The sequence below is a fragment of the Mesorhizobium sp. CNPSo 4689 genome (genome assembly GCF_057784325.1).
Window position 1 is genome coordinate 1 of sequence record NZ_JBWLUZ010000010.1, and the last position, 188840, is coordinate 188840.

General features: G+C 63.9%; 189 protein-coding genes, 1 tRNA gene and 4 pseudogenes. 113 read left to right on the plus strand and 81 right to left on the minus strand.

Annotation, left to right across the window (positions count from 1 at the left end):
* The first annotated feature begins 155 nt into the window (after positions 1-155).
* The 3 genes from AC04SI_RS15765 (at position 156) to AC04SI_RS15775 (ending at position 3551) form a co-directional block, all read left to right on the plus strand.
* A complete protein-coding gene (locus tag AC04SI_RS15765) occupies positions 156-566 on the plus strand; it encodes a hypothetical protein (RefSeq protein WP_404274674.1) in 411 nt (136 codons plus the stop codon).
* 227 nt (positions 567-793) lie between these two features.
* Positions 794-982, plus strand: a complete 189-nt coding sequence (locus tag AC04SI_RS15770; RefSeq protein WP_404274673.1) for a DUF1059 domain-containing protein — start codon at positions 794-796, stop codon at positions 980-982.
* A gap of 973 nt (positions 983-1955) precedes the next feature.
* Positions 1956-3551, plus strand: coding sequence for an ABC transporter substrate-binding protein (locus tag AC04SI_RS15775; RefSeq protein ID WP_404274671.1), 1596 nt, complete (start codon positions 1956-1958; stop codon positions 3549-3551).
* A 127-nt stretch (positions 3552-3678) separates the two neighbouring features.
* Here the strand turns inward: AC04SI_RS15775 and AC04SI_RS15780 are convergent, their stop codons facing one another.
* Positions 3679-5856, minus strand: coding sequence for a tetratricopeptide repeat protein (locus AC04SI_RS15780; RefSeq protein WP_488474476.1), 2178 nt, complete (start codon positions 5854-5856; stop codon positions 3679-3681).
* Positions 5857-6513: 657 nt separating this feature from the next.
* On the opposite strand from AC04SI_RS15780, the gene AC04SI_RS15785 reads away from it, so the two are divergent.
* The 6 genes from AC04SI_RS15785 (at position 6514) to AC04SI_RS15810 (ending at position 13012) form a co-directional block, all read left to right on the plus strand.
* Positions 6514-7836: a DegT/DnrJ/EryC1/StrS family aminotransferase gene (locus AC04SI_RS15785; RefSeq protein ID WP_404274668.1), complete on the plus strand. Its 1323-nt coding sequence runs from the start codon at positions 6514-6516 to the stop codon at positions 7834-7836.
* 23 nt (positions 7837-7859) lie between these two features.
* Positions 7860-8774, plus strand: a complete 915-nt coding sequence (locus AC04SI_RS15790) for a phytanoyl-CoA dioxygenase family protein (protein WP_404274666.1) — start codon at positions 7860-7862, stop codon at positions 8772-8774.
* Entirely contained in the window at positions 8767-9834 is a 1068-nt protein-coding gene (locus AC04SI_RS15795; protein ID WP_404274664.1) for a GNAT family N-acetyltransferase, read from the plus strand. Before AC04SI_RS15790 ends, AC04SI_RS15795 begins: the two co-directional genes overlap by 8 nt.
* A 2-nt stretch (positions 9835-9836) precedes the next feature.
* On the plus strand, positions 9837-11138 hold the full coding sequence (locus AC04SI_RS15800; RefSeq protein ID WP_404274663.1) for a lipopolysaccharide biosynthesis protein: 1302 nt from the start codon (positions 9837-9839) through the stop codon (positions 11136-11138).
* On the plus strand, positions 11135-11983 hold the full coding sequence (locus AC04SI_RS15805; RefSeq protein WP_488474477.1) for a glycosyltransferase family 2 protein: 849 nt from the start codon (positions 11135-11137) through the stop codon (positions 11981-11983). The genes AC04SI_RS15800 and AC04SI_RS15805 overlap by 4 nt, the downstream gene beginning before the upstream one ends.
* A 678-nt stretch (positions 11984-12661) precedes the next feature.
* A complete protein-coding gene (locus AC04SI_RS15810; RefSeq protein ID WP_404274660.1) occupies positions 12662-13012 on the plus strand; it encodes a hypothetical protein in 351 nt (116 codons plus the stop codon).
* 201 nt (positions 13013-13213) lie between these two features.
* Here the strand turns inward: AC04SI_RS15810 and AC04SI_RS15815 are convergent, their stop codons facing one another.
* Together AC04SI_RS15815 and AC04SI_RS15820 are read right to left on the minus strand one after the other, a co-directional pair.
* Positions 13214-14716: an ROK family protein gene (locus AC04SI_RS15815; protein WP_404274658.1), complete on the minus strand. Its 1503-nt coding sequence runs from the start codon at positions 14714-14716 to the stop codon at positions 13214-13216.
* Positions 14717-14931: 215 nt separating this feature from the next.
* The gene (locus tag AC04SI_RS15820; protein ID WP_488474478.1) at positions 14932-15837 is read right to left on the minus strand and encodes a tagatose-bisphosphate aldolase; all 906 of its coding nucleotides are present in this window, start codon (positions 15835-15837) and stop codon (positions 14932-14934) included.
* Between the two features lie 173 nt (positions 15838-16010).
* On the opposite strand from AC04SI_RS15820, the gene AC04SI_RS15825 reads away from it, so the two are divergent.
* The 4 genes from AC04SI_RS15825 (at position 16011) to AC04SI_RS15840 (ending at position 20194) form a co-directional block, all read left to right on the plus strand.
* The gene (locus AC04SI_RS15825; RefSeq protein WP_404274655.1) at positions 16011-16916 is read left to right on the plus strand and encodes a sugar-binding transcriptional regulator; all 906 of its coding nucleotides are present in this window, start codon (positions 16011-16013) and stop codon (positions 16914-16916) included.
* A 403-nt stretch (positions 16917-17319) separates the two neighbouring features.
* A complete protein-coding gene (locus AC04SI_RS15830) occupies positions 17320-18300 on the plus strand; it encodes an ABC transporter substrate-binding protein (protein WP_404274654.1) in 981 nt (326 codons plus the stop codon).
* Between the two features lie 90 nt (positions 18301-18390).
* Positions 18391-19446 carry an ABC transporter permease subunit gene (locus tag AC04SI_RS15835; protein ID WP_404274653.1) on the plus strand — a complete coding sequence of 352 codons (1056 nt, stop codon included), beginning with the start codon at positions 18391-18393 and terminating at the stop codon, positions 19444-19446.
* Positions 19439-20194, plus strand: coding sequence for an ATP-binding cassette domain-containing protein (locus tag AC04SI_RS15840; RefSeq protein ID WP_404274651.1), 756 nt, complete (start codon positions 19439-19441; stop codon positions 20192-20194). The genes AC04SI_RS15835 and AC04SI_RS15840 overlap by 8 nt, the downstream gene beginning before the upstream one ends.
* Positions 20195-20241: 47 nt before the next feature.
* Here AC04SI_RS15840 and AC04SI_RS15845 read toward each other — a convergent pair.
* Both AC04SI_RS15845 and AC04SI_RS15850 read right to left on the minus strand, forming a co-directional pair.
* Positions 20242-21311 (minus strand): annotated as a pseudogene (locus AC04SI_RS15845) (NAD(P)H-dependent flavin oxidoreductase).
* Positions 21312-21387: 76 nt separating this feature from the next.
* Complete coding sequence (locus tag AC04SI_RS15850) at positions 21388-22500, minus strand: LacI family DNA-binding transcriptional regulator (RefSeq protein ID WP_404274648.1); 1113 nt, start codon at positions 22498-22500, stop codon at positions 21388-21390.
* Positions 22501-23099: 599 nt separating this feature from the next.
* On the opposite strand from AC04SI_RS15850, the gene AC04SI_RS15855 reads away from it, so the two are divergent.
* The 3 genes from AC04SI_RS15855 to AC04SI_RS15865 all read left to right on the plus strand — a co-directional run bounded on the left by AC04SI_RS15855 (position 23100) and on the right by AC04SI_RS15865 (position 26825).
* Entirely contained in the window at positions 23100-24062 is a 963-nt protein-coding gene (locus AC04SI_RS15855; protein ID WP_404274646.1) for a sugar-binding protein, read from the plus strand.
* 139 nt (positions 24063-24201) lie between these two features.
* A complete protein-coding gene (locus tag AC04SI_RS15860; protein ID WP_488474513.1) occupies positions 24202-25746 on the plus strand; it encodes a sugar ABC transporter ATP-binding protein in 1545 nt (514 codons plus the stop codon).
* An 83-nt stretch (positions 25747-25829) separates the two neighbouring features.
* Positions 25830-26825 carry an ABC transporter permease gene (locus tag AC04SI_RS15865; RefSeq protein ID WP_488474479.1) on the plus strand — a complete coding sequence of 332 codons (996 nt, stop codon included), beginning with the start codon at positions 25830-25832 and terminating at the stop codon, positions 26823-26825.
* A 211-nt stretch (positions 26826-27036) separates the two neighbouring features.
* Here the strand turns inward: AC04SI_RS15865 and phnN are convergent, their stop codons facing one another.
* From phnN to AC04SI_RS15910, 9 genes are all read right to left on the minus strand, one after another.
* Positions 27037-27666, minus strand: a complete 630-nt coding sequence (gene phnN / locus AC04SI_RS15870; protein WP_404274642.1) for a phosphonate metabolism protein/1,5-bisphosphokinase (PRPP-forming) PhnN — start codon at positions 27664-27666, stop codon at positions 27037-27039.
* A complete protein-coding gene (locus AC04SI_RS15875; protein WP_404274641.1) occupies positions 27663-28802 on the minus strand; it encodes an alpha-D-ribose 1-methylphosphonate 5-triphosphate diphosphatase in 1140 nt (379 codons plus the stop codon). The genes phnN and AC04SI_RS15875 overlap by 4 nt, the downstream gene beginning before the upstream one ends.
* Before the next feature lie 18 nt (positions 28803-28820).
* Positions 28821-29528: a DUF1045 domain-containing protein gene (locus tag AC04SI_RS15880; RefSeq protein ID WP_404274639.1), complete on the minus strand. Its 708-nt coding sequence runs from the start codon at positions 29526-29528 to the stop codon at positions 28821-28823.
* A 137-nt stretch (positions 29529-29665) separates the two neighbouring features.
* A complete protein-coding gene (gene iolB, locus AC04SI_RS15885) occupies positions 29666-30478 on the minus strand; it encodes a 5-deoxy-glucuronate isomerase (RefSeq protein ID WP_404274637.1) in 813 nt (270 codons plus the stop codon).
* A gap of 5 nt (positions 30479-30483) precedes the next feature.
* Positions 30484-30702, minus strand: a complete 219-nt coding sequence (locus AC04SI_RS15890) for a DUF3329 domain-containing protein (protein WP_192178304.1) — start codon at positions 30700-30702, stop codon at positions 30484-30486.
* Positions 30703-30766: 64 nt separating this feature from the next.
* On the minus strand, positions 30767-31684 hold the full coding sequence (gene iolE, locus AC04SI_RS15895) for a myo-inosose-2 dehydratase (protein ID WP_404274635.1): 918 nt from the start codon (positions 31682-31684) through the stop codon (positions 30767-30769).
* Between the two features lie 59 nt (positions 31685-31743).
* Positions 31744-33588, minus strand: coding sequence for a 3D-(3,5/4)-trihydroxycyclohexane-1,2-dione acylhydrolase (decyclizing) (gene iolD / locus AC04SI_RS15900; RefSeq protein WP_404274634.1), 1845 nt, complete (start codon positions 33586-33588; stop codon positions 31744-31746).
* Positions 33589-33614: 26 nt separating this feature from the next.
* Positions 33615-35549 carry a bifunctional 5-dehydro-2-deoxygluconokinase/5-dehydro-2-deoxyphosphogluconate aldolase gene (locus AC04SI_RS15905; RefSeq protein WP_488474480.1) on the minus strand — a complete coding sequence of 645 codons (1935 nt, stop codon included), beginning with the start codon at positions 35547-35549 and terminating at the stop codon, positions 33615-33617.
* A 174-nt stretch (positions 35550-35723) separates the two neighbouring features.
* The gene (locus tag AC04SI_RS15910) at positions 35724-36452 is read right to left on the minus strand and encodes an SDR family oxidoreductase (protein ID WP_488474481.1); all 729 of its coding nucleotides are present in this window, start codon (positions 36450-36452) and stop codon (positions 35724-35726) included.
* A 121-nt stretch (positions 36453-36573) separates the two neighbouring features.
* Between AC04SI_RS15910 and AC04SI_RS15915 the strand changes: the two genes are divergently transcribed.
* Complete coding sequence (locus tag AC04SI_RS15915) at positions 36574-37482, plus strand: AraC family transcriptional regulator (RefSeq protein ID WP_488474482.1); 909 nt, start codon at positions 36574-36576, stop codon at positions 37480-37482.
* A gap of 59 nt (positions 37483-37541) precedes the next feature.
* Here the strand turns inward: AC04SI_RS15915 and AC04SI_RS15920 are convergent, their stop codons facing one another.
* The gene (locus AC04SI_RS15920; protein ID WP_192178309.1) at positions 37542-38387 is read right to left on the minus strand and encodes a MurR/RpiR family transcriptional regulator; all 846 of its coding nucleotides are present in this window, start codon (positions 38385-38387) and stop codon (positions 37542-37544) included.
* A 155-nt stretch (positions 38388-38542) separates the two neighbouring features.
* On the opposite strand from AC04SI_RS15920, the gene AC04SI_RS15925 reads away from it, so the two are divergent.
* Positions 38543-39652, plus strand: a complete 1110-nt coding sequence (locus AC04SI_RS15925) for a Gfo/Idh/MocA family protein (protein ID WP_488474483.1) — start codon at positions 38543-38545, stop codon at positions 39650-39652.
* A gap of 40 nt (positions 39653-39692) precedes the next feature.
* Here the strand turns inward: AC04SI_RS15925 and AC04SI_RS15930 are convergent, their stop codons facing one another.
* The 8 genes from AC04SI_RS15930 to AC04SI_RS15965 form a co-directional block, all read right to left on the minus strand.
* On the minus strand, positions 39693-40784 hold the full coding sequence (locus tag AC04SI_RS15930) for a 3-deoxy-7-phosphoheptulonate synthase (RefSeq protein ID WP_488474484.1): 1092 nt from the start codon (positions 40782-40784) through the stop codon (positions 39693-39695).
* An 88-nt stretch (positions 40785-40872) separates the two neighbouring features.
* Positions 40873-40995 (minus strand): hypothetical protein, encoded by a 123-nt coding sequence (locus tag AC04SI_RS15935; RefSeq protein WP_488474485.1) that lies wholly within the window; start codon positions 40993-40995, stop codon positions 40873-40875.
* Complete coding sequence (locus AC04SI_RS15940; RefSeq protein ID WP_404274625.1) at positions 40985-41779, minus strand: SDR family oxidoreductase; 795 nt, start codon at positions 41777-41779, stop codon at positions 40985-40987. The genes AC04SI_RS15935 and AC04SI_RS15940 overlap by 11 nt, the downstream gene beginning before the upstream one ends.
* 84 nt (positions 41780-41863) lie before the next feature.
* Positions 41864-42856 (minus strand): inositol 2-dehydrogenase, encoded by a 993-nt coding sequence (gene iolG / locus AC04SI_RS15945; protein WP_488474486.1) that lies wholly within the window; start codon positions 42854-42856, stop codon positions 41864-41866.
* A gap of 104 nt (positions 42857-42960) precedes the next feature.
* Positions 42961-43731, minus strand: a complete 771-nt coding sequence (locus tag AC04SI_RS15950; protein ID WP_192178314.1) for an ATP-binding cassette domain-containing protein — start codon at positions 43729-43731, stop codon at positions 42961-42963.
* A 2-nt stretch (positions 43732-43733) separates the two neighbouring features.
* On the minus strand, positions 43734-44804 hold the full coding sequence (locus AC04SI_RS15955; protein ID WP_436246455.1) for an ABC transporter permease: 1071 nt from the start codon (positions 44802-44804) through the stop codon (positions 43734-43736).
* 112 nt (positions 44805-44916) lie between these two features.
* Positions 44917-45858, minus strand: coding sequence for a sugar ABC transporter substrate-binding protein (locus AC04SI_RS15960; protein WP_192178316.1), 942 nt, complete (start codon positions 45856-45858; stop codon positions 44917-44919).
* A 311-nt stretch (positions 45859-46169) separates the two neighbouring features.
* The gene (locus AC04SI_RS15965; protein WP_488474487.1) at positions 46170-47201 is read right to left on the minus strand and encodes a LacI family DNA-binding transcriptional regulator; all 1032 of its coding nucleotides are present in this window, start codon (positions 47199-47201) and stop codon (positions 46170-46172) included.
* 173 nt (positions 47202-47374) lie between these two features.
* Here AC04SI_RS15965 and AC04SI_RS15970 point away from each other — a divergent pair, with 173 nt between their 5' ends.
* From AC04SI_RS15970 to AC04SI_RS15985, 4 genes are read left to right on the plus strand one after another with little or no spacing between them, the layout of a single operon-like run.
* Complete coding sequence (locus AC04SI_RS15970; protein ID WP_488474488.1) at positions 47375-48478, plus strand: fatty acid desaturase family protein; 1104 nt, start codon at positions 47375-47377, stop codon at positions 48476-48478.
* A gap of 45 nt (positions 48479-48523) precedes the next feature.
* Positions 48524-48838 carry a Rieske (2Fe-2S) protein gene (locus AC04SI_RS15975; RefSeq protein ID WP_488474489.1) on the plus strand — a complete coding sequence of 105 codons (315 nt, stop codon included), beginning with the start codon at positions 48524-48526 and terminating at the stop codon, positions 48836-48838.
* The gene (locus AC04SI_RS15980) at positions 48835-50073 is read left to right on the plus strand and encodes an NAD(P)/FAD-dependent oxidoreductase (protein WP_488474490.1); all 1239 of its coding nucleotides are present in this window, start codon (positions 48835-48837) and stop codon (positions 50071-50073) included. The genes AC04SI_RS15975 and AC04SI_RS15980 overlap by 4 nt, the downstream gene beginning before the upstream one ends.
* A gap of 39 nt (positions 50074-50112) precedes the next feature.
* A complete protein-coding gene (locus AC04SI_RS15985; protein ID WP_488474491.1) occupies positions 50113-50919 on the plus strand; it encodes a 3-methyl-2-oxobutanoate hydroxymethyltransferase in 807 nt (268 codons plus the stop codon).
* A gap of 18 nt (positions 50920-50937) precedes the next feature.
* Here the strand turns inward: AC04SI_RS15985 and AC04SI_RS15990 are convergent, their stop codons facing one another.
* From AC04SI_RS15990 to hslV, 5 genes are all read right to left on the minus strand, one after another.
* Entirely contained in the window at positions 50938-51897 is a 960-nt protein-coding gene (locus AC04SI_RS15990) for a DUF1402 family protein (RefSeq protein WP_488474492.1), read from the minus strand.
* A gap of 147 nt (positions 51898-52044) precedes the next feature.
* Positions 52045-53358, minus strand: a complete 1314-nt coding sequence (gene hslU, locus AC04SI_RS15995; protein WP_488474493.1) for an ATP-dependent protease ATPase subunit HslU — start codon at positions 53356-53358, stop codon at positions 52045-52047.
* Positions 53359-53363: 5 nt separating this feature from the next.
* Positions 53364-53963 carry a DUF2585 domain-containing protein gene (locus AC04SI_RS16000; RefSeq protein ID WP_436246463.1) on the minus strand — a complete coding sequence of 200 codons (600 nt, stop codon included), beginning with the start codon at positions 53961-53963 and terminating at the stop codon, positions 53364-53366.
* A gap of 4 nt (positions 53964-53967) precedes the next feature.
* Positions 53968-54504 (minus strand): GNAT family N-acetyltransferase, encoded by a 537-nt coding sequence (locus tag AC04SI_RS16005; RefSeq protein WP_488474494.1) that lies wholly within the window; start codon positions 54502-54504, stop codon positions 53968-53970.
* Complete coding sequence (gene hslV / locus AC04SI_RS16010) at positions 54494-55045, minus strand: ATP-dependent protease subunit HslV (protein ID WP_404274609.1); 552 nt, start codon at positions 55043-55045, stop codon at positions 54494-54496. Before hslV ends, AC04SI_RS16005 begins: the two co-directional genes overlap by 11 nt.
* 226 nt (positions 55046-55271) lie before the next feature.
* On the opposite strand from hslV, the gene hisB reads away from it, so the two are divergent.
* The 15 genes from hisB to AC04SI_RS16085 all read left to right on the plus strand — a co-directional run bounded on the left by hisB (position 55272) and on the right by AC04SI_RS16085 (position 66566).
* Complete coding sequence (gene hisB, locus AC04SI_RS16015) at positions 55272-55871, plus strand: imidazoleglycerol-phosphate dehydratase HisB (RefSeq protein ID WP_404274608.1); 600 nt, start codon at positions 55272-55274, stop codon at positions 55869-55871.
* A gap of 3 nt (positions 55872-55874) precedes the next feature.
* Positions 55875-56348 carry a DUF2628 domain-containing protein gene (locus tag AC04SI_RS16020; RefSeq protein WP_404274606.1) on the plus strand — a complete coding sequence of 158 codons (474 nt, stop codon included), beginning with the start codon at positions 55875-55877 and terminating at the stop codon, positions 56346-56348.
* Between the two features lies 1 nt (position 56349).
* Complete coding sequence (gene hisH, locus AC04SI_RS16025; protein WP_404274604.1) at positions 56350-57000, plus strand: imidazole glycerol phosphate synthase subunit HisH; 651 nt, start codon at positions 56350-56352, stop codon at positions 56998-57000.
* A 3-nt stretch (positions 57001-57003) separates the two neighbouring features.
* Entirely contained in the window at positions 57004-57294 is a 291-nt protein-coding gene (locus tag AC04SI_RS16030) for a DUF1330 domain-containing protein (RefSeq protein ID WP_192178328.1), read from the plus strand.
* Entirely contained in the window at positions 57295-58041 is a 747-nt protein-coding gene (gene hisA / locus AC04SI_RS16035) for a 1-(5-phosphoribosyl)-5-[(5-phosphoribosylamino)methylideneamino]imidazole-4-carboxamide isomerase (protein WP_404274602.1), read from the plus strand.
* Positions 58038-58874 carry an arginase family protein gene (locus AC04SI_RS16040; protein WP_404274601.1) on the plus strand — a complete coding sequence of 279 codons (837 nt, stop codon included), beginning with the start codon at positions 58038-58040 and terminating at the stop codon, positions 58872-58874. Before hisA ends, AC04SI_RS16040 begins: the two co-directional genes overlap by 4 nt.
* Positions 58871-59665, plus strand: coding sequence for an imidazole glycerol phosphate synthase subunit HisF (gene hisF, locus AC04SI_RS16045; protein ID WP_404275340.1), 795 nt, complete (start codon positions 58871-58873; stop codon positions 59663-59665). The genes AC04SI_RS16040 and hisF overlap by 4 nt, the downstream gene beginning before the upstream one ends.
* Positions 59666-59674: 9 nt before the next feature.
* Positions 59675-59998, plus strand: coding sequence for a phosphoribosyl-ATP diphosphatase (locus AC04SI_RS16050; RefSeq protein WP_404274600.1), 324 nt, complete (start codon positions 59675-59677; stop codon positions 59996-59998).
* Between the two features lie 23 nt (positions 59999-60021).
* Positions 60022-60981, plus strand: coding sequence for a type I pantothenate kinase (gene coaA, locus AC04SI_RS16055; protein ID WP_404274598.1), 960 nt, complete (start codon positions 60022-60024; stop codon positions 60979-60981).
* A 78-nt stretch (positions 60982-61059) separates the two neighbouring features.
* Positions 61060-62067: a glycosyltransferase family 2 protein gene (locus AC04SI_RS16060; RefSeq protein ID WP_404274597.1), complete on the plus strand. Its 1008-nt coding sequence runs from the start codon at positions 61060-61062 to the stop codon at positions 62065-62067.
* On the plus strand, positions 62067-62837 hold the full coding sequence (locus AC04SI_RS16065) for a class I SAM-dependent methyltransferase (RefSeq protein ID WP_404274595.1): 771 nt from the start codon (positions 62067-62069) through the stop codon (positions 62835-62837). The genes AC04SI_RS16060 and AC04SI_RS16065 overlap by 1 nt, the downstream gene beginning before the upstream one ends.
* Before the next feature lie 17 nt (positions 62838-62854).
* Complete coding sequence (locus AC04SI_RS16070; RefSeq protein ID WP_488474495.1) at positions 62855-63247, plus strand: GtrA family protein; 393 nt, start codon at positions 62855-62857, stop codon at positions 63245-63247.
* Entirely contained in the window at positions 63240-64838 is a 1599-nt protein-coding gene (locus AC04SI_RS16075) for a hypothetical protein (RefSeq protein WP_488474496.1), read from the plus strand. The genes AC04SI_RS16070 and AC04SI_RS16075 overlap by 8 nt, the downstream gene beginning before the upstream one ends.
* Entirely contained in the window at positions 64835-64981 is a 147-nt protein-coding gene (locus AC04SI_RS16080; protein WP_488474497.1) for a hypothetical protein, read from the plus strand. The genes AC04SI_RS16075 and AC04SI_RS16080 overlap by 4 nt, the downstream gene beginning before the upstream one ends.
* Positions 64968-66566, plus strand: a complete 1599-nt coding sequence (locus tag AC04SI_RS16085; protein WP_404274590.1) for a hypothetical protein — start codon at positions 64968-64970, stop codon at positions 66564-66566. The genes AC04SI_RS16080 and AC04SI_RS16085 overlap by 14 nt, the downstream gene beginning before the upstream one ends.
* A gap of 40 nt (positions 66567-66606) precedes the next feature.
* Here AC04SI_RS16085 and AC04SI_RS16090 read toward each other — a convergent pair whose 3' ends face one another.
* The 3 genes from AC04SI_RS16090 to AC04SI_RS16100 form a co-directional block, all read right to left on the minus strand.
* Positions 66607-67224, minus strand: coding sequence for an alpha-ketoglutarate-dependent dioxygenase AlkB family protein (locus AC04SI_RS16090; protein WP_404274589.1), 618 nt, complete (start codon positions 67222-67224; stop codon positions 66607-66609).
* A gap of 93 nt (positions 67225-67317) precedes the next feature.
* Positions 67318-67755, minus strand: coding sequence for an alternative ribosome rescue aminoacyl-tRNA hydrolase ArfB (gene arfB / locus AC04SI_RS16095; protein ID WP_040582465.1), 438 nt, complete (start codon positions 67753-67755; stop codon positions 67318-67320).
* Positions 67756-67837: 82 nt separating this feature from the next.
* Complete coding sequence (locus AC04SI_RS16100; RefSeq protein ID WP_404274587.1) at positions 67838-69439, minus strand: phosphoenolpyruvate carboxykinase; 1602 nt, start codon at positions 69437-69439, stop codon at positions 67838-67840.
* A 343-nt stretch (positions 69440-69782) separates the two neighbouring features.
* Here AC04SI_RS16100 and AC04SI_RS16105 point away from each other — a divergent pair, with 343 nt between their 5' ends.
* The 13 genes from AC04SI_RS16105 (at position 69783) to AC04SI_RS16165 (ending at position 87631) form a co-directional block, all read left to right on the plus strand.
* Positions 69783-70484 carry a response regulator transcription factor gene (locus AC04SI_RS16105; protein WP_006201274.1) on the plus strand — a complete coding sequence of 234 codons (702 nt, stop codon included), beginning with the start codon at positions 69783-69785 and terminating at the stop codon, positions 70482-70484.
* Positions 70485-70506: 22 nt separating this feature from the next.
* Positions 70507-72291: a sensor histidine kinase gene (locus AC04SI_RS16110; RefSeq protein ID WP_006201273.1), complete on the plus strand. Its 1785-nt coding sequence runs from the start codon at positions 70507-70509 to the stop codon at positions 72289-72291.
* Between the two features lie 17 nt (positions 72292-72308).
* The gene (locus tag AC04SI_RS16115; protein ID WP_404274583.1) at positions 72309-72770 is read left to right on the plus strand and encodes an HPr kinase/phosphorylase; all 462 of its coding nucleotides are present in this window, start codon (positions 72309-72311) and stop codon (positions 72768-72770) included.
* Positions 72771-72934: 164 nt separating this feature from the next.
* A complete protein-coding gene (locus AC04SI_RS16120) occupies positions 72935-73336 on the plus strand; it encodes a PTS sugar transporter subunit IIA (protein WP_010912939.1) in 402 nt (133 codons plus the stop codon).
* The gene (locus AC04SI_RS16125) at positions 73333-73629 is read left to right on the plus strand and encodes an HPr family phosphocarrier protein (RefSeq protein WP_404274579.1); all 297 of its coding nucleotides are present in this window, start codon (positions 73333-73335) and stop codon (positions 73627-73629) included. Before AC04SI_RS16120 ends, AC04SI_RS16125 begins: the two co-directional genes overlap by 4 nt.
* A 176-nt stretch (positions 73630-73805) precedes the next feature.
* The gene (ahcY, locus tag AC04SI_RS16130; protein WP_192178340.1) at positions 73806-75206 is read left to right on the plus strand and encodes an adenosylhomocysteinase; all 1401 of its coding nucleotides are present in this window, start codon (positions 73806-73808) and stop codon (positions 75204-75206) included.
* A 186-nt stretch (positions 75207-75392) separates the two neighbouring features.
* Positions 75393-77951, plus strand: a complete 2559-nt coding sequence (locus AC04SI_RS16135; RefSeq protein WP_404274577.1) for a sensor histidine kinase — start codon at positions 75393-75395, stop codon at positions 77949-77951.
* Between the two features lie 8 nt (positions 77952-77959).
* The gene (gene tsaE / locus AC04SI_RS16140) at positions 77960-79465 is read left to right on the plus strand and encodes a tRNA (adenosine(37)-N6)-threonylcarbamoyltransferase complex ATPase subunit type 1 TsaE (RefSeq protein ID WP_488474498.1); all 1506 of its coding nucleotides are present in this window, start codon (positions 77960-77962) and stop codon (positions 79463-79465) included.
* Positions 79462-80190, plus strand: coding sequence for a nucleotidyltransferase family protein (locus AC04SI_RS16145; RefSeq protein WP_404274575.1), 729 nt, complete (start codon positions 79462-79464; stop codon positions 80188-80190). Before tsaE ends, AC04SI_RS16145 begins: the two co-directional genes overlap by 4 nt.
* Complete coding sequence (gene addB, locus AC04SI_RS16150; protein ID WP_488474499.1) at positions 80187-83306, plus strand: double-strand break repair protein AddB; 3120 nt, start codon at positions 80187-80189, stop codon at positions 83304-83306. The genes AC04SI_RS16145 and addB overlap by 4 nt, the downstream gene beginning before the upstream one ends.
* Positions 83303-86821, plus strand: a complete 3519-nt coding sequence (gene addA / locus AC04SI_RS16155) for a double-strand break repair helicase AddA (protein ID WP_488474500.1) — start codon at positions 83303-83305, stop codon at positions 86819-86821. The genes addB and addA overlap by 4 nt, the downstream gene beginning before the upstream one ends.
* Positions 86822-86894: 73 nt before the next feature.
* On the plus strand, positions 86895-87218 hold the full coding sequence (trxA, locus tag AC04SI_RS16160) for a thioredoxin (protein ID WP_006201263.1): 324 nt from the start codon (positions 86895-86897) through the stop codon (positions 87216-87218).
* A gap of 131 nt (positions 87219-87349) precedes the next feature.
* Positions 87350-87631 (plus strand): cupin domain-containing protein, encoded by a 282-nt coding sequence (locus AC04SI_RS16165; protein WP_140606681.1) that lies wholly within the window; start codon positions 87350-87352, stop codon positions 87629-87631.
* A gap of 19 nt (positions 87632-87650) precedes the next feature.
* Here AC04SI_RS16165 and AC04SI_RS16170 read toward each other — a convergent pair whose 3' ends face one another.
* The 6 genes from AC04SI_RS16170 to AC04SI_RS16195 all read right to left on the minus strand — a co-directional run bounded on the left by AC04SI_RS16170 (position 87651) and on the right by AC04SI_RS16195 (position 93263).
* Positions 87651-88070 (minus strand): VOC family protein, encoded by a 420-nt coding sequence (locus AC04SI_RS16170; RefSeq protein WP_404274571.1) that lies wholly within the window; start codon positions 88068-88070, stop codon positions 87651-87653.
* A 31-nt stretch (positions 88071-88101) separates the two neighbouring features.
* On the minus strand, positions 88102-89427 hold the full coding sequence (locus tag AC04SI_RS16175) for a bifunctional folylpolyglutamate synthase/dihydrofolate synthase (RefSeq protein ID WP_404274570.1): 1326 nt from the start codon (positions 89425-89427) through the stop codon (positions 88102-88104).
* A gap of 62 nt (positions 89428-89489) precedes the next feature.
* A complete protein-coding gene (gene accD / locus AC04SI_RS16180) occupies positions 89490-90416 on the minus strand; it encodes an acetyl-CoA carboxylase, carboxyltransferase subunit beta (protein WP_404274569.1) in 927 nt (308 codons plus the stop codon).
* 36 nt (positions 90417-90452) lie between these two features.
* On the minus strand, positions 90453-91292 hold the full coding sequence (trpA, locus tag AC04SI_RS16185; RefSeq protein WP_404274567.1) for a tryptophan synthase subunit alpha: 840 nt from the start codon (positions 91290-91292) through the stop codon (positions 90453-90455).
* A 2-nt stretch (positions 91293-91294) separates the two neighbouring features.
* Complete coding sequence (trpB, locus tag AC04SI_RS16190) at positions 91295-92515, minus strand: tryptophan synthase subunit beta (RefSeq protein ID WP_404274566.1); 1221 nt, start codon at positions 92513-92515, stop codon at positions 91295-91297.
* A gap of 88 nt (positions 92516-92603) precedes the next feature.
* Complete coding sequence (locus AC04SI_RS16195) at positions 92604-93263, minus strand: phosphoribosylanthranilate isomerase (RefSeq protein WP_404274564.1); 660 nt, start codon at positions 93261-93263, stop codon at positions 92604-92606.
* Positions 93264-93307: 44 nt separating this feature from the next.
* Between AC04SI_RS16195 and AC04SI_RS16200 the strand changes: the two genes are divergently transcribed.
* A complete protein-coding gene (locus AC04SI_RS16200) occupies positions 93308-93595 on the plus strand; it encodes a hypothetical protein (RefSeq protein ID WP_246800695.1) in 288 nt (95 codons plus the stop codon).
* A gap of 72 nt (positions 93596-93667) precedes the next feature.
* Here AC04SI_RS16200 and AC04SI_RS16205 read toward each other — a convergent pair whose 3' ends face one another.
* From AC04SI_RS16205 to AC04SI_RS16220, 4 genes are all read right to left on the minus strand, one after another.
* Entirely contained in the window at positions 93668-94426 is a 759-nt protein-coding gene (locus AC04SI_RS16205) for a M48 family metallopeptidase (RefSeq protein WP_404274563.1), read from the minus strand.
* A gap of 119 nt (positions 94427-94545) precedes the next feature.
* On the minus strand, positions 94546-95025 hold the full coding sequence (locus tag AC04SI_RS16210; protein ID WP_404274561.1) for a DUF2852 domain-containing protein: 480 nt from the start codon (positions 95023-95025) through the stop codon (positions 94546-94548).
* Positions 95026-95141: 116 nt separating this feature from the next.
* A complete protein-coding gene (locus AC04SI_RS16215) occupies positions 95142-96284 on the minus strand; it encodes a benzoate/H(+) symporter BenE family transporter (RefSeq protein WP_404274559.1) in 1143 nt (380 codons plus the stop codon).
* A 3-nt stretch (positions 96285-96287) separates the two neighbouring features.
* On the minus strand, positions 96288-97058 hold the full coding sequence (locus tag AC04SI_RS16220; RefSeq protein ID WP_404274557.1) for an alpha/beta hydrolase: 771 nt from the start codon (positions 97056-97058) through the stop codon (positions 96288-96290).
* Between the two features lie 208 nt (positions 97059-97266).
* Here AC04SI_RS16220 and infC point away from each other — a divergent pair, with 208 nt between their 5' ends.
* The 8 genes and pseudogenes from infC (at position 97267) to AC04SI_RS16260 (ending at position 104080) form a co-directional block, all read left to right on the plus strand.
* Positions 97267-97803 (plus strand): translation initiation factor IF-3, encoded by a 537-nt coding sequence (gene infC / locus AC04SI_RS16225; protein ID WP_081482097.1) that lies wholly within the window; start codon positions 97267-97269, stop codon positions 97801-97803.
* 134 nt (positions 97804-97937) lie between these two features.
* Positions 97938-98582 carry a methyltransferase family protein gene (locus AC04SI_RS16230; RefSeq protein ID WP_404274556.1) on the plus strand — a complete coding sequence of 215 codons (645 nt, stop codon included), beginning with the start codon at positions 97938-97940 and terminating at the stop codon, positions 98580-98582.
* 193 nt (positions 98583-98775) lie between these two features.
* Entirely contained in the window at positions 98776-98979 is a 204-nt protein-coding gene (rpmI, locus tag AC04SI_RS16235) for a 50S ribosomal protein L35 (protein ID WP_006201248.1), read from the plus strand.
* Between the two features lie 36 nt (positions 98980-99015).
* The gene (rplT, locus tag AC04SI_RS16240; protein WP_006201247.1) at positions 99016-99417 is read left to right on the plus strand and encodes a 50S ribosomal protein L20; all 402 of its coding nucleotides are present in this window, start codon (positions 99016-99018) and stop codon (positions 99415-99417) included.
* A gap of 95 nt (positions 99418-99512) precedes the next feature.
* Positions 99513-100598 carry a phenylalanine--tRNA ligase subunit alpha gene (gene pheS, locus AC04SI_RS16245; protein ID WP_404274546.1) on the plus strand — a complete coding sequence of 362 codons (1086 nt, stop codon included), beginning with the start codon at positions 99513-99515 and terminating at the stop codon, positions 100596-100598.
* On the plus strand, positions 100595-101032 hold the full coding sequence (locus AC04SI_RS16250; RefSeq protein WP_404274544.1) for a GFA family protein: 438 nt from the start codon (positions 100595-100597) through the stop codon (positions 101030-101032). Before pheS ends, AC04SI_RS16250 begins: the two co-directional genes overlap by 4 nt.
* Complete coding sequence (gene pheT / locus AC04SI_RS16255; RefSeq protein ID WP_488474501.1) at positions 101029-103437, plus strand: phenylalanine--tRNA ligase subunit beta; 2409 nt, start codon at positions 101029-101031, stop codon at positions 103435-103437. Before AC04SI_RS16250 ends, pheT begins: the two co-directional genes overlap by 4 nt.
* Before the next feature lie 39 nt (positions 103438-103476).
* Positions 103477-104080: pseudogene (locus AC04SI_RS16260) on the plus strand (nucleotidyltransferase family protein).
* Between the two features lie 141 nt (positions 104081-104221).
* On the opposite strand, the gene AC04SI_RS16265 reads toward AC04SI_RS16260, so the two are convergent.
* Positions 104222-105217, minus strand: a complete 996-nt coding sequence (locus tag AC04SI_RS16265; protein WP_404274541.1) for an aldo/keto reductase — start codon at positions 105215-105217, stop codon at positions 104222-104224.
* Between the two features lie 105 nt (positions 105218-105322).
* On the opposite strand from AC04SI_RS16265, the gene AC04SI_RS16270 reads away from it, so the two are divergent.
* The 6 genes from AC04SI_RS16270 to AC04SI_RS16295 all read left to right on the plus strand — a co-directional run bounded on the left by AC04SI_RS16270 (position 105323) and on the right by AC04SI_RS16295 (position 111776).
* Positions 105323-106213 carry a LysR family transcriptional regulator gene (locus tag AC04SI_RS16270; protein ID WP_404274539.1) on the plus strand — a complete coding sequence of 297 codons (891 nt, stop codon included), beginning with the start codon at positions 105323-105325 and terminating at the stop codon, positions 106211-106213.
* A 36-nt stretch (positions 106214-106249) separates the two neighbouring features.
* Entirely contained in the window at positions 106250-106828 is a 579-nt protein-coding gene (locus tag AC04SI_RS16275) for a cytochrome b (protein WP_404274538.1), read from the plus strand.
* Between the two features lie 67 nt (positions 106829-106895).
* Positions 106896-107471 (plus strand): YceI family protein, encoded by a 576-nt coding sequence (locus AC04SI_RS16280; RefSeq protein WP_404274536.1) that lies wholly within the window; start codon positions 106896-106898, stop codon positions 107469-107471.
* 192 nt (positions 107472-107663) lie between these two features.
* Entirely contained in the window at positions 107664-108650 is a 987-nt protein-coding gene (locus AC04SI_RS16285) for a Gfo/Idh/MocA family protein (protein ID WP_404274534.1), read from the plus strand.
* A gap of 30 nt (positions 108651-108680) precedes the next feature.
* The gene (locus AC04SI_RS16290) at positions 108681-110339 is read left to right on the plus strand and encodes an FAD-binding dehydrogenase (RefSeq protein ID WP_404274532.1); all 1659 of its coding nucleotides are present in this window, start codon (positions 108681-108683) and stop codon (positions 110337-110339) included.
* Positions 110340-110579: 240 nt separating this feature from the next.
* Entirely contained in the window at positions 110580-111776 is a 1197-nt protein-coding gene (locus tag AC04SI_RS16295; protein ID WP_404274531.1) for a caspase family protein, read from the plus strand.
* 101 nt (positions 111777-111877) lie between these two features.
* Here AC04SI_RS16295 and AC04SI_RS16300 read toward each other — a convergent pair whose 3' ends face one another.
* Positions 111878-112243 carry a VOC family protein gene (locus AC04SI_RS16300; protein WP_488474502.1) on the minus strand — a complete coding sequence of 122 codons (366 nt, stop codon included), beginning with the start codon at positions 112241-112243 and terminating at the stop codon, positions 111878-111880.
* A gap of 147 nt (positions 112244-112390) precedes the next feature.
* Here AC04SI_RS16300 and AC04SI_RS16305 point away from each other — a divergent pair, with 147 nt between their 5' ends.
* Positions 112391-112711: a hypothetical protein gene (locus tag AC04SI_RS16305; protein ID WP_210328547.1), complete on the plus strand. Its 321-nt coding sequence runs from the start codon at positions 112391-112393 to the stop codon at positions 112709-112711.
* Positions 112712-112761: 50 nt separating this feature from the next.
* Positions 112762-113646 carry a sigma-70 family RNA polymerase sigma factor gene (locus tag AC04SI_RS16310; protein WP_404274527.1) on the plus strand — a complete coding sequence of 295 codons (885 nt, stop codon included), beginning with the start codon at positions 112762-112764 and terminating at the stop codon, positions 113644-113646.
* 23 nt (positions 113647-113669) lie between these two features.
* On the opposite strand, the gene AC04SI_RS16315 is transcribed toward AC04SI_RS16310, so the two are convergent.
* From AC04SI_RS16315 to AC04SI_RS16325, 3 genes are read right to left on the minus strand one after another with little or no spacing between them, the layout of a single operon-like run.
* The gene (locus tag AC04SI_RS16315) at positions 113670-114566 is read right to left on the minus strand and encodes a diacylglycerol kinase catalytic domain-containing protein (protein ID WP_404274525.1); all 897 of its coding nucleotides are present in this window, start codon (positions 114564-114566) and stop codon (positions 113670-113672) included.
* Between the two features lie 10 nt (positions 114567-114576).
* Positions 114577-115560: an SPFH domain-containing protein gene (locus tag AC04SI_RS16320; RefSeq protein WP_404274524.1), complete on the minus strand. Its 984-nt coding sequence runs from the start codon at positions 115558-115560 to the stop codon at positions 114577-114579.
* Positions 115561-115581: 21 nt separating this feature from the next.
* Positions 115582-116304, minus strand: a complete 723-nt coding sequence (locus AC04SI_RS16325) for an NUDIX hydrolase (RefSeq protein WP_404274522.1) — start codon at positions 116302-116304, stop codon at positions 115582-115584.
* A 152-nt stretch (positions 116305-116456) separates the two neighbouring features.
* Here AC04SI_RS16325 and AC04SI_RS16330 point away from each other — a divergent pair, with 152 nt between their 5' ends.
* Positions 116457-118112, plus strand: coding sequence for an ATP-dependent Clp protease adaptor ClpS (locus tag AC04SI_RS16330; RefSeq protein ID WP_404274521.1), 1656 nt, complete (start codon positions 116457-116459; stop codon positions 118110-118112).
* Between the two features lie 207 nt (positions 118113-118319).
* Here the strand turns inward: AC04SI_RS16330 and AC04SI_RS16335 are convergent, their stop codons facing one another.
* Together AC04SI_RS16335 and AC04SI_RS16340 are read right to left on the minus strand one after the other, a co-directional pair.
* Positions 118320-118709: a hypothetical protein gene (locus AC04SI_RS16335; protein ID WP_192178210.1), complete on the minus strand. Its 390-nt coding sequence runs from the start codon at positions 118707-118709 to the stop codon at positions 118320-118322.
* A gap of 200 nt (positions 118710-118909) precedes the next feature.
* Positions 118910-119896 (minus strand): LysR family transcriptional regulator, encoded by a 987-nt coding sequence (locus tag AC04SI_RS16340; protein ID WP_488474503.1) that lies wholly within the window; start codon positions 119894-119896, stop codon positions 118910-118912.
* A gap of 42 nt (positions 119897-119938) precedes the next feature.
* Here AC04SI_RS16340 and AC04SI_RS16345 point away from each other — a divergent pair.
* Together AC04SI_RS16345 and AC04SI_RS16350 are read left to right on the plus strand one after the other, a co-directional pair.
* Positions 119939-121481: pseudogene (locus AC04SI_RS16345) on the plus strand (acetolactate synthase large subunit).
* Positions 121482-121508: 27 nt separating this feature from the next.
* Positions 121509-122708, plus strand: coding sequence for a pyridoxal phosphate-dependent aminotransferase (locus tag AC04SI_RS16350; protein WP_404274518.1), 1200 nt, complete (start codon positions 121509-121511; stop codon positions 122706-122708).
* A 364-nt stretch (positions 122709-123072) separates the two neighbouring features.
* Here AC04SI_RS16350 and AC04SI_RS16355 read toward each other — a convergent pair.
* Both AC04SI_RS16355 and AC04SI_RS16360 read right to left on the minus strand, forming a co-directional pair.
* Positions 123073-123149: transfer RNA gene (locus tag AC04SI_RS16355), tRNA-Arg, on the minus strand.
* Between the two features lie 282 nt (positions 123150-123431).
* Positions 123432-124919, minus strand: coding sequence for an ATP-binding protein (locus tag AC04SI_RS16360; RefSeq protein ID WP_404274516.1), 1488 nt, complete (start codon positions 124917-124919; stop codon positions 123432-123434).
* 275 nt (positions 124920-125194) lie between these two features.
* Between AC04SI_RS16360 and rpmH the strand changes: the two genes are divergently transcribed.
* The 5 genes from rpmH to yihA all read left to right on the plus strand — a co-directional run bounded on the left by rpmH (position 125195) and on the right by yihA (position 129173).
* A complete protein-coding gene (gene rpmH / locus AC04SI_RS16365; RefSeq protein ID WP_008833937.1) occupies positions 125195-125329 on the plus strand; it encodes a 50S ribosomal protein L34 in 135 nt (44 codons plus the stop codon).
* 16 nt (positions 125330-125345) lie between these two features.
* On the plus strand, positions 125346-125699 hold the full coding sequence (rnpA, locus tag AC04SI_RS16370) for a ribonuclease P protein component (RefSeq protein ID WP_488474504.1): 354 nt from the start codon (positions 125346-125348) through the stop codon (positions 125697-125699).
* Positions 125700-125713: 14 nt separating this feature from the next.
* Entirely contained in the window at positions 125714-127528 is a 1815-nt protein-coding gene (gene yidC / locus AC04SI_RS16375; protein ID WP_404274504.1) for a membrane protein insertase YidC, read from the plus strand.
* A gap of 350 nt (positions 127529-127878) precedes the next feature.
* Positions 127879-128517, plus strand: coding sequence for a CatB-related O-acetyltransferase (locus tag AC04SI_RS16380; RefSeq protein ID WP_404274503.1), 639 nt, complete (start codon positions 127879-127881; stop codon positions 128515-128517).
* The gene (gene yihA / locus AC04SI_RS16385) at positions 128514-129173 is read left to right on the plus strand and encodes a ribosome biogenesis GTP-binding protein YihA/YsxC (protein WP_192178205.1); all 660 of its coding nucleotides are present in this window, start codon (positions 128514-128516) and stop codon (positions 129171-129173) included. The genes AC04SI_RS16380 and yihA overlap by 4 nt, the downstream gene beginning before the upstream one ends.
* Positions 129174-129227: 54 nt before the next feature.
* On the opposite strand, the gene AC04SI_RS16390 is transcribed toward yihA, so the two are convergent.
* Positions 129228-129959 carry a TetR/AcrR family transcriptional regulator gene (locus tag AC04SI_RS16390; RefSeq protein ID WP_404274501.1) on the minus strand — a complete coding sequence of 244 codons (732 nt, stop codon included), beginning with the start codon at positions 129957-129959 and terminating at the stop codon, positions 129228-129230.
* A 145-nt stretch (positions 129960-130104) separates the two neighbouring features.
* On the opposite strand from AC04SI_RS16390, the gene AC04SI_RS16395 reads away from it, so the two are divergent.
* Positions 130105-131286, plus strand: coding sequence for an HlyD family secretion protein (locus tag AC04SI_RS16395; protein ID WP_404274499.1), 1182 nt, complete (start codon positions 130105-130107; stop codon positions 131284-131286).
* Between the two features lie 21 nt (positions 131287-131307).
* Positions 131308-132903, plus strand: a complete 1596-nt coding sequence (locus AC04SI_RS16400; protein ID WP_404274498.1) for a DHA2 family efflux MFS transporter permease subunit — start codon at positions 131308-131310, stop codon at positions 132901-132903.
* A gap of 118 nt (positions 132904-133021) precedes the next feature.
* Here AC04SI_RS16400 and AC04SI_RS16405 read toward each other — a convergent pair.
* The 5 genes and pseudogenes from AC04SI_RS16405 to AC04SI_RS16425 all read right to left on the minus strand — a co-directional run.
* Positions 133022-133147: pseudogene (locus AC04SI_RS16405) on the minus strand (aromatic-ring hydroxylase C-terminal domain-containing protein); the annotation flags it as partial.
* 36 nt (positions 133148-133183) lie between these two features.
* Positions 133184-133687: a peptide-methionine (R)-S-oxide reductase MsrB gene (gene msrB, locus AC04SI_RS16410; RefSeq protein WP_404274496.1), complete on the minus strand. Its 504-nt coding sequence runs from the start codon at positions 133685-133687 to the stop codon at positions 133184-133186.
* A 200-nt stretch (positions 133688-133887) separates the two neighbouring features.
* Positions 133888-134445 (minus strand): fasciclin domain-containing protein, encoded by a 558-nt coding sequence (locus tag AC04SI_RS16415; protein WP_404274495.1) that lies wholly within the window; start codon positions 134443-134445, stop codon positions 133888-133890.
* A gap of 221 nt (positions 134446-134666) precedes the next feature.
* Positions 134667-135386, minus strand: a complete 720-nt coding sequence (locus AC04SI_RS16420) for an anti-sigma factor (protein ID WP_404274494.1) — start codon at positions 135384-135386, stop codon at positions 134667-134669.
* Positions 135383-135922, minus strand: coding sequence for a sigma-70 family RNA polymerase sigma factor (locus AC04SI_RS16425; RefSeq protein WP_006200641.1), 540 nt, complete (start codon positions 135920-135922; stop codon positions 135383-135385). Before AC04SI_RS16425 ends, AC04SI_RS16420 begins: the two co-directional genes overlap by 4 nt.
* Before the next feature lie 149 nt (positions 135923-136071).
* Here AC04SI_RS16425 and AC04SI_RS16430 point away from each other — a divergent pair, with 149 nt between their 5' ends.
* From AC04SI_RS16430 to argB, 3 genes are all read left to right on the plus strand, one after another.
* Positions 136072-136752: an amidase family protein gene (locus tag AC04SI_RS16430; RefSeq protein ID WP_404274493.1), complete on the plus strand. Its 681-nt coding sequence runs from the start codon at positions 136072-136074 to the stop codon at positions 136750-136752.
* A gap of 17 nt (positions 136753-136769) precedes the next feature.
* On the plus strand, positions 136770-137567 hold the full coding sequence (locus AC04SI_RS16435; RefSeq protein WP_488474514.1) for an amidase family protein: 798 nt from the start codon (positions 136770-136772) through the stop codon (positions 137565-137567).
* A 106-nt stretch (positions 137568-137673) separates the two neighbouring features.
* Complete coding sequence (gene argB, locus AC04SI_RS16440) at positions 137674-138567, plus strand: acetylglutamate kinase (RefSeq protein ID WP_192178196.1); 894 nt, start codon at positions 137674-137676, stop codon at positions 138565-138567.
* A 7-nt stretch (positions 138568-138574) separates the two neighbouring features.
* Here the strand turns inward: argB and bchE are convergent, their stop codons facing one another.
* Positions 138575-140143, minus strand: a complete 1569-nt coding sequence (gene bchE / locus AC04SI_RS16445) for a magnesium-protoporphyrin IX monomethyl ester anaerobic oxidative cyclase (RefSeq protein ID WP_404274492.1) — start codon at positions 140141-140143, stop codon at positions 138575-138577.
* A gap of 113 nt (positions 140144-140256) precedes the next feature.
* Positions 140257-140733 (minus strand): Lrp/AsnC family transcriptional regulator, encoded by a 477-nt coding sequence (locus AC04SI_RS16450; RefSeq protein ID WP_404274491.1) that lies wholly within the window; start codon positions 140731-140733, stop codon positions 140257-140259.
* 137 nt (positions 140734-140870) lie between these two features.
* Here AC04SI_RS16450 and phhA point away from each other — a divergent pair, with 137 nt between their 5' ends.
* On the plus strand, positions 140871-141704 hold the full coding sequence (gene phhA, locus AC04SI_RS16455) for a phenylalanine 4-monooxygenase (protein WP_404274490.1): 834 nt from the start codon (positions 140871-140873) through the stop codon (positions 141702-141704).
* A 4-nt stretch (positions 141705-141708) separates the two neighbouring features.
* Here phhA and AC04SI_RS16460 read toward each other — a convergent pair whose 3' ends face one another.
* Positions 141709-142191: a MarR family winged helix-turn-helix transcriptional regulator gene (locus AC04SI_RS16460; protein ID WP_404274489.1), complete on the minus strand. Its 483-nt coding sequence runs from the start codon at positions 142189-142191 to the stop codon at positions 141709-141711.
* A 95-nt stretch (positions 142192-142286) separates the two neighbouring features.
* On the opposite strand from AC04SI_RS16460, the gene AC04SI_RS16465 reads away from it, so the two are divergent.
* Positions 142287-142454: a hypothetical protein gene (locus AC04SI_RS16465; RefSeq protein WP_192178191.1), complete on the plus strand. Its 168-nt coding sequence runs from the start codon at positions 142287-142289 to the stop codon at positions 142452-142454.
* Positions 142455-142592: 138 nt separating this feature from the next.
* Here AC04SI_RS16465 and AC04SI_RS16470 read toward each other — a convergent pair whose 3' ends face one another.
* The 3 genes from AC04SI_RS16470 to AC04SI_RS16480 all read right to left on the minus strand — a co-directional run bounded on the left by AC04SI_RS16470 (position 142593) and on the right by AC04SI_RS16480 (position 145152).
* The gene (locus AC04SI_RS16470; RefSeq protein ID WP_404274488.1) at positions 142593-144032 is read right to left on the minus strand and encodes a GMC oxidoreductase; all 1440 of its coding nucleotides are present in this window, start codon (positions 144030-144032) and stop codon (positions 142593-142595) included.
* Entirely contained in the window at positions 144029-144202 is a 174-nt protein-coding gene (locus AC04SI_RS16475; RefSeq protein WP_404274487.1) for a hypothetical protein, read from the minus strand. Before AC04SI_RS16475 ends, AC04SI_RS16470 begins: the two co-directional genes overlap by 4 nt.
* Positions 144203-144390: 188 nt before the next feature.
* Positions 144391-145152, minus strand: coding sequence for a GGDEF domain-containing protein (locus AC04SI_RS16480; protein WP_006200629.1), 762 nt, complete (start codon positions 145150-145152; stop codon positions 144391-144393).
* A gap of 150 nt (positions 145153-145302) precedes the next feature.
* Here AC04SI_RS16480 and AC04SI_RS16485 point away from each other — a divergent pair, with 150 nt between their 5' ends.
* Positions 145303-146010 carry a pyrimidine 5'-nucleotidase gene (locus tag AC04SI_RS16485; RefSeq protein WP_006200628.1) on the plus strand — a complete coding sequence of 236 codons (708 nt, stop codon included), beginning with the start codon at positions 145303-145305 and terminating at the stop codon, positions 146008-146010.
* An 8-nt stretch (positions 146011-146018) separates the two neighbouring features.
* Here the strand turns inward: AC04SI_RS16485 and AC04SI_RS16490 are convergent, their stop codons facing one another.
* Positions 146019-146858, minus strand: coding sequence for an LOG family protein (locus tag AC04SI_RS16490; protein WP_404274486.1), 840 nt, complete (start codon positions 146856-146858; stop codon positions 146019-146021).
* 145 nt (positions 146859-147003) lie between these two features.
* Between AC04SI_RS16490 and dapD the strand changes: the two genes are divergently transcribed.
* From dapD to AC04SI_RS16510, 4 genes are all read left to right on the plus strand, one after another.
* Complete coding sequence (dapD, locus tag AC04SI_RS16495) at positions 147004-147858, plus strand: 2,3,4,5-tetrahydropyridine-2,6-dicarboxylate N-succinyltransferase (RefSeq protein ID WP_404274485.1); 855 nt, start codon at positions 147004-147006, stop codon at positions 147856-147858.
* 72 nt (positions 147859-147930) lie between these two features.
* Entirely contained in the window at positions 147931-148284 is a 354-nt protein-coding gene (locus AC04SI_RS16500; RefSeq protein ID WP_404274484.1) for a DUF805 domain-containing protein, read from the plus strand.
* Positions 148277-148651, plus strand: coding sequence for a DUF805 domain-containing protein (locus tag AC04SI_RS16505; RefSeq protein ID WP_167480895.1), 375 nt, complete (start codon positions 148277-148279; stop codon positions 148649-148651). Before AC04SI_RS16500 ends, AC04SI_RS16505 begins: the two co-directional genes overlap by 8 nt.
* A gap of 13 nt (positions 148652-148664) precedes the next feature.
* Positions 148665-149399 (plus strand): hypothetical protein, encoded by a 735-nt coding sequence (locus AC04SI_RS16510; protein WP_404274483.1) that lies wholly within the window; start codon positions 148665-148667, stop codon positions 149397-149399.
* A gap of 4 nt (positions 149400-149403) precedes the next feature.
* Here the strand turns inward: AC04SI_RS16510 and AC04SI_RS16515 are convergent, their stop codons facing one another.
* On the minus strand, positions 149404-150420 hold the full coding sequence (locus tag AC04SI_RS16515; RefSeq protein WP_488474505.1) for a 2-dehydropantoate 2-reductase: 1017 nt from the start codon (positions 150418-150420) through the stop codon (positions 149404-149406).
* A 116-nt stretch (positions 150421-150536) separates the two neighbouring features.
* On the opposite strand from AC04SI_RS16515, the gene dapE reads away from it, so the two are divergent.
* Positions 150537-151736, plus strand: coding sequence for a succinyl-diaminopimelate desuccinylase (dapE, locus tag AC04SI_RS16520; protein ID WP_404274479.1), 1200 nt, complete (start codon positions 150537-150539; stop codon positions 151734-151736).
* A gap of 19 nt (positions 151737-151755) precedes the next feature.
* On the plus strand, positions 151756-152361 hold the full coding sequence (locus AC04SI_RS16525; protein WP_404274476.1) for a transporter: 606 nt from the start codon (positions 151756-151758) through the stop codon (positions 152359-152361).
* A gap of 28 nt (positions 152362-152389) precedes the next feature.
* Here the strand turns inward: AC04SI_RS16525 and truA are convergent, their stop codons facing one another.
* Genes truA through def form a run of 4 tightly spaced genes read right to left on the minus strand, consistent with a single transcriptional unit; the run spans position 152390 to position 155151 of the window.
* Positions 152390-153157: a tRNA pseudouridine(38-40) synthase TruA gene (gene truA, locus AC04SI_RS16530; RefSeq protein WP_404274474.1), complete on the minus strand. Its 768-nt coding sequence runs from the start codon at positions 153155-153157 to the stop codon at positions 152390-152392.
* 20 nt (positions 153158-153177) lie between these two features.
* Positions 153178-153684: a GNAT family N-acetyltransferase gene (locus AC04SI_RS16535; protein WP_006200618.1), complete on the minus strand. Its 507-nt coding sequence runs from the start codon at positions 153682-153684 to the stop codon at positions 153178-153180.
* Entirely contained in the window at positions 153681-154616 is a 936-nt protein-coding gene (gene fmt / locus AC04SI_RS16540; protein ID WP_404274472.1) for a methionyl-tRNA formyltransferase, read from the minus strand. The genes AC04SI_RS16535 and fmt overlap by 4 nt, the downstream gene beginning before the upstream one ends.
* Before the next feature lie 4 nt (positions 154617-154620).
* Positions 154621-155151 carry a peptide deformylase gene (def, locus tag AC04SI_RS16545; protein ID WP_488474506.1) on the minus strand — a complete coding sequence of 177 codons (531 nt, stop codon included), beginning with the start codon at positions 155149-155151 and terminating at the stop codon, positions 154621-154623.
* Between the two features lie 104 nt (positions 155152-155255).
* Here def and AC04SI_RS16550 point away from each other — a divergent pair, with 104 nt between their 5' ends.
* Entirely contained in the window at positions 155256-156509 is a 1254-nt protein-coding gene (locus AC04SI_RS16550; RefSeq protein ID WP_404275336.1) for a DNA recombination protein RmuC, read from the plus strand.
* Between the two features lie 16 nt (positions 156510-156525).
* Here AC04SI_RS16550 and AC04SI_RS16555 read toward each other — a convergent pair whose 3' ends face one another.
* The 3 genes from AC04SI_RS16555 to AC04SI_RS16565 form a co-directional block, all read right to left on the minus strand.
* The gene (locus AC04SI_RS16555) at positions 156526-156930 is read right to left on the minus strand and encodes a GFA family protein (protein WP_404274469.1); all 405 of its coding nucleotides are present in this window, start codon (positions 156928-156930) and stop codon (positions 156526-156528) included.
* A 65-nt stretch (positions 156931-156995) separates the two neighbouring features.
* Positions 156996-157961, minus strand: a complete 966-nt coding sequence (locus AC04SI_RS16560; RefSeq protein WP_404274467.1) for a cation diffusion facilitator family transporter — start codon at positions 157959-157961, stop codon at positions 156996-156998.
* A gap of 119 nt (positions 157962-158080) precedes the next feature.
* Positions 158081-158890: a transglutaminase-like domain-containing protein gene (locus AC04SI_RS16565; RefSeq protein ID WP_404274465.1), complete on the minus strand. Its 810-nt coding sequence runs from the start codon at positions 158888-158890 to the stop codon at positions 158081-158083.
* Positions 158891-159102: 212 nt separating this feature from the next.
* Here AC04SI_RS16565 and AC04SI_RS16570 point away from each other — a divergent pair, with 212 nt between their 5' ends.
* The gene (locus tag AC04SI_RS16570; RefSeq protein ID WP_006200611.1) at positions 159103-159228 is read left to right on the plus strand and encodes a hypothetical protein; all 126 of its coding nucleotides are present in this window, start codon (positions 159103-159105) and stop codon (positions 159226-159228) included.
* Positions 159229-159475: 247 nt separating this feature from the next.
* The gene (sugE, locus tag AC04SI_RS16575; protein WP_436246547.1) at positions 159476-159790 is read left to right on the plus strand and encodes a quaternary ammonium compound efflux SMR transporter SugE; all 315 of its coding nucleotides are present in this window, start codon (positions 159476-159478) and stop codon (positions 159788-159790) included.
* A gap of 108 nt (positions 159791-159898) precedes the next feature.
* Here sugE and AC04SI_RS16580 read toward each other — a convergent pair whose 3' ends face one another.
* The gene (locus AC04SI_RS16580; protein WP_192178173.1) at positions 159899-160327 is read right to left on the minus strand and encodes a DUF6481 family protein; all 429 of its coding nucleotides are present in this window, start codon (positions 160325-160327) and stop codon (positions 159899-159901) included.
* 220 nt (positions 160328-160547) lie between these two features.
* On the opposite strand from AC04SI_RS16580, the gene AC04SI_RS16585 reads away from it, so the two are divergent.
* The 11 genes from AC04SI_RS16585 (at position 160548) to AC04SI_RS16635 (ending at position 171841) form a co-directional block, all read left to right on the plus strand.
* On the plus strand, positions 160548-161609 hold the full coding sequence (locus tag AC04SI_RS16585; RefSeq protein WP_488474507.1) for an LLM class flavin-dependent oxidoreductase: 1062 nt from the start codon (positions 160548-160550) through the stop codon (positions 161607-161609).
* A 290-nt stretch (positions 161610-161899) separates the two neighbouring features.
* Positions 161900-163069 carry an AI-2E family transporter gene (locus tag AC04SI_RS16590; RefSeq protein WP_404274459.1) on the plus strand — a complete coding sequence of 390 codons (1170 nt, stop codon included), beginning with the start codon at positions 161900-161902 and terminating at the stop codon, positions 163067-163069.
* Positions 163070-163150: 81 nt separating this feature from the next.
* Positions 163151-163981 (plus strand): arylamine N-acetyltransferase family protein, encoded by an 831-nt coding sequence (locus AC04SI_RS16595; RefSeq protein ID WP_488474508.1) that lies wholly within the window; start codon positions 163151-163153, stop codon positions 163979-163981.
* Complete coding sequence (locus AC04SI_RS16600; protein WP_404274455.1) at positions 163978-164979, plus strand: LLM class flavin-dependent oxidoreductase; 1002 nt, start codon at positions 163978-163980, stop codon at positions 164977-164979. Before AC04SI_RS16595 ends, AC04SI_RS16600 begins: the two co-directional genes overlap by 4 nt.
* A 72-nt stretch (positions 164980-165051) precedes the next feature.
* On the plus strand, positions 165052-165780 hold the full coding sequence (locus AC04SI_RS16605) for an inositol monophosphatase family protein (RefSeq protein ID WP_404274454.1): 729 nt from the start codon (positions 165052-165054) through the stop codon (positions 165778-165780).
* Between the two features lie 330 nt (positions 165781-166110).
* Positions 166111-168027: a molecular chaperone DnaK gene (gene dnaK / locus AC04SI_RS16610; protein WP_404274452.1), complete on the plus strand. Its 1917-nt coding sequence runs from the start codon at positions 166111-166113 to the stop codon at positions 168025-168027.
* A gap of 224 nt (positions 168028-168251) precedes the next feature.
* Positions 168252-169382 carry a molecular chaperone DnaJ gene (dnaJ, locus tag AC04SI_RS16615; protein WP_120017641.1) on the plus strand — a complete coding sequence of 377 codons (1131 nt, stop codon included), beginning with the start codon at positions 168252-168254 and terminating at the stop codon, positions 169380-169382.
* A gap of 165 nt (positions 169383-169547) precedes the next feature.
* On the plus strand, positions 169548-170153 hold the full coding sequence (gene pmtA / locus AC04SI_RS16620) for a phospholipid N-methyltransferase PmtA (RefSeq protein WP_404274450.1): 606 nt from the start codon (positions 169548-169550) through the stop codon (positions 170151-170153).
* A 61-nt stretch (positions 170154-170214) separates the two neighbouring features.
* Positions 170215-170811: an NADPH-dependent FMN reductase gene (locus AC04SI_RS16625; RefSeq protein ID WP_404274448.1), complete on the plus strand. Its 597-nt coding sequence runs from the start codon at positions 170215-170217 to the stop codon at positions 170809-170811.
* Positions 170812-170828: 17 nt separating this feature from the next.
* A complete protein-coding gene (gene pyrF, locus AC04SI_RS16630) occupies positions 170829-171527 on the plus strand; it encodes an orotidine-5'-phosphate decarboxylase (RefSeq protein WP_404275335.1) in 699 nt (232 codons plus the stop codon).
* 26 nt (positions 171528-171553) lie between these two features.
* Positions 171554-171841, plus strand: coding sequence for a DUF1330 domain-containing protein (locus AC04SI_RS16635; protein ID WP_120017644.1), 288 nt, complete (start codon positions 171554-171556; stop codon positions 171839-171841).
* A 162-nt stretch (positions 171842-172003) separates the two neighbouring features.
* On the opposite strand, the gene AC04SI_RS16640 is transcribed toward AC04SI_RS16635, so the two are convergent.
* Positions 172004-172465 carry a thiol-disulfide oxidoreductase DCC family protein gene (locus AC04SI_RS16640; RefSeq protein ID WP_404274446.1) on the minus strand — a complete coding sequence of 154 codons (462 nt, stop codon included), beginning with the start codon at positions 172463-172465 and terminating at the stop codon, positions 172004-172006.
* 179 nt (positions 172466-172644) lie between these two features.
* Entirely contained in the window at positions 172645-172791 is a 147-nt protein-coding gene (locus AC04SI_RS16645; protein ID WP_006200592.1) for a hypothetical protein, read from the minus strand.
* Positions 172792-173144: 353 nt separating this feature from the next.
* Between AC04SI_RS16645 and ku the strand changes: the two genes are divergently transcribed.
* Positions 173145-174011, plus strand: a complete 867-nt coding sequence (ku, locus tag AC04SI_RS16650) for a non-homologous end joining protein Ku (protein WP_404274444.1) — start codon at positions 173145-173147, stop codon at positions 174009-174011.
* Between the two features lie 11 nt (positions 174012-174022).
* Entirely contained in the window at positions 174023-176545 is a 2523-nt protein-coding gene (gene ligD / locus AC04SI_RS16655; RefSeq protein WP_488474509.1) for a DNA ligase D, read from the plus strand.
* A gap of 4 nt (positions 176546-176549) precedes the next feature.
* Here the strand turns inward: ligD and AC04SI_RS16660 are convergent, their stop codons facing one another.
* Positions 176550-177224, minus strand: a complete 675-nt coding sequence (locus AC04SI_RS16660; protein ID WP_404274441.1) for an ArsR/SmtB family transcription factor — start codon at positions 177222-177224, stop codon at positions 176550-176552.
* Between the two features lie 180 nt (positions 177225-177404).
* Between AC04SI_RS16660 and AC04SI_RS16665 the strand changes: the two genes are divergently transcribed.
* The gene (locus tag AC04SI_RS16665) at positions 177405-177737 is read left to right on the plus strand and encodes an NIPSNAP family protein (RefSeq protein WP_404274439.1); all 333 of its coding nucleotides are present in this window, start codon (positions 177405-177407) and stop codon (positions 177735-177737) included.
* Positions 177734-178078 (plus strand): antibiotic biosynthesis monooxygenase family protein, encoded by a 345-nt coding sequence (locus tag AC04SI_RS16670; protein WP_404274437.1) that lies wholly within the window; start codon positions 177734-177736, stop codon positions 178076-178078. Before AC04SI_RS16665 ends, AC04SI_RS16670 begins: the two co-directional genes overlap by 4 nt.
* An 8-nt stretch (positions 178079-178086) precedes the next feature.
* Here AC04SI_RS16670 and mbfA read toward each other — a convergent pair whose 3' ends face one another.
* On the minus strand, positions 178087-179070 hold the full coding sequence (gene mbfA / locus AC04SI_RS16675) for an iron exporter MbfA (RefSeq protein ID WP_404274436.1): 984 nt from the start codon (positions 179068-179070) through the stop codon (positions 178087-178089).
* Positions 179071-179243: 173 nt separating this feature from the next.
* Between mbfA and AC04SI_RS16680 the strand changes: the two genes are divergently transcribed.
* Both AC04SI_RS16680 and AC04SI_RS16685 read left to right on the plus strand, forming a co-directional pair.
* Positions 179244-179567 (plus strand): hypothetical protein, encoded by a 324-nt coding sequence (locus AC04SI_RS16680; RefSeq protein WP_488474510.1) that lies wholly within the window; start codon positions 179244-179246, stop codon positions 179565-179567.
* Between the two features lie 214 nt (positions 179568-179781).
* On the plus strand, positions 179782-180765 hold the full coding sequence (locus AC04SI_RS16685; RefSeq protein ID WP_404274433.1) for a threonine/serine dehydratase family protein: 984 nt from the start codon (positions 179782-179784) through the stop codon (positions 180763-180765).
* Here the strand turns inward: AC04SI_RS16685 and AC04SI_RS16690 are convergent, their stop codons facing one another.
* From AC04SI_RS16690 to AC04SI_RS16705, 4 genes are read right to left on the minus strand one after another with little or no spacing between them, the layout of a single operon-like run.
* Positions 180766-181902, minus strand: a complete 1137-nt coding sequence (locus AC04SI_RS16690) for an ABC transporter permease (protein ID WP_488474511.1) — start codon at positions 181900-181902, stop codon at positions 180766-180768.
* Complete coding sequence (locus tag AC04SI_RS16695; protein ID WP_404274431.1) at positions 181899-182819, minus strand: ABC transporter ATP-binding protein; 921 nt, start codon at positions 182817-182819, stop codon at positions 181899-181901. Before AC04SI_RS16695 ends, AC04SI_RS16690 begins: the two co-directional genes overlap by 4 nt.
* Positions 182816-183769: an HlyD family secretion protein gene (locus AC04SI_RS16700; protein ID WP_404274430.1), complete on the minus strand. Its 954-nt coding sequence runs from the start codon at positions 183767-183769 to the stop codon at positions 182816-182818. The genes AC04SI_RS16695 and AC04SI_RS16700 overlap by 4 nt, the downstream gene beginning before the upstream one ends.
* On the minus strand, positions 183766-184470 hold the full coding sequence (locus AC04SI_RS16705) for a CerR family C-terminal domain-containing protein (protein WP_404274428.1): 705 nt from the start codon (positions 184468-184470) through the stop codon (positions 183766-183768). The genes AC04SI_RS16700 and AC04SI_RS16705 overlap by 4 nt, the downstream gene beginning before the upstream one ends.
* A gap of 91 nt (positions 184471-184561) precedes the next feature.
* Here AC04SI_RS16705 and AC04SI_RS16710 point away from each other — a divergent pair, with 91 nt between their 5' ends.
* The 3 genes from AC04SI_RS16710 to AC04SI_RS16720 are packed head-to-tail and all read left to right on the plus strand — an operon-like array spanning position 184562 to position 186824.
* Positions 184562-185035: a CYTH domain-containing protein gene (locus AC04SI_RS16710; protein ID WP_404274427.1), complete on the plus strand. Its 474-nt coding sequence runs from the start codon at positions 184562-184564 to the stop codon at positions 185033-185035.
* Entirely contained in the window at positions 185032-185976 is a 945-nt protein-coding gene (locus AC04SI_RS16715) for a CHAD domain-containing protein (protein ID WP_488474512.1), read from the plus strand. The genes AC04SI_RS16710 and AC04SI_RS16715 overlap by 4 nt, the downstream gene beginning before the upstream one ends.
* 41 nt (positions 185977-186017) lie before the next feature.
* Positions 186018-186824, plus strand: a complete 807-nt coding sequence (locus tag AC04SI_RS16720; RefSeq protein ID WP_404274423.1) for a C40 family peptidase — start codon at positions 186018-186020, stop codon at positions 186822-186824.
* Here the strand turns inward: AC04SI_RS16720 and AC04SI_RS16725 are convergent, their stop codons facing one another.
* Positions 186825-187622 carry a helix-turn-helix domain-containing protein gene (locus tag AC04SI_RS16725; RefSeq protein ID WP_404274422.1) on the minus strand — a complete coding sequence of 266 codons (798 nt, stop codon included), beginning with the start codon at positions 187620-187622 and terminating at the stop codon, positions 186825-186827. It lies immediately after the preceding gene.
* A 113-nt stretch (positions 187623-187735) separates the two neighbouring features.
* Here AC04SI_RS16725 and AC04SI_RS16730 point away from each other — a divergent pair, with 113 nt between their 5' ends.
* On the plus strand, positions 187736-188593 hold the full coding sequence (locus AC04SI_RS16730; RefSeq protein WP_404274420.1) for an SMP-30/gluconolactonase/LRE family protein: 858 nt from the start codon (positions 187736-187738) through the stop codon (positions 188591-188593).
* The last annotated feature ends 247 nt before the right edge of the window (positions 188594-188840 follow it).

Sequence of the window (188840 nt, forward strand, 5' to 3'; positions counted from 1 at the left end):
GTTTGGGGGGGCGCCGGTCACCCGTAGGACAGGGGGCCATAAAAATCGGGGAATGCTCAGGCCCTAATCCCACTATATCATTCATGTTCCATCGATAATACGGTTTTCTAGATCCCGGTTCTTGCATGGAACATTGGCGTTTCCGAAAAAATTGGATGAGCGCACCGGAAGCCGCCGCTTTTCCGGTGTATGTGGGCAGCCCGCGTCATCGTTTCCTCACCTGGCGCGGGTTGCTTACGTCAGGGCCGCTGCTAACAGGCGGAACTGCCTTCTACCCCCGGATCGCGGGCGCTTTTTCGTGCATCACCAGCCATTTCCGCAGGCCGCGCTCGTTCGGAGAGCCCGGATATGCACCGCTCCAGCACCTCCAACCGAAATTTGTGCCTACGCAATTGTTGGCCAAGTTCGGCGAGTTTCAACATTCCGACAGAGCCAGATGTCTCCGCGATGAGTTCTCGCTCGAGGGCAGCTATGTGTTTTTTCAGTTCGAGGGCCTCGCCGAGCCGCACATCCCTGACCCAAGTTCGAGCGCGCATCGCACCATCTCCAGTCGGAAACCCGCCTGATCGTGGCATGCGGCAGTTAAGCCTCGGCAATCCAATTGTCTCGAAATTTAGCAATCGCTAATCTGAAAGATGCGCGTCGTCCGTGCTGGGAGAAGGCGCGGGCTCTTGGCTGAGTTTTGTGGGCTGCATCGCGCGCTGGCGGCGATGCGATGGATGACAACCACCTATCTGGCCGCTCGGGATTCAAGCCATCGCGTGTTACCCTCCCGTTCGGGAGGATAAACGCCATGGCCCATTCATATCGGTGCAAGGACTATCCCGGCAATGAAGCCTGCCCGGCATCTTTCACAGCCGCGACAGAGGCGGAAGTGATGAAGCATGTCGAGTTGCACGGCGCGCTCGCTCATGGGGAAGACCCGGCGCAGTGGTCGGAGGAAGACCGTCAACGGGTCAAGAAGCTCATTCGCAGTTCGTGAGGCGAGCCCGTGTGAAAAGGCCGGTGCAGCACCCTAGCCAAACCCCGACTGCACCGGCCCTGCGAGACTAGTAACCCAGCTCTGAAACGCATCTTATCGCAGATGAGCAATCTCTCAAATAAGACTGAAGGCCCCAAGGTCGCTGGGCACAAAGACGGGGTGAGCCCCTCAGGAAGCGCAACGCCGGTGTAGAACGGCGGCCAGCCGACAAACGGCGCTAGAGAGCTTTCCCGGCTATGCGAACGCCGAGCGCTTCCAATCCGTTGGCATAAATCCGCGTCAGAACGCCTTCCGCAGCCTCAGCTCGCTGGGATGTGCAACCGAGGAGATCGCGTCCTCCCAACCTCGCCGGCCGGTTAGCGATGCGGTCCCAAACGCCCCACGTTCCACCGGCTTCAATGTGGCAATAGAATCTGTGTTGAGAATGTTCCATGCAGGTAAACCCCGCACATTGGTTTTGGCTGCGTCTTGTCGGCGCATGTGGTTAATGCAGCAGGCCAGAGCCATGGTTAAGAGAGACGGGCACGAGTAGCGTCTATGAAACGATCCTCGACGCAGTGGTTCACTACCACCATCCAGGCATGGCGGACTGACCGGACTCCCGGTATATCGGCGACATGGGAAAGCACTGGACTTTCCAATCTCTGATCGATGCAAGGATTGGGTCAGATCGCGTCGATGCTCCCCAAGGTCCTGAATGTCGGCTTCCGCCCCTTTAGCGGCTGAAAGCTGACTGTCCGCTCCCGGCCCCAACTGCGATCATTCGGGAACTGGCGGCGGATGACGGCTGTTTGCCCGCCACACTCGGGCGCGCTATGATCTGCCGCGGGCCGAAACCGTTGCCCGCGACGGAGTAACTAAACAAGAACGAACAGAAGAGGTTACCCGCCCATCTCGTGAGGGGATGCGCCTCCTCGTTTCCTTTTCTTGGACATGCCCGTTCTCCATCTGGATCTGAAGGAGAAACCAGGAAATGACGGAGTTCGAATTGAAGCTGCAGTCGGCCGCCAAGCTTGCCGCGAAAGGCAGGGTTTCGCGTCGTGACTTTGTTCAACTGGCGCTCGCCGCCGGCCTTACCGCCACGGCCGCCAATGCCATGTTCGTCAAGGCGGTGCGCGCCGAGCCCAAGAAGGGTGGCACCTTGAAGATCGGCATGGGCGAGGGTGCCGCCACTGATACACTGGACCCGGGTCTCTCCCTCAACTCGTTTACCGGCACCGCGCTATTGGGAACCTTGTCGAACAGCCTGACCGAGATCGATTCCAAGGGCAACGTGGTCCCCGACCTCGCCGAGAGCTTTGAGCCGTCAGACGGCGCCAAGAAGTGGGTGTTCACACTGAGGAAAGGCGCCACCTTTCACAATGGCAAGACGGTTACCGCTGATGATGTCGTGGCCTCGGTCAGGCATCACACCGTCGAGGGCACGAGATCGGTGATGAAATCGCTCTTGGCTTCGGTCAAGAACGTCGTCGCCGACAGTGCCGAGATGGTCGTCTTTGAGCTCGATGGCGGCAATGCCGACTTCCCCTACATCATCTCGGACATCCCGGTAATGCCGGCGAAAGAGGGCGGCGTCGACTGGGAGTCGGGCATCCGCACCGGCCCCTATATGCTCCAGAAATTCGAGCCCGGCGTCATCGCCACCTTCAACAAAAACCCGAACTACTTCAAATCCGACAAGGGCTGGTTCGACCGTGTCGAATGCCTGGCGATCAATGATGTAACGGCGCGCACCAACGCGCTCTATACCGGCGAGGTCCACTACATGGATCGCTGCGATCTGAAGACGCTCGACATTCTGACGCAGAACCCCGATCTCGTGATCTCGGAGACGACGGGCTACGGCCACTACGTTTATGTCATGAACGTCCAGAAGGCGCCCTTCGACAATCCCGATGTGCGCAATGCGATCAAGTACTCGCTCAATCGCGACGAGATCGTGCAGAAGGTGTTTCTCGGCCACGGCGCCATCGGCAACGACAATCCGATCGCACCGACCGTCAAGTTCGCGACCGATCCGCAGCCGAAGCACGTCTACGACCCCGACATGGTCAAGAGCCTCCTCAAGAAGGCGGGGGCCGAGAACACCCAGTTCGACCTGTCGGTCGCGGATGCCGCGTTCGCGGGTGCGACCGACTCGGCTCTCCTCTGGCAGGAGCATGCCCGGGCGGCCGGGCTCAACCTGAATGTGATCAGGGAGCCCAATGACGGCTACTGGGACAATGTCTGGCTCAAGAAGCCGTTCTACGCCTCTTACTGGGCCGGCCGGCCGAGTTGCGACTGGATGTTCACCACCGCCTATGCGGCGGAAGCGGTGTGGAACGAAACGCTCTGGAAAAATCCGCGCTTTAATGAGCTGCTCGTCGCCGCCCGCTCGGAGACCGACGATACCAAGCGTGCCGGCATGTATGCCGAAATGCAGCAATTGCTGCATGACGACGGCGGGCTCATTAATCTCGTCTTCAACTCCTATGTCGATGCCCACACCAAGGCTCTCGCCCATGGCGAGGTGGCGTCGAACTGGCCGATGGACGGGCAGAAGATCGCCGAACGCTGGTGGTTCGCCTAGGCCGTGTACTCATAAATTGGGATGGCGGACTGGACGCGTTTGATGTCTCCTTGTCCCCCAACAGCGGCTCCGGAGCGGAGGTCCGAGTTGCCACAAGCGGAAATCCCTGGCGCGCGTCCAGGGTCCATCAATTGCCTCTGATTTTGGACAGCGCGTCCTTTGCGTAAACGCCAACCAGAGCTTCATTCTGGAGTGCCACGAGCGCAGGTATCGCAGCTCGTGCCGGAGGCCCGATCTTTCCCAGCGCCTCGATGGTCTCCCGGCGGAGATGCTCAACCTTGAGCGCCTCAACCAGAGCCGGAACGGCTTGTGCTGCCGCTGGTCCAAACCAACCCAGTCGCCTCGTTGCGTATAGCTGGGAAAATAAATTGCCGGTCTCAAGCTCTGCTTCCAGGCTCGTAACGGTGACGTCCAGCGGCAGCGCAGCGATACGGACACCGTCATTCAGGCGCTCCCGGACGCTTGCGTGTTCATAATCCCATTTGAACGAGAGGTGTAAGGTGTCGGGAAGGTTTTCGAGTCCTTTCTGATCTACGCCCGGTCGGAACTTCAGTAGCATTTGTCTCGCTTCTTCCCGGCGACCGAGCTGCGCCAGCACGGAACTGAGAGGTAGAAAGAGCGCAGTTGCGTCTGGGTTTCGCTTGACGCCTTCTCCGAACACCTCAGCCGCTTGTTTCAGATCGCCCATTGCAAAAAGCGCCAATCCACGAGCGAGAACGTAGTGGCTTGGATAGTTCGGGTTGAGCCGCATGGCGGTCGCGACGAAATTCAGCGCCTCGGCAGGTTCGCCTGAGATCGTCAGCGCCCAAGCCGTTGCGATGTGTGCCTCGGGGTCGTTGGGATCCAATGCAATCGCTCGACCGGCATTCCTGCGTGCATCTTCGGCCAGACCTTGATAAACGTCCCGCAATGCCTCGACCGTATAAGACAGTGACGTTGGATATTTCTTGGCCAGCTCTACGTAATCATGAGCTCCCCACCAGAAATATGGTTCATCCCTACCGAGTTCTTTACCCCAGAGTGATTCAACGACGCGGAAGTAGGCCAGCGCCAGGGCGGCATAAGCTCGCCCATATTCGGGATCAAGCTCGGTTGCTTTTTCCAAGGAAGTGATGGCGGCAGCTGTGTCCTTTGCGTTGTAACGGAGATAAAGGCTCCAACCCCCTTCGAAAGCTTCCTTGGCTGCAATGTTGTCCGGCTTGGCGCGGGCAATTTCCGTTTTTTCGGTGGTGGTGAGATTGACCTTCAACGCTTCGACGATCTTTGCGACAAAAACGTCCTGGACCGCAAAAATATCGGCGACGTTTCCATCGAACCTGTCTGCCCACACATGCCCGCCGGTGAGGGCATCGATGAGCTGGGCGTTGACTCGCACCTGCCCGCCGGCGCGACGGACGCTACCTTCGAGGACGTAACGCACGCCAAGTTCTTCGGCGACCTGGCTGATTTTTACCGGCTTGCCGCGGTAAACGAATGTCGAGTTTCGCGCGATCACGAAGAGGCCGGAAACCTTGGAAAGGTCGGTGATCAAGTCATCAGTCATGCCGTCGGTGAAAGCTTCCTGACCAGCTTCGGTGGACATGTTGGTGAACGGGAGCACGGCGACTGACGGCTTATCGGGCAGCGGCAACGCCATCTTCGATTGCGAGGCCACGTCACCGGGTCGAACGAGATCGTCACCAAAGCGCTGCCAAAGCACCAGCCCCGCGACGATCAGAATCAATACTGTGGCCGCGACTGCGATCCAGCGCCGCGTTCCGTCAGGTTTGCGACTTCCTGAGATATCCGGGGTGCGCGGGTCCACTCGGTAGAGGCGAACGGGCTTCTCGATGTTCTTGACACGCTGTTCGCCCAAAAACTCGAACCCGTAGTCCAGCTTCCTCTCGACCTGATCAAATGCTGTTCCCGAAATCAACACGCCTCCCGGCGGCGCCAACCCTTCGAGCCTCGCCGCCACATTCACCCCATCACCGTAGATGTCCGCCCCTTCGATGATGATGTCGCCAAGGTTGATGCCAATGCGGAATTCGAGCTGTTTTTCTTTCGGCAGTTCGGCATTGCACTCTGCCATGGTGCGCTGGATTTCGACGGCGCAGGTGACTGCATCAACAACGCTCGGGAACTCTACCAGCGTACCATCACCCATGAGCTTGACGATTCGCCCATTGTGAGCTGCGATTTTCGGATCGATCAAGTTCTCTCGCGTGCTCTTCAGGCGCGCCAATGTATCGGCTTCATCCGCTTCCATAAGGCGGCTGTAGCCAACGACGTCGGTGGCAAGAATCGCTGCAAGCTTGCGCTGCATGCCAGCTCCAGACGTGGGGCACGCTCGCTGTCATGTTAGGCGAGTTTTGCTCCTGAGCCTAGGGCTGCTCAGCTTCGGGTCAGATCGAGACTTCACGCCTTCCTACAAACGTTCGCTATCGCCATCCCAAATCCCGAAGCTGCCGCTCCGCTTTCGACCCCTGCCCGGTCATCCCAGACCGCATACCATTGGCTTGTCGCGCTGCCGGCCTGGCGCGAGGTCGCCGCCGCCCGGCAACGCGCGTGTGCGCCAGCTTCGACGGCCTGTTCCTGAGCGAAGAAGAGGAAGAGGCGGCGGGCTCGGCGGCTCGTCTCCCTAAAGCGCCCGCCGAGCGGAAGCACAACCACCAGGCGGGCATCCGGCAGGGAGAAGTCTCCGCGGCAAGGCAGCTGGCAAATCACTTCTGCAGCCGCCAGGCTAAGGATCGTCGCGGCAGAGGTAGTCCGGCTACGCTAAAAGGATAAGTTTAAGGTTAGGGGGAATTGGGACAGACTAGAAACCATAACAAAATGAGGGTCCGACGCCTTGCCGCGCGCAAGTAATTGTTGACGCAACGAGAACGCGTCTGGACCCAAGAACTACAGTGGCCAGGAGAACTTTCAGCATATTGCGGGGACTATCGAAGTTTGTAAACTTCCTTGGGTGGGGGGTTGTTGCATGGCGTCTCACACGGTTTCCAAGCAGGACATGATCGCGCCCCCCGTTCCGGTGGTTCCTGGGCGAAGGTACTCTGCGAAGGTCTTTGCGATCCCGGGACGCAACGCAGATGTCGCTCTGCTGGGTGCCAAGCCGGCCTTCGCGGAGATGCTGCTCGTCGGGCGGCCCAACATGCCCGATCGGGCCACCTTCATGGGTCGCATCGACCGAATGTTCGATAGCGGGCGCCTGACAAACCGCGGTCCGATGCTGCTTGAGTTTGAGGAGCGCGTCGCGAGGATTGCCGGCACCCGTCATTGCATTGCCACCTGCAACGCAACGGTCGGCGTTGAGCTGGCCATCAGCGCATTGGGTATGGCGGGAGACGTCATCGTTCCCTCCTACACTTTCGTGGCAACCGTGCACGCCCTATGGCGTCAGGGCCTGCGACCCGTATTCTGCGATATCAACCCCAAGACCCACTGCCTCGACCCCGACAGCGTCGAGGCTGCCATTACATCGCGTACCACGGGTATCCTGGCCGTACATATGTGGGGAAACACGTGCGCGACCCACGCGCTGGAGGACATCGCGCAGCGCCACGGCCTGAAACTGCTCTTCGACGCCGCGCACGCCTTCGGCTGCGGCACCAAAAAGCGTGCGGTCGGCGGCTACGGTGACGCGGAGGTCTTCAGCTTCCACGCGACCAAGTGCGTCCATGCCCTTGAAGGCGGCGCGATCGTCACCGACGACAGTGACCTCGCCGGAAGGCTAAGGCTGATGGTGAATTTCGGGTTCTCGGACGAGGACACCGTCAAGCACCTCGGCACCAACGGGAAGATGAGCGAGGCATCGGCCGCCATGGGCCTGACGTCGCTCGAGTCGATGGATGCCATTATCGCGCACAATCGGCGCAACTATGCGGCCTACGCCTCCGGCCTTCAGGCGATCCCCGGGATCAGCCTGATGTCGCGGCGGATGAACCAGCAGCACAACTACCACTACATCGTCACCGAGATCGACGCCGCCACGGCCGGATTGACCCGCGATGAGCTCGTCGCTGCGCTGCGCCTCGAGAACGTTGTCGCCCGTCGTTACTTCTATCCAGGCTGCCATCGCATGCAGCCCTACACTGGCCTTTTTCCGCAGGCGGGTCGAACCCTGCCGGTTACCGAGGAGATCGCCAAGCGCGTAATGGTACTGCCCACCGGAATGCAAGTCAGCGAAGCGGAGGTGGAGCGGCTGACATCCAGGATCGCGGCGATCGTGCGACAGGCGCCCGCGGTTCGTGCGGCGCTGGCTCAATGCCACGACCCACGCTTGCCGCCGTTTCTGCGCCAATAGATTGCGGACCAAAGGAGCCGAGGATGACGACCAACGAGATGAACCTGCGCGGTCGCGAACTCGTCGACGAGGCACTGCTGCCGACTGAAGAGGACGTGGCGCGCTACGAAAGAACTGGCTGGCACATAGCGCCCCAGGTGCTCCCGGACGCGCTTCTCGACTCGGCGCGGCTGGCGATCGAGGCACACCACGCCGGTAAACGCGACCGAACCCTGCCGCGCAAGGCGAAGTTCAGCGACTGGCGGCCCGGCGACGGCGACGGCGTCCGCAACAACGAATTCTGCTCGCTTCAGAATGACGGTGTACGGGAGCTTGTGATGCAGCCCGTGCTGGGAGCGATCGCGGCCCGACTGGCGCGAGCCCCGGCGATCAGGCTGTTCGACGACCAGGCGATCTACAAGCCGCCCGCCGCTGGCGCGGTTGGCGCGACGGTAGTCGGCTGGCACACCGACCACTCCTACTGGTCCACCTGCACTTCAATGAGCATGCTGACTGCCTGGATCCCGCTGCACGACGCAGAAGTGAAGAACGGCACGCTCTACGTCATCGACGGAAGCCATCTATGGCCGGAGTGTGAACATCTGCGTGGTTTCAACGACCCGGACCTCGACAGTATCGAACAGCGCATGGGCCGGGCGATCCCGGAACACCTGATCACACCCATGCAGCTCAAGAAGGGGCAGGTCAGCTTCCACCACATGCGGGCGCTGCACGCGAGCGCTCCGAACCGGGCGACGCACCCGCGCTTCGCCGTGGCGGTCCATATGCAGGACGCGGCGAACACCTACCAGCCGCTCACCTCGGCAAATGGCATGGCAATCGTCCTGCCGCACGACCAGCTCTGTCGGCCCGATCGCGCGGGAAGGCCGGACTATTCCGATCCAGAAATATTTCCCGAGATCTGGCCCGGCAAGGCCCGGAACGTGAAGCATGCCTGATCCGACGGTCCTGCTTTCGCCGAGCGACCCTGCATGGGATGAATGGCTGGGCCGCGCACCACACGATTTTTATCACCGTGCGGCCTATCATGCCTTCGCCGAGAGAATGGGAGAGGGGCGCGCGTGGATGGTCGTTCACGGCACCCCTGAGCGGTTCATGGCGTGGCCGTACGTCGCCTCGTTCGAGGATGGCCGGACCGACGCAAACTCGGTCTACGGCTACACCGGTCCGGTCGGGCTGGGACTGGACGACACCGAGTTTCGGGCGAGGGCATGGTCGGAAATCCGCGCTGCCTGGGCGGATCAGGAGCTCGTCACGCTGTTCACGCGGTTTCATCCGCTGCTGCAGAACTGGCGCCACTGCGAGGGCTTCCACGGCGACGAATTGACGCCGGGAGGAGAAGTGTTTCACCTTGGGCGCAGCGTCTCGATCGACCTGACGCATGATCGCGAAACCAGGCGCCGGCTCTACCCGAAGGTGCTGAGGCAGGAGATCAAGGAATCGGAGCGTGCCGGTCTCGTGGTGGAGCGGGACAGCGAATGGTCCACGTATCCGACCTTCGCCGAGCTCTACCGCGCGACGATGCGGAACAACGAGGCCTCGGAGCGCTATATGTTCTCGGACCGCTACTTCGAGGCGCTGCGCGACGCGCTTGGAAGTCTCGCACATCTGACCGTCGCGAAAGTCGAGGGCGAAGCGGCAGCGATCCTGCTTCTCACCGTGTGCGGAGACATCGCGGAGGCGCACCTCACGGGCGTGAACGCGAAGTTCCGCGCCCTGTCGCCGCTCAAGGGCCTCCTCGACGGCGTCGCTGATATCGCCCGGTCGCTGGGCGCGACACGACTGCACCTGGGGGCAGGTCGCGGGGGCCACGAGGATTCGCTTTTCGCGTTCAAGGCCCGGTTCTCCTCGGTCCGCCACGATTTCAAGGTCGGCCGCTGGATCCTGGACAAGTCCGCCTACCGCGCGCTGCTGTGCGCACATTGCGGGGATGCCGCGCCGGACGTCGGATACTTCCCCGCCTATCGCGCCCCGATCGCAGTCGCCACCGGACACTGATGTTGGCCACCCCGCACTTCGCCGCCGATCAAGACCATGTGGACGGCGGACGTCGCTCCATCCTTGGCAATTTCCGGTCGGTCTTTATCGGGCGTCTGTTCTCATCCCTTTCGATGTGGCTCGCGCTCATGTTGCTGGCGAAGCTGTCCGATCCGATGACCGTCGGCATCTATGCGCTCGCGCAGGCATTGTGCATCCCGATCGGCGAGGTGGCCAAGATGGGTCTGCGCGAAATCCACTCGAGCAGCACAAGTGGGCCCTATCTCTTCGGCAACTATCTCGCGCTGCGGCTGGTGGCCGCCGGCGTCGCTCTGGTGCTCATGGTGGCGAGCGGGATTCTCCAGAGCAATTCCGCCGTCGTCATCTGGGTCGTCGTCCTCTATGCGCTGACCCGATGCATGGAGCTGGTTTCGGACATGGTCCACGGCCTCTTCCAGGCGCACGAGCGGATGAACTACATCGGCCGTTCGCTTTGTCTGCTCGGTCCGCTCTCGCTGCTGTTCCTGTCGGCCGGCTACTGGGCCACAGGCTCGCTTGTGGTCGCGGTGTTCGGCCAGTTTCTTGCGCAACTTCTGGTCCTCGCTTTCTACGACGTGCCCATGGGTCGCAGATGCGCAAAACTGCGCAGTTTGGAAACGGTCAGGCCAATCTGGGACAGGGGCGCCCTTCAGGGGCTCGCCCTGCAAGCGCTTCCGCTCGCCTTCGCCACCGTACTGGTGATGATCGCGGTCTATCTCCCGCGGCTCGTCGTGGAAAGCGCGCTCGGCCTGTCGGCCCTGGGTTTGTTCGCCGCGCTGACCGCACTCTCGATGTCGCCGAACCGGGTGGTCAACTCGATGGGAATAGCGGTCAGCGTTCGGCTCGCGCACTATCATGCGGCGGGTAACCGCGCGGGTTTCGTCGGCCTGCTTGGACGTTTCGTCCTGGGCGTAGCGGCATTCGGAACGTTGGCCGTCGCGATCGCGGCCGCGTTCGGTGACGTGATCCTCGGCTTGGTCTACACAACCGAGTTCGCGGCCCAGGGGAACCTGTTCGTATGGCTGATCGGCGCCGCGACCCTGCGATGCATCGCCGACGTGCTGAAGTTCGGGATGGTCGCATCGCGCCGCTTTTGGTGGCTCGCGGCTCAGTACGCCGTCGTCGCGCTGGTCGCGGTATTGACCTCCTTCACCCTCATCCCCCGGCTGGCTCTGACCGGTGCTGGCATTGCGATGTGCCTGATTTTCGCTTCGCATCTGATCGTGGTCACGCTTGGCCTGTTGTACAATCTGCCGCGTACGAGGCAGTCGGACGCTGTCGTATGAAACTCTCGGTCTCCGTCGTCACGTTCCAGCAAGTCGACTACATCCGACAGGCCGTCGAAAGTACGCTTCAGCAGGAAACCCGTTTCCCCATCGAGGTCATCGTTGGCGACGACGCCTCGACGGACGGCACGCTGGAGGTGCTCGAGGACATCCACGCCGGCGCGCCGGACCGCGTGAAGCTGCTGCGCGCCAAGTCGAACTACGGCGACTTTGGCCTGTCGAATGTCATGGCAACGATCGACGCGGCTCAGGGCGAGTACGTCGCCTTTCTCGATGGCGATGACTATTGGACGGACCGGTTCAAACTGCAGAGGCAGGTCGAATTCATGGACGCGCACCCGGAATGCGCGATTTCCGCCCACCGGGTCGAGCATGTCTGCGAAGACGGAACGCGCCAGCTTTCGGTCCGACCTGGTGTGGGCGATGCCGTCTATGACATCGACCGGTTGCTGAACGTCAACTTTACCCCCAAGAGCGCCACAATGGTTCGCAAAGCCGCGCTCGATTCGTTGCCGGGATGGTATCGAACAACGACTGTCGCCTCTGCCGCCTGGCTTTTGAATATCCTGACGGCGCGCGGCGGCAAAGTCGGCTTCATCGACGACGTCATGGCGGCACATCGAATCCATCGCGACAGCGTGACGCTTGTCTACGGAACCAAACGCATGCTCGCCGACAAGCTCGCCGCATTCGAGATGTTACGCCCCTACCTTCCTCAGCAGGAAGAGGCGCTTCTGCGTGCTGAACGCCGGATCCGCCGCAGGCTGCGCATGCTGGACATCAGCCCGCACGGCTATGCCTTTCTTCAGTGGCTCTACAATCACGCCACTGCGCGGCGCGCCTAGTCTAGGCGGTAGAGAGCAATCGGGCTCCCGCCAGCCCCGCCAATCCGTCCTCCAAGCCCGCCCCCTAGGCTTTCGCCTCCGCCGCGCTATTTCCCCTTTTGCTAGCCTTGTTTCGCTGGTTGGAGATCGGGAGGTTTTTGATGGATCGGCGATCATTCTTGACGGCAATGTTTGGTGTTGCGGGGGCCGCTGCCCTTGCCAGCACGGTTCGACCACTCAATGCGGTGGCCGGGGTTCCGAATGTCGGGCCCGGCATTCTCGATGAGCTCGACGCGCCGGAGACGGGGCCCTTCGATGATGACGGAACGCAGGCGGATGTGGAGCCTGTCTATCATCGCCGCTGGCATCGCCGCCATTATCGCCGCCGCAGGCGTCGCGTCTGGAGACGGTACTGCCGCAGCTATTGGCGCCATGGCTATCGGCGCAGGCGGTGCTATCGCCGGCATGTCTGGGTCTTCTACGGGTTCTAGATCCTTGTCCCATCCCGATTTGATCGGGATGGGACTCTCTCCCAGTGCTGGAGCATGATCTTTTCGGGATCATGCTCCAGCGGCTGTGTTGAAACCTCCGGCAGTCGAGGCTGGGGCCAAGGCCCCAGAGGTTGGTTGCCTGTCAGTTGGGAACCTTGCGCCGCGGCTCGCCGTTGACCCCAGAAGCCCTTCAGCAAAGGAGACAACAATGGCCGACGACCCGAACGAAACCACGGCACCGAGAATGACGCAGCGCGAGGCTCAGGAAGTCCTGGAAAAGCAGGTCGCGCAGCTGAAGCGCGAGATCAGCAAGATCAACCGGACGCTGGCCGAGCGGGCCGAAGAGGCGGTCGAGGAGGCCAATGGCTGGTATGACAATGCCACCGAGCGCGCCTCCCGCACCGCGCAGGCGCTGCGCAGCAGGGCACAATCGGTGTCGGGTGTCGTCCACGACAATCCGGGCACCGTGTCGTCCGCCTTCATCCTGGGCGGTGCGGCGGGCCTGCTGCTGGGTCTGGCGCTTAGCGCCAGCGAGCCGCGCCGGGAGCGCTGGTTCTAGCGGCAGTCGTGACGCCTACGACGCCAGGTGTAAGGACAAGTGCCCCCTCACCCGGATTGCCAACCGAATTGCAAAGGGCAATTCGGAGCAATCCGACCTCTCTCCGAGGGGAGGAGGTCGCCGGCGTCGATGCTCGTCTCTTCTCTCTCGGAGAAGGTGGCCGCAAAGCGGCCGGGGGCCTCCCTTGTGCGATAACCCTGTCTAGGATGGGAGCGTCGTGCGCAGCCACGCCGTCAGGGCGTCGAAATCGATCGGTTGCGTCGTGTCGACGTCGCAGAGCGGGCCGCGGCGCAGCGGCTCGGCGCGTTTGGCCAGCTCGATCAGTTCAGGGATGTAGGCAGCACCCGGATGGCCGGGAAGGCGCTGGTCGAGGCGGGCGCGGTAGCGTTCGGCCAGGATTTCGCCCGGCGCATGGCACCAGATCTCGGCGGTCTCAACGACGCCTGCTCGCTTCAGATGATCCTCGAGCACCTGGCGCGGCTGGAAGCCGAACCAGGCGTCGACGACAAAGATACTGCCCGACGGGGCCTCGCCGACGAGCGACCAGATGGCCTGGTAGCTGGCGCGGCCGAGCGTTCGGTTGAACTCGCGGTCGCCGCCGCCGAGCACTTCCAAAAACGGGTTCTTGATCGTGTCCAGCGCCAGCAGCGGCCAGCCCATGCGCTTGGCAATGCCGCGCGAGACCGTGCTTTTGCCCGAAGCGGGGATGCCGTTGACCAGCACGGCGCGCCGGTTAGGCACGGCACGCCGAGCCGAGGGTGAAGCTGGAGCAGGTGCCGTCTTGGCCGGTGTCATGACCCGGCGCGCGCCCGTGGTCGCTGTGTCCGCGCCCTCAGCCGCAAGCGCCTGCAGGCCGGCGCCAATCACGCCGGCATCGTCGCCGAGCAGGGCCGGCTGCACCGGCGCCTGGTACCAGGGCGCGAGAGCCGGCGCGTTGGCGAGCGCCCTGTGTGCCGCCCCACCCAGTCCGCCGCCGAGCAGAACCAGGTCCGGGTTGAACATAGCGACCGCCGTGTCGATTGCGGCGCGCAGCGGCCTTGCCCAGGCGTCCAGTATGCCGCGCGCCAGCGCGTCGCCGGCGGCGTCGCGGGCAAAGAGCTGGTCGACCGTGACTTCGGGGCCGAGACCGGCGCTGATAATGTGGCGGCCAAGGGCGGTGCCCGAGCTGGTGGTTTCGACGCAGCCGCGGCGGCCGCATTTGCAGGCTTCGCCATCGAGGTCGACGGCGATATGGCCGAGCTGGCCGGCCGTCGCCTTGCCGCGCACGATGCGCCGAGCTTCCGCCACCGCACCGCCGATGCCGGTGCCGATGGTGAACATGACGATATTGTCGTGGCCGACGGCAGCGCCCCGGGCCATTTCGGCTGTCAGCGCCATGTTGCAGTCATTGTCGATGATGACGGGCTTGCCCGCCATGCTTTCCAGCCGCTGCGCCAGGGCGACCGAAGCGAGATCGACATAGCCGCCGGAGAGCACCGTGCCGCGCCGCGCATCGACGCGGCCGGGAACGCCGATGCCGATCGCCGCCACTTCCGGAGCATCGAGCTGGTGCACCATGTCGGCGATGCGGCCGAGCACCAGCTCCGGGTCGGGCGCGCTTTTCTCGGAGATGCGCTTGAGGATTTCGCCCGTGGCGGAGATGCGGGCGGCACGCAGATTGGTGCCGCCGATATCGATCCCTATGGCCATCGATTTTTGTCGCATGACGTCTCGTGCTTGTCTGGCGCCGATAGCCGGTGGAAAAAGCGCTCCGGCTATTTTGACCAAAGAGCGCTCCAAGGCATGTTGAGATTCAGGTCAGGCCGAGCCGAAAGCGGTGGTTTCCGAGAACCGGAGCGGAGCGTACTTTAAGTACGTGAGCACCGGAAGCGCAGGAAGCCATCGTTTGCAGGCCGGCATCACCTGAATATCAGCATGCCTTAGGCGGCTTTGCGCCGGTAGTTGCCGATCACCGCCTGGATCTCGCGCAACCGCGACACGGCGACGGTCTTCAGCTTCTCGCGCTGCACGTCACGGTCGAGCGAGATGCAATCCTTCCACAGCGAGCGGCCGGCGATGACGCCCGACGCACCGTTCATCATGGCGATCTCGACCTGGCCGAGGAAGGTCGAATGGTTGACGCCGGCCGACAGCACTGCCCATGGCACGTCGCCGGCCAGCCTGGTGATCCTGGCGCAGGCATCCGGCGTGCCGGGATAGGGAAGCTTGAGCACCTTTGCCCCGCACTGCAGCGAAATCCGCGTGCCCTCTTCGATCAGCGAGGGGATCCTGGCGGTGTAGTCTTCGACGCTTTCGCCCTCGAGCTGGTAGGTGAGGAATTCGACGACGAGCAGCAAGTCCTCCTGCGCGAAGTCGGCGATGCACTGGTTGAGGATGGCGATATTGTGCTCGTTGGCTTCCGGCTTGTCGGCCCTGAGATACACCATGATCTTGCCGCCGGTGCCGCCAAGCTCGCGCACGCGGCGCGCGTTGATGCCGGGCACGAGGCGCGACAGGCGGTAGCCGTCGGGCGAGACGTCGAAGCCCGAGGCGTCGAGACCGATGAGCAAAGCCGTGTCGCGGTTCAGCACGCCTTCGTCGACGACCCGCGGCACCGCGCAGAGCGGGTCGAGCAGCACGCAGGACGCCTCGCTGGCGAGGTAGCGCGTGATGTCGGCCTTGGTGTCGCCCAGCATGTCGTTGGTGATTTTGGCCTGCTCCTCCGGATCCGTCGCCAGCAAGGTGCGCATGCCACCACGCTGGTCGCAGGCGACGGCCATCATCGCCCCGTCCCTGCCGCATATCTGCTGGTAGCCGCGCCGCTCCGCGGTGGTCATCCTGGTCATGGTCTTTTTGTCCGATCCTGGCGCCCTCGGGACGCGATATGGAAGCGAGCCCAAGTTGCGGCTTTGCCAAATTTGGGCGATAACTCCCGTGGTCGGCAGGTCTGTAACACATTGCTGAAAGGAATTGCAAGCTGTCTGTTCCTCCCATCCAGGATGCGACCGCATCGCGCACGATGCTGCATACGGTCGCCAAGCTGCACTATGAGGCGGAGATGTCGCAGGTCGATATCGCGCGGCGGCTGGGAGTCTCGACCGCCACCATTTCGCGCCTGCTGCAGCGGGCGCGGGCGGAGGGCATCGTGCGCATCGAGGTGCTCGACATCGTCACGCCCGAAGCTGTCACCGCGCAGCTGATCGAGGGACTGGGGCTGCGCGACGCGGCCGTCGTCGAGACGCCGGCAGTTGGCGTGCTGACGGCGCTGGCAGCGCCGCTGGGCGGCCTGCTCAGGCAGACGGAGCTTTCGGCCGGCTCGGTGGTCGCCATCGGCTGGGGGCGCGCCATCCGTGAGGTGATCCGCGCCGGCCTGCCGCGCATTCCCGGCGTGCTCACCGTCGCCGCCACCGGCGGCATGCAGCAGCAGGCGGCGCATTTCCAGATCAACGAGTTCGTGCGGCTGGCGGCCGAGGAGTTCGGCGGCACGCCGCATTTCATCCATGCGCCCTATCTGCCGTCGACCGAACTGCGCGGTGTCTTCCTCGGCGATGCGGCGATCAGCGACAGCGTGGCCCTCTGGGACCGGACCGATGTGGCGGTCGTCGGCGTCGGTCTGCCGCATGCCATCAACCCGCCGGAGGCAAGTGCGGCGACGCTCAGCGAGCAGGCGCTGTTCCAGGCCGCCGGAGACGTCCTTCGCCACTATTTCGATGCCGAAGGCACGCTCATCTCGTGGGAAGGGGAAAGCCGGATGATCGCCATGTCGCCGGCCCAGCTGCGCGCCATTCCGCTGGTGATCGGCGTTGCCGCCGGGCCGGAGAAAGCGACGGCGATCATCGGTGCCGCGCGTGCCAAGCTGATCAATGCTCTCGTCACCGACACCAAGACGGCGCAGGCCATCCTTGAGGCGCTGTTGCCGCGATAGCGCCCGCGAAAATCACCCGTTGTGCCGTAGACGGGTTGGGGCGATAGTCGCCCAGGCGGGGCTCTGCGGAGCAGACAGATGGTGTCCGATCTGGAAATCGCGGCGGTTCGGCCCGCCAAAGTGCCGCTTGCAATTTATTTCAGCAAAGTGTTACAACTGTGCCAACCCGGTGCGAATGCGTGCCGGGCGGCGCGGTTTTGTCGACCTTGCGGAGGCGGGGGACGAGACCGCTGACATCACAATGGCCGGTTTCGACTGGCTGGACTGACGACAGGAGCGCTTGGGAGGAAAGCCGCCCGCAACAGCCAGTCAGGTGAAATCCGTTTCACCATGGTCGCGATCCGAGATCGACGGCCATTCCAGTGTCCACAACATATCTGCCAACCACCATGAGGAGGAATTCATGAAGAAGATCGTTGCCGCGCTCGCGGCGCTCGCCATCTCGGCATCGGCGCTGATCGCGCCTGCGTCGGCGCAGGACAAGAAGTACACCATTGCGCTCATTCCTGGCCTGACCACCGACGGTTTCTACATCACCATGCGCAAGGGCGCCCAGGCGGCGGCTGATGCGCTCGGCGTCAACCTGGTCTTCCAGGGCGCCCCGGACTTCAACCCGGTAACGCAGGTTCCCGTGCTTGACGCGGTCATCGCCAAGAAGCCGGACGCGATCCTGATCGCGCCGACCGACAAAGTCCAGCTGGTCGAGCCGCTGCGCAAGGCCAGCGATGCCGGCATTCCGGTGATCACCGTCGACACCTTCATCGGCAGCGGCGTCTACCAGACCGGCGCCGGCGACGCTGATTTCCCGCTGTCCTACATCGCGTCGGACAACATCCTCGGCGGCGAGATTGCCGCGCGGGCACTGGCCACCGCTATCGGCGACAAGGGCAAGGTCTACGTTTCAAACGTGAAGCCTGGCATTTCGACCACCGACCAGCGCGAAGAGGGCTTCAAGAAAGAGATGGCGGCCAACCATCCCGGCATCACCGTGCTCGAAACGCAGTTCAACGACAACGACGCCAACAAGGCCGCCTCGCAGCTGCAGGCCGTGTTCGCGCGCAATCCCGATCTCGTTGGCGTGTTCGGCGCCAACCTGTTCTCCGCGCTCGGCGCGGCGAATGGCGTTCAGCAAGCTGGGCAGACTGGCACAGTCAAGGTCGTGGCGTTCGACGCGCCGACCAGCATCGTCGACAACATCAACACGGGCCTGGTCGACGTTGCGATTGCCCAGCATCCCGCCGAGATCGGCTATTTTGGCGTCGTTTCAGCCTATGCCCATCTGACCGGCAATTCGATCCCGGTTGCGATCGGCACCGGCTTCACGATCATGGACAAGTCCAACATCGCCGACCCGAACATCTCGAAGTATCTTTATTCCGAATAAGTCCAGTCAGCCAGGTCTCCTTCCGGCGCGCCGGGAGGGGACCTGCGCCCTGGACCCTGCTTTAGGCGGCGCCGCGGATCGGATCCATTCATGACCTCAACATCATCAAGCGGTGAAACGCATGTTGCCCCCCAGGCGGACCACGGTGATCCCACAAGAAGCCTGATCGCACGTATCGCCGATGGACGTGCCTGGCTGTTCCTCGCCGGCCTGATCATCTGTTTCGAGGTCTGGTCGCGGCTCGCCTTCGGCGCCACCTTCGTTCTCAACCCGTTCAACGTGCAATCCATAGCGATCTTTGCCGTGGCGCCGCTGCTGCTTGCGACCGGCCAGACCTTCGTCATCATTTCGGGCGGCATCGACCTCTCGCTCGGCTTCATCATGGGCCTTGCGGCCGTCGTCGCCGCCCATGCCACGAACATGGCGGGAGCCGCCATCCCGCTGCCACTGGCCATGCTGGCAGGTATTCTGGCTGCCGTGATCGTTGCCGGCGTGCCGGGTATCATCAACGGCCTGCTGATCTCGCGGCTGAGAATTCCGCCCTTCATCGGCACGCTCGGCATGTTCGGCGTGGCGCGCGGTGCCGCCTATCTCCTTGCTGGCGGCACGACGGTGCCGGTGCAGAATTCCTGGTTCGCGCTGCTCGGCAACGGCAAGTTCCACGGCGTGCCCTATCTTGTCATGATCACCGCCGTCTTCGTCGTGGTGATGCACTACATCCTGAGCCAGACCCGGTTCGGCCAGCACAATTACGCCATCGGCGCCAATGTGCAGGCGGCGAGCCGTGCCGGCATCGACATCAGGGGGCACATCCTTCGCCTCTATGTGCTGTCGGCGATGTGCGCCGGCCTCGGCGGCGCGCTCTACGCGGCGCGCTTCACCGCGGGCGCGGCGCAGGCCGGCGAACCCTTGCTGCTCGACAGCGTGGCTGCCGTCGTCATCGGCGGCGCCAGCCTGTTCGGCGGCTCCGGCACCATCTTCGGCACCGTCGCCGGCGCGCTGGTGATCGCGGTCATCCAGTACGGGCTGGTCTTCGTCAATGTCGAGCCGTTCTGGCAGTTCATCGCCGTCGGCCTCGTCATCATCATTTCCGTCCTTATCGACCAGGCGCAACGCCGGTTCAGTGGAGCCCGCCAGGATGAATAGTCAGGAACAGACCACGCCCCTGCTGGAGGTCCGCAACCTTTCCAAGCATTTTGGAGCCGTCCGCGCCTTGAACGATTTCTCCATGGTCGTGCGGCCGGGCGAAGTGGTGGCGCTGGCCGGCGACAACGGCGCCGGCAAGACGACGCTGATCAAGGCGATTTCCGGCGTCTTCCAGCCGACCGGCGGCGAGATCCTGCTCAGGGGCCAGCCGGTGAGCTTTTCGACGCCGCAGGAGGCGCGTGAGAAGGGCATCGAGACCATCTACCAGGACCTGGCGCTGGCCGACAATCTGTCGATCGGCGCCAACATCTTCCTTGGCCGCGAACCGATGCGTAAAGCCTTCGGCTTCCTGCCGGTGCTCGACCGCAAGGCGATGGCGGTTGCCGCCAAGCAGACGATGGGGCGGCTCGATTTCCATGTCAGCCGGCTCGATGCGCCGGTCAGCAATTTCTCCGGCGGTCAACGCCAGGCCGTCGCCATCGGCCGCGCCGTCTATTGGGACGCGCAGATCCTGATCATGGACGAACCGACCGCAGCCCTTGGCGTGCCCGAGCAGCGCAAGGTGATTTCGCTGATCCACCAGCTCAAGGCGCAAGGCCGTGGCGTGATCTTTATCTCGCACAATCTGCAGGACATTTTCGCCGTCTCCGACCGCATCGTCATCCTCAGGCGCGGCGTCCAGGCCGGCGAGCGCAAGATCTCGGAAACCAACCACGACGAAGTCGTCAAGCTGATGGTCGGTGGGTAGGCGAAGGCCGGTTTCGAACCGGGCCGCCTCGCGGTCCTGCCATCGCATTATGCCGAGAGGGCGTCGAATATCGCCTTCGTTTCGGCGACAAGCGTGCGCATCAACTGCCCAGCCGGAAGCTCTTTGTTCAGCGCTGCTGCTTGCCCGTACAGGTGAAAATCGAAATCTCCATTCCCCTTTGCGTGCCCGGCATCGCCGAGCGGCGCACTGAGCGAATACATTTGCGGGAAATCCGGCAGGCGCGTTCGGCTCTCTTCCATCTCCAGGGCGTAACGCGTGCGCTTCGTCCGTGCAGCGCGGCCGGAAAAGGCATTGCTGACCATTGTATCCATGTCGGTCGCGGAGCGGATCAGGGCGCGGCGCGGCGCATCCGTGCCGGCCTCGTCACAGGACAGAAAGCCGGTGCCGATCTGCACGCCGCTGGCGCCAAGGGCAAAAGCAGCCGCTATGCCTCGGCCGTCGGCAATGCCTCCCGCGGCAATGACCGGGAGATCGATGGCATCCACGATTTGGGGAACCAGCGCCATCGTTCCCACGCCGTCACCTGGATCGGTCGGAACGTGAGAGCCGCGATGCCCGCCCGCTTCCCATCCCTGGGCGATGACGGCGTCGATGCCGGCCGCTTGCGCGCCTCGGCGACGTTCGTCGCGGTGCTGATGATCACGAGTCCGGCCTGCTTCAGCCGGCCGATCGCTGTCGCGTCCGGTATGCCAAAGTGGAAACTGACGACAGGTGAGCGGACCTCGAGCACGAGTTCGAGCCTGGCCTCGTCGAAGCCCGGTCCCAGCGATGGCAGCCTTGCCGGCGGCGCGCCGAGAGACAGCTCCTCGTAGTAAGGGCGCAGCCTGTCCATGGTCTGGGCCAGGACGGCATCACTCGTGCGGGGTTGCGGATGAGCGAAGAAATTTAGGTTGAACGGATGATTGGTCCCCGCTCTGACCTTGCGAACCGCTTCATGCAGACCATCCGGCGGCATCGATGCGCAGCCTAGCGATCCCAATCCGCCGGCATTGCTCACTGCCGCGGCGAGCTCGGGCGTCGCCGAACCAGCCCTAGGGGCCTGGATGATCGGATGCTCGATCTTCAGCAGATCGCATAAACGACGGTTCGGCCACATGAGCGTCTTTCCGGTACCCAAGTGAGGATCGCACGCGATGCCAGCATAGGCCTGCGATGGGGTCGGGTCACCGGAATTATGCGGACGCCACAGCCGCCACCGACTCCCGCTCCACCAGCGGGCATTCGAGCTTTGTGATCGGATACCGCCCTCGTCCGGGCGTAGGCGGCGCTTCCAGCTGCTCGATCGCCCATTGGCCCATCGCCATGTGCGGCAAGATCGATGTCGTCAGCGGCGGGAAGAGGTGGCGGGCGATTTCCTCGTCGTCGTAGCCGACCACGGAAATATCCTGCGGGATGTGCAGGCCGGCCTCCTTCAGCGCCTCGTAGCAGCCGATGGCGGTGCGGTCGTTCTGGCAGAAGATCGCGGTCGGGCGATCCTTGAGCGCCAGCAGCTTGACGGTCGCTGCATAACCCGCACTGGCCGACCAGTCGCCCTCGACCACCAGTTCCGGGTCGAAGGGGATGTCGGCGGTGGCGAGCGCGCGGCGGTAGCCCTTGAGCCTATCCTGCGCCGCCTGCATCCACGGCTCGCCAGTGATGGTGGCGATGCGGCGGTGGCCATGGCCGATCAGATGGCGGGTCGAACTCTGGCCGCCGGCGATCTCGGAGGGCACCACGGCGGGGAAGGCATAGTCGGCCGTATAGCAGTTGAGCAGGATGACCGGGATGTCGAGGCTGTAGAGGAAGTCCGGCGCGGTGATCTCGCGGGTGAAGATGGTCATGTAGATCAGCGCCGAGATGCCGCGCCTGGTGAGCGCCTGGATAGCCCTCGGCTCCATGACGGCGTCGCCCATGGTCTGCGCCACCAGGAGCACATTGCCGGCATTCCACGAGGCCTGGCGCGCGCCTTCGATGGCTACCACCGCTTCCGGACTGGTGGCGAGCTGGTCGACGGCAAAGCCAATGACGCCGTCCAAGCCCTCGAACGGGGTGACGGGCGCACGCAAGGCGGAGAAGGCCGGCGCGGCATAGCCGAGCGTCCGCGCCGCCTCGATCACCCGGTCGCGCGTCTGCTGCGACAGCCGGATGCCCGGCGAATTGTTGAGCACGAAGGACACCGTCGCCTGCGAGCAGCCGGCGGCTCTCGCGATGTCGGTCATGGTGACGCGACCCTTGGGACCTCTGGCGGACGGCTTGCGACGCCTGGAGGCCTCCGGGGGATCGCGCAGTTCCGTCGGTTCGCTCATGTCGGCATCGTTTCCCAAAGTCCGGCCCCGTTAGGCCGGCATCGACGGCAAGGCGGTTTCAATCAGGCCCGTTAATCGGAGATGCACGCTTATAACTATTATCATACGCGAAGCGTTCTGTGCCAGTAGCGCCGCATGGCGACGAAAACAACTGGTCGAGACCGCAAAAACGGTGATTTTCTCATGCTTTTCGCGCAGCAGCAGCCATGGCGCCGCCGCCGTCCTTCCTCCCTGACGTTCCCCGCGGCACCGACCTCCTCCGCCCCGCGACGCGTCCTTCCCAGCACCATGACTAATACTATTTACTAATAGTCGTAAGCGTTCTACTGTCAACTCGTCGTGACCGATCCGGGTTCGGACCGGTCGCGACGAGACCCGATGCGTGGCGCGCCACCCGTCCGGATTGCCCCCGGAAAAAAGCCCGCCGCGCACTCACGAAAATGTCAGACAAATCGGACTATTTACGAACGACAAATGAGTGTCTAGTGTTTCGGTCGCGGCTGGATTGGCGCCGTTCTTTTGCTGTCAGACCCTCGAGGAGGAGGGCGTCCGGGCCGCAGCCGAGACATCAGCGATGAGTTTCAAAAGGGAGGTTGAACATGAAATCTGTGATCCGTACCGCATCCATCGCCGCCGCGGCCTTGGCTCTCGGCCTGTCGGCGAGCGCAATCGCGCGCGCCGACGACAAGCCGACGCTGGCCTTCGTCGTCAACGGCGCGTCCGACTTCTGGAAGGCGGCGGAAGCCGGCGTGAAGAAGGCGCAGGGCGAACTGCCCGACTACAATCTCGAGCTGAAGTATCCCGAGCAGTCGTCGGTCGCCATCCAGCAGCGGCTGATGGACGATCTGGTGACCGCAGGCGTCAAGGCGATCATGGTGTCGGCCGTAGACCCGAAGACCTCGACCGACGGGCTGAACAAGATCGCTTCGGAAACGGCGCTGTTCACCACCGACAGCGACGCCCCGCAGACCAAGCGCGTTGCCTATATCGGCTCGTCCAATGTCGATGCCGGCAAGCAGGCGGCCGAGATCGCCAAGAAGGCCATGCCGAACGGCGGCAAGTGTCTCGGCTTCGTCGGCCTGCTCGGCGCCGACAACGCCAAGGAGCGCATCCAGGGCATGAAGGACGGGCTCACCGGCACCAAGATCGAACTGATCGACGTGCGCGGCGACGACATCGACCAGGCCCGCGCCAAGAAGAATGTCGAGGACGCGCTGGTTGCCAGCCCAGACGTCACCTGCATGGTCGGCTTCTACTCCTACAACACGCCGCGCATCTATGAAGCGCTGCGCGACGCCGGCAAGCTCGGCTCGATCACCGTCGTCGGCTTCGACGACGATCCGATCACGCTGGGCGGCGTCAAGGAAGGCACCGTGGCCGCCACCGTCGTGCAGCAGCCCTTCGAATGGGCCTATCAGGGCATGAAGCTGATGGCCGCCTATCTCAAGGGCGACAAGTCGGGCGTTCCGGCCGATGGGCTGATCATCATCCCGACCAAGATCATCGGCAAGGACGATGTCGACGCCTACGCCGCCAACCTCAAGGCGATGTCCGGAAACTAGGACGAGAACAATTGCGCCGGCTCAAGGGACTGCCTTGAGCCGGCGTTCGTATTGACGGGCCTGCGAAGGCCCGTCAGTCTGCTGAAGGGGTCGTTCTGGGGCCTACCGGCTGCTGGCAAGCGCGATGAATCATGGCGTGATGAATTATTCCGACACATCCATCGTTGCATCCACGGTCGCTCCGTTTCTGAGCCTGGAGAGCGTGCGCAAGACCTATCCCGGCGTGGTGGCGCTGGACGGGTTTTCGATGGAGGTGAGGCCGGGCGAGGTGATCGGACTGGTCGGCGAAAACGGCGCCGGCAAATCGACGCTGATGAAGATCCTCGGCGGCGTGACGAGGCCGGACACCGGCACCATCACCGTCGACGGCGTCGCGCATGAGGGGCTCACCGTCGAGGCCAGCCTCGGCTCCGGCATCGCCTTCGTCCACCAGGAACTCAATCTGTTCGAAAACCTCGATGTTGCCGCCAACATCTTCTTCGGCCGCGAGCCGCTGCGCGCCGGGCCGCTGAAGCTGGTCGACCGCACCAAGCTGCGCACCATGGTGGCGCCGCTGCTGAAGCGGGTCGGCGCCAATTTCTCGGCCGATGCGCCGGTGGCATCGCTGTCGCTTGCCCAGCAGCAGATGGTCGAGATCGCCAAGGCGCTGTCGATCAAGGCGCGGCTGGTGATCCTCGACGAGCCGACATCCAGCCTGCCGCTCGCCGAAACCGACAAATTGCTCGATGTCATCAAGGCGCTGAAGGCGGAGGGCATCAGCGTCATCTTCATCTCGCACCGGCTGCATGAGGTCGAGCGCGTCGCCGACCGCGTCGTCGTGCTGCGGGACGGCATGCTCGCCGGCACATTGCCGAAAAGCACCATCAACCACGACCAGATGGTCAAGCTGATGATCGGCCGCATGCTGAAGGAACGCGAGAAGGCTGCCGAATCGGCGCGCCCGCCGGGCGGCGTGGCGCTTTCGGCCAAGGCAGTGCGCACCAGCGCCTATCCCGACCGTCCCGTCGATCTCGACGTCAGGCATGGCGAAATCCTCGGCCTTGCAGGCCTGGTCGGCTCCGGCCGCACCGAACTGGCGCGCGTGCTGTTCGGCATCGACGAACGCTTCGGCGGCAGCGTCAAGCTGGACGGCAAGGAACTCGCGCTCGGCTCGGCGGCGGATGCGGTGGCCAGCGGCATCTTCCTGGTGCCCGAGGACCGCAAGCTGACCGGCATCCTGCTCGATCTGTCGATCGCGCAGAACATCTCACTGCCCAATCTGCCGGCGCATGCACGGCGCTCGCTGGTCTCGGCCAGCGCCGAGGTCGCCACCGCCGAGAAGCAGAAAGCAAATCTCGGCATCAAGGCGCCATCGGTCGCGACCCGCACCGGCACGCTGTCGGGCGGCAACCAGCAGAAAGTGGTGCTGGGCAAGTGGCTGGCGATGAACCCGAAGGTGATGATCCTCGACGAGCCGACGCGCGGCATCGATATCGGCGCCAAAGCGGAAATCTACGGGCTGATGCGGGCGCTGGCCGATGCCGGCGTCGCCGTGCTGATGATCTCCAGCGACATGGAGGAGGTGATCGGCGTCTCGGACCGTATCGCCGTCATGCATGAGGGCCAGATCTCGGGCATTCTCGACAAGGACGATTTCAGCCAGGAAAACGTGCTGCTGCTCGCGGTCGGCAAGAAGCCGAACTAGATTTTGTTTCGCCGCAGGTTCTGGTCGCAAGACCGTAGAACACTTTTGCGGAACCTGCTCAGGCAGGCATTGGGGAGAAGACGATGAGCAAAAAAGACCTCGGCCTGCTGATCCTCATCCTGGTGGTGGGAACGGTGGTGGCGATCATCAATCCGCGCTTCCTCTTGCCGATCAACCTTGCCAACACCTCGAACCTGATCGGCCTGTTCGGCATTCTGTCGATCGGCCAGGCCTTCGTCATCATCACCGGCGGCATCGAATTGTCTGTGGGATCGGTGGTTGCGCTGCTCGGGACTCTGTTCATCGACTTCATCGCCGTGCGCGGGATGGATTGGCCGCTGGCCTTCGTGCTGATCATTGCGCTCGGCGCCGTCATCGGCCTGGTGCATGGCTGGCTGATCACGCGGCTGAAGCTGCAGCCCTTCGTGGTGACGCTCTGCGGCTTGCTGATCTATCGCGGCGTGGCGCGCTTCTACACCGCCGACGGCACGGCTGGCTTCGGCTTCGGCCAGAATTTTCCGGACCTTGAATTCCTTACCGCCGGCCGCAGCTACGGCGTGCCGAACAGCTTCATCGCGCTGATCGTCATCTCAGTCGTGATGTGGGTGGTGCTGCACCGCTCGGTGTTCGGGCGCTATCTCTACGCCATCGGCAAGAACGAGGAAGCGGCGAAATATTCCGGTATCCGCACGGGGCGCGTGGTGATGGCGGCCTACGTCATCTGCGGCGTGCTGACGGCGCTGTCGGCGATCTATTTCGCCATGTACACGCGCTCGATCTCGCCGGCCAGCCACGGGCAGTTCTACGAGCTCTACGCCATTGCGGCGGCCGTGCTCGGCGGCTTCTCGCTGCGCGGCGGCGAAGGCTCGTTGATCGGCGTCATCCTCGGCACGGTGCTGCTGCAGGAATTGCAGAACCTCGTCAATCTGCTCGGCATCCCCTCCTCACTCAACTTCGCGGTGATGGGCGGGGTGATCCTGATCGGCGTGCTGGTCGACCAGCAATGGGGCGTGTTCCGGGCACGGCGGCAGATGATCGACGCCACGCGCAAGAACGTGGCGGGCGCGCCGGCGGAGTAGCTGCTTGTCTCTCCCTTCTCCCCTTGTGGGAGAAGGTGGCCTCGCGAAGCGAGGTCGGATGAGGGGTGTTGGAAGGATCGCCACCTCGAAGAGGTAAGCGATTAAGATCCTTCAATTTTCTCGCGCCGCGTTTCCTCCAACACCCCTCTTCCGTCTCGACGCTGCGCGCCGATCCACCTTCTCCCACAAGGGGAGAAGGCAAAAAGGCGTCCTAGATCATGCTCGACAGGTCGGAGAACGCCATCGCCTTGCGCAGCACTTCGGCGAAGCGTTCGCCTGCCACTTCGCGGGCGCCGCTGTTGTCGATCGAGGTAACGTCGGGGCCGGACAGCGCAACCGATGTGCTGCGCGCCAGGCGGGCCAGCACCTCGCCGCGCGATTCGCGGCCGCGCATGGCCAACCGCTCGGCGAGGATTTCCGGCGTGGCGGTGATCTCGACGACGGCCAGATTGGCGTAGCGGTCGCGCAACACCGGAATGATGCCGCGCGACACGTTGGCGACGGCGACCTGGCCGTTGGCGACCGACCAGTCGACATCGGCCGGAATGCCATAGCGCAGGCCATGCGCCTCCCAGGCAATGGCGAAGGCGCCGTCGGCCTCGGCTTCGGCAAAGGCCGCGTCGGCCAGCGTGTCGTGGTCCTCGCTCGCCGCATCGCTCGGCCTTGTGATGACCCGGCGCACGAACTCCAGCCGGCTCTCATCGGCGAAACGCGCCTTGGCAAAGCCGATCACCGTGTCTTTGCCGGCGCCGCTCGGTCCGACCACGGCGACAAAAACGCCGTGGCGGATCGGAAAGGTGTCGGTGGAGAGTTCGCGTTCGATCAATGCCGAGACCATCATGCGACCCGGCGCCCCTGGCGCCAGACGGTGCGGACGACCGGCACATGGTCGTCGACGCGCACGCGCACCAGGTCGGCGCGCCGGCCCTGTTCGATGACGCCGCGATCGCTGAGGCCGACCGCCTCGGCCGGGTTCTTCGACACCATGGCCACCGCCTGCGGCAGCGAAATGCCCTCGACGACATCGCCGAGGAAGAAGGCCGACTGGATCAGGCTGAAAGGAATGTAATCCGACGACAATATGTCGAGCAGGCCGTCGCCGGCGAGCGTGCGGGCCGAGACGTTGCCCGAATGCGAGGCGCCGCGCATGACGTTGGGCGCGCCCATCAGCACGCCGAGCCCGGCCGCTTTCGAGGTCCGTGCCGCTTCCTCGGTGGTCGGGAATTCGGCAACGCGCACGCCCTGCTCGATCGCCGCCTCGACATGGCCCGAGGTGGCGTCGTCGTGGCTCGCCAGCACGATGCCGCGCTCATGGCAGGCGGCGGCGATGAAGACGCGGTTGGGACCGGAGTTCATGGCCGATTCCGCCATGCGCTTCTCGCAGAACTTCTGAAAGGCGCGATCCGTCAGCTTCAGCTTGCGCTGGTAATAATAGGCATAGGTCTCGAGATTGACGAACTGGCGCTGTCCCGGCGCATGATCCATCAGCGAAGCCAGCTTCACCCGCTTATCGGTCTCGAAATTGGCGAAGGCCCTCAGGCAATCGGGTGCCGAAACTTCGCAGCGCAGATGGATGAAGTGATCAGCCCGCAGCCGGTCCTGCTCGACGCTATCCTCGATCGCATCGGCCAGCTTGCGGATGTCGGCGGAGTTCAGGTCGGCATCCTCGTCCATGCCGACGCGCAAGGCGTCGAACACGGTGGTGATGCCGGCGGTCGCCACCTGCGCGTCATGGGCAAGCACGGCGGCGATCGGGTTCCAGCGCACTTTCGGCCGCGGCGCGTAGTGGCCCTCGAGATGGTCGGTGTGGAGTTCGACCAGGCCGGGGATCACGTAGTCGCCGCCCATGTCCTCGCCGGTGCGGGCGGCGCCGGGATCGATGGCGGCAATCAGGCCGTCGCGCAGCACGAGCGAGCCCTCGACGATCTCGTCGGCAAGCACGATGCGGGCGTTGGTGAGAACGGTCTCGGCGGTCATTTCAGGCAGTCCTTGATCTCAGGCAGTTTTTCTGGCCGGGCGACGCCCGAGCGCGTGATGGGAAAGCACCATGAACGGCGCGCCCGGTTCGGTTTCGACAAACAGCGTAAGCGCATCGACGGGCACCGGCCGCAGCAGCACCTCCGCGAACAGGCTGTCTATTGCTGCGCGCAGACGAGGGCTTTCCTGTGACGCGGCGCGGCCGGACAGCGTCATGTGGAAGCGAAAGGTCTCGAAGACGTAGGGGTAGCCCCACTGGCAGAGGTTGCGGAATTCGGCCGGCTTCAGCGAATCGGGGCTGCGGCGTTCGATCTCAGCCTCGGTCAGCGGCGCGCGGAAGCGGTCGAAGCCGAGCACAACGTCATCCGCAAAACGGTTGAGCGCCGGCAGCGGCGCTTCCGGCACGAGCGCGAAAAAGCCGTCGATCTGGCCGACGACGAGGCGTGGAATGGTGACCGGCATGGTCGCTTCGGCGAAGCTGTCGAGTGCCGCGCGCAGCGAGGCTTCCGTCTCGTTCGGCGCCAGCTGGAAGGGCGCCTTCAGTGTCGCATGGAAGCCGTAGCGCCGCGCCGACGCCGTATGGAAGGCGACTTCCGCCGCCGACAATTCACCGACGGCCTCGACCGGCCGGGTCGCGGCGCCGAACGGATCGCGGCCAAGCCAGTTGGCGGCGATCCGCGCCAGCGGCTCGTCCTGCCTGGGAGTGAAGTAAATGGCGTAGCGCATGAGAAAACCTCGTCAGCCCGCTGCCATAGGTGATTTCCATGACGGATTGACGAAGCTTTGAAGAGTTTTCGATGGCAAATCGACCCAGCGGGGTCCTTAGCCGACGATTTTTCCGTGCTGGACCAACAAATTCTGGATCACGCCTTCATCAGCCATTCGTGCTCGGGCGCGTTGTGGAATTTCCAGGTGCGCTTCGGCCCGGCCATGACATTGAGATAATAGAGGTCGTAGCCATGGCAAGCTGCGCAAGGGTGATAGCCCTTGGGCACCAGCACGACATCGCCATCCTCGATCGCCATCGCCTCGTCCAGCGCACGCGCGCCGTCTGTGTCGGGATCGGTGTAAACGCGCTGGAAGGCAAAGCCCTGCGGTGGGTTGAGGCGGTGATAGTAGGTCTCCTCGAGATAAGACTCCGCCGGCAGATTGTCCTGGTCGTGCTTGTGCGGCGGATAGCTCGAGGTGTGACCACCCGGCGTGATGACCTCGACCACCAGCAGCGAATCGGCCGGCTTGCCTTCCGGCAGGATGTTGGTGACGTAACGCGTGTTGGTGCCCTTGCCGCGGGTTTCCTGGCCAAGATCGTCGGGCGCGATGACGCGAACCGGCAGGCCGCCGCCAAGCCCCGGCGCCGAGCAGACGGCAAGCTCGAGATCGGTGTCGGCGGTGACCGACCAGTCCGACCCCTCGGGCATGTAGACCGACCACGGCTTGCCGTCGAAGGGCGACATGCGCTGGCCGAGCAGGCCAAGATCCTTGCCACCGACGCTTGCCTTGCCCTTGCCGGTGACGAAGACCAGGCAGACTTCGCGATCTGTGGTTTCACCGGACGCGCTTTCACCGGGCTTCAGCCGATGCAGATCGAAACCGACATAGGTCCAGCCGGCATTTTTCGGCGTCACATGGGCGACGCGGCCATGGCCCTTGTTGGCTTTGACGAGCAGCTTCGACATCTGGGTTACTCCTTCGGTTCGGGCTCGGTCGGTGCCTTGCCCTCTTCGGCTGGCTTGTAGAGGTAGAAGAACTGCCAGACGGCGTAGCCAGCGAAGCCGAGCGCGATCACGCCCCAGAATGGCGTGCCGGAGGCGAACTCGATTGCCGACCAGATCAGGCAGACCGCGACGATGGCAACGCGCCGCCACAGCGGCCGGAAGAACGGGTGCTCATTATCTTTCATCGGGCCAATCCGGATTTCACCAACCGGACCTCGGATAGGCCGCCGGTCACGGCAAATCCAGCGTTCATGCGTTGGGGAAGCCTTGCGTCTCGACCGTGTACCCCGAAGCCGTCATCACCCGCATCAGCTCCTTGTAGCCGACCTGGGCCATTTTGAGCGGCGGATTCTTCTTTGGATCCTGCTCGGCCTCGACAACGAACCAGCCCTCATAGCCATGATCCGCCAGCCTCTGCACGATAGCGCCGAAATCCAGCGAGCCGTCGCCGGGCACGGTGAAGGCACCGAGCGCCACGGCGTCGAGAAAGGACTGCCTGGTGCGGTCGAGACTGTCGATCACGCCCATGCGTACGTCCTTGACGTGAACATGGTTGACGCGCTTGTGATGATTGTCGATGGCGCGCAGCACGTCGCCGCCGGCAAAGGCCAAATGACCCGCGTCGAGCAGCAGCGGAATGCCTTCGCCGGAATGGCGCATGAAGGCGTCGAGTTCCGGCTCGGTCTCGACGACCGCCGCCATGTGGTGATGATAGGACAGCGGCATGCCTTTCTCGGCACACCATTCGCCGAATTCGGTCAGCCGCCGGGCGTAGGCCTTCATCTCGTCGCCGGAAAGTTTGGGCTTGGTGGCGAGTGGCTTCGAGCGGTCGCCCTGGATGGAACGGCCGACCTCGCCATAGACGATGCAAGGCGCGTTCACCGCCTTGAACAGATCGATCATCGGCTGGATGCGATCCTTGTTCCTCGCCATCTCCTCATCGACCAGCGTGCCGGAGAACCAGCCGCCGCACAGCGTGACGTCGGCTTCCTTCAGGATCGGCAGCATCACCTTGGGGTCGTTGGGGAAGCGGCGGCCCATCTCCATGCCGGTGAAGCCGGCCGAGCGCGACTGCGCCAGGCACTCCTCCAGCGACACGTCATCGCTGAGTTCAGCAAGATCGTCGTTCCACCACGCGATGGGGGACATGCCCAGTTTGGCTCTCAAGTCGTCACTCCAATGTCAGATCGTTGCAAGGCGACCTCAGGTTTTTATGAGCGGCGGGCTCAAGCCTGCCGCTCGCTCAAGGCTTCCTCGTATTTCTTGCGCGCGGCGTTCACCTGCGGCCGTGCCGAGACTTCCGGCACAGCGACGTCCCACCAGTGGCCGCCGGCATCGGTCGACACCAGCGGGTCGGTGTCGATGACAAGAACCGTGGTACGGGCGTTCTTCTTCGCCTGCTCTAGCGCGGTTTCAAGCCCGGCGATCGACGACACTTTCTCGGCGATGGCGCCGAGGCTTGCCGCATGCGCGGCGAAGTCGATGTCGGGCAGGATCTCGTGGCGCGAGTCCTTCAAGAGATTGTTGAAGTTGGCGCCGCCGGTCGCCATCTGCAGCCGGTTGATGCAGCCATAGCCTCTATTATCGAGCAGCACGATTACCAGCTTGAGGCCGAGCATGACCGAGGTCGCGATCTCGGAATTGAGCATCAGATAGGAGCCGTCGCCGATCATTACGACGACCTCCTCGTCGGGCTTGGCCATCTTGACGCCGAGCCCGCCGGCGATCTCGTAGCCCATGGTCGAGAAGCCATATTCGGCATGGTAGGAGCCGGGCGCGCCGGCCTGCCAGAGCTTGTGCAACTCGCCGGGCAGACCGCCGGCGGCATGCAGCAGGGTCACACTGGCGCCCATCGTGCGCTGCACGGCGCCGATCACCTGCGCGTCGGACGGATAGGCGGCATTGGTCGAGGCCGTCACCTTGGCGGCATCGGCCTGCCAGTCCGTCTTGCCCTTGATCGCATTGTCGGTCCAGGCGGCAGGCGCCTTCCAGCCCTTCAGCGCGGCAGCGAGTTCGGAGAGCCCTTCCGCTGCGTCGGCGACCAACGGCAGTGCCCAGTGCTTGCCGGCATCGAAAGGCTGGCTGTTCAGGCCGATGATGGTCCGGCCGGAATTCTTGAACAGCGCCCAGGAACCGGTGGTGAAATCCTGCAGCCTGGTGCCGACGGCGAGCACCACGTCGGCCTCTTCCGCCAGCCGGTTGGCGGCCGAAGTGCCGGTAACGCCGACCGCGGCCATGTTGAGCGGATGATCGTCCGGCAGCGAGGATTTGCCGCCTTGCGTCTCGCAGACCGGAATGCCGGCGCCCTGCACCAGCTTCGCCAATTCTCCGGACGCCTGCGAATAGAGCACGCCGCCGCCGGCGATCACCAGCGGCTTTTTCGCGCCCTTGAGCGCTGCCACCGCGGCCGCCAGTTCCTGGCGATCGGGGCGCACCCTGCGCGGCGTCCAGACGCGCTCGGCAAAGAAGTTTTCAGGATAATCATAGGCCTCGGCCTGCACGTCCTGGCAGAGCGACAGCGTCACCGGCCCGCATTCGGCCGGATCGGTCAGCACCTGCATGGCGCGGTTGAGCGCCGGGATGATCTGCTCGGGACGGGTGATGCGGTCGAAATAGCGCGAGACGGCGCGGAAGCAGTCGTTGACCGTCGCCGTGCCGTCGGAAAAATCCTCGGCCTGCTGCAGCACCGGATCCGGCAAGCGGTTGGCGAAGACATCGCCGGGCAAGAACAGGACGGGCAGTCTGTTTACATGCGCAAGTGCTGCCGCCGTCACCATGTTGAGCGCGCCGGGGCCGATCGAAGAGGTCGCCGCCATGAAGCGGCGGCGGAAATTGGCCTTGGCATAGGCGATCGCCGCATGCGCCATCGCCTGCTCATTGTGGGCGCGGAAGGTCGGCAGGTCGTCGCGCACCTGATAAAGCGCCTCGCCGATGCCGGCGACATTACCGTGGCCGAAGATCGCCCAGACGCCGCCGAAGATCTGAACCTTCTTGCCGTCGATCTCGGTCATCTGGCGGGACAGAAAGCGGGTCACAGCCTGCGCCATCGTCAGGCGAACGGTCTTGGTCATGTCGTTTCCTCCGGCTTTCCGTCTTCTTATGCGGCCTTGCGGCCGCGCGCGGCAAGCCATGCCTCGGTCAATTGCTCGAAGCGCGATGCCATGTCGGCCACCGCTTCGTCATCCGACATCCTGCCGGCAAGCCATTGTTCGGCGGCGTTGACGAAGATCGTGCGACCGACGGCAAAGCCTTTGACGATGGGCGCCTTAGCGGTGGCGGCGAAGGCCGCCTCCAACTCGTCCTGCGGCGCTTCCAGCCCGAGCAGCACGACGCCGCGGCACCATGGATCGTTCCTGACGATCACCGCCTCGATCTTCGCCCAGGCATTTGCCGAAGCCTGCGGTTCAAGCTTCCACCAGTCCGGCTTGATGCCGAGCGCATAGAGTTCCTCCAGCGCGCGCGGGATCGTCGTGTCGTCGAGCTTGCCGTGCTTGCCGGCGATGATCTCGACGAGAAGTTCTCGGCCTACCTTCCGCGCGGCCTCGAACAGCGCTCGGAGCTTCTGCTGCTGCTCCGTCTTCAGCGCCTCGGGATCGTCGGGATGGTAGAAGCACAGGCACTTGATGCAGTGCTCGACCGGCCATTCGACCAGTTGCGAGCCGATGTCCTGCGAGAATTCGAAGCGAAGCGGCCGCGAGCCCGGCAGTTCGACGGGACGGCCGAGCCAGGCGAAGGGATGGCGGGCGAACTCGAACATGGCGTCGCGGCCAAATTTCTCGTCGAGCAGCATGCCGTAGCCGCTGCGGCCAGCGGCAACCTTGGCGGCCGCCTTGACCGTCAGCACCTTGAAATCCTCGATGCGCGCGACATCGGCGCCAACCTTTGCCGCCACATCCTCGAGTTGGACGCGGTGGTCGCAGGCCAGCGCCATCAGCGAAGGAATGTCGCGCCGGCGGGTCGTCGCCCAATGGATGTGGTTGATCGCCTCGTCCTTGCGCAGCGCCAGATGCTTGCTGCCGTGCTTGAGGAAGAATTGCAGCTCCTCGAAGGTCGGATATTCCGGCGCGCAGAGCAGGCGCGACACGGCGAAGGCGCCGCAGGCATTGGCCCAGGTCGCCGCCGTGGCAAGGTTCTCGCCGCCGAGCCAGCCGCGCAGGAAGCCCGACATGAAGGCATCGCCGGCGCCGAGCACGTTATAGACCTCGATCGGGAAGCCCTTGCCGACGACGCCGTCCTCGAGATCGTCGCTGATCGGCCCGTCATAGACGATGCAGCCCATGGCGCCGCGCTTCAGCACGATGGTGGCCTTGGACAGCGAGCGGATGGTCTTCAGCGCGCTCAGGCAATCGTCGGCGCCGGACGCGATCATGATCTCTTCTTCGGTGCCGACGATGAGATCGCAATCGGGCAGCACGGTCTTCAACTGCGCCGAGACGCGGTCGGATTTGACATAGCGCTCAAAGCCTTCGGCATGGCCGGCGAGACCCCAGAGGTTGGGGCGGTAGTCGATGTCGAACACCACCTTGCCGCCCTTGGCTTTCATGATGCGGATCGCCTTGCGCTGGGCGGCGTCGCTGTTGGGCCGCGAAAAATGCGTGCCGGTGACGACGACGGAGCGCGCCGAGGCGATAAAGGCCTCGTCGATGTCCTCCTCCGCCAGCGCCATGTCGGCGCAGTCGGAGCGATAGAAGATCATCGGCGAGACGCCCTCCGCCTCAACCGACAGGAGCACCAGCGCGGTCAGCCTATCCCTGTCGGTCTTGAGGCCGTCGACCGAGACGCCTTCACGCCTGAGCTGTTCGCGGATGAAACGGCCCATCTGCTCGTCGCCGACGCGGGTGAGCAGCGCCGAGCGCAGGCCGAGCCTGGCCGTGCCGACCGAGATATTGGCCGGGCAGCCGCCAACCGACTTGGCGAAGGAGGTGATGTCCTCCAGCCGCGAGCCGGTCTGCTGGCCATAGAGATCGACCGACGCACGGCCGATGGTGATGACGTCGAGCGGTGTCTGTCTCGCTTCCACGGCTTCGCCCATTGGAACCTCCCATCGGCCTTGTTGTCTTGAGCAACTTCATTTTGGGGTACACGTGCGAGCGGCAGCGTGGCGCCGTCAATATGAAATAATAATTCCAATCCATAGTCAAGATGGAATGAGCATTCCTTTGCTGGAAAGTGCCGCCAAATCGGTGCGAGGCAGGTTTGGCTCCATTCACCAGGGAAGCGGACCATCGTCGTTGAAAAACCCGGCATTCGGGCCATCGGCATCCAGGGTCGCCAGGCGTATGACGATCTCAGCCGCCTGCTGCACGGTGCGGTGGCCTCTATGCCCATTCAGGTCGGTGGCGGTGTAGCCGGGCGCCGCGGCATTGACCTTGATGCCTTGCGGCGCGAGTTCCCGGGCGAAGGCCACGGTGATGGCGTTGAGGGCCGTCTTGGAGCTGCCGTAACCCATCATGTTGACCGAATGGTTCGGGGTGCCGGAGTCGAGCGCGCGGCCGATGGATCCCGTGGAGCTGCTCACCATGACGATGCGGGCGGCGGGCGCTGCAAGCAGCAGCGGCAGGAAGGCCTGTGTCACGCGGATCGGTCCGAAGACGTTGACGTCATAGGTGGCCCGGATATCGGCAAGATGCTGCTGGCTCGGCGGCAGCTCGTAATTGATGGCGACACCGGCATTGTTCACCAGAACGTCAAGGTAGGCGCTTTCCGCACCGACGGTTTTGGCGGCAGCCGCTACGCTTTCGTCCCGTGTCACGTCCAGCTCGAGCCATCGAACGTCCAGGCCTTCGGCGCGCAATGCCTGCGCCGCTGCCATACCACGTTCGGCATCTCTGGCGCCGAGCCACACCCTGTAGCCCATCGTCGCCAGCCGCCGGACGATTTCGCGGCCGATGCCCTTGTTGGCGCCGGTCACCACAGCGCTTTTCGATGTCGTCATTTTGGGGTCTCCATCTATCCATATCGAAGACCCGAAGATGGCGCGGCACAGGAACCGCCGCGCGCCGAAACCTCTCCCGCTCTTGCCTAATCCTCTCATGCGGGTTGCGCGGTATGTGTGGATGCGCGATGCTGGCGCCATGAGCGAGGCATTACGGGAGCTGATCGATATCGCCGGCCGCCATGCGTGCGGGCGACGAACAGCAACGGCGATCCCTCGCGTTTCGATCGGCCGCAGCGAAGTCACCACGGCGCCAATGGCGGGCGTGTGGGGGTCGGGGATCTTGTTCGTGCTGCAGGGCGCGAAAACGGTTCTGATCGGCGACCAGGCCCTTCGCTACAATCCCGCCAGCTATTTCATCTACACTGTCGAGACGCCGACCATCAGCCAGATCGTCGAAGCGAGCGCCGGGCGTCCCTACCTGGCCGTCGGCTTCACCCTTGACCTGCAGGCAGTCGCCGCGCTCCTCGTCGAGCACGAGCCGGCCCTCGGCGGCGACAGTTTTTCCACCTCTCCCGTCAATGACGACCTGCTCGATGCGTTGCGTCGAATGATGCGGCTGCTTGACCGGCCAGCGGAGATCCCCGTGCTGGCGGCGATGCTCGAACGCGAGATGTTGTTTCGGCTGCTGCAAGGCCCGCAAGGTGGGAAGCTTCGCCAGCTTGCGCGCACCGATGGCCATCTGGCCCGGATCGGCCAGGCGATCGCCTGGATCCGGACGCATTGCCATCAGTCAATCCGGGTCGCAGATCTGGCCGAAATTGCCCATATGAGCAGCGCTGCATTTTACCGGCACTTCAAGGCGGCGACGGCCATGAGCCCGATCCAGTATCAAAAACAGATCCGGCTGCTGGAGGCCCGCCATCTGCTGGTCGCCCAGCCAGGCAACGTGGCACAAATCGCCTTCGCCGTCGGCTATGAGAGCGCTTCCCAGTTCAGCCGGGAGTATGCCCGTCAGTTCGGGTCGCCGCCTGCGCGCGACGCGGCGCGCCTGGTGGCAGGAGGCGAAGCGGCCGTAGAGGTCATTTAAGTATTTGTTTTTACGCAATTCCGGACGGAAAACCGCTAAGCACTTTTCCTGGAATTGCTCTAGACTTTGCGCTTGCGGCCCGTATCGCGCCGCTTCTCGCCAACCGCAACGGTCAGCGCCATGGCCAGTGCCATCGTCGCCGACAGCGAGCGGAAGCCGGCGAAATCGGCCTCGGCGACCTCGAACCAGACCTTGGCGAACTGGGCGAGCGGCGAGAACGAGCTGTCGGTTATGGCCACGATCGGCACGCCCTGCTCGGAGATGGCTCGCGTCTCCTCGATGGTCGCCGGAGCATAGGGCGAGAAGCTGATGGCAATGACGGCGTCGTTCGGCGTGGCAAAGCCGACCATCTCGGCGTTCAGGCCGGCGGCCGATTCGATCAGCTGGTTGCGGATCTTCAGCTTGCCCAGCGCGTAGGCGATGTAGGACGCGACCGGATAGGAACGGCGCTTGGCCAGCACATAGATGGTCTCGGCCTTGGCCAGCAGAGCGATCGCCTCTTCGAAATGCGGTTCGTTGAGCGTGCGCGAAATGTCGCTGAGCGAAGTGCTGGCGGCGGCGACGAAACCGTCGAAAATCGCCCGGTGGCCGGCACCCTCCTCGGCCTTGGCGCGCAGCGCTGCCAGCCTTTCGTCATAGGAGGAATTGCGCTCGCGCAGGCGCTCGCGAAACACCTGCTGCAGGCTGGTGAAGCCGTCGAAGCCGAGTTGCTGGGCAAAACGGATCAGCGTCGAAGGCTGAACGCCGGCGGAAGCGGCGATGCTGGCGGCGGTGCCGAAGGCGATATCGTCGGGATTGTCGAGCGCATAGGCGGCGATCTGCGCGATACGCTTGGGCAGGCTCTGGCGCCGCTCCAGGATCGTTGCCCGCAGCGTCTCGAAATCGCGGGGCACCCGTTCGTCCATCGTCGCTCCGCCCAGGCCCATCTGTCGACGCCCCCTCTGTGCACATCATAGCGAGACTGTGCAAGAAGGCCATAAAAAATGAGTCACACGTTCCATTTGCGAGCAAAATGGACTAATTCATCCACACTATTTTCCCCATAGTGGAGATTGCAGAGATGGTCGGAGTCGGTCTTATCGGTACGGGCTTCATGGGCAAGTGCCATGCGATTGCCTGGAGCGCGGTCGGCACCGTCTTTCCCGAAGTCGCCAAGCCAAGGCTGGTGCATCTGGGCGAGGTCGATGCGGATCTCGCCAAACGCCGCGCCGCCGAATTCGGCTTCGCCAAAGGCTCCGGCGACTGGCGCGCCGTCGTCAACGACCCCGAGGTCGATGTCGTCTCGCTGACCACGCCCAACCAGTTCCACCCGGAAATGGCCATCGCCATCCTCGAGGCCGGCAAGCATCTGTGGTGCGAAAAGCCGATGGCGCCGGGCTTCGCCGAGGCGCAAGCCATGGCCGCGGCGGCGAAGAAATCCGGCAAGGTGGCCGCGCTCGGCTACAACTACATCCAGAACCCCGCCATCCGTCACATCGGTGCGTTGCTCGACGAGAAGATCATCGGCGAGGTCAACCATCTGCGCATCGAGATGGACGAGGATTTCATGGCCGACCCCGAAGCGCCGTTCTTCTGGAAGCACGAGGCGGCTTCCGGCTATGGCGCGCTAGACGATTTTGCCGTGCATCCGCTGTCCCTGGTCAATGTGCTGTTCGGCCGTGTCGGTCGCGTCATGTGCGACATGGCCAAGCCCTATGCCGACCGCAAACTGGCCTCGGGCGGGCGCCGCGCCGTCGAGACCTACGACATCGCCAGCGTGCTCATGCATCTCGAAAACGGCGTCGCCGGCACGCTGCTGGTCAACCGTTCGGCCTGGGGCCGCAAGGGCCGCATCGCCATCCAGATCTTCGGCTCCAAAGGCTCGATCCTCTACGATCAGGAGCGGTTCAACGAGTTCCAGCTCTACCTCACCGCCGACCGGCCGACCGAGCAGGGCTACCGCACCATTCTGGTGGCGCCGCACCACAAGCCCTACGACGCCTTCCTGCCGGCGCCCGGCCACGGCCTCGGCTTCAACGACCTCAAGATCATCGAATGCCGCGAACTTTTGACCCGGCTCGCCGGCAAGCCGGCGCGGATCATCGACTTCGACGAAGGCCTTGAGATTGAGCGAACCGTGCATGCGATGGCGCGCTCGTTCGAGGAACAGCGCTGGATCGACGTGCGATAGCAGCAGCCGCGCCGGTTCCGGCGCGGCTGTTTCAACAGCGTCAGGCGGCTCCCTGGCGGCTGTCCAGCATGGCGCGGCGCGCCGAGCGGCGCCACTCGACGGCGCCGGCAAGACCGTGCAGCACGGTCTCGGTGGTTGCCCAGTCGATGCAGCCATCGGTGATGCTCTGGCCATAGACGAGCGGCTTGCCGGGCACGACGTCCTGGCGGCCGGCGACGAGATTGCTCTCGATCATGACGCCGATGATGCGCTCGTCGCCCGCCGCGACCTGGCCCGCCACGTCGGCCGCCACCTTCGGCTGGTTCTCCGGCTTCTTCGAGCTGTTGGCATGGCTGACATCGATCATCAGCCTTGGTGCCACGCCGATCCGGCCGAGTTCCGCCGAGGCCGCCGCGACGCTCGCCGCGTCATAATTGGGCTGAATGCCGCCGCGCAGGATGACGTGACAATCCTCATTGCCGGTGGTCGTCGCAATGGCGCTGCGCCCGCCCTTGGTCACCGCCATGAAATGATGCGGCTGGGCGGCGGATTTCACCGCCTCGGCGGCGATGCGCAAATTGCCGTCGGTGCCGTTCTTGAAGCCGACCGGGCAGGAGAGACCCGATGCGAGTTCGCGATGGATCTGGCTCTCTGTCGTGCGCGCGCCGATCGCACCCCAGGCGACAAGGTCGGCAATGTATTGCGGGGTGGTCATGTCGAGGAATTCGGTCGCCGCCGGCAGGCCGAGATTGTTGACGGCCGAGAGCACGTTGCGGGCCATTCGCAGCCCCTTGTCGATGTTGAAGCTGCCGTCGAGGTCGGGATCGTTGATCAGGCCCTTCCAGCCAACGGTCGTGCGCGGCTTCTCGAAATAGACGCGCATGACGATCTCCAGTCGGTCCGCCAGGGCCTCGCGCAGCGCCGCCAGACGGCTGGCGTAATCCATGGCGGCGACCGGATCGTGGATCGAACAGGGGCCGACGACGACCACCAGCCGGTCATCCGTGCCGGTCAATATGGAATGGATGGCGTTGCGCGAGGCGGCAACGGTGCGCGTCGCCGTCAGCGTGCGCGGTATCTCCCGCATCACCTCTTCCGGCGTACTCAGTTCCTTGATTTCGGTGACCCGAAGATCGTCTGTGGTGGTCAACACGGCTTTCTGCTCCTGTTTAGGAGACCTGCCGGCTGAAACAAGAAAGCCGCCAGGTCTGGCGGCTGTTCGGATTTTGATGCTGCAATCTTCAGATCGAGCGCAATCCTCCCGCCGCCAGCGAGCTGCCGTAGCTAAAGTACCAGAACGTGGCGGTCAGGTGGATCATGCGGCTCATATAGTCGATGTTGGCGCGCTTGTCACTACTCGCCAATCACGCCGGCTATGTTCTGGTCGTAGTCGACCAGCGAACCGGTCATGACGCCGGCCTGCGGGCTCAGCATATAGGTGATCAGCCGGGCAAGCTGCGCGGGCTTGACCAACTGGCCCATAGGCTGGGAAGCCTCGGCCTTTTCCAACCAGTCGTCCGGCGCGTCGTGCCACTTCTTCTGCACGATCGCCTCGCCCTCGGTGTCCATCCATCCAGGCAGCACGGCGTTGCAGCGTATGCGGTTCTTCCGATAGGAGCTGGCGACATTCTTGGTCAGCGTCATCAGCGCGCCCTTGCTGGTCGAATAGGGCGTCAGGAACGACTGGCCGGCATGCGCCGACATCGACAGCACGTTGACGATCGAGCCCGGCGCCTTGCGCTCGAGCAGATGCGCAACCAGGCCTTGCATCAGGAAAAAGGGCCCGCGCACATTGGTCGCGAAGATCGCGTCGAAAAGCTCTTCGCTGGTCTCGACCAGCGAGCCGCGCGCCGAGGTAGCGGCGGCGTTGACCAGCGCGTTGACAGTGCCGAAATGGGCGATCGCGGTGTCGACGGCGCGCTTGCAGTCGGCGACCTTGGCGACATCGGCGCTGATGAAGATGGCGTCGACGCCGGCCTTCTTGAGCGAGGCGACCGCCTTGTCGCCCTTCTCCTGCGAGCGGCCGATCAGCGCCAAAGCGCGGCAGCCTTCATCGGCCAGCGCCTCGGCGACGGCGAAGCCGATGCCCTGCGCGCCGCCGGTCACGATGGCGCGCGTTTCCGAATTGCGACCGGCTGAACCATTCATCGCGTTGCTCCTGTGTTCGATACCAAATAGCCCAAGGTGTGCTCAGATGTAGGTCAGGTGGCCTCACCTGAATATCAACACACCTTAGTCGAGGCGGACGGTCTTGCCTGTCTTCGCCGATTTCAGCGCTGCATCTGCCAGCTTCAGTGCCACGAGCCCATCCGCTCCGCTGGGTGCCGCCTTCTTGCCCTTTGTCGCCGCGGCGATGAAGGCCGCGATCTCGTTGGCATAGGCGTCGAGGTAGCGGGTCATGAAGAAGTCGTGCAGCGGCGGGCGGGTGTAGCCCTTCTCATTGGCCAGTTCGATCGACACCGGGCGCTGGTTCTCGGCCGCGACCATGCCTTTCGAGCCATGCACCTCGATGCGCTGGTCGTAGCCATAGGTGGCGCGGCGCGAATTGGAGATGACGGCCTGCTTGCCGGAGGCGGTTTCGAGGATGACGCTGACGCTGTCGAAATCGCCAGCCTCGCCGATCTTCTTGTCGACCAGCACCGAGGCATGCGCGCTGACCGCCACCGGCTCCTCGCCGAGCAGGAAGCGGGCCATGTCGAAATCGTGGATGGTCATGTCGCGGAAGATGCCGCCCGAGCGGGCGATATAGTCGAGCGGCGGCGCGCCGGGATCGCGCGACGTAATGGTGACCATCTCGACCGTGCCGATGGCGCCGTCGTCGATCGCCTTGCGCACGGCGGCGAAATGCGGGTCGAAGCGGCGGTTGAAGCCGACCATCAGCGTGGCCTTGGCCTTGTCGACCACGGCCAGGCACTTTTCGACACGCTTCACATTGAGGTCGATCGGCTTCTCGCAGAAGATCGCCTTGCCGGCCTTGGCAAAGCGCTCGATCAGATCGGCATGGGTGTCGGTCGGCGTGCAGATGATGACGGCGTCGATATCCTTGGCCTTCTCGATCGCCTCGATCGTGCGTACCTCGGCGCCGTAAGCCGATGCCAGTTCCGTCGCCGCTTTCTCGAAGGCGTCCGCCACGGCAACCAGTTTTGCCTCGGGGTTGGAGCCGACGGCGCGGGCGTGGACTTTGCCGATACGACCGGCACCGAGAAGAGCGAAGCGGAGAGGCATGGATATTTCCTTTGGGGGGTTCGAACAAATTTCCGCGCCCATCGGGGCGGATGATTTTAGGATTGCAGCGGGCCGCTAGAGGCTACCGCCCGCCGCAAACAATACTAGGCTGCCGCAAGCTCCGCCTCCCCGGTCTTGCTGCCGGTGATGTAGGCGACGATGTCGTTGCCGTCGGTGTCCTGCTTGCGCAGATTGGCGACGATCTTGCCGCGCCGGAAGACGACGATGCGGTCGACGAGATCGAACACCTGGCGCATGTTGTGGCTGATCAGGATCAGAGGCTCGCCGTTTGCCTTCAGCGTGCGGATGATGTTTTCGACCTGCGCCGTCTCCTGCACGCCAAGGGCGGCCGTCGGCTCGTCCATGATGATCAGTTTCGAGGCAAAAGTCGCGGTCCTGGCGATCGCCACGCATTGCCGCTGACCGCCCGACATGTGGCGGATGGTGCTGGACAAATTGGGGATCTTCACCGCCGTGCGGACCAGTGCGGCCTCGGTCGCCTTGCGCATATACTTGCGGTCGAGGATCGAGAACGGGCCGAGGTTGAACAGCACCTTTTCGCGGCCGAGGAACAGGTTCGACGGCACGTCGAGATCGTCGGCGAGCGCCAGGTTCTGGAACACCGTTTCGATGCCCGCCTCGCGCGCCTCGATCGGGCCGGCGAAGTTCACTTCCTTGCCGTCGAACCAGACCTTGCCGTCGGTGCGCTGCTCGACGCCGGTGATCTGGCGCACGAAGGTCGATTTGCCGGCGCCGTTGTCGCCCATGATGGCGACATGTTCGCCCTTGCGCAGCTCGAAGTTGGCGCCTTCGAGCGCATGCACGCCGCCATAGCGCTTGGTCAGGTTTTCGGTCTTCAGAATGATGTCCGACATGGTCAAGCTCCTATCGCGCGGCGACGCTGGCGCCATTGATCGAGAACCACCGCGCCGACGATGATCACGCCCTTGACCATCTCCTGGTAGTAGGCGTCGAGGCGCAGAAAGGTGAAGCCGGAGATGATGACACCGAAGATCAGCGAGCCGATCACCGTGCCGATGATCGAGCCGCGGCCGCCCGACAGCGAGACGCCGCCGATGACCGCCATGGCGATGGCGTCGAGTTCGTACATGACGCCCATGCCGGACTGGGCGGTGAGGTTCTTGGAGCACAGCACCACGGCGGCGAGCGAGGCGAGGATGCTGGCGATGACGTAGACGAGAATCTTGTGGTTGGCGATCTTGATGCCCGACATGCGCGCGGCGTCCTCATTGGAGCCTATCGCATAACAGTGCTTGCCGTATTTGGTGTAGGTCAGGATCAGCTGGAACAGTATCGCCAGCGAGATGAAGATCACGACCGGCATCAGGCCCTTGCCTATGCCAGCGAAACTCTCGGTCGGAAACGAGATCGGCTGTCCCTTCGACCACCATTTGGCGATGCCGCGCGCCGTGACCATCATGCCGAGCGTGGCGATGAAGGGCGGGATGCGCGTGTAGGCGATCAAGGCACCATTGACCAGGCCGGCCAGCAGGCCGCAGCCAATGGCGACCAGCACCGGAACGATCACCGGCAGGTCGGTCCAGCCGACGAACATCGCCTTGGGGTTCGGGTTGCCATTGACCGTCGCCACCTGGGCGAAGCTCATGGCGATCATCGCCGTGGCGCCGACGACCGAGCCCGAGGACAGATCGATGCCGCCGGTGATGATCACCTGCGTCACACCGATGGCGATGATACCGACGATCGACACCTGCAGGATGATGATTTCGAGGCGCTGCTGGTTGAAGATCGCATCGACATTGTCGCGGGTGTTGAACAGGAAACTGTCGCCGAGAAAGACCCGGCCAATCAGTTCGAAAGCGCCGACGAGGATGACGAGCGCCAGGAAAACGTTGAACTCGGCAGGCCATGCCCGTTTTTTTGCATCATAGGTGAGCCCACCGATGCCATGAGATGTCTGTGCCACGTCTTTTCCTCCGTCGGCCGCATTCATCCTCCCGCCCGCTGGGGCGGGAGGAAAGTGAGGAGCGGCGCTGTTTTTCTGATTTGATGCGCCGCCCCCTATCGAAGCGCCTGGCTCAGTTCTTCTTCAGGAACTTGTCGATGTTGGCCGGCGTGACGAGCTGGAAGGGGATATAGACCTTCCGTTCGACCTTCTCGCCCTTGGCCAGCTTCAGCGCCGCGTCGAGGGCACCGGCACCCTGGCCGGCCGCGTCCTGGAACACGGTCGCGTCAAGGTCGCCCGCCTGCATCGCAGCCAGCGCGTCCTGGGTGGCGTCGACGCCGCCGACGACGACCGTCTTCATGTCGATGTTGGCGGCCTTCATCGCCTGGATGGCGCCGATGGCGCTTTCGTCGTTGTTGGCGATGACACCGTCGAACGGCTTGCCGGTCGACAGCCAGTTGGTCATCAGGTTCTGGGCCTCATCGCGGTTCCAGTTCGACGTCTGCTTGTCGATGATCTTGATGAAGCTGCATTCCGGCGTGGCGATCACGTCGTCAATGTCCTTGGTGCGCATTACCGCGGCCTGGTTGGAAAGCTCGCCCATGATCACATAGACATTGGCTTCCTTCTTGCCGGCTTCGGTGAACAGGCGGCAGACTTCCTTGGTCTCGAGCGTGCCGGAATCGGCCTCGTTCGAGGCGACGAAGGCCTGGTTTTCCGGCAGCGTGTCGACATTGACCGGCTCGCGGTTGACATAGACCAGCGGGACCTTGGCCGCGGCCGCGGCATCCGACATCGCCTGGGTGGCCGAGGTGTCGACCGGGTTGACGATGATGGCGTCGACGCCAGAGGCGACGAAGTTCTTGATCTGGTCAAGCTGCTTGGCGACGTCGTTCTGCGCGTCCTCGACCTGCAGCTCGACACCGTCCATGCCCTTGGCCTGCTCGATCATGCCGTTGCGCAGCACGGTCAGGAAGTTGTCGTCGAACTTGGCCATCGACACGCCGACCTTGGCCGCGAATGCCGACGAACTCATCAGCGCCGCAAAGGCGACGCCCAAAATCAGTTTCTTCATTGTATTTCTCCTCCACACATTGGTGTCCGGCTGCACCGATCTCGCCCGGAATCCCCGATCTCCCGAGGAATCTCTCCCGCCTGCTCCCCTGCTCCGGATGGCGTTTTGCCAGCGATTGGAACGCCAAGCCCTCTGTTTGAAACAGATGTTCCGGAACGAAAGGACCAAAATGCCTAGTCAGTGAAATATTTATTCCATTTTTGGGGAGGCCGTCAAGAGCGATTCCAAAAACCGATGCCGGATTTTCGCGACAGGGCCTTGCAATATTCTATCAGGGTGATGGATCCCATCATTCCGAATGGCTCGATGGCCTAGATGTTTTCCGGCAGGTAAATGTCGAAGGGCAGGAAGGTCTGGCCCGGCGCATTGGCGGCACCGGTTTCGATGGCGTGCGCCATGAGGCCGACAAGCTCGCGGCAGAGCGCCGGCAGCGGCGTGGAAATCACCATGGTGAGGATGTTGTCGGCGAGTGCTGCGCGCGATTCGGCATTGATCTCGTTGCAGACGACCACCGGCATGTTTTCGGGCCTCGCTGCCCTGAGCGCCGAGACCGCGCCTTCCATGCCGCCGCCGGCGACATAGCAGCCGGCAAGATCCGGATAGCGCGCCAGAAGATCGATCATCGCATCATGGGTCACTTGGTTGGCTTCCAGATTGACCAGCGTCTCCATCACCGTGAATTCCGGCGCATGCTCGCGGAAGAATGACCTGAAGCCGATCTCGCGCAGCTCATGGCCATGGAAGCGATGGCTGCCGACGAACAGGGCGACCTTGCCAGGCTTCCTCACCGCCTTGGCGATCATCCAGGCCGCGCTGCGACCGACCTTGCGGTTGTCGAGGCCGACATAGCCCTCGCGGATGCCGGCGGCAAAGTCGGACAGCAGCGAGAAGACCGGTTGCCCCCTCGCCTTCAGCGCCTCGACGGCCGCCGTCAACGTCGGATGGTCCGGGCCGACGACGGCGACGGCCCTGGACTTCGCCGCCAGCTTGCGCATCTGGGCGGCGATCTCGTCGGGGGCCAGCGAACTGGCAAAGTCGATGGTTGCGACGCCACGGAAGCGCAGCGATTGCGACACCGCCAGTTCGAGCTCCCGCGCGAAATCGCTGTAGAAAACATCATTGCCCCTCAGCAGCAGAAAGCCGAGGCGGTATTCCGGCAGTTCCTGGCGCATGCGCTGCTTGATCAGCCCGGCGGCGTGATAGCCGATGCCGGTCGCGGCCTCATAGACACGGCGCGCGGTTTCCTCGCGCACCGGCAGGCGGTTGTTCAGCACCCGGTCGACGGTGGCAACGCTGACGCCGGAGATGCGCGCCAGATCGGTGATGGTCGGCCGTTTTGCCATGACTGCCCTCTGATGTGTCGAATCCTTTTACATCATCTTGATGGGAAATGATAGAAACTATCTTTGTGAGATTGATCCTATCATCCAGTGGGGCTATTTTGAATTCCGACGCCTGCGATCATACCCTTGGCATTCGCCGGGAAGGGACCGCGAGGCGCTGGTGGAGGTTTCCAATGGCGGCAACACTGTCTGCAACGCCATCCCGGCGCGACTACAGCCTGGTCGGCCGCGATACGCAGCTGGCCGTCGAGAACGGGCTGGCGGCGGCCGATTGGTACCACACCGATGTTCCGCGCAAGCAGATGAAGGAGTTGATGCAGCGCTCCGACGGGCCGGCAATGCGCGACACCATCATCTGGCTCGGCGTGCTCATCCTGAGCGGCGCCGGCGGCGCCTGGTTCTGGGGTACCTGGTGGTGCGTGCCGTTCTTCTTCGTCTACGGCACGCTCTACGGTTCCTCGACCGATTCACGCTGGCACGAATGCGGCCACGGCACCGCCTTCCGCACGCAGTGGATGAACGACGCGATCTATCAGATCGCCTGCTTCATGATCATGCGCAACCCGGTGACCTGGCGCTGGAGCCATACGCGCCACCATACCGACACCATCATCGTCGGCCGCGACCCCGAGATCGCCATCATGCGGCCGCCCGACCTCATCCGCGTCATTTTCGCCTTCGTCGGCGTCCTCGATGCCTGGCATGCCATGAAGGACATGGTCCGCCACGCGGCCGGCATCATCAGCGCCGAGGAAATGACCTATGTGCCCGAGCAGGAACAGCCGAGGGCGATCTTCTTCGCCCGCATCTGGCTGGCGATCTATGCGGCGACGATCGCTCTGGCGCTCTATATGGGCTCGTTCCTGCCGGTCATGGTGGTCGGGCTGCCCCGCCTTTACGGCGCCTGGCACCATGTGCTGACCGGCATCCTGCAGCATGGCGGGCTGGCCGACAATGTCATCGATCACCGGCTCAACAGCCGTACCGTCTACATGAACCCCATCAGCCGCTTCATCTACTGGAACATGAACTACCACGTGGAGCACCACATGTTCCCGATGGTGCCCTATCACGCGCTGCCCAGGCTGCACGAGCTGATCAAGCACGATCTGCCGGCGCCAACGCCGTCGATCCTCGCCGGCTATCGCGAAGTGATCCCGGCCTTCCTGCGTCAGTTGCGCAACGAAGACTATTTCCTCAAACGCGAACTGCCGCCGACCGCAAGGCCGTATCGCGAGGAACTGCACAACGACCATGCCGTCGCCGCGGCCGAATGACCGGCCTGACGGGCGCAGAGCAATCCAATTTTTCCGGAGGAACCAATGAGCGACTGGGTCGAGGCCTGTGAGGCCGCGGACATAGATGAAGAAGACGTGATGCGGTTCGACCATGGCGGCCGCACCTTCGCCATCTACCGCAGCCCCGACGACGAGTATTTCGCGACGGACGGGCTTTGCTCGCACGAAAAGGTGCATCTGGCCGACGGGTTGGTGATGGACGACATCATCGAATGCCCGAAGCACAATGGCCGCTTCAACTACAAGACCGGGGCGGCGAGAGGCGCGCCAGCCTGCGTCAACCTCAGGACCTATCCGGTCAAGGTCGACGCCGGCAAAGTCCTCATTCAGATCGGATGACGGTGATGACAAAGGCAATGGTCATCATCGGCGCCGGCGAATGCGGCGGACGCGCCGCACTCGCGCTGCGCGATCTCGGCTTCGAAGGTCCGGTGACGCTGGTCGGCGACGAGCCGCATCTGCCCTATGAGCGGCCGCCGCTGTCGAAAGAGGCCATGACCGGCGAGGCGCCCGCGATCAAGGCGATCGCCAGCGATGAAATCCTGGCCGAACGGTCGATCCGGCATATCCATTCGGTTCAGGCCGTGGCGATCGACCGCACCGCCCATGTCGTGCGCCTGTCGGATGGCTCGGCGCTGCCGTACGACAAGCTCCTGCTGGCGACCGGCTCGCTGCCGCGCAAGCTGCCGATGCCGGGCCTCGGAGCGCGCTGCGTGTATCTCAGGACCTTCAATGACGCGAAGGCCATCCGCGCCCATCTCAGGGCCGGAAACCGCGTGGCAATCATCGGCGGCGGCTTCATCGGTCTCGAACTCGCTGCCTCGGCGCGCAAACTCGGCGCTTATGTCACCGTCGTCGAAGCGCAGCCGCGCATCCTGATGCGCGGCGTGCCCGCCGAAATCGCCGAGATCATCCACAAGCAGCACGAGACCGAAGGCGTGACGATCCTCGCCGGCCAGGGCATCGCGGCGATCGCCGATAACGGCGCCGAGGTGCGCATCACGCTTGCCGGCGGGCTGGAGGTCGTTGCCGACCTCGCTATCATCGGCATCGGCGCAGTGCCGGTGACCGCACTGGCTGCGGAAGCGGGATTGACCATCGACAACGGCATCGCCGTCGACGCCGAACTTCGCACCGGCGATCCGGACATCTTTGCCGCCGGCGATTGCTGCTCGTTTCCGCTTGCCGTCTATGGCGGAAGGCGGGTGCGGCTTGAAGCCTGGCGCAACGCGCAGGAGCAAGGCGCGCTGGCGGCCAGGAACATGCTGGGCGCCGGCGAGGCCCATGCCGCCGTGCCGTGGTTCTGGTCGGATCAATATGGCCTGACCTTGCAGATTGCCGGGCTGTCGGACGAGGGGCACAGCGTCGTGCGCCGCGACCTCGAAGACGGCGCCTTCATCCTGTTCCATCTGGCTGGGGACGGCCGTCTGGTCGCCGCAAGCGGCATCGGGCCGGGCAATGCAGTCGCCCGCGACATCAGGCTGGCCGAAATGCTGATCGCCAAGCGGGCGAAGCCGGCGCCGGAGGCGCTCGGCTCACAGACGGTCAAGCTGAAGTCGCTGCTGGCGGCGTGAACCGCGCCATCCGGAAATCAAGGACATAGGGGGAAGAAAATGCCGCGCACCAGACCGACGGTTGCCGACCTGCAATCGCTGAAGGGCAAGCGGCAGCTTTCCAAGCTCAGGGTCTTCTCGCTGGAAGAGGCCGAGGCCGCGGAGCGCGCCAGCATCGATATCATCTCGGTCCCCTACGACCTGATCTTCGACCCGCGGTTTCGCGACGCGGCACCGACCCGCTTTGCCATTCCCGGCGACGAGCAGCCCAAAATGGGCGCGACCACTGACGAGATTTTACGTACAGCGGTGAAGCTGCGGGCCGCGAGCGCCGACGCCATGTATTGTTCGGCCAGCCTGCAGACGATCCGGCGGCTGCGCGACGAGCATATTCCGGTCTGCGGTCATGTCGGGCTGATCCCGGCGCACGCGACCTGGACGGGTGGCTTCAAGGCGGTGGGCAAGACCGCCGAAAGTGCTGCCTTCGTCTGGAAGCAGGTCAGGGACCTGGAAGCGGCAGGTGCCTTCGCCGCTGAGATCGAGGTGGTGCCGGCCGAAATGGCGAGCGCGATCTCCAGGCGCACGCCGCTGATTATGATCTCGATGGGGGCGGGCGCCGGCTGCGATGCCCAGTATCTGTTCTCGGAAGATGTGCTCGGCACCCATCGCGGACACTATCCGCGCCATGCCAAACGCTATCGCGACCTGGCGGCGGAGTTCGACCGTATCCAGAACGAGCGCATTGCCGCGTTCAGCGAGTATGCCGCCGACATCCAGTCCGGCGCCTATCCAGCACCGCAGCACATGGTCGGGGTGGACGCCGAGGAATTGCGCAAGTTCGAGGCGTTCCTCGAATCCCAGGCCTGAGCAGCTTACCCCTCAGCTCTAAAAGAGCGCCTTCAGCTCCGCCAACTTGTCGTTGACCAGCCAGCCATAATAATTTTCCTCGGGCAGCTTTTCGGGCTCGCTGGCGGCTCGGCGCTTGTCGTTCTCGGCCTTCAGCGCTTCGGCGCGCTGCTCGGGATTGCCGACATTGTAGAGCGTCGCCGTGAGGCCGGGATTGCCCGAAATGTCGAAGCCGGCGATGCTCTTGTAGGCATCGATCGATTTGCTGATCGTCGCCGCGACGTAAGGCAGCGTCAGGTCCGGATCCATGATTGTCTTGTAGACCCCGTTCGGATCGGCGACGTCGAGCTTGGGCAGGCCGGACACCTTGTGCACGAGATCGCTCATCTGCAGCGCGGTCAGCGGGTTGAGCTGGCCAAGGCCGAAGGTCTGGCCGGCATAATAGGGCTGGAAGAAGGTGGCCCCGAAACGGTCGTTGGGAAAGCTCTCGCCGCCCACACTCTTGCCGCGGAAGGCATGGTTCCACACCTGCTCGCGGCACTCCCACAGATCGTAGCTGTCGGTCAGGCCGGCGCATTTCTTGAATTCCGGCCTTTGCACGAAATCCGTGATGTCCTCGCCCTCATAGGCGAAGGCGAGCCTGCTCGACAGATAGGAGATCGCCTTGACGTAGTAGGTCTGCAGCCGGTCGTAGGCATCGACATTGTAGGTATGCTCGCCGACGATGGCGCCGACGATGTGAATGGGATCGATGCCATAGGCCGCCGCCTGCTGCTTGATCTTGCCGCGAAGGTCGGCGTCGTTCTGCAGCAGCGCGTAAACCTTGCGGTACTTGGCCTGGAAGGTGGTGTTGGTGGCCTGGGTGCGGCGGCTCGAGGCGCCCGGTATGTCGGGCTGCTCGGCATTGCGGTTTCCCGGCGGCACCAGCGTCGCCGCATCGGCGGCGGGCACCGCTGCCGCCAGCGCCAAGCCGAGAAGGAGAAGTATGCGTTTTTTCATGCACCGCCGCCTGTGAGTCGCCGGGCAAACTAGGTAAAGCTCAATGGAGAGTCGAGAGAACCGCCTCGTCTCGCCGGACGAAAGCGGCCAGATGCTTCCATTTGGCCACACCCTGGTTCTTGGGTCGGGAGCTGCCCGGCGCCGCTTCTACAGGATGAATCTGGACAAATCCGTGTTCCTGGAAAGGTCGCCGACATGCTTTTCCACATAGGCGGCATCGATGGTGACCGACGTGCCGTTGCGGTCCGGCGCGTCGTAGGAAATCTCGTCCAGCACCCGCTCCATCACCGTCTGCAGGCGCCTGGCGCCGATGTTCTCGACGCTGGCGTTGAGATCGACGGCGATGCCGGCAAGCGAATCGATGGCGTCATCGGAGAAGCTGAGCTCGACGCCTTCGGTCTTCATCAGCGCGATGTACTGCTTGATCAGGCTGGCCTCGGTCTCGGTCAGGATGCGGACGAAATCGTCCTTCTCCAGCGCCCGCAGTTCGACGCGGATCGGCAGGCGGCCCTGCAGTTCCGGCAGCAGGTCCGACGGCTTGGCGACGTGGAACGCACCCGAGGCGATAAACAGGATGTGGTCGGTCTTCACCGGTCCGTATTTGGTCGCCACCGTGGTGCCCTCGACCAGCGGCAGCAGGTCGCGCTGCACGCCTTCGCGGGAGACGCCGGCGCCGATGCCGCCTTCGCGCGACGCGATCTTGTCGATCTCGTCGAGGAAGACGATGCCGTCGTTTTCGGTCGATTCCAGCGCCCGGCGCACCACCTCGTCCTGGTCGAGCAGCTTGTCTGACTCGTCGCTGATCAGCAGCGCGTAGGATTCCTTCACCGTCGTCTTGCGTGTCTTGGTCCTCTGGCCGCCCATCGCCTTCGACAGCATGTCGTTGATGTTGAGCACGCCGATATTGCCGCCCGGCATGCCGGGAATCTCGAAGCCGGGCATGCCGCCGGTGCCGGTGTCGGCCACTTCGACCTCGATCTCCTTGTCGTCGAGCTCGCCGTCGCGCAGCTTCTTGCGGAAGGAGTCGCGCGTGGCCGGGCTTGCCGTCTTGCCGACGAGCGCCTCAAGCACCCGTTCCTCGGCATTGATGTGGGCGCGCGCCTTGACGTCCTCGCGCATCTTCTCGCGCACCAGGCCGATGGCGATCTCGACCAGGTCGCGGATGATCTGCTCGACGTCACGGCCGACATAGCCGACCTCGGTGAACTTGGTGGCCTCGACCTTGACGAAGGGCGCTCCGGCGAGACGCGCCAGGCGGCGCGAGATCTCGGTCTTGCCGACGCCGGTCGGCCCGATCATCAGGATGTTCTTCGGCATCACCTCTTCGCGCATCTGGCCTTCGAGCTGCTGGCGGCGCCAGCGGTTGCGCAAGGCAATGGCCACGGCGCGCTTGGCGTCCTTCTGGCCGATGATGAAGCGGTCGAGTTCCGAAACGATTTCGCGCGGGGAGAATGTGCTCATATCACTCAAATTCCACTTTGCCACTGCCGGATGGACTCAAACGGATGCAGCAGCATGATCACGTTGAGCGTCAGATTGTCCCGGATGATGTAGCCGGTGCCCAGTTCGAAGATCACGGCAAGGCTGACGATCACCCATATAGGAAGCTTTCGCGCCATCACAAATCCCAGCACCATGGCGAACGTATCCGCCACGGAATTGATGATGCTGTCGCCGTAATAGTTGAGCGAGATGGTGCCGGCCCGATAGCGGTCGATGATGAAGGGGCTGTTTTCCAAGAGCTCCCAGCCGCCTTCGATGAGGACGGCGAACGCCAGCCGCAGGCCGACCGGCGAACGCGGAAACAAGAACCACGCCAGCGCATAGAACAGGAAGCCGTGGATGATGTGCGAAGGCGTGTACCAGTCGGAAATGTGCTGGGAATTCTCGGAGCTGTTCACGACACCGTGCCAGAGCTTCACGTAGCCGCAGGTGCAGATCGGCGGATGGCCCATGCCGTAGAGGACCCCGGCCTGGAAGATGACCAGAGCCAGCACGAGCAGAAGCCCCATCCGCCAGCTGTCTTCATAGGCCGATAGCGTCTTGTCTTCGCCGATAGTGTTCATTTGGTCAGTGCCCCACTTGCGCGTCGCCATCGGCCGCATCAACGGCCATCAGCACGGCGTCCCCATATTCCGATTGCCTGCGTCCGATCGCCCTGAAGCCGGCCTTCTCATAGGCGCGGATGGCGCGCGCGTTCTGCGGATGCGGATCGATGATGACGCGCGGCACCCCTTCCTCGAAAAGCTGTTCGACGAACTGACGCACGATGGCCGAGCCATGGCCGACGCCGACCAGCTCCGGCCTGCCGATGGACAGGTCGATGCCCAGCGTGCCGAACGGCTGGTCGGCATAGGGATGGTCGTCCTCCAGATGCGGATCGTAGCTCTGCAGATAGGCGATCGGCTTGCCGTCCAGCTCGACGATCAGCGGTTCGACCGAAATCGAGTCGATATGCTCACGGATCTCGGTGATTTCCTTGTCGGGATCGTCCCACCATTCGGCGACATGCGGTTCGGCCAGCCAACCGGCGATCATCGGCAGGTCCTTTTCGGTCACCGGCCGAAATTCGTACACATCGCTCTGTTTGGCCCGCTCAGGCGGCATCGAGCGTTTCGATGACGAAGTTGTTGTTGGTGTAGACGCAGATGTCGGACGCGATCTGCATCGCCTTGCGGGCGATCTCTTCGGCGTTCTTGTCGGAATCCATCAGGGCGCGGGCGGCGGCCAGCGCGTAATTGCCGCCGGAGCCGATGGCCATGACGCCATGTTCGGGTTCGAGCACGTCGCCGGTGCCGGTCAGCGCCAGCGAGACCGACTTGTCGGCCACCAGCATCATGGCTTCCAGCCGGCGCAGGTAGCGGTCGGTGCGCCAGTCCTTGGCGAGCTCGACGCAGGCGCGCGTCAGCTGCTCCGGATATTGTTCGAGCTTGGCTTCAAGCCGCTCCAGAAGAGTGAAGGCATCGGCGGTGGCGCCGGCGAAACCGGCAATGACATTGCCGCCCTTGCCGATGCGGCGCACCTTCTTGGCGTTGCCCTTCATGATGGTCTGGCCAAGGCTGACCTGGCCGTCGCCGGCGATCACCACCTTGCTGCCCTTGCGCACCGTCACGATGGTCGTGGCATGCATGGTCAGTTCATTCGACATTTCCTGCTCCGATCAGCACCGATCCCGATAAGGCGATCCGGCGCGTTACGAGTGACTTGATCGGCCATATGTATGCATGGGTCAAGCGATTGCAAACCGGCCTCCGGCAAGCCTCGATAGCGCCGCGCATGGCAACTGGCAATCGCCGGATCATGCTGCTAGAAGGCTCTCGCTTTCAAGCGTGTGAGGGCTTGGAAGGCGTGAAACCCTGGACAAGGATGAGGTCATGTCGCCCCGTTCCGCCGAAGCAAGCCGCAAGACCAAAGAAACCGATATCTCCGTATCGGTCCATGTCGACGGCTCGGGCAAATCCGACATTGCGACCGGCGTCGGCTTCTTCGACCATATGCTGGACCAGTTGTCGCGCCACTCGCTGATCGACATGACGGTGAAGGCCAAGGGCGATTTGCACATCGACGACCACCACACGGTCGAGGATACCGGCATCGCGCTCGGCCAGGCGCTGGCCAAGGCGCTCGGCGAGCGGCGCGGCATCATGCGCTATGCCTCGATCGATCTTGCCATGGACGAGACGCTGACCAGGGCGGCGATCGACGTCTCCGGCCGTCCGTTCCTGGTCTGGAACGTATCCTTCTCGTCGCCCAAGATCGGCACCTTCGACACCGAGCTGGTGCGCGAATTCTTCCAGGCGCTGGCGCAGAACGCCGGGATCACGCTGCACGTGACCAATCATTACGGCGCCAACAACCACCACATCGCCGAGACCTGCTTCAAGGCGGTGGCGCGGACGCTGCGCGCAGCACTCGAACGCGACCCGCGCCAGCCGGACGCGGTGCCCTCCACCAAGGGATCTCTGAAAGGATAGGCGATGGCCATCTATGTCGTGATGGAACCGTCGGGCCGCGGCGAGAGGGTTGATTCAGTCTTTGTGCGCGACGGTTTCAGCTGGCTCGGCTTTCTGTTTTCGCCGCTGTGGCTCGCCTGGCACCGGCTGTGGATCGAGGCCGCATTGGCCTTTGTCGTCATGGCCATCCTGTCGATGCTTGGCGAAAAACTGGGGCTGGCCTGGGCCGGCTCGCTGCTGTCGCTGCTGGTCTCGCTCTATGTCGGGCTGGAGGGGCAGGCGCTGCGGATCGCGGCCCTGCGCCGCCGCGGCTGGCACGACTGGGGCGTCGTCGAAGCCGACAGGCTCGACGACGCCGAGACGCGCCAGGCACTGGAAGCCGACGCGCAGGCGGATGAGCCGGCGCCCGTGCCGCGCATCATTCCGGACGCCACCCAGGCGCGCCCGGCGCAGATGGGCATGGCGCTGGGACTGACCCACATCCCGGGAAAAACCTGACATGCGGGTTGCGATCATCGATTACGGGTCGGGCAATCTGCGCTCGGCCACCAAGGCCTTCGAGCGCGCCGCGCATGAGGCCGGCATCGCGGCGGCGATCGAGCTGACCGCCGATGCGGAACGCGTCCGCACCGCCGACCGCATCGTGCTGCCCGGCGTCGGCGCCTATGCCGACTGCGCGGCCGGCCTCAAGGCCGTCGCCGGCATGTGGGACGCGGTGGAAGAGGTGGCGATCGTCAAGGGCCGGCCCTTCTTCGGCATCTGCGTCGGCATGCAGCTGATGTCGGAACGTGGTCTGGAAAAGACCGTGACCAAGGGCTTTGGCTGGATCGCCGGCGACGTCAAGGAGATCACGCCCACCGATCCGGCACTGAAGATACCGCAGATCGGCTGGAACACGATCGAGATGACGCGCAAGCATCCGCTGTTTTCGGGCATCACGACCGGGACCAAGGGATTGCACGCCTATTTCGTCCATTCCTACCATCTCGATGCGAAGAAGGCCGACGAGGTGCTGGCAATTGCCGACTATGGCGGCCCGGTGACGGCGACAGTCGCGCGCGACAATCTCGTCGGCACACAGTTCCATCCCGAGAAGAGCCAGGCGCTCGGCCTGGCGCTGATCACCAATTTCCTGCGCTGGAGGCCTTAACCCATGAGCAAGAAGGGCTATTGGATGGCGATGATCGATGTTCGCGACCCCGAGGTCTACAAGCAGTACATCGAGGCCAATGCAAAAGCCTTCGTCAAATATGGCGCGAAGTTCCCCGTGCGCGCCGGACGTTATGTGAGCCCGGAGGGACCGACCGGAAACCGCCACGTGCTGGTCGAGTTCGAGTCTTACGAGACGGCGATCGCCTGCTACGAATCGCCTGAATACAAGGAAGCCTCGAAATACCGGCTGGCGGCATCGACCGGCCACTTCGTCATTGTCGAGGGCGCCTAGATGATCCTGTTTCCGGCCATCGACCTAAAGGATGGCAAATGCGTGCGCCTGAAGCACGGCGATATGGCGACCGCGACGATCTACAATGACGATCCGGCCGCGCAGGCTAAAGCTTTCGAGGAGCAAGGCTTCGAGTGGCTGCACGTCGTCGACCTCAACGGCGCCTTCAAGGGCCAGAGCGTCAACAGCGCGGCGGTCGGCGCCATCCTCAAGGCGACGAAGAACCCGGTGCAGCTCGGCGGCGGCATCCGCACGCTCGAGCAGATCGAGGACTGGCTCGACCGCGGGCTTGCCCGCGTCATCCTCGGCACGGTTGCGGTGCGTGACCCCGACCTTGTCAGGCTGGCCTGCAGGGCCTTCCCGGGCAAGATCGCCGTCGGCATCGACGCCAAGGGCGGCAAGGTGGCGGTGGAAGGCTGGGCCGAGGCGTCGAGCCTGGGCGTCATCGAACTGGCGAAGAAATTCGAAGGCGCCGGCGTCGCCGCCATTATCTACACCGACATCGACCGCGACGGCGTTTTGACCGGCATCAACTGGGACGCCACCATCGACCTGGCCGAAGCGGTGTCGATCCCGGTGATCGCCTCCGGCGGGCTCGCCTCGATCGCCGACATCGTGCGCATGACCATGCCCGACGCGAAGAGGCTCGAAGGCGCGATCTCCGGCCGCGCGCTTTATGACGGGCGCATCGATCCGGCCGAGGCGCTGGCGATCTTGAGCGGCAAACAGGCGGAGACAACGCCGTGAACGTCACGATCATCCTGGCGTCCTATGACAGCGGTTACTATCACGGCGGCTGCGGCCAGGGGCCGGACGCGTTGATTGCCGGCGGGCTGACCGATGCGCTCAAGCTTGCCGGGCACGACATTGACGTTCACGACATAGGCAGGATGAGCGACGAGCAGGAGCGTGAGATCGCAACCGGCTTCGCCGTCTGCAACGCTGTGTCGGGTGAAGTCCGCATTGCCTGTGACCGTGGCCGGTTTCCCATTGTGCTTGCCGGCAATTGCCTGACCAGCGCCGGCGCGGTGGCCGGCGAAGGCGCCGATGCCATGATCTGGGCCGACCAGCATGGCGACCTCAACACGCCCGATACCTCGACATCGGGTTTTCTCGACGGCATGGCGCTGGCGACCGTGCTCGGGCTTTGCTGGCGACCTATCTCGGCGCGGATCCCCGGGTTCAAGGCAATCGATCCTGCCCGCTGCGTGCTGGTCAACGCGCGCGACCTCGACACTGCGGAAGAGCAATTGCTGGAGACGCTGCCGGTCATCCGGACCGAATGCCCGGACTGGGCCGGCGCGGCGCAAAAGCTGAAGGACGCCGGCGCCGAGCGCATCCACATGCACATCGATCTCGATGTCCATGACCCCGAAGCGCTGCAGGCCAACCGTTACGCCACTCCTGGCGGTCCGGCTCCGGAGCAAGTGCGTCAGGCGATGTGCGGCATGGCCGGACCGTTGACGCTCGTCGGCCTCACCATCTCCGCCTACGATCCGGCTTTCGACGCCAAGGGCGACGTGCCGCCACTGGTCGGTCAGTTGCTGGTCGACCTGCTTGCGACCCTGGAGAAAAGCTGATGCTGAAGGCCCGCGTCATCCCCTGTCTCGACGTCAAGAACGGCCGCGTCGTCAAGGGCGTCAATTTCGTAGACCTGGTCGATGCCGGCGATCCGGTCGAGGCGGCCAAGGCCTATGACGCGGCCGGCGCCGACGAGCTCTGCTTTCTCGACATCACAGCGTCGTCGGACAACCGCGAGACCATCTTCGACGTCGTCGCCCGCACCGCCGAACAATGCTTCATGCCGCTGACCGTCGGCGGCGGCGTGCGCCAGGTGGCCGACATCCGCAAGCTGCTTCTGGCCGGCGCCGACAAGGTGTCGATCAATACGGCGGCGGTGAAGAACCCGGATTTCGTCGCGGAAGCCGCCGACAAGTTCGGCAACCAGTGCATCGTGGTTGCCATCGACGCCAAGAAGGTATCCGCGGCCAACGAGGCCGACCGCTGGGAGATCTTCACCCATGGCGGGCGCGAGAAGACCGGTATCGACGCCGTCGACTTCGCAAGGCAGATGGTCGATCGCGGCGCCGGCGAGATCCTGTTGACGTCGATGGACCGCGACGGCACCAAGGCCGGCTACGACCTTGCGCTGACCCGCGCCATTGCGGACGCGGTGCGCGCGCCGGTCATCGCGTCCGGCGGCGTCGGCACGCTCGACCATCTGGTGGAAGGCATACGCGACGGCCATGCCGGGGCCGTGCTCGCGGCCTCGATCTTCCATTTCGGCACCTACACGATCGCGCAAGCTAAGGCGCATATGGCCCGTGCCGGGCTGCCCATGCGGCTGGACTCCCTGGATAATCGGCTCTAAACGGCTGCCATGGCTCAATTTTCGCTGCCCGATCTGGAAAAAATCATCGGCGAACGCGCCCGGTCCGGCGACCCGGACTCGTGGACAGCAAAACTGTTCGCCAAGGGCATCGACAAGGCGGCACAGAAGCTCGGCGAAGAGGCGGTCGAGACGGTGATCGCCGCCGTGAAGGGCGACAAGCAGGCCCTCGTTTCGGAAAGTGCCGATCTTATATATCATTGGCTTGTCGTCCTTGGCATAGCGGGGGTTCCGCTGGACGACGTGCTGAGAGAACTCGAGGGCCGCACCGGCCGCTCGGGCGTCGCCGAAAAGGCATCCCGGTCGAAGGGCTGACCGCGAGGAGGGCAGGAAACTCGATGGACCAGCTTGCTCCTACCGAGAAATATTCGCCCTATCGTTTCTTCTCGGCCGAGCAATGGTCACAGTTCCGCGCCGACACGCCGCTGACGCTGACCGAGGACGAGATCAACCGCCTGCGTTCGCTGAACGACCCGGTCAACCTCGAAGAGGTCAAGCGCATCTATCTGTCGCTGTCGCGGCTGCTCTCGGCGCATGTCGAGGCGAGCCAGCTGCTGTTCAGGCAGCGGCAGGCCTTCTTCAACGCCCAGGACGTGGTCAAGACGCCCTTCATCATCGGCATTGCCGGCTCCGTCGCGGTCGGCAAATCGACCACGGCGCGCGTCCTCAAGGAACTTTTGGCGCGCTGGCCGTCGAGCCCCAAGGTCGATCTCATCACGACCGACGGTTTCCTGCTGCCGAACGAGATCCTGCGCCGCGACAATCTGATGGAGCGCAAGGGTTTTCCCGACAGCTACGACGTCGGCGCACTGCTCAGGTTCCTGTCGGGCATCAAATCGGCGCAGCGCAATGTCCGCGCGCCTGTCTATTCGCATTTGACCTACGACGTCATTCCCGGCGAGTTCGTCACCATCGACCGACCGGACATACTGATCTTCGAAGGCATCAATGTGCTGCAGCCGGGCAAGTTGCCGAGGGATGGCAAGATCGTGCCGTTCCTGTCCGACTTTTTCGACTTCGCCATCTATATCGATGCCGATGAGGCGCTGATCCACCAATGGTATATCCAGCGCTTCATGCGGTTGCGCGAAACCGCCTTCCGCAATCCGGACTCCTTCTTCCACCGCTATTCGCAGCTTTCGAAAGATGCGGCGCGCGCCATCGCCGAAGGGTTGTGGGCCAACATCAACCTGAAGAACCTGCGCGAAAACATCCTGCCGACGCGGGCACGGGCCGATCTCATCCTGCGCAAGGGCGCCAATCACCTGGTCGAGGAAGTGGCTCTCAGGAAGCTGTGAAATCTTGAGGCATTCCTTAAAGTCATCTTAACCGAGCTTTTCTATTGTCGGGGCCTGATCCGCGGGCTTCGGCAGGCAATGAACGCGCCATTCCTTCATATCGATCGACCGGCCACTGCCGGCGAAACGAGCCCGAAGAGCGGGGCGGCCACGGTCGCGCTGATCGTGCCGGTGCACAATGAGGAAGCAGCGATCGCTCCGTTCCTGGCGGCCGTGCGTGAAAATATCGACCCGCTGAAGGACGCCGGCGTCGCCTTCGAATTCATCTTCATCAATGACGGCAGCAGCGATGCGACGCTCGAGAGGCTGATCGAGGCACAGCGAACCGATCGGCGCATCCAGGTGATCGACCTGTCGCGCAATTTCGGCAAGGAAGCCGCGCTCACCGCCGGTCTCGACTGCTGCGATGCCGATGCCGCGATCCCCATGGATGTCGACCTGCAGGATCCGCCGCATGTCATTCCGCTGCTCGTCGAAAAATGGCGCGAGGGTTTCGAGGTCGTGCTTGCCAAGCGCGCCAACCGGTCGAGCGACAGCTTTCTCAAGCAGCGCTCCGCGTCGATGTTCTATCGCGTCCACAACTGGATCGCGCAGCAGAAGATCCCGCACGATGTCGGCGACTTCAGGCTGATCGACCGCCAGGTGATCGAAGCGCTGCGCTCCTTGCCCGAACGGCGCCGTTTCATGAAGGGCCTGTTCGCCTGGGTCGGCTTTCGCACCGCGACGGTCGAATACAAACGCGATCAGCGCATCGCCGGCCAATCCAAGTTTTCTGGATGGCGGCTGTGGAACTTCGCGCTCGAAGGCATCACCAGCTTCTCGACCGCGCCGCTTGAGATCTGGACCTATGTCGGCGCGACGATCTCGGCCTTGTCGTTCCTCTACGGCCTGCTGATCATCGCCAAGACACTGGTGTTCGGCATCGACGTGCCCGGCTATGCCTCGCTGCTGGTCAGCATCCTCTTCCTCGGCGGCATCCAGTTGCTCGGCATCGGCATCATCGGTCAGTACCTCGGTCGCGTCTATGCCGAGATCAAACAGCGCCCGATCTACATCGTGCGCCGCACATATGAGGGGACGGACTGATGGAGCTCGACGCCTACCGACAGATGGCGGCCACCGAGGACGAGCACTGGTGGTTCTGCGGGCGGCGCGCCATCGCCGAGGCAGTCATCCGCGGTCTCGGCCTGCCTGGCGACGCCGATATCCTCGAGATCGGCGCCGGCACGGGGGGCAATATCCAGATGCTGGAACAGTTCGGCGCTGTCACGGCGGTGGAGATGAACGATCTTGCCCGCCAGATCGCCCGCGAGAAGACCGGCCACGACTTCCTTGCCGGGCACCTCCCCGACGGGATGCCCGTCGCGTCGCAAGGCTTCGACCTCATCTGCCTGTTCGACGTGCTGGAACACGTTGCCGAAGACGAAGCCTCGCTGGCAACGATCCGCCGTATGCTGAAGCCAGGCGGCAAGGTCGTGCTAACGGTTCCCGCGCACCAATGGCTGTGGAGCAAGCACGATGTCGGGCTGCACCACATGAGGCGCTATTCGCGCGAACTGCTGAAGGCGCGCATCGAGCAGGCCGGATACCGGATCGAGAAGCTGAGCTATACCAACGCGGCGCTGTTTCCGGTCGCGGCACTTGCCCGCCTTGCCGATCGCCTGCGCCGCTCGAACACCGCCTCCGGACAGGCAATGCCGCCGAAGCCGATCAACAGCGCGATGAAGGCGCTGTTTTCGGCGGAGAGCCGGATCGTGCCGAATGCCGAACTGCCTTTCGGCGTGTCGCTGCTGGCCGTGTTCGGCAAAGATGCGGCTTTCGACGCGGCGCCCAAAGGTGGCAGACTGGCGGCCTGACCCCCAAGATGCTGAACATGCCCCGCTATGGCCGGATTTCGCGCTTCGCCGTCATCGGCGGCGCCTCGACGCTGATCTATGGCGCCTGCGCCTTGCTGCTTTCGCGAGGCGGCGCGGGGGCGGCCATATTGCCGGCGACCCTGGCGTCGGCGGTGGCCTATGCGGTCGCTGGGCTGTTTTCCTATGCCGGGCACAAATATTTCACCTTCGTGTCGGCAGGCGCCCACGCCTTCGAATTGCCGCGCTTTCTCCTGCTCAACGCAACAGGCCTGGCGACAGCCATCGCCCTGCCGGTCCTTCTCACCGAGAAACTGGGCATGCCCGCGGCCGTTCCGGTCGTTCTGACCTGCATCGCCGTGCCGCTGGTGAATTACATCGTGCTCGGCCGCTGGGTGTTCCGCAATGTCTAGCGCTGAACCCTTCGACGGGCCCCTGGCTGGCCTGGAGCTGTCGTCGCGACCCGCCTGGCTGACGGTGGCGCCGCTTTTCCTGACATTGGCGACAGCCGCCTATGCCGCATGGCTGGCGATCGCGATCGTGCCGACCAATGTCGATGTGTCGTGGCTGCTGGTCGTCTGCGACCGGCTGCTCGCGGGAGAGCGGCTGAACACCGACATATTGGAGACCAACCCACCGTTTTCGATCTGGCTTTACATGCCGTTCATGCTCCTGGAAAAGCTGACCGGCATAGGTGCTGAACTCTGGCTGACGCTCGGGGTCGTCTGTCTCGGTTTGGCCAGCCTGTTCGTTTCCGCTCGAATTCTGGTCCTTGTTGACCCGGTCTACCGGCAGCCTGGCGTCCTATGGGTATTGCCGGCTGCAGTGTTCATGATCCTGTGTTTCCTGCCGGACCAGTTTGGTCAACGCGAGCAATTCGCGCTGATCGGCATCTTGCCCTGGCTGGCGTTGCAGTGCGCGCGCCAGCGGACGCCGGATTTCGTCGCCGGATCGCTTGCCGAGCGCATCCTGGCCGGGCTGGGTGCGGCTCTCGTGGTCATGGTCAAGCCGCCCCACTTCGCGCTCGCCCTGATGCTGCCATCGCTGTGTCTTGCATTTCAACGGCGCTCCCCAAGACTGCTCTTCGTCACAGAAAACCTCATCGGCGCAGCGATCGCCGTCGGCTATGTCGCCTGCATTGCGATCTTTGACCGCGCCTACTTCACCGACATCCTGCCCCTTCTCGGGGACGTCTACCTGCCGATCCGCGCTCCGTTCATCGACAATCTGGCGAACTGGCCAAAGGTCGTGCTGCTGCTGTCCGCCGTCATCGTCATCGCCATGGGCGGGACGAGGCATGTGCACTGGGACACCCGGATCCTGCTGACGAGCGCGCTCGGCCTGGTCATTGCATTCCTGCTCATGGGCAAGGGCTGGCCGAACCATGCGCTGCCGATGGTGGCGATCCCGGTACTTGCGTCAGGCCTTCAGCTCCTGCGGTTTGGTGATTTTCACAAGGCAGGGATCGTGCGCAGGGCCGCGCTGATCTTCGGCTGCGTGCTCGTGCTGCAAACGACGGTCAGAGCGCAGTATATCGCGTTGGCGGCGAACAACGGGCCGATCGAGCGATCGGTCGCCGCAATCCGCGGCACGATCGAGCATCCCACGATCATATCGATTGCCGCTCAGATGCAGGCGGCACACCCCCTGACCCGGTTGGTCGATGGCAGATTCATATCGCGCCACCCGGGTGCGTGGGTGGTCTCCAAGGCGGAAAAACTTGTGCGCACCGCCGATGATCCCGAACAGAAACAGAGGCTGGAGAGCATCCGCGATCGGACAATCGGCGAATTCGCCGCCGAGATATCGGCAAGGAAGCCCGATATCGTGCTGTCGGGCCCCGAAGTCGATCCCGCCTGGAATGCGCTCATGCTGAACGACAAGAGAATCGCGGCTGTCTTGAGCGACTATCATGTGCTGCACACGGAGCCGGCAATCACTGTCTATGTTCGCTCCACCGTAAGTCAGGAGGCCGAGGGACTTCGGCGCAAGACAGCATGGTGAGCCCGGCGATCACCTTGCCGATCCTTCTCTTCGAGAAGCTCGGCCTGCCCGCGGCCGTTGCGGTCGTTATGGCTGGCATCGCCGCAGTTTTGGCGAATTCCATCACGCTCGACTGCCGGACGTTCCGCTATGTCTGGGGCTGAACCGTTCGACAAGCCCCTGGCCGGCGTGGCGCTGGCGACGCGCCCCCTCTGGCTGACGGTGGTGCCACTCTCTCTGACACTGGCGGTGGCCGCCTACGCAGCATGGCTTGCGCTCGTGGTCGTGCCGACCAATGTCGATGTGTCGTGGCTGCTGGTCGTCTGCGACCGGCTGCTGAACGGCGAGCGGCTGAACGTCGACCTCATGGAGGTCAATCCGCCGTTCTCGATCTGGCTCTACATGCCGTTCATGGTTCTGGAACGGCTGGTCGGTGGCCGCGCCGAGTTGTGGCTGGCCCTCGGCGTGATCGGCGCCGGACTGACCAGCCTTGCCATCTCCGCCCGCATCCTGGCGCGCGCCGATGCGGCCTATCGCCAGCCCGGCGCGCTTTGGGCGCTGCCGGCCGCACTCTTTGTCCTGCTCTGCTTCCACCCCGGCGAATTCGGCCAGCGCGAGCATTTTGCGACGATCGCGATCCTGCCCTGGATCGCGCTTCAATGCGCTCGCCAGCGGGCGCCGGGATTTGCCGCCGGCACGGGTTGGGAACAGGTCGTCGCGGGTGTCTGCGCGGCCATCGTGGTGATGGTCAAGCCGCCGCATTTCGCACTGGCCTTTGCCTTGCCTGCCATGTGCCTAGCTTTCCAGCGGCGATCCCTGAAACCGCTATTCGTCGTCGAAAACATCATCGGCGCCGCGATCGTTGCGCTCTACATCGCCTATGTCGTGATTTTCCAGACGACATTCCTGACCGAGATCCTGCCGTTTCTGCGAGATGTCTATCTGCCGGCACGCGCGCCCTTCCTGACTCTGCTCAAGACCTGGCCGCGATTGCTGCTCTTTTTCGCGGCGGCGACGGTGCTTCTTGCCCGCGGTTTCAGGCAGATGCATTGGGACGCCAAAATCCTGCTGCTGGCCGCGCTCGGCTTCGTTCCAGCCTTCCTGATCATGGGCAAGGGCTGGCCAAACCATGCCCTGCCGATGATGGTTCTCGGCATTTTCGCCTTTGGCGTGCAATTGCTGCGCGCGGGCGACAATGGCCGCGTGAAGCCGGTCGGCTGGCTCGCCGCCGCCCTTGGCGGCTTCCTCATATTGCAGACCTCGGCCGGCATCCAGCAGCTTTTCCTCACCGCCGACAACGGGTCAATCGAGCGGTCCGTCGCCTCGATCCAGCGCATCGGCCCAAAGCCGACGATCACGTCGCTTGCAGCCCGGCTGCAGGTGGCCCACCCCCTCGCCAGGCTGGTCAATGGCGACTTCGTCTCGCGCTATCCCGCGGCCTGGGCCGTCTACAACGCCAACCTGCTTGCCGCCAGCACCGATGATCCCGGGCAGCGGCACCGGCTGGAAGCCATCCGCGACGACATTATCGGGCAACTGGCTTCGGAGATCGCCACCAAGAAACCGGATATCGTGCTTTACAGCGCCGGGACCGGGCCGCTCTGGGACGATCTCATGCTGCACGATCCGCGGATCGCGCTTGTGCTGCAGCAATACGAGGTCCTGCATCGCGAGCCGACAGTTACCGTCTATCTGCGCAGCAGTAGGATTTCCACTCTCCAGGCCGGCACCGAACACGCTTCGAAGTAAGCGCAGTGCCCAGGCCCGAGGCGCCCCCAGCTCCGGGCCATCACGCCGGCAGCGTCACCCGCCGCAGCGTCAGATTGATCCGCCCGCCATTCTTGAGCAGCGCCGAGGTCGACGGATAAATCCGGTCGACTCCATGGGAGCAGAGGCGGCCCTCGCCGCCGAGCACGACGACATCGCCGCTCTTCAGCCTGAACGATTTTGTGCCGCCGTCGCGCGTCGTCTGGCCGACGCGGAACAGGCAGTCGTCGCCCAATGACACGGAGACGACGGGGGCGGAGAAATCCGCCTCGTCGCGGTCCTGGTGCAAACCCATTTTGGCCTCGCTCGAATAGAAATTGACGAGACAGGCCTGTGGCGGATGCTGATAGGCCGCTACCTCTTGCCACAATTCCAGCAACGCGTCCGGGATCGGCGGCCAAGGCAATCCGGTCGTCGGATGCGCCGCTTGATAGCGATAGCCTTGCTGCTTGTCGGTGACCCAGCCAAGCGGACCGCAATTGGTCATGCGCACGCTCATCTCCTTGCCGGTGCGCGGCATGGCCGGCACGAACAAGGGTGCGGCCTGCACCACCTTCCTGATCTCCTCGACCAGCGCCTCCTGCGCGGCACGCGGCAGGTAGCCGGGCATATGGCGCACGCCTTTGGGCAGAACGAGCATCAGAGTTTCCGCCTCATCCGGTTTGTCCGGCGGAGAATGCCATCCTCAGAAGAAAACGGCGACCCGAAAGCCGCTTTCGCCGGGCAGACAACCTCAGTCGTCACCAACGCGGCCGCGCAGCTTCTTCACCGTGGAGCGCCCAGCCTTGGTTTTCAGCCTGCGCTCGACGGCGCCCTTCGACGGCCTGGTCTTCTTGCGCGGCGGCGGTGGCGGCTCGGCCGCCTTGGCCACGAGAGCCGTCAACCTGGCGCGTGCGTCCGCCCGGTTCTGCTCCTGCGTGCGGAAGCGCCCCGCCTCGATGACGACGACACCGTCTTTGGTGGCGCGCTGGCCGGCGAGTTTTATGGTCCTTTCGCGCACGCGCTCCGACAGGCCCTGCGCGTTGGCGGCGTCGAAGCGCAGCTGCACCGCGGTCGCCACCTTGTTGACGTTCTGGCCGCCTGGGCCGGACGAGCGGATGAAATCCTCGTGCAGGTCGCCGGGGTGGATTGTCGCCTCGTCGGCAATGATGATTTTCTCGTCGGCATTCATGCCGCAGTCATGACGCGGCGGGACAAAAAAGAAAAGACCCGACCGAAGCCGGGTCTCGATAGGCAAGCGGATGCCGAAAGGGCTATTCCGCGGCTTCCTGCAGGCGCGGCGCGGCGCCCATGATCGTTGCATCGACATGGGGCTCGAACTTCTCGAAATTGGCGGCGAACATGCCGACCAGCCTTGCCGCCTGCCGGTCATAGGCCGGCTTGTCGGCCCAGGTCGAACGGGGATCGAGAATGGCGCTGTCGACGCCGGCAACCGCCACCGGCACCGCGAAACCGAAATTGGCGTCGGTGCGGAAATCGGCTGATTTCAGCGAGCCGTCGAGTGCGGCTGCGAGCAGCGCCCGCGTCACCTTGATCGGCATGCGGCGGCCGGTGCCATGGGCGCCGCCGGTCCAGCCGGTGTTGACCAGCCAGCAATCCGCGTCGTGGCCGGCGATCAGTTCGCGCAGCAGATTGCCGTATTCCGACGGATGGCGCGGCATGAACGGCGCGCCGAAGCAGGTCGAGAACGTCGCTTCCGGTTCGATGACGCCCTTTTCGGTGCCGGCCACCTTGGCCGTGTAGCCCGAGAGGAAATGGTACATCGCCTGCGCCGGCGTCAGCCTGGCGATCGGCGGCATCACGCCGAAGGCGTCGGCGGTCAGCATGATGATGTTCTTCGGATGGCTGGCGCGGCCCGTCTTGCTGGCGTTGGGGATGAAGCCGAGCGGGTAGGCGCAGCGCGTGTTTTCGGTGAGGCTGCCGTCGTCGAAATCCGGCACGCGGTCGGCGCCGAGCACGACATTCTCCAGCACGGTGCCGAAGCGCCGCGTGGTGGCGAAGATCTCCGGCTCGGCCTCGGCCGAAAGCCTGATCGTCTTGGCGTAGCAGCCGCCCTCGAAATTAAAGATGCCGTGCGGACCCCAGCCATGCTCGTCATCACCGATCAGCGTGCGCGAGGGATCGGCCGACAGCGTCGTCTTGCCGGTGCCCGACAGGCCGAAGAACACCGCCGCGTCGCCGGCAGGCCCTTCATTGGCCGAGCAATGCATCGGCATCACGCCTTTCGCCGGCAGCAGGTAGTTGAGCATGGTGAACACCGACTTCTTCATCTCGCCGGCATAGGAAGTGCCGCCGATCAGCACGATCTTGCGCGTGAGATCGACCGCGATCACCGTCTCGGTGCGGGTACCGTGGCGGGCCGGATCGGCGCGGAAGGACGGCAGGTCGATGATCGTCATTTCGGGTACGAAATGCTCGAGTTCGTCGGCTTCAGGGCGGATCAGCAGATTGCGGATGAACAGCGAATGCCAGGCGAATTCGGTGATGACCCTGGTCGGCAGCTTCAGTTCGGCATCGGCGCCGCCGACCAGATCCTGGACATAGAGGTCCTTGTCTGCCGCATGGGTGCGGAAATCGGCAAGCAGCGTGTCGAACTCAGCCGGCGAAATCGCCTTGTTGTTGTCCCACCAGACATGCGGCTCGGTCGTCGCGTCGCGGACGACGAACTTGTCCTTCGGCGAGCGGCCGGTGTGCTGGCCGGTCTCGGCGACGAGCGCGCCATGGGCGGTGAGCCGGGCCTCGCCGCGGCCGATCGCCTCCTCGTAGAGTGCCGCGGCGCTAAAATTATAGCGCACCATACCGGTGGTCTCGAGATCGATCTTGCATGCGGGATTGCGTTTGCCGGCTTCCGACATCAAGTGTCCCTTCTGTGATTTGCCGCGTCCTGGCCGGTGAATTACCGGTGCCCCGCAAACGAGGCCGATACGGTCAGAACCAGAAAACACGAATGATATCAAATCATTAATCGATTTAAAAATTTTGAAAGTTGTTTAAATCGTTTATATGTGCAAAAAAGTCTGATGGTTGCCCAAAGGATTGGCAGTCGTCGATCGTCCAATCCGCGTAGGGTGCGATAGTGGCCGCCGGTACACCGTCCGTGACAGCGGGCGGAGCCTATGCCACATTTTGTACCTAATTTGTCCTGCAAAAGCCCCTTCTCTACGAAAGAAGGGACAGCTCATGAGGGAGCCGCTTGAAATGGCAACAATCGCGCTTGTCGATGACGACCGCAACATTCTGACGTCTGTGTCGATTGCCCTCGAATCGGAGGGCTACCGCGTCGAGACCTATACGGATGGGGCGTCAGCGCTGGAAGGCCTGGCGGCGCGGCCGCCAAATCTCGCCATCCTCGACATAAAGATGCCGCGCATGGACGGCATGGAGCTGCTGCGCCGGATGCGCCAGAAGTCCGATCTGCCGGTGATCTTCCTGACCTCGAAGGACGACGAGATCGACGAGCTATTCGGCCTCAAGATGGGTGCCGACGACTTCATCCGCAAACCGTTCTCGCAGCGCCTTCTGGTCGAGCGTGTCCGCGCGGTGCTGCGCCGCACCAGCGCCCGCGAGGCGGCGGCCAAGGCGCCCAGCCAGCAGGCTCGCTCGCTGGAACGCGGCCAGCTGGTCATGGACCAGGAGCGCCACACCTGCACCTGGAAGGGCGAGCCGGTGACGTTGACGGTGACGGAATTCCTGATCCTGCATTCGCTGGCGCAGCGTCCTGGTGTGGTAAAAAGCCGTGATGCGCTGATGGATTCGGCCTATGATGAACAGGTCTACGTCGACGACCGCACCATCGACAGCCACATCAAGCGGCTGCGCAAGAAGTTCAAGGCCGTCGACGATGACTTCGAGATGATCGAAACCCTTTACGGAGTCGGATACCGGTTCCGCGAGGCTTAATTTCAGCGGGAGCTGCTATTCGATGGCAGTGGACGTAGAGCGGAGCAGAAGGGCGGGCGCTGCCAGGCGCCCGTCGCGGATTCTGCCCGCATTCCTGTCGAAGATCACCGTGCCGATGCGCCGTTTCCTCGGCCATCACATCTTTTCCAGCCTGACACGGCGCATCCTTTTCCTCAACCTTGCCGGGCTGGCCGTCCTGGTCACCGGCATTCTCTACCTCAACACCTTCCGCGACGGGCTGATCGATGCCCGTGTCGAAAGCCTGATGACGCAGGGCGAGATCATCGCCGGCGCGATCGCGGCGTCGGCGACGGTCGAAACCGATTCGATCAGCATCGATCCGGAAAAGCTGCTCGAGCTGCAGGCCGGCGAAAGCCTCGGACCCGGCTCCGACCAGCTCGACAATCTGGATTTCCCGATCAATCCGGAGCGCGTCGCGCCGGTGCTGAGAAGGCTGATCTCGCCGACGCGCACGCGCGCCCGCATCTACGACCGCGACGCCAACCTGCTGCTCGATTCGCGCCATCTCTATTCGCGCGGCCAGATACTGCGCTACGACCTGCCGCCGGTCGACGAGGAGGAACCGGACCTTTTGGAGCGGGTGCAGAAATTCGTCTTCGACTTCTTCCGCAACACCGACCTGCCGGTCTACCACGAACAGCCGGGCGGCAATGGTGCGGCTTTCCCCGAAGTGGTCAAGGCGCTGACCGGCAGCCCGTCGACCATCGTGCGGATCAGCGAGCAGGGCGAGCAGATCGTGTCGGTCGCCGTGCCGATCCAGCGCTTCCGCGCCGTGCTCGGCGTGCTGATGCTGTCGACCGAGGGCGGCGACATCGACAAGATCGTCGCCGCCGAGCGCAAGGCGATCCTGCGCGTCTTCGGCATCGCCGCACTCGTCACCGCCATCCTGTCGATGCTGCTTGCCTCGACCATCGCCAATCCCCTCAGGCGGCTGTCGGCCGCTGCCGTGCGGGTGCGGCGCGGCGTCAAGAACCGCGAGGAAATCCCCGACTTTTCCGACCGCCAGGACGAGATCGGCAATCTGTCGATCGCCGTACGCGACATGACCAATGCGCTCTATGCCCGCATCGAGGCGATCGAGAGTTTCGCGGCCGACGTCTCGCATGAATTGAAGAACCCGCTGACGTCGCTGCGCAGCGCCGTGGAGACTCTACCTTTGGCGAAGAATGACAATTCACGCGCGCGTCTGATGGAGATCATCCAGCACGATGTCCGCCGGCTTGACCGGCTGATCACCGACATTTCCGACGCCTCCCGGCTCGACGCCGAGCTCGCGCGCGAAGACGCCGGAACTGTCGACCTGAAGAAATTCATCACCGATCTCGTCGCCGTGTCGCGCGAGGCGACGCGCAACAAGAAGGCGGTCGAGATCGAGTTCAAGGTTGCCAAGCTGCCGCAAGGCGTCAAAGGCTATTTCGTCACCGGCCACGACCTCAGGATCGGCCAGGTCATCACCAATCTGATCGAGAATGCGCGTTCCTTCGTGCCGGAAGACCATGGCCACATCGCCATTTCGCTGGCGCGCGCCGGCAAGGTCAACATCGTCACCGTCGACGACAACGGTCCCGGCATCCGGGCCGACAACATCGACCGCATCTTCGAGCGCTTCTACACCGACCGGCCGGCCGGCGAAGCCTTCGGCCAGAATTCGGGCCTCGGCCTGTCGATCAGCCGGCAGATCGTCGAGGCGCATGGCGGCACGCTGACGGCCGAGAACATCCCGGGCACCAAGCCCGGCGAGATCAAGGGCGCTCGCTTCGTCGTCACCTTGCCGGCCGAAGGCTGACCGGTTCGAACACGCTCATGCCCGATGCCGCCGCGAAGCCTGAAAACATCCACGGAACCGCGATCCTGATCGGCGAGCGCGGCGTCCTCATCACCGGGCCGTCGGGCGCCGGCAAGACGACGCTGGCATTGATACTGCTCGACCATTGCCGCGCACGGGGGCTGTTTTCACGCATGATCGGCGACGACAGGCTGCTTGCCTCAAGCCATGCGGGGCGGCTGGTCTGCCGCGTGCCGGCGACCATCGCCGGTCTCGCCGAGGTGCCTGGGTTCATTCCGCGTCCGCTGCTGTTCGAGCCGGGCGGCGTGATCGACCTGCATGTGCGGCTGGTGCCGAAGGCAGAGATGGCCCGTTTCCAGGAGGAAATCAGCGAGCCGGTCGCCGGCTGCCCGGTGCCGCGTATCGACCTTGCCGAGCGCAACGCCGCGACCGCTTTGCCGGCGGTGATGGCGCGGTTGTCCATCGCGCCTTTTTTATGATCCGGTCCGGATTTTTTGTTGCAATGCGTCAAAATGGCCCGGGCCGGCGCAATTTTGGGCTTGTCAACGCGCCTCGCGTCGACAAGATAGCGCTCCCGCCGCCTGGAATGGCTGGCGAGCATAAAATGCGCCTGTGAAGCGGCGATGACGGGAGCCACCAACGAATGATCGGACTCGTGCTTGTAACGCACGGTCAACTGGCCACCGAGTTCCGACATGCCGTGGAACATGTCGTCGGGCCACAAGACAATTTCGAAACCGTGGCGATCGGTGCCGATGACGATATGGAGCAGCGCCGCCGCGACATCGTCGACGCCGTGGCGCGCGTCGACACCGGGGCCGGCGTCATCGTCCTGACCGACATGTTCGGCGGCACGCCTTCCAACCTTGCCATTTCGGTGATGGAATCCGGCCGCACCGAGGTGATCGCCGGCATGAACCTGCCGATGCTGATCAAGCTTTCCTCGATCCGCAAGGGCGACAACATGGCCGCCGCGCTCGACGAGGCGCAGGCGGCGGGACGCAAATACATCAACGTGGCCAGCCAGCTCCTGAGCAGCAAATGAACGCGCTGTCGCCGGAGAAAGACCACGTCGTGCGCGAGTTTCCGATCGTCAACCAGCGTGGCCTGCACGCGCGCGCCTCGGCGAAGTTCGTCCAGGTCGCCAGCGGTTTCGACGCCACGGTCGATGTCGAGAAGGACGGCGTCAAGGTCGGCGGCACGTCGATCATGGGGCTGATGATGCTGGCGGCGAGCCCCGGCTATTCGATCCGCGTCACCGCCAGCGGGCCGCAAGCCTTGCAGGCGATGGACGCGCTGGAGCAGCTGGTCGCCTCGCGCTTCGGCGAGGAAAGCTGACCGCGGCTTATCTGGAAGAGCCTACGCCGCCCCGCAAGGACATGCACGAATAAAGATTTCTTTATATCCCATTGTCGTTTGGCGGCCGATCTGCTAGTCAGGCCGGCAATCCGCGCCCCTCCATGCGCCTTCCGGCGCGGGCGCGTGCCGCAGACAATTCACACCGGAGCACTGCCATGACGGGTAGCAAGGACTATGTGGTCGCCGACATCTCGCTTGCCGGCTGGGGCCGCAAGGAGATCGAGATTGCCGAAACGGAAATGCCGGGCCTGATGGCCTGCCGCGAGGAATTCGGCGACAAGAAGCCGCTCAAGGGCGCGCGCATCACCGGCTCGCTGCACATGACGATCCAGACGGCGGTGCTGATCGAAACGCTGAAGGCGCTGGGCGCCGATATCCGCTGGGCCTCGTGCAACATCTTCTCGACCCAGGACCATGCGGCGGCGGCGATCGCCGAAGCCGGCATCCCGGTGTTCGCCATCAAGGGCGAGACGCTCGAGGATTACTGGGACTACACCGACCGGATCTTCCAGTGGACCGATGGCGGCACCTCCAACATGATCCTCGACGATGGCGGCGATGCCACCATGTACATCCTGATCGGCGCGCGCGCCGAAGCCGGTGAGGACGTGCTCTCCAACCCGGGCAGCGAAGAGGAAGAGATCCTGTTCGCCCAGATCAAGAAGCGGCTGAAGGCTTCGCCCGGCTTCTTCACCAAGCAGAAGGAAGCGATCCGCGGCGTCACCGAAGAGACGACGACCGGCGTCAACCGGCTCTACCAGTTGCAGAAGAAGGGCCTGCTGCCGTTCCCGGCGATCAACGTCAACGATTCCGTGACCAAGTCGAAATTCGACAACAAATATGGCTGCAAGGAATCGCTGGTCGACGGCATCCGCCGCGGCACCGACACCATGATGGCCGGCAAGGTCGCCGTGGTGTGCGGCTATGGCGACGTCGGCAAGGGCTCGTCGGCTTCGCTGAAGGGCGCCGGCGCCCGCGTCAAGGTCACCGAGGTCGATCCGATCTGCGCGCTGCAGGCGGCAATGGACGGTTTTGAGGTCGTCACGCTGGAAGACGCCGCGCCGACCGCCGACATCATCATCACCACCACCGGCAACAAGGACGTCGTCACCCTCGACCATATGCGTTCGATGAAGGACATGGTGATCGTCGGCAATATCGGCCACTTCGACAACGAGATCCAGGTGGCGTCGCTGCGCAACCTGAAATGGACCAACGTCAAGCCGCAGGTCGACATGATCACCTTCCCGGACGGCAAGCGGATGATCCTTTTGTCGGAAGGCCGCCTGCTCAACCTCGGCAACGCCACAGGCCATCCGAGCTTCGTCATGTCGGCCTCGTTCACCAACCAGGTGCTGGCGCAGATCGAACTCTACAGCAAGCCTGGCCAGTACCAGAACCAGGTCTACGTGCTGCCGAAGCATCTCGACGAAAAGGTCGCGCGCCTGCATCTCGGCAAGCTCGGTGCCCGGCTAACCGAACTGTCCGGCGAACAGGCCGCCTATATCGGCGTGACGCCGCAGGGGCCGTTCAAGCCGGAACACTACCGCTATTAACCAAAGCGAAAATTCCTACCACATATTGACGCCGGGCGATTGACATTTCGCCCGGCTTTATTTTTGCGTCGATTGATTCTTCACGCCGATTCCAGCAAGCGCTATGTTGTGATTCGCGGTCCGGGGACGAGGGACGGCGCACGCATCAGGGCGGTCTTGCATTCAGGCGGCGAAGAGGACCAAGACATGCCGGGGGAAAACCCGCGTCAGGCGGGACAGGCCGTTTCCGGCGGCCATAACGATTCGACAAGGACCCGCCCCGCCGTCGCGGGCGGGCGTCTTTCATCGCGTGCCGGAGCCCGCATCGGGACATTTCTTGCCACCTCGGTGCTTTCCGGTCCACTGCTTGTGTTTGCCGCGCATGCCGAACCAACGCAAAAGGCCGGACTGGGGGTCAGCGCGGTCGAGGTCATGCAAATGGCCATGTTCGCCGGCGTGATGGGTGCGGCACTCGTCTCGGCGATCTTCCTGATCCGCGAAAGGGCGCGCACCTCGGCGCAGAATGCCGAACTCAGGACCCGCATAGCAGACGTCAACGCGGCGCTGCAGCGCTCCGAGGCGCTGCTCAACCTGCGCGACCAGCGCGTGGTCGTCTGGGCCTCGGAGAACAAGAAGCCCGAGCTCCTCGGAACCTTGCCGGTGGAGAGCGGCGCGCCCGAGGACCGGGCAGCCTTCCTCGCCTTCGGTCGCTGGCTGATGCCGCGTTCGGCGGCGGCACTCGAACACGCGATCACCGCCTTGCGCGAAAAGGCAAAGGCCTTCGATCTCGTCATCGAATCGCAGGCCGGCGTGCCGCTCGAAGTCTATGGCCGCAAGAGCGCGGCGCATGTGCTGGTGCGTTTCGTCTCGCTGTCGGAAACGCTGCGCAGCCAGGCAAGGCTCAAGATCGAGAACCAGCGGCTCGGCGCCGACTACGACACCATGCTCGGCCTGCTCGACGCACTGAAGATGCCGGCATGGCTGCGCGCGGCCGACGGGCGGCTGAAATGGGTCAACCGCGCCTATGCCGAGGCGGTCGAGGCGCCGAACGCCGAAACCGCGGTTCGCGAGGCCAAGGAATTCCTCGGCGGCCAGGCGCGCGAGACGATCGCCGAACAGCACAAATCGCGCCTGGTCTTCGAACAGACGCTGTCGACGGTGATCGAGGGTGACCGTCGTGTGTTCGCGGTGACCGATTTCGCCGGCACCGACGGCTCGGCCGGGCTTGCCTGCGACACCAGCGCCACCGAAACCATCCGCGGCGAATATGAGCGCACGGTCAGAAGCCACGCCGACACGCTCGACCAGCTCAATACGGCGGTCGCGATCTTCGACACCGACGAGAAGCTGCGCTTCTTCAACCAGGCCTTCCAGAAGCTGTGGAATCTCGACAGCGGCTTCCTGCACAGCGCCCCGGACAATGCCCTGTTGCTCGACCGGCTGCGCAGCGAAGGCAAGATCGCCGAGCAGCCCGAGTGGCGGCGCTGGAAGGAGGGTCTGCTCAGCGCCTACCGCGCGGTCGAATCGCAGGAGCACTGGTGGCATCTGCCTGACGGCAAGACGATCCGCGTGGTCGCCAACCCGCAGCCCAAGGGCGGCGTGACCTGGGTATTCGAGAACCTGACCGAGAAGATGGACCTCGAAAGCCGCTACCAGACGGCGGTGCGGGTCCAGGGCGAGACGCTGGACAACCTTGCCGAAGGTGTTGCTGTGTTCGGACCCGACGGGCGGCTTCGCCTCTCCAACCCGGCCTTCGTCGCGCTGTGGGGGCTGAGCCAGGACGTGGTCAAGCCCAACGTCCATGTCCAGGCGATCCGCGACCTCTGCGACCAGCGCGCCGCGGACAGCCCGTGGGGCGGGTTCGTCGCCGCCATCACCGGCTTCGACGACGAGCGCCGCGACCGCCATGGCCAGACCGAACTCACCAACGGCACCGTGTTGCGCTATGCCGTCATCCATTTGCCCAACGGGCAGGTGATGATGACCTTCGTCGACGTCACCGACAGCGTCAATGTCGAGCGGGCGCTGAAGGACAAGAACGAGGCGCTGGAGAAATCCGACCAGCTGAAGAACGATTTCGTGCAGCACGTTTCCTACGAGCTGCGCTCGCCGCTGACCAACATCATCGGCTTCACCGAGCTTCTGTCGCTGCCGGCGACCGGTCCGCTGACGCCGAAGCAGCGCGAATATGTCGAGCATGTCGGCTCGTCCTCTTCGGTGCTGCTCACCATCGTCAACGACATACTCGACCTGGCGACGGTCGACGCCGGCATCATGCAGCTCGACATTTCCGAAGTCAGCGTCGAGCGGACCATCGCGGCAGCATCCGAACTGGTCGCCGAGCGGCTGGAGGAGCATTCGATCAAGCTCAAGGTCGATGCGGCGGCGGCGCCGAAAAGCTTCCACGGCGACGAAACCCGCATCCGCCAGATCCTCTATAATCTCCTGAGCAACGCCGCGAACTACGCGCCGGAGGCAAGCACGGTGATGCTTGCCTGCCGGCAGCTGGCCGAGGGTGTGGAATTCTCCGTCCACGACGACGGCCCCGGCATGCCGCCGGACGTGCTCGATTCAGTATTCCGCCGCTTCGAGCCGAGGACCAATGGCGGACGTCGGCGCGGCGCCGGGCTTGGCCTGTCGATCGTCAAGAGCTTCGTCGAATTGCATGGCGGCAGCGTCCGCATCCAGACCGGCAGGGACAGCGGCACCACGGTCATCTGCACCTTCCCCGACGCGCCTTCGGGCATTCGCGCCGCGGCCGAGTAGCGCGCTTCATGGCAGGGCTGGAGCGTTTTCTCGCCGACGAGGCCGCGACCGCAAGGCTCGGCGAGGATCTCGCCATGGCGCTGCGCCCCGGCGATGTGCTGGCGCTGAAGGGCGATCTCGGCGCCGGCAAGTCGACGCTGGCACGGGCGCTGATCAGGGCGCTGGCCGACGATACGGCCCTTGACGTGCCGAGCCCAACCTTCACGCTGGTGCAGAGCTACGACACGCGCGTGCCCGTGCATCATTTCGATCTCTACCGCCTGTCCTCGGCCTCCGAACTCGACGAACTCGGCTTCGACGACGCGCTGGCGCAAGGGGCAGCGCTGGTGGAATGGCCGGAACGAGCCGAAGCCCAGATGCCGGCAAGCACGCTCTGGATCGAACTCGTTCATCAGGCCGAAGGGCGCCGGGCAAGCCTGTCGGGGCAAGGTGCTGCCATCGAGCGCGCGGCGCGGTCGCTGGCGATGCGTGATTTTCTCGACTCGGCCGGCTGGGGTGAGGCGAGCCGCCGCCATTTCGTCGGCGACGCCTCGGCCCGCTCCTATGAAATCGTCTCGCGCGCCGGCTTTGCGCCGCGCGTGCTGATGAATTCGCCGCGACTGGTGCTGGGCCCGCCGGTGCGTGACGGCAAGCCCTATGCCGTGATCGCCCATTCCGCGCAATCCGTCACCGCCTTCGTTGCCATCGACAAGGCGTTGCTGGCTGCCGGCGTCTGTGTGCCGGAGATCCATGCCGAGGATCTCGACCAGGGCTTTTTGCTGCTTGAGCATCTCGGCTCGGAGGGGTTCCTGGGTAGCGACGGCCAGCCGGTCGCCGAGCGCAATGCGGCAGCGGCCGAACTGCTGGCGATGATGCACGGCAAAGCCTGGCCAGAGCGGATGGAGGCGGCACCCGGAGTCTTCCACGACGTGCCGCCCTTCGACCGTGACGCGATGATGATCGAAGCCGAGCTGCTGGTCGACTGGTATGTGCCGATGCTGACCGGCGCCCCGGCCAGCGATGCCCTGCGGGCCGGCTACGCCAGGGAATGGAACGCGGTTCTCGACCGGCTCGCGGCCAGCGAATACACGCTGATGCTGCGCGACTTTCATTCACCCAATATCATCTGGCGCGGCGAGCGGTCCGGGCACGACCGCCTCGGCATCGTCGACATCCAGGACGCGCTGATCGGGCCCGCCGCCTATGACGTCGCCTCGCTGGCGATGGATGCCCGGGTCACGGTATCGCCCGAGATCGAGAAGCGAACCGTCGATGCCTATGTCGCGGCGCGCCACGCGGCCGGCGGTTTCGACGAGGAGGCCTTCAGGGAGGCCTACGCCATGATGGCGGCGCAGCGCAATTCCAAGATCCTCGGCATTTTCGTGCGGCTCGAGAAGCGCGACGGCAAGCCATTCTACCTCAAGCACCTGCCGCGCATTCGCGACTATCTGCGGCGAGCACTGGCGCATCCGGCGCTCGCCGGGTTACACGCCTTCTATGCCGCCCATGACCTGCTGGAAGAACGACCTCTGTGACCGCTAACCCCAAGACTGCGATGGTGCTTGCCGCTGGGCTCGGCAAGCGCATGCGGCCGATCACCGACACGATGCCGAAGCCGCTGGTGAAAATCGCCGGCAAGACGCTGCTCGACTGGGGGCTGGACAGTCTGGCCACGGCCGGCGTCGAGACGGCTATCGTCAACGTCCATTATTTTCCCGAGCAGATCGTCGCCCATGTCGCCGACAGGCGGGCACCGAAAATCGTCATCTCCGACGAGAGCGCTGCCCTACTCGACTCGGCCGGCGGCATCGTCAAGGCGCTGCAGGATCTGGGCAAAGATGCCTTTTACATCATCAACGCCGACACGTTCTGGATCGACAGCGGCCAGCCCAGCCTCGAGCGCCTTTCCCTTGCATGGGACGGCTCGAAAATGGATATTCTGCTGATGCTTACCGATCTCGACTCAGCGACCGGACACTGCGTCGGTACGGATTTCCTGATGGCGCCAGACGGCGCGTTGCGGCGCTCGAAGGGCGATCCGGCCGGGGTGATCTATGCCGGGGCGGCGATCATTCATCCCCGCGTCTTCAAGGACGCACCGGCAAAGCCGCACTCGCTCAACGCCTATTTCGATACGGCCATTGCCGCTGGCCGCCTGTTCGGCATGCAGATGCGAGGGCACTGGATCACCGTCGGCACGCCCGATGCCATTCCGCTGGCGGAAGCGGCGGTCGCCGGCGTTCTCACCGAGTCGCAATGAGCGGCTCGCGCCGCGTCTTCTCGATCCCATCAGGAGCGCCGTTTCTGCCGACGCTGGCGGAGGCCCTGCTGGCCGGCCGGCTGGTTCCCGGTTTCCGCTTCGACGGCGATCCGCTGGCGCTGGCCGACGTCACCATCTATGTGCCGACCCGCCGTGCCGCGCGCGCCCTGCGCGGCGCCTTCGTCGACCATCTGGGCGGCCGCTCGGCGATCCTGCCGGTGGTGCGCCCGCTCGGCGAGTTCGACGAGGACGAAGCCGCCTTCGATGCCGACGCAGCTTCAGCCATCGATCTGGCGCAGCCGATCGCGGCGCAGGAACGGCTGCTCTTGCTGGCGCCGCTGGTGCGGCTGTGGAAGAGCCATCTGCCGGCGGCGGTCGCCGCCCGTTTCAACGAGGAGATCGTCATTCCGGCCTCGGCCGCCGATGCGATCTGGCTGGCGCGCGACCTTGCGCGGCTGATGGACGAGATCGAGACCGAGGGCACGGACTGGGCCAAACTCGCGGATCTGGTTACCGGCAATCTCGCCGGCTGGTGGCAGGTGACGCTGGATTTTCTCGGCATCGTCACCGACAACTGGCCGAAGCTGCTGGAAGAACGCCAGCGCTCCAACCCGGCCGCGCATCGCAGCGCGCTGATCCGGCTGGAGGCGGCGCGGCTGAAACGCAATCCGCCGGCCGGGCCGGTGATCGCCGCCGGCTCGACCGGCTCGATCCCGGCGACGGCCGAACTGCTGGCCGCGATTGCCGGCCTGCCCAACGGCGCCGTCGTGCTGCCCGGCCTGGACAACAGGCTGGACGAGGCATCCTTCGCCGCCCTTTCGGCACCCGGCGCGCGTCCGGCCCTGCTTGGCCACCCGCAATACGGCTTGGCCAAGCTGATCAACGGCATCGGCGTGCTTCGGGCGGATGTCGAGGAGATCGCCGCCGCAGACCGGCCGCTGGCGCTGCGCGCGGCCCTGGTTAGCGAGGCGCTGCGGCCGGCCGAGACCACCGAACTGTGGACCGAGACACGGCTTGCCTTCCAAGCCGGGGATATCGCCGAGGCCCTGGCCGACGTGATTTTGGTGGAAGCCGCCAGCGAACGCGATGAGGCGGTGGCGATCGCGGTGGCGCTCAAACGCGCCGTCGAACAGCCCGGCCAGCGAGCCGCACTCGTCACCGGCGATCGTGCGCTGGCGCGGCGCGTTTCGGCGGAGCTCAAGCGCTTCGACGTCATCACCGACGATTCCGGCGGCACGCCTTTGGCCAACACGCCAGCCGCCAGCCTGCTGAGACTGGCGCTGCAAGCCGTGTTCCGGCCGGGTGACCCGGTCGGCCTGCTGTCGCTGCTCAAGCACCCGCTGCTCGGCCTTGGCCTCGAACGCGCTGATGTCCGCCATGCGGCGGAGATCGTCGAACTGGTGGCGTTGCGCGGCGGCACTGGACGCCCCGATGCCGCTTCGCTTGCAGACCTTTTCGAGGCCCGGCTCTCGGGCCTTGGCGACAGCCGGCCGCCCTTCTGGTTTTCGCGCCTGACGGTGCGCGGCATCGAGAATGCGCGAGAAGTGCTTGCCCGCCTCGTGGCGGCACTCTCCCCGCTCCTCGCTTTTCGCGACGAGCGCGATGCCGATCTCGCCGCGCTGACGCGGGCGAGCATCGTTGCGCTGGAAAACCTCGGCCGGGCGATGGATGGCAGCCTCGTCGAGCTCTATGCCGGCGATGCCGGCGAAAAGCTCGCCGAGCTGCTGCGCGGCCTGGTCGCGGCATCGGCGCCGTTCTCCTTCGCGGCCGTCGAATGGCCCGACGTGATGGAGGCGCTGATCGCGCCGGAAACGGTCAAGCCGGCGCAAGGCACCGATCGCAACATCGCCATCTGGGGCGCGCTGGAAGCGCGATTGCAGAGCGTCGACACGCTGGTCATCAGCGGGCTCAATGAAGGCGTGTGGCCGCGCAAGCCGGAAAGCGACCGCTTCATGTCGCGGCTGATGAAGACCGGCATCGACCTCGAGCCGCCGGAACGGCGCATCGGCCTAGCCGCGCATGATTTCCAGATGGCGATGGGGGCGAGAAAGGTCGTGCTGACGCGCTCCGCCCGTTCCGGCGACGCACCGGCGGTGCCCTCGCGCTGGCTGCAGCGCCTGCTCACCTTCATCGGCAAGGAGCATGCGGCAGCGCCGTTGTGCCGCGGCGACGAATTGCTGGCCTGGGCGCGGGCGCTCGACGCCGGCGAAAAACAGGATTTTGCGCCAAGGCCGCAGCCGAGGCCGCCGCTCGGCGTCCGGCCGCAGCATTTCTCGGTCACCGAGATCGAGACGCTGCGCCGCGACCCCTATGCGATCTACGCCAGGAGGATCCTCGGCCTGATGCCGCTCGATCCGGTGATCCGCGATCCCGGTGCGGCGGAGCGCGGCACGCTGTTTCACGCCATCCTGCATTTGTTCTCGCGCCGTGTGCTGGACCCGCGCGAGCCCGGCGCCCTCGCTGGCTTGATCGAAGCCGGCCGCATCTGCTTTGCCGAGGCGGCGCTGCCGCCCGATGTCGAGGCGGTGTGGTGGCCGCGCTTCGAGAAGCTTGCTGCCAACATCATCGAATGGGAGCACGGCCGCGCCGACGCCGTGGCAAAGCGCCATGCCGAGGAGCGGGCTGAAAAGACCACGGTCGGCCGCACCGGCGTGACGCTGTCCGGCCATGCCGATCGCGTCGATCTGCTGGCCGGCGGCATGGCCGACATTCTCGACTACAAGACCGGCTCCTCGCCCTCCAAAGCGCAGGCGCACACGCTGCTGGCGCCGCAGCTGGCGCTGGAAGGCGCGCTGCTCAGGCGCGGTGCCTTCAGGGATCTTGGCGCCCGCGAGCCATCGCAGCTCGCCTTCGTCAGGCTGAAGCCGAATGGCGACGTGTTCGAGGAATCGATCCTCGAATACTACCGCAAGCCGAGGACCGCCGCCGATCTCGCCGAAGAGGCCTGGGCGCGGCTGGAAAAGCTGCTCTTCCACTATGCCGACCCGACGACCGGCTATCTGTCGCGCGCGCTGCCCTTCCGCGAGGGCGAGGCGGATGGCGACTACGACCATCTGGCGCGCGTGCTCGAATGGTCGGCCGGCGGCGACAGCGACGACGAGGCGGGGGAGGCATGAAGAAGGCCTACCCGATCCCGAGCGACACCGCCGCCAGCCAGGCGCGCGCCTCCGACCCGCTGAATTCGGCCTGGGTGTCGGCCAATGCCGGCTCCGGCAAGACGCATGTGCTGGCGCAGCGCGTCATCCGGCTTTTGTTGCGCGGCACCGATCCGTCGAAGATCCTGTGCCTGACCTATACGCGCGCCGCCGCCGCCAACATGTCGAACCGGGTGTTCTCGACGCTGTCCGAATGGACGTCGCTCGGCGACACGGAACTGGCGGCGCGGATCGAAGCGCTGGACGGCCGTCGGGCCGATCGCGACACGATGCGCCGGGCACGGCGGCTGTTCGCCGAGGCGCTGGAAACGCCGGGCGGTCTGAAGATCCAGACCATCCACGCCTTCTGTGAATCGGTGCTGCACCAGTTTCCGCTGGAAGCCAACATTCCCGCGCATTTCGAAATGCTCGACCCGCAGATGGAGGCGTCGCTTTTCGCCACCGCGCGACGCGACATGATTTCGGGCACCACCGCCGGCGAGGCAGGGCTGGCGGAGGCCTTCGCCACCGTGCTGGAGCGCGGCGGCGAAGCCGGTCTCGACGCGCTGCTTGCCGAAATCGTGCACAAGCGCGACGGCTTACGCGCCTTCATCGGCGCGCTTGGCCGTGGCGGGCTGGGCTTCCAGCCGCTGTTCGACGAATTCCGGTTCCGCGCCGGCGAAACAGCCGAAGGCATAGCCGGCTCGGTCTGGCCGCTGCCGGGCTTCCTGCCCGACTATTTTGCCGGCTTCGCCCATGCCGCCGAGGCCACCGACGCCCGAACCGTCCTGAACAATTTGCTGCCCTATGCCCGTGCCGCCTTCGCCGAGAAGGATCCGATCCGCCGGCTGCAGATGCTCGGCAAGGCCTTCCTCAAGGCGGACGGCGACCCCTACGATCCACAAAAGGCATTCAAAAAGGCGCTGCTCGACCGGCTGCCCGATTTGCCCGAGCGCTATCTGGTGGCGGTCAATGCCATAATCGAGGTTTCGGACAGGTTGGCGCTGTTCCGGATGCTGGAAGGCACGTGCGCCGCGCTGACGATCGCTGGCTGGCTGATCGCGCGCTACGAGCAGCTGAAACGCGGCCGCGGCTTCCTCGATTTCAACGATCTCATCACCCGCACGGTCAGCCTGCTGGCGCGGCCCGACGCCGGGCCCTGGGTGCAATACAAGCTCGACCAGGGCATCGACCATATCCTGCTCGACGAGGCGCAGGACACCAGTCCCGACCAGTGGGAGGTGGTGAAGCGGCTGACGGAAGAGTTCTTTGCCGGGCTCGGCCAACGCGAGACCGTTCAGCGGACGGTGTTTGCCGTCGGCGACGAAAAGCAGTCGATCTACTCCTTCCAGGGTGCCGCCCCGGACTCCTTTGCCGACAGCCGGCTTTTGTTTGCCGGACGCGTGCGCGACGCGGACGCTTCGTTCGCCGATCTCAAGCTGACCTGGTCGTTCCGCTCGACCGACGACGTGCTGGCCGCCGTCGACCGCGTCTTCGCCGAACCGGGCGTACGGCGCGGCATCAGCCACGATCCCGACCCGCTGAGCCACAAGGCGATCCGCACCGATGCGCCGGGCTATGTCGAGGTCTGGCCGTCGATCGGCGCCGATGCGGTCGAGGAACCCGACGACTGGACCTTGCCCGTCAACCATGCCAGCGCGCCGGCGGTGCGCGTTGCCGAGCATGTGGCGGCGACCATCCAGGCCTGGCTCAGGGACGGCGAGACCATCGAAGGCAAGGGACGGAAGCTGACGGCCGGCGACATTCTTGTGCTGGTGCGCAAGCGCGACCGTTTCGTCCATGCGCTGTCGCGCAGCCTGAAGAATCGGCAGATCCCGGTCGCCGGCGCCGACCGGCTTAGCCTGCCCGGCCATATCGCCGTGAAGGATCTGATCGCGCTCGGGCATTTCCTCATTCAGCCGGAAGACGACCTGTCGCTGGCCGCCGTGCTGCGCAGCCCGATCTTCGACGTTTCCGAGGAGCGATTGTTTGCGCTGGCAAACGGACGGCCATCGGGAAAGTCGCTGATCGGATCGCTGCGACAGCACGCCGGCGAAGACATCGCGCTGGCCGCCATCGTTAGCCGGCTCGATGCCTGGTCGGACGAAGCGGCGTTCAAGCCGGTGTTCGAGTTCTATGCCGCGGCACTCGCCCGCGACGGGCTGCGCAAGAGGATGATCGCGCGGCTCGGACCGGAAGCCGGTGATATCATCGACGAATTCCTGAGCTTCTGCCTGGCCGAGGAACGGACCGGCCTTCCGGGGCTGGAAGCCTTCCTGGCGACGCTGGAAAGCACCGGCCCCGAGATCAAGCGCGAGATGGACCAGACCCGCGACGAGGTGCGCGTCATGACCGTGCACGCCGCCAAGGGCCTGGAGGCGCCAGTCGTCTTCCTGGTCGATGGCGGCTCGGCGCCGTTCAGCGACCAGCATCTGCCGAGGCTGATGCCGTTCCAAGGCTCGGGCGAACATTTCGTCGGCAAGGGCTATCTCTGGCGCTCGGCCAGCGACGTCGCCAACGGCTTTTCCAAGACCGCAGCCGCCCGCGCGCGCGAACTGGCCGACGACGAGTACCGCCGGCTGCTCTATGTCGGCATGACGCGCGCCGAGGACCGGCTGATCGTCTGCGCCTATCACGGCAAGCGCGCGCCAAACACAGGCACCTGGCATTCGATCGTCAGCCGCGCGCTGGTCGGCGCGCCTGAAAGCACTGAGCGCAAGCATCCCGCCACCGGCGAGCCAGTGCATCGCTTCAACATGACCAAGCTGCCGCCGGTGGCCATCACAACAAGCGGAGAGAACAGGCCGGCACTGCAGTTCGCGCCGTTGCCGGAGAGCCTGTTCCAGCCGCTGCCGCCTTACGAGGACCTGCCGCGGCCGCTGTCGCCGTCCGGCGCCTCGGCATTGATCGACGAGACCAAGGAAACCGTAGCCGACACGCGCTCGCCGGTGCTGAATGCGGAGGCCGAGCCCGGTTTCGCAGTTATGCGCGGGCTGGCGCTGCACAAACTGCTGCAAATGCTGCCCGGCATCGCGGAGAGCGAACGCCGGGATGCGGCCGAGCGTTATCTGGCGCGCGCCGGCGCCGAATGGCCCGAGGCCGAGCGTAGCAGGGTGCTCGCCTCGGTGTTCTCGATCCTCGCCGACCCGCGCTTCGCACCGCTGTTCGGTTCGTCATCGCGCGCCGAGGTTTCGATCATGGGCAGCCTCGAGGTGAAGGGCAGGAAACGCCCCATCTCCGGCAAGATCGACCGCCTGGCGGTGACATCGGGCAGGGTGTCGATCGTCGACTACAAGACCAACCGGCCGGCGCCGGCGACGATTGCCGAGGTGCCGCCGGCCTACGTGCTGCAGCTCGCGCTCTATCGGGCGCTGCTTCAGCCGCTTTATCCCGGCCATGAGATCTCGGCAGCACTGCTGTTTACCGAGGCTCCAAGGCTGATCGAACTGCCGTCGGCGGTCATGGACGATGCCCTTGCTCGACTCACGGGAGCGTGACACAAGAACTGCTTGAAGAAGGGCGCGACAACCACCACATTTGGTGCAACCGAATTTTCGAAAGGATTTCCGCATGGCCACCGTCAAGGTCGACAAGAGCAATTTCGAGGCCGATGTGCTCAACGCCAAGGAGCCGGTCGTGGTTGATTTCTGGGCCGAATGGTGTGGCCCGTGCAAGATGATCGCGCCGGCGCTCGAAGAGATCGCCACCGAACTCGGCAGCAAGGTCAAGATCGCCAAGCTGAACATCGACGAGAACCCGGAACTGGCGGCGCAGTTCGGCGTACGCTCGATCCCGACGCTGATGATCTTCAAGGGTGGCGAACGCGCCGACATCAAGGTGGGTGCCGCGCCGAAGACCGCGCTGTCACACTGGATCAACGGCAACCTCGCCTGAGCCAATCAAAATGTTTGAAGGACAAGCCCGGCCATCGCGCCGGGCTTTTCTTTGGCGTCATCGCTCAACGTGCTCTGGCCCTCGCGCAACGGTCTTCCATGTCTTCTGCTTGAAAAGGACAGGAGAACCCCATGACCGGATCCGCCAAGGCCACCGTCTTCATCGACAATGAGCGCGTCATCGTCACCGAGTACCGCTTCCAGCCGGGCGACAACACCGGCTGGCACCGCCATGGCCACGACTATGTCGTCGTGCCGCTGATGGACGGCAAGGTGAAGCTCCTGACCAAGGACGGCGAATCCTTCGCCGAGATGAAGAAGGGCGCGCCCTATTTCCGCAAGGAAGGCGTCGAGCACGACGTGATCAACGCCAATGAGGGCGAATACGCCTTCATCGAGATCGAGCTGAAGTAAATCTCTCGCGGCCCAGCGATCACCAGTCGGCGATGCGATCGCCACCAACGAATTGCGCGCTTTTCTCGGTATATTCGAATAGCTCGATCTTCACGCCGTTGGGGTCGCGGATCCAGGCCTGCCAGGTATCGTCGCAGGCATGTTTCTTGGCCGTGATGTCGATGCCCTTCGCCCTTATGTGGGCGATCGCCGCATCGATGTTTTCCACTTCAAGGCAGAAATGGTTGATCTGGTTCAGCTCGCTGTAGCTGGCCTCGTCTTTCTGGAACACCTCGACATGGCTGCGGCCGCCGCAATTGAGGTAGAAGCCGAAAACCGTGCCGTCGCGCAGGAAATTGAATTGGGTGTCCATGCCGAGCACGTCCCGGTAGAAGCTCCGCGTCGCTTCCAGATCATGCGCGAAAATGCAGGCGTGAGCGAGCTGCTTTACCTTGATCATCACTGGCTCCTTGCGGTGATCGGACGCGCGCTCAGGTCGGCGGCGTGCCGTTCTCGGCCAACACGGCGCCGGCCAGGTACAAAGAACCGCCGATCAGGATGCGCGGCGGCGGGCCGTCCCATGTGTCGCGCAGCAGCATCAGGGCGCTGGCGACGGAGCTGACCGGCTCGGCCGACAGGCCGGCCTCGACGGCGCGGATGGCCAGCTCGTCATTCGGCACGCCGGCATCGCTCATGCTCACCGGCACCGTGTAGACATGGCGGGCGAGGCCCTTGAAGGCGCGGAAATAGCCGCTCTGGTCCTTCGTGTTGATCATGCCGGAGATCAGGAACAGCGGCCGCGGGTTCTTGTCTTCCTGCTCGGCCAGCGCCTCGGCGACGACGATGCCGGCGCCTGGATTGTGGCCGCCGTCGAGCCAGATGTCGGCGCCCTTCGGCGCCAGCTCCGCCAGCCGCCCCTGCGCCAGCTTTTGCATGCGGCCGGGCCAGGCGACGCTGGTCATCGCCTTCTCGGCGGCGCGATGGCTGATCTCGAAACCCGCCGCCTTGACCGCGGCGATCGCCGCCGCCGCATTGGCGAACTGGTGTCGCCCCGGCAGGCGCGGTGGCGGCAGGTCCATCAAGCCGTCCTCGTCCTGGTAGACCATGCGGCCGTTTTCCTCGTAGGCGAGGAAATCCTGGCCGTAGACGAAGGTCGGGCAATCGAGCCGCTCGGCGGTTTCGATCAGCACCTGCAGCGCCGTCTCGGTTTCCTGGGCGCCGATGACAACCGGGCAGCCGGGCTTGATGATGCCGGCCTTTTCGGCGGCGATCAGCTCGACACGGTCGCCGAGATAGGCCTCGTGGTCGAGCGAGACCGGCATGATCACCGACACCGCCGGCCTGGCCACGACATTGGTGGCGTCGAAGCGGCCGCCGAGGCCGACCTCGATGATGGCGGCCGCGGCCGGATGTTCGGAAAACAGGATGAAGGTGACGGCGGTGAGGATCTCGAAGACGGTGATCTTCTTGCCTGCATTGGCCTTGGCGACGCGGGCGATGGCTTCGGCGAAAACCTCGTCGTCGACCAGCCTGCCGCCGCCATCGGCGGCAAGACGGTAGCGCTCGTGCCAGTTCACCAGATGCGGCGAAGTGTGCACATGGACCAGATGCCCGGCGGCTTCGAGCAGCGCTCGCGAAAAGGCCGCGCATGAGCCCTTGCCATTGGTGCCGGCGATGTGGATCACCGGCGGCAGCCGGTCCTGCGGGTTGCCCAGCCGCTCGAGCAGCCGCGAAATCCGGTCGAGCGAAAGGTCGAAGCCTTTCGGGTGAAGCGCCATCAGGGCTTCAATTTCACGGTCGGCGGCAAGCGTGGTCATAAAAGAATCCTAAGCGTGCGCGGAGTCTCGCGCAATCGCGGTTCGCGGCTAAGAACGCCGCGTCAGGCCTGCGGCCGTGCTTCCGGCTGGGCAAGCGCCGGCGGCAGGATCTCCGGCTCCAGCGGCTTCTGCTCTTCCGGCATCTTGAGCAGCATCTTCAAGAGCCGCGAAATCGTCTGGCGCAATTCGAGCCTCGACACCACCATGTCGACCATGCCGTGCTCCATCAGATATTCGGCGCGCTGGAAGCCGTCGGGCAGTTTTTCGCGGATGGTCTGCTCGATGACGCGCGGGCCGGCAAAGCCGATCAGCGCGCCGGGTTCGGCGATGTGGACATCGCCCAGCATGGCGTAGGACGCGGTGACGCCGCCGGTGGTCGGATTGGTGAGCACGACGATATAGGGCAGGCCCGCCTCTTTCAGCCGGTCGACGCCGACCGTGGTGCGCGGCAACTGCATCAGCGAGAGAATGCCTTCCTGCATGCGGGCGCCGCCGGAGGCAGCGAACAGGATCAGCGGCCGCTTGCGCTGCAGGGCAACCTCGAAGGCGTGCACAATGGCGTCGCCGGCGGCCATGCCGAGCGAGCCGCCCATGAAGGCGAAATCCTGCACGGTCACCACCACCGGCAAGCCGTCGATGGCGCCCAGCGCATTGACGACGGCGTCCTCCAGGCCGGTCTTGGCCTTGGCGTCCTTGAGCCGGTCGGTGTAGCGCTTCTCGTCGCGGAATTTTAGCGGATCCTGCACCACCTTGGGGTTTTCGAGCGTCTCGTATTTGCCGTCGTCGAAGAAGTATTTCAGCCGCTCCTTGGCCGAGATCTTCATGTGATGGCCGGAGGACGGGATGACGAACTGGTTCTGCTCCAGGTCCTTGTGGAACACCATCTCGCCGGTCTCGGGATCCTTGATCCAGAGGTTTTCGGGCATGTCGGTGCGACGGCCGAGCATCGAATTGATCTTCGGGCGGACGTAATTGGTTATCCAGTTCATCGCTTCGGCTCCTGTCCTGACGAAGAGGTAGGAAGATTATTCGGCGGCAGCAAGGCGGGCCGAGCGCACGCCTTGCGACAGCCCGCTGACCAAAGTGGCGACCGCTTCGGCCGGATCGGCGGTCTTTTCGCCCTTGGGCCCGAGCACATTGGCCACCGCATTGACGATCGCGGTGCCGACGACGACGCCGTCGGCATTGGCACCGATAATGCGCGCCTGCTCGGCGGTCTTGACGCCGAAGCCGACGCAGACCGGCAGGTCGGTATGGCCCTTGATGCGCCTGACGGCCGCCGCCACCTTGCCGGTGTCGGCCAGGGCAGAGCCGGTGATGCCCGTCATCGAGACATAGTAGACGAAGCCGGAGGTGTTCTGCAGCACCTTGGGCAGGCGCTTGTCGTCGGTGGTCGGCGTCGCCAGGCGGATGAAGTTGATGCCGGCCTTGAGCGCCGGGATGCAGAGTTCCTCGTCCATCTCCGGCGGCAGGTCGACGACGATCAGCCCGTCTATACCACTGGCGATAGCGTCCTTGAGGAAACGGTCGACGCCGTAGATGTAGATCGGGTTGTAGTAGCCCATCAAAACGATCGGCGTTTCATTGTCGCTGGCGCGGAATTCCGACGCCATCTGCAGCGTCTTGACCAGCGTCTGGCCGCCTTTCAGCGCCCGCAGGCCCGCCGCCTGGATCGCCGGGCCATCGGCCATCGGATCGGAAAATGGCATGCCCATTTCGATGATGTCGGCGCCCGCCTTGGGCAAGGCCCTCATGATCGATAAAGCGGTGACATAGTCCGGATCGCCGCTCATGAAATAGGTGACTAAGGCGGGGCGGCCTTCGGCTTTCAGTTTTGCCATGCGGCGGTCGATGCGGGTGGTCATGATCAGATCTCCATGCCCAGCATCGAGGCCACCGTGTGCACGTCCTTGTCGCCGCGGCCGGACAGGTTGACGATGACGATCTGGTCCTTGTCCATGGCCGGTACGATCTTGACCGCATGCGCGATGGCATGGGCCGATTCCAGCGCCGGGATGATGCCTTCGACGCGCGTCGTCAGCTGGAACGCTTCCAGTGCCTCGTCATCGAGGATCGGCACATATTCGACGCGACCGCTGTCACGCAGCCAGGAATGCTCGGGGCCGACGCCGGGATAGTCGAGGCCGGCCGAGATCGAGTGGCCATCCATGATCTGGCCGTCGGCATTCTGCAAGAGATAGGTGCGGTTGCCATGCAGCACGCCGGGCGCGCCGGCATTCATCGAGGCGCAATGCTCGATGCCGTCGAGGCCGCGGCCGCCGGCTTCGATGCCGATGATGCGGACTTGCCTGTCGTCGAGGAAGGGATGGAACATGCCGATGGCGTTCGAACCGCCGCCGACACAGGCGATGATGGTGTCGGGCAGCCGGCCTTCCTGTTCGAGGATCTGGGTGCGCGCCTCGGAACCGATGACCGACTGGAAGTCGCGCACCAGTTCCGGATAGGGATGCGGGCCGGCGGCGGTGCCGATCAGGTAATAGGTGTCCTCGACATTGGTCACCCAATCACGAAGCGCTTCGTTCATGGCGTCCTTCAGCGTGCCGTGGCCGGCGGTCACCGGCCTGACTTCGGCGCCGAGCAGCTTCATGCGGAAGACATTGGGGCTTTGGCGGGCGACGTCGGTGGCGCCCATATAGACGACGCACGGATAGCCGAAGCGGGCCGCGACCGTGGCCGAGGCGACACCATGCTGGCCGGCGCCGGTCTCGGCGATGATGCGCTTTTTGCCCATGCGCTTGGCGAGCAGGATCTGGCCGAGGCAGTTGTTGATCTTGTGCGAACCGGTGTGGTTCAGGTCTTCGCGCTTGAAGTAGACCTTGGCGCCGCCGAGATGTTTCGTCAGGCCTTCGGCGAAATAAAGTTTTGACGGCCGCCCGGCATAGTGGGTCGACAGGTTCTGCAGCTCGGCTTTGAAATCGGGATCGTTCTTGACCTCATTCCAGTGCCGCTCCAGGTCGAGGATCAGCGGCATCAGCGTCTCGGCGACGAAACGGCCGCCAAAGATGCCGAACATGCCCTGCTCGTCGGGTCCGGTGCGGAAGGAATTGGGTGTCGCCGGCTTGTCCATCGCCGATCTCCTGCATCTGGTCTTGAGCATGTCCTTGGCGGAAAACCGGTTCCCACTTCTCCGGGACATGCTTTGGTTTAGAGCACGCTCAGGCGGCGCGGTTGTCGCGTTCTGCCCTGACGGCCCGGAAAAACTGCTCGATCAGCGCCGGCTCCTTGACGCCCGGCGCGCTTTCCACGCCCGACGAAATGTCTATTCCGGGCGGATTGGCAAGCTGGAGGGCATCGCCGATATTGGCGGCGTTGAGCCCACCGGAAAGCATGTAATCGACGCCGGCGTCAAGGCCGGCCAGAATGCGCCAGTCGAAGGCGACACCGTTGCCGCCCGGCAATTCCGAACCTTTCGGCGGCTTGGCATCGAACAGGAAGCGGTCGGCGATGCCTATGAAGGGTTTTGTCCGCTCGATATCCGCGGCCTCGCTGACCGACAGCGCCTTCATGACCGGCAGGCCATAACGGGCCTTGACCCCGGCCACCCGCTCCGGCGTCTCCGAGCCGTGAAGCTGCAGCATGTCGGGGTGCATTTTTTCGACGATCTCGTCGAGGAACGCATCGCCGGCATCGACCGTCACGGCGACGGCGCCGGCCTTGCCGGTTGCCGCCTGGCGCAGGCGCCCGGCTTCTTCGGGCGCGACATAGCGCGGGCTCTTGGCGAAGAAGATGAAGCCGACATGGCTGGCACCACCGGCCAGCGCCGCGGCCAATGCGTCATCGGTCTTCAACCCGCATATCTTGATGTCGAGCGCCATGGCGCGGGGATTGGCACGAAACAGCTTAAGAGTCGAGAAAAAGCATGCTGTTTGCCGCCGGGGCGGAAAGCACTACCTTTCAATTAGGGAAACACAGGCGGGAGCAGATAGTCATGACTGACCAGAGCGTTGCCCAACTCAGGCAAAAGATCGCGCAGGCCCACGAAGTGATCGCGCATCTGATGGACAAGGCAGCCTTCAACGGCGCCGAGGCGCACCGCGCGCTCGACTATTTCGGCGGCGACGCCTTCGAGCGGAATTTCCTGCCGTGGCCTCGCCAGGGCGACGAGGGGTTGCGGCCTGAGGAGTTGAACGCGGCGAACGATGATTGAGCGGCTGGCCAAGCTGGCCCGGACGACGCAATTCCGGACGGAAAGCCGTTTCACACTTTTCCTGGAATTGGTCTAATCGAACACGATCGCCTGTAGCGCACCGCCATTGCGCTTCAGCCAGTCCTTGCAGCGCTCGGTGTCGGGGCAGAGTTGCTCGCACAATTTCCAGAATTTCGGGCCGTGGTTCATCTCCTTGAGATGCGCCACCTCGTGCGCGACGAGGTAGTTTATGACCGGCGCGGGCGCCATCATGATGCGCCAGGAGAAGGACAGATTGCCGTCGGAGGTGCAGGAGCCCCAGCGGCTCGACGTGTCCTTGAAACGGATCGCCTTGGCGCGCTTGCCGATGGCGGCGCTGTGCTTGGTCACCAGGCGCTCGATCTCGCGCTTGGCCTCGCGCTTGAGGAAATCGGCGATGCGGCGCGGCAGGTGCACGCGCTCGCCATGCACGATCAGCAGCGGGCCGCGCTCGTCGCGCGACACGGTGACGGTGCCGCGTTTGGCGGGTTCATGGACGATTCGGTGCGCCACGCCGCGCACCGGAATCTTGATGCCGGGCCGCACCTGCGGCCGTGTCGGCACCTTGGCCAGCCGCTGCTCCAGCCAGTCCTGGTGGCGGTCGAGGAACTTCTCGACCTCGCCGCGGCGCAGGCCCGGCGGCACGGTGATGCGCAGGCCCTGACCGCCGGAATCGATGCGCAGCGTCAGCCGGCGAGCCCTGGCGCTCTCGACGATCTTAAGCGGCAGCGTGCGGCCGGCGACGCAATGTTCGCGCTCGACGATCGGCGTCGGCTTGGGCTTGGTCAGGTTGCGGAAGAAGCCGAAGGACATGGCTGGACGATACGCGATTCGAGGAAAACGACCAGTGGAGCGAAGCTGAAAAGAGAACAAAAAAGAAACGGCGCCGCTTGCGCGACGCCGTCTATCGTGCCGGGGCCTGTCGCGCGGCCTCAGTCGTCAAGCAGATTCGAACCCTTGCGCTTGGGGGTCGTCCCGGTGGTCTTGGACGCTGTCGTCGTCGGGGCAGTCGACTTGTTGCGATTCGCCATGAAGCGATCGAACTCGTCCTGGTCCTTGGCGCGGCGCAGTTCGCGAGCGTAGTCGTCGAACTCGGTCAGCATCTCGTCGAGCTTGCGGCGCTCTTCGGCGAGGCGCTCAAGCTCCTTTTCGCGCCAGTCGTCGAAAGCGACGTTGCCGGTGCGGGCGGAGCCGTGGCCCCAGCGCGCGGCCTTGTCGGAACCGCGGCGGCAGCCGGCGAAGATACCGTCCGTGGCGCGGTTGACGTCGCGCTTGAAGCCGTCGAGCCGGTCGCCCCAGATGATGTAGGCGAGCATGGCGAAGCCGAGCGGCCAGAACACCATGAAGCCGATCACCATCAACGCGATGGTCGCCGGCGTCCAGGCCGGGCGGATCAATGCAGTCGTGTTCATTTTCTCCCAGTCCTTCCGTTGGAGACAGCCAGATCGGCTGCGTGGAATCGAAATGGGATGGGGAAAACGGCGATTCAAGACAGATCCGGCCAAAACCGGACAAAGAGCTGAAATGATTATTTCTTTTTGAGCATTTCGAGGAAAAGCACGGCCAGGCCGGCGACCAGGCCCCAGAATGCGGCGCCGACGCCGAACAGCGTCAGCCCGGAAGCGGTGACGGCGAAGGTGACGGTGGCGGCCATGCGCTCGCCCTCTTCCTTCAAGGCTATCGACAGCGCGTTGGCCAAAGGGGCCATCAGCGCCAGGCCGGCGACCAGCACGATCAGGCTCTGCGGCAGGACAGCGAAGATCGCCACCAGCGAGGCGCCGAAGATGGCAAAGACCAGATAGGCAAACGCATAGAAGGGACCGGTCTTCCAGCGCTCGGCCGGGTCGGGGTGGACATCCGGCCCGGTGCAGATCGCCGCCGAGATCGCCGCCAGATTGGTGGTCGAGGCGCCGAATGGCGCCGACAGCAGCGAGAACAGGCCGGTGACGCCGATCAGCGGGCCAGGCTCGGGATGGTAACCGGCGGCCCTCAGCACGGCGAGGCCGGACAGGTTCTGCGAGGCCATGGTGACGAGGTAGAGCGGCAGAGCCAGCCCGATGATCGATGCAGTGCTGAAATGTGGCGCAATCAGTGTGAGGGTCGACAGTTCCGGCGTCGGCAGGCCGCCGACACGGCCGGTGAGGAAGGCCGCGAAGCCGCCGCCGATCAACACCGCAAGAACCGACAGTGCCGGGTTGAACAGGCGGATGACAAAAAATGTCCCGATCAGCGGCAGGATCAGCCAGGGGTCGGCGGGAATGGTCTTGACCGCGCCGGTGGCGAAGCTGACGAGGATGCCGGCCAGCATGCCGGAAGCGACCGAGGCCGGTATCCTGGCGATCAGCTGGGTCAGCGGCTTGAACAGGCCGGTGGCGATCAACAGGATGGCGGTGACGATGAAGGCGCCCACCGCATCATTTATCGTAAAGCCGCTCGATGCCGCGATCAGCGCGAGGCCTGGCGTCGACCAGGCGGTGATGACGGGCATTTTCGTGCGCCAGGACAGCCACAAGCACTCGATGGTCATCGCCAGGCACAGCGCGGTGACCCAGCTCGCCGTCTCGACCTGGGTGGCGCCGACCGCCTTGGCGGCGGCGATGACAACGGCCAGCGTGCCGCCAAAGCCGACGATCGCCGCGACAAAGGCGGATATCGGGATGGAAATGCGCATGACCTACCCTGCTCGCCGCACCATGTCGCCCACCGCCCGCATCAGCATGTCGAGATCCTGGGGTCGGGACAGGCGGTGGTCGCCATCGGGGATGAGCGACAGCGTCACGTCATCGGCCGGCAGCAGGGCGGCCAGCTTCAGCGCATGGCTCGACGGCACGTCGGCGTCGGCCAGGCCCTGCAGGATGTGGACCGGGCAATGGGTGTCGATCGGCCCGGTCATGACAAGGTTCTTCCTGCCGTCCTCCATCAAGGCGCGCGTATAGATGTAAGGCTCGGCCGAATAGTCGGACGGCTCCTCGAAGAACCCCTTCTCAGTGAGATCGCCCTTCTGAGCCTCGGTCAGCACCGGCTCGACCAGCTCGGCGGTGAAATCCGGCGCCGGGGCCAGCAGCACCAGGCCGGCGATGCGGTCGTCACCCGCCTTGCGCAATTCCTGGACCATGCGCAGCGCGATCCAGGCGCCCATCGAGGAGCCGACCAGGATCTGCTTGCCCTTGGTGAAGCAGCGGAAGACGGCGAGGCTTTGTCCAAGCCATTTCGAAATGGTGCCATCGGCGAAGACGCCGCCCGATTCGCCGTGGCCGGAATAGTCGTGACGCAGGAAAGCGCGGCCTTCCTTTGCCGTCCACTCAGCCAGCGTCTCGGCCTTGGTGCCCAGCATGTCGGATTTGTAGCCACCGAGCCAGACGACGCCGGGCGCAGCCCCCGGCGCCCGTCTGACGGCGATATCGGTTCCCTCGACTTCCAGAAACTCAGGCGCAGTGGCGGTCATGGCTTTCCCTCACGCCGGGTCTTTTGGCACAGCCGGGCGCTCAACGAAAAGCGGTCTACAACTTTCTTTGCTTGGTGCAGGCTCGCGATCAGGTGATTTCCTGAGAAGGCTGTGCTATTGACTTGCGCCGCGCGCTCACCACATTGGCGCGTCCTGAACATCCGAACTGCAACAACCCTGAACGAAACGGCTCAAGGAGACCACGACCATTCGCAGACCTTTCAAAGCAGCGGCGCCCACCAAGGATGGGCCGCGCTCCAACCGCGACATCCGGGTTCCCCGGGTCCAGCTTATCGACGCAGAAGGCCAGAACCGCGGCGACGTTTCCATCAACGACGCATTGCTGCTCGCCGAAGAGGCCGGGCTCGATCTGGTTGAGATATCGCCCAATGCGGTACCGCCCGTCGTAAAAATCCTCGATCTCGGCAAGTTGAAATACGCCAACCAGAAGAAGGCGGCCGAGGCGCGCAAGAACCAGAAGGTCATCGAGATCAAGGAGATCAAGATGCGCCCGAACATCGACAGCCACGACTACGAGACCAAGATGAAGGCCGTGCGGCGCTTCTTCGAGGAAGGCGACAAGGTCAAGCTGACGCTGCGCTTCCGTGGCCGCGAGATGGCGCATATGGAACTCGGCATGCAGCTTCTGAACAAGGTCCGCGAGGAAGTGGCGCCGATTGCCAAGGTCGAAGCGGAACCGAAGCTTGAAGGCCGCCAGATGATGATGGTGCTGGCACCCCGCTGATCACGATCAGTTCAGCGTGGTCATCGCGCTTTAAATCCGCCTGAATCATACCCCAGGGCGTCCCGGCGATCGGCGGGACGCCTTTTTCTTGTCCAGACGCTGCAATCGAACCCTCGACGATCGGATCCCGCGACATGGTCAATGAAGTGAAGCGCGCCGAGGACTTCAAATATGGGCTGGGCAACTACCAGCACACGCGCCGGATGGTGCTTGCGGTGCTCGTCGTCGTCCTGTTCGCGGCGCTGCTGTTCGGGCAGTCGACCTTTCCGCCAGACACCCCGGTGCATGAGTCCATCGAAATGTTCGGCGTGCTGCTGATCTTCCTCGGCGTCGTCGGACGCTTGTGGTCGACGCTCTATATTGGCGGGCGCAAATCCGCCGAGGTGGTGACCGGCGGACCCTATTCGATCACCCGCAACCCACTCTATGTCTTCTCGAGCATCGCCGCCGCCGGCGTCGGCGCACAGATCGGCTCGATCACAGCCACGATCGGCTTTGGGCTGCTCTGCGCGGGGGCCTTTTACATTGTCATCCTGCGCGAGGAGAAATTCCTCAGGGAGGCTCTCGGCGCGCCATACCAGGCCTATCTGGCGAAGGTGCCGCGCTTCTTCCCAAGGCTTTCGCTTTATGAGGAAGGTGATACCGGCAGCTTCAAGCCGCGCCTGCTGTTGACCACTTTGCTCGACGGGTTGGTGTTCCTGGTGGCGCTGCCCGTCTTCGAAACCATCGATGGCGCGCAGCAGTCGGGGATACTGCCGGTTCTATTCCGGCTGCCATAACGTCGCATCCCGGCGGGTGTTGCGCGCAAGCCTGCTTTGACGTATAGGACCGCCGTTCCAAGAAAACCGCCCGGCAGGGCATGCCGTGGCGGTTTCATTTGCTTTTCGGGCTTTGGTCGGCCCGAAGCGAACAAAACAAGAGGCGCGGAGTGCCGAAGGCACGACAGGGACCTCATAGAAACGGAGTAGCAAAATGCCCAAGATGAAGACCAAATCGGCCGCCAAGAAGCGGTTCAAGATCACAGGTACGGGTAAAGTCCTGTCGGCTGCGGCCGGCAAGCGTCACGGCATGATCAAGCGTTCCAACAAGTTCATTCGAAATGCCCGCGGCACGATGGTTCTGGCTGAACCGGATGGCAAGAAGGTCATCAAGAATTTTCTGCCGAACGGCCTCTAAGGCATTCGGTCCGGACACGATTAAGGAGATCATGACATGGCACGCGTAAAGAGAGGCGTCACCTCGCACGCCAAGCACAAGAAGGTCCTGAAAGCCGCCAAGGGTTTCTACGGCCGCCGCAAGAACACCATCCGCATCGCCAAGCAGGCGGTGGAAAAGTCGCTGCAGTACGCCTATCGCGACCGCAAGAACCGCAAGCGCTCGTTCCGCGCGCTGTGGATCCAGCGTATCAACGCCGCGACGCACGAGCACGGCCTGACCTATGGCCGCTTCATCGACGGGCTCAACAAGGCCGGCATCGAGATCGACCGCAAGATCCTGTCGGACATGGCCATCCACGAGCCGCAGGCTTTCGCCGCTCTCGTGGCCAAGGCCAAGGTCGCGCTCGAATACCTCAAGAACACCACGCCGAACGCTTTTGAAAGCGCTGTCGCTTAAGACCAGCGCTTCCCAAGCATTCGCAATTCTGATTTGGGGAACCCGCGCTGGCACGGCTGGCGCGGGTTTTTCTTATGCCTAATCGGGTCTGGAACATGAGCGATATGGAAACTCTCGAAAATTCCCTGATGGCCGACATCGCCTCGGCCGCCGACGAGGCGTCGATCGAAGCCGTGCGCGTTTCAGCGCTCGGCAAGAAGGGCTCGGTCTCCGAAATGCTGAAGACACTGGGCGCGATGAGCGCCGAGGAGCGGCAGGTGAAGGGCCCGGCGATCAACGGCTTGAAGAACCGTGTCACCGAGGCGCTCACCCAGCGCAAGGCTGAACTGAAGGACGTGGCGATCGCCGCCAGGCTCGCCGCCGAGACGGTCGACGTGACGCTGCCAGTGCGGCAGTCGCCGGCCGAGCGCGGCCGCATCCACCCGATCAGCCAGGTCATCGACGAGATCGCGGCGATCTTCGGCGACCTCGGCTTCGCCATCGCCGAAGGCCCAGATATCGAGAGCGACTATTACAATTTCACCGCACTGAATTTCCCCGAGGGGCATCCGGCGCGCGAGATGCACGACACCTTCTTCTTCCAGCCGGACGAGAAGGGCGAGCGCAAGCTGTTGCGCACCCACACCTCGCCGGTGCAGATCCGCACCATGGAGCGGCAGAAGCCGCCGATCCGCATCGTCATCCCCGGCAAGACCTACCGTCAGGATTCCGATGCCACCCACTCGCCAATGTTCCATCAGGTCGAAGGCCTGGTGATCGACAGATCAGCCAACGTCGCCAACATGAAGTGGGTGCTGGAGGAGTTCTGCAAGGCCTTCTTCGAGGTACCGAGCGTCAAGATGCGCTTCCGGCCGTCCTTCTTCCCATTCACCGAACCCAGCCTCGAGGTCGACATCCAGTGCGACCGCTCGCGGCCGGGCGAAGTGCGCTTCGGCGAAGGCTCCGACTGGATGGAGATCCTCGGCTGCGGCATGGTGCACCCCAATGTGCTGCGCCATGGCGGACTCGATCCCGACGAATACCAGGGCTTTGCCTGGGGCATGGGCATCGACCGCATCGCCATGCTGAAATACGGCATGCCGGACCTGCGCGCCTTCTTCGATGCCGACGTGCGCTGGCTGTCGCATTACGGCTTCCGGCCGCTCGACATGCCGACTTTGTTCGGGGGCTTGAGCGCATGACAGCGCCGCACACTGGCGGCTGCCGTTGCGGCGCCGTGCGGTTCGAGGCCTCGGCCGAACCGCACCATGTCAGCTATTGCCATTGCGGCGATTGCCGGCGGGCGAGCGGCGCGCCAGTGTCGGCCTTTGTCGGCTTCATGTCCGACCAGGTCGCCTTCACCGGCAAGGCGCTGAAGATGTACGAGAACGGGCCGGTGACGCGCTCGTTTTGCGGCATCTGCGGCTCGCCGATCGCCTATGTCGACGAGCGGTTGGAGGACCACATCTATTTCATGCTCGGCGCCATGGACATGCCGGCCTATTTCAAGCCGACGCACCATGCCCATGTGCGCGAGCAGCTCCCCTTCCTGCACATGCCCGACGACTTGCCGCGTCACCTGAAGACCAGCGTGCCCAGACCATCATCGTCTAACCCAGACGGAACACAGTCATGAAATTCACCCTCTCCTGGCTCAAGGATCACCTCGAGACCGACGCTTCGCTGACGGAAATCGTCGAGCGGCTGACATCGATCGGTCTCGAAGTCGAACATGTCGACGACAAGGCCGGCCTGAAACCCTTCGTCATCGCCAAGGTGCTGACGGCGGTGCAGCATCCCGATGCCGACCGGCTGCGCGTGCTGACCGTCGACACCGGCGACGGCAAGGCTCCCATTCAGGTCGTCTGCGGCGCGCCGAACGCCCGCGCGGGCCTGATCGGCGCCTTTGCAGCACCCGGCACCTATGTTCCCGGCATCGACGTGACGCTGACGGTCGGCAAGATCCGCGGCGTCGAGAGCCACGGCATGATGTGCTCGGAGCGCGAGCTGGAGCTGTCGGACGAGCATCACGGCATCATCGACCTGCCCGCCGATGCGCCTGTCGGCACCAGCTTCGCCGCTTATGCGCATCTCGACGATCCGGTGATCGAGATCAACCTGACGCCGAACCGGCCGGACGCGACAAGTGTGTACGGCATCGCCCGCGATCTCGCCGCGAGCGGCCTCGGCCGCCTCGTCGGCGGCGCGATCATGCCGCATGCCGGCAGCGGCATGTGCCCGGTGAAGGTGACGATCGAAGCGCCGGAGCTCTGCCCCGGCTTCGCGCTGCGGCTGGTCAAGGGCGTGAAGAACGGCCCGTCGCCGAAATGGCTGCAGCAGAGGCTGATCGCCATCGGGCTCAGGCCGATCAGCGCGCTGGTCGACATCACCAATTACGTCACCTTCGACCGCGGCCGGCCGCTGCATGTGTTCGACGCCAGGAAGGTCGCCGGCAATCTCACCGTGCGGCGCGCACGCGATGGCGAGAAGGTGCATGCGCTCGACGATCGCGAATACATATTGACGCCGGAAATGTGCGTCATCGCCGACGAGGACGGCGTCGAATCGATCGCCGGCATCATGGGCGGCGAGCATTCGGGTTGCGACGAGAGCACCACAGACGTGCTGATCGAATCCGCACTTTGGGATCCGATCACCACCGCGCGCACCGGCCGTACGCTCGGCATCATCAGCGATGCGCGCTACCGCTTCGAGCGCGGCGTCGACCCGGAATTCATGGTGCCGGGCGTCGAGCTGGCGACGAAGCTGGTGCTCGATTTCTGCGGCGGCACACCGACGGAGATGGAGGTGACCGGTTATAGCGGCCACAAGCCGAAGATCGTTGCCTTCCCGCTGTCGGAAGTGAAGCGGCTGACCGGCATCGAGGTGCCCAGGGCGGAAACCCTCGACATCCTGTCGCGCCTCGGCTTCGAGCCGCAAGGCGCGGGCGAGGTCGTCGACGTGAAGGTCCCCTCCTGGCGGCCGGATGTCGACGGCAAGGCCGACCTGGTCGAGGAAGTGATGCGCATCCACGGCGTCGACAACATCGTGCCGCAGCCGCTTGGGTCGCACGACGCGGTCAATTCCAAAATCCTGACCACGCTGCAGATCCGCACCCGCACGGCCAAGCGTGCGCTTGCCGTGCGCGGCATGATGGAGGCCGTCACCTGGTCGTTCATCCCCGCCAAACACGCCGAACTGTTCGGCGGCGGCCAGACGGCGCTGAAGCTCGCCAATCCGATCGCCGCCGACATGTCCGACATGCGGCCGTCGCTGCTGCCCGGCCTGATCGCGGCCGCGCAGCGCAACGCCGACAAGGGCATTGGCGACGTAGCGCTGTTCGAGGTTTCGGGCACCTATGAGGGTGACGGCGCCGACCAGCAGCGGCGTGTTGCCGCCGGCGTGCGCCGCGGCACCGCCGAGCTCGACGGCTCCGGACGCAACTGGGCCGGCAATTCAGGGCCGGTCGGCGTGTTCGACGCCAAGGCCGATGCGATCGCCGCACTCGAAGCCTGCGGCGCGCCGGTCGAGCGGCTGCAGGTCGAGGCGGGCGGCCCGGCCTGGTACCATCCCGGCCGCTCCGGCACGATCAAGCTCGGGCCAAAGGTGGTTTTGGGTACGTTCGGCGAATTCCATCCGAAGACGCTTGCAGCGCTCGATGTTTCCGGACCGCTGTGCGGCTTCGAAGTTTTCGTCGACGCCGTGCCGGAGCCGAAGGCCAAGCCGACGCGGACCAAGCCGAAGCTGGAGCTCTCCGCCTTCCAGGCGGTGAAGCGCGACTTCGCCTTCGTCGTCGACAGAAGGGTCGAAGCCGGCACGCTGGTGCGCGCGGCTTTGGCCGCCGACAAGAAGCTGATCACCGGCGTCTCGGTGTTCGACATCTTCGAAGGCGCCTCACTCGGTGCCGCCAAGAAGTCGATCGCCATCGAGGTGGCGATCCAGCCGGTCGAAAAGACTTTGACCGATGAGGATTTCGAGGCGCTGGCCAAGCGCATCGTCGAGAATGTCGGCAAGCAGACGGGCGGCGTGCTTAGGGCCTGAGGGATTGCGGACAGGTGGCGAATCGCTCTCCAAAGGGCGATGGACCATCTTCGCTATGCCGGCCTCTCCTTCGAAGAGCAGCGCGCTGCGTTTCTCGACATCGTCGCGGCTGAACCGCTGCTTGTCGAAGCGCTGGCGCGGGCACGCCAGCTTGGACCTGCCGGGCTGGCTGGTGGTGTCCGGCGCGCTCTACAACAGCATCTGGAACCATCTGACCGGCAAGCCGTCGGGTTACGGCATCAAGGATGTCGACCTGTTCTATTTCGATGACAGCGACCTGTCCTACGAGGCCGAGGACGCGGTCCTTTGCCGGGCGGCGCAGCATTTCGCGGGGCTGACGCTACCGGTCGAGGTACGTAACCAGGCGCGGGTGCATTTGTGGTATCCCCAGAAATTCGGTCAGCCGTGTCCGCGCTACACGAGTTCCAGCGAGTCGGTTCGCTATTTCGCTTCGAAGACCCATGCGGTCGGGGTTCGATATGATGGGGACGGGCAGCTTGAGCTGGTGGCGCCGTTCGGGCTCGACGATATTTTCTCGTTCCGCATCACGCCGAACCGGGTGATGGATAATCAGCGCACGCATGAGGCGAAGGGTGTGCGTGTCCAAGCCAACTGGCCGGAGATTGCTGTTGTGCCGTGGTAGGACTGCTATGCCTTAACGCTCGGCTCGGTGATGCCGAAGCCAGAAATGTCCCGCCGACGTCTCGCAACCTTCCGAGCTGCAAAGCCATCGAAAAAGGGGACGCCGAAGCGCCCCTCTTTTCTAATCACCCAATGATCACGCTCACCCATTCACCAGCGCCAGCAGTTCTTCGGTGTAGCGCTTGCCGACGACCTTGTCCGGCGAGAGCGCATCGCCGATGGCCGCCACCTCGGTCTGGCTCAGATCGATCCCCGCAGCCGCCGTGTTCTGCTCGAGATGGCGGATTTTTCGCGCGCCGGGGATCGGCACGATGAAATCGCCCTGGTGCAGCACCCAGGCGAGCGCCAGCTGCGCCGAGGTCACGCCCTTCTCCGCCGCCATCTTTTCCAGCGTAGCGACGACCGCGGCGTTGGCCGCCATCGCGTCGGCCTGGAAGCGCGGCAAGCCGCGGCGCCAGTCGCCGTCGCTCAAGGCCTCGGGGTTGGCGATGGTGCCGGTGAGCAGGCCGCGGCCGAGCGGGCTGTAGGGCACGAAGCCGATGCCGAGTTCGCGGCAGACGGCAAACACCTCTTCCTCCGGGTCACGGCTCCACAATGAATATTCGCTCTGCACGGCCGATATCGGATGAACCGCGTGCGCCCGGCGGATGGTGGCGGCACTGGCCTCCGACAGACCCAGCGCCCGCACCTTGCCCTCGCGCACCAGCTCGGCCATGGCGCCGACCGTGTCCTCGATCGGCACGTTGGGGTCGACGCGATGCTGGTAGTAGAGGTCGATGACATCGGTGCCCAGCCGCTTCAGCGACGCCTCGGCGACCGCCTTGACGTGTTCGGGGCGGCTGTCGACGCCGGCCATGCGCTCGGTGCCGTTGCCTTCCTCCAGGATCTTGAAGCCGAATTTGGTGGCGATGGTCAGCCTGTCGCGGAAAGGTTTTAGCGCCTTGCGGAGCAGGATCTCGTTCTCATAGGGGCCATAGACTTCCGCCGTGTCGAAGAAGTTGACGCCGAGCTCGACGGCGCGATGCAGCGTGGCGATCGCGTCCTTCTCTTCCTGGCCGCCGTAAACAAAACTCATGCCCATGCAGCCAAGGCCGACCGGGTAGACGTTCAATTCAGTGCCTAGCTTGCGGGTTTGCATCACGCGTCTCCTTTGTTTGCTTGTTGCGATGCCGGAGAGATAGCGCCTTGCTTCACGTTCGATAATCGGTTCTTGTTTGCACAGGTTGTTCTAAAAGATAGATCAATGAATCGAACTCACCTTTCACAGCTTGCAGTGCTGGCAACCGTCGCCCAATGCGGCAGCTTTCGCGGCGCGGCCAGGGAGCTGGCGATTGCGCCTTCGGCGGTCAGCCATGCGGTGTCCAGCCTGGAGGCGCGGCTCGGCGTGCGACTGCTGGCGCGCAGCACGCGCAGCGTCGCGCCAACCGAAGAAGGTGCGCAGCTGCTGGAGCGGCTGCGGCCGGCGCTGTCGGAGATCGACCTTGCACTGGAATCCGCGGTCGAGGCGCGCGACCGGCCGGCCGGCAATCTCAGGCTAACCGTGCCGCGCACGGCTGCCCACCTAGCGCTGACGCCCCGGCTTGGCGCCTTTGCCCAGGCCTATCCCGACATCGTGCTGGAGATCGTCATCGAGGATCGCTTCACCGACGTGGTCGAAGGCGGCTTCGACGCCGGCGTGCGGCTCGGCGAGAGCCTGCAGCGCGACATGATCGCGGTGCGCATCGGGCCCGACATCCGCGGCGCGGTGGTCGGTGCGCCGTCCTATTTCGCGAGGATGCCCAGACCGCGTCACCCGGGCGATCTCGCCGACCATCGCTGCATCCGCTTCCGATTCTCCAGCGGCATTCTCTACCGCTGGGAATTCGAGAAGGAGGGCGAAGAGATCGAGTTTGCTGCTCAAGGCCCGCTGATCCTCGACGAGGATCATCTGATCGCTCAGGCGGCGATCGACGGCGCCGGTCTTGCCTTCGTCTTCGAGGACTATGTCCGCGATACCATCGGCGACGGCAGGCTGATCCGCGTGCTGGAAGACTGGTGTCCGACCTTCGACGGCTTCTTCGTCTATTATCCGAGCCGACGGCAGATGCGGCCCGCGCTCAGGGCGTTTGTCGATTTCTTCAAGATGAGTGGCTGATCGGACGAAAGATGGTCCGGCAATCGTTGAGTGGCCATGGCGACAATGATCACCAACAACACGAACCGCTATGGCTGGGCGGCGATCGCGCTGCATTGGCTGATCGCGTTGATCTTCATCGGCCAGTTCGCGCTCGGCTTCATCATGGTGCGGATCGAGAGCCAGCGCACGGCCTTCGAGCTGATCCAGCTGCACAAATCCTTCGGCTTTCTGCTGCTCGGCCTCATCATCCTGCGCATCGCCTGGCGCCTCGGCAATGCGGCGCCGGCGCTGCCGCGCTCGGTCGGGGCCTTGGAGCGCCGGGCGGCGCCGCTAGCGCATTTCGCGCTCTACGCGTTCCAGCTTGCCTTGCCGCTTTCCGGCTGGGCGCTGGTCTCGGTGTCGATGCTGGAAATCCCCAGCATGCCGTTCAACCTGTTCGTCATGCCGAACCTGCCGCTTGCCATGTCGGACGCGGCGGAGAACATCTGGGCAGCGGCGCACTGGTATCTTGCCTATGCCGGCATCGCGCTTGTCGTCCTGCATGTGCTGGCTGCGCTGCGGCATCATTTCTGGCTGCGCGACAGCGTGCTCGTTCGCATGATCACACCTTCGTCAGATCAAGAGATGGAATAGGACGGGCGGCTGATACGTTCATGGGGCGAGGACGCAGACAGTGCGTGTCTCCAGAAGGAAAAAACCCATGTATGCGCGCATCCTCGGATTGGCGGCTTTTGCCGCTTGCCTTGCCATGCCTGTTTTCGCGGCGGTTGCCCTTAGCGACGCCGCCGGCAGCTATACGATCAGCCCGGCGGGTTCGAGCATCCGCTTCACCATCGGCAAGGCCGGCGGCGGCGGCTTCGACGGCGCCTTCGCCCGTTTCAAGGGCACGATCCGCATCGACAACAGCGATGTCGGGCGCTCGGCGGTCAATCTCACCATCTATCCGGAAAGCGTCGGCACCGGCCAGAACCGCATCGATGCCTTCCTGCGCTCCGACGCGGTGTTCGACACGGCCAACAGCCCCGAAATCAAGTTCCGCTCGACAAGCGTCAAACGCACCAGCGACACGACGGCTTTGGTCACCGGCCAGCTGACGGCGCGCGGCAAGACGTTTGCCGAAAAATTCACCGCCGAACTCGGCGGCCTCAAGGGTGGCACGATCAAATTCCACGTGACCGGCAAGGTGCTTAGGTCGCGCTACGGCATGGATGTCGGCACGCCGATCTATTCCAACGTCGTCAACTTCGACATGACGCTGACAGGAAGAAGGGGCTGAACGCTACCTTCGCAGGTATTCCTCGCCCCCGCAGAGCGGGGGTGAGGTTCAAGCGCCTTCAACTGCGACTTTCAGCCCGTCACGAAGACCCTTCTCCCCACTTCGTGGGGCGAGGAACCGGCACCCCGCATTGGCTTTTCCACCGATTTCGGGCAAACCTCGTCGCCTGCAAATTAGAGATGGAGAAGCCGGATGTTCCGATGGGGTGTTTTGTCGACGGCCAAGATCGGCCGCGAGCAATTGTTGCCGGCGATCGTCGAGGCGGAGAACGGCGTGCTGTCGGCGATCGCCAGCCGCGACCTGTCGAAGGCGCGTGCGCTGGCCGACCGCTTCGGCGCGCCGCATGCCTTCGGCTCCTATGTGGAGCTGCTGGCTTCCAAGGACATCGACGGCGTCTATATCCCGCTGCCGACCTCGCAGCATGTCGAATGGACGGCCAAGGCGATCGAGGCCGGCAAGCATGTGCTGGTCGAGAAGCCGCTGGCGCTCGACGCCAAGGACATCGCGCCGCTGATCAAGCTGCGCGACGCCAAAAAAGTGCTGGTGTGCGAGGCCTTCATGGTCACCTACCACCCGCAATGGATCAAGGTGCGCGACCTGATCGCCAGTGGCGCCATCGGCCGGCTGCGCCATGTGCAGGGCGCGTTCTCCTACTACAATGTCGACCCCAAGAACATGCGCAACCAGCTCGATCTCGGCGGCGGCGCGCTGCCCGACATCGGCGTCTATCCGACGGTGTCGACGCGCTTTTCGACCGGCAAGGAGCCGTTGCGCGTGCAGGCGACGATCGAGCGCGACAAGAGTTTCGGCACCGACATCTACTCCTCGATCCGTGCCGATTTCGGCGACTTCGAACTGTCCTTCTATTTGTCGACGCAGATGGCGGCCCGGCAGGTGATGGTGTTCCACGGCGAGATGGGTTTCATCGAGGTGTTCTCGCCGTTCAATGCCGGGCTTTACGACCACCATCGCATCGAGCTGCACAACCAGAACCACACGGAAGCCCAAGTGTTCCGCTTCCCCGGCACGCAGCAATACCGGCTGGAGGTCGAGACCTTCGCGCGCGCCGCCCAGGGCGGCAAGGAGCGCGTCTTCACGCTGGAGGAATCGGTGCTCAACCAGAAGGTCATCGACGCCATCTTCCGTGCCGGCGGCAAGGACGGCTGGGAGAACGTCTGATACTTTTCCAAAGCCTGGGGGGAGAAAAAGATGGCTGACGATGCGGATGTGATCATTGTCGGGGCGGGACTGGCCGGCCTCGTCGCCGCAGCAGAACTGGCGGAGGCCGGCAAGAAGACCATCATCGTCGATCAGGAGCCGGAGCAGTCGCTGGGCGGCCAGGCGTTCTGGTCGTTCGGCGGCCTCTTCCTCGTCGATTCGCCGGAACAGCGGCGCATGCGCATCCGCGATTCGCATGATCTGGCGCTCGAGGACTGGATGGGCACCGCCGCCTTCGACCGGCCGGAAGATTTCTGGCCGCGCAAATGGGCCGAGGCCTATGTCGGCTTCGCCGCCGGCGAAAAGCGCTCCTGGCTGATGCAGCGTGGCATAAAATTCTTTCCGGTGGTCGGCTGGGCCGAGCGCGGCGGTGGTAATGCGATCGGCCACGGCAATTCGGTGCCGCGCTTCCACATCACCTGGGGCACCGGCCCCGGCGTGCTCGAACCTTTCGTCCAGCGCGTGCGCGAGGCCGAGAAGCGCGGGTTGATAAGCTTCAGGTTCCGCCACCGCGTCAACGAGCTGACGCGGTCGGGCAAGACGGTGACCGGCGTGCGCGGCGATATCCTGGAACCAAGCACTATCGAGCGCGGCCGCAAGAGTTCGCGCGAGATTTCAGGCGGTTTCGAGCTCAGGGCGCAGGCGGTGATCGTCGCCTCCGGCGGCATCGGCGCCAATCCCGAGCTGGTGCGCAAGAACTGGCCGCAGCGGCTGGGCACGCCGCCAAGGCGCATGATCACCGGCGTGCCCGACCATGTCGACGGCCGCATGCTCGGGATCACGGAGGCGGCCGGCGGCTCGATTATCAACCGCGACCGCATGTGGCACTATGTCGAGGGGATAAGAAACTGGGCGCCCATCTGGACCGACCATGCCATCCGCATCCTGCCCGGCCCGTCCTCGCTGTGGCTCGACGCGCGCGGCAAGCGCCTGCCGGTGCCGCTCTATCCCGGCTTCGATACGCTGGGTACGCTCAGCCACATCATGAGCACCGGCTTCGACTATTCCTGGTTCATCCTGACCAAGAAAATCATCCAGAAGGAGTTCGCCCTGTCGGGCTCCGAGCAGAACCCGGACCTGACGAACAAGAGCTGGCGGCAGGTGCTGGGGCGCGCCACATCGGGCATTCCGGGTCCGGTCAAGGCGTTCATGGAAAAGGGCGAGGATTTTATCGTCGAGGCCGAATTGCCGGCGCTTGTCGCGCGGATGAATGCTCTGGCCGGCGGCGAGCCTTTGCTCGAACTCCGGCAGGTCGAGCGCCAGATCCGCGCCCGTGACCTGCAGCTCGACAACCCCTTCTCGAAGGACATGCAGATCACCGCTTTGCGCGGCGCGCGCGCCTATCTCGGCGACAGACTGATCCGCACGGCCAGGCCGCACAAGATGCTCGATCCGGCAAACGGGCCGCTGATCGCGGTGCGCCTCAACATCCTCACCCGCAAGACGCTGGGCGGCCTGCAGACCGACCTCGACAGCCGTGTTCTCGGCGCCGACGGCCAGCCGGTCGAAGGGCTCTATGCGGTCGGTGAAGCCGCCGGCTTCGGCGGTGGCGGCGTGCATGGATATGCCGCGCTTGAAGGCACCTTCCTCGGCGGCTGTATTTTCTCGGGCCGCAGCGCGGGGCGAGCCGCTGCTGGTGCGGTGGTCTGAACGATAGAACGGTGTTGCTGCACGCTCGTGAAGTCGGTGGCACCTCATATGCTGCATCATTCCAGCAATTGATTCTTCCTCGACGAAGTCGATCCCCGAAAAAGCATTACGACGCCCGGAGAATCACAACGAGCCGCCTCCGGCAAGTTTGAATACTTTCCTAAGCAAGACCGTCTCATACGGTGGGTACCCACGCGCTTTAACAAATGCTAATATTCTTCGTTACTCGGGAACGTCGCAATGTCCAAGATTTGCTTGTTGTGCGCGTGCCTTCTTTTTCTGGCAGGATTGTCGACACCGGCATCCTCTCAGGTCGAAATCGGCCAGCGCAGCCACAGACATGCACTTGTTATCGGCAACTCTGCCTACCGCTATGCGCCATCGCTCGGCAACGGGGTGAATGACGCGAATGCGATCGCTCGAGTTTTGGAGGAGATGGGTTTTGAGGTCACCCTTGGCCTGGATGCTGACGCGTCAACGTTTAGGGAACTCATCGGAAAATTCAGGCGAAACTTGCAGCCGGGTGACGTCTCCCTTTTTTACTACGCCGGACACGGGCTCCAAGCGAACGGAGAAAACTACCTATTGCCTGTCGATGCCGCACTTCAACGTCCGGCGGACTTGGCTCTAGAAGCTGAGCGCTTGCAAGATATTATTTCAGCCATGACGGCCGAGGAAAATACCGCCATCGTCCTTCTCGATGCGTGTCGGGACAATCCTTTCGTTAAGCAATTAAATGGACAGAGTCAGAGTCGCGGCCTTGCAATAGGAAAGGGGCTGGGAGCCTTGGATGCTGGCAGGGGAGTCTTTATCGGCTTTGCAACACAGCCCGGCAATGTGGCTCTCGATGGAGCCGCCAATCATAGCCCTTTTGCAGACTCTCTTGTGAAGCGCATGAAGACTCCTTCAATCGACATTGAAATTCTTATGCGTCGCGTCCGGTTAGACGTCATGAATGCGACTTCTGGGAGGCAGGTCCCCTGGAGCAACTCGTCCTTGGTGGAGCCAGGGTTCTCATTCAACCCAGATGCCGCATCGAATCAGTCTCCGTCAGCACTCCATGAGCCAGACATCAATACGGCGACAGAACTCGAATTTTGGAGATCGATCAAGGATACATCCGATGTCTCGATGTATCGTGCTTATCTAGCGGCATTTCCGAATGGTGCATTCATCCAAATTGCAAAGAGCCGAATTGCTAAGTTCGAGGCACCTGCGCCGCCACGCAAGAAAATCCTGCCAAAGAAAGTCAGTCGTAGGCCGCAAGCCTCGTTGCCTATCAACAAGCCTTCCGCCAATCGTTCAGCGGAAACGACCGCACCTGCTAAACCGGAAGCCGTTGGACGATGCAGGGATGGCAATAAGGAGCAATGTCGCCAAAACTGCAGAGAAGGCAGGAAGCGTGCCTGTCGTAAGCTGCAGCAGCTTGGGGGTTAAAACGCGGATGACTGCCTTGTGTACCGACTTCGGGCGCGTCGTGGCGGGGGGCGGTTGACCCGAGATCCGACGACGCGATGTGAGGGCATGCCGCCGCCAGATTATCGGCTTGCCAGCACCATGCGGTTGCCTTCGCTGTCGCGGAATTCGGCGACGGTGCGGCCCGGCTGCCACGGTGCTTCCTGCGGCTCGCTGACGATCTCGACGCCACGCGCCTTCAGGGCTGCGGTCGTTGCCTCGACATTGTCGTCGACCAGGACCAGCACCGGTTCCGTGCTTGGCGCTGCGTTCGCCCGCCTGACGAAATGCAGGTTGGTGACCGCATGGGGAAATGCCAGCTCGATCCAACGCCAGCCACTGTCGCCCATCGGCTGGTCGGCTATGAGCTGGCAGGCAAGGTGACCGGTGTAGAACGCCTTGGCGCGGTCCTGGTCGAACACGGGAAGTTCGGCAAACTGGATATGCATGATGTCTCTCCTCATCACAGAGACCGCGGCGCGGCCTCGACCGATGAAAGACGACGGAGACGATCGAAAAGATTCGCAGGATGCCGAGAATCTTTTTGGCGATGCGCAACGTCTTTCTCGTGCAGACCCACCAATCAGGAGACAACAATGGGCTACAATCTCATCCGCTACGGCGTGAAAGACGCCAGCATCGCCGACAACCGGGCGCTGGTGGCGAAGGTGTTCGAGGCGCTCGACGAAACGAAGCCGCAATCCGTGCGCTATCTGGTGCTGGAGCTGGAGACTGGCGAGTTCGTCCATCTCGTCGGCCAGGACAAGGACAGTTCCGCTCTTACCGGGCTCGATGCCTTCAAGGCGTTCAGCGCCGATCACGCAGAGCGGCGCTCCGGGCCACTCAGCAGATCGGCGGCAAAAATCGTCGGCAACTATCGTATGCTGACGGATGCCGATGAGGTCATGCCGGCCTGACCACGGGTGCCGGTATGGCGTCTGGACCAGCCACGCGGAGAACGAGGACAATGAGCACACAAAAACTCGACCGCGCGACACTGGAGGCGATGCTTGCTGGACTGCGCCCGAAGCTGCATCGCTACTGCGCCCGCATGTCGGGTTCGGTGATCGACGGCGAGGACATCGTGCAGGAGACGATGCTGAAGGCGCTGCAGGCGCTCGACGGCAACGCCGTGGTCGAACGTCCCGAGCAATGGCTGTTTCGCATCGCCCACAATGCCGCGCAGGACCATCTGCGCCGGCGCCAGCGGGAGCGGTCGCGCATGACCGAGGCCGACATGACGACGATAGAGGATCCTTCCGCCGTTGCCGACGCAAGGCTCGCCGCTGCAGCCAGCCTGCGCAGCTTCATGCAGCTTTCGGTGGCGCAGCGCAGCGCCGTGATCCTCGTCGATGTGCTCGGCCTCAGCCTCTCCGAGACCTGCGAGGTGACGGGCGCGACGCTGGCTGCCACCAAGGCGGCGCTGCATCGCGGCCGGGGCGAGTTGAGAGCGCTGGCATCGGAGGAGACGGTCATGCCGAGGCTCGATGCCGACGACGAGCGGCGCCTGCGCCGCTATGTCGACCTGTTCAACGCGCGCGACTTCGATGCGGTCAGGGCGCTGATCGCCGAGGATATCCAGCTTGAGGTCGTCAACCGCACCCGCCTCAGCGGCAAGGCGCAGGCCTCGACTTATTTCGGCAATTACGACCGCGCCAGTGACTGGGCGTTGTCGCTGGGCTTTGTCGAAGGCCAGCCGGCGGTCCTGATCCGTGATCCGCAGACGCCTGACGGCGCGGTGCGCGGCTTCATGCTGGTCGAGTGGCTGGACGAGCAAGTGATCGCGATCCGCGATTTCCGCTACGCGCCCTATTGCGTCGTCGATGCGGATATCCGCCCGATCGATGATTAGATGGTTGCCCTAGGAGGGCCTGCTCACTGGTCGACGACAAGACGCAGCACTCGGGAGGCCGGCAACAGTCGCACACGCCTGCCCCAGTCAAAGGCAATAAAGTCCTGCTCGATGCCGTCTGCGAAAATCACGCCGCCTTCATTCATCCGGGAGGTGATCAGAAGAGGCCTTTCGGTGATCTTTCCGGCGCGCAGCCTTGTGGCCGTGGCCACGCTTGGAAAGGGCTCGCGCACCCAGAAGCCGACCGCGTGCTCCTCACGGCCAACCTCCAGATCGAGATGCGTTGCGTCCATGATCGAGCGGGCCCAGCCGGTCGCGCCGGTGCCGGAGGCGACGATGAGACCGCTGGAGGAATGGTCCTCCGCTTCGCCCTCGGCCTCGATCCGGTAACGGGCCGACTGGTGGCTGCGGTGGCCGACAAAGATTTCATTGAGCGCGAGAAGCGTTTCCCCGCCGTCGAGCTCGGCCTCGACCATGGTTCGGGATTCCACGACTGCATCGCCAGCGATGCTGGCGGCCAGCAACCTGGCCAGCCTGCCGACGCCGATCCTTACCAGGACCCCGTCATAGAGATCCGGTGCCGGATTGACGCCGAGGACCGGCTGCCCATCGAGATATTTGGCCACATTGGCAACCAGCCCATCCTGCCCCACCGGCACCACGACGTCGTCCGCGGCGAAGAGGAACCGGTCAAGGTCGGCACGCCGGACCAAAGCCTGCCGCCAGTTCGCGGGCACCGAGCCCCGAGCCGCCGCCAGGACCGCGTGGAAGGCATGGTGGCGGGCCTCGATATCCTCGATGCGCTGGCCGCGCGTCTGCAGGAAGAAGCGAGCCTGATCGCGCGTGGCGTGGCGCGCGACCAGAAGCTCGTAGTCGGTCTCACGCGTCACGAAGACGGCGCGGGGACGGTTCACCGCCATTTTCGCCCCTTCAGCGGGCATCGACGAGTGCCTGGCCCTTGCGGAATTCGCCAAGCACGGTGGCGAGCAGGTCCGGCGTCACATTGACATGCTCTATCTTCTCCAGCTTGCCGGCGAGCTGCTGGGCGGCGAGGCCGAGCAGGATGGCCGGCGGCAGGTCGCGGTAGATCGCGATGCGCTGCCGCTCCGCTTCGGCCCTGGCGCCTTCGACGGCGCGGATACGCTCGGCTTCGGCCGCCGCCTCCACCTGCTGCGCTTCCGCCACGCCGGTGGCGCGGTTGCGGGCATTCTCGGCCTCTTCGGCGATCAAGAGCTTCTCGCGCCGCGCCAGTTCCGTTCGGGTGGCCAGTTCGTTCTCGGCAATGGCGCGCTCCTTCTCAACGGCGAGTGCCCGCCGCTCGAAGGTCGCCTGGTCGGCCTTCTGCTGCAGCGCCTCGAAGGTCGGCGTCTGCAAGGCGCGATCGAGCTCGCTTGTCGGAACGAGGTTGGTGAGCCGTACCGTGACGGCGGCGACGCCGATATCCGTCAGCGCCGGATCGGCGGCAACCACCGCCTGCAGCCGCTCGCGCAAGGGCGCGGGGCCGGCATCGAGCAGTCCGCGCACCGGCGCCTGCCCCAGATATTGCTGCACCGCCTGATTGGCGATGCCGGCAATGCGCGCCTGTATCGTCTCGATCGGCTCGCCATGCGTTCTGCCGGTTCTCAGGTCGATGCTGAAATCGACGCGTTCGGCCAGTCGTTGCGGATCGACGACGTGCCAGCCGACCGTGCCCTGCACGGTGACGGTCTGGAAGTCCTGGCTGCGGCCCTTGACGAACAGCGTCATCTCGCGGTCGTCCATCGGCACTTCGGCAATGCTGGCGGTTTCAGGCGCGAACCAAAAGACCAGGCCGCGGCCATTTTGCATCACGCGACCGTTGCGATAGCGGATGATGTGGCTGCTTGCCTCGCTGCGAAGCTGGGCGATCAAGCCAAAGTTGCGGATCGTAGCCATGATGGTTTCTCCCTCAATCGGTTACGGACGTTGAAAACGGTAAAGCTCTGCCGGGCGATAGGCCGTGCCTGCCTCATGGGCGCCCGTGGCAGCAAGCCAGCCTTTGTCGAGCAGGCGGCGGCGGAAGGCCGGCTTGTTGAGCGACGTGCCGAGAATTGCCTCATGCACATCCTGCAACTGGCGCAGCGTGAACAATTCGGGCAGGAGCGCGAAGCCAACATCCGAATAGTCGAGCTTGCCGCGCAGCCGCAGCACCGCCGTCGCCAGGATATCGGCATGGTCGAAGGCGAGCGTCAGCGCCCCGTTTTCCGGCGACACAACGCTTACAGGGCCGCCGGCCTCGCCGGACCACGGCACCTGGATCGCGGCCGGCAGCAGGGCAGGCATCGCCTGCAGCGCGGCGGCGAAGGCCGTCTCAGTGAGCAGCGCGAGATAGGCGACGCTGATGATGCGCATGCGCGGATCACGATCAACCGCACCGAACGTGTAAAGCTGCTCGAGATAAGCGTGGCCGATCCCGGCCTTCTCGCGGAGCACCCGCTCGGCAGCGGCGTCAAGCGTCTCGTCAATGCCGACGAAGCCGCCCGGCAGCGCCCACCGGCCCTGATAAGGCTGCTGATCGCGCTTGAGCAACAGGACGGCAGGCTTTCCATTCCGCACCCCCAGCAGGACCAGGTCGACTGTCACCGACGGCCGCTGGAACGCGTTCGGGTCGTAACCCCTGAGGAAATCCGTCTCGTCCATTGGTGCGCTATCAGTCTAATATGCAAGATACATATATCTTGTGTGCATATATGTCAACGAAGCGCGCGATGGAAGGGTCAAGTCGTTAACAATTCATGCAACGTGGCGCAGATATTGTTGGTCACCAACAGCCCGAGAAGTGAGCCATCCCATTGCGCAATACTCCCGCCGAGGCAGTCGATTTGCAGCTTGTCATTCACAATGACGACCAGACTCCGTGGGAGTTTGTCGTCGATCTCGTTCGTTCTGTCTTCGACCGATCGGAGGCGGAGGCCGAGGCCTTCGCCGCGACAGTGGCGCAGGAGGGAGAGGCTGTGTGCGGCAGCTATCCTTTCGCAATCGCGAAAGCGATGCTGGACACAGCGCAGCAGCGCATCAAAGCAGCCGGTCACCCGCTTCGTATCACCACCGCTCCCAGTGGAACCGAAAACACGACCACCGCCGGCCATCCGGCGCGGACTTCGCGTGACAAAAAGTTCAAATATGCCTATGAGGCAATCGCCTGGCATTTTGGCGGGCTGGCGCACGATGAGATCATCGCAACCTCCCGCCAGTTTCCCGGCCATATGCGCGCCGACGTGCAGGTAGCGCTCGACAAACTGTTCTCAACCTCGCCTGTTCGCTTCTTCGGCCTCTACGAGCAACATCGCTACGAGACGCTGACCTATGCCGCGCTGACAAAAGACGGACAGTTCGCCGTCACCATCTCGGCAGCGCAATACCAAGATGTCGATATCGGCGAAAGCGAACCAATAAAGTGTCTCAGCAATGGTTTGTGGCTCAATCGGGATGGAGATCTGCACTACGCGGTCGTGCTGTCCTTTCACCGTGAGTACGGTCACGAGGCCGGAACCTGCGTCGAGATTGCCGTGCCGGCCGGCGAGGGTGGCGTGGCCCTGGTGGACCGCTGCTTCTCTGAGTTGGAGGCCGCTATCAATGCCGCGCGCTCCTACCGCGGCAAAGTTCTCTCACTCGAAACGGAAGGTGACTATCGCGGCCGCTCCAAAGGCGTGATGGTCCATCGCTTGCCGCAAGTGCGGCGCGACGCGATCATCCTGCCGGAACGGACTCTGAAGCTTCTCGACCGCAACGTGATCCGGTTCATCGAGAGCCGGGAAGCGCTGAGACAGCTTGGGCAATCGACGCGCAAGGGCATCTTGCTCTACGGCCCGCCGGGCACCGGCAAGACGCACACCATTCGCCACCTCGCCGCCAATCTCCCTGGTCATACGACACTCATCATAACTGCCGGCCAGATGGGCCTACTGTCGCAATACATGACCCTGGCGCGCCTGCTGCAGCCGGCTACGGTGGTGATTGAGGACGTGGACCTCATTGCCCGCGACCGAGAGAATATGGGGAGTCCGTGCGAAGAGTCTCTCCTCAACACCCTACTCAACGAGATGGACGGGCTAAAGGACAATGCCGACATCCTGTTCATCCTTACCACCAACCGGCCCGAACAACTTGAAGATGCTCTCACAGGGAGGCCGGGACGTATCGACCAGGCTATCGAGGTGCCGCTGCCGGACGACGACTGCCGGGAGAAGCTGGTGCGCCTGTATGGCGGCGGGCTAAAACTTTCCGACAAGATCGTGGGCGAGGCTGTGGCGCGCACGAAGGGCGTCAGCGCAGCCTTCATCAAGGAGCTTATGCGCCGTACCGCGCAAACGAGCATCATGCATGGCGATGGAGAGGCTGTGACCTCCAAAGATCTGGCCGAAGCCCTCGACGACATGCTGTTCACCGGCGGCCGGCTAAACGTGAAGCTGCTTGGCGGAGCAACCGAGGGCCCATCAAGTTGCTGAGCCGGTGTCGAATTGCGGGCAGGCGACAGCGATCTGTTCGTTGCCTTGGTGGAACGACGGAGTTCGAACCGATGGCAAAATGGCGCGCCAGCGTGAAAGTGATAACTACGTCTCCGCTGGAGCACTCTGATATTGCTGCCGTCGGTCCGCGAACGCCTCCGTCGACCACCGGGGGCTCGCCAAGGCTACTACGACCGTTCGCGGCGGCTAGGGCGAGACCAGGTGCTCGCGCCCGCCCTGCTCCACCATCTTGAGCCGGCTTTCGGGCCCGTCCGCTTCGAGGATAATGTAGCTCTCGTCGTCGCCGCCGACGAAGCTTAAGCCCGCTCCAGTCATCGAAGCACTGATCTTTACCGAGGGCTGGCCGTTTGGATGGATCAGCCGGAACAGCACGGTTTCGCTCGCCCCTTCGACCTCGGGCTGGATGGACAGGCTGGCGCGCACCCGCCCCCGGGGGTCCACGAGCTCGAAGGCGCTGCCGCGAAGGATGCCCATGCCGCCCTGTGCGGTCGCCGGCAAAACTTGCGTCAACCCGATTCCCAAGAGCAAAACCAAATTGGCCGCAGTCAATACGCCAAGAACTACCTCGCGCCTCATCTATCACTCCAATCATCAGCCGATCGGGAAATGTTGCGCCTCTTTTGCGGCAGTGCGGTGACGAGGCGTTGAAGCGCACCGCCGAATATGCCGACAAGGCCACTCTGCTCGCTCCGGACGATGTCGCCGTTGCAACATAGCTTGCGTTATCGTCAGCAGCATCTCTGTGACGCCGAAAGGTTGGCGCTCCTCGATCCGGCTCAATCAATGCCGAGGGTTCGGCGCTGTAGTGCAAATGCGTCTCTGATCGTGTTGCAGAGTGCCATCGCTACGGGATCGGACGGCTCCTTGGACCCCAGCATATTGACTTCGAAATGAAGAAGCTCAGGCAAACTTGCTCGACCGCCTAGAATGTCGACATCATCGGGCACGGTTGATCTGAGAACTGCGGTAACGGCTAGGTCAGTCCTAACCGTGGCGCTCACGGTCTCCATCGTGCCGACCTCGGAAACGGTTCTAAATATGATCTTGCCCTCCTGAAGCGCTCGAACCATCGCCGGACGTAGCGCGTTTGTTTTGTTGCTAAGCGACACGGGCAGTGGCGAACGTTTGAAGGCCTCTCCGTTCCTCGCGCCGATCCACACGGGACGATCGACCAACAGACACTCCTTCGAGGCCGAGTACTTTGCAGCGCCGACCGGTTCTTCGACGATGGCGATATCGATCTCGCCGCTCAGCCAGTCTTCTGTGAGCTTGGGCGAAGTTCGGCAAACCAATGTAACCTCCACGCGCGGGTACTCCCGCGCAAAGACGCGGAGCGCAGTGGGAAGAAAGCTATTCACAATGTCAGTTGGTGCGCCCAAGCGAACTTCGCCGAGCATGGGCGGCTCGCTCATCTCGGCCTGAACATCGTCATTCAGTTTGACGATGGCGCGTGCGCCGGACAGGAGGCGATCTCCTGCCGGGGTCAGTCGGAGCGAACGATTTCCTCTGAAGAATAGCTTGCAGTTGAGGCTTTCTTCGAGGCGTCGGACCTGCTGGCTGATTGCGGCTTGCGTCAGGTGCAGCCTGCGCCCAGCGGCCGTCATTTGGCCTTCCTCGGCGATGGTGAGGAAGGTCCGTAGCAGGGCAACGTCTAGGTTGCGGGACATGGGGCGGCGTCGGTCATTGCTGCCCACTTCAACACATAACAAGCTCTTATGCGAGGAATAAAAAGAATTAGATTTCAGCATGATTTGGGCTCGCATACTCTCCTCTCGATTGGAGAGAACCCGTGGGACCAACGCGAGATGAATGGAGCTGAGAGTCTCGTTCAGACTCTGCTGGGAAGCGGGGTCGACACCTGTTTTGCCAATCCCGGCACAAGCGAGATGCACTTTGTAGCAGCTCTCGACAAAGTCCCCGGCATCCATTGTATTCTTGGCCTGCAGGAGAACGTCGTAACTGGAATGGCGGACGGGTACTTCCGCATCGCACGCAAGCCGGCCGCAACGCTCCTGCATTGTGGGCCCGGCCTGGCGAACGGGATGGGCAACCTGCACAACGCCCGCCGCGCCCGTGCCGGCATCGTCAATATCGTGGGCGATCAGGCGACCTATCACCGCCCCTTTGACGCGCCGCTTACGGCCGACACCGAAGGCATGGCTCGAACTGTCTCGCACTGGGTTCGAACCAGCATCCGTGCCGACGAAGTTGGTCGAGACGCTGCTGTTGCAGTGCAGGCGGCGAATGCGGCCTCTGGCCAGATCGCCACCCTGATCCTGCCCGCTGACGCCTCATGGAATCCGGGGGGGCGTCGTTGGCGATCGGTTGGCCGTGCCTCCGACCCCACCGGTCGATCCCTTAGCAATTGAGAACGCAGCGCGCGTTCTACGCGCTAACAAAAATGTGCTGGTACTGCTCGCCGATCAGGCGACTCTCGCGCCGTCGCAGCCGCTGGCATGGCGCGTTGCACAAGCGACCGGTGCGCACCTTCTTGCGAGTTATTCAAATGCGCATATGGCGCGTGGCCGGGGCCGCTTGCAGTTGGAGCGCGTACCTTACGCCACTGACGCCGCGATTCAGGTGCTCGCAAAGTATGAGCACATCATCCTTGTTAACGCGAAGGCGCCTGTTGGCTTCTTTGCCTATCCGGGCAAGCCCTCGACGCAATATCCATCAAGCGCCCAAATTCACGTGCTCTCTCGTTTTGAGCAGGACTCCGTCGCTGCCCTTCAGGCACTTGTCGACGAATTGGGTGCTCCGGACATTGCCATCCCCGACCCCGGTCCGCGACCGGAGTTAGTGCGGGGCGCACCGACACAGGAAGGGCTGGCTATCACGCTGGCCGCGGTCATGCCGGAGAATGCAATTGTCTCGAACGAGAGCATTTCGTTCGGCCGCGATTTCTACAAATATACACACGCCGCCCCGGCGCATGACTGGCTCAATCTTGGCGGTGGCGCGATCGGGGATGGCCTTCCGGTTTCGACGGGTGCTGCCGTTGCAGGCAAGGGCGAGCGGCGCGTCATCAGCTTACAGGCCGACGGCTCGGCTATGTACTCCTTGCAGTCGCTTTGGACGCAGGCACGAGAGAAGCTGCCTTGCACCACCGTGCTGCTGAACAACCGCAAGTACAACATCCTGATCGGCGAGCTTGACAACGTAGGCGCCAAGCCCGGACCAACGGCGATGGGCATGCTCGACCTATCCAACCCTGATCTCGACTGGGTGAGGCTCGCCAAGGGCATGGGTGTCGAGGCTGCGAGAGCCAGCACCCTGGAGGACTGTGCCGACTTGATGGAGCAGAGCTTCAGGCACAGAGCGCCCTTCCTCATTGATCTGACTATCTAGCCCAATCCCAACAGGCGAACGCCGACCGTGAAACTCAGCCGCAACTTAGAAAACTTCGAGCTGTCTGCCATCTCGCGTGTGTTCGCGATGGTGAAGGACCTGCGTGCCGAGGGGCGTGAGATCGTCGATCTTTGCGTGGGCGAGCCCGACTTCGACACACCAGAACACGTCAAGGAAGCTGCTCACCAGGCCGCGCTTGCGGGTGACACAAAGTACACGGTGATCGACGGCACTGCCGCCCTCAAAGAGTCAATCTGCCGCAAGCTCAAGCGTGAGAACGGACTCGACTTCTCGCCGAAGGAAATCTCTGTCGGAGCTGGGGCGAAAACCGTTCTCCACACAACTCTCACGGTACTGGTTGATCCGGACGACGAAGTGGTTCTGCTCACGCCGGCATGGGGCTCCTATGCCGAGATGCTAGGCATGTTGGGCGCGAAGAAAGTGTTGGTGCGAGGCGAGGCGAACAATGGCTTCAGGATCACACCAGTGGCCCTGCGGGCGGCTCTGTCTGCCCGAACGAGGGCCATCGTGATCAACTCGCCCTCAAACCCTGCCGGCGCAACTTACAGCCACACAGAGTTCGAAGCACTGGCGGAGGTGCTACGCGAGTATCCGGATGTGTGGGTGATCTCAGATGAGATCTACGAGCACATCCTTTTCACCGGCGAGCCCTACGTCTCATTCCTCGCCGCCGCTCCGGACTTTCGCCACCGCACGGTCACAATCAACGGGGTATCGAAAGCTTATGCGATGACGGGGTGGCGGATCGGCTGGGCGGCAGCACCTGCCGGTGTGATACTCGCAATGCGCAAGGTCATCTCGAATAGCACTTCGAGCCCCTGCACGATCTCGCAAGCTGCGGCGGTGGCCGCACTTGAAGGCCCGAAGACGTTGCTGGCGGAACGCAACGCCGTTTATCGCCACCGGGGACAACGGCTGATGGCGGCGCTCGAAGATGCCCCAAGCCTGAAAGTCGTTCCGCCCGGCGGTGCCTTTTACTTGTATCTCGATTGCGGAGAGATGCTGAAAAAGATGCACCCAAAAGCGGGCGTGCTCACGTCAAGTTTCGACGTTGTTCGAGCGTTGCTGGAGCATCACGGTCTGGCCGTTGTGCACGGCGCTGCGTTTCAGCATGACCCGGCGTTCCGACTGTCCTTCGCAGCGTCGGAAAATTCCCTCGCCAGAGCGGCAGGCATCCTGCGCGATTTCGCGGCCTGCCTTCGCTAAGCGCTTCTGGCGATCCGTACATAACGAGACGCCTGCGCATGCCGCGTAGTCGTGAGTCGAGGGCGGGCGCGAAAGCCTTCTCGTCGTGGGTCCAGGGATTCGGCTTCGCGTCACTCGGGAGCGTCGCTCGGTTAGCACGACAGACCAGATTCTGCCGATTCGAGGACCTGGGAACGGAGACGTGATCGGCTAACCGCCAAATTGGTGTTGTCAGCCCACGAGTAGTGCGGGACCCGTTGCGGGCCATTCCACCTCCCGCGGGTGATGCCTCGGATGCCGACCAAAGATCTTGCGCTTCCGCAGACCAAATCGCAGACTAATCTCTCTATTTGGTCGGCGGCGTTCTGCTAAGTCCTTGAAAATTTGGCGCGCCCGAAGAGATTCGAACTCCTGACCCCCAGATTCGTAGTCTGGTGCTCTATCCAGCTGAGCTACGGGCGCGCAACAGGCCATGCTTTGCATAGCCCCGCGATCCGATCGTGACGACCGGCCGCGACGAGACGTGTTCCCTAGCGACTGAATTTCCGAAAAGCAAGCCGATCCGGCAAAAGTTTTGTCGCAGGCGCTCCGCTAGTGCGGATCAGGTGTGTTGAGATTCAGGTCAGGCCGAGCCGAAAATTGCGGATTCCGAGAACCGGAGCGGAGCGTACTTTTAGTACGTGAGCACCGGAAGCGCAGGAAACCGCCATCTGCAGGCCGGCCTCACCTGAATCTCAACACACCTTAGGCCGGGCGGCGCAGGCTGCCGCGCGCCTGGTCGAACCGGACCGGCTGGTCGGGGATGGTGACGGCGAACGTGGTGCGGCCGCCGATGCTCTCGACCAGCTCGACCGTGCCGCCATGGGCGCGGATCAGCTCGTAGGCGATGGCCAGGCCAAGGCCGGTGCCGCCGCTGCGCGCCGAGCCACGGAAGGCCGCGAACAGGTTCTCGCGCGCCTTCGGGGGCAGGCCGGGGCCGGTGTCGGTGACGATGATGCGGCTGACGCTGCCCATGCGCTCGGCCGATACCGCCAGCCGGCGCACCACGGCGCCCTCAGTGTCCGCCGCCATCGCCTGCACGGCGTTGCGGCAAAGATTGGTGAGCACGCGGAACAGCTGGTCGGAATCGGCGTCGACCTCGAAGGCCAGCTCGACGGCATTGACGAACTCGATGCCTTCCTCGATGTCGAGCAGGCCGTGCACGTCCTCGACCAGCTGGCGCAGCCGCAGCCGCCGGCGCGAGGGCGGCGGCTCCTGGGTGCGGCCATAGGCCAGCACGCCTTCGGAATAGGACACGGCGCGGTCAAGCGCGCGCAGCAATTTTGGCGCGAAGGCCTGCACGGTTGGATCTTTCACCTGCCGCAAGCGGTCCGAGATCAGCTGCGCGGAGGCGAGGATGTTGCGCATGTCGTGATTGATCTTCGACACGGCGAGGCCGAGATCGGCGAGGTGCTTCTGCTCGGTCAGCATCTTCTGCAGCCGTTCCTGCATCTGCGACAGCTCGCGCTCGGCAACGCCGATCTCGTCGGCGCGCGCGGCCGGACGAATGATCCGCCCGGGGTCATCAGGTGCCTCGGAGAAGGACAGCATCGAGCGGGTCATGGTGCGGATCGGGCCGATCATGATCAAGTCGATCGCGGCATAGACGAGCATGGCGGTGAACAGCGAGATCAGCAGCGAGACGAAGGCGACGTTGCGCGAATAGATGAGCATGGCGTTGCGCAAGGCGTAGTCGGGCATGATCAGCTCGAATTCCTTGTCGCTCTCGCCGACCGGCCCGAAAACGCGCAGCATGCGATTGCCGCCGAAGAACAGCGTGTCGAGCGCACCTCTCATGCCCTCGACCAGGCCGACACTGGCGATGTCGATGTGCTCGTCGACCTGCGGCGGCATGTCGGACACCACCAGGAGCCTGGAGACGCCGCCGTCGCGCACGGCGATCGCCTTGGCGCCGATCGCCATCAGCACGTCGTTCTGGGCGGTGCGCGACAGCGAATTGGGCTCGCCCTGCACCAGCACGACCGATACCGCGGCCGCTGTGCCCAGCCTCTCCTTCAGCCAGCTCAACCGGTAGCTGGCGATCCAGGGCAGGAAAATCAGGACTTCGGCCAAGAGCACGAAGACGATGGTGAGCAGGAGAAGCTTGGTCGACAGCCCACGCGACAGCGGCACCGTACGGGCGGCGGTGGTCGCCGGGCCGGCTTTTTCGTCCGTGGCTAGGGCTTCACTCATGCAGCGTCTTCACAAACACTTGAACAGCCAAGATTAGGCGATTGCGGCTTTTTTGCCAATTTCATCCTTGGGCGAACAAATATGGTCGCCCGAAAGACCGCGACAACCCGGCCCGCCGCCCCGGATTGACTTCCAAAACCCTTCTTTCTATAAGCCCGCTCACGCTCGGGCCATTCGTCCCGGCGCGGTTTCGATCGCGCCTAAACCGGCCCGGCAAAGCTCCTGTTACACAGTGACAGAATCAAGAAGGGCCGCACCCCGCGGTATTAAAACAAATGAAGCGTACCTACCAACCGTCTAAACTCGTCCGCAAGCGCCGGCACGGTTTCCGTGCCCGCATGGCCACCAAGGGTGGTCGCGGCGTCGTCGCAGCTCGCCGCAACCGCGGCCGCAAGCGGCTCAGCGCCTGAACGGAAGACGAGATCGTTGCCCGCAACCGGCAAGCCAGTGGGACCAAATCCCAAGCGGCTTCTGAAGCGCGCGGATTTTCTGGCCGTCCGCCGCGGTGAAAAGCGGCGCGGGCGGCTTTTTCTCGTTGAAGTTCTCGACCGTGGCGACGACCATGCGCCGCGCGTCGGCTACACCGTCACCAAGAAGGTCGGCAATGCGGTCGTCCGTAACCGCGTCAGGCGGCGGCTCAGGGAAGCCGTGCGCACGCATGCGGCCGATGACATGGCGCCCGGCAATGACTATGTCATCGTCGGGCGTGAAGATGTGCTTACCATTCCGTTCGGCCAGTTGAAGGCCGAACTCTCACGCCGACTGCGCGGAACACGATAGGCCAAGGGCTTTCGATGGAAAACAATCGTAACTTCTTCATCACCATCGCGCTGTCGGTGCTGATCCTGACGCTTTGGCAGGTGTTCTACATGAACCCGCGCGTCGAAGCCCAGCGCGAGGCGGCCCGCATCGAAGAGCAGCGGGTGGCTGAGCAGAAGAAGGCCGCCGAAGGCGCCAATCCAGGTGCTGCCGGAACGCCGGTGCCGCCGCAGGGCGCCATTCCCAACGCGCCCGGCGGCGAAGCCGTCACGGCGGCCGGCCGCGAGCAGGCGCTGGCGGCGACGGCGCGCGTCAAGATCGACACGCCGAGCCTCGAGGGCTCGATCAACCTCACCGGCGCGCGCCTCGACGACCTCAAGCTCAAGCACTACACGGAAACGGTCGACAAGAATTCGCCGGAGATCGAACTGCTCAACCCGTCGGTGCTGCCCAATGGCTATTTTGCCGAGATCGGCTTTGTCGGTAACGACAAGACCGGCGCGGTGCCGGGCGCGGACACGGTGTGGAAGTTTGACGGCAATGCAACGCTGACGCCGGCGACGCCGGTGACGCTGACCTATTCGAACGACAAGGGCCTGACCTTCAAGCGCACCTTCTCGGTCGACAACGACTACATGTTCACCGTTTCCGATACGGTGCAGAATTCCGGCGCCACCGCCGTCTCGCTGTTCAACTACGGCCGCGTCACCCGCTTCGACAAGCCGGCCGTCGCCAGCATCTATGTGCTGCATGAGGGCCTGATCGGCTTCACCGGTACGGAAGGCCTGCAGGAACACAAATACGCGTCCATCGAAAAGGACAAGCAGTTCCAGCCGGGCAAGTCGACCGACGGCTGGCTCGGCATCACCGACAAGTACTGGGCGGTGACGCTGGTGCCGACCGAGAAGCAACCGTTCCAGCCACGCTATGCCTATTTCGAGGATGGCCGGCATCGCTACCAGTCCGACTTCCTGACCGACCCGATCAATGTCGACGCCGGCCAGTCGGCAACCGTCGAGACCGAGGTCTTCGCCGGCGCCAAGGAAGTGGCCAAGATCAATGCCTATGCCGAGGATCGCAACATCAAGCGGTTCGACCTGCTGATCGATTGGGGCTGGTTCCACTTCATCACCAAGCCGATGTTCTGGCTGATCGACACGCTCTACAAATTCTTCGGCAATTTCGGCCTGGCCATCCTCGCCACTACCGTCGTCGTCAAGGCCATCTTCTTCCCGCTCGCCAACAAGTCCTACGCGTCGATGGCGAACATGAAGAAGGTGCAGCCGAAGATGCTCGAGATCCGCGAGAAATACGCGGACGACAAGATGAAGCAGCAGCAGGCGATGATGGAGCTCTACAAGACGGAGAAGATCAATCCGATCGCCGGCTGCTGGCCGGTGGCGCTGCAGATCCCGGTGTTCTTCGCGCTCTACAAGGTGCTCTACATCACCATCGAGATGCGGCACGCACCGTTCTTCGGCTGGATCCAGGATCTGGCCGCACCCGATCCGACATCGCTGTTCAACCTGTTCGGTCTCATTCCGATCACGCTGCCGCATATGTTGATGATCGGCGTTTGGCCGCTGGTCATGGGCATCACCATGTTCCTGCAGATGCGCATGAACCCGACGCCGCCGGACCCGACGCAGGCCGCGATCTTCACCTGGATGCCGGTGATCTTCACCTTCATGATGGCGGGCTTCCCCGCCGGCCTGGTCATCTACTGGGCCTGGAACAACCTGCTGTCGATCCTGCAGCAAGGCGTGATCATGAAGCGCCAGGGCGCCAAGATCGAGCTATGGGACAATCTGGTGGCGTTGTTCCGCAAGAAACCCTCGCCCGCGGAATAGCGGGCGCCCCCGACCCCCACAAGGTTTCGAAAACCCCGGTTCGTCCGGGGTTTTTGCTGCCGGATCACATTTTGTAACCGGCGAAACTCCGGCTCGCCGCGCGCCGTAGCTGTTGTGTTGCGACCTCGCAGCGCGCGCGGCTTGAGGGAAGCTGCGAAGGGGTTTGCCGATCGTCATGTTATCAGTCGCGGCAAGACACCACGCCACGGTGACGGCTTCCGGCGCAGACGCGCCGGTGTTTGGGAGGCCGTCCCGGCGACCGGGGTCCTGTCGTCCTTCGCGGGACCCCGGTTTATCTCGCCCCAAATCACGCTATTTTGGACCTGCCCGAGATGATACGGAGCCAGGCCATGAGCGGACCCAACCCAAACATCAAGCATCCGATCCCGATGCATATGCGCGTCGGTTTCCTGAAAGGGCTGGTCAACGCGCCGAACATCGAAATCGGCGACTTCACCTATTATGACGACCCGGACGGGCCCGACAAATTTGCCGAGCGCTGCGTGCTGCACCACTACCCGTTCATCGGCGACAGACTGATCATCGGCAAGTTCTGCGCCATCGCCGAGGGCGCGCGCTTCATCATGAACGGCGCCAACCACGCCATGTCCGGCTTCTCGACCTATCCGTTCAACATCTTCGGCCATGGCTGGGAAGAGGGTTTCGACCCAAAGACATGGTCGAAGGAAATACGCGGCGACACGGTGCTCGGCAATGATGTATGGATCGGCATGGACGCGGTGATAATGCCCGGTGTGACGATCGGCCATGGCGCCATCGTCGCGGCAAAGTCGGTTGTCACGCACGACGTGCCGCCCTATGCGATCGTTGCCGGAAATGCGGCCAAGGTGGTGAAAATGCGCTTCGACGACAAGACAGTCCGGCGGCTGCTGATGGCGGCATGGTGGAACTGGCCGGTAGACAAGATCAGCCGCAACCTCAATGCCATCAGGGGCGCCGACATTGCCCGGCTGGAGGCCGCCGTTTGAACGCCCTGGACAAGACCGTGATCGCTCCCGAACTGTTCACGCAGGCCTGGATCTTCATCCGCGGCGTGCCGGCGATGAAATTCCTGCCGCCGGAGGGGCCGCCGGAGATCGCCTTCGCCGGCCGCTCGAATGTCGGCAAGTCGTCGCTGATCAACGCGCTGGTCAACCAAAAGGGGCTGGCGCGCACCTCCAACACGCCGGGGCGCACGCAGGAACTCAACTATTTCGTGCCGGGCGGGTTTTCCGGCGAAGGCACCGACCTGCCGCCGATGGCGCTGGTCGACATGCCGGGCTACGGCTATGCGAGCGCGCCGAAGGAAAAGGTCGACGACTGGACGAAGCTGGTTTTCGACTATCTCAAGGGCCGCGTGACGCTGAAACGCGTCTATGTGCTGATCGACGCCCGCCACGGCATCAAGGCCAAGGACGACGAAGTGCTGTCGCTGCTCGACAAGGCGGCTGTGTCCTACCAGATCGTGCTGACCAAGACCGACAAGATCAAGGCGGCCGGCGTGCCGCGGCTGATCGAGGAGACGCTTGCCAAGATCAAGAAGCGGCCGGCAGCGTTTCCGTTCGTTCTGGCGACATCGTCGGAGAAGAGCGAGGGCCTCGAGGAATTGCGCGCAGCGATCGTGCTCGCCGCCAATGGTGGCTAAAGCAATTCCAAGAAAAGTGTGTAGCGGTTTTCCGTCCGGAATTGCGCCAACAAGTCAGCGCTTCGCCTCCAGCGCAATCATCTGGTGGCTTTCTTCCTCGGCAAGCCTTTCGGTGCCGTAGGCCTTCAGGAACATGGCGACGCCCGACCTGACGACATGGTCGATTTCCTCCTGGCTCGGGGCCTTGGTACGGTAGGCGAACATGCATTGGCGGAAAAGGCCGGCCAGGCAGAGTTCCGTGAACTGATAGGCGGCAAGATCGACATCGTCGATCTTGAGCAGGCCGCGTTCGATCGCGGCATTGAGAAAAGCCGCCACCCTGTCATGGCCGCGTTTCGGGCCGCGTTCGTAAAACCGCGCGCCCATGTCGGGTATTCTGTCCGCCGCGCCGATCACCGTGCGCTGCGCCTGGATCACCTTGGCCGATGTGATCTTGAGCGATAGCACCTTGCCGAACTTCACCAGCGTCTGGCGAAGATCGTCGGCGCGGTCGAGCATGTCGTACATATTCTTGAAGATCGTGCCGCGCTCTTCCTCGATCAGCGCCTCGAACAGCTCTTCCTTGTTGGCGAAATAGACGTAGATCGTGCCCTTGGAGACACCGGCCTCGCGCGTGATGTCGTTCATCGACGCGGCTTCGAAGCCCTTGTCGATGAAGACGCGGCGGGCGCCTTCGATAATCTGGCTGCGTTTGACCGGATCCTGTCCGGCCGCCGGGCGACCGCGACGCAGGCTGTCCAGCACATCGCACTGGTCCTTGCCGGTGTCGGATAGTGTTTCGGCCATAAAAGTCACACCTCGCAAAATAATTCGAACCGAACGGTTCGATTGCCCTTGATATGGGCCCGTTTTGGCGCTAAGTCAACGCCCATATCGAACCGAACGGTTCAGTCTAACAGGTTTCGCTTATATAGACCGATAGAGAGATATCATGTCCTCGAACGCGCCCGTCACCGCCGAAGTCCGTCCATTCCCCAATGCCAAGGTCGCGCCGTCGACCGAAGCGCCGGAAGTGCCCTTGCAGCCCGTCACCGACGCACCGGCCGAGGCGCCGGCGAAGAAGAAGCGCTCGGTGCGCTCCCTGCTTTTGCCCATCATCGGGCTCGGATTGCTCGGCGCCGGCGCCTGGTACGGCTACGATTACTGGACCGACGGCCGCTTCATGATCTCAACCGACGACGCCTATGTCCAGGCCGACATGGCGTTCGTCTCGCCGAAGATTTCCGGCTATGTCGACCAGGTCAAGGTGAGCGAGAACCAGCAGGTCAAGGCCGGCGACCCGCTGCTGACGATCGATTCCGGCGACTACAAGATAGCCGTAGCCCAGGCTGAGGCGCAGATCGCCACCTTGAGCAAGACGCTCGACCGCATAGACGCGCAGACCAAGGCTGCACAGGCCTCGCTCCAGCAGGCTGAGGCGCAGAAGACCGCCGATCAAGCCGCGGCCGACAATGCCGGTCGCGCCCAGCAGCGCGCGGCGCAATTGCTGAAGACGCATGTCGGCACGCAGGCGCAGCTCGACGACGCCCAGACCGCCCTCGATCAGGCCAAGGCCGCGCTTGTCGGTGCCGACGCCCAGATCGCGGCGGCGCAGGCCAATATCGGCGTGCTCGAGGCGCAGCGCGCCGAATCTGCCAGCACGCTGGCCTCGCTGCAGCTCAGCCACGACAAGGCGGCACGCGACCTCTCCTTCACCGTGCTCAAGGCGCCCTATGACGGCGTCGTCGGCAATCGTTCGGTCGAACAGGGCGACCTGGTCAGCCCCGGACAGAAGCTCGCGGTCATCGTGCCGATGGACAAGCTCTACATCGTCGCCAACTTCAAGGAGACGCAGCTTGCCCGGCTGGTGCCCGGCGAAAAGGTCAGGATTTCGGTCGATGCGACCGACGGCCAGGATTTCGAAGGCACGGTGTCGTCGCTGGCGCCGGCCTCGGGTGCCGTGTTCTCGCTGCTGCCGCCGGAAAACGCGACCGGCAACTTCACCAAGGTCGTGCAGCGTATCCCGGTGCGCATCGACGTGCCGGCGGACGTCCTGAAGACCGGCAGGCTGCGGGCAGGCCTCAGCGTCGTCGTCGCCGTCGACAGCCGCACCGCGCCGGCTGCCTCGAAGTAAGCGAACCTCGGGAGCAGTGTCATGGCGACCGCAACCCTGACCGCAGGATCGGTACCGGCCATTCCGGCGCAGGCCGACCACATACCGGTTCGCCGCGTCATCGCCTTCCTGGCGATGGTGTTCGGCATGTTCATGGCAATCCTGGACATCCAGATCGTCTCGGCTTCGCTGTCCGAGATCCAGGCGGGCCTCAGCGCCAGCTCCGACGAGATCCCGTGGGTGCAGACCGCCTATTTGATCGCCGAGGTGGTGATGATCCCGCTGTCCGGCTTCCTCAGCCGGATGCTGTCGACGCGCGTGCTGTTCACGGTTTCGGCGGCGGGCTTCACCGCCGCCAGCGCGCTGGCGGCGACGGCCACCAACATCGACCAGATGATCGTCTACCGCGCCATCCAGGGTTTTATCGGCGGCGGCATGATCCCCAGCGTCTTCGCTGCCGCCTTCACCATCTTCCCGCCGTCGCGCCGCGCCTTCGTCTCGCCGATGATCGGCCTGGTGGCGACGCTGGCGCCGACCATCGGCCCGACGGTCGGCGGCTATATCAGCCACGCCATGTCCTGGCACTGGCTGTTCCTGATCAATGTCGTGCCGGGCATCCTGGTGGCGACGGCGGCCTGGTCGCTGATCGATTTCGACAAGCCCAACCTCAAGCTGTTCAGCAAGTTCGACTGGTGGGGCCTGATCGGCATGGCCGCCTTCCTCGGCTGCATGGAATATGTGCTGGAGGAAGGCCCGAACCACGACTGGCTGCAGGAGCCGGCGGTTTTCGCCTGCGCCATCATCATGACCGTCGGCGCGGTGGTGTTCTTCTGGCGCGTCTTCACCGCCGAGGAGCCGATCGTCGACCTCAGGGCTTTCAGCAACGTCAACTTCGCCTTCGGCTCGCTGTTCTCTTTCGTCGTCGGCATCGGCCTGTACGGACTCACCTATCTCTATCCGGTGTTCCTCGGCCGTATCCGCGGCTACGATTCGATGATGATCGGCGAGGCGCTGTTCGTCAGCGGCCTGGCGATGTTCTTCACCGCGCCCGTCGCCGGCATCTTGTCGAACAAGATCGATTTGCGGCTGATGATGATGATCGGCTTCTTCGGCTTTGCCACCGGCACGTGGTGGATGACGCATCTGACCGCTGACTGGGATTTTTATGAACTGCTGATCCCGCAGATCCTGCGCGGCTGTTCGATGATGCTGTGCATGGTGCCGATCAACAACATCGCGCTGGGCACATTGCCGCCGGATCGGCTGAAGAATGCGTCGGGCCTGTTCAACCTCACCCGCAATCTCGGCGGCGCCGTCGGCCTCGCCCTCATCAACACGGTGCTGATCGACCGCAACGCCTTCCACTATGCAAGGCTTGCCGAACATGTGCAGTGGGGCAGCGCCGAGGCCCAGACCAAGCTGCAGAACATGACGCTCAACTTCGAGCAGACCGCCGGGCTCGATGCCTCCAAGGCAGCGATCTCCAAACTGTCGGGCATGGTCCAGCAGCAGGCGGCGCTGCTGTCCTTCATGGACGTGTTCTTCATGCTGACGGTGCTGTTCGCGACGCTGGGGCTTTTCGTCCTGTTCATCCGCAAGCCGCCCGAACAGGGCGGCGGTGGCGGCGGAGGCCATTGAGAGCGCCGGAACCCCGCCTGGCGCTCTCGCGCATGACCCCGGAAATTGGAAACGATTTCCGGGGTCATGCTAAAAGATCAAACCATCCCTCCATATCAGGACATTGGCTATGCCGGTGCTATGCCGCGCCAGGCGGTCCGAACCATCTGGTCAGCACGTCGGCCAGCGGCGTCGGCGTTGGCCCGCCAACCCAGGCCACATAGCCGTCGGGCCGGATAAGCACGGCGCCGGGGGCAGTAACCGCTCGCCTCACAGCCGCAATTCCAAATTTTCGCCTGATCTAGGCCGCAGCCGGCTTGAAGGTCAGTGCGACGCCGTTGATGCAGTGGCGCAGGCCGGTCGGCGGCGGCCCGTCGTCGAAGACATGGCCGAGATGGCCGCCGCAACGGCGGCAGTGGACTTCGGTGCGGGTCATGCCGAGCGAGCGGTCCACGGTCTTGCCGACAGCATTGGGGATCTCCTGCCAGAAGCTCGGCCAGCCGGTGCCGGAATCGAACTTGGTCTCGGACGAATAGAGCGGCAGGTCGCAGCCGGCGCAGGCGAAAACGCCCTTGCGGTGCTCGTTGAGCAGCGGGCTGGTGCCGGGGTATTCCGTGCCTTCCTTGCGCAGCACGTTGTAGGCCGCGTCGGACAGGATGGCGTGCCACTCGGCGTCGGTTTTGGTCACCTCGAAGGTCTGGGCCGCCAGCGCATCCTTGGGCCCTCCCATGCGCAGCATTGCCGCCGTGCCGGCCAACAATGCCATGGCGGCAGCGCCGCTCCAGAGAAAGTCGCGACGGGTCATGCCATTCCTCCTGCTATCAATTTGCCAGATTAGACCGCCAGCCGGAAATCAAAAGCCGGTGACGGTCCTGAAAACGAACACTCCGCACCGGCTCCATCCCTGGAGCAACGCTGCGGAGCGAACGCTTGCCGATCGCGCGGTCATTGACCCGCGCGATCGGCAGGGTGCTTGCTGCCAGTTCGCCGGCAGCAGGCCCTTTGTTACATCTTCGGCAAGAGAACCTTGTCGATGACGTGGATGACGCCGTTCGACTGCTCGACATCGGCGATCGTCACATTGGCGACGTTGCCGTTCTCGTCGGTGACGGTGACCTTGCCGCCATCGGCCTTGAGCGTCAGTTCGCAACCGCCGGCGGTCTTGGCCTTGTGCGCGCCGCCATCATCGCTGACCATCTTGGTCACGTCAGCCGCCAGCGCCTTGGCGCCGATAACATGGCAGGTCAGGATCTTGGTCAGCTTGTCCTTGTTCTCGGGCTTGAGCAGCGTTTCGACGGTGCCGGCCGGAAGCGCGGCGAAGGCCTCGTTGGTCGGCGCGAACACGGTGAAGGGACCGGCGCTTTGCAGGGTGTCGACCAGGCCGGCTGCCTTGACGGCTGCAACCAGCGTGGTGTGGTCCTTCGAATTGACGGCGTTCTCGATGATGTTCTTCTTGGCATACATCGGGGCGCCTCCAACCATCGGATTGGCGGCATAGGCTGCAGCGCCGAGCGCGGAAACGGCGATCGTGCCGGCAAGCAAAAGGGTGGCGAGTTTACGCATGATTTCTATCTCCTCTGGATATTGTTTCCCGTTTTTGGGAACGCAAGGAGATACGGGGTAGAAAGGCGTGAGTTTCGTCGATCGACAAAAAAGTTTTGCCTCGAAGGCTGATGAATGGAATCTCCCCGTACGATCTTTTGCCAGCTTGCATGCTTGCAGGATCCAACTACCATGGCAGATAGATTTGAAATCTGCTTATGCCGCAAGTCAAAAATGGGAGATCATATGCCTTTGAGATCGCCCGCGGCGACGACAGGCCCGGTCGGCTGGCCGGTCGGCGAGCCACCTGTCGGCTCGACGCTGACGGCAAGCACGGCGCCTTGCGCGAGCTTCTGCTGGACAGCCGGCGTAACCGCCAGGTGCGTGATCTGGCCAGCCGGGATGACGCCCATCGAGACCGGGGCATTCTTGCCCTCGATCATCCACAGCTCGAAGTCCTTGCCGGCGGCACGCTCACCGGAAACCAGCGACAGGCCGACATCGCGGCGCGCCGCGTCATAGACGACGAGATATTTGACGTCGCTGCCGTCGGCCGCCAGCGAGGCGACAAGCCGCTCCTGCGGCGCAACGACCGGCGGGTTGAGGTAGGGCACGGCGACGTAGATGGCGAGCGCGGCGACGGCCGACGCGGCAAGGCCGCGCCAGAAGCCAAGGCTCGACCAGAGGCCGGCGCTTGGCTGTGTCGCAGTCGACGAGGAGGCGAACAGCCGGCGGTCGACCGCCGGTTTGACCGAGGCCGGAGGCTCTACCTCGGGATAGGCGGCGGCCATCGGCGAAAAATGCACTTCCCAGCTGTCGACCAGGCGGGCGAAACCGGATTCGGTGTCGATGCGGCGGGCCGCGATCTGGCGCTCGTCCGTGGCGAGCACGCCAAGAACGTATTCGGCGGCGAACAGGTCGTCGCCTCCACGTTCCGGTCCGTTGTCCTCTGCCAGCGTCATCTTTCCAGGCATTCCCTGAGCTTCAACAGGCTGCGCCGCAGCCAGGTACGCATCGTGTTCAGCGGCACGCGATGGCGCTCCGCAAGTTCGGCATAACTTTCGCCGTTGAGATAGGCGCCCCGGACGGCCGCCGCCCGGTCCTTTTCAAGTTCATCGAGACAATGGTAGATGCGTTCGGACTCACCGCCCGCCACAACCATGGCCTCCGGTCCCGGCGCCGGATCGGCCACGTCGAGCGCGGCATCGATATGGGCGGCAGGCACCCGCCGCGCCCTGATGCGATCGATCGCATGATTGCGCGCAATGGCCACCAGCCAGGAAATCGGGCTCAGATCAGAGACAGCGAAACGGTCCGCCTTGGTCCATATCTTGACGAAGACTTCCTGAAGCGCTTCTTCCGCATCTCCCCGGTCGTTCAATACACGAAGGCAGACGCCGAAAAGTTTCGCGCTTGTCTGCCTGTAGAGCAGATCGAACGCGGCCCGGTCCTTCATCGAAGTCCGGACGATCAGCTTGCTGATGTCCTGCGGCGCCATGCCGCAAATTAGGCGATTGCGTTATATTTGCAATCGCGGAAACGATGTTGTTCACCACCCAGGCGCGCCTGCTTGCCGCCGACAAATCATGCGCCGTTGCCAAGGAAATCGCCTGCGGCTAGCCTCCGGCCAGGCGGGAGAGGGCGGCGATGTCGGTTGAACGGGTGTTGTGGGAGCAGGATGCAACCGGCCTGGCCGGGCTGGTGCAGCAAGGAGAGGTCTCGCCGCAGGAGCTTGTCGATGCGGCGATCGCGCGGGCCGAGGCGACCCGCCCCGATATCAACGCCATCGCCGAGCCGCTCTACGACGCGGCGCGATCGCGCGCCAAAACCGTCGACCGCAAGCTGCCGCTAGCCGGCGTGCCCTTCGCGATCAAGGATCTCGGCATCGCCATCAAAGGCGTGCCGACCCATGGCGGCAGCCGCATTCCGGCTTTCACCGCCGACTTCAATTCGGTGATGACCGAGCGCTATCTTGCCGCCGGTCTCATTCCGATCGCCACCAGCACCTCGCCCGAGCACGGGCTGAGGCTGATGACCGAGTCGGCCGCGTTCGGCATCACCCGCAATCCGTGGGATACGGGCCATACGACGGGCGGCTCTTCCGGGGGCGCCGCCGCGCTGGTGGCGGCCGGCGTGGTGCCGGCGGCGCACGCCTCGGACGGCGGCGGCTCTATCCGCGTGCCGTCGGCCTGCAGCGGGCTGGTCGGGCTGAAAACCTCGCGCGGCCGCGTGCCGCTGACGCCGCTGGTCAGCGAGAGCTGGTACGGCATGGTCGTCGACCACGCGGTCGCCGCTCGGTCCGCGATACGGCGCTGCTGCTCGACCTGACCCACGGCGCCGATCCGCTGTCACCCTATGCCGCACCGTCGCCGAAAGGCAGTTTTGCCGCCGCGGCGGCGCGCGATCCCGGCAAGCTCAAGCTCGCCGTCTACCGGAAATCGCCGCTCGGCCTGCCGATTTCGGTCGAGACGTTGACGGCGCTGGACACGGCGGTGGCGCTGGCGCGCGAGGGCGGCCATACGGTCGAGGAGATCGACCTGCACTATATCGATCGCGACTTCATGGCCGATTTCTGCAAGACGGTGGCTTCCGCCGTGGCCGGTACCATGCGTGCCGAGGCCTTGCGCGTCGGCCGCTCTGTTGCCGGTGACATCGAGCGCACCACGCGCGTGCTCAGCCGCTTCGGCGAGATCATTCCGGCCGGCGAGATCTATGAGATCCTGCAGCGGCTGCATGCTACGTCGCGCCAGCTTATCAGTGAGACCGCGCAGTATGACGCCGTGCTGATGCCGATCATCGCGCACCCGCCGCTCGCCTGCGGCGCCATGGACCCGAAGGGCGCCGACGAATTCATCGAGAACATGCTGGACAAGATGCACCTCACCCGGCTTTTGAAGATTGAGTCGCTGTTCGGGCAATTGATGGACAAGAGCCTGTGGTTCACCCACTGGCCGGCGATCCAGAATGTCAGCGGCCAGCCATCGATTGCGCTGCCCGTCCATGTCACCGCGGCCGGGCTGCCGCTCGGCATCCAGGCCGCCGGACGCCCAGGCGACGAGGAGACGCTGTTGTCCTTCGCCGCGCAGATGGAGAAGATTTCCGGCTGGCAGAAGCGGCGGGCACCGCTCAAGGCGCCGGCCTAGGTCCCGCAGCACGCGATTTCATCAATTTGTGACAGCAAAGCCGTTTGCGGCCTGCGCCAATTCCCGCTAAGACGCCGCCGTTCATGCCAAGCTGGGATCCATACCGATGACGGACATCGCCGCCACCGCCGAAATGCAGGCCGCGCTGCTCTCCAGGGCTCTGCCCTACATGCAGCGCTACGAGAACAAGACGGTGGTGGTGAAGTATGGCGGCCATGCCATGGGCGACATCGAGCTCGGCAAGGCCTTTGCCCGTGACATCGCGCTGTTGAAGCAATCCGGCGTCAACCCGATCGTCGTCCATGGCGGCGGGCCGCAGATCGGCGCCATGCTCAACAAGATGGGCATCGAATCGAAGTTCGAGGGCGGCCTGCGTGTCACCGACCAGAAAACGGTCGAGATCGTCGAGATGGTGCTGGCCGGTTCGATCAACAAGGAGATCGTGGCACTGATCAATGCCGAGGGCGAGTGGGCAATCGGCCTGTGCGGCAAGGACGGCAACATGGTGTTCGCCGAAAAGGCGCGCAAGACCATGATCGACCCGGATTCCAACATCGAGCGTGTGCTGGACCTCGGCTTCGTCGGCGAACCGGTGGAGGTCGACCGCACGTTGCTCGATCTCCTGGCGCGCTCCGAAATGATTCCGGTGCTGGCGCCGGTGGCGCCTGGCCGCGACGGCCATACCTACAACATCAATGCCGACACTTTCGCCGGCGCCATCGCCGGCGCCTGCCAGGCCTCGCGCCTGTTGTTCCTGACTGACGTGCCCGGCGTGCTCGACAAGAACAAGAAACTGATCGACGAGCTGACGGTGGCCGAGGCCAAGGCGCTGATCAAGGACGGTACGGTGTCGGGCGGCATGATCCCCAAGGTCGAGACCTGCATCGAGGCGATAGAGCGCGGCGTCGAAGGCGTCGTCATCCTCAACGGCAAGACGCCGCATTCGGTGCTGCTGGAACTGTTCACCGAGCACGGCGCCGGCACGCTGATCGTGCCGTAACGGCTTGTCAGCCGGCTAATCTTTTCGCAGCCGGAGCTTCGAGATTGCCCATGCCGGGAATGGCCGGCTTCCGCGCCGGGCGTTGGACAATCATCGATTCCTCCTCGGCATCCTGCGGTGCGCCCCAGAATTCGGCCAGCGTCGGGCCGTCCTTCAGGCGGCGGTCGCGGACGAGAAAACCCCAGACCTCGCGGAACCAGACGCGGCGGCCCATCTGCGTGTACCAGCGCATCGAATGGCGCTGCTCGGGATCCTTATGGAACAGGATGCGCGCCAGCGCCTTCGGTCGCGACTGTACCGCCAGTTCGATCAGCTTGACGCTGAAGAACAGCATCCAGGGTTTGAGTCGGGTCATCTGCAGAACCTGGTGCTTGTAGTCCCAAAGGTGGGCGTCCAGTTGGATCACCTTGCGGTCCCTGGCGATACGGAAGAACGGCGTCCAGCGGTGCGGGGTGACATAGAGCGCCTGGATCTGGTCCGGGTCATAGGCGATCAATTGGCGGAAGCCGCGCCAGAGGTCGCGTAAGCCTTCGTCCTCGAAGCCGGCCACCCAGGTCGCCATCGACAGGATGCCATGCTGCCTGAGCAGCCGGATCGCCTCGCGGTCGGAGGAGGTGCTGCCGCCCTTGCGAATCAATTGCAGCGTCTGTTCGTCGGTGTTTTCCATGCCGAGCAGCCAGCGGATGACGCCTGCCTTGCGATAGAGATGCAGGATGTCGGCGTCGCGCACGATGTCGTCGGCGCGGGTCGAGCCAACGATCAGCACCGGCACGTTCTCGGCGATCAGCGCGTCGAGGAAGGCGCGCCATGCCTTCTTCGAAACCGTCGGGTTCTCGTCGGCGACGTTGATCAGTTCGACGCCGTGCTCGCGATGCAGCCAGGCGATCTCCTGCGCGAACTTCTTTGGATCGCGGTGCCGCCAGCGGGTCCAGAAACCGCGCTGGCCGCAATAGTTGCACAGATGCGGACAGCCACGCGAGAACTGCATGACCACGGCGCGCTTGCCGCCCCAATAGCTGTAGCGGCGGTGGTCGATCAGCTCCCAGCCGACACGATAATCGTCGAGATTGGCGATCGTCTTCGCCGGCTGGGTGGCGAAGGGGCGGCGCAAATCGTCGCGAAAGGCGATGCCATGCACCTCAGACAGCGGCTCGCGCCGTTGCAGCGCCTCGATGAGTGCTGCGATGGTGGCCTCGCCCTCGCCGCGCACGATGAAGTCGAAGGCATCCGTTTCAGCGAGAATGTCACGCCAGTGATAAGTCGGGAACACGCCGCCATAGATGACGATCGTCGCCGGGGCTTGAGCCTTGATCATCTGCGCGATGCGCAAGGCCGTCGGATGCGCCGAGGTCGAGCCGGAATGGCCGATGAGGACGCAGTCTGGCTGGCCGCCCAAGGCGTCGAGGATGAGTACAGCAAGCGGCATCGGACCAAATTCCGCATCGACGAGGCGCACAAGATGGCCGGCGTCGAGCAGTGGACCGCCCAGCGCCAGGAGCCCGAGCCGCGGCAGATGGTCGTCCGGCACGCGGCTGCCGATGGCGGTGTGCGGCGGATTGATTAGGACGATGTTCATGGCGGACCCCTTTGCAATGGTGGTCCGCGTGTCCTACCCGGCGATCTGGATGGCGAGTTGGCTCTCTTGCGCAGTTTGCGTGCAGCTTTCCCGCAGAAATGCCAGTACGAACCTTATCGGCGCAAATGCGCGAGCGGCACATGGCCCGGGCCCTTGATGTTCTGCAGCACGAGCTGGGTGTGAACGTCGCGCACGCCATCAAGCCGCATCAGCCGGTGCATGACGAAGTGGTTGAGCTCGTCGACCGACGGCACCATGACATGCAGGAGGAAGTCGTGGTCGCCGGTCATCGTCCAGCAGGCGGACACCTCGTCCATGCGCTGAACGGCGGCGATGAAGCTTTCCGGCGAGCCGTCGCTATGGCTGACCAGGCGCACCTGGATGAACACCTCAACCGTCAGGCCGACGGCGCGACGGCTGATGACGGCGGCAAAGCCCTTGATGACGCCGGTGTCCTGCAGGGCCTCGAAGCGGCGCGCGCAAGGCGTTGTCGACAGCCCGATTTCCTGGGCGAGCTCCGACACCGGCTTGCGTCCGTCGCGCTGCAGGATGTCGAGCATCCTGATTTCGAATTCGTCAAACTGAGGCATTTTCACTCTCCAACAGCTTTCCGATAGCGCCTTTTACCTCAAATGCTGCGTTTAGGCCATCATCAAAGCGGATATGCCTCGCCGTCTCGGGCTAGAATTGCTCCACGATTGGCCATGAATTCATGAGGAGAAGAGCCATGACAATGAGCGTTGCCGACTATGCAAGGGAATGTGCGGCGCAGGGGCTGCGCGGCGATTATTCGGTCTGCCGCGCCGATTTCACCGTGGCGCAGGGCTATGACTACAGCGCCGACGAGCAGGCGGTGTGGCGCACGCTGTGCGACCGCCAGACGAAGCTGACGCGGAAGCTGGCCCATCACTCCTATCTCGACGGTGTTGCAGCTCTTGGCCTGCTTGACAGGATCCCGGACTTCGATGCGGTCAGCGAAAAGCTGCGCAAGCTCACCGGCTGGGAAATCGTCGCCGTGCCGGGGCTGATCCCCGCCGCGCCGTTCTTCGACCATCTCGCCAACCGCCGCTTCCCGGTGACCAACTGGCTCAGGACGCGAGATGAGCTCGACTACATTGTCGAGCCGGACATGTTCCACGACTTCTTCGGCCATGTGCCGATCCTGACTCAGCCGGTCTTCGCGGATTTCATGCAGATGTATGGCCAGAAGGCCGAGGACGTGATCGCGCTCGGCGGTGACGAGATGATCACCCGCCTCTACTGGTACACCGCCGAATACGGGCTGATGCAGGAGGCCGGCCAGCCGTTGAAGGCCTTTGGCGCCGGGCTGATGTCATCCTTCACCGAGCTGCAGTTCGCCGTTGAGGGAAACGACGCGCATCATGTGCCCTTCGACCTCGAAACGGTGATGCGCACCGGCTACGAGATCGACAAGTTCCAGCGCGCCTATTTCGTGCTGCCGTCCTTCGATGTCCTGCGCGATGCCTTCCAGACCGCCGACATGGCCGGCATCGTCGGACGCAGCAAGGGCAAGCCGGCGCTCGACCCGGCAGCCGTCTGACCACTCAGCCGGCCTCGGTCTTCAGACGGGCAAGCTGCTCGCGCTGCAGGTCGAGTGCCGCGGTGGTGAAACGCAATATGGTGGCCAGTTCGGCATCGCTGAAGCTGGCCATCATCTTTTGCCCCTCCTGAGCAATGGCGCCGTAATAGCGCGCCGACAGGTCCCGCGTGCGCTCCGTCGCCTCGATGACCACCTTGCGCCTGTCTTCCAGGCTGCGCGTGCGAGTGAGGAACCCGCGTGCCTCCAGCCGGTCGATCAGCGCGGTGACGGCGGCCGGCGTCAAGCCCGTCGCGACCGCGACCGCGCCTGCCGATTGCGGGCCGCCACAGAGCAGCCCGAGGCAATGCCGCTCGGCCGCGTTCAGCCCAAGCTTTGCGCCCACCGCCTCGTCATAGGCCTGCGTCGTATCCTGCCAGCGCATGATGGCGAGGCTGATCGCCTCGGCCATTTCGGCGGGATTTTTGGTTGACGAATTTATTTCGATCATCTAACTATCAATCTGTCTAACATTAAGACGATTGCATCAATATGCGGCTGTGACTTGCGCAAGGCAAGGACCCGCCGCCAACAAGGAGTGAAAAGATGAGCTTGATCCAACACCGCGCCCCTCTCTCGCATGAGGAGGAGTTCAAATACGCCAAGCTGGCCATGGAATGGTATGGCTGGGGGTCGCCCATCGGCCTCGGCATCCTGCTGGTGGCGCTGGCCGCCGCGGCCGTGCTGGTGCGCATTGCTGTGTACGGCTTCTAAACCCAGTACGGTCTTCCCAAAGGCGCGCCCAAGGCAGCGCCGGCCGCCTTCCCGGGTGCCGGCGCCGCCTGTTTTTAGGCCCGCTCTAAGTACGCAATTCCGGACGGAAAACCGCCGCGCACTTTTCCTGGAATTGCGCTAGACGGCGATCACCTTACCAAGGTGGTCACCCAACCGGCAGGCCAGTGCGGTGATGGTCGTCGTCGGGTTGCACTCGCCTGACGTGCAGAACACCGAGGAGCCGCCGACATAGAGATTGTCCATGCCATGGACCTTGCAGTTGGCGTCGACGACGCTTCTAGTCACATCCGTTCCCATGCGCGTGCCGCCCATATGATGATGGCCGGCGGTTTCCTCGTTGGTCGGATAGTCCCCGCCATTGCCGATCCAGTCGGCGATGCGAACGCGGCCGAGATTCTTCTGAGCCAGCGTCGTGCCGAACAGTCTCAACCCCTCCAGCAAGGTGCGGCGTTCCAGTTCCGACTTTTTCCAATGCAGTTCGATGCGCGGCACGCCGGCATGGTCGACATCGGTCTTCGACAGTTCGATCTGGTTCGAGGCCAGAGGTGCCTGTTCCCAGGCGACATAGAGCTGGGCGGCGCAGCGCAGGTTCTGGTTGAGCCTGGAGGACATCCATTCGGCCATGTCAGGCGCCGTGCAGGCAAGGTCGGCGATCAGGCGCTTGACATGGGGATAGGGCGTTTCGATCAGCCTGATACCGAAATTCATGATCTGCAGCCGTTCCATCGCGGCCAGCGTCGGCGAGAAGAAGGCCTCGTTGTCGGCATCGACCTCGAACTCGCCATAGTCGGCGAGGATGGCATTGCCGCCCTCGAAGGTCGGGTGCTCCATCCAGTAACGGCCGAGCGCGGTGGCGTTCGGCACGACGCCGCCATTCGAGCGCTGGTTCGACCACAGAAGCAGCCGCGAATTCTCCAGCCCGCCGGTGCAGGTGATGAAATAATCGGCACTGAAGGCGCCGGCGTCCTGGCCGCTCGACCACAGCCTGGCCCCGGTCACCCGCTTGCCGTCGCCGGCGAGCTCGGTGGCATAGGTGTTGAGCACCACGGCGATGTTCTTGCTCGCGTCCAGCTCGTCGGCGAATTTTTCGCCAAAGCGTACAGCCGGGCTCTTGATCAGCTGTGTCCAGCGGATGTCGTCCGAAATCGGCACATCCGGCCGGAAGTCGGGGAGCTCGAGGATGTCGTGCACCTCAGGCAGATAGGGCTCGATATCGGCACGGCTGATCGGCCAGCCGGTGTCCGGTGCCCAGGCCTTGGGCTCGAAATCTTGGCTGTCGAGCACGCGGCACCAGCCGGCCCAATGGTTCGAGGAGCCGCCCATGAAGCGCAGCCGCGTGATGTCGAGGTCGAAATAGGGATCGCCTACCGTGGTGCCGCGATAGAAATCCTGCGACTCGTCGCTGAATTCGCGTGAGCCCGCCTCCAGCACGACAACCGGAATGCCCGCGGCGTCAAGCTTTCTGGCGATCGTCGTGCCGGCGGGACCGGAACCGAGGATGCAGACCTTGGCCGGAAAGTTGGCCGCGCGAAAGGCCTCGTAACTGTCGAAAATCATGCGAGGTCGCTCCGCTTGAGGATCCAGCCATTGACCTCGACGATCTCGTCGGGGTCGACTACGGCAGCCTGGTTGCGGAACAGCGACAATGCCGGCAGTGCGATGAGCATCTGCACGATCATGCGGCGCGGCATTTTTCTGGTGAAGAAATTCCCGGTGAAGAAGGTCATGGCACGTCTTTCGATGGGGGCTTCGATCCACGCATGGCATTCCCTGAACGGCACACGCCCGTCAGGAAAAGCCAGTTTCGTGCCAACCTCGCCGGAAGACCTGCTACAACCGGGTAACCGGGCTGGTTGAGTGCAAACAAGGTTAGGATTTTCCGATCGCCGGTAGAGGCAGTGATGCGCTGTGGGCCTCAGGCGGCTTCCGGGACATCGCGGTCGAGGATCGCGAGATTGCGGCCACGATGCTTGGCCTCGTAGAGCCGGCGGTCGGCGGCGCGCATCAGGTCGGACACGCCGATGCCTTCGCCGCAGGTGGTGCCGCCGATGCTGACTGTCAGCGGAACCGTCCGCTCGTCGACGGGACGGAAGCGGATCAGTTCGACCTCCCGGCGGATGCGCTCGGCGACGCGTTTGGCCTCCTGTTCGGTGGCGCCGGTCAGGAAGGCGGCGAATTCCTCGCCGCCGATGCGGCCGAGCACGTCGCCGCTGCGCACACCGCGTTCGATGGCGGCGGCGATCAAGAGCAGCGCGTCGTCGCCGGTCAGATGACCGAAGCTGTCATTGATCTTCTTGAAGTGGTCGGCATCGATGATCAGCAGCGCGCCGCGATCGGATTTGCGCCGCGAGCCGTCGAGCGCAGCAAAGAAGCTCTCGCGGTTGAGCATGCCGGTCATGTCGTCGCGGCTGGCCTTTTCCGACAGGCGCCGGTGCGCGGCGGCAAGCTGGGCGTGTGCCCGGGCGAGTTCGCGATGCGCGCTTTTCAACCTCTCGCTCTGCCAAAAGGTGGTTGCACTGGCGATCCAGGCAAGGGCCAGTGGGCAGACTGTGGAGGTCAGCCAGATCGTGCGGCTGATCGGGAAGCCCAGTGCGGGGACGATGATCAGCGTCAACAAAAGCGAGACTGCTACCGAGCCGAAAGCGACGGCGGCGGATTTCAGAATTAGGCGATTCATCGCTGGCTCCCACAGAACCGCTTGTGTGCCCAGCAAGCCCTGAAGACCACCTTTCGGCGATGCTTAAAATTTGAAACGAGGCCCCACTTTCACATCTTTCGACGCGCATAAGTTGTGGATAAGCACCTGACCAGCGTGCCATAAGGAGGCATGACCACGCTGCCTGACCCCGCACGCTTCGCCCATGTCACCGACTGGGTGTTCGATCTCGACAACACGCTCTATCCGCACCATTCGAACCTGTTCGCGCAGATCGACGTGAAGATGACCGCCTATGTCGGAGAGCTGCTGACGCTGCCGCGCGACGAGGCGCGCAAGCTGCAGAAGGAACTCTACCTAGAGTATGGCACGACGCTGAACGGCCTGATGACGCGCCACGGCATCGACCCCGACGATTTTCTCGAAAAGGTCCATGACATCGACTATTCGTGGCTGGTGCCCGATCCGGTCCTCGGAGCCGCCATCCGCCAGTTGCCCGGGCGCAAGTTCATCTTCACCAACGGCGATCGCAGGCATGCCGAACGCACCGCGCGCCAGCTCGGTATACTCGAGCATTTCGACGCCATCTTCGACATCGTCGCGGCCGGGCTGAACCCCAAGCCGGCACGCCAGACCTATGAGCGGTTTGCCGAGCTGCACGCCGTCACCGGCCACAATGCGGTGATGTTCGAGGACCTTGCCCGCAATCTGGCCGTGCCGAAATCGCTCGGCATGACCACGGTGCTGGTGGTGCCGCGCAATTTCGAGCCGACCTTCTCGGAGATCTGGGAACGCGACCCGGCCAACGAGGACGACGTCGATTTCGTCACCGACGATCTAGCCAGTTTTCTCACGGCGATCGTCGAAGTGCCGGCCTGAGACGCGGGTCAGAGATTGTAAAAGCGGCTGATAATGCCCCAGGCCTCGTCGGCGGTGTCGACGAAATCGATGATGTCTTGGTCGCCGGGCGTGATCGTGCCCTGTTCGGCCAGGAAATCGAGATCGATCGCCTTTTGCCAGAAGGACTTGCCGAACAGGATCACCGGCACGCGCTCCATGCGCCCGGTCTGGATCAGCGTCAGCGTCTCGAAGAATTCGTCCATCGTGCCGAAGCCGCCGGGGAATACCGCGACCGCCTTGGCGCGCATGACGAAATGCATCTTGCGGATGGCGAAATAGTGGAAGTTGAAGCAGAGCTCGGGCGTCACATAGGCGTTCGGCGCCTGCTCGTGCGGCAGCACGATGTTGAGGCCGATCGACGGAGCGCCGACATCGTCGGCGCCGCGGTTGCCGGCTTCCATGACGCCAGGCCCGCCGCCGGTGACGACGACGAATTCTCGGTAGTAGGAGGTGGCCGACTGCTGCGAGCAGAGGCGGGCGAACTTGCGCGCCTCCTCGTAATAGCGGCTGTTCAGCTCGAGGTTCTTCTTCTGCGTGTCGTTCTTCGCCGCCCAAGCTTCGCCGCCGGGCTCGGGAATGCGCGCGCCGCCGAACAGGATCACGGTCGAACGGATGCCGCGTTCAGCGAGGATCATCTCCGGCTTCAGAAGCTCGAGCTGCAGCCGCACCGCGCGCAATTCGCGCCGTGTCATGAACTCGGGGTCGTTCCAGGCCAGACGGTAGGTGTCGGCGCGCGTCTGCGGCGTGTCCGGCACGCTCTTTGCGCGCTCCAGATCCTCGTCCGAATGCGGCAGCGGCGTCCACCCCGCCTTTTCCATTGGCGTCATTTGCTCTACCCGTCCCAATAATTCACTTGCGCCGTCCCATGGCGCACTCGCGATTGACCCCCAATAAGCCTTAACATAGGGTCCGCGCGACTTTCAAAATAGGTTAAGGCGCTGCCCCTTAACAGCTTGGTAACGGAGCGAAATCATGTCGAAGACTGATCTGGCGAGCCTCGAAAAGACCATCGAGAAGGCCTTCGAGGAGCGCGACACGATTTCGACCGCGACCCGGGGCGAGACGCGCGACGCCATCCAGTCGGCGCTCGATCTGCTCGACCGCGGCACCGTGCGTGTCGCCGAACGGCAGGACGATGGCAAGTGGCACGTCAACCAGTGGCTGAAGAAAGCGGTGCTGCTTTCCTTCCGGCTCAACCCGATGGAGATCATCAAGGGTGGTCCGGGCGAGGCGGTGTGGTGGGACAAGGTGCCGTCGAAATTCGACGGCTGGGGTGCCGTCGATTTCGAAAAGGCCGGCTTCCGTGCCGTACCCTCCTCGATCGTGCGTCGCTCGGCCTATATCGCGCCGGGCGCGGTGCTGATGCCGTCCTTCGTCAATGTCGGCGCCTATGTCGATACAGGCACCATGATCGACACCTGGGTCGGGGTCGGCTCCTGCGCCCAGATCGGCAAGAACGTGCATCTTTCGGGCGGCGTCGGCATCGGCGGCGTGCTGGAGCCGATGCAGGCCGGCCCGACCATCATCGAGGACAATTGCTTCATCGGCGCGCGCTCGGAAGTGGTCGAGGGCTGCATCGTACGTGAAGGCTCGGTGCTCGGCATGGGTGTGTTCATCGGCCAGTCGACCAAGATCGTCGACCGCGCCACCGGCGAGGTCTTCTATGGCGAAGTGCCGCCAAATTCCGTCGTCGTCGCCGGCTCGATGCCGGGCAAGGCCTTCCCGAACAACGAGCCCGGCCCCAGCCTCTACTGCGCCGTCATCGTCAAGCGGGTCGACGCCAAGACCCGCTCCAAGACCTCGATCAACGAATTGCTGCGCGATTGATCTTTTCCGGAAACGGACGCACCTTCCGCCGGCGCGACAATCCGTCGCGCTGGTTCGAGATGGAGGGGTAGCATGGACTGGAAATTCCTTCTGACCAGCTATGAAGGCCGCATCAATCGCGGCAAGCTCTGGGCCTGCGTCGGCGTGATATTCGTCGGCGGGCTTGTTGCGGCGATCATAGACAACATCATCGGCACGACATTCAACGGCGTGCCTTATGGTTTTGTGTATGTGATCTACGCGCTCGCCATGCTCTATAGCGTTTTCGCCGTCTACGCCAAACGCTGGCACGACCGGGACAAGTCGGGCTGGTGGTCGCTGATCGGGCTCGTGCCGATCATCGGCGGCATCTGGATGCTGGTCGAGCTCGGTATTCTCGAAGGCACCAGGGGCGCCAATCAGTATGGACCGGACCCGCTTGCCTGAAAAATCCGACCTCATCTGGCTGTTCTTCAAAACTTCAGGCCGCGTCAGCCGCGCGGCCTATTTTCTCGGTGGGCTGCTGGTGGCCATCGTGCAGGCCTTCCCGCTCTACCGCTTCACGCTGGTGGCGGAGGGTTCGCCCGAGAGCAACATGTGGTCGTTCATCTTCTTCGTCGCCTTCATCGCCTCGCTGTGGTCGAACATCGTGCTGGCGGTGAAGCGGCTGCACGATCTCGACAAGCCAGGCATCGCGGCGCTGGTGCTGTTCGTGCCGGTCGTCTCGATCATCGCCTTCCTGGTGCTCTGCCTGTTTCCCGGGCAGCCTGGACCCAACCGCTACGGTAGGCGCACCAACGCGCCGGCCGACTGACGGGGACCGGTCGATGCGCTACCGCACGCTTGATCCGAAACTGATCATCGAGACGGCCGAAAAACTGCAGGACCGCGTCGCGGAGCGTTTTCCCGATGCCGGCCTGCGCGGCGTCGCCGCCGAGCTGGTCTCCTTGTCGCGCGACCTGACAAAGGGCGCCAAGGCGCTGGAAGCGCCGATCTGGTGGCTGCGTGGCCTCATCGTCGCCGCCGTCGTCGCCGGGGCGCTGATGTTCCTGTTCGTCGGCACCGTCCTGCCGTTCGACCGCATTTCCAAGCCCGGCGACGCCGTCCAGTCGGTGCAAGGCATCGAAGCTTCGCTCAACATGGTCATCCTCGCCATTGTCGGCTTCCTGGCGCTGATCCGCTCGGAAGAGCGCATCAAGCGCAAGCAAGTGTTTCGCCAGCTGCACGGCTTGCGCTCGCTGATCCATGTCATCGACATGCACCAGCTGACCAAGGATCCGGCGACGCTTTCCGCCAGTTTCAAGCCGACCGCGCATTCGCCGGTCCGCATCACCAACGCCGCCGACCTGGCGCGCTATCTCGACTATTGCTCGGAAATGCTGTCGATCACCGGCAAGATCGCCGCGCTGTTCGCCCAGTCCGTCAATGACAACGTCGTCATCGACGGCGTCAACGACATCGAGAACCTGGCCTCCAACCTGTCGCGCAAGATCTGGCAGAAGATCACCCTGATCGAAGGCCGGCCTCAGGATGGTCGACGGGGGAAAAAGAACCAATCCTGATCCATCAGGCCCTGACCGCTTCCGGGGCCAGCCCGGGCGAGCCCTGTCTTTGCCACTCGGCCTCGCGCACCAAAGCCGCGACGCGCGCCGTTACAGGCGCCGGCACGCCTGCCTTTTCCGCCAGGCTGAGCACCGCGCCCTGCAGCTCGCCGATCTCCGTCGGCCGGCCGCGCTGCAGATCGTCCCACATCGACGAGCGTGCCTCTGGGTCGATGGCCAGCATGCGTCGGGCCAGACGCTTGAACAGCCAGTCCGGCAGGCGGAGCACTTTTGGCATCAGCGCAGGGGGCAAGCCGGCAATCCGTGCTGATTTGATGCCGCAAGTCTTCATTGCCGCCAGCGCCTCGCCGATCTGGCCAGCCAGGATCAGCCGCCAGCGGCGGTCTGCCAGTTCGGTGGCCAAAGGCAGGTTGGACAGCGCCACCAGCGCGTTGTTCAGGTTCATCAACAGCTTGCCCCACAGCACCGCCGTCATGTCGCCATGGGTTTCAACTGCCAGCCCCTCGACAGCAAACAATTCGGCCAGGCCGGCCACGCCGTCCTCGATCATCACCTGGCCCTCGCTGGCGCGGTGCACGCGCAGTGGCTCGCCGTCAGGTGACTGGACGACGTTGAAGGGCACCATGCCGGCAAGCACTTGCCGGCCGGCCAACCCTGTCCGCAGCCTGTCGGCATTGTCGACGCCGTTCTGCAGGCTGACCACAATGGCATCCGGGCGGGCGTTGGCGGCAATCAGCGCAGCCATCTCCTGCGTCGCGCCGCTCTTGACCGTCACCAGGATCACCTCGGCATCGCGCAGGGCGGCCGCCGGATCGGCTGTGGCCGACAGCGCCTCCGGGCTCACGCAGCGGTCGCGGCCGTCGAGATCGGTGACCCGCAAACCATCCTTGCGCACCACATCGCCGATGCGTGGCCGTGCCAGCAGAATTACCCGCCGGCCGGCCAGCGCCAGACAGCCGCCGACATAGCAGCCGATGCTGCCGGCGCCGGCGATTGCGACCATGCTGTCGTTGTTGGCCATGCGATAGTCCATTGTTGGCCCGCAACTATACGGCATGAAAACCATATTGTCGGCGCCATGGCCGGCCATGATGTCTGGCCGTGACAGGCCTTCCGCTTTCGACTATCGCTTTGCCCATGAATTTGCCGACCGACCCCGCCGCAAACCTTGCCGCCCTGATCCGCTGTGCCTCGGTGACGCCCGCCGAAGGCGGGGCGCTCGGCGCGCTGGAAGACATGCTGAAGCCGCTGGGCTTCTCGGTCGAGCGCCCGGTGTTTTCGGAGGACGGCACGCCGGACATCGAAAACCTCTATGCGCGGCGCTCCGGCAACGGGCCACATTTGATGTTCGCCGGCCATATCGATGTGGTGCCGGTCGGCGACGAAGCCGCCTGGACGCACCCGCCCTTCGCCGCCGAAATCGCCAATGGCGAGATGTATGGCCGAGGCGCCGTCGACATGAAGGGCGGCATCGCCTGTTTCATCGCGGCGGTGGCCCGTCATGTCGAGGAGAATGGCGGCCCGAAGGGCTCGGTCTCGCTGCTGATCACCGGCGACGAAGAGGGCCCGGCGATCAACGGCACGACAAAGCTGCTCGAATGGGCCGCCGGCAAGGGCGAGAAATGGGATGCCTCGATCGTTGGCGAACCAACCAATCCGGACGCGCTCGGCGACATGATCAAGATCGGCCGGCGCGGCTCGCTGTCCGGCAGCATCATCGTCAACGGCCGGCAGGGCCACGCCGCCTATCCGCAGCTCGCCGACAACCCGGTGCGCGGGCTGATGGGTCTGGTCGATGCCTTGCTCTATCCGGCCTTCGACGAGGGAACGAAGGATTTCCAGGCGACCAATCTGGAAGTGACCTCCATCGATGTCGGGAACCCGGCCACCAACGTCATCCCGGCGAGGGCGACGGCGACCTTCAACATCCGCTTCAACGACACATGGACGGCCGAGACCATCCAGGCCGAGATCCACAACCGGCTCGACCAGGCGGCCGGGCGCACAAAATACCGGCCGGGCAAGAAAACGCCGGTCGACTACGATATTGTCTGGCGCGACCGGCCGAGCCATGTGTTTCTCACCCGCGACGACCGGCTGATCGAAACGCTCAGCCAATCGGTCAAGACGGCCATCGGTAGGAAGCCGGCGCTGTCGACCTCGGGCGGCACCTCAGACGCCCGCTTCATCAAGGATTATTGTCCGGTGGTCGAATTCGGTCTGGTCGGCAAGACCATGCACATGGTCGATGAGCGCGTCGCGCTTGCCGATCTCGAGACGCTGACGCGGATCTACCAGCGCTTCATCGAAGACTGGTTCGAGCGAGGCGCAGCCTAACCATGCATTCGGTGTGATCATGCTTTCGGCCGATGAAACCTACGCTTCGCTGGCCGGCGCCTGGCGGCTGATGCTCGGCAAGGCCGACGGCCTGCGCCTGCTCGACCTTTCGGCCGACGGTTTCTGGAATTCCTTCTTCGCCATAGTCGTGGCGGCGCCGGCGCTGATCGTCGGCTGGGTCGGCATCGCCAACGAGATCGGTGACCCGAACGCATTCGCCGGACGCTTCAGCATGCTTCTGCGGCTGGCGACGGTCGACATCGGCTCCTGGGTGCTGCCGCTGGTCGGCCTGGCGCTGGTCGCGCCGCGCCTCGGCCTTGGCGGCCGCTTCGTCCACTATGTCGTCGCCAGCAACTGGGCATCGGCGATCGTCGCCTGGCTGATGCTGCCGTCGGCGCTGATCAGGCTTTTCCTGCCGTCGACCGACGAAGTTTCGGGGCTGGTGTCGCTGGTTTTGTTTGCGCTGTCGATGGTGCTGACCTGGCGCATGACCAATGCCGTCATCGGCAGGGGCGCGGCAGTCGGCACGGCTGTCTTTGCCGGCATGTTCGTGGCGTCGCTGGCCGTGTTGTTCGGGCTGCAGGCGCTGCTCGGCATCACCATACCGACCAGCATCGAGAGCTGATCTTTCTGAACCGAAACGCTGGTCGAGCCTACCGGGCTTCTGCGAACGTCTGCGGATAGTCGACGCCGATCAGGAAAAGCCCGTCGGGCGGCGCCACCTGGCCGCAGGCGGCGCGGTCGTGCGCGTCGAGCGCTGCCTTGAGGTCGGCGGCGCGCCAACTGCCGTCGCCGACGCGCTTGAGCGAGCCGACCATCGAGCGCACCTGGTTGTGCAGGAAGGAGCGCGCCGAGGCCCTGACCTCGATCAAATCGCCCTCCCGGCTGACGTCAAGACGATCGAGCGTTCTGAGCGGGCTGTCGGCCTGGCACTGCGTCGAGCGGAAGGTGGTGAAATCATGCCGCCCGAGCAGCAGCTTGGCCGCCTCGTGCATGGCGGCGGCGTCGAGCCGCTTCGGCACCCACCAGACCTTGCCCTTTTCCAGCGCCGAGGGTGCGCGCCGGTTGAGGATGCGGTAGAGATAGTGGCGGCCGGTGGCCGAGAAGCGCGCGTCGAAGCCGTCAGGGACGGCCGCTGCCTTGAGAAGGGCTATGCGGGCGCCCGCCATTTGCAGATGGGCGTTGACGGCGTCGCGCACCTTGTCGCCGGGCCACGCCTTGGCGAGGTCGACATGCGCCACCTGGGCGGTCGCATGCACGCCGGCATCGGTGCGGCCGGCGGCACGCAACCTGACCTCTTCGCCGCAGAATCTTTCGATCGCCTGTTCGATCGCCTGCTGCACCGAAGGCTGATCCGCCTGCTGCTGCCAGCCGGCAAATTGGCTGCCGTCATATTCGATGTCGAGGCGAAAACGCGGCATATGCGAAGTGCACTCGCCGCTTAAGCGGCGAGTGCGGTAAAGGCCGAAGCGTAGACGAGCTTGCCCGCCTCAGGAGCGTCGCCCCAGGCCAGCGCCTGCAGCGCTTCGCCCTGATACTCGCTTTCGAAGTTTTCGGCGCGGGCGTGGGTGTAGCCGAAGCGGCCGTAATAGGCCGGATCGCCGAGCACCACAGCCAGGCTCTCGCCGGCGTCCTTGAGGCGGATATGCGCCTCGCGGATCAGCGCGCCGCCAATGCCCGAGCCATGGAAAGACGGTTCGACGGCCAGCGGCGCCAGCGCCACGGCCGGGAAGCTCTTGCCGCCGTTGCCCACGAAAAGCCTGGAAAACAGGATGTGGCCGACCACCTGGCCGTCCTCTTCCGCCACCAGTTCGACGACGGCATCGCCGCCGGTGACCAGCGCGTCGACCAGCCCGGCCTCCGCCTGCTGGCCGAATGCATGTTCCTCGACGAGGCGGATCGCCTCGCGATCCCGCGGCGTCGCCGCGCGTATCGACATCATGCTCATGAGAGTTTCGTTCCTTTTTCGATCTTGGCTCCGCGCAAAAACTCCTGCGCGGTGGTGGGCCTTCCGCCCGCCCGTTGCACTTCGACCAACCTGATTGCGCCTGACCCGCAGGCGACCGTCAGCCGGTCATCGAGAACTCCTCCCGACTCGCCGACGCCATCCGTAAGCGTCGAGCGAAGCAGTTTCAGCCGCTCCATGCGGCCGCCAATGTCGACCTCGCACCACGCGCCCGGAAAGGGCGAGAGGCCGCGAATGTGATTGTGGACTTCGCCGGCAGGCCGCGTCCAGTCTACGCGCGTCTCCGATTTATCGATCTTTTTGGCGTAGGTCACCCCCGCCGTCGCCTGTTGGGTAAATGTCAGACAATTTATCCCCAGCCGCGTCAATGCTTCCACGATCAGCGAAGCGCCCATGTCCATCAGCCGGTCATGCAACGCGCCGGCCGTCATATCGGGTGCGATGGCGCATTTTTCAACCATTGCCACCGGACCGGTATCGAGGCCTTCCTCCATCCGCATCACCATCATGCCGGTTTCGGCGTCGCCGGCCATGATGGCGCGCTGGATGGGAGCAGCACCCCGCCAGCGCGGCAGAAGCGACGCATGGCCGTTGAGGCAGCCGAGCCGGGTTGCCTCCAGAACCGCCTTCGGCAGCAGCAGCCCATAGGCGACGACCACTGCGACATCGGCGCGCAGGGCGGCGAATGCCTGCTGTTCCGCCTCGCCCTTCAGCGAGGTCGGCGTCCGCACCTCGATGCCCAGCCGCTCCGCCTCGCGCTGCACCGGCGACGGCGTCAGTTCCAGCCCGCGCCGGCCCGCGGCGCGGGGCGGCTGCGTGTAGACGGCTGCTATTTCGTGACCGGCCTCGGCGATCGCCCGCAGCGTTGGCACGGAAAACTCCGGCGTGCCCATGAAGATGACGCGAAGGGGCATGCCCCTATCCCACCATCTTGCCCGGCGCCTTGTCCTTGGCGAGCTTCTTGAACTTCTTCACCACCATGTCGCGCTTCAGCTTCGATATGTGGTCGATGAACAGCACGCCGTTGAGATGGTCGATCTCGTGCTGCAGGCAGGTCGCCATCAAGCCTTCGGCCTGCATCTCCTGCAGCTTGCCGTCGCGGTCGAGGTACTTCACCCGCACCGAGGCCGGGCGCTCGACCTCGGCATAATAGTCCGGGATCGACAGGCAGCCTTCCTCGTAGACCGAGCGCTGGTCGGAACTTTCGAGGATCTCCGGATTGATGAAGATATGCGGCGCCGGCGTGTCGTCTTCCTTGGCAAGGTCGATGACCAGCATGCGCAGCGGCTGGCCGATCTGAATTGCCGCGAGACCGATGCCGGGCGCGTCATACATGGTGTCCAGCATGTCGCCGGCCAGCTTGCGCAAGGGCGCGTCGACACGCTCGACCGGTTTGGAAACCTGGCGCAGGACGGGATCGGGAAGAATGATAAGCGGCTTGATCGACATGGCGTCTCACCTAAGACGTCACAGGAAAAGCGTCAACGGGGGCAATCGGAGGCCGTTCACGTTTTGATCTGTGCCGGCGGACCGAATCATCTATGCTGGCAACCATGAACGACCTGACCTCCATCCTTTCCGAACCCGTCGCCCGGCTCGGCGCTAGCACGTTCACGCTCGGCCATGCGCTGGCCTTCGGCACGGTGCTGTTTCTCGGCCTGTTCCTGTCGTTGATCGTCGCGCTGTGGCGGTCGGCCAGGGCGCGCGCGGTGGCGGCGGCGGAAGCCGCCGACCACGCCCGCGATGCCGAGGCGCGGATGGCCGGCATCCTGCAGAGCCAGGCCGAGATGCAGGGCCGCATGGGCGCGATCGCCGAAGTGTTCGGCGCGCGGCAGGCCGAACTCACCCAGTCGATCGGCCAGCGGCTTGATGCGATGACCGGGCGTCTTGGCCAGACCATGACCGAGCAGACCAAATCGACGCATGAGAGCCTTGCCAAATTGCAGGAGCGGCTGGCGGTGATCGATACGGCGCAAGGCAATATCCAGTCGCTCGCCGGCCAGGTGGTGCAATTGCAGGCGATCCTCTCCAACAAGCAGACGCGCGGCGCCTTCGGCCAGTCGCGCATGGAGGCGATCGTCGCCGACGGCCTGCCGCATGGCGCCTACGAATTCCAGGCCACCTTGTCGAACGGCAGCCGGCCCGACTGCCTGGTGAGGATGCCGAACGGCGCGCCTTCACTGGCCGTCGACGCAAAATTCCCGCTGGAGGCATGGAACGCCATCCGCGCCGCCGACGGCACCGACCTGCAGAAAGTCGCCGCACAGGCGTTCCGTCGCGACATCGAAATCCATGTCCGCGATATCGCCGAAAAATACCTGATCCAGGGCGAGACGCAGGACACCGCCTTCATGTTCGTGCCCTCGGAATCGGTGTTCGCCGAGATCCACGAGAATTTCGAGGCGGTGGTGCAGAAGGCGCACCGCGCCCGCGTCATCATCGTCTCGCCGTCGCTGCTGATGCTGTCGATCCAGGTCATCCAGGCGATCCTCAAGGATGCCCGCATGCGCGAGCAGGCGCATCTGATCCAGGGAGAGGTCATCAGGCTGATGGAGGACGTTGCGCGCGTCGACGAGCGGGTGCGCCGGCTGCAGACGCATTTCGGCCAGGCGACGAAGGACATCGACGACATCCTCGTTTCTACATCAAAAGTGACCAAGCGCGGCCAGAAGATCGAAGCGCTGGAGTTCGCCGAAGGCGAAGCCGAGCCCCCGCGCCCCAGTGCTGGCAAGGTCGAGACCGGCGCGCGCGTCGCCGACTCCAAGACAGGCCAGTTGCGGCTGCGAGTGGTCGAGGGCGACGACTGAGCCGCCGCGCCGGCTGCTACTGTTCCTCGACGGTCGTCATGCCTTCAAATTCCGGCAACCAGTGCAATGCCGAGCGGTGCCAAACCTGTTTCCTCGGGACCAGGTCCTCGCGCTGATGCGCCGTGCCGACCCTGATGCCGTAGATCTTCGGGCCATCGCCGACCGATGTCGCATAGAGGTGCGATCCGCACTCGCCGCAAAAGCCCTGGGCACGCTTGGCGCCAGTGGATCCGGTCTTGATATAGACCTTCGGTGTGCCGCTGGTGATCCTGTAGTTGCTTTCCGGTGCCGGAACCGTCACCCGGAATGCCGTGCCGGTTAGTTTCTGGCAATCCGTGCAGTGGCAGATCGAGGTCTTTTCCGGATCGACCTCGGCCTCATAGGTGATGGCACCGCAATGGCACCCGCCGTCAATTCTCATCTTCGCTTCTCCCGAATTCCAACTGCAATCTTAGTGCAGCGCGGTCGTGAGGCAACGGCTGTCGACTAGTCCAGAGCCTCTCCGGATGCCTTCTCGATCGCCTTGCGGCGGCGCTCCCAGGTTCCAGCCGACTGCGGCTTGACGAACAGCCGCGAAATCTCCGGCATTTCCGTTTTCAGCCGCGCCTCCAGCCGCTCGACGCAGGCCTCGATCTCGGGCGCGGTCATATGATCCTCGAATTCGATGCTGAGGCCGGCGACGATTTCCTGCGGGCCGATATGGACGCTCAAGATGCCATTGGCGCGCTGCACCGCTGGGTCTTTCTGGGCAATCGCCAGCACCTTCTTCTGCACTTCGGGCGAGGCCGGTTCGCCGAGCAGCAGGCCCTTGCTTTCGCGCGCCAGGAAGATGGCGGTGGCGCCGAGGATCATAGCGATGCCGATCGACGCTGCACCATCGAGCTCAGGCATCGCGAATATCTCCGCCGCCAATATTCCGGCAAAGGCGACGATCAGGCCGAGCAGCGCGGCGCTGTCCTCGAACAGCACCGTGTAGACGCTCGGATCCTTGCTGAGTTGCACCGCCTCGATCCAGCCGAGCCTGCCCTTCTCGCGGCGGAATTCCTTCAGCGCCACGTACCAGGAACTGCCCTCGAACAGGAAGGAGAGGCCGAGCACGACATAGTTGACCATTGCATTCGCGACCGGCTCGGGCGCCACGATGTGCATCACGCCTTCGTAGAACGACACACCGGCGCCGAGCGCGAAGACGAGAAGTGCGACGATAAAGCTCCAGAAATAGAGCTCGCGGCCGTGACCGAGCGGATGCATGCGGTCGGGCGGTCGGGCGGCGCGATGCATGCCGTAGAGCAGCAGCCCGCCATTGCCGGTGTCGACCAGTGAATGGACGCCCTCCGACAGCATGGCCGAGCTGCCGGTGAAGAAGGCGGCGGCGAATTTGGTCAGCGCGATGGCAAGATTGCCGGCGAGCGCCGCATAGATGACCTTCCTCGACCCGCCATGCGCCGCCATGGTTTTCTACCCTGTCCGATGCTCCCGAGAGCCTAGCGGCCAACCCGCCAAAGCTCCACAGGCATTCACAACGCGCAAAGGGTCCAGTCGTTCAGAGGGAAGGCGGGCATCGCGAGCCCTTACTCGATGACCTCGTCGGTCCATACCTTGAAGCCGGCGAGCGTGCCCGGCCCGAAGATATGGGTCAGCGGCACATCGGCCGCGTCGCGGCCCGAGGCAATCAGGATGCGGCCGATGCGCGGGGCGTTGTTGCGCGGATCGAAAGCGTGCCAGCGGCCGCCGAGATAGACCTCCATCCAGGCGGCGAAGTCCATGCTCGACCATGGCTTTGGCGTGCCGATGTCGCTGATGTAGCCGGTGCAGTAGCGGGTCGGGATGTTTAGCGCCCGACAGAAGGCGACCGCCAGATGGGCGAAGTCGCGGCAGACACCGCTTTGCTCGCGATAGGCTTCGGCTGCCGTGCGCGTCGGCCGCGCATTGCCGTAGTTGAAGACGATGTGGTTGTGAACGAAGTCGCAGACCGCCTGGACACGTCGAACGCCGAGCGGCGTGTTGCCGAACAGCCGCCACGCTTCGTCTGCCAGCACATCGCTCTCGCAATAGCGGCTGGGCAGCAGGAACAGCAGCGTGTCCGACGGCAGGTCGCGCACCTCGTGCTGCCAGGCCATCAGGTCGCCCATCTCGAAGGTGCCGGGGTCGCGGATCACCGCATCGGTGCCGAAGGTGAAGCGCCCGGCCGGGGCGACAAAACGGTTGCACCAATTGCCGAAGCTGTCGCGATAGCTTTCGATCGGCACCGGTGGGTTGGAGGTCAGGAAATCCGGCCGTTCGAGATCGGATGCCCTGGAATAGTGGACATTGAGCATCGCGATTAAAGGTGTTTCCTGCGGAAAGTCGAAGCTCATCTCGCAGCCGATATGGATTCGCATTCTCGTCCTGACCGGCCTGCCTGATCGTCATCCGGGGAAAGCCGGATTGATGCTGCAGTGCTCAGAAGACCATCGCATGGTCCGGGGCCGTTGACGAGGAAAATAGAAAATGCGTTGACAGGACCACGACTGGCGCGTCGAGATGCAACAGGCTCTTGCAGTCGGACCAATCTCTTGTTTCACTTCGGGGCCACCAATTGGAGGAGCGAATCATGGCTAAAGGTGCGATGAAGGCGGGCAAGGAAGCCCGCAAGCCGAAGAAGGATGCGAAGAAGCCTGCCGCAGCCCCGGCGCTCAAGGCGCCACCGGTCAAGGCGATGAGGCTCAAGGAAAAGTAGGCCGCTCGGGACATTTCTAATCCCGGCCAATCCGTTTCGGCGCAGATTTACAAACCGGCGGCATGAACAGTGCTGCCGGTGTTTTGTTGATCGGGCAGGCGGAGCTTCCTATATCGAAGCGGCGAGGATGACCTCGCGCCCTCCCCGAAATTCGGCCGGGACGACCCGCCAAAGTGTTGCTGTGTGCGTGGCGTTATCCCAAAAACCGCGCACTTTTGGGCGACACGCACCGAACGGAGCGTACCCGATGTCGTGGATTTACCTGTTCTTCGCCGGCCTATTCGAGATCGGCTGGGCGATCGGCCTCAAATACACCGATGGCTTCTCGAAGCTGGTGCCGACCGTCCTGACCGTGGCTTCGATGATCGTCAGCCTGGGCTTGCTCGGCCTGGCGCTGAAGGCGCTGCCGGTCGGCACGGCCTATGCGGTATGGACCGGCATCGGCACCGTCGGCACGGCGCTGCTCGGCATCTGGCTGCTCGGCGAGCCAGCGACCGCGATCCGGCTCGGCTGCATCGCGCTCATCGTCTGCGGCATCATGGGGTTGAAGCTCGCCGCCTGATGCAGGCAGGCCGCCCGCTCCCATGCCTGGCAAAATTTGGATGCAGAAACGCGTTCCGGGCCGCCGCGGGCGGCCCTGGCATTCGATCCGAGTCGATCGCGCCGAAAGCTAGCGGGCGGAGAAGCCCGGAGGCGTCCTGCCGGTGCGCTGCTTGCGTGCCGCGTAACGTGCGTCGCGCTTGGCCTTGCGTTCGGCTTCGTCGGCAAGCAGACGGGCAATGCGCTCGTTTTCTTCGGCTTCCCGAATCTTGGCCTCCGCTTGCGCTGCTTCTTCAGCAGCGATGCGGGCCGCTTCAGCGGCTGCCTCGCGCTCGGCCTTCTCGATCGCTTCGCGCGCAAGCTTTTCCTGCTTCAGCCTGGCCTTTTCGGCCTCGCGTGTCGCACGTGCCTCGAGGATTGCCTTGCGTTCGGCCTGTCGCGCCAGCACCGCAGGATCATCTGCCGCCGGCTTTGACTTGAAACGCTCCAGAAGCGCCTTCTTTGCCTCGTTTGCGGCATTGCGCCGCTCGAAAATGTCTTTTTCCCTGTAGATAGCCAAGTCCACTTCCCTGAAGTCAATTCGCGACGCTTACATACGCGCGAAAACCGAGAGTTCAAGCGCCAAAACGGTATGCCAGCCATGAAATTCTGGGCTGTTGCAGCCGGGAGACGCATCTTCAACCGGAATCGACATGCACTGTTCACCGTCCGCCCCTCTGGTGGCACGGCCGGCCGATCGCTACCTCTAGCCCGAAAATCAAACATTGGGATGACATGCCATGGAACTCGGTCTCTACACTTTTGCCGACGTCAGCCCGGAACCGGGTCCCGGCGCCATCGGGCCGCATGAGCGTCTGCGCAATTTGATCGAGGAGATCGAGTTGGCCGACCAGGTAGGCCTCGACGTGTTCGGGCTGGGCGAGCATCACCGCCCGGACTATGCCGCATCGGCGCCCGTGGTGGCGCTGGCTGCGGCGGCAGAGCGCACCAAGCGCATCAAGCTGACCAGCGCGGTCACCGTTTTGTCCTCCGACGATCCGGTGCGTGTCTTCCAGCAGTTTGCGACGCTCGACCTTCTGTCCGGCGGCCGGGCCGAGATCATGGCCGGGCGCGGCTCGTTCATCGAATCCTTCCCGCTGTTCGGCTACAATCTCGAGGACTATGACGAGCTCTTCGCCGAGAAGCTCGACCTTTTGCTGGCCATCCGAGACAGCGTCAAGGTGACCTGGCAAGGCCGGCTGCGGGCGCCGATCAACGGCCGCGGCGTCTATCCGCGTCCCTTCCAGGAAAAACTGCCGATCTGGATCGCGATCGGTGGGACGCCACAGTCTGCCGCCCGCGCGGGCGCGCTCGGTCTGCCCTTGGCGCTTGCCATCATCGGCGGCGAGCCGGCGCGCTTCGCGCCGCTGTTCGAGGTCTACCGCGAGGCGGCAAGACGCGCCGGCAACGACCCGGCAAGCCTCGCCACCAGCCTCAACGTGCACGGCTTCATCGCCGAGACCACCGAGAAGGCGGCCGACGATTTCTACGGACCGCAGGCCGAGGTGATGAACCGCATCGGCCGCGAGCGCGGCTGGGGTCCGACCTCTCGGGCGCATTTCGACCAGTCGCGCGGCCCGAACGGCGCGCTGTTCGTCGGCAATCCCGAACAGGTGGCCGAGAAGATCGTCGCCCAGCACAAGATCTTCGGCAATGACCGCTTCCTGCTGCAGATGGCGATCGGCATCATGCCGCACGCCAAGATCATGAAGGCGATCGAACTCTACGGCACCAAGGTGGCACCGATCGTGCGCAAGGAAACCGCGAAATCCGCGCCAGCGGCGGCAGCGCCCGTCGCCTGAGCGACGGGCTTGTTCGCGAACCGTTGCACTCTACGATTTGCCAGCAGCCTCCATCATCTCGGATGCACTCGATGCGCAGTTCCTGGGCGGCAACGGTTTGCGGCGTGCCCACGGAGCCCAACGCTCAACAGCCTCCTGCTTTCAACCGGGCCTCCGCCGCGGTGGCAGCGCCCGCCGCATAGCCATGGCGAAGTCCGCATCGCGGTCGTTGCCGGCTAACGGAACTTTGGCTTGACGAGGGCGTTTCCGCCGATGAATCGCACCGATTGCGGTGCGCTCGAGGGGAAACGATGAAGGCCGAACCGTCAGCCTCGGGCGCAGGCGCTGCCGAAAGCCCGGATCCGCGCGCCGAAGCCCGCGCGGATGTTCGCCTGATGCGGTCGCTGCTCATCGGCATCTTCATCCTGATGGTCATCTACGCGCTCTATTTCGCCCGTGCCTTCTTCATGCCGGTCATCCTCGCCTTCCTGCTGGCACTGACGCTGACGCCGATCGTGCGCTTCCTGCGCAAGCACGGCGTACCCGACGTGTTGTCGGCGACGTTGCTGGTGCTGCTGTCGGTCGTCTTCCTAGCCAGCGCCGGCTATCTGCTCAGCGGTCCGGTCATCGACCTCATCAACAACACCTCGTCGATCGGCCAGCAGCTGACGGAACGGTTGGCGCAACTTAAGCGCCCGCTCGAAAGGGTCATGCAGATTGCGCACCAGCTGGAGGGGCTGACCGAGACCTCACAGGAACCGGGCGTGCAAAAGGTAACCTTCGCGCAGTCGGGCATCCTGTCTTCGGCAGCTGGCAACATCCTGTCGGCGGGCACCAGCATCACCATCGTCTTCGTGCTGTCGCTGTTCCTGCTTGCCTCGGGCACGATGTTCTACGAGAAGATCATCCAGTCCTTTGCCAGCCTCAGCGAAAAGAAGCGGGCGCTGCGTGTCGTTTACGACGTCGAGCACGAGATCTCGCACTATCTGCTCACCATCGCCGTCATCAATGCCGGACTCGGCACGGTGATCGGCCTCGGCCTATGGGGGCTCGGCATGCCCAACCCACAGGTCTGGGGCGCGGCGGCGGCACTGCTCAACTTCCTTCCCTATGTCGGCGCGCTGATCACGCTTTTGCTCGTCACGGTCATCGCGCTGATCAGCTTCGACAGCATCTCCTTCGCGCTGCTGGCACCCGCCTTCGTGTTGCTGTGCGACGTCGTCGAAGGCCAGTTCGTGACGCCGATGGTGGTCGGCCGGCGGCTGGAGATCAATGCCGTGGCGGTCTTCATAGCCATCGCCTTCTGGTCGTGGCTGTGGGGGTTCGTCGGCGCGCTGATGGCGGTGCCGCTGCTGGTCGTCATCAAGGTGTTCTGCGACCATTTCGACGGTCTCAGCCATGTCGGCAATTTCCTGGCGGCGCAACACAGCGCAGTCGTCGAGGAGGATCCGGCCGAGGAGACCGACAAGGCGCGGGCATAGACGACAGGCAATTGTTTACCGCCTGTTTGTCGTCTCGGGGTGGAGTGCCTATATCGACCCGGTCAAGCCGGACTTCCTTCCATGACCGACGCTTCCTTCGACATCGACGCCTATTTCGCCCGCATCGGCTACCGTGGCCGGACAGATGCGTCGCTGGAGGCGCTGACGGCATTGCATCGGCAGCACCCGCAAGCGATCGCGTTCGAAAATCTCGACCCGTTCCTGGGCACTCCGGTAAAGCTCGATCTCGCCTCGCTGCAGGACAAGATCTTCGCGCGCGGCCGCGGCGGTTATTGCTACGAGCACAATTTGATTTTCCTGCATGCGCTGAAGGCGCTTGGCTTCGAGGTCAGCGGCCTTGCCGCGCGGGTGCTGTGGGGCCAACCTGACGACACTATTACCGCGCGCAGCCACATGCTGCTCCGCATCGAACTCGATGGACGAACCTACATCGCCGATGTCGGCTTCGGCGGGTTGACGCTGACGGCGCCGCTGCTGCTCGAGCCCGGGCTCGAGCAGCAGACCCCGCATGAAAACTTTCGCATCATCGAGGCCGGCGATCATTTTCGCCTGCAGGCCGATATCGGCGGCGACTGGCGCACCATCTACCGTTTCGACATGCAGCAGAACTACGAGATCGACTACGCGGTCAGCAGCCATTTCCTGTCGACCCATCCGGACTCGCATTTCCTGTCAACGGTGATCGCGGCGCGTGCCTTGCCCGACCGGCGCTATGCGCTGCGCAACAACCGGCTGTCGACGCATCATCTTGGCGGCCGCACCGAGCAAAGAGAAATCGCAACAGCCGCCGAGCTTGCCGACGTGCTGGAAAGCCAGCTCGAAATCATCATGCCCGACCGGGCCGCCTTCGAGGCCAAGCTGCGGGACAAGAAAATCGTGGAGACCGCATGACCGCCCTTTCCGTTCTCGACCTGTCGCCGATCGTCGAAGGCAGCAATGCATCGCAGTCGCTGGCCAATTCCCTCGACCTCGCCCGCCACGCCGAGCGTCTCGGCTACAAGCGCTACTGGCTGGCCGAGCACCACAACATGCCGGGCATCGCCAGTGCGGCCACTTCCGTCGTCATCGCCCATGTCGCGGGCGGCACCAGGACGATCCGCGTCGGCGCCGGTGGCATCATGCTGCCCAACCATTCGCCGCTGGTCATCGCCGAGCAGTTCGGCACGCTGGCGGCACTATATCCCGGCCGCATCGACCTCGGCCTTGGCCGAGCGCCCGGAACCGACATGGGAACGGCGCGGGCCTTGCGCCGCAATCTGGAGGCCGGCGCCGACAATTTCCCGCAGGATGTCGTCGAGCTGATGGGCTATTTCCTGCCGGCCGAGGAGGGTCAGCGTCTGCGCGCCGTGCCCGGCGAAGGCCAGCAGGTGCCGGTCTGGATCCTCGGCTCCAGCCTCTATGGCGCGCAGCTCGCCGCCATGCTCGGCCTGCCCTATGCGTTCGCCTCGCATTTCGCGCCGGCCGAGCTCGACCATGCGCTGGAGATCTACCGCTCGCGCTTCCAGCCGTCCGACCAGCTCGACAAGCCCTATGTCATGCTCGGCCTCAATGTCTTTGCCGCGCCCTCCGACGCTGAGGCGCGGCTGTTGTTCACCTCGCTGCAGCAGGCCTTCGTCAATCTGCGCACTGGACGGCCGGGCCGGCTGCCACCGCCGGTCGAAGGCTACGAAGCCAGCCTCGACGCGATGGCGAAAACCATGCTTGGCCAGGCGCTGTCCTGCGCCGTCGTCGGTTCGCCGGGAACGGTCAGGCAAGGCATCGACGCCTTCGTGCGCCGCACCGGCGCCGACGAACTGATGGTGACGGCGCAGATTTACGACCATGCGGCGCGGGTGCGCTCATTCGAGATGCTGGCCGACGTCCACAAATCGCTGTCGCAAGCGGCCTGAGGCAGCTCAACGCTTTTGCTGACAGCGCCCGTCTGCTAAGGGCAAGCATCCTTCCGCTGGATTGAGCATCCCGTGACAAACGACCTTGACGCGCGCATGCGCTTTGCCATCGAGCTGGCGCGACGCGCCGGCGAACTCGGCCTGAGATACTTTCGCGACCTCGAAAACCTGACCATCGAGAGCAAGGGCCATCAGGACCTGGTCTCGGATGGCGATCGCGAGGTGGAGTTGTTCATTCGCGCCGCAATCGCCGCCGACTACCCAAAGGACGGCATTGTCGGCGAGGAACATGAAGCGGTCACCGGGTCGACCGGCTATGTCTGGGTGATCGATCCGATCGACGGCACCGCGAATTTCGTGCGCGGCATTCCAGCCTGGGCCGTGGTGATCGCCCGCGCCAGGGATGGCGAGACCGTCGTCGGCGTGATCCATGAACCCTCGACCGGCGAAACATTCCACGGCCACCGCGGCGGCGGCGCCTTCGTCAACGGCCGGCCGATCAAGGCAAGCCAGGCCGCGAGCCTGGGCGAAGGTTCGGTTGGAACCGGGCTTTCGAACCGGGCGGCGACGGAACATGTCACCGTGCTGATCCGGCTGATCATGGCGGAGGGCGGCGTCTTCTTCCGCAACGCCTCGGGCGCCCTGATGCTCGCCTATGCCGCCTCCGGCCGGCTGCTCGGCTATGTCGAAGAGCATATGAACGCCTGGGATTGCCTGGCCGGCATGCTGCTGGTGGAGGAAGCCGGCGGTACGGTTCTCAGGCCCGACCCGACGACTGTGCTGCGGGATGGGACGCTGTGATTGCATCCTGGTCTGCAATCTACCCCAAGTTGCAATCTCTCTGTTCCGAGGCGTTCAAGTCCTGATCCGGCTGTAATGTTTTTTGATTTTTGCGCGTCGCGCCCGGTGCGGATCGCAGGCGGCGACAATTGGTCCGCTGCCTGCCCACCGGTATGATGGTGGAAGCCTTGCGCAGAATGCTTGCGCGCCGTGCAGCCTGTTCTTATATACGCGCCAAGCCGTTCGGCGCCGGAACGCCGGTAGCCGGAACGGAATTTCTTGTGAACAGGGGCTTTCGTCGGAACGCCTTCACGGGTCCTGAGAGCCTGCTTAGCGGAGAGAACCAGAACAATGGCAAAAGTAATCGGTATCGATCTTGGAACGACCAACTCCTGTATCGCCATCATGGATGGCAAGGAGCCGAAGGTCATCGAGAATGCGGAAGGCGCGCGCACGACCCCTTCCATCGTCGCCATCAGCGGCGACGGCGAGCGCCTCGTCGGCCAGCCGGCCAAGCGCCAGGCGGTCACCAATCCTGAAAACACCATCTTCGCGGTCAAGCGCCTGATCGGCCGCCGCTATGACGATCCGGTGACGGAGAAGGACAAGAAGCTTGTCCCCTACAAGATCGTCAAGGGCGACAATGGCGATGCCTGGGTCGAGGCCGGCGGCAAGAAGCAGTCGCCCTCGCAGATCTCGGCCATGATCCTGCAGAAGATGAAGGAAACGGCGGAAGCCTATCTCGGCGAGAAGGTCGAGAAGGCGGTCATCACCGTTCCGGCCTATTTCAACGATGCCCAGCGCCAGGCGACCAAGGACGCCGGCAAGATCGCCGGCCTCGAAGTGCTGCGCATCATCAACGAGCCGACCGCGGCCGCCCTTGCCTACGGTCTCGACAAGAAGGACGGCAAGACCATCGCCGTCTATGACCTTGGCGGCGGCACCTTCGACATTTCGGTGCTCGAGATCGGCGACGGCGTGTTCGAGGTGAAGTCGACCAATGGCGACACCTTCCTCGGCGGCGAGGACTTCGACATGCGTCTGGTCGAGTATCTGGCGACCGAGTTCAAGAAGGAACAGGGCATCGACCTTAAGAACGACAAGCTCGCCTTGCAGCGCCTCAAGGAGGCGGCCGAGAAGGCCAAGATCGAGCTGTCGTCCACGACCCAGACCGAGATCAACCTGCCCTTCATCACCGCCGATGCGACCGGTCCGAAGCACCTGACGCTGAAGCTGACCAGGGCGAAGTTCGAAAGCCTGGTCGAGGATCTCGTCCAGCGCACGATCGACCCCTGCAAGGCGGCGCTCAAGGATGCCGGCCTGAAGGCCGGTGAGATCGACGAGGTTGTCCTGGTCGGCGGCATGACCCGCATGCCCAAGATCCAGGAGATCGTGAAGCAGTTCTTCGGCAAGGAGCCGCACAAGGGCGTCAACCCGGATGAGGTCGTGGCCCTTGGCGCCGCCATCCAGGCCGGCGTGCTGCAGGGCGACGTCAAGGACGTGCTCTTGCTCGACGTGACGCCGCTGTCGCTCGGCATCGAGACGCTGGGCGGCGTGTTCACCCGCCTGATCGAGCGCAACACGACGATCCCGACCAAGAAGAGCCAGGTGTTCTCTACCGCCGAGGATTCGCAGTCGGCGGTGACCATCCGCGTCTTCCAGGGTGAGCGCGAAATGGCGGCCGACAACAAGATGCTCGGCCAGTTCGATCTCGTCGGCATTCCGCCGGCACCGCGCGGCGTGCCGCAGATCGAGGTCACCTTCGACATCGACGCCAACGGCATCGTCAACGTCTCGGCCAAGGACAAGGGCACGGGCAAGGAGCACCAGATCCGCATCCAGGCGTCGGGCGGCCTTTCGGACGCCGACATCGAGAAGATGGTGAAGGACGCCGAGGCCAATGCCGAGAGCGACAAGAAGCGGCGCGCGCTGGTCGAGGCCCGCAACCAGGCCGAAGCACTGGTGCATTCGTCGGAGAAGTCGCTGAAGGAATATGGCGACAAGGTCTCGGAGACCGACCGCACGGCGATTGCCGATGCGATCGCGGCGCTGAAGACGGCGGCCGAAGGCGACGACGCGGCCGAGATCGAGGCCAAGTCGCAGGCGCTTGCCGAAGTCTCGATGAAACTCGGACAGGCCATGTACGAGGCTTCGCAGAAGGAAGCCGCGGAGGCCGACGCCAAGGCGGACGCCGCCAAGGACTCGGATGTGGTCGACGCCGATTTCGAGGAAATCGACGAGGACGACGACAAGAAGAAGTCGGCCTGAGCCGTCCGACGGCAGATAAAGCGAAAAAGCCCGGCGCAAGGCCGGGCTTTTTTGCAACCCAAGTTGAAAAAGTGCGGGCTTCGCCGAAAAAGTGACGGAAAAACACGGGCTGCCCCCAAGTCGCCACTGGCATCCGGGCAGCATCGCTCCTAAATCGAAGCAACATGCCGGCAAACGACGCAAAGTATGCATCAAGACGTTGAGCATCCGGACAGCGGGAAAAGATGAAAGCTGATTTCTACGAAACGCTGGGCGTGCAAAAGGGCGCCGACGAGAAGGAGCTCAAGAGCGCTTTCCGCAAGCTCGCCATGCAGTTCCATCCCGATCGCAATCCAGGCGATCATGCCTGCGAGCACAAGTTCAAGGAAATCAACGAAGCCTACGAAACGCTGAAGGACCCGCAGAAGCGCGCGGCCTATGACCGTTTCGGCCACGCCGCCTTCGAGCAGGGCGGCATGAATGGCGGCGCGCAAGGGTTTGGCGCCGGCGGCTTCGCCGATATCTTCGAGGATATTTTCGGCGACATGATGGGCGGCCGCCAACGCCGCTCGTCGGGCGGCCGCGAGCGCGGCGCCGATCTGCGCTACAATATGGAAATCTCGCTGGAAGAGGCCTTTTCCGGCAAGACCGCGCAGATCCGCGTGCCGGCCTCCATTTCCTGCGCGGAATGCTCGGGCAGCGGCGCCAAGCCCGGTACCCAGCCTGTCACCTGCGCCATGTGCAACGGCCACGGCAAGGTACGGGCCACGCAAGGCTTCTTCTCGATCGAGCGCACCTGCCCGCAATGCCAGGGCCGCGGCCAGACGATCAAGGACCCATGCCCGAAATGCGCCGGACAGGGCCGCGTCACCGAGGAGCGCTCGCTGTCGGTCAACATCCCGGCCGGCATCGAGGACGGCACCCGCATCCGGCTTGCCAATGAGGGCGAGGCCGGCCTGCGCGGCGGCCCGTCGGGCGATCTCTATATCTTCCTGGCGGTCAAGCCGCATGAATTCTTCCAGCGCGACGGCGCCGATCTCTACTGCAAGGTGCCGATCTCGATGACAACGGCGGCGCTTGGCGGCTCGTTCGAGGTGACGACGCTGGACGGTAGCCAGACCAAGGTGAAGGTGCCGGAAGGCACCCAGAACGGCCGCCAGTTCCGGCTCAAGGGCAAGGGCATGCCGGTGTTGCGCCAGCCCAATGTCGGCGATCTCTACATTCAGACCGCGGTCGAGACGCCGCAGAACCTGTCGCGCCGCCAGCGCGAGCTGCTGGAGGAATTCGAGCAGCTGTCTTCACAGGACAATTCGCCCCAGTCGAGCGGCTTTTTCGCCCGCATGAAGGACTTCTTCGAGTCCTTCGGCGATCGCTGATGCCCTTTGCTTCATTGTCGCTATCCCAAAACCGCTACGCACTTTTGGGCGACATGCACCGCGACGCTTCCCAAGCGTCATCAACACCTTATGCCGGCTCGAGCCTTGTCTTGAACCCCGTAGCTGCTAAGTAGCGTTTCGGGGGAGCCGTTGAGGAGAGCTCGCATGGCACGTGGACCCGGATTGCGCAAGTCGCTGGCGGAGAAGTTCGACGACGAGCTGAAATTCTTCAAGGGCTGGATCGACAAGCCGAAAGCGGTCGGCTCCATCGTGCCGACCAGCTCCATCACCGCCCGCAAGATGGCGTCCATCGTCAACCCGAAATCCGGACTGCCGGTGCTCGAAGTCGGCCCCGGCACCGGCGTTATCACCCGCGCCATCCTGGCGCTCGGCGTGAAACCCGAAAATCTCTATGCGGTCGAATATTCGACCGATTTCGTGCGCCATCTGCGCCAGCTCTATCCGGGCGTCAACGTCATCGAGGGCGACGCCTTCAATCTCAACGCGACGCTCGGCGACAAGCGCGACATGGTGTTCGATTCCGTCATCTCCGGCGTGCCGCTGCTCAACTTCCCGGTCGCGCAGCGCATCGCCTATATCGAAAGCCTGCTCGACCGCATCCCGGCAGGCAGGCCGATCGTGCAGCTGACCTACGGCCCGCTGTCGCCGATCCCGCCTGGCCGCGGCAACTATACGGTCAAGCATTTCGACTTCATCATCCGCAACATCCCGCCGACGCAGCTGTGGATCTACCGGCGCGAGCCGCATTGATTGAAAGCACTTTGGATTTGAGCGCCGCCCGGCCTATAGCTGTCTGCGACAGGGTTGGCCAATGCCGATAGTCCCGAAAATCCTCGTCTTCGCCGGCTCGGTCCGGTCTGGCGCCTTCAGCGGCAGGACCGCTGACGTGGCCCAGAAGGAGCTTGCCATGCAGGGCGCCGAGGTGACCCGCATCTCGCTCGGCGATTATCCGCTGCCGATCATGGATGAGGACCTGGAGAAGGAAAAGGGCGTCCCTGAAAACGCCATGAAGCTCGGCCGGCTGATCGCCGCGCATGACGGGCTGCTGATCGCCACACCGGAATACAATGGTTCGCTGCCGCCGCTGCTCAAGAACAGCATCGACTGGGTGAGCCGGATACGCGGGGATGGTGGCAGCTCGTTCCGGCCTTTCCCCGGCAAGCCGGCCGGCCTGTGTTCCTCCTCCGACGGCAAGTTCGCCGGCATACGCTGCATCAACCATCTGCGCGCCGTGCTGGTGCGCTGCCAGATGGAGGTGATAACAGCGGAATGCTCGGTGTCGGGCGCCAGCGGGGCCTTCGGCGACGATGGACATTTCAGGGATGAGAGACTACGCCAATCGATGGAGCGCCTATGCCGCACACTGATCGAAACCTCGCGCATGCTGTCCACCCGGATCGAGGCGTGACCGACGCCGAGGACGCCATGCACGCCGAGACGATGCGAGACAGGCTGATCGTCGGACTCGACCTGCCGACGCTGCGCGAGGCCGAGCAGGCGGTGCGCGAGCTCGACGGCGTCGTCTCCTTCTACAAGATCGGTTACCAGCTCGCCTTCGCCGGCGGGCTCGATTTCGCCCGCGAGCTCGCCACCGGGGGCAACAAGATCTTCCTCGACATGAAGTTGCTCGACATCGACAACACAGTGGCCAAGGGCGTCGAGAACATCGTCAAGATGGGCATGACGATGCTGACCATCCATGCCTATCCCAAGGCGATGCGGGCGGCCGTGGAAGCCGCCAGGGGCAGCGAGCTTTGCTTGCTCGCGGTCAGCGTGCTGACCTCGATGGACGAACAGGATGTGATCGACGCCGGCTATGAATACGACCCGCACACGCTGGTGCTCAGGCGCTCCGAACAGGCGCTGCATGCCGGCATGGGCGGTGTCGTGTGTTCCGCCGAGGAGGCGGAAGCGGTGCGCCGGATCGTCGGCCCCGGTATGGCCGTGGTGACGCCGGGCATACGGCCGAAGGGCAGCGACCATGGCGACCAGAAGCGCGTCGTGACGCCGGCGCAGGCGATCCGCAACGGCTCCAGCCACCTCGTCGTCGGGCGGCCGATCGTCGGCGCCGCCGACAGGCGAGCGGTTGCAGAAGCGATCCTCGACGAAATGCGCTCGGCGTAAGACACAAGACCAAGCGGAGAAGACGAATGCCGAAAGGATACTGGATCGCCCGCGTCGATGTGCGTGACGCCGAAGGCTACAAGGACTATGTCGCCGCCGCCAAGCCGGCCTTCGAGCGGTTCGGCGCGACATTCCTGGCGCGCGGCGGCGAGCATGAAAAGGCCGAAGGTCCGGGTCGCGCACGCAACGTGATCATCGAGTTTCCGTCACTTGCCGCGGCACACGATTGCTACCACTCGCCGGAGTATCAGCGCGCCGTCGCGATCCGCCAGAAGGTGGCCGACGGCGAGATCGTGCTGGTCGAAGGCATCTGAGACCCATCGAGAGGCGACAGCCGCGATTGCGAACAATAGCCGCAGATGATGGCGGCCGGACCCTGAGCGGTTCAACGTTTGATAGAATTGTTGAGCCGCTCTAACCCTTTGTTTTTACGCAATTCCAGACGGGAACCGCTACGCACTTTTCCTGCAATTGCTCTAGCCAATCAGCCGCTCCCGCATCTCCGCTGACGGGATCTCGCAGCTGTCCCTTCTGCCGAACAGGGCATAGCGGTTCTTGGCGATGCGATCGTAGAGCCAGTCGCGCAGCGGGCGTGGCAAAAGCAGCAGGAGCTTGGCCGCCCGCCACGGCCAGCCCAGTTCGGCCATCACGGCGACGAAACTGTCGAGTCGGGTGAAGGCGGCGCCGTCAATGCGGGCCAGATTGGTCTCGTAGCTGTCGGTCGGCAGTCCATATTTTTGAAACAGCCCCTCGCCAAACGGCGACTGCGCCGTGGCAAAGCGGAAGCGCTGCTTGCGGTCGAGCCGGATCACCATCCGGACAAAACCCGAGCAGAACACGCAGACGCCGTCGAAGACGATCAGCGGATGGGATGCGTCGAAGGATTCAGGAAGAGGGGCTGGATCAGGAAGGGAGATTGGCTTGATGACGTCGGTCACGATTGCCTCGGCTGCTCATGTCCTTGGACACTAAGCCAGCCGATGGCTGCATCAAAGCCCTGGCGTTGTCGCACGCCGTCTGTCGGCCAGCGCGGGGCGCTCGGCGCGGTAGGTGGTTGCGCGATGATTGTCGGCCGGTTTGCAGATCCGGCTGTCATGACGGCTTTCGACGGTCATGATCAGTGCGCGCTGATGCCCAGCGAATTGCCGCGGCGGGCGCAGGCCGGGCCCGGGCCGCGCATGTAATAGCGCTCCGGCCGATAGGTCGGCGCGACGAACTCGCGGAGGGCGACGGCGTAGCCGGCGATGTGATTCCAGAACTTCATTTTCCCTGTCCCTGTCCCGATTTCGGATGTCCCTTCCGAATTGCCTGGGATGATAGCGTCGAGGCGTGAATAGTCGGTGAACGTGATGTTAATTTCTGGTCCGAAACGCCCTGGTTCGTGGCCGGAATGCGGCTGATTCGGGGTGTTTCCGTGCAGTCTGTCGCCATTTCGGCTTGTGTGACTTTTGCATCACATATGTTTCGTATGGATGTCGCTTGGGCGCGGTTCTGTTTCAACGCTTGGGCCCCAGACGAAATTTCCGTGCGCGCGCCAACAAGCGTTCGGGCTTGTTGCCGGAACCTGAACGCGCCCTGCCCGTTCTCGGTTGAACCGCATTGAACAGGAAACTCGTCATGGCGCCGCGTCCCGCCTGGAAGGGCTATCTCAAGCTGTCATTGGTCACCTGCGCCATCGAACTGACCAATGTCGTGACCCATACCGAAAAGGTCTCGTTCCGCATCCTCAACCGCAAGACAGGCAATACGGTGAAACGTATCTATGTCGATGCCGAAACCGGCAAGCCGTTGGAAGAAGGCGACGAGATCAAGGGCTATGAGGTCGATGACGACGAGTTCGTCCATATCGAGGAAGATGAGATCGAGGCGGTGCAGATCGAGACCTCGCACACGATGAGCCTCGACGGCTTCGTCGACAAAGCCTCGATCCAGCAGATCTATCTCGACACGCCCTATTATGTTTCGCCGGCCGACAAGGTTTCGGAGGAAGCTTTTGCCGTCATCCGCGACGCCATGTCGGGCAAGAAAATGGCTGGGCTCGCCCGCATCGTGCTCTACCAGCGGGAACGACCGGTGGTGATCGAGCCGTTGGGCAAGGGCATGGTGCTGACCACTTTGCGCTACGACAACACGGTGCGGCAGCCGGACACCGTCTTCAGCGACATCAAGGCGGTGAAGACCGACGACGAGATGACCGATCTGGCCGAGCTCATCATCGACAAGAAGCAGGCGAAATTCGATCCGTCGAAATTCGACGACAAATACGAGGATGCGTTGCTCGAACTGATCCGCGCCAAGAAGGCCGGCAGGAAGGCGCCGAAGCCAAAGGCGGCGCCGAAGCCCTCCAATGTCGTCAACCTTTTCGATGCGCTGAAGAAGAGCCTGTCGGCGGACGGCGGCGCGGGGAAGGGGAAAAAGCTGGCGAAGCGTTCGGCGAAAACTGCCAGGCCGAAGGCCGCCGACGGCAGGCGTAAATCGGCATAGGAGGCCGACCCATGGCCGGCCTCGAACAATACCAAGCCAAGCGCGATTTCAGGAAAACCACCGAACCGGCAGGCAAGGTCTCGCGGGCCGGGAAAAAAGCCGGCGGCATCTTCGTCATCCACCAACATGCGGCGACCCGGCTGCATTACGACCTGCGCCTCGAACATGACGGCGTGCTGTGGAGCTGGGCGGTGACGCGTGGTCCGAGCCTCGATCCGCACGAGAAACGGCTGGCCGTGCATGTCGAGGACCATCCGATCGACTATGCGCCGTTCGAAGGCACCATTCCCAAGGGCGAGTATGGCGGCGGCTCCGTCATCGTCTGGGACGAAGGCACATGGGTGCCCGAGATGGATCCGGCCAAGGCGATGAAGAAGGGCCATATCGGCTTCGAGCTGAAGGGCCATAAATTGCATGGCCGCTGGCATCTCGTCAGGCTCAAGCCCCGCTCCGGCGAAAAGCGCGACAACTGGCTGCTGATCAAGTCCGACGATTCTGCCGCGCGCCCCGGCGAGGACATTCTGGAAGACGAGCCGAAATCGGTGAAGTCGGGCCTGACGATCGAGGAAGTGGGCGCGGGCAAGACGGCTAAAGGAAAGAAGGCCGAGGTCTGGCATTCCAACAGACCGGCCGCCGGCAAGGCGAAAATCGGTCACGCCAAGCGCCTCGGCTTCATCGAACCAAGTCTCGCCACCTTGCAGAAGGATGCGCCTTCCGGCGAAGAGTGGCTGCATGAGGTGAAGTTCGACGGCTATCGCATGCAGGCCCAGCTTGCCGGCAGCGAGGTCAGGCTGCTGACCCGCGCCGGTCTCGACTGGACGGGGAAATTCGACGGCCCAGTCACCGCCGCGCTTGCCAGCCTGAAGTGCCGGGATGCCATCATCGATGGCGAGGTCGTCGTGCTCGCCGACAGCGGCGTCTCGTCTTTCGCCCTGCTCCAGGCGGACCTGTCGGCCCGCCGGGCGGATCGCTTCGTCTACTATGCCTTCGACCTGATGCGGCTCAACGGCCAGGATCTGCGCAGCGAGCCGCTGGTCGAACGCAAGCAGGCCCTGGCTGAACTGCTCGGCGATCAGTCCGAGCAGTCGGCGCTGCGCTTCAGTGACCATTTCGCCGAACCGGGCAAGGTCATGCTGCAGCATGTCTGCCGGATGGGCCTGGAAGGCGTCGTTTCGAAACGCGCCGATGCGCCTTACCGCAGCGGCCGCGGTCTGACCTGGGTGAAATCGAAATGCACGCTGCGCCAGGAATTCGTCATCGGCGGCTATCTGCCATCCGACAAGACCGGACGTGGCCTGCGCTCGCTGCTGGTTGGTTATCACGAAGGCGGCAAGCTGCATTATGCCGGCCGCGTCGGCACCGGTTTCTCCGGCAAGGTGGCCGCGGATCTGAAGAAGCGGCTCGACGGCCTCAAGGCAAAAACCTCGCCTTTCTCCGCCGCCGTGCCGAAAGGCAAGGGACTGGTCTGGGTCGAGCCCGAACTCGTCGGCGAAGTGGAGTTCCGCAGTTGGACATCCGACCGTATAATCCGCCACGCCTCGTTCCAGGGATTGCGCGAGGATAAGCCGGCGGAGGAAGTCGTGCAGGAAAAGCCGAAGCAAGCCACCGGCAAGGCCGGGAGCAACTCGAAGGCGGATGACGCCAAGGCGACACCGAGGGGCGCTTCGGCCGGAACCGCGAAGACCTCGGTGAAGCTTTCGCACCCGGACAAGCTTCTGTGGCCCGACGAGAAGATTTCCAAGCAGGGTCTGCTCGATCACTACGCGCTGGTCTGGCCGCGCATGGAACAGTTCGTCGTCAACCGGCCGCTCAGCCTGGTGCGGGCGCCGGACGGCATTGGTGGCCAGCGCTTCTTCCAGAAGCACGCTTCGGCCGGAATGCACGACAAGATTTTGAGGATGAAGGATCCGACGGACGGCGAGGAGATATTGTTCATCCGGGATTTCGACGGCCTTGCCGCGCTGGTCCAGTACGGCGTGGTCGAGACCCATATCTGGGGCTGCACGGTTGACGAGCTGGAAAAGCCGGACCAGATCATCTTCGATCTCGATCCGGATGAAGGCGTCGACGTCAAGGTGGTGCGCGAGGCCGCCCTCGACATCCGCGCCCGCTTGGACGAATTGTCCTTACCGAACTTCGTCAAGACTTCGGGCGGCAAGGGCTATCATGTGCTGGTGCCGCTGAAGCCGTCAGCCGACTGGGACGAGGCAAAGACCTTCGCCCATGATTTCGCCCGTGCGCTGGAACAGGCCGCTCCCGACCGCTACACCGCGACGCTGTCGAAGAAGGCGCGCACGGGGAAAATCTTCGTCGACTATCTGCGCAACGGCCGCGGCTCGACGACGGTCGCGCCCTATTCGTCGCGGGCCAAGAAGGGCGCGACGGTGTCGATGCCGGTGACCTGGAAGGAGATCGAGAAAGGGCTGGCCCCGAACGCTTTTGCGATTGGCGACAAGGCGACGCTGAAGCGGCTGGCGGAAGCCGATCCGTGGAAGGATTTCTTCAAGCTGGGTAAGCCACTCAAGCGCAGCTAGCCCATCAAGCCAAAAACACCTTCTCGAACGCCTGCTTGCCAGTCGGCGAAAACACCACCGCGCGGCTGTCCCTTTCGCGCCGCGCCCATTTATCGGCGAGGATCTTGTCGAGGATCGCTGCCCCCAGCGTACCGGCAAGGTGCGAGCGCCGCACGCTCCAGTCGAGGCAGGCGCGGCAGACCGGCCGGCGCGCCTTGGCTTCGACATCGATGCCGAGCGCCGCGAAATGCGAGGCGGCCGAAGGCCCGAGCCGGATGTCCTTGTCGTCGCGAACCAGAACATTTCTGTCGACGAGGCGGTCGAGCATCGCCACCGCCTGTTCGCCGGCGAGATGGTCGTAGCAGACGCGCGCCACGCGCATGGCCGCGTCGCGCGGGCCTGGCCGCACCCGCTTGGGACCGACGGCTTCCGCGACGCCGGTGATCGCCTCGATCATGCCGGCCACCTGCGGCCCGGCGAGGCCGTAATAGCGGTGCCGTCCCTGGCTGGCCAAAGTCAGCAAGCCGCCTTCCATCAGTTTCGACAGATGCGACGAGGCAGTCGGCAGCGACACGCCGGCCTCCAGCGCCAGCTCGGATGCGGTCAGAGCCGTTCCGCCCATCAGCGCAGAGAGCATGTTTGCCCGCGCCGGATCGCCGACCAGGCTGGCAATGCGGGCTATGTCGGGTCCTTCACGCATAGTTTCATCTCCATCGAAGCATACTCGCGAGAAAACCACTATCCTGCGATCAGATCAAGGAGATGGCGATGACCGCCACAAAGCTCCTGACATCGAATTGCCTAGCACAGGCAAGCGCGCAATGTTTCGACCGTGCTCGAAGCGTCGCCGTAACAGACCCAAGCTGACGAGGAGACAAAAATGACCATCACCTGTTTCATCCGCTACGAGATCGACCCGTTCGGCAAGGCGGCATTCGAGGAATATGCGCGCAACTGGGGGCAGGTCATCCCGCGCTGCGGCGCCGACCTGATCGGCTATTTCGCGCCGCATGAAGGCTCGGCCACCACCGCCTATGCCGCCTACAACATCGACAGCCTCGCGGCCTACGAAGCCTATCGCGCCAGGCTTGCCGCCGATCCGGCCGGTAAGGCAAACTACGAACTCGCGAAGCGGGAAAAATTCATCCTGAAGGAGGATCGCATGTTCCTGAAGCTCGCCTCCGGGCCGCACGCCAAATTGGTGCTGCCGTGATCGCCGTCATCTTCGAGGTCGAGCCGGCGGCGGGCCGGCGCGACGCCTATCTCGGCATCGCGGCCGAACTGCGCCCGCTGCTCGACGGCATCGACGGCTTCATCTCGATCGAGCGCTTCCAGAGCCTGATCGACCCGAACCGCGTCCTGTCACTGTCGTTCTGGCGCGACGAGGACGCGGTAAAGGCCTGGCGCAACACCGAAGAGCACAGGCAGGCGCAGAAGGCCGGACGTGGCGGAATCTTTGCCGGCTACCGTTTGCGCATCGCCCATGTCGTGCGCGATTATGGACTGACCGAACGGGCCGAGGCGCCTGCGGATAGCAGGGTGGTGAATGGCTGAAGGGATCGCTAAGCATTCCCGATCAGCACGCCCGCCGCGAACACCAGCGCGCCGCCCAACACCACCTGGAAGGCGGCGCGCCAGAATGGCGTTTGCATATAGCGGTTCTGCACGAAGGCGATCGTCCACAATTCGAAGAACACCACCACGGCCGCCACCGCGGTCGCCGTCCAGAAGAGCGGGATGAGATAGGGCAGCGCATGGCCCAGGCCGCCCAGCGTCGTCATGATGCCGACGGTCAGCCCGCGCTTCACCGGCGAGCCGCGGCCCGACAGTTTGCCGTCGTCGGAGGCGACCTCGGTAAAACCCATCGAGATGCCGGCGCCGATCGAGGCGGCAAGCCCGACCAGGAAAGTCTGGAACGTGTCGTGCGTGGCAAACGCCGCGGCGAAGATCGGCGCCAGCGTCGACACCGACCCGTCCATCAGCCCGGCCAGTCCCGGCTGCACATAGGTCAGGATGAACTGGCGCTGTTCGGCGCTCGCCTCTTCGATCTTGACCTTGCCCGGCACATGTTCCTGTTCAAGCTGGTGTGCCGAGCTCTCATGGCCCTGTTCGGCCGCCGCCAGATCGTCGAGCAGCTTTCGGGTCGAGGCGTCGGTGGTGCGCTTGGCCGCCTCGACATAGAACAGATAGGCCTGCCGCTCCATCGCCTCGGCCTGCCGGCGCACGGCGTCGATGCCGAGCGGCCTGACCAGCCAGTCGGGCTTCCGCTCGTAATAGCCCTTCACATGATCGCGCCGGATCAAGGGGATGCGCTCGCCGAAGCGTATTCTATAAAGCTCGATCAGCGAGTCGCGGTGGCCGTCCTCCTCTTCCGCCATCGCCTCGAACACCTTGGCCGATTGCGGAAAGCTTTCCGCCAGCCCGTCGGCATAGGCGCGGTAGATGCGCCCGTCATCCTCCTCGGACGAAATAGCCAGCGCCAGGATCTCCTGATCGGACAGCGAATCGAAGGAACGGCGGCCGAAGCCGAAAACACGGGAAAGCATGAGGAAGTCACCATAGTTTAGAATAGTTCTAAACTATGGTCTCGTCCGTTGCTGGTCAATCGCGATCACCCTGGGGTTCAAAAAATGTTGAACCGAGCAGTTGCCACGAGGCCTTCATTATTGGCGAATGTTCACCTATATAGCCGAGCCTAAGCGAAACAAAGGAATCGCGGATGACTGAAAAGCCGCACGCGCACCCATTTGACCCAAAGCCCGTCCTCGATCTCATCGCCAGCATCGAGGCCGACCTGCAGCGCCTCAAAGGCCTGGTCGAGCAGCAGGTCGAAAAATTCGACCCCGCCAACCCGCACAACAAGACCCCCGACGGCAAGCTGACAGAGGAAGGCGTCGAATGCTGCTACCGCATATTCGATGACGGCAAGTCGCGCTACTCGGTCGCCCAGCAGATGAAGATCTCCTTCGCCGCCGCCACCCACCGCTTCAACGCCTGGCGCAAGGTCGGCGGAGCCAAACGGCGGAAGACGCTTTTGGGATGAACGGTTGGTTCGCAGCAAGGCTGGTGATGGGCGAAACCACCGGCGACAGCGTCCTTCTCCTCGTTTACGGGGAGAAAATGGCGGCAGCCAGATGAGGGGCAGCGCTGCCCGCGTGTCAGGACTCTCCAAACTTTGTAACGGTCACATTTTTTCGTTGGCGCCCGGCATGGCTTCCCGTGCACGATAGTGAGATCACTTTTCTGCAAGGTTTGCCATGAACACACCCACCCTTCCCGGCATCGCCGACATCCGCAGCGCCGCAGCAAAACTCTCCGGCCTGATCGTCGAAACGCCATTGATCGAATCGCAAGAACTCAACAAGCGTTTCGGCGGCCGCATCCTGTTCAAGCTGGAGACGCTGCAGCGCACCGGCTCATTCAAGTTCCGCGGCGCCTACAACAAGCTGTCGTCGCTCACCGAGGAGGAACGCAGCCGCGGCGTCGTCGCCTTCTCCTCAGGCAACCATGCGCAAGGCGTCGCCGCTTCCGCCGCGATGTTCGGCGTCAAGGCGATCATCGCCATGCCGGCCGACGCGCCGGCGATGAAGATCGCCAATGTCCGCAAGATGGGCGCCGAGGTAGTGCATTTCGATCGCGTCCGCGAGGACCGCATGACCGTCGTTCGCCCTTACGTCGAACAGGGCATGGTTCTTGTGCCGCCTTACGACGATCCCAGGATCATCGCCGGCCAGGGCACGATAGGCCTCGAACTTGTACGCCAGGCAAAGGCGCTTGGCGCGAGCCTCGACGCGGTCGTTATCCCCTGCGGCGGCGGCGGCCTCTCCAGCGGCATTTCGATCGCGGTCAAGGACGCTTCGCCGGTCACCTCGGTCTGGGGGGTCGAGCCCGAGCATTTCGACGACACCCGCCGGTCACTGGCCAAGGGCGCCAGGGTGATGAATGAGCCCGGTCATCAATCGATCTGCGATGCGCTTCTCGTCGCCGAGCCGGGCGCGATCACCTTCGAGATCAACCGCAAAAACCTCGCCGGCGTCATTGCCGTCTCCGACCAGGCAACGCGACAGGCGATGCGCGACGCCATGGCCCATCTCAAGCTGGTCGTCGAGCCCGGCGGCAGCGTCGCGCTGGCGGCGCTGTCATCTGGCGAGATTGAGCTGGCAGGCAAATGCGTCGCCGTGGTGCTCTCCGGCGGCAATGTCGATTTCGGCACCTATGCGGAAATCATGGCGGCGGCTTGATCAGTCCAACGTCCGCCTGAACCGCACCAGCGCCACGCCGGCAAACAAAGCCACGAACACCACCAGCCAGCCGATTTCGGTCGCCACGGCCGGCAGTTCGGCGCCCTTCAGTATCACCGCGCGGATGATGCGCAGAAAGTGCGTCAGCGGCAGGATCTCGCCGAAAAGCTGCGCCCAGTTAGGCATGCCACGATAGGGGAACATGAAGCCGGACAGCATGATCGACGGCAGGAAGAAGAAGAAAGTCAGCTGCAGCGCCTGCATCTGCGTGCGCGCGATGGTCGAAATGGTGTAGCCGAGCAGCACCAGCGCCAGCACGAAGATCAGCACGGCGGTCAAGAGCAGCGACATCGAGCCGGTGAAGGGGATGGCGAACAGAAGTTTTGCCGCCGCCAGCACCACCACCACCTGCACCGCGCCGACCACCAGATAGGGCAACACCTTGCCCATCATGATCTCCAGCGGGCTGGAGGGCATCGCCAGAAGGTTCTCCATCGTGCCGCGCTCAGTCTCGCGCGTCAGCGCGATCGAGGTCATCATCACCATCGTCATCTGCAGGATGACGCCGAGCAGGCCGGGCACGATGTTGTATTGCGAAATGCCTTCGGGGTTGTAGCGCCGGTGCACCACCACTTCGAGCTGGTCCTTGGCGCTGTCGGCGGCGGCCTCCTGCATGCCGCGCGCCCGAAGCAGCGCCTGGTTGGCGACGGTGCCGAGCGTCGAGATGGCGCCGCTGGCCACCGCCGGGTCGGTGGCGTCGGCCTCGATCAGGATCTGCGGACTGTCGCCGCGCTCCACCCGGCGGGCGAAATCGGCGGGGATGGTGACGACGAAGGCGACGTCGCCGCGCGACATCAGGAACTCGGCTTCCGCGGCACTTTGCGCGACATGGTCGAAGCGGTAGTAGCCGGTGGTCTGCAGCGCCGAGACCATGGCCCGCGTATAGGGGTCGCTGCTTGTCGCCACCAGTGCGGCCGGCAGGCTCTTCGGATCGTTGTTGATGGCATAGCCGAACAGCACCAGCTGCATCAGCGGCACGCCCAGCATCATGGCGAAGGTGATGCGGTCGCGCCGCATCTGGATGAACTCCTTGATCAGCAGCGCGCCGAGCCGGGCGAAGGAAAAGAGGCTGTTCATGCCATATTGTCCTTCGAGCCGGACATGAACTGGATGAAGACGTCCTCGAGGCTGGTCTCGCCCGGCGCCACTGACACGCCCTTGTGTTGCTTCTCGACATCGGCGAGCGCGGCCTGCAGCGCCTTTTTGTCGGAGCCGACGACATGCAGCGTGGGACCGAACGGCGCCACCTGGTCGACGCCGGGCCGGCCCTGCAGCGCTTCGGCCACCTGGTCGAGACGCGGCCCCTGCAGGACGAAGGTGGTCAGCCCGGCGTTCTTCACCACCTCGTCCACCGTGCCGGTGGCCAGCATCTTGCCGTAGGAGATGTAGCTGATGCGGTGGCAGCGCTCGGCCTCGTCCATGTAATGGGTTGAGACCAGTACGGTCAGCCCGCCGCTCGCCAGCCGGTGGATCTCGTCCCAGAATTCTCGCCGCGCCTTTGGGTCTACGCCCGCGGTCGGCTCGTCGAGCAAAAGCAGCTTCGGCTTGTGCATGATGCAGGCCGCAAGCGCCAGCCGCTGCTTCCAGCCGCCCGACAGCGTGCCGGCCAACTGGTTGCGGCGCGTGGTCAGGCCGAGGTCTTCCAGCGTCCGCGCCACATGGTCCTCCACCGGCTTCAGCCGGTAGAGCCGGGCCACGAATTCGAGGTTCTCGCCGATCGTCAGATCCTCGTAGAACGAGAATTTCTGCGTCATGTAGCCGACTTCGCGTTTGATGCTGAGGCTATCGGTGCGGATGTCGAAGCCGAGCACGGTGCCCTCGCCTTCGTCCGGCGTCAGCAGCCCGCACATGATGCGGATGGTCGTCGTCTTGCCTGAGCCGTTCGGCCCGAGGAAGCCGACGATCTCGCCCTCGGCCACCGTCATCGTCACATGGTCGACGACGGTCTTGTCGCCGAAGCGCTTGACCAGGCCATGGACGTCGATGACGTTCATTTTGCGCCATCCGCCAGATCGACGTCGACGATCTGCCCAGGCTGCAGCGGGCCGGCATCGCCCTCCGGCCGCGCCTCGACCAGATAGACCAGCTTCTGCCGGTTCTCGAGCGAATAGATAACCGGCGGCGTGAACTCCGGCTCGGGCGAGACATAGCTGACGCGCGCTTTCACATCCGGCCCGCAGCCGTCGCAATGGACGCCGAGCAGCGTGCCGACCTTGATCGATGAGAACGCGCTTTCCGGAATGTAGACGCTGAGCTTTACCGCGCCGTCCGGCAGCATCGAAATCACCGGCGCGGTCGGCCCGGCGGTGTCGCCCGGATTGCGGATCACGTCGTTGACGCGGCCGGGCGAGGGTGCTGCCAGCACGCGCTTGGACAGCCGCCATTGCGCTTGCTCCAGCGCCGACTGCGCCTGCTTGACCTGGTTGTCGGCGGCCTTGATCGTCTCGGCGCGCGCCGGCAGGCCGCCGACGGCGAGATTGGCCTCCGCCTGGCCGACCTGCGCATTCGCGGTCTCCAGCGTGGCGGAAGCCGTGTCGTAGTCGGCCTGCGTGCCGGTGCCGCGCTTGAACAGGTCGCTGGCGCGGTCGTATCTGCGCCTGGCGTCGGTGGCCTGAGCCTTGGCCATGTCGACTTGCGCCTTGAGCACCGCGATTTCTTCCGGACGCTTGCCGACCTGCAAGTCCGCAAGTTGCGCCTGCGCCTGGGCGAGTGCCGCTTCCGCCTGCGCCACGGCGATCTTTGCGTCTGCGCTTTCCAGCGTCACCACCGGCGTACCCTCCGCGACACGGTCACCGCGCTTGACCGCGACCGTCGCGACTTGCGCCACCTCGATCGGCGCCAGCAGCACATAGTCGCCCTCGACATAGCCGACGGCTAAAGGTGCGGCCGGCGCGCAGGCGCCAAACAGCTGGGCGGCAAGCGGCAGCGAACAGAGAAAACTCATGATTTGCCCTCCTTGCGGGCGGCCGGACTATGGGCGGCGAGGATCGCGTCGAGATTGTCCGCCGTCACTGCCACCACCTTGGCGGCCTCGGCCTCGCCGATCTCGTTCCAGCCCATCCTGCGCATGACCGCCTCGCGGCCGATGCGGAAATAGATGACCTGGCCGATCAGCGTGAACACGGTGAGCCGGGTAGCCTCGCTTTCGGCCGCCTCACCGGTCGCCTGCTCCCACACCTGGCAGAGCCGGCGATGCGTCGGCTCGAACACGCCGGCATAGATGCGGTCGAGCGCCGCTGTCGGATGTGACAATTCCCTAAGTACGAATTGTACGATCTCGCCAGCCTGCGGGCTTGCCACTATGAAGCCCACCATCCGCTCCAGCGCGGTGAAGAGCTGCGCCCGCGCCGCCTCGGGAGTGGCCGGTGAGGCCGCCTGGGCCGCGCCGGTAGCCTGCCCGGCTATCACCTGGATGGTGTCGACGATATAATCGGCGGCGGCGGCGCGCAGCCCTTCCTTGCCGCCGAAGTGGTAGGCGATGGAGCCGATATTGGCTTTCGCCTCGGCCGCGATCTCGCGTGTCGAAGTGCCGTCGAAGCCTTGCCGCCCGAACAGCTTGAGTGCCGCATGCACCAGTGCAGCGCGTGTCTGGTCGGCAGGCGAAGCTTCGCGAAGCAAAGGTTTGGCGCTCGGTTTCTTGCTCATCAATCGTATTTAATCAATCGATTGATTAAAGTCAAATTGATTCTCGGCTTCGACTTGCCATCTCGGGGCACCCGCGCTTTAGTGCCCGGCCATGGGCAAGGAAGTCGAACGCAAGTTCCTGGTCTCCAGCACCGCTTGGCGTGATCTGGCCGAGGCGGATATCAGGATTCGACAATTTTACCTTGCCGCGGCGCCCGGCCGCACGGTGCGCGTGCGCATCAGCGACGGCACCTCTGCCGAACTGACGCTCAAATTCGGCAGCAAGGCGCGCGAGCGCGACGAGTTCGAATATCCGATCCCGCTGGCCGAGGCCGAGGAGATGCGGGCATTCGCCATCGGACGTGTCATCGAGAAGACACGCCACCATGTTAGGCACCGCGGCTATCTCTATGAAGTCGATGTATTCGGCGGAATGCTGGCGGGGCTTGTGGTCGCTGAACTCGAGACGCCGGAAGACGTGCCGGACGAAATGCTGCCAGATTGGCTCGGCCGGGAAGTCACCGGCGAGCACAAGTTCTACAACGCGTCGCTCGCCCTTGGGGGGATTCCGGAGATCGCCGCATGAGCTTTCGCATAGACCCGCGCCTGCCGCTGACCGGCGAGGTCAGGCGCATCCTGGCCGAGGAAATCGGCAAGGCGCTTGGCCATCTTGATACGGCACGCGAGAAGCCGGAACAGGGGCTGCACAAGTGCCGCAAACGGCTGAAGAGCGTGCGTGCCTTGCTTCGCTTGGTTCGTTCCGGGGACGAACCGTTCTACCAGACCGAAAACCAATGCTACAAGCAGGTGTCGGCCCTGCTCGCCGGCCCGCGCGAGGCGACGGCGCTGATCGAGACCATCGATCGGCTTGCAACGAGCTTTCCCGAGCAGAGCGCCGGTGGTGGCCTCGATCCCGTCCGTGACAGGTTGGTGCTGCGCCAGCATGAGCTGCATGGCGGTGCCGGCCTCGACGCCGCAATCGGCGCTGCAGCGGCGGCTTGCCGAGAGGGCCTCGAACGCGTGGAAAGGCTGGTCCTGCCCGACCAGCCGGAACAGGCCGCCGATATCCTCGCCGACGGCGCCCGCGCCACCTTGCGCCGGGCTCGCAAGGCGCTGGACAGGGCAGGCTCCCGCGGCGCGGCCGATGATTTCCACGATTTGCGCAAGGCGGCCAAGACCCACAGCATGCATCTGTCGCTGCTCGGCCGGCTGTGGCCGACGCCGATCAAGGCCAGGCGCAAGGCGGTCGACGAACTGGGCGAGCAGCTGGGCGACCTGCACGACGTGTTCGTCATGCGCGCGCTTCTCGATGCCGATGGTGAGCCACTCGGTTCGCCGGAGGACACAAAGCTTCTCGCCAAGCTGCTGAAGCGCTCGGAAAAGAGCCTGAGAAAGACCTGCCTCGTCGACGCGGCCGAATTGTTCGGCGACAGCCCCAAGCGGTCGACAAAAAAGCTCGCCCGCAAGGTGCGCGAAGACCTGGCCGGCGCGGCTCAGGAAGATGCTGGCTTGCCCGTCGCCAGCTGATCATGGTCCACACCGCCGGTCTGTGCTAATCGCCATCTACGATGACCGCGCCCGCCGAAACGCTTCTCGATCGCCTTGGCCGCTGGCTTGCCGGCCGGCTGCAGGATGAATCCTCCGGCTACGAGCCGTACACGCCGTCCGACGCCGAAACGCTGCGGCGCACGCTCCAGCCCGGCGACATCCTGCTCATCGAGGGCAACCAAAAGATTTCGGCGGTCATCAAGTATTTGACGCAGTCGACCTGGTCGCACGCGGCCTTCTATGTCGGCGACGCCCTGGCGGAACCCGAGGACGGGTCGGAGCGGCGGCGCCTGATCGAGGTCACCCTCGGCGAGGGTTGCGTCGCCGTGCCGCTGTCGCGCTACCGCACCTACAACACCCGCATCTGCCGGGCGAGCGGCCTGGCGCCGGAAGACCGCGACAAGGTCGTCGCTTTCATGATCGGCAAGCTCGGGTTGAAATACGATCTCAAGAACATTTTCGACATGCTGCGCTTTTTCCTGCCGACGCCGCCGGTGCCGGTTCGCTGGCGCCGCCGCATGCTGGCCTTCGGCTCCGGCGACCCGACGCGGGCGATCTGCTCGACGCTGATTGCCGAGGCTTATGGCCAGATACGCTATCCGATCCTGCCCGAGGTCACACGCGCGCCCGGCCGCGCTTCGGCGCAGTCGAGCTATATGCGTCGGGAAATCCTGCACATCCGCCACCACTCACTCTACACGCCGCGCGACTTCGACCTGTCGCCCTTCTTCCGCATCGTCAAGCCGACACTGGAATATGGCTTCGACTACCGGGCGGTGACCTGGGGCGACAAAACCTCCGACCAGGAGATCAAGGTCGCCGAATAGCTACGCAGGCATCGGTCGCCGTGCCCCGGAGGCCGGATCTTTTGCTTTCGCAGCAGCATCTCGCGCGTGCGGGCCAACCGGCATGATCGCCGGAAAGGGCGTCGCGCCGAACGCAAAGGTCCATTTGTAGCCGATGAGCGCGTCTTCGGGCGTCGTGTGCTGGTCGTGATGAGCCAGCAGCTTTGCGCGCTCCGCCAGTTCCTCCGCCTCGCGTCTGACCATCTCGGCCGTCTCCGGTCGCATCCGCCGGGAGAAGCTGACGAATGTCGCCTCACGCTGCAGATGGTTGATCGCCCAGCCGATGAAATTCTTGTTGGTCGCCTCGAACAGTGGCCTGAGCGGGCCTTCGAAATTCCACTGGATCGGCGTCTCGACCAGCAGCCTCGCCGAAAGGCCGCGGCCGAGCGCGACCAGTCCGAGCTCCTCGAGGTCGCGCAGATAGAGGAACATCGAAGCTTCGCTCAGGTTTTGCGAGCGCATGATGCCTTCGGGCGTGAATTTCTCCGACAGCATGATGAAGACGAACAGCAGCGCCGGCCGGCTCGCCAGCTTGCGCTCGATCTCCGGCGCCACGTGGTTGGCCGGCCCCGGCCCCCGGTTCATCGCGCCCAACACGTTCTCCAGCTCGACCTCGGCAGCAGTGCAGATCTCCACCAGGCGGTCGAGCTTGCAGTTGCGCTCATGGAAGATGCGCTTCACCGTCGGCTCGGAAACGCCCATGCGCTCGGCCAGCATGCGATAGGTGAGGCCTTTCGCCTTTAGCGTCCGCTTCAGCGCCTCGAAGATCGGACCGTTCATGGAATGCACCTCTTTCGCGCGATTTCGTATCAATCTTCGATACTAGCGCCAAAAGGCCTTCCGGAAAAGTATCGAAAAACCTAGCTCTTCGCCGTCACCACAGGAGATCAGCCATGAAGACCCTCATCATTTCGACCTTTCTCGCCATCGTCGGCATTGCGGCGGTGCCTGCCCAGGCCGGCGAGATCTGGCGCGCCTCCGGCTTCGAGCAGCCGGAATCCGCCCTCTTCGACGTCGCCAACCAGCGCATCATCGTCTCCAACATCGTCGGCAATCCCGGCAACGCAGATGGCAACGGCTATCTGTCGGTTCTGTCGCTGGACGGCAAGATCGTCACCCAACATTGGACTGACGGCATGGACGCACCCAAGGGCATGGCAATCTCCGGCGGCAAGCTTTACGTCGCCGACATCACCAAGGTCCGCGTCGTCGACCTCGCCAGCGGCAAGCTGGTTTCAAGCATCGACGTACCGCAAGCCGTCTTCCTCAACGACGTGACCGCCGACGCCTCGGGCAAGGTCTATGTCACCGACATGCTGGCCGACACGATCTACCGCATCGACGGCGACAGACCGGAGCTGTTCGTCAAGGACGCGGTACTTGCCTCGCCCAACGGCATCTTCGCCGACGGCAACAGGCTGATCGTCGCCTCCTGGGGCAAGGGCATCAACCCCGATTTCAGCACCGCCGAGCCCGGCGGCCTGCTCGCGGTCGATCTTGCCAGCAAGGCGGTTTCGCCACTGCCTGGCGCGCAAAAATTCGCCGATCTCGACGGCGTCATCGCCATCGGCGACAGCATCTATGCCACCGCCTACATGACCGGCACGCTCTACCGCTATCATGAGGGCGGTGCGCCGGAGGTGATCGCGACCTTCAAGCCGGGCAGCGCCGACATCGGCACCGACGGCAAGTCGACCATCTACGTGCCGCTGATGAATGAGGGCGCGGTGGCGGCGTTGACGCTCGATTGAGAGCAACAACCGAGGTCTCGGGGCCGGTCTACGAAACTTCCACTTTGCGCCAGAAGCGGTCATCCGCTGCCAGTTCTCGAGTGACCGCAGTGGGCCGTTAGCGGACTGGCAGCTTCGAACCTCAGATCTTTAATTGCGGACCTTCAGGTCGATTGCGACCGCTGCGGCCCGTCGTGCCGTGGGTCGGGCTGCGCGATGCGCACACGTTCGGCCGAAGTCGCCTCTTGAGCTGTCTAGTCCCCGAGCG

Bases quoted from the DNA above. Each gene is read 5' to 3' on its own strand.
- AC04SI_RS15850 (WP_404274648.1), bottom strand. From the start codon at position 22,500: ATGAGCGAACCGACGGAACTGCGCGATCCCCCGGAGGCCTCCAGGCGT.
- yidC (WP_404274504.1), top strand. From the start codon at position 125,714: ATGGAAAACAATCGTAACTTCTTCATCACCATCGCGCTGTCGGTGCTG.
- coaA (WP_404274598.1), top strand. From the start codon at position 60,022: ATGGACCAGCTTGCTCCTACCGAGAAATATTCGCCCTATCGTTTCTTC.
- AC04SI_RS15820 (WP_488474478.1), bottom strand. From the start codon at position 15,837: ATGACCAGGATGACCACCGCGGAGCGGCGCGGCTACCAGCAGATATGC.
- AC04SI_RS15890 (WP_192178304.1), bottom strand. From the start codon at position 30,702: ATGAAAGATAATGAGCACCCGTTCTTCCGGCCGCTGTGGCGGCGCGTT.
- AC04SI_RS16485 (WP_006200628.1), top strand. From the start codon at position 145,303: ATGACCACGCTGCCTGACCCCGCACGCTTCGCCCATGTCACCGACTGG.
- AC04SI_RS16090 (WP_404274589.1), bottom strand. From the start codon at position 67,224: ATGCTCGTTCTGCCCAAAGGCGTGCGCCATATGCCCGGCTACCTGCCG.
- AC04SI_RS16665 (WP_404274439.1), top strand. From the start codon at position 177,405: ATGACCATCACCTGTTTCATCCGCTACGAGATCGACCCGTTCGGCAAG.
- AC04SI_RS15775 (WP_404274671.1), top strand. From the start codon at position 1,956: ATGACGGAGTTCGAATTGAAGCTGCAGTCGGCCGCCAAGCTTGCCGCG.
- AC04SI_RS16005 (WP_488474494.1), bottom strand. From the start codon at position 54,504: ATGCCGCCTGAGCGGGCCAAACAGAGCGATGTGTACGAATTTCGGCCG.
- AC04SI_RS16135 (WP_404274577.1), top strand. From the start codon at position 75,393: ATGCCGGGGGAAAACCCGCGTCAGGCGGGACAGGCCGTTTCCGGCGGC.
- rpmH (WP_008833937.1), top strand. From the start codon at position 125,195: ATGAAGCGTACCTACCAACCGTCTAAACTCGTCCGCAAGCGCCGGCAC.
- dnaK (WP_404274452.1), top strand. From the start codon at position 166,111: ATGGCAAAAGTAATCGGTATCGATCTTGGAACGACCAACTCCTGTATC.
- AC04SI_RS16340 (WP_488474503.1), bottom strand. From the start codon at position 119,896: ATGCGAGCCCAAATCATGCTGAAATCTAATTCTTTTTATTCCTCGCAT.
- AC04SI_RS16425 (WP_006200641.1), bottom strand. From the start codon at position 135,922: ATGGCGCCGCAGGACATCAGCAAGCTGATCGTCCGGACTTCGATGAAG.
- AC04SI_RS15960 (WP_192178316.1), bottom strand. From the start codon at position 45,858: ATGAAGAAACTGATTTTGGGCGTCGCCTTTGCGGCGCTGATGAGTTCG.
- AC04SI_RS16200 (WP_246800695.1), top strand. From the start codon at position 93,308: ATGCTGTTTGCCGCCGGGGCGGAAAGCACTACCTTTCAATTAGGGAAA.
- AC04SI_RS16295 (WP_404274531.1), top strand. From the start codon at position 110,580: ATGTCCAAGATTTGCTTGTTGTGCGCGTGCCTTCTTTTTCTGGCAGGA.
- AC04SI_RS16270 (WP_404274539.1), top strand. From the start codon at position 105,323: ATGAATCGAACTCACCTTTCACAGCTTGCAGTGCTGGCAACCGTCGCC.
- AC04SI_RS16700 (WP_404274430.1), bottom strand. From the start codon at position 183,769: ATGAGTTTTCTCTGTTCGCTGCCGCTTGCCGCCCAGCTGTTTGGCGCC.
- fmt (WP_404274472.1), bottom strand. From the start codon at position 154,616: ATGCCCCTTCGCGTCATCTTCATGGGCACGCCGGAGTTTTCCGTGCCA.
- AC04SI_RS15805 (WP_488474477.1), top strand. From the start codon at position 11,135: ATGAAACTCTCGGTCTCCGTCGTCACGTTCCAGCAAGTCGACTACATC.
- AC04SI_RS16070 (WP_488474495.1), top strand. From the start codon at position 62,855: ATGCCCCGCTATGGCCGGATTTCGCGCTTCGCCGTCATCGGCGGCGCC.
- AC04SI_RS16120 (WP_010912939.1), top strand. From the start codon at position 72,935: ATGATCGGACTCGTGCTTGTAACGCACGGTCAACTGGCCACCGAGTTC.
- AC04SI_RS16060 (WP_404274597.1), top strand. From the start codon at position 61,060: ATGAACGCGCCATTCCTTCATATCGATCGACCGGCCACTGCCGGCGAA.
- AC04SI_RS16220 (WP_404274557.1), bottom strand. From the start codon at position 97,058: ATGACCGCCACTGCGCCTGAGTTTCTGGAAGTCGAGGGAACCGATATC.
- AC04SI_RS15840 (WP_404274651.1), top strand. From the start codon at position 19,439: ATGAATAGTCAGGAACAGACCACGCCCCTGCTGGAGGTCCGCAACCTT.
- AC04SI_RS16215 (WP_404274559.1), bottom strand. From the start codon at position 96,284: ATGCGCATTTCCATCCCGATATCCGCCTTTGTCGCGGCGATCGTCGGC.
- AC04SI_RS16550 (WP_404275336.1), top strand. From the start codon at position 155,256: ATGAACGACCTGACCTCCATCCTTTCCGAACCCGTCGCCCGGCTCGGC.
- AC04SI_RS16725 (WP_404274422.1), bottom strand. From the start codon at position 187,622: ATGAACGGTCCGATCTTCGAGGCGCTGAAGCGGACGCTAAAGGCGAAA.
- AC04SI_RS16125 (WP_404274579.1), top strand. From the start codon at position 73,333: ATGAACGCGCTGTCGCCGGAGAAAGACCACGTCGTGCGCGAGTTTCCG.
- hslV (WP_404274609.1), bottom strand. From the start codon at position 55,045: ATGTCGAATGAACTGACCATGCATGCCACGACCATCGTGACGGTGCGC.
- AC04SI_RS16600 (WP_404274455.1), top strand. From the start codon at position 163,978: ATGACCGCCCTTTCCGTTCTCGACCTGTCGCCGATCGTCGAAGGCAGC.
- AC04SI_RS16585 (WP_488474507.1), top strand. From the start codon at position 160,548: ATGGAACTCGGTCTCTACACTTTTGCCGACGTCAGCCCGGAACCGGGT.
- AC04SI_RS15785 (WP_404274668.1), top strand. From the start codon at position 6,514: ATGGCGTCTCACACGGTTTCCAAGCAGGACATGATCGCGCCCCCCGTT.
- AC04SI_RS16170 (WP_404274571.1), bottom strand. From the start codon at position 88,070: ATGATCAAGGTAAAGCAGCTCGCTCACGCCTGCATTTTCGCGCATGAT.
- addB (WP_488474499.1), top strand. From the start codon at position 80,187: ATGAGCGGCTCGCGCCGCGTCTTCTCGATCCCATCAGGAGCGCCGTTT.
- AC04SI_RS16195 (WP_404274564.1), bottom strand. From the start codon at position 93,263: ATGGCGCTCGACATCAAGATATGCGGGTTGAAGACCGATGACGCATTG.
- AC04SI_RS15915 (WP_488474482.1), top strand. From the start codon at position 36,574: ATGCGCGATGCTGGCGCCATGAGCGAGGCATTACGGGAGCTGATCGAT.
- AC04SI_RS16490 (WP_404274486.1), bottom strand. From the start codon at position 146,858: ATGACGCCAATGGAAAAGGCGGGGTGGACGCCGCTGCCGCATTCGGAC.
- ku (WP_404274444.1), top strand. From the start codon at position 173,145: ATGGCGCCGCGTCCCGCCTGGAAGGGCTATCTCAAGCTGTCATTGGTC.
- bchE (WP_404274492.1), bottom strand. From the start codon at position 140,143: ATGAACATCGTCCTAATCAATCCGCCGCACACCGCCATCGGCAGCCGC.
- AC04SI_RS16690 (WP_488474511.1), bottom strand. From the start codon at position 181,902: ATGAACAGCCTCTTTTCCTTCGCCCGGCTCGGCGCGCTGCTGATCAAG.
- sugE (WP_436246547.1), top strand. From the start codon at position 159,476: ATGTCGTGGATTTACCTGTTCTTCGCCGGCCTATTCGAGATCGGCTGG.
- AC04SI_RS16335 (WP_192178210.1), bottom strand. From the start codon at position 118,709: ATGAGGCGCGAGGTAGTTCTTGGCGTATTGACTGCGGCCAATTTGGTT.
- AC04SI_RS15980 (WP_488474490.1), top strand. From the start codon at position 48,835: ATGACGGTGATGACAAAGGCAATGGTCATCATCGGCGCCGGCGAATGC.
- AC04SI_RS15990 (WP_488474492.1), bottom strand. From the start codon at position 51,897: ATGAAAAAACGCATACTTCTCCTTCTCGGCTTGGCGCTGGCGGCAGCG.
- AC04SI_RS15855 (WP_404274646.1), top strand. From the start codon at position 23,100: ATGAAATCTGTGATCCGTACCGCATCCATCGCCGCCGCGGCCTTGGCT.
- iolB (WP_404274637.1), bottom strand. From the start codon at position 30,478: ATGTCGAAGCTGCTCGTCAAAGCCAACAAGGGCCATGGCCGCGTCGCC.
- hisH (WP_404274604.1), top strand. From the start codon at position 56,350: ATGCGGGTTGCGATCATCGATTACGGGTCGGGCAATCTGCGCTCGGCC.
- AC04SI_RS16360 (WP_404274516.1), bottom strand. From the start codon at position 124,919: ATGAGTGAAGCCCTAGCCACGGACGAAAAAGCCGGCCCGGCGACCACC.
- AC04SI_RS15790 (WP_404274666.1), top strand. From the start codon at position 7,860: ATGACGACCAACGAGATGAACCTGCGCGGTCGCGAACTCGTCGACGAG.
- AC04SI_RS16115 (WP_404274583.1), top strand. From the start codon at position 72,309: ATGCCCGATGCCGCCGCGAAGCCTGAAAACATCCACGGAACCGCGATC.
- AC04SI_RS16510 (WP_404274483.1), top strand. From the start codon at position 148,665: ATGCGCTACCGCACGCTTGATCCGAAACTGATCATCGAGACGGCCGAA.
- ligD (WP_488474509.1), top strand. From the start codon at position 174,023: ATGGCCGGCCTCGAACAATACCAAGCCAAGCGCGATTTCAGGAAAACC.
- pyrF (WP_404275335.1), top strand. From the start codon at position 170,829: ATGCACGCCGAGACGATGCGAGACAGGCTGATCGTCGGACTCGACCTG.
- AC04SI_RS16305 (WP_210328547.1), top strand. From the start codon at position 112,391: ATGGGCTACAATCTCATCCGCTACGGCGTGAAAGACGCCAGCATCGCC.
- AC04SI_RS16450 (WP_404274491.1), bottom strand. From the start codon at position 140,733: ATGCCTCAGTTTGACGAATTCGAAATCAGGATGCTCGACATCCTGCAG.
- AC04SI_RS16030 (WP_192178328.1), top strand. From the start codon at position 57,004: ATGAGCAAGAAGGGCTATTGGATGGCGATGATCGATGTTCGCGACCCC.
- AC04SI_RS16075 (WP_488474496.1), top strand. From the start codon at position 63,240: ATGTCTAGCGCTGAACCCTTCGACGGGCCCCTGGCTGGCCTGGAGCTG.
- AC04SI_RS16705 (WP_404274428.1), bottom strand. From the start codon at position 184,470: ATGAGCAAGAAACCGAGCGCCAAACCTTTGCTTCGCGAAGCTTCGCCT.
- AC04SI_RS15970 (WP_488474488.1), top strand. From the start codon at position 47,375: ATGGCGGCAACACTGTCTGCAACGCCATCCCGGCGCGACTACAGCCTG.
- AC04SI_RS16050 (WP_404274600.1), top strand. From the start codon at position 59,675: ATGGCTCAATTTTCGCTGCCCGATCTGGAAAAAATCATCGGCGAACGC.
- AC04SI_RS16320 (WP_404274524.1), bottom strand. From the start codon at position 115,560: ATGGCTACGATCCGCAACTTTGGCTTGATCGCCCAGCTTCGCAGCGAG.
- hisB (WP_404274608.1), top strand. From the start codon at position 55,272: ATGTCGCCCCGTTCCGCCGAAGCAAGCCGCAAGACCAAAGAAACCGAT.
- AC04SI_RS16205 (WP_404274563.1), bottom strand. From the start codon at position 94,426: ATGTCCTTCGGCTTCTTCCGCAACCTGACCAAGCCCAAGCCGACGCCG.
- truA (WP_404274474.1), bottom strand. From the start codon at position 153,157: ATGCCGCGTTTTCGCCTCGACATCGAATATGACGGCAGCCAATTTGCC.
- AC04SI_RS15770 (WP_404274673.1), top strand. From the start codon at position 794: ATGGCCCATTCATATCGGTGCAAGGACTATCCCGGCAATGAAGCCTGC.
- phhA (WP_404274490.1), top strand. From the start codon at position 140,871: ATGACAATGAGCGTTGCCGACTATGCAAGGGAATGTGCGGCGCAGGGG.
- dapD (WP_404274485.1), top strand. From the start codon at position 147,004: ATGTCGAAGACTGATCTGGCGAGCCTCGAAAAGACCATCGAGAAGGCC.
- AC04SI_RS16515 (WP_488474505.1), bottom strand. From the start codon at position 150,420: ATGGCCAACAACGACAGCATGGTCGCAATCGCCGGCGCCGGCAGCATC.
- dapE (WP_404274479.1), top strand. From the start codon at position 150,537: ATGAATTTGCCGACCGACCCCGCCGCAAACCTTGCCGCCCTGATCCGC.
- AC04SI_RS16390 (WP_404274501.1), bottom strand. From the start codon at position 129,959: ATGGCCGAAACACTATCCGACACCGGCAAGGACCAGTGCGATGTGCTG.
- AC04SI_RS16210 (WP_404274561.1), bottom strand. From the start codon at position 95,025: ATGAACACGACTGCATTGATCCGCCCGGCCTGGACGCCGGCGACCATC.
- AC04SI_RS15780 (WP_488474476.1), bottom strand. From the start codon at position 5,856: ATGCAGCGCAAGCTTGCAGCGATTCTTGCCACCGACGTCGTTGGCTAC.
- AC04SI_RS16085 (WP_404274590.1), top strand. From the start codon at position 64,968: ATGTCTGGGGCTGAACCGTTCGACAAGCCCCTGGCCGGCGTGGCGCTG.
- AC04SI_RS16065 (WP_404274595.1), top strand. From the start codon at position 62,067: ATGGAGCTCGACGCCTACCGACAGATGGCGGCCACCGAGGACGAGCAC.
- AC04SI_RS15825 (WP_404274655.1), top strand. From the start codon at position 16,011: ATGCTGCATACGGTCGCCAAGCTGCACTATGAGGCGGAGATGTCGCAG.
- arfB (WP_040582465.1), bottom strand. From the start codon at position 67,755: ATGAATGCCGACGAGAAAATCATCATTGCCGACGAGGCGACAATCCAC.
- AC04SI_RS16380 (WP_404274503.1), top strand. From the start codon at position 127,879: ATGAGCGGACCCAACCCAAACATCAAGCATCCGATCCCGATGCATATG.
- tsaE (WP_488474498.1), top strand. From the start codon at position 77,960: ATGGCAGGGCTGGAGCGTTTTCTCGCCGACGAGGCCGCGACCGCAAGG.
- phnN (WP_404274642.1), bottom strand. From the start codon at position 27,666: ATGATGGTCTCGGCATTGATCGAACGCGAACTCTCCACCGACACCTTT.
- AC04SI_RS16400 (WP_404274498.1), top strand. From the start codon at position 131,308: ATGGCGACCGCAACCCTGACCGCAGGATCGGTACCGGCCATTCCGGCG.
- AC04SI_RS16635 (WP_120017644.1), top strand. From the start codon at position 171,554: ATGCCGAAAGGATACTGGATCGCCCGCGTCGATGTGCGTGACGCCGAA.
- AC04SI_RS16110 (WP_006201273.1), top strand. From the start codon at position 70,507: ATGGCAGTGGACGTAGAGCGGAGCAGAAGGGCGGGCGCTGCCAGGCGC.
- AC04SI_RS16230 (WP_404274556.1), top strand. From the start codon at position 97,938: ATGGTCAATGAAGTGAAGCGCGCCGAGGACTTCAAATATGGGCTGGGC.
- addA (WP_488474500.1), top strand. From the start codon at position 83,303: ATGAAGAAGGCCTACCCGATCCCGAGCGACACCGCCGCCAGCCAGGCG.
- AC04SI_RS15940 (WP_404274625.1), bottom strand. From the start codon at position 41,779: ATGAATGGTTCAGCCGGTCGCAATTCGGAAACGCGCGCCATCGTGACC.
- AC04SI_RS16275 (WP_404274538.1), top strand. From the start codon at position 106,250: ATGGCGACAATGATCACCAACAACACGAACCGCTATGGCTGGGCGGCG.
- AC04SI_RS15880 (WP_404274639.1), bottom strand. From the start codon at position 29,528: ATGCGCTACGCCATTTACTTCACTCCCAGGCAGGACGAGCCGCTGGCG.
- def (WP_488474506.1), bottom strand. From the start codon at position 155,151: ATGTCGATCAAGCCGCTTATCATTCTTCCCGATCCCGTCCTGCGCCAG.
- AC04SI_RS15860 (WP_488474513.1), top strand. From the start codon at position 24,202: ATGAATTATTCCGACACATCCATCGTTGCATCCACGGTCGCTCCGTTT.
- pheT (WP_488474501.1), top strand. From the start codon at position 101,029: ATGAAATTCACCCTCTCCTGGCTCAAGGATCACCTCGAGACCGACGCT.
- AC04SI_RS16100 (WP_404274587.1), bottom strand. From the start codon at position 69,439: ATGTCGGAAGCCGGCAAACGCAATCCCGCATGCAAGATCGATCTCGAG.
- AC04SI_RS16285 (WP_404274534.1), top strand. From the start codon at position 107,664: ATGTTCCGATGGGGTGTTTTGTCGACGGCCAAGATCGGCCGCGAGCAA.
- AC04SI_RS15975 (WP_488474489.1), top strand. From the start codon at position 48,524: ATGAGCGACTGGGTCGAGGCCTGTGAGGCCGCGGACATAGATGAAGAA.
- AC04SI_RS16430 (WP_404274493.1), top strand. From the start codon at position 136,072: ATGTCGGTTGAACGGGTGTTGTGGGAGCAGGATGCAACCGGCCTGGCC.
- AC04SI_RS15830 (WP_404274654.1), top strand. From the start codon at position 17,320: ATGAAGAAGATCGTTGCCGCGCTCGCGGCGCTCGCCATCTCGGCATCG.
- AC04SI_RS15985 (WP_488474491.1), top strand. From the start codon at position 50,113: ATGCCGCGCACCAGACCGACGGTTGCCGACCTGCAATCGCTGAAGGGC.
- AC04SI_RS16105 (WP_006201274.1), top strand. From the start codon at position 69,783: ATGGCAACAATCGCGCTTGTCGATGACGACCGCAACATTCTGACGTCT.
- AC04SI_RS16175 (WP_404274570.1), bottom strand. From the start codon at position 89,427: ATGACCACGCTTGCCGCCGACCGTGAAATTGAAGCCCTGATGGCGCTT.
- AC04SI_RS16415 (WP_404274495.1), bottom strand. From the start codon at position 134,445: ATGCGTAAACTCGCCACCCTTTTGCTTGCCGGCACGATCGCCGTTTCC.
- AC04SI_RS16710 (WP_404274427.1), top strand. From the start codon at position 184,562: ATGGGCAAGGAAGTCGAACGCAAGTTCCTGGTCTCCAGCACCGCTTGG.
- AC04SI_RS16645 (WP_006200592.1), bottom strand. From the start codon at position 172,791: ATGAAGTTCTGGAATCACATCGCCGGCTACGCCGTCGCCCTCCGCGAG.
- AC04SI_RS16460 (WP_404274489.1), bottom strand. From the start codon at position 142,191: ATGATCGAAATAAATTCGTCAACCAAAAATCCCGCCGAAATGGCCGAG.
- AC04SI_RS16315 (WP_404274525.1), bottom strand. From the start codon at position 114,566: ATGGCGGTGAACCGTCCCCGCGCCGTCTTCGTGACGCGTGAGACCGAC.
- accD (WP_404274569.1), bottom strand. From the start codon at position 90,416: ATGAACTGGATAACCAATTACGTCCGCCCGAAGATCAATTCGATGCTC.
- pmtA (WP_404274450.1), top strand. From the start codon at position 169,548: ATGGCACGTGGACCCGGATTGCGCAAGTCGCTGGCGGAGAAGTTCGAC.
- dnaJ (WP_120017641.1), top strand. From the start codon at position 168,252: ATGAAAGCTGATTTCTACGAAACGCTGGGCGTGCAAAAGGGCGCCGAC.
- rpmI (WP_006201248.1), top strand. From the start codon at position 98,776: ATGCCCAAGATGAAGACCAAATCGGCCGCCAAGAAGCGGTTCAAGATC.
- AC04SI_RS15875 (WP_404274641.1), bottom strand. From the start codon at position 28,802: ATGACCGCCGAGACCGTTCTCACCAACGCCCGCATCGTGCTTGCCGAC.
- ahcY (WP_192178340.1), top strand. From the start codon at position 73,806: ATGACGGGTAGCAAGGACTATGTGGTCGCCGACATCTCGCTTGCCGGC.
- AC04SI_RS16730 (WP_404274420.1), top strand. From the start codon at position 187,736: ATGAAGACCCTCATCATTTCGACCTTTCTCGCCATCGTCGGCATTGCG.
- AC04SI_RS16465 (WP_192178191.1), top strand. From the start codon at position 142,287: ATGAGCTTGATCCAACACCGCGCCCCTCTCTCGCATGAGGAGGAGTTC.
- AC04SI_RS15925 (WP_488474483.1), top strand. From the start codon at position 38,543: ATGGTCGGAGTCGGTCTTATCGGTACGGGCTTCATGGGCAAGTGCCAT.
- AC04SI_RS16660 (WP_404274441.1), bottom strand. From the start codon at position 177,224: ATGCGTGAAGGACCCGACATAGCCCGCATTGCCAGCCTGGTCGGCGAT.
- AC04SI_RS16680 (WP_488474510.1), top strand. From the start codon at position 179,244: ATGACTGAAAAGCCGCACGCGCACCCATTTGACCCAAAGCCCGTCCTC.
- AC04SI_RS16525 (WP_404274476.1), top strand. From the start codon at position 151,756: ATGCTTTCGGCCGATGAAACCTACGCTTCGCTGGCCGGCGCCTGGCGG.
- AC04SI_RS16420 (WP_404274494.1), bottom strand. From the start codon at position 135,386: ATGACGCTGGCAGAGGACAACGGACCGGAACGTGGAGGCGACGACCTG.
- AC04SI_RS15905 (WP_488474480.1), bottom strand. From the start codon at position 35,549: ATGGGCGAAGCCGTGGAAGCGAGACAGACACCGCTCGACGTCATCACC.
- rplT (WP_006201247.1), top strand. From the start codon at position 99,016: ATGGCACGCGTAAAGAGAGGCGTCACCTCGCACGCCAAGCACAAGAAG.
- trxA (WP_006201263.1), top strand. From the start codon at position 86,895: ATGGCCACCGTCAAGGTCGACAAGAGCAATTTCGAGGCCGATGTGCTC.
- AC04SI_RS16165 (WP_140606681.1), top strand. From the start codon at position 87,350: ATGACCGGATCCGCCAAGGCCACCGTCTTCATCGACAATGAGCGCGTC.
- AC04SI_RS16535 (WP_006200618.1), bottom strand. From the start codon at position 153,684: ATGAGCATGATGTCGATACGCGCGGCGACGCCGCGGGATCGCGAGGCG.
- msrB (WP_404274496.1), bottom strand. From the start codon at position 133,687: ATGACCCGTCGCGACTTTCTCTGGAGCGGCGCTGCCGCCATGGCATTG.
- argB (WP_192178196.1), top strand. From the start codon at position 137,674: ATGACGGACATCGCCGCCACCGCCGAAATGCAGGCCGCGCTGCTCTCC.
- AC04SI_RS15910 (WP_488474481.1), bottom strand. From the start codon at position 36,452: ATGACGACATCGAAAAGCGCTGTGGTGACCGGCGCCAACAAGGGCATC.
- AC04SI_RS16555 (WP_404274469.1), bottom strand. From the start codon at position 156,930: ATGAGAATTGACGGCGGGTGCCATTGCGGTGCCATCACCTATGAGGCC.
- iolD (WP_404274634.1), bottom strand. From the start codon at position 33,588: ATGACCAAGACCGTTCGCCTGACGATGGCGCAGGCTGTGACCCGCTTT.
- AC04SI_RS15765 (WP_404274674.1), top strand. From the start codon at position 156: ATGAGCGCACCGGAAGCCGCCGCTTTTCCGGTGTATGTGGGCAGCCCG.
- AC04SI_RS16290 (WP_404274532.1), top strand. From the start codon at position 108,681: ATGGCTGACGATGCGGATGTGATCATTGTCGGGGCGGGACTGGCCGGC.
- AC04SI_RS16250 (WP_404274544.1), top strand. From the start codon at position 100,595: ATGACAGCGCCGCACACTGGCGGCTGCCGTTGCGGCGCCGTGCGGTTC.
- AC04SI_RS16300 (WP_488474502.1), bottom strand. From the start codon at position 112,243: ATGCATATCCAGTTTGCCGAACTTCCCGTGTTCGACCAGGACCGCGCC.
- AC04SI_RS16020 (WP_404274606.1), top strand. From the start codon at position 55,875: ATGGCCATCTATGTCGTGATGGAACCGTCGGGCCGCGGCGAGAGGGTT.
- AC04SI_RS16685 (WP_404274433.1), top strand. From the start codon at position 179,782: ATGAACACACCCACCCTTCCCGGCATCGCCGACATCCGCAGCGCCGCA.
- AC04SI_RS15950 (WP_192178314.1), bottom strand. From the start codon at position 43,731: ATGTCGGACATCATTCTGAAGACCGAAAACCTGACCAAGCGCTATGGC.
- AC04SI_RS16565 (WP_404274465.1), bottom strand. From the start codon at position 158,890: ATGCGAATCCATATCGGCTGCGAGATGAGCTTCGACTTTCCGCAGGAA.
- AC04SI_RS15865 (WP_488474479.1), top strand. From the start codon at position 25,830: ATGAGCAAAAAAGACCTCGGCCTGCTGATCCTCATCCTGGTGGTGGGA.
- iolG (WP_488474486.1), bottom strand. From the start codon at position 42,856: ATGCCTCTCCGCTTCGCTCTTCTCGGTGCCGGTCGTATCGGCAAAGTC.
- AC04SI_RS16310 (WP_404274527.1), top strand. From the start codon at position 112,762: ATGAGCACACAAAAACTCGACCGCGCGACACTGGAGGCGATGCTTGCT.
- AC04SI_RS16720 (WP_404274423.1), top strand. From the start codon at position 186,018: ATGACCGCGCCCGCCGAAACGCTTCTCGATCGCCTTGGCCGCTGGCTT.
- AC04SI_RS16695 (WP_404274431.1), bottom strand. From the start codon at position 182,819: ATGAACGTCATCGACGTCCATGGCCTGGTCAAGCGCTTCGGCGACAAG.
- AC04SI_RS15835 (WP_404274653.1), top strand. From the start codon at position 18,391: ATGACCTCAACATCATCAAGCGGTGAAACGCATGTTGCCCCCCAGGCG.
- hisA (WP_404274602.1), top strand. From the start codon at position 57,295: ATGATCCTGTTTCCGGCCATCGACCTAAAGGATGGCAAATGCGTGCGC.
- trpB (WP_404274566.1), bottom strand. From the start codon at position 92,515: ATGGACAAGCCGGCGACACCCAATTCCTTCCGCACCGGACCCGACGAG.
- AC04SI_RS15810 (WP_404274660.1), top strand. From the start codon at position 12,662: ATGGCCGACGACCCGAACGAAACCACGGCACCGAGAATGACGCAGCGC.
- AC04SI_RS15815 (WP_404274658.1), bottom strand. From the start codon at position 14,716: ATGCGACAAAAATCGATGGCCATAGGGATCGATATCGGCGGCACCAAT.
- AC04SI_RS16265 (WP_404274541.1), bottom strand. From the start codon at position 105,217: ATGCAAACCCGCAAGCTAGGCACTGAATTGAACGTCTACCCGGTCGGC.
- hslU (WP_488474493.1), bottom strand. From the start codon at position 53,358: ATGAGCACATTCTCCCCGCGCGAAATCGTTTCGGAACTCGACCGCTTC.
- AC04SI_RS16595 (WP_488474508.1), top strand. From the start codon at position 163,151: ATGACCGACGCTTCCTTCGACATCGACGCCTATTTCGCCCGCATCGGC.
- AC04SI_RS16395 (WP_404274499.1), top strand. From the start codon at position 130,105: ATGTCCTCGAACGCGCCCGTCACCGCCGAAGTCCGTCCATTCCCCAAT.
- AC04SI_RS16570 (WP_006200611.1), top strand. From the start codon at position 159,103: ATGGCTAAAGGTGCGATGAAGGCGGGCAAGGAAGCCCGCAAGCCGAAG.
- AC04SI_RS16470 (WP_404274488.1), bottom strand. From the start codon at position 144,032: ATGATTTTCGACAGTTACGAGGCCTTTCGCGCGGCCAACTTTCCGGCC.
- AC04SI_RS16625 (WP_404274448.1), top strand. From the start codon at position 170,215: ATGCCGATAGTCCCGAAAATCCTCGTCTTCGCCGGCTCGGTCCGGTCT.
- AC04SI_RS16560 (WP_404274467.1), bottom strand. From the start codon at position 157,961: ATGGCGGCGCATGGCGGGTCGAGGAAGGTCATCTATGCGGCGCTCGCC.
- AC04SI_RS16325 (WP_404274522.1), bottom strand. From the start codon at position 116,304: ATGGACGAGACGGATTTCCTCAGGGGTTACGACCCGAACGCGTTCCAG.
- AC04SI_RS16590 (WP_404274459.1), top strand. From the start codon at position 161,900: ATGAAGGCCGAACCGTCAGCCTCGGGCGCAGGCGCTGCCGAAAGCCCG.
- AC04SI_RS16280 (WP_404274536.1), top strand. From the start codon at position 106,896: ATGTATGCGCGCATCCTCGGATTGGCGGCTTTTGCCGCTTGCCTTGCC.
- mbfA (WP_404274436.1), bottom strand. From the start codon at position 179,070: ATGCTTTCCCGTGTTTTCGGCTTCGGCCGCCGTTCCTTCGATTCGCTG.
- AC04SI_RS16715 (WP_488474512.1), top strand. From the start codon at position 185,032: ATGAGCTTTCGCATAGACCCGCGCCTGCCGCTGACCGGCGAGGTCAGG.
- AC04SI_RS15965 (WP_488474487.1), bottom strand. From the start codon at position 47,201: ATGGCAAAACGGCCGACCATCACCGATCTGGCGCGCATCTCCGGCGTC.
- AC04SI_RS15920 (WP_192178309.1), bottom strand. From the start codon at position 38,387: ATGGACGAACGGGTGCCCCGCGATTTCGAGACGCTGCGGGCAACGATC.
- AC04SI_RS15795 (WP_404274664.1), top strand. From the start codon at position 8,767: ATGCCTGATCCGACGGTCCTGCTTTCGCCGAGCGACCCTGCATGGGAT.
- AC04SI_RS16500 (WP_404274484.1), top strand. From the start codon at position 147,931: ATGGACTGGAAATTCCTTCTGACCAGCTATGAAGGCCGCATCAATCGC.
- pheS (WP_404274546.1), top strand. From the start codon at position 99,513: ATGAGCGATATGGAAACTCTCGAAAATTCCCTGATGGCCGACATCGCC.
- AC04SI_RS16480 (WP_006200629.1), bottom strand. From the start codon at position 145,152: ATGAATCGCCTAATTCTGAAATCCGCCGCCGTCGCTTTCGGCTCGGTA.
- AC04SI_RS16475 (WP_404274487.1), bottom strand. From the start codon at position 144,202: ATGACCTTCTTCACCGGGAATTTCTTCACCAGAAAAATGCCGCGCCGC.
- AC04SI_RS16000 (WP_436246463.1), bottom strand. From the start codon at position 53,963: ATGAACACTATCGGCGAAGACAAGACGCTATCGGCCTATGAAGACAGC.
- trpA (WP_404274567.1), bottom strand. From the start codon at position 91,292: ATGACCACCCGCATCGACCGCCGCATGGCAAAACTGAAAGCCGAAGGC.